The following is a 228,499-nucleotide window of genomic DNA, read 5'->3' on the forward strand; positions in this document are numbered from 1 at the left end:
GGCAACGACCTGCACTGCGCCGTGTCGGTGCCGATGACCGCCGCCGCCCTCGGTACGACGATCGAGCTGCCCACCCTCGAGGCCGACCTCGACGCGAGCGCGGACGTCGAGCGCTCCTTCGACCTGCAGGTCCCCGCCGGCACCCAGTCCGGCCACCAGGTCCTGCTCCGCGGCCGCGGCGTCCCCGGTCTGCGTGGCGGGCGCGGCGACCTCGCCGTCACCATCGCCGTCGACACCCCGACCCGGCTCGACCCCCGCCAGGAGGAGCTGCTGCGCGAGCTGGCGGCGATCCGCGGAGAGGAGCAGCCGACCGGCGACGTCCGCCCGGCCCACAAGACCATGTTCGGCCGGCTCCGCGACGCGTTCACCGCGCACTGACCCACGGCTGAGCACATGACGCTGCCCCAGCACCTCGTCGCGTCGCTCGACGGCGTGGGCCCCGGTGACGCGGTCACCGTCGAGGGCCACGAGGCACACCACGCGGTCGTCGTACGACGGCTGCGGGTGGGGGAGCGGCTGCTGCTCACCGACGGGCTGGGCCTGGTCGCGACCGGCGAGGTGACCGCCACCGCCAAGCGGGCGTTCACCGTCAGCGTCACCGCGGTCGAGGACCATCCCGAGCCCCGGCCGTCGGTCACCGTCGTGCAGGCGCTGCCCAAGGGTGAGCGCGGCGAGCTCGCCGTCGAGGTCCTCACCGAGATCGGGGTCGCCCGGATCGTCCCGTGGGCCGCCGCCCGCAGCGTCGCCGTCTGGAAGGGCGAGCGCGCCGCCAAGTCGCACGCCAAGTGGCAGGCGACCGCCCGCGAGGCGGCCAAGCAGGCCCGCCGCGCCTGGCACCCGACCGTGCTGCCGCTCGCCGGGACCGACGAGGTGGTCGACCTGATCGGCTCCGCCGACGTCGCGGTCGTCCTCCACGAGGACGCCACCGAGCCACTCGGCGCCCTCGCCCTGCCCGCCGACGGCGACCTGGTCGTCGTGGTCGGACCGGAGGGCGGTCTCACCGAGGCGGAGGTCGGCCGGTTCGTGGCGCAGGGCGCGGTCGCCGTACGCCTCGGTGCCGAGGTGCTGCGCACCTCCACCGCCGGCGTCGCCGCTGTCGCCGCACTGCTGTCGCGGACCCGCCGCTGGGGTGGTCTGACCAGTTAGGGATTGGGCACGAACCGCAGCTGGATGGCCCGAAATGTTGCGGTTTGGTCCCAAACCGCAACAACTCAGCGGGCCAGCAGCGCCTCGACCCGCCCGATCTCCTCGTCCAGCCCGGCGCGCTCGGACCGGGTCAGCTCCCGGACCAGCTCGACGACCACGACCCGGCCGTCCTCGACCCGCCACAGGCCGGCCAGCCAGCCGTCGGCGTAGATCGACAGGGCCTGGGCGCCGTTGACGCCCATCCACAGCCGGCGGTGCTCGGGTGCGGTCACCCGGTCGCGACCGGCGTGGGAGAGCCAGACGTTGTCGTAGTTGCCGAGCAGCCGCACGGGCGCGGGCGCGTCCTCGTCGGCGATGGGGGCGCCCGGTACGTCGTACAGCGCCTTGCCGTCCTCGTCCTCGTGCACCTCGAGGTCGTCCATCGCCTTGACGACCGGCCCCAGGCGGGTGATGCCGGACCAGGCCGTGACGTCGGCGGCGGTGCCGGGGCCGAAGGCCGCGAGGTAGCGACGCACGAGGGACGGTACGTCGGGCGCGGCCAGGGGCAGGTCGGTCCAGCGCTCGGCGTGGTCGTAGGCGACGGCGGTCGACCCGGTCGGCTTCCAGCAGCCGCGCGGGGGCAGCTGGACGAGCACCTCGGCGACCCGGGCGACCTGACCCAGCTGGGTGGCGGTGTAGGCGGGGAACCGCTCGGCGAGCGCCGCGCCGAGCTGGCGCTGGGGGAGCGGGCCGTCGGCCAGGACCTCGCGGACGGCGGCCGAGAAGGCCGCGCGGTCGACCTCGCGCGCCGTACCGATCGACTGGCTCACCTTCATCTCACGCTCGCGCACCGGCGCCGCCCACACGGGCAGGGTGACCGCGTCGGCGGGCAGGTGGAGGTGGACGGTGTCGCGCAGGCTGAGGATCCGCACCAGCGAGCGGTCCTCGATCGCCGCGCTCACGGCGTGTGGGTCGAGGTCGGTGAGCCGCGCCGCGAGGGAGAGGTACGGCGACAGCGGCTCCTGCGCCTGCAGCCCGACCAGGTGCCCGACCATCGCGGCCGCCTCCATCGTCACCCGCTCGAGCAGGTGCTGGCGCAGCAGGAGCGTCCGGTTCAGCCGGCGCCGCGAGAACCTCACTCGACCGTGATCCGCTTCGTGTCCTCGGTCGGCCCGCCGCCCTCGCCGCCCGACGGGTCGTCGGTGCGGGCGACGAAGGTGTAGCTGCCCGGCGGCAGCTCGCTCACGTCGACCTGCGTGGTCCACGGCCAGAGCTTGTCGATCCAGCCGTCCGCCATGGCGGAGTTCTCGAGGACGACCTTGCCCGAGGAGTCCTGGATCTCCCAGGGCACCGTCGCCTCGAAGGAGCTGGCGCGGCCGGAGGCGGTGAAGGTGTCGCTGACCGCGGTGCCCTCCGCGGGCTCGGTGACGTTGACCAGGGCCAGGACGTCGAGCTCGGGAGCGGCTCTCAGGCCGTCACCGACGGGCACTCCGAGCAGGGTGGCGGCCGGCTTGCCGTCGTACGTCACCCGGAGCGGGAGCCGCTCGCCGACCGCTCCCTGCAGGGAGTAGACGAGCTGCTGGACGGCGAGCTTCGCCCGGGCGGGCTGCAGCGAGCCGCCCGTGAGCCAGGTGTCGTCGGCCAGGCCGACCTCGATCGCGTCCGCGGACCTCGTCACCGACGCGAACCGGCCCTTCGGCCACAGCGTGCGGTAGTCGGGATCGACCGGGTCGCCGCTGGTGACCGCGGCGGCGGTCGCGACCAGCCGGTCGGCGCCGGCGACCTGGATGAACTCGCGGTAGAGCCGGTCGCCCTGCGGCGTCTCGCCCGCGTAGTACGCCGGCACGGCCGACGCCTCGTCGTCCGGGCTGCCGGTCGCCGACGGCGTCCCAGCGGCGCTGCCGGTGGCGCTGCCGGTGGCGACATCGGACGTCGGCGCGTTGGGCGTCGGCTCGGCGGCAGGGTCGTCGTCACCGCAACCGGCCAGCACGCCCAGGGCGAGGACGGCGCCGGCGGCGACGAGGGTGCGGGGGAAGGTCATGCCTCGATCCTCTCCGATGCAGCGGCTCGGATGATGCACCATGGGCGGCGTGGCAGACCGTTCCGGGACCGCTCCGACCACCTTCGCCGAGGCCCTGGGGGCCGCGATGGAGCGTCGTGGCGCCACGCTGACCCACCTGCGCGACCGGCTCGCCGCGCGCGGCCACCCCGTGTCCCTCACCGCGCTGTCCTACTGGCGCTCCGGGCAGCGCGAGCCCGAACGTGCCGCCTCGCTCGAGGCGATCCCCGAGCTGGAGGCCCTCCTCGGCCTCGAGGACGGCGCCCTGAGCCGGCGGCTGTCCGGCCGGCTGCGTCGGCGCGTCGGCGCGGTCGAGCCCTTCGACGAGCTCCTGGGCGACCCCGCGGTCGAGTCGGTGATCGGGGAGGAGGACGTCTGCCGGGTCTCCTCCCACCTCGTGGTCGACGTGGGAGCTCGGGGCGAGATCCTCCGGGCGCGGGTCCGTCAGGTCGTCGTCGCCGACCGAGAGGGCGTCGATGGCGTCACCCTGTTCGTCGGCCCCGACGTCGGGACCCAGGAGAACGCCGTCGTCATGACCGCGGTCGCCGGATGCACGATCGAGGAGACCTACGACGTCGAGAACGGCATCCGCGGCTCACGGCTGGTCTTCGAGCGGCCGCTCGCACTGGGCGAGTCGACGGTGACCGAGATCGAGGCGACGACCGACGGGCTGGACCTGGAGACCGACTACGCGTTGGCCGCCGAGCAGCGTCTCGAGGAAGCCCTGGTCTGGGTGCGGTTCCACGCCGACCGGACTCCTTCGCGGTGCTGGGTGTACTTCTCCGAGGGCGGGCTGAGCCACAGCTGGCCGGTCGAGCTCGCCGGCGGGACCAGCGTGCACTACCGGCAGACCGCCTTCGGGCCCGGCTACCTCGGCGTGCGGTGGGAGTGGTGAGCCGGCAGCGCGCGAGGTCCTAGGGTGGGGCTCGTGACGGATCCCGACTGCCTGTTCTGCAAGATCGTCGCCGGTGACATCCCGGCCGAGATCGTCCACACCGGCGAGCGCACGGTCGCCTTCCGCGACATCAACCCGCAGGCACCCCTGCACGTCCTCGTGGTGCCGCGCGACCACGAGCCGAACGCCGCCGCCTCGGCCACCGCCGACGCCTCGATGTTCGCCGAGATCGCCACCACCGCGCGCAGTGTCGCCACCGGTGAGGGGTACGACGACTACCGGCTCGTCTTCAACACCGGTGCCGGCGTCGGGCAGACGGTCTTCCACACCCACTGCCACGTGCTCGCCGGGCGTCCGATGGGCTGGCCGCCCGGCTGAGCCGGACCCCACCGCGCCTGCGCAAACGAGTGGGCGCGGCACGGCCCCGCCACGTACCATGGAGAGGCCGCATCGTCGTCCCTGAAAGGCCGCCCGTCCTCGGGCATCCATGACCGACTCACTCCCCAACGCCACCGTCCCCGCAGCCACGCGCCCGGCACCCACCCGTCACACGGTGGTCGTGCCCAACAGCATCGACATGGTGACCCTGTTCGGGCCGGGCGACGAGCACCTCGGCATCATCGAGAAGCGGCTCGGCGTCACGATCCACGTCCGGGGCAACCGGATCACGCTGGCCGGTGACGTCCACGAGATCGAGCTGGCCGAGAAGCTGATCGACGAGCTGGTCGCGATCCTGCGCACCGGCCAGGGCATCACCGCCGAGGTCGTCGAGCGCGTCGAGGCGATGCTGCGCGTCCAGACCGCGACTTCCGAGCGGCCCGCCGACATCCTCTCGCTCAACATCCTGAGCAACCGCGGTCGCTCCATCCGGCCCAAGACGCTCAACCAGAAGCGCTACGTCGAGACCATCGACAAGCACACGATCACCTTCGGCATCGGTCCGGCCGGCACCGGCAAGACCTACCTCGCGATGGCCAAGGCCGTGCAGGCGCTGCAGGCCAAGCAGGTCAACCGGATCATCCTGACCCGCCCGGCGGTCGAGGCCGGCGAGCGGCTCGGCTACCTGCCCGGCACGCTCAGCGAGAAGATCGACCCCTACCTGCGCCCGCTCTACGACGCGCTGCACGACATGCTCGACCCCGAGTCGGTGCCTAAGCTGCTGGCCGCCGGGACCATCGAGGTGGCGCCGCTGGCCTACATGCGCGGTCGCTCGCTCAACGACTCCTTCATCATCCTCGACGAGGCGCAGAACACCACGCCCGAGCAGATGAAGATGTTCCTGACCCGGCTCGGGTTCGGCTCCAAGATCGTGGTGACCGGTGACGTCACCCAGGTCGACCTGCCGTCGGGCACCACGTCGGGCCTACGCATCGTGGAGAAGATCCTCGACGGCGTCGAGGACCTCGCGTTCGTACGGCTGACCAGCCACGACGTCGTCCGCCACCAGCTCGTGGCGCGGATCGTGGCGGCGTACGACGACTTCGATGCCAAGAAGGAATCGCAGAAGGTGGCCAGGAAGGCCGTCAAGAAGGGCGACCAGGAGTGACCATCGAGATCCTCGACGAGTCCGGAAGCGGTCTCGACGTGAAGCACTTCTCCCAGCTGGCGCGGTTCGTGATGGACCAGATGCGCGTCCACCCGCTCGCCGAGCTGTGCATCAAGGCGGTCGACGAGGACACCATCGCCGAGCTCAACGAGAAGTGGATGGAGAAGGAGGGCCCGACCGACGTGCTCGCCTTCCCCATGGACGAGCTGCGGCCCGGCCTGGTCAACGAGGAGCCCGAGGAGGGTGTGCTCGGCGACCTCGTGCTGTGCCCGGCGGTCGCCGAGCGACAGGGCGAGACGGCCGGCCACGGCACCCTCGCCGAGCTCGAGCTGCTCACCACCCACGGCATCCTGCACCTGCTCGGCTACGACCACGCCGAGCCGGAGGAGCACAAGGTGATGTTCGGCCTGCAGGACCAGCTGCTGGCCCAGTGGCGGGCCCAGCCGGCCACATGATAGCCGACAGTCTGTGGCCGCTGGGAGCAGCGGCTGTCCTGGTGGTGCTCGCGGGCCTGTTCGCCGCGGCGGACGCGGCGCTCGCCGGCTTCTCGCGCGCCCGCGCGCAGGAGATGGTGGGAGAGGGCAGGGCCGGCGCGCGGCGCCTCGTCGTCGTGCTCGAGGACGCGCCACGCCACCTCAACACCGCGCTGCTGCTGCAGCTGCTGTGCGAGATCGCGGCCATCGTCGTCGTCACGCTGTACGTCGACGACCGGCTCGACTCCTCCTGGTGGGCCCGTGCCGGCGTGGCCCTCGGGATCATGCTGGTGGTGTCCTTCGTCGTGATCGGCGTCGCGCCCCGCACCGTCGGCAGGCAGCACGCCGAGACGGTCGCGACCGTGTGCGCCTGGCCGCTGTCCGCGCTCACCACCGTGCTGGGCCCGATCCCGCGGCTGCTGATCCTGGTCGGCAACGCGATCACGCCCGGGCGCGGCTTCCGCGAGGGCCCGTTCCAGACCGAGACCGAGCTGCGCGAGCTGGTCGACATCGCGGAAGCCTCCGAGCTGATCGAGGCCGACGAGCGCAAGATGATCCACTCGGTCTTCGAGCTCGGCGACACCACCGTGCGCGAGGTGATGGTCCCGCGCGGCGACGTGGTCTACATCGAGTGCCACAAGAACCTGCGCCAGACCATGTCGCTGTTCCTACGCTCCGGCTTCTCGCGGGTCCCCGTCGTCGGTGAGAACCTCGACGACGTGCGCGGCATGGCGTACCTCAAGGACGTCGTCCGCCGCGACTTCGAGGCCCCGGACGTCGAGCTCACCCAGAAGGTCGAGGAGGTCATGCGACCCGCCATCTGGGTGCCCGAGTCGAAGCCGGTCGACGACCTGCTGCGCGAGATGCAGCTGCGCCGCCTCCACGTGGCGATCGTCGTCGACGAGTACGGCGGCACCGCCGGCCTGATCACCATCGAGGACCTGCTCGAGGAGATCGTCGGCGAGATCACCGACGAGTACGACGAGGCCGAGGTCGAGGTCGAGCACCTCGGTGACGGCATCGACGACCCGCACAGCAAGGTGCGGGTCTCCTCGCGCTACCCGGTCGACGACCTCGACGAGCTCTTCGGCTTCACGATCGAGGAGGAGGACGTCGACTCCGTCGGCGGCCTGCTCGCCAAGCACCTCGGCCGGGTCCCGATCCCGGGCTCGGTGGTCGAGGCGCACGGCCTGCGCTTCGAGGCCGAGCACGCCGCCGGGCGCCGCAACAAGATCGGCACCGTGCTCATCTCGCGCGTTCCGCAGGACGAGCCGATTGCCGAATGACAGGATGCGGGCCGTGCCTGTGCTGCGTCGAGCGGCGGTCCCGCTCCTGATCTGGGTGGCCGGCGCGACCTACTGCTGGTGGCGGATCCCCGTCGGCGCCCGCAACCGGATCTGGGCCGAGGACGGCGTGATCTTCCTGCAGGGCAGCCTCGACGGAGCCCCGGTCTGGCAGTCGTACGACGGCTACCTGCACGTCGTGCCCCGCCTGGTGACCGACCTGATCGCCGCCATGGTCCCGGTCGGCTGGTGGGACGTCGCGCTGACCCTCGCCGCCGTGGGCCTGGTCGGCCTGGTCGGTGCGCTGACCTGGCTGCTCACCGAGGACGTGATCGAACACCGCTGGGTCCGCGGCCTGGTCGCCCTCGCGCCGGCGCTGCTGCCGGGCGGCGCCGCCGAGGTGCTCGGCAACCTGGCGAACCTGCACGGCTTCGGGCTGTGGCTCGCGTTCTGGCTGGTGCTGCACCGCCCCGCCTCCCGCGCGGCTGCCCTCGCCTGGGCGGTCGCCGGGCTCCTGGTGGGGCTGACCGAGGTCGTCGTGGTCCTGCTCGCTCCGCTGATGGTCGTCGGCTGGCGCGACCGGCTGCGCTGGCTCCCGCGCGCCGGCCTGCTGCTCGGTGCCCTCGCCCAGATCGTGACGACAGTGCAGCACCCACGCCCGCCGCGTGGCGACATCGACTGGTCGCTCCCCGGGCTCGTGGTGGGCTTCGCCGGCCAGTCCGGTTCGGCCCTGTGGGCCGACACCGTCGAGCCCGCGGCCCGGATCGTCGACGAGGTGGGCCCGGCGGGTGCCTTCCTGCTCCTGCTGCCGGCGGCGGTCTCCCTCGCACTGGTGCTGCGACGCGGCAGCGGCATCCAGCGCACGGCCGCCGTCGGCCTGGTCCTCCTCGCCGGCCTGGTGTGGAGCGCCAGCCTGGCCGCGAACGCCTATCCGATGACGTTCGCCGGCTGGAGCGGCGACGACTGGCGAGCCGGCGGGCTTCTCCGCTACGCGGCGTCGTCGGGCCTCTTCCTGTTCGCCGTGCCCCTGCTCGCCCTGGACCTGGCCCGGACCCGCGCGCACCACCTCGTCAGCGCGGCGGTCGTCCTCGTCGTGCTGACCGTCGCGGTGCTCGCGGCCCGGCCCGCCCTCGTGGTACGCGACCAGGGGCCGGCCTGGCCGACGACCGCCGAGTTCTCGACGCTGTGTGCAGCCGCGGACCGGAGCGTGGTGGTCCAGGTCGCGCCCGACCTGTCCAACTGGAGGGTGCGGGTGCCCTGCGACCGCGTCGATCGCTGAGCTGTCAGCGGCCGAGCAGCACCCACGGGTCCTCGCGCCGCCACACGGTGGGGAAGTGCAGCCCGACCCGCTGCTCGTCCGCGAGGCGACCGAGCACAGCCATCGTCGCGTCCAGGTCGTCGCCGAGGTACGGCAGCGCCCGCAGGGGCCTGTCCAACGGACGGAAGAAGTCGTCCCAGTGGATGAGCACGACCTGCCGGGCGCCGACCGCCTCGACCGTCTCGGCCCAGTACTCCGCGATGTACGCCTCGTCCTGCACTCCGAGCTGCCCGATCCCGAGATAGGCGACGTCGGCGTGCCGGCCGGCGAGCGCCCCGGGCCGGAACCCGGCGCTGCCCTGGACCAGGGCGCTGCGACCGCTGTCGTGCTCGACCAGGATCGACCAGGCCTCGCCGCACCGGTAGGCGTCGGTCCTCACCGGCGGTACGACGGGCGCCGTGATCGTGCCCGGGTACCGGTCCGGCGGGCAGTGCTCGCCCTCGACCCAGGTCAGCCGGAAGCCGCCGACGGTCATCGGCTCGCCCGGCACGACCACGTCGATCCGGTCGTCGGGGAGCCCGCCGCCGCGGCCGACCTGGGCGACCGACGTACCGCCGGCGAGGCGGGCGCCGGTGCGCCGCGCCACGACGGCGGAGTCCATCACGTGGTCGAAGTGGGTGTGGACCGGTGCGACCACGGCCACCCGGTCGATGCCCGCGCGGGCCAGGGTCGCCTCGATCTGCGCCTCGTCGGGGGCGAGCCGTCCGAGTGCGACGCGGGGGAGGGAGGGCCGGGAGAAGAAGCCGTCGGTGAGCACGGCGGTGGTGCCGTCCTCGAACAGCAGGGTCGCGACGCCGAGGAAGGTCACCGTGGGGCCGTCGGGCCGCGCGGACGCCTGTGGCAGGCCGAAACTGTCGGCGTACCGGCCGATCTCAGGGCGCCCCAGCCGCAGCCGCAGGCTCAGGGACCGCACGCGTGGCCGCCTCAGGCGCCCGGGACGATCCGGATGTCGCGCTCGGCACCGTCACCGAGGGCGGCCAGCGCCTCCTGGTAGGCCGGGGTGTCGTGGGCCGCCCGGGCCGCCTCGACGCTGTCGAACTCGATGAGCACGGCACGCTCGTGCAGTCCGGCCTCGTAGACCTGCTCCGGCAGGCCGCGAGCGAGGAACCGGCCGCCGGCGGCCGTCAGTGCCGGGACGGACAGGGCGGCGTAGGCGGCCATCTTCTCGGCGTCGGTGATGGCGCGGTAGCTGCTGATCCAGTAGGCGGGCATGCCGCCATCCTGCCGCAGCCTGCTCCGCCGCACGGCAGCGGAGGGCGCCGGCACGTCCGAGGGGTGGGACGACCATTGACCCTGACTGACCGTTCAGTCACGGTGGTCCACGTCACATTTGTACGTCATTCAAAGTCGAGGTTGCGATGACCACTGTCTCCCCCTCCGAGCCCGTCGACCCGGTCGAGCTCACCGCGCCGGTGGCCGGCCTGACACCCGTCCTGGGCGTCAAGGCCGCGATCCTGCTGACCATCTCGTGCATCACCCCGGCGTCGAGCCTGTTCATCATCGTGCCGACGCTGCTGGCCTCCCAGGGCTCGGGCGTGGTGCTGACGATCCTGGCCGGCGTCCTGGTCTCGGTGGGCGTCGGCGCCTGCTACGCAGAGCTGGGCACTCGCACGCCCAGCTCCGGCGGCGAGTACGCGATGGTCACGCACACGCTCGGGCGCCGCCTCGGCTGGCTGACCTTCGTGCTGACCTGCGCGACGCTCGTCGTCATCCCGCCGGTGATCGCCCTGGGCACCGCCGACTACCTCGCGCCCGTCCTCAGCCTCGACCGGGCCACCACGGGTGCCGTCGTCATGCTGCTCGCCACCGCAACCGCGGTGCTCGACATCAAGGCCAACGCGATCGTCACCAGCGCCTTCCTCGCCATCGAGACCCTCGCCGCCGCGGTCGTCGCCTACCTCGGCTTCACGCACAGCGAGCGCAGCGTCAGCACGCTGTGGCACCCCCAGGCGCTCGATGGCGCCGGGCACCTCGCACCGTTCTCCCTCGGCATCCTCCTCTCCGGCCTCGCCGTGGCCATGTTCGTCGCGAACGGGTTCGGCACCGCGTCCTACCTGGCCGAGGAGATCATCGACCCCCGACGCAATGTCGCCCGCGCCGTCTTCGGGTCGCTGTTCATCGGGTCGCTGATCATCGTGATCCCCACCGCGGCGACGGTGCTCGGCGTCGCGGACCTGCGCGACCTGGCGACCGGCACCTTCCCGGACTTCGTCACCGCCTGGGGCGGCTCGCGGGTCTCCGCCGCGATCAGCGTCGGCATCGCCGTCGCGATCCTGAACGCGGTCATCGTGATGGTGCTCCAGAACGGCCGCGTCATCTACGCCTCGGCGCGCGACCGCGCCTGGCCCGACGCCGTCAACAAGCGGCTGAGCCGGCTGCACCCACGCTTCAACTCCCCGGCCGCCGCCACCCTCGTGATCAGCCTGCCCGGTGCCGTACTGGCCTACCTGGTCGACATCGAGTCGCTCCTCGGCGTCACCTCGGTCACCGTCTCCGCGGTCTACCTGCTGCTCGCGCTCGCCGGCCTCGCTGTCCGCCGTACGCCGCACCCCGGCTGGCGGATGCCGCTGTGGCCGCTCCCGTCGGTGCTGGTGATCCTGGGGGTCGGGTACGCGCTGCTCGAGTCCGCGCGCGCCGACCTGCTCATCGTCGGCGGCATCGTGCTCGCCGCCCTCGCCTACGACCAGCTCTACCTGCAGCCGCGCCGCGACACCCACTTCGTGGTCGACGCCAAGGAGGACCGATGAGTATCGACACCCTGCTCACCGGCGGCATCGTGCGGCCGCTGGCCGGCGAGCGCACCGTCGTCGACAGCATCGCCCTCGCCGGCGACCGCATCGCCTGGGTGGGCGACCTCGCCGACGCGCCGGACGACGTACGGCGCGCTGCCCGGAACGTCGACCTCGCCGGACGCACCGTCCTGCCCGGCTTCGTCGACGCCCACAACCACGTGCGCCTCGGGTCCGACGCCGCCTGCGCCCAGCTGGCCGGTGCGGAGACCCTCGACGAGGTCGCGCGCCGGCTCCGCGACTGGTGCGCAGCCAACCCGGGCGAGGGCTGGGTGGAGGGAGAGGGCTACGGCTATGCGGGGCTCGAGGACGGCGCCCACCCCACCGCCGCGATGCTCGACGCCATCGTCGCGGACCGGCCTGCCGCGGTGTTCAGCTACGACGTCCACACGCTGTGGCTCAACACCGCGGGCCTCGAGGCCCTCGGCGTCACCGCGGCCGACCAGCCGTTCGGCACCGCCGAGCTCGACGACCGGGGTCGGCCCACCGGCTTCGTCGCGGACTTCGCGGTCAAGGGCCTGGCCCGCGCCGGCATGCGCGCGCTGAAGGAGCGCGGCCTGCCGTGGGCGAGCACCGACCGGCAGTACGAGCGACTGCTGACGAGCCTCGACCTCGCCGTCGCCAGCGGCATCACCACCGTCGTCGAACCGCAGAACTCGCCCGACGACCTCGCCCTGTTCGAGCGCGCCCGCGACGAGGGCCGCCTCGGGCCGCGCCTGGTCCTGGCGATGTTCCACCCGCCGACCACCACCGACGCCGACCGCGCCGAGTTCAAGGCACTCGCATCGACGTACGCCGACGACCGGATCCGAGTCGGGCCGCTCAAGCTCTACATCGACGACGTCGTCGAGCCGCACACCGCGGCGCTGCACGAGCCGTACGCCAACGAGCCCGACACGCGGGGCCGCACCTACTACGACCCGGCCGTCTTCGCCGACCTGGTCACCCGCCTCGACGCGGAGGGCTTCCAGCTGTTCGTGCACGCCACCGGCGACCGCGGCATCACGACGGTCCTCGACGCGGTCGAGGCGGCGCGCACCGCGAACGGCCCCAGGGACGCTCGCCACCAGGTCGTCCACGTCGAGTGCCTGCGGCGCAGCGACCTGCCCCGGTTCGCCGAGCTCGGCGTGGTCGCGTGCATGCAGCCGCGTCACGCGAGCCCGGAGATCGCCGGCCCCGGCCACGCCTGGGCCGAGGCGGTCGGCGAGGCCCGCTGGCACCAGGCCTGGCCGCTGCGCTCGCTGCAGGAGCACGGCGCGGTGCTCGCCTTCTCCAGCGACTGGAACGTCGCGGAGATGGAGCCGATGGTCGGCGTCCAGTGCGCCGTCACCCGCGCCCCGCTCGACGGCGGCACGCCCTGGCAGCCCGAGGAGGCGGTCACCGTGGACGAGGCGATCCGCGGCTACACCCTCGGCAGCGCCACCTCCGTGCACCTCGAGCACGACCGCGGCACGCTCGAGCCCGGCAAGCTTGCCGACCTCGTCGTCCTGGACCGTGACCCGTACGACGTACCGCCGGGTGAGCTGGCCGGGGTCGCTGTCCACGAGACCTGGGTAGCGGGGGAGCGGGTGCACCGGGCCTGACCCGGGGGGCCTGACGCGACCTGGCGGGACCGGGGCGGTCGGGCTCTGGAACACTCGTCCTATGCCCGACCTCTCCGCCGAGGACCACAAGCTCGTCACCCTCGCCCGCGCCACCCGGGCCCGCATCCAGGCCGCCGAGGGCGCCGCCGTCCGCGACTCCGACGGCCGCACGTATGCCGCCGCCACCGTCGACCTGCCCTCCCTGCAGCTGACCGCGGTCCAGGCCGTCGTCGCCATGGCCGTCGCCTCGGGCTCGACCGGCGTCGACGCCTGCGTGGTGCTCGGCGACGCGCAGGACCTCACCGAGCCCGACGCGGCCGTGCTGGGGGACTTCGCCGGCGCGAGCGGCGTCGTCGTGCACGTCGGTGACGCGCGCGGCACCATCTCCGCGACCGTCTCGCCCTGACCCGACCCGAGCCTGGACGACGAAACTGGCGCTGGGACGAGGATGCTTCCTCGTCCCAGTGCCAGTTTCACCGGCCGGCCGGTGAAACTCCCGAGCCGGCCATGACAGATGTCATGCCCCGGTCGTGACGACTGCCAGAGGTACCGGGCCCCGCAGCCGACGAGGCTGGGAGCATGACGACGACCACGAACCTGTTGGCGGTCCGGCTGGCCGGGGTGACCAAGGACTTCGGCCAGGTGCAGGCGGTGCGGGGGATCGACCTCGAGCTGCACCCGGGCGAGATCGTGGCCTTCCTCGGCCCGAACGGGGCGGGCAAGACCACGACCATCGACATGGTGCTCGGCCTGAGCCGACCCACGACCGGCACCGTCGAGGTGCTCGGCCTCGAGCCGCGCAAGGCGATCGCCCGCGGCCTGGTGTCGGCCGTGATGCAGACCGGCGGCCTGCTCAAGGACCTCACCGTGCGCGAGACCGTGGCCTACACGGCCAGCCTGTTCGCCGACACCCGGCCGGTGGACGAGGTGCTCGAGCGGGCCGGGATCAGCGGCATCGCCGAGCGCCGGGTCGGGAAGTGCTCGGGCGGTGAGCAGCAGCGGTTGCGGTTCGCGATGGCGCTGCTCTCGGACCCGGCTCTGCTGCTCCTCGACGAGCCCACGACCGGCATGGACGTCGAGGGCCGACGCTCGTTCTGGAGCGCGATCCGCGCGGACGCCGCCACCGGCCGCACCGTCATGTTCGCGACCCACTACCTCGAGGAGGCCGACCAGTACGCCGACCGGATCGTCCTCATCAGCAAGGGCCGGGTCGTCGCCGACGGCACCGGTCCCCAGATCCGGGCGCTCGCCTCGGGACGCACGATCCGCGCCTGGCTGCCGGGCGCCGACAACACGGCGGTCGCCGCGATCACCGCGCTGGGCGGCGTCGACCACGTCGACCTGCGCGGCGAGTCGGTGACCATCCACGCCAAGGACAGCGACTCGGTCGCCCGCTACCTGCTGACCGAGACCGACGCCCGCGACGTCGAGATCACCGCCCAGGGCATCGAAGAGGCCTTCCTCAGCCTGACAGGAGACAACGCATGAGCACGAGCGCCACGAGCACCATCGACCCGACCACCCGCCGGGTCCCGCCGCTGGGCGGGTTCAACCCGACCGTGCTGCGCATCGAGCTGCGCCGGATGCTGCGCAACCGCCGCACCATCATCTTCACGCTGCTCTTCCCCGGCGCGATGTTCCTCGCCTTCGGCGGCCAGCACGGCTGGCAGGACAAGGTCGGCGACGGCAACGTCGCGGCGTACATCCTCGCCTCCATGGCGCTCTACGGCTCCGCCCTCACCGCAGCCGCCGGCGGCTCGATGGTCGCCCTCGAGCGCTCCCTCGGCTGGTCGCGCCAGCTGCGCCTCACCCCTCTCAACCCGGTCGTCTACATCCTGATGAAGGCCCTCGTCGCGCTGGTCATGGGCGGACTCGCGATCGCCGCGGTCAACCTCGTGGGCATCCTCCAGGGCAAGGCGCAGATGCCGACCCACGTCTGGGTCGAGTGCGCCGTCGTCACGCTCTTCTGCACGCTGACCTTCGCCGCCCTCGGCGTCTTCATCGGCTATGTCGTCCCCGGCGAGAACGCCATGCAGATCCTCGGTCCCGGCCTGGCCCTCCTCTCCTTCCTCGGTGGTGTCTTCGTCCCGCTCGACAACTATGCGGAGACGGTCCGACAGATCGCCTACTGGACGCCGATGTACGGTGTCGCCGAGATCGCCCGGTGGCCGCTGACCCACGAGCTGCCCTGGTACGCCGTCGTCAACGCGGTCGCCTGGTTCGCGCTGTTCGTGGCCGGCGCGGCGTGGCGGATGAGCAAGGACACCGCCCGGGTCTGACCCGGGCCCGGCCGAGAAGGACCAGCGGGGGCTAACGTGACGACCGTGGAGACGCCGGGCCAGGACGCGACGCCGCGCCCACTGGGCAGGCTCGGGCCGATGTTCGCGGCCATCTGGCTGGCCTTCCTCCTCGACCCGGCCCGCGCCGCCTGGAGCGACCTGCCGGCGCCGCGCGCCTGGCTGGGGCTGGTCGCGACCCTCGTGTTCGCGGGGACCTACCTGTGCCTGTGGATCGCCATGCGCGCCGACCGGGCCCGGCTGGTCCAGGTACCGCCGCTGGGGACCCGGCTGGTGTGGACGGCCGCCCTGGCCGGCCTGGCGGGGGTCATGGTCGCCGCCCTCGGCCAGGTCGGCACGGCCAGCGTGGTCTACCTCGCCGTCACCGTGGTGATGCTCTACCCCGCGGTGGTCTTCGTGCCGACGGTGGCCGCGCTCGCGGCGGCGGTCCTGGTCACCGGCGTCACCGTGCCCGGCTGGGAGCACAGTCCGTGGCTGGCCTTCTCGATCATCGCCGCGTCGCTGGCCGTCTTCGGTGTGCGCTCGATGATGAACCGCAACGTCGAGCTGATCCGGGCCCACGCCACCAACGCCGAGCTCGCCGCCGAGGGCGAGCGCAACCGCCTGGCGCGCGACCTGCACGACATCCTCGGCCACTCGCTGACCGTCATCACGATCAAGGCCGAGCTCGCCGGACGGCTCTTCGACGCCGATCCCGAGCGCGCGCGGCAGGAGATCGGTGACCTGGAGCGGTTGAGCCGCGACGCCCTGGCCGACGTACGACGGGCGGTGGAGGGCTATCGCGAGCTGACCCTGCCCGGCGAGCTCGCCCGGGCCCGGACGGCGCTCGAGGCCGCCGAGATCGAGGCCCGCCTGCCCAACAGCACCGACGAGGTCCCCAGCGAGCTGCGCGAGCTGTTCGCGTGGACGGTGCGCGAGGGCGTGACCAACGTGGTCCGGCACTCCGGTGCCCGCCGCTGCGAGGTGCTGCTCGCGCCGGGCCGGGCGGAGGTCCGTGACGACGGCACCGGGCCGGGCGCCGTACCGTCGCGCGGGTCGGGGCTCAACGGCCTGCAGGAGCGCGCCACCGCGCTCGGTGCCCGACTGGTCACCACTCGGCTCGATCCCGGCTGGTCCCTGGCGGTGGTCGTCGAATGACCGGTCGAACGGGCATCCGCCTGCTCCTCGCCGACGACCAGGCCCTGGTCCGCGGCGCCCTGTCCGCCCTGCTCGGCCTCGAGCCCGACCTCGAGGTGGTCGCCGAGGTCGGCACGGGCGAGGACGCCGTCAGCGCCGCCGCCGAGCACACGCCCGACGTCGCCCTGCTCGACGTCGAGATGCCCGGCATGGACGGGATCGCCGCCTGCGCGGCGGTGCGCGAGGCGAGTCCCGGCACCCGGGTCCTCATCGTCACGACCTTCGGCCGTCCCGGCTACCTGCGCCGCGCCCTGCAGGCCGGTGCCTCGGGGTTCGTCGTCAAGGACACCCCGGCGCCCCAGCTCGCCGACGCCGTACGACGCATCCACCGGGGCCTGCGCGTCGTCGACCCGGCGCTGGCCACGGACTCGCTGCTGACGGGGGAGTCGCCGCTGACCGCCCGGGAGACCGACGTGCTGCGTGCGGCTCGCGACGGGGCTTCGGTCGCGGCGATCGCGGGAGAGCTCTTCCTCTCCGAGGGCACCGTGCGCAACCACCTCTCTGCGGCGATCGGCAAGACCGGCGCGACCAACCGCACCGAGGCGGTTCTCGTCGCCGTCGGGAATGGCTGGCTGTGAAAACCACTTGGCCTTGGCAGACGCCACTGGTTGAGTGAGGTCAACCACCCGGCTGCCCGTTGTCCGAGGACAGGAGTATTTTCGCAACATGGCAAACCGCTCTTGGGAGGAGCACGCGCGGGCCGTCCAGCGGCTCTCCGACTCCTACGCCGCGATCCCCGCCGGCCAGCCGGTCCGCCTCGCGAAGCGGACGACCAACCTGTTCCGCGCCCGCGCGGCCACCACCGCGCCGGGTCTCGACGTCAGCGGCCTCGCCGGCGTGATCGAGGTGCTGCCCGACGGACCTGACGGCCCGGTCGCCGAGGTCCAGGGCATGTGCACCTACGAGGACCTGGTCGACGCGACCCTGCCCCACGGCCTGGTGCCCCACGTCGTCCCGCAGCTGCGCACGATCACTCTCGGCGGCGCCGTGACCGGCCTCGGCATCGAGTCGACCAGCTTCCGGCTCGGGCTGCCCCACGAGTCGGTGCTCGAGATGGACGTCTTCACCGGCAGCGGCCAGGTCGTCACCACGCGCCCCGGCGACGACCTCTTCGACAGCTTCCCCAACTCCTACGGCTCGCTCGGCTACGCGACCCGGCTGCGGATCAAGCTGGCACAGGTGCCGCCGTACGTCGCCCTGCGCCACCTGCGCATCGACGATGCCGACCTGCTCGCCAAGACGATCGCCGAGATCGCCGCGACCCAGGAGTACGACGGAGAGCCGGTCCACGGTCTCGACGGCGTCTCCTTCGGCCCCGGCGAGCACGTCCTGACGCTGGCGAGGTGGACCGACGAGCCGGGCGCGACGTCCGACTACGCCGGGCAGCAGATCTACTACCGCTCGCTGCAGACCTGCGACCGCGACCGGCTCACCTTCCACGACTACCTGTGGCGATGGGACACCGACTGGTTCTGGTGCTCGGGCGCCTTCGGCGCGCAGAACCCGCGGATCCGCCGGTTCTGGCCGCGCCGCTACCGGCGCTCCGACGTCTACATGCGCATGCTCCACCTCGACCGCCGCTTCGGCATCGCCGACCGGCTGGACGCTCGCGCCGGCCGCCCGCTGCGCGAGCGGGTGGTGCAGGACATCGAGGTCCCGGTCGAGCGGCTGGGCGAGTTCCTGGCCTGGTTCGACGAGGAGATCGGGATGCGGCCGGTCTGGCTGTGCCCGCTGGCGACCACCCGGCCCTGGCCGCTCTACCCGCTCGAGGCCGGCAAGGTCTACGTCAACGTGGGCTTCTGGGGCACCGTCCACGTCGGACCCGACGCGGTCGACGGCCCGCGCAACCGTGCGATCGAGGCGAAGGTCCACGAGCTCGGCGGCCACAAGTCGCTCTACTCCGACGCCTTCTACGACAAGGACACCTTCGACGCGCTCTACAACACCGCCCGGCTCGCGGCGGTCAAGCGCGTCCACGATCCCGACGACCGACTGACCACTCTCTACGACAAGGCGGTGAGGAGCCGATGACGGCCCCGACGTTGCACGCTGGCAAGGGCATTGCTCCCACGATCGCATCCCTGTTCCCCGGGGGGCTGCCCCTGTGGCTCAAGGCGTACGACGGGTCCTCCGCGGGGGACCTCGACCTGCCGTACGGCATGGAGCTGGTCAGCGAGCGCGGCCTCTCCTACATCATGACCGCGCCCGGCGACCTCGGCCTGGCGCGGGCCTACGTCGCCGGCGACCTGGTCCTGCACGGGGCCCACCCCGGCGACCCGTACCCCGCGTTCTCGCTGCTGAAGGACCACACCGACTTCGGCATCCCCGGCCCACTCGAGCTGGTCGGCATCCTGCGCTCCCTCGGTCTCAGCCACCTCGTCCCGCCGCCGCCCCCGCCGCAGGAGCACCTGCCCGCCTGGCGCAACCGCCTCGAGGGGCTGCGTTCACTCAGCTGGTGGGGACGCCACTCCCAGGAGCGCGACGCGGACGCGATCCACCACCACTACGACGTCTCGAACGCCTTCTACGAGCACGTCCTCGGTCCCTCGATGACCTACACCTGCGCGGTCTACCCGACCGACGACGCCACCCTCGAGGAGGCGCAGGCCCACAAGTACGACCTGGTCTGCCGCAAGCTCGACCTGCAGCCCGGCCAGCGCCTGCTCGACATCGGCTGCGGCTGGGGCGGGATGGTGCGCCACGCGGCCCGGCACTACGGCGTCAAGGCGCTCGGCGTGACGCTCTCGCGCGAGCAGGCCACCTGGGCCCAGGAGGAGATCAAGAAGCAGGGCCTCGACGACCTCGCCGAGGTGCGCCACTGCGACTACCGCGCCGTCGAGGAGGGCGACTTCGACGCGGTCAGCTCGATCGGTCTCACCGAGCACATCGGCATCGCCAACTACCCGGCGTACTTCTCCTTCATGCGCGACAAGCTCAAGCCCCAGGGCCGGATGCTCAACCACTGCATCACCCGCCACGACAACATCGACCGGCGCACGGGTGCCTTCATCGACCGCTACGTCTTCCCCGACGGCGAGCTCGCCGGCTCCGGCACGATCGTCACGGCGGTCGAGGACGCGGGTCTCGAGGTGCAGCACCACGAGAACTTCCGCGTCCACTACGCGAAGACCCTCGCCGGCTGGTGCCAGAACCTCGCCGACAACTGGGACGCCTGCGTCGCCGAGACCGACGAGGGCACCGCCCGGGTGTGGGGCCTCTACATGGCCGGCTCCCGGATCGCCTTCGAGCGCAACGAGATCCAGCTCCACCACGTGCTCGCGACGCGCACCGACGACGGGGCGAGCGGCTACCCGCTGCGGCACGAGTTCTGACCTCGCCGCACCGCACGCCACGACGACCCGGGACCTAGGTCCCGGGTCGTCGCGTTCTCGTCCGCGCCGGTTCCGCAGGTGCCAGACTCCTCGACCTGGGGGCGGTGCTGCGTCGTGCGCACTGGACGACAACACAGCTTGGGGAACGATCATGACGATCGGTCGTGTGGCGAGGCACGCAGTGGCAGCGACGAGCTGGGTCGGAACCGGGTTGCTCCTGGTCGTCTCGGCCTTCCCGGCCACGGCGGTCGCGCCAGGCATCCCGGCACGCAGCTCCTGCACGATCGCCGGCACCCCCGGCCCCGACGTGCTGGTGGGCACCTCCGGACGCGACGTCATCTGCGGCCTGGGTGGCAACGACCGCATCTCCGGCGGCGGTGGTGACGACGCCATCAGCGGGGGTCCCGGCGACGACGTGATCGACGGGGGAGCCGGCGACGACCTCGTCTGGGGGAGCAGCGGTGACGACGTGCTGCGCGGCGGCGGCGGTGCCGACCGGCTGTTCGGCGGCGCGGGCGACGACACACTCCGCGGCGCGGCGGGCGACGACCAGCTGCACGGTGGCCCCGGCGGCGATGTCCTGCGGGGCGGACCCGGGGCCGACGCCCTGTACGGCGGGCGCGGCGACGACCGGCTCGACGGCGGCCCGGGCGCCGACGACCTCGGCTGCGGCAGGGGCGCCGACACGGCCGTGGGTTCGCCCGACGACGACCTCGGCCGCAGTTGCGACGACGACGCCACCCCGCCCGTCACGCCGGAGCCGCCGAACGCGCCCGGCGCACCCGTCGCCGTCGACGACACCGTGGTGACCGACGAGGACACCGTCCTCGAGCTGCCCGTGAGCGGCGCCGGCAGCCCGGTCGCGAACGACACCGACCCCGACGGCGATCCGCTGAGCGTGACCTCGGTGGCCGGACCCGTCGGCGGCGCGGTGGTGCTCACGGGCGGCGTCATCCGATTCACGCCCCTGGCCGACCTGTGCGGCACCGGTGCCGGACGGTTCGACTACACCGTCGGCGACGGGACCGGTCGCACCGACGCCGGCCGGGTCACGGTCGACATCACCTGCCAGCCCGACGACCCGACGGCCGTCGACGACGTCACGACGGTCGGCGAGGACGCCGCGGCGACCACCGTGGACGTGCTCGGCAACGACGCCGACATCGACGGCGATCCGCTCGCCATCGCGTCGGTGACCCAGCCGGGCGACGGCACCGTCGTCATCACCGGTGGCGGGACCGGCCTGACCTACCAGCCGGACGCCGACTTCTGCACGGACCCGCCGGGGACGACCCCCGACACGTTCACCTACACGCTCACACCGGGCGGCGCCACGGCGACCGTCTCGGTGCAGGTGACCTGCGTCGACGACCCGCCGGTCGCCGTCGCGGACAGCGACACCGTCAGCGAGGACGCGTCGGCCAGCGCCGTCGACGTCCTGGCCAACGACACCGACACCGACGGTGGCCCCCGGAGCATCGTGTCGGTGACCCAACCGGGCCACGGCACCGTCGCGATCACCGGCGGCGGTGCGGGCCTGACCTACCGTCCCGCGGCCGACTACTGCACCACCGGGGCCGGCGGGAGCGCCGACACGTTCACTTACACGATCTCCGGAGGCTCGTCCGCCTCGGTCGCCATGACCGTCACCTGCGTCGACGACCTGCCGATCGCCGTCGACGACAGCGAGACGGTGCTCGAGGACGCCGCCGCGACCCCGTTCCTCGTCCTCGGCAACGACACGGACGCCGACGGCGACGCGTTCACCATCGGGTCGGTCACGCAGCCCACCAACGGCGTCGTGGTGATCACCGGGGGCGGCACCGGTCTGACCTATGCGCCGTCCGCGGACTACTGCAACAGCGCCCCCGGAGGAGCGGCAGACACGTTCACCTACTCCCTGGCCCCTGGCGGGGACTCCGCGACCGTCACCGTCACCGTGACCTGCGTGGCGGACGCGGCGACCGCCGTCGCCGACACTGCCACGGTGAGCGAGGACAGCGGCGCGACTGCCGTATCCGTGCTCGCCAACGACCTCAACCCCGACGGACTCACCCTGTCGATCACCAGCGTGACCCAGCCGGCCAACGGCGTCGTGGTCATCACCGGCGGCGGCACCGGGCTGACCTACGCGCCCACTGCCAACTACTGCAACACCCAGCCCGGGGGCACCCCCGACAGCTTCACGTACACGATCACCGGCGGCACGACCGCCTCGGTCGCCATGACCGTCACCTGCGTCGTGGACCCGTCGGTCGCCGTCGACGACGACGTGACGATCACGGAGGACCAGGCCGGTCCGCTCACGGTGATGGTCAACGACCAGATCGGCGACGACTCGCCGCAGATCATCTCGGTCACCCAACCGGCCGACGGCACCACGACCACGAACGGCTCCACGGTCGGGTACACGCCCCACGCGAACTACTGCAACACGCAGGCCGGCGGGACGGCCGACACGTTCACGTACACGATCACCGGCGGCAGCACCGCGACCGTGGCCGTGACCGTCACCTGCGTCAACGACGCCCCGACGGTCGCGCCGCTCACGCTGAGCGAGGCCGCCGTGGGCAACACTGTCCTGGTCGTCGACGACCCGACCGACGGCGTGCCCTCCGCGGCCGGCCCCCGCAAGACCACGACCGCCGATGTGCTGTCCGGTGCGGACGACGCCGAGACGCCTGGCACGGTCACGGTCGTCGCGGCCACCGTCAGCACGACCCAGGGCGGATCGGTGACGCTGCAGGCCGACGGGGACTTCGTCTACACCCCGCCCGCCGGCTGCATCGCCAGCGACGGCTTCAGCTACCAGGTCACCGACAACGACCCCGACGGCGCTGCCACCGGCACCGGCACGGTGACGATCCCGCTCAGCGGCTGCGTCTGGTACGTCGCCAACAACGGCGCCGGCGACAGCGGCACCTCCACCGAGCCCTTCGACACGCTCGCCCAGGCCCAGACCGCTTCGGGCACCGACCAGACCATCTACGTCGACGCCGGCGACGGCACCAGCACCGGGTACGCCGCCGGGATCACCCTGAAGACGAACCAGCGGCTCCTCGGCGAGGTCGAGGACCTCGTCGTCGACGGCGTCACCCTGAGCACCGGCGTCGCCGGGCAGCGGCCCCTGATCACGGCGAGCGGGACCGACGTGGTGACCCTCGCGGCCGGCAACACCGTCGCGGGCCTGACCCTCGACCCGTCCGGCACCAGCAGCGGCATCGCCGGTGCGGCCGGGGACTCGGGCGGCGTGCTGCGGAACCTGCGCGTCGTGGACACCGGCACCGCCGGCACCAGGGCCGGCATCTCGCTGGTGAGCACGACCGGCGCCTTCTCGCTGCAGGACGTGGTCATCGACAACACCGCAACCTCCGGCTCGGGCGGGGCCGCCGGGCTACAGATGCAGGGCACCGGCGCCGTGAGCGTCCAGACCGCCGACGTGCGGACCAAGGGCGGCCCGGCGGTCGACCTGACGAACGCGGCCGGCTCCACCCTCTCCTTCGGCGAGGTGACCTCGACGGGCAGCACGACCAAGGGCGTCAACCTCGACGGCCTCGGCAGCGGCACGTTCAGCGCCACCAGCGGATCCGTCTCCGGCGCCCAGGTCATGGCGTTCGACGTCAACGCCGGAAGCGGTGCGATCACCTACCCCGGCCCGATCACCGACGGAACGGGCGGCACCCTCGAGGTGACGGGACGTTCCGGCGGGACGATCACCCTCAGCGGCTCGCTCACCGACGGCGCGGACGCCGGCGGCGGCATCGCCCTCAGCAGCAACACCGGCGGCACCACGGTTCTCAGCGGCGCCGCCAAGACGCTCAGCACCGGTGCGAGTACCGCGGTGTCGATGACGTCGAGTGCCGGCCACACGCTCACCATCACCGGCGGCGGCCTCGCCGTGACCACCACCACCGGCGACGGCATCCGGGCCGCCTCCAGCGGCACTATCGCGGTGACCGGCACCGGGAACACGATCAGCTCGGGTGCCGGACGCGCGCTGTGGGTCACCTCCACCGGCATCGGTGCCACCGGGCTGACCTTCGCCCGGATCGACTCCACCGGTGGCGCCGGCGGCATCCTGCTCGCCGACACCGGCAGCGCCGGATCGCTCACCGTCACCGGCACCGGCGGCACGTGCACCGCGGCGAACACCAGCGGGTGCACCGGCGGCACGGTCAGCGGCAGCACCGGCGCCGACAGCTCGAGCAGCACACCCGACGGTGCCGGCGTCGTCCTGAGCAACACGAAGGCGCCGTCGCTGACCCGCATGTGGATCCACGACCACAGCAACTACGCGATCCGCGGGTCCGGCGTCTCCGGCCTGACCCTCGCCAACAGCGTGGTCAACGGGACCAACGGGACCACCGGAGCAACGCCGTACGACGACTCGGCGATCCTGCTGCAGAACGCCACGGGCGCGGTCTCGGTCACCGACACCCACGTCAGCGGCGGGGTCGAGGACGGCCTGCGCGTCGACAACACGAGCGGCTCGGTCACCCTGACCGTCGACCACGTCACGTTCGGAGCCAACGGCGCGCTCACCGCCAACGACGCCCTGTCGATCATCACCGAGCCGGGCGCGGGCGCAGTGGACGCCACGATCACCGCCAACACGTTCAGCAGCGCCGCGGGAGACCTGCTCGGCGTCGACCTCAACGGCACCGGGACGTCGTCCCTGACGGTCACCGGCAACACCCTCTCGAACAGCCACCCGGCGATCGCCACCGGCGGCGGTGGCGTGTCGATCTTCCAGAGCGGCACCGGCGGCAACGCGACGATGGACGTCGAGAACAACACCTTCCGCGACGCCGTCGGGCCCGGTGTGCTGATCGTCAAGCGGGTCGGCATCGCCGTCCAGCAGGGCCTGTTCAAGAACAACACCATCGGTGTCAGCGGTGTGGCCAACTCGGGCTCGGCCGAGGGCTCGGCGCTCAAGCTCCAGCAGATGGGTGGGGGAGTGTCGACCTGGTCGGTCACCGGCAACGCGATCCGCCAGTACAACAACTTCGGTGTCGAGGTCCTCGCCGGTGGCGGGGCCGACCCGGAGTCCGGCTTCGTGAACACCACGGTCACGGGCAACACGGTGGCGGAGCCCGGCACGACCCTCAGCACGCTGGCGATCCCGAAGAACGGCATCCACTACAACATCGGCACGCAGATCGGCGACAGCTTCACGGCCTGCGCCGACGTACGGACCAACGACGTCGCAGCGAGCGGGTTCGACCAGGCCGGCCCGGCGTCGACGTACGACATCCGAGTGCGGCAGCGCCAGGCGACCACTGTCCAGCTCCCGGGCTACGCCGGAGCGGCGGGGGACACCACCGCGGTGCAGACCTTCCTGGTGGCCAACAACCCGACCGGAGGGCCGACCGCCGCGGCGAGCAGCACGTTCCCCACGGGCGCCGGCTTCGTCAACGTCGCGTCCTGCCCCGCCCCGGCGGTCCCATGAGCCGTCAGCCGTTCCCCGTCCACCGCCCCACGACCGCCAGGAGACCCCGTGGCTGAGCCCTTCCTCTCCGAGATCCGGCTGATGTCGTTCAACTTCCCGCCCCAGGGCTGGGCGCTGTGCAACGGCCAGTTCCTGCCGATCAACCAGAACCAGGCCCTCTTCTCACTGCTCGGCACGACGTACGGCGGCAACGGGCAGACCACCTTCGCCCTGCCCGACCTGCGTGGCCGCGTGCCGATCCACATGGGCGGCGGGTTCACCCTCGGCCAGACCGGCGGCCAGGAGGCCCACACGGTGACCGTCGGCGAGCTCCCGGCCCACACCCACGCGGTCCGGGTCTCGGCCACCTCGACCGGCGGCACGGCCAGCCCGGCCGGCGCGTACCTCGGCGGCGCCAACAACGCCTACCGATCGGGTCCGGCGTCGACCTCCCTGAACCCGGCATCCGTGACGTCCGTCGGCGGGAGCCAGCCGCACGAGAACCGTCAACCGTTCCTGACCCTGAGCTTCTGCATCGCGCTCCAGGGCATCTTCCCGAGCCAGACCTAGGAGAACCGGTGGCACAACCCTATGTCGGTGAGATCCGGATGTTCGCGGGCAGCTTCGCCCCCGCCGGTTGGGCGTTCTGCAACGGGGCAGTACTCCCCATCAGCGAGAACGACGTCCTCTTCCAGTTGATCGGCACCACCTACGGTGGCGACGGCCAGGAGACCTTCGCGCTGCCCAACCTGCAGAGCCGCATCCCGATCCACATGGGCACCAGCACCGCGACCGGGACCACCTACCAGATCGGCGAGACCGGCGGCGTCGAGACGGTCACCCTGAGCACGCAGCAGATCCCGAACCACACGCACGCGCTGACGGCCGTGGGCGGCCAGCCGGGCAACCAGGTGTCCCCGGCCGGCAACCTGCCCGCGATGTCGCTCAACGTCGTCCCGTTCATCAACGACGTGCCCAACGGCAGCTTCGCAGCGGGCGCGATCGACCCGGTGGGCGGCTCCCAGCCGCACGAGAACATGCAGCCGTTCCTGTGCGTGAGCTTCATCATCTCCCTGTTCGGCATCTTCCCGAACCCGACCTGAGGACGGATCATGGCCGACCCCTTCGTTGCGGAGATCCGCATCTTCCCCTTCAACTTCGCCCCCAAGGGCTGGGCGTTCTGCGACGGTCAGCTGCTCCCGATCTCCCAGAACACCGCGCTGTTCTCGCTGCTCGGCACGTTCTACGGTGGCGACGGGAAGTCGACGTTCGCGCTGCCGAACCTGCAGGGCGCGGCGCCGCTGGGCCAGGGGCAGGGACAGGGGCTCTCCGAGCGGTTCCTCGGCGAGGCCTCCGGGTCGGAGACGGTCACCCTGATCCAGTCCGAGATCCCCGTGCACACCCACACCCTGCGCGCCGACACGGCCGACCTCGCGGACACCAGCACGCCGAACCCGAACGCCTCGTTCGCCCTGTCCTCGGGCGGCACGCTCTACCAGTCCGCGCCGACCGCGGCCGACTCGCTGGCCCTCTCGGCGCTGTCCGTCGCCGGTGGGTCGCTGCCCCACAACAACATGCAGCCCTACCTGACCTTCAACTTCTGCATCGCGCTGCAGGGCGTGTTCCCGCCGCGCGGATGAGGCTGCGATGACCACCCTGACCGTGCACGGCCGGGCCGTCCGGCTGCGGCCGGCGACAGCAGCGGACACCCCGCTCCTGGTCGAGGTGTACGCCGCCGGCCGGGCCGACGAGCTGGACCGGGCGAGCTGGCAGCCGGGGCAGCGCGAGGCCTTCGAGCGGATGCAGTTCGACCTCCAGGACCGGCAGTACCGGACCGCCCACCCACAGGGGTCCTTCGACGTCGTGGAGGTCGACGGACAGCCCGCCGGTCGGCTCTACGTCTCCGAGCGGTCCGAGGACATCCGCATCGTCGACATCGCCCTGCTGCCGGCGTTCCAGGGGCAACGGATCGGCAGCGCGCTACTGCGTGCCGTGACGGACCGCGCCGCCGCCGACGGCCGCACCGTCAGCCTGCACGTCGAGACCGGGCACCGGGCGAGTGCCCTCTACGAGCGCCTGGGCTTCCGGCAGGTCGAGGACCGAGGGATCCGGCGTCTCCTCGAGTGGCGCTCAGGCGAACGCGGCCTGGTAGCGGAGGCCCCCGGCGTCGCCGCCGACGGGGACCAGGAAGAGCGCGATCACGCCGAGGCCGGCGTGGCTGAGGTCGCGGGTGCCCTGGCCGAGCGCGGGCTGCGCTGGGCCGGAGAACACCAGAGAGAACTGCCGCCGCGGGGTGCCGTCCGGGCCGGGCCCGCCGAGCTCCGCGCCGAGCGTGGCCTCCGCGAGCGTGAGGGTGACCTCGGCGTCATCCGCGACGGTCGTCGTGAACGGCTCGCCCACGAGGCCGGAGAAGTCGTCGAAGTCCAACCACGCAGTCATGCAGCCAGCCTAGGAGAGCCTCGATGACCGAGCTGACCCGCCGTACCGTCCTCGGGGCGACCGCCACCGGTGTCGCCGTGGCCGCGGTCGGCCTCACGCCGCCGCCCGCGGTCGCCGTACCGGACCTGGTGGTCGGACCGTCCGAGGTCGCCGAGCGCGCGATCACCCGGGACGCGAAGCTGTACCGACGCAAGCGGTTCACGAAGCACAGCAAGGCGCGGTTCACCGTGACCGGGCCGGGGGTCCGGCTCAGGATGAAGCTGGTCGACATCTCCAACATCCCGCTGGTCACCAAGGGCTCCAACCGCAGCTTCGAGCTGACCTTCACCACGAAGCGACCCGGCCCCGGGCAGGGGACATACTCTCTCAGGCGCCGCAAGTTCCGCCGGACCTCGCTGTTCCTGGTGCCCACCGACGCCACGCACCGGCGCTACCGGGCCACGATCAACAACCGCTGAGTGGGTGTCGCGCGCGCCGACCACTAGCCTTGGTGGGTGAGCACCCGGGCCCAGCAGTACGACGCCACGGTCCGCGGCCGTGAGCAGATCACCCCGCACCTCGTGCGGCTGACGCTCGACGTACCCGGCTTCAGCTCGACCGGCATCGCCGACGAGTGGGTCGGCCTGGTGGTGCCCGGGCAGTTCCAGAGCCGCTACTACACGGTGCGCTCCTTCGAGGCCGGGCAGATGGTGCTCGACGTCGTCGTCCATGACGTCGGGCTGGTCACCGAGTGGGCCTCGGGCCGCTCGGGTGACGTCGTCGGCCAGCAGGTCGTGCTCACCGAGGCGAAGGGCTCGTTCCTGCCGCCCGACGACGCGCGGTGGCTGCTGTTGGTCGGCGACCTGACCGCGCTGCCGGCGATGGCTCGGATCGCGCTCGAGCACCGCGACAGGTTGCCGGTGCGGATCCACGCCGAGGTGCCTGCGGACTCGCGGATCGAGGACTACTTCCCTGCGGGCGTCGAGGTCACCTGGCTGCCGCTCGGTGAGCAGAGCCGGCTGGCCGAGGTGGTCGAGGAGATCGCCTGGCCCGAGGGCGAGGGCTACTTCTGGATGGCGGGGGAGTCCGCGCAGATGCGGGCGATCCGCAAGCACCTGATGCGGGAGCGCAAGCTGCCCAGCACCCACTACGACGTCATGGGCTACTGGCGCTCGGTCGCCAAGCGCCAGCCCCGTGCCGTCGACCCCGGCCCGATCTGGCGGGCCGGCAAGGCCGCCGGGAAGTCCGACGAGGAGATCTGGGCCGACTACGACGCCGCACGGGAGGCACAGGGATGAGCGAGCAAGACGGAGAAGAGCTCGAGGGCGAGTTCGACGACGAGTTCGACGACGAGGACGAGTTCGACGAGGACTTCGGCGCCCTGCCGCCGCCGGCCGCGCCGGTGTTCGGCACGGGCGAGGTACGCGAGGGCTACCGCAGCGGCTTCGCCTGCTTCGTCGGGCGCCCCAACGTCGGCAAGTCGACGCTGACCAACGCCCTGGTCGGGCAGAAGATCGTGATCACCTCCGACAAGCCGCAGACCACGCGGACCGTCGTACGCGGCATCGTGCACCGCCCCGACGGCCAGCTGGTCCTGGTCGACACCCCGGGCCTGCACCGCCCCCGCACCCTGCTCGGCGAGCGCCTCAACGACCTCGTCAAGACCACCTGGGCCGAGGTCGACGTGGTCGCCGTCTGCTTCCCGTCGGACGAGAAGATCGGCCCCGGCGACAAGTTCCTCGTCAACGAGCTGGCCAAGGTCCGTCGCACGACGAAGATCGCCGTCGCCACCAAGACCGACCTCGTCACCGCCGACCGCATCGGCGAGCACCTCCTCGACATCGCCGAGCTCGGCCGCGAGACGGGCACCGAGTGGGCCGAGATCGTCCCTGTGTCGTCGGTGGGCGGCGACCAGATCGGCCTCCTCGGCGACCTGCTGGTCGCGCTGATGCCCGAGGGCCCGCCGCTGTACCCCGACGGCGACCTCACCGACGCCCCCGAGGAGATCCTCGCCGCCGAGCTGATCCGCGAGGCCGCCCTCGACGGCGTCCGCGACGAGCTCCCGCACTCCATCGCCGTCGTCGTCGAGGAGATGGGCCTGCGCGAGGGCCGCCCCGACGACAAGCCGCTCCTCGACATCCACGCCAACCTGTACGTCGAGCGCGACTCCCAGAAGGGCATCGTGATCGGCAAGAAGGGTGCCCGCCTGCGCCAGGTCGGCACCGCCGCCCGCCAGCAGATCGAGGCGCTGCTCGGCACGCCGGTCTACCTCGACCTGCACGTCAAGATCGCCAAGGACTGGCAGCGGGATCCCCGGCAGCTGCGGAAGCTGGGGTTCTAGCGGGTCGGTGTGCCGGTCGGGTCGGCTCGGGTCGGCGCGGGGTTGATGCGTCTCACGGACGACTCACGGTGTTTGTTTGGCGCTCGCTTCGCTCGCGCATGTCGCGCCGCCTGCCAACGCCGTTTCTTCCTCCCCCGCCCGCTCCCTCGTTCCTCGGTCGCGGGCTCCTCCGTGCAGAAACGGCGGGCGGCGCGACGGGCTCGGCTGAACGCTGTGCGCATGCGAGTCTCATTCAGCTGAATCCCGTCGGGCGCCCGACATGCGAGCGAAGCGAGCCAAACTACTCAGCAGTCCAGCAACGCCCGAACTTCTGCCCCATCGCCCACTGCTCCTTGGTCGGCCACTCGTAGCCCCACTTGAACGTCAGCGGGTCCGTGGCGACGTCGGCGGCGGCATCCTCGCACCGGGTGCGCCCGGCCTCCTGCACCTTCTTGGCACCGGGGTAGTCGGCCTCCTCGAAGGCGACGACGTCGATCGCGCGCCAGGAGTGCTTGGCCGAGCAGCGGACCCGCTCGAAGGAGGGGGCGTCGGGGGCGGCGGTCCCGCACATGGCGTACTTGTCGGGGACGCCCTTGGCCAGCGCGCCCTTGAGGTCGCTGTCGAGGTCGGCGAGCTTGGAGGCGCCGTCGAGGACGACGGCGTCGCAGCGGTACCAGGTGGCGCCGGCGTCGGACTGCTCGACGGTGGGGGTGAACCAGATCGAGCGGATCATGCTCAGCCGCAGGCTCGTGAGGGTGCCGCCGACGTAGGTCAGCAGCTGGGCGGGGCAGGCCGAGGACACCTGGGACTGGACCCGTTCGGAGTCGACGGCGAGCAGGTGGCCGTCGACGACCGCGTCGATGGCGCCGATCGCGAAGGTGACGCTGGTGTGCGCCTGGCCGCAGTCGATCGCCTCGACCTTGGAGGTGGGGGCGACGGCGGCGTCGTACGGCAGGGAGTAGCAGGCGCCGGTGGCGGGACCCGGGTCGGGTGCGGACGCGGTCGTCTGGGTCGTCGGCTCCTGCTTCGGTGCCGTGCCGCCGTCGTCACCGCCGCTGCTGCAGGCGGCGAGGCCGGTCACGGCGAGCAGGGCCGCGGCGACGGCGCTCGCGCGGCGCGGCCGGGGCGTCGGGTTCCTCATCGGCTCACTCGCTCGTCCTCGCCCAGCACACCGAGCGCCGGATCCCGGCGTCCCACTCGGCCTTGTGGAAGAACGTGAACCCGTACTCGAACTCGGAGGGGTAGTTCAGCCATGCCTTGACCGAGTTGGAGCAGAAGGACCGGGTGCGGCTCTCCATCACGCGGTCGCCGGGGTACGCGTCCTCCGGCTGCCCGAGCTTCACGGTCGTCACCGCACGCCAGTCGTGCTTCTGCGAGCACGGCACCTTCTCGCCCTCGCCGACCGACGGGCCGCGCGCGCAGCTGAGCCACACGTCCGGCGGGCGCCCGGCGAGCATCCCCTTCGCGGTCTCCGGAAGGGGGCGGTACGACGTGCTCGCCGCGCTCCCGCCGAGCACGTCGCAGCGATACCAGCGCGCGCCCTTGCCCCACGCCTTCTCCGAGGGCCGGAACCAGGCCCAGCTCAGGGTCGTGCGCAGCACCAGGCTCTCGTCGGCCGCGACGAACGTCGCGAAGGCGGTCGAGCAGGTCTTGTAGGCGAACCGGCCGAGGTCCTTGTCGTCGTAGTCGGCGTCGTCGAACTCGGAGGGCAGCTCACCGGTCGCGAAGGTCTCGGCCGTGTGCTCCTTCGAGCACGGGACGGTCCGGGTCGCGTTCGCCGGGTGGGCGACGTCCTCGGGCGTCAGGGAGCGGCACACGCCGCTCTCGGGGACCTCGAGGGAGTCGACCAGGTCGTCGTCGGTGTTGCTGCCCTGGTTCTGGGTGCCGCACGCCGCGAGCACGGGTGCCAGCAGGGCGAGCGCGATCAGCACGACGGCTCGGTGCAGCACGCGGTCAGCCCCTCGGTGGTCAGTCGGTCAGGAGTGCCGTGATCGTAGCGCCCAGCGCATAGGCCGCATCCAACGCGGCGTCGTCGACCTCGCCGAGGACGCCGAGGACGTCGTACCCCTGACGCCAGCCGAGCGCGCCCACGATCGAGTGCACCGACCGCTCGGCGCCGGTCAGGTCGTAGCGTCCGTGCAGCCACAGCCCGTACGGACGCCCGGTCGTCTCCCTCCCCGAGGTGGTCGAGCCTGTCGAGACCGCGGGCGCGCCGCTCGGGTCGAGCGCCCCGCCGACGGCGAGGAAGGTGGAGTCGAAGAAGTGCTTGAGCGCGCCGCTCATGTAGCCGAAGTTGGCCGTGGTGCCCAGGACGTAGCCGTCGGCGGCCAGGACGTCGTCGGCGCTCGCCTCGAGCGCCGGCCGGACGACGACCTCGACGGGCGTGCCGGCCTGGACGTCCTCGTCATGGGCCCCCGACACCACCTGCTCGAGGAGGGACTGCATCGAGCGGCTGGGGGAGTGGTGGACGATGAGGAGCCGAGGCACCCGCTCAGGCTAGACCCGACGTGACGAAGCGATCCCAGGCCCGGTGCATGCCGGACAGGGCGAGGACCTCGTCCAGCACGCCGATGCCCGCGCTTCCCGTGACGACGCCGGGGACGTCCTCGGGGATGCCCGCGACGGCGAGCGCGCGGACGCCCTCGCCCCAGGCGCCGATGACCTTCGCGTGCCGGTAGGCCTCCTCCAGCAGCAGCACCACCCGCGGGTCGAGTGTCGTGGTGCGGGCGGCGCCGGCCTTGGCGTCGCGCACGGGCAGGGCGTCGCGCGCGGCCACGGGCGATCCGGCAAGGAGCACCGCGTCGAGCTCGACCGAGCGCACCGTCGCGAAGGTCCGCTGCACATCGAGGTCGCCGACCGTGCCGCCGTGCGGTGCGATGACCAGCGGGACCATGCCGCTGGACCGGACGGTGGAGCGCACCTCGGCGACGTCCGCGAGGTCGCCGTCGGGGTCGACCACGATCCCGACGACACGACCGTCGCCCGGCCACGGCCCGCCGGCCAGCTGGGACAGGGCATGGCTCGGCGTCACGTCGGGGAGCGTGTCGGAGGGCTCGGGTGCGGGCAGGCCGAGCGCCGTGGCGACCTCGGAGCAGAGTCGGGGGTCGATCTGTGCCAGGGCCTGGAGCTGGCGCTCCTTGATCGCCTGCTCGTAGCACTTGCCGAGCTCGAAGGAGTACGACCGGATGATGTGCTCCTGCTCGACCGGGCTCATGCTCGCCCAGAACAGCCGGGGCTGGGTGAAGTGGTCGTCGAATGTCGCGGGCTGGGCCCGGACCTTCGACCCCGCCACGTTGCGGGCCGCGTCGACGAAGGCGCGGGTCTGCTCGTCCGACAGGTCGGCGCCGGCCATGAAGGGACAGCCACCGTCGAGGGAGTTGGGGTGGTACGGCGCCACGCCGGCGTGCACCGCATGCTGGTGGAAGCCGTCGCGGAGCATGTCGTTGACGGGCGCATGGGTCCGGTTGACCGGGATCTGGTTGAAGTTCGGGCCGCCGAGCCGGGTGAGCTGCGTGTCGACGTACGAGAACAGCCGGGCCTGGATCAGCGGGTCGTCGGTGACGTCGATGCCGGGCACGAGATGCCCGACGTGGAAGGCGACCTGCTCGGTCTCGGCGAAGTAGTTGGTGGGGTTGCGGTCGAGCACCATCCGGCCGATCGGCTGGACGGGGGCGAGCTCCTCGGGCACCAGCTTGGTCGGGTCGAGGAGGTCGATGCCCAGGAACAGCTGGTCGTCGGTGTCCTCGAAGACCTGGATGCCGAGCTCCCACTCGGGGTGGGCGTCCGCCTCGATGGCGTCGGCGAGGTCGCGGCGGTGGAAGTCAGGGTCGAGGCCGCCGATCAGCTGGGCCTCCTCCCAGGTCAGCGAGTGGATGCCGAGCCGGGGCTTCCAGTGGAATTTCACCAGCGAGGTCTCACCGGCCTCGTTCGTGAGCCGGAAGGTGTGGACGCCGAAGCCCTCCATCATCCGCAACGAGCGGGGGATCCCGCGGTCGGACATGTTCCACAGCGCGTGGTGCTGGGCCTCGGTGTGCAGGGAGACGAAGTCCCAGAAGGTGTCGTGGGCGCTCTGCGCCTGCGGGATCTCGCGGTCCGGGTGCGGCTTGCCGGCGTGGATGATGTCGGGGAACTTGATCCCGTCCTGGATGAAGAAGACGGGCATGTTGTTGCCGACCAGGTCCCAGACACCCTCGTCGGTGTAGAACTTCGTTGCGAACCCGCGGGTGTCGCGGACCGTGTCGGCCGAGCCGCGGGAGCCGAGGACGGTGGAGAAGCGCACGAACACGGGCGTCCGCTTCCCCTCGGCGAACAGTCCGGCGAAGGTGACGGAGGCCGCCGTGCCGTAGCCCTCGAAGTAGCCGTGCGCTCCGGCCCCGCGGGCGTGCACGACCCGCTCCGGGATCCGCTCGTGGTCGAAGTGGGTGATCTTCTCGCGCAGGTGGTGGTCCTGCAGCAGGGTCGGCCCGCGCTCGCCCGCCTTGAGCGAGTGGTCGGTGTCGCCCAGCCGGGTCCCGGTCGACGTGGTCAGCCAGCGACCCTGCTGGCCCGCCGAGCGGGGATCGTCACTCGCAGGGGCGCCGGTCGGCGTCCGGGTGTCGGGCGTGGCCTGATCCGGCTTCGGCGGCAGCGGCTCGACGGGCTCCGTCGGCTCGGCGAGGCTGGGCGGGACGGCGCTCGGCGCACCGGGGAGGGGGGCCTGCTTCGGGTCCATGGGGGGCTCCTGGGGGTAGCGGGTCCCCGCGGTACCCGGGCCCCTGCCCCCGACACCGGGTGCTGCTACGCTGACTTCCATCATGACGCGAGCGCTCCTTCTTAGCGGCCGCAGCGAGGTCTGACTCAGCCGGACCCCCTCGCTGCGGAGTGAGTCGCGCGCCCGGCGCCCATCTCAGAACCACGACCCAGCCGAGGAAGTCATGACCAAGCCGAGCGTCACCATCCCGTCGCAGCAGCCGAGCGGGATGCCGTACCACCGCTACACCGCCTTCGAGCCCGTCACCGTGCCGGACCGCACCTGGCCGGACCAGAAGATCACCCGTGCGCCGCGGTGGCTGTCCACCGACCTGCGTGACGGCAACCAGGCGCTCATCGACCCGATGAGCCCCTCGCGCAAGATGAAGATGTTCGAGCTCTTGGTCCAGATGGGCTACAAGGAGATCGAGGTCGGCTTCCCGGCCGCGAGCCAGACCGACTTCGACTTCGTGCGCCAGCTCGTCGAGGAGGACCGGATCCCCGACGACGTACGCGTCTCGGTGCTGACCCAGGCCCGCGAGGACCTGATCGCGCGCACCGTCGAGTCGCTCAAGGGCGCCGACAAGGCGACCGTCCACCTCTACAACGCCACCGCGCCGCTGTTCCAGCGCGTCGTCTTCCACGTCACCGAGGCCGAGTGCATCGCGATCGCGACGCGCGGCACCGAGTGGGTCATGAAGTACGCCGACCAGCTGCTCGAGGGCACCGACTTCGGGTACCAGTACAGCCCCGAGATCTTCACCCAGACGCCGACCGACTTCGCGCTCGAGGTCTGCGAGCGGGTCTCCGACGTCTGGCAGCCCGAGGCCGGCCGCGAGATCATCCTCAACCTGCCGGCGACCGTCGAGATGTCGACGCCCAACACCTACGCCGACCAGATCGAGTACTTCGGGCGCAACCTGACCCGGCGCGAGCACTCGGTCATCAGCCTGCACCCCCACAACGACCGCGGTACGGCGGTCGCGGCCACCGAGCTGGCACTGATGGCCGGCGCCGACCGGGTCGAGGGCTGCCTGTTCGGACACGGCGAGCGCACCGGCAACGTCGACCTGGTGACCCTCGGCATGAACCTGTTCAGCCAGGGCATCGACCCGCAGGTCGACTTCGCGAGCAACGGAGGGATCGACGAGATCCGCCGCACGGTCGAGTACTGCACGCAGCTGCCCGTCCACCCGCGCCACCCGTGGGCCGGCGACCTCGTCTACACCGCCTTCTCCGGCTCCCACCAGGACGCCATCAAGAAGGGCCTGGAGGACCTCGACCGGATCGCCGCCGAGCAGGGCAAGCCGGTCGGCGAGATCCCGTGGGAGGCGCCGTACCTGCCGATCGACCCGAAGGACGTCGGCCGCACCTACGAGGCGGTCATCCGGGTCAACAGCCAGTCGGGCAAGGGCGGTGTCGCGTACGTCCTCAAGGCCGAGCACAGCCTGGACCTGCCGCGCCGCGCGCAGATCGAGTTCAGCCGCGTCATCCAGCAGCACACCGACGCCCAGGGCGGCGAGGTGACGCCGGAGGACATCTGGACGATCTTCCGCAAGGAGTACCTCGACCGCGAGACGCCCTACGACCTGGTCTCGTTCTCCTCCTCGACCAGCGAGGACGGTGACGACCGCCAGGAGGTCCGCCTCGCCGTGCGCGGCGAGGAGCAGACCTTCACCGGCATGGGCAACGGCCCGGTCGCCGCGTTCGTCGACGGCATGCGCCAGGCGGGCGCCGACATCCGGGTCCTCGACTACGCCGAGCACGCGCTCTCCTCGGGTGGCGACGCCCTCGCGGCGGCGTACGTCGAGTGCGAGATCGCCGGCGAGATCGTCTGGGGCATCGGGATCCACCACAACATCGTCACGGCCTCGCTCCGTGCGGTGGTCTGCGCCGCCAACCGGGCGCGGACGACCACCATCCCGGCCGCTCCCGTCGAGCCGATCGGCTGACGGCGGAAACTCGGTGGTTGAGGTGCGAGCGCAGCGAGCCTCGAAACCCGCGCTGGCCTCCGAGCAGGTCGGACAGGTCTTCGTCGAGGGTCGGCGCGGCCGCGACCGTCTCGAGTTCACCGAGTACGGCGCCGGGGACGCCTGGGTCGTCCTGGTCCCGCCGCTGCTGGTGCCGCGGCGGGTCCACGACCGCTCCGCACGGATGCTCGCCTCCAGCGGGCTGCACGTGCTCGTCCTGGACCCGCTCGGCCACGGCCGCTCCGACAAGCCCGCCGACCCGCTGTCCTACTCGGTGAGCGCGTTCGCCGACCAGGTCGTCGCGCTGCTCGACCACGTCGGCGCCGCGCGGGCCGTGGTCGGCGGCAGCTCGATCGGCGCCGACGTCGCGCTCGAGGTCGCGGTCCGCGCCCCCGAGCGGGTGACCGGCCTGCTGCTCGACGGGCCGGTCCTCGAGAACGCCCTCGGTGCCCAGCTCTCCGTGCTCACCCCGGTGCTGGCGACCGCCCGGTTCGCGCCCTTCGCGCTCACCGCGCTGCGCCTGGTCACCCGACCGCTCCCGCGTCGCCTCGCTCCCGAATGGGTGCGGCTGGCGCTCGAGACCCTCGACGCCCGCCCCGGCCCGGTCGCCGCCGTGGTCCGCGGCGTGCTCTTCGGCCGGATCGCGCCCTCCTCGGACGAGCGGGCCGCGTTGACCGTGCCGACGCTGGTCCTGGCCCGCACCGCCGACCCGTTCCACCCGGTCGGCGACGCCGAGACGCTCGTCGGCGAGATCGCCGGCGCGGTCCTGGAGCGGGCCGAGACGCCGTTCGAGTGGCGGCGACGCCCCGAGCGACTGGACCTGGTGGTCACCCGGTTCGTGCTCGAGTGCGCGCGGCCGACGCGGCGCGGGCGTCGTACGCGATCGTCCTGATCGGCGGCGGGTGTCCGGAGAGGTGGAGGCGGTCAGTCCTCGTCAGTCCTCGTCAGTCCTCGTCCTCGTCGGTCCCGTCCGGGGCGTCGTCGGTGCCCTCGTCGTCCAGGTCCCACGCGGTCGCGAGATCCTTGCGTGCCTGCTTGACGAGGCCGCGCGGGCTGGTCGCGGTGACGGAGAGTGCGGCCGTCACCGCATGGTCGATGAGATCCGCCACCGCGCTGTCACCGTCGCTGACGTCAGCGAGGTCGGCCGCGTCGCGCAGGATGTTGACCGCCTTGCGGTAGTTCTCCGGACTGTAGCCACGCAGGCTCTTGCGCGCCTGCTTGCCGGTCGTGGTGCCGGTCGCGACCGCCTCGCCGAGGCTCGTGAGGGCGTCGCGGTCGGCCTGGACGGAGGCCAGCAGCGTGGCCCGCTGGTCCTCGGGCAGCGCGAGGAGTCGTGGCGCGTCGGCGACCTTGGCCAGCATGCGGTCGACGGCCCTGATCTGCTTGGCCACGGCCTTGGCGGTGGCTCCGGCGTTCTTGCCCGAGCCGGGTGACTTCCCGGCGCCGCCCTTGTCGCTGGAATGCCCGCCGGAATGCCCGCCGGCGTGCGCGGGAGGGGTGTCGGCCGGGGGCCCGGCAGCCGCCGTGCTCGCGAGGGACGGGGCGAGGAGGAGCGCGGAGACCGCAGCGGCGGTCGCGATGGCTCGGCGAGTACGCATGGTGGAGAGGTCCTTTCGTGCCGGAGTCCTCGAGCATGGCTGGCCGTCGAGGGGTCGGCACACCCGCGGCCGGACGAGGCGAGGTGGTCCTTCGCGACCATGCGGCCGGGACCCGGCCCCAGGTGAGGGGAACGTGAATCACCGTCCGCGGGGTGGCGACGCGCTTCGTCACGCCCGAGGCCGCACAATGGTGGGGTGCCGCTCTACCGCGACGAGGCGATCGTCCTGCGCACCCGCAAGCTGGGTGAGGCGGACCGCATCGTCACGCTGCTGACCCGCGAGCACGGCGTGGTCCGTGCGGTCGCCAAGGGCGTGCGCCGTACGACGTCGCGGTGGGGCTCGCGCCTCGAGCCGTTCACCCACGTCGACCTGCAGCTCGCCGAGGGGCGCAACCTCGACACGATCACCCAGGCCGAGACCCGGGCCGCGTACGCCGCCCCGCTGGGCGCCGACTACGACCGCTACACCGCCGGCACCGCGATGCTGGAGACCGCCGAGCGGCTGGTGGTCGAGGAGCGCGAGCCCGCGCGCCAGCAGTTCACGCTGCTGCTCGGCGGGCTCAACGCGATGGCGGCAGGCACCCGCAACCAGTGCCACGTCCTCGACTCCTACCTGCTGCGCGCGCTCGCCATCGCCGGCTACGCCCCGGCCTTCGTCGACTGCGCCCACTGCGGTCGACCGCCCGTGACCGCGACCGGCGAGCTCGGCCATCACCGCTGGTTCAACCCGTCGATGGGCGGCGTGCTCTGCTCGACGTGCCGGATCCCCGGCTCCGCCACGCCCGCCGCCGAGACTCTCACCCTGCTCGGCGGCCTGCTCTCCGGCGACTGGTCGGTCATCGAGGCGGCCGACCCGCGCCACGTCCGTGAGGCCAGCGGCCTGGTCGCCGCGTTCGTGCAGTGGCAGCTGGAGCGGGGCCTCCGGTCGCTGGCGTACGTCGAGCGCTGACAGACTGCTCCCCGTGACCCGCTCCACCCGTCGTACCCGCGCCGCCGCGGCCGCTGCCGCCACCCGGGGCCCGGTCCGCCCGCCCACGCCGCACCCCTCGGGTGCCCGGCCGCCCGCCGTACCCGCCGAGCTGGTCCCGCACCACGTCGCGGTCGTGATGGACGGCAACGGCCGCTGGGCCAAGGAGCGCGGGTTGCCACGCACGAAGGGCCACGAGGAGGGGGAGTCGAGCCTGTTCGACGTGGTCGAGGGCGCGATCGAGATCGGCGTGAAGGCGATCTCGGCGTACGCCTTCTCCACCGAGAACTGGTCGCGCAGCCCCGAGGAGGTCAAGTTCCTCATGGGCTTCAACCGCGACGTGATCCGCCGCCGTCGCGACGAGATGCACGAGCTCGGGGTCCGGGTCCGGTGGGCCGGTCGCGCACCGCGGCTGTGGAAGTCGGTCATCACCGAGCTCCAGGTCGCCGAGGAGATGACCAAGCACAACGACGTCCTCACGCTGACCATGTGCGTCAACTACGGCGGCCGCTCCGAGCTCGGCGACGCCGCGCGCGGGCTCGCCCGGGACGTGGCCGCGGGGCGGATCAACCCCGACAAGGTCGACGAGAAGACGCTCGGCCGCTACCTCTACGTTCCCGAGCTCCCCGACGCCGACCTGATCTGGCGCACCTCCGGCGAGCAGCGGCTCTCGAACTTCATGCTCTACCAGGCCGCCTACTCCGAGTTCGTCTTCTCCGACGTGCTCTGGCCCGACGTCGACCGCCGTCACCTGTGGGCCGCCATCGACGAGTACGCCCGCCGGGACCGGCGCTACGGCGGCGCGGAGCCGAACCCGGCCGTCTGATCGGGACTGGTGCGCCCCCCGAACCGTTCGATCGAACGGTCCGGGGGAGTTCTGGCTCGCAAACTCCCTCGAACCGTTCGATCGAACGACTTGAGGGACCCAGCGCGCGGGTCAGTGCTCGTCGTAGTGCCCGCCGTGCACGGCATGCCGGTGCCCGTCGTGCACGTAGTCGACGTGGTCGTCGTGGGGTACGGCGAGGTGCCCGCACCCCGGCCCGTGGGCATGCGGGTGCTCGCCGCACGCCTCGTGTGACGGCGCGGCCTGGCCGGCCGCGAACGGCTCGCGCAGGCGGGCACGGTGACGCTGCCAGATGCCGATCGGCCAGGCGACGGCGTAGCAGGCGAGGGCGAGCAGCACGATCGTCGGGCCGGGCGCGACGGTCGCCTGGTACGACGCGAAGGTGGCCGCGACCAGCCCGCCGACCGAGGCGAGGGTGCCGAGGACCATGGCGGCGCCGATGGTGGTGCGGAAGGAGCGGGTGAGCTGCTGGGCGGTGGCGACGGGGACGACCATCAGGGCGGACACGAGGAGCAGGCCGACGGTGCGCATGGCGACGGTGACCGACACGGCGGCCAGCACGGCGACGAGCACGTTGTAGACGCGCACCCGCAGCCCGGCGACCCGGGCGAACTCCTGGTCCTGGGCGACCGCGAACAGCTGCGGAGCGAGCCCGACGCACAGCCCGACGACCGCGATCGCGAGCACCATGGTGATCAGCACGTCTCCCGAGGAGATGGTGGTCAGCGAGCCGAAGAGGAAGCGGTTGAGCGCAGCGGCACTCTGCCCGGCCAGTCCGCTGACGAACACGCCGCCGGCCAGGCCGCCGTAGAACAGCAGCGCCAGCGCGACGTCGCCGTTGGTCTGGCCGCGCTCGCGGATCACCTCGATCAGCACCGCGCCGAGGACCGCGACCAGGACCGCCGTCCACAGCGGGGACGCGCCCGTAGCGAGACCGATCGCGACGCCGGTGACGGCGACGTGCCCGATCCCGTCGCCCATCAGCGCGAGCCGGCGCTGGACCAGGAAGGTGCCGATCGCCGGCGCGGCCAGGCCGGTGAGCAGCGCGGCGATGAGCGCGCGCTGCATGAACGGCTGGCTGAACAGCTCGAGGGCGCTCACAGGCGGTCTCCCGGCAGGTGCGGCTCGGTCCCCAGCGGCGTCGACGGATGGGGGACGGGGTCGTGATGGTGGTGGTGCGTGTGGGGCTCGGCGAACCACGGCTGGTGCACCTCGTGGTCGCGCAGCGCGGCGCCGTCGTAGGCCACGCGGCCGTCGCGGAGCACGACGGCCCGGTCGACGAGGGGGGCCAGCGGGCCGAGCTCGTGGGCGACGAGAACGATGGTCGCGCCGCGCTCCTTGAGCCGGCGCAGGGTGTCGGCGAGCACCTGCTGGTTGGGCAGGTCGACGCCCGCGGTCGGCTCGTCGAGGAAGAACAGCTCCGGCTCGCCGGCCAGCGCACGGGCGATGAGCACCCGCTGCTGCTGGCCGCCGGACAGGTTGGTGACGGCGTCGCGGCGGCGGTCGGCGAGCCCGACCACCTCGAGCGCGTCGTCGATGGCCGCGCGGTCCGCCTTCGACAGCGGGCGCAGCAGGCGGCGCCGGGTCAGCCGGCCGGCGGCGACCACCTCCCACACGGAGGCCGGGATGCCGGAGCCGGCGGTGGCGCGCTGGGGGACGTAGCCGATCCGGCTCCACGCGTCGTACTCCTCGAGCGGGGTGCCGAACAGCCGCACCTCGCCGCCGATCAGCGGCCGCAGTCCGACCATCGCCCGCACCAGCGTGGACTTCCCGGAGCCGTTGGCGCCCATCAGGGCCACGAAGTCACCAGGTACGACGGCCACGTCGATGCCGCGCAGCACCGGGCGTCCGCCCAGGGCGACGCTGGCGTCACGGACCTCGACAGCGGGCACTGCGTTCATCGACAGCCGTTCGCGGAGCGCAGGGTGGCGAGGTTGGTCTTCATCAGCGACAGGTAGTCCTCGTCGGCGGTGGCGTCGGTGAGGCCCTCCACCGGGTCGAGCACTCCGTTGGTCAGGCCGAGGTCGTCGGCGAAGCTCGCGCCGAGCGCCGGCTTGAGCGGCTCGCTGAACACCGTGGTGATGCCTTCCGTCTTGATGAGGTCCTGCAGCTCCCCGAGCACCGCACCGGTCGGCTCGGCGTCGGGGGAGAGGCCCACGATCGAGGCGACGTGGAGGCCGTACTTCTCCAGGTAGCCGAACGCGTCGTGGGACACCACGATGGTGTCACGATCGCAGTCGGCCAGACCAGCGGCATAGGACTCGTCGAGCGTGGTCAGGTCGGCCCGCAGCGCCGCCGCGTTCTCGCGGTAGGCGTCGGCGTGGTCCGCGTCGACGCCCGCGAGCTCGTCGGCGACCGCGTCGGCGAGGTCGGCGACCCGCAGCGGGTCCTGCCAGAAGTGCGGGTCGAGGTCGCCGTGGTCGTGGTCGTGCTCCTCCTCGTCGGCGTGCTCCTCGAACGGCAGCGGGTCGACGACCTTCGTCGCGTCGACCGTTGCGCCGGTGGCGTTCTGCTCGACCGCGTCGTCGACGGCGGGCTGGAAGCCCGACTCGTAGACGACCAGGTCGGCGTCGGCCAGGTCCGCGGTCTCCTTGATGGTCAGCTCGAGGTCGTGCGGCTCGGTACCGGGCTGGGTGAGCAGGTCCACCCGTGCGCCGGTGCCCTCGGTGACCCGCTCGGCGACGTACGCCAGCGGGTAGAAGGCGGCCGCCACGCTCACCTTGCCGTCGTCGCCCTTCGTGTCGTCACTGAAGGCGGAGCAGCCGGAGGCGAGCAGGGCGAGCGAGGACAGGGCGACGAGGCCGGAAGACAAGCGCATGAGAATCATTCTCAACCGCTGGCGGCTGTCGGTCAAGCCGACGCCGGCGCTCGCGTGCGTAGAGTGCGGCCGTGCTCGTCGTGAACCGCTTCCGCGCAGGCCAGGACCCGGCCGGACTCCGGGCCGAGCTCGAGCTCGTCCACGGGCTCCTCGCCGCCCAGACCGGGTACGTCGAGGGCTGGGTCGGCCGCAACCTCGACGACCCGGACCTGTGGACCCTCACCACACGCTGGGCCAACGTCGGCGCCTACCGGCGCGCGCTGTCGACGTACGACCTCAAGCTGCACGGCGTCCCCGTGCTCAGCCGGGCCGTCGACGAGCCCGGTGCCTACGAGGTCGTGGAGCCCGGCGGAGTCCTCAATGTGGTGGAGCCTCGCGTAACCTAGGCACTCGCTCCGCGACACCATCACAAACCCGCTCGGCAGCCAGCCGGGCTCGTCCCACGCAAGGAATCCACCGTGGCCAAGCCGCCCCCGTCCACCGTCGACCAGGTCGTCTCCCTCGCGAAGCGCCGAGGCTTCGTCTACCCCTGTGGCGAGATCTACGGCGGCACCCGCTCGGCCTGGGACTACGGCCCGCTGGGCGTGGAGCTCAAGGAGAACATCAAGCGCCAGTGGTGGCGCTCGATGGTGCAGAGCCGCGACGACGTCGTCGGCCTCGACTCCAGCGTGATCCTGCCGCGGCAGACCTGGGAGGCGTCCGGCCACGTCGCGACGTTCACCGACCCGCTGACCGAGTGCCAGTCGTGCCACAAGCGGTTCCGCGCCGACCACCTGCAGGAGGCGTACGCCGAGAAGAAGGGGATCGAGGACCCCGACACGGTCCCGATGTCGGACATCGCGTGCCCCAACTGCGGCAGCCGCGGCGCCTGGACCGAGCCGCGCCAGTTCTCCGGCCTGCTCAAGACCTACCTCGGCGTCATCGAGGACGAGTCGGGCCTGCACTACCTGCGCCCCGAGACCGCGCAGGGCATCTTCCTCAACTTCGCCAACGTGGTGACCTCGCAGCGGATGAAGCCCCCGTTCGGCATCGCGCAGATCGGCAAGAGCTTCCGCAACGAGATCACGCCGGGCAACTTCATCTTCCGCACCCGCGAGTTCGAGCAGATGGAGATGGAGTTCTTCGTCAAGCCGGGTGAGGACGAGGAGTGGCACCAGTACTGGATCGACACCCGCACGCAGTGGTACACCGACCTCGGCATCAACCCCGACAACCTGCGCCACTACGAGCACGCCAAGGAGAAGCTCTCCCACTACTCCAAGCGGACCGTCGACATCGAGTACCGCTTCCGGTTCGCCGGCTCCGAGTGGGGTGAGCTCGAGGGCATCGCCAACCGCACCGACTTCGACCTGTCGACCCACGCCGAGGCGTCGGGCAAGGACCTGTCCTACTTCGACCAGGCCTCCAACACCCGCTACGTCCCCTACGTCATCGAGCCCGCAGCGGGCCTCTCGCGCAGCCTGATGACCTTCCTCGTCGACGCGTACGCCGAGGACGAGGCCCCCAACACCAAGGGCGGCGTCGACAAGCGGACCGTGCTGCGGCTCGACCCGCGCCTGGCCCCGGTCAAGGCCGCGGTGCTGCCGCTGAGCCGCAACGAGGACCTCACCCCGAAGGCCAAGGCCGTCGCCACCGAGCTGCGTGCCCTGTGGAACGTCGACTTCGACGACGCCGGCGCGATCGGCAAGCGCTACCGCCGCCAGGACGAGATCGGTACGCCGTACTGCGTCACCGTCGACTTCGACACCCTCGAGGACCAGGCCGTCACCGTCCGCGACCGCGACACCATGTCCCAGGAGCGGGTCTCGCTGACCAAGCTGACGTCCTACTTCGCCGAGCGGCTCGTCGGGTGCTGAGCCTCCGGTCCGTCGCCGTGCCGGCGCTCGCCCTCGCGGTGGCCGCCGGTCTCTCGGGCTGCGGATCGGACGACTCGAAGGATGCGAGGAAGGCGAAGCCCACCGCGAGCGCCACGACCACGGCGCCGGCCGACTACCTTCCCGTGCCCGACGACGTCACCCTCACCGAGCCGGGCACGTCGCTCGCACTCGGTACGGAGGGCGTCGTGGCGTTCCAGCGACGCCAGGACGAGGTCGGGGTGCTTGCGGTGACCGTCGAGCGGATCGAGCGGACCTCGTTCCAGAAGTCGTTCCCGGGCTGGAACGTCGACGCGGCCACCGCCGCGCGCACGCCGTACTTCGTCCGGGTCAGGGTCACCAACGTCGGCGACACCGACCTCGGCGGGCTGCGGCTCGACAACGTGCTGTGGGCCGACGACGGCACCAACCTCGAGGCGCCCAACTACTACACCGCCGACCAGCTGCCGGTCTGCTCCGGCGACCCGCTGCCGGCGCCGTTCGCCGCCGGCGCGAGCGTCGAGCTGTGCCAGGTCTACTTCATCGCCCCGACCCACGAGCTCGTGAACGTGTCCTTCCCGCCGTTCGGCGGCCTGGACGCCGTCACCTGGAGCGGGGAGCTGAGCAAGGTCAAGAAGCCGGGCAAGAAGGCCGAGAAGTCGGCCGAGAGCGACGAGAAGGCCTCGTGACCGGACTGCGCCTGGGCCCGCTCGAGGTGCCCACGCCGGTGGTGCTCGCCCCGATGGCCGGCATCACCAACGCCGCCTACCGCCGGCTGTGTGCCGAGCACGGCGCCGGGCTGTACGTCTGCGAGATGATCACCAGTCGCGGGCTGGTCGAGGGCGACGAGACGACCAAGCGGATGCTGGTCTTCGACGAGCTCGAGACGGTCCGCTCGGTCCAGCTCTACGGCACCGACCCGACCTACGTCGGCCAGGCGACCAGGATCCTGTGCGAGGACTACGGCGTCGCCCACGTCGACCTCAACTTCGGCTGCCCGGTGCCCAAGGTCACCCGCAAGGGCGGCGGTGGCGCCCTGCCGTGGAAGCGCAACCTGTTGGGCGCGATCCTCGAGGAGGCGGTCGCCGCCGCGGCGCCCTACGACGTCCCGGTCACGATGAAGACCCGCAAGGGCCTCGACGACGACCACCTGACCTTCCTCGACGCCGGCCGCATCGCGCAGGAGACAGGCGTCGCCGCGATCGCGCTGCACGGGCGGACCGTGGCGCAGGCCTACTCCGGGCAGGCCGACTGGGACGCCATCGCTGAGCTGGTCGCGGCCGTCGACATCCCGGTCCTCGGCAACGGCGACATCTGGGAGGCTGCCGACGCGCTGCGCATGGTCGAGGAGACCGGCGCCGCGGGCGTCGTCGTCGGCCGCGGCTGCCTGGGCCGGCCCTGGCTGTTCCGCGACCTAGCCGCCGCGTTCTCCGGGGCCGGCGTCGGGGAGACGACGCTGCCGACCCTCGGCGAGGTGGCCGCGATGATGCGTCGGCATGCCGAGCTGCTGTGCGAGCACATGGGGGAGGAGCGCGGCTGCAAGGAGTTCCGCAAGCACGTCACCTGGTACCTCAAGGGCTTCCGTGCCGGCGGCGAGCTGCGCCGCTCGCTGGGCCTGGTCGACTCGCTGGCAGCCCTGGGCCGGCTGCTCGCCGAGCTGGACCCGGCTGAGCCGTTCCCGGCCTCCGAGCTCGGTGCCCCGCGCGGGCGGCAGGGCGCGCCGCGGTCCAGGATCGTGCTCCCGGAGGGCTGGCTCGATGACACCGACGGCCTCTCCGGTGGCGGTGTGGGCGTGCTCGAGGACGTCGACGAGACCACGGGTGGGTGAGTCGTGGGGTGAGCCGACTCACCCCAGCGTGCGGTCTCACCAATTGGTTGAAGGCTTGATCGTTGTGCTCTAGTAGCACGATGCTCTGGCCCAGGTCAGGGTTCTCGGGATGCATCTGCAAGCAACAGCAAAGGATCAGCGCGTGGCCACCAGCCACAAGCGGGAAACCGCGCGACGTACACCCCGAGCCGCCCTGCTGGCCGGCTCCCTCGCCGCCCTCGCGACCACTGCGGTCGTCACGGGAGGCGTCCTCAACTCCTCGGCCCCCGACGCCGACCTCGTGGCGGTCGACCGCTCGAAGGCCGCCGCGGGCTCCGTGGGCGACACCGGCACCCGGGTGCCCCTCATCTCCCGCAGCACGGACCGCTCCGCCGACGCGATCGGCACCAAGCTCGACGCGCTGCTCTCCGACGCAGCGACCGCCCAGGCGATCGCCGGGGCGAAGAAGAGCTGGACCTCCACGTCCCTCAACCTGTGGACGCGCCCCGACAAGCGGGCCAAGGAGATCGGTGAGATCGACGAGGGCGAGAGGGTCCTCGTCACCGGGCGGACGTACGGCGAGCGCGCCGAGATCGTGCTCGACGGCAAGTCCCGCTGGGTCACGGCTGGCTACTTCACCGACGAGAAGCCGCCGACGCTGGGCGGGCGCTGCACCAACGGCACGTCGGTGTCGCCCGGTGTCAGCCCCAGCATCGAGAAGATCCACGAGGCGGTCTGCGCCAACTTCCCCGACATCAGCGTCTACGGCACGTTCCGCGGTGCCTCGATCTCCGGGGACCACGAGACCGGCCGTGCCGTCGACATCATGATCTCGGGCTCCGAGGGCTGGAAGGTCGCCGAGTTCGTGCGGGCCAACTACGCGGCGCTCGGCGTCTCCTACATCATCTACTCGCAGAAGATCTGGTCGGTGGAGCGGGCCGGCGAGGGCTGGCGGGGCATGCCGAACCGCGGCTCGGCCACCGCCAACCACTACGACCACGTGCACGTCTCGGTCTACTGACCGGTCCTCGAACCCTGCCCCAGGTGGGCGCGTAGCGCAGCCAGGGTCGCCCGGGCGGCGGCCGACGGCGCCGGGTCGGCGCGCCAGACCAGGCCCAGGTGCGAGTCGGCCTGTGTCGAGGTGACGCGGACGTGGTGCAGCTCGCTCGGCGCGTCCGCCGACGAGCTGGTCACGACGGCGACGCCGAGACCGCGCGCGGCCAGTGCGCGAGCCGTGGTCGGCAAGGTGACGTCCCAGGTCACCGGCGCCGGCAGGCCCTCGGCCCGCATCAGCGTCGCGTAGGCGAGCCGCATGCCGGTGCCTTCGGAGGTGCAGATCACCTGCTCGTCGAGCAGCTCGGCGGGGGAGACCTCGGTGCGTCCGGCCCACGGGTGCCGAGGATCGACGACGACCATGACGCGCTCGTCGAGGGCCACCCAGGACGCGAGCCCGGCCAACGGCTGGTCCGGCCAGGAGACCAGCGCCAGGTCGAGACGGCCCGCGGCGACGTCGGCCTGCAGCTCGAAGGAGCGACCCTCGCGCAGGGACAGCTCGAGGCCGGGGTGCTCGTCGTGGACCGACTGGATCCCGTCGAGGAACGCCGGCCAGCTCAGTCCGGCGACCGCGCCGACGGCGACCGTCCCGCTGAGCAGCCCGTTGACCTCGTCCGCGGTGCTCCGCACGCGATCGAGCCCCGCGACGACGTACCGGATCTGGTCGAGGACCGGAGCGGCCGAGGGCGCCACCCGGGTGCCCTTGGGTGTGCGGTCGAAGAGCCGGGTGCCCAGCTCGCGCTCGAGCAGAGCGACCTGGGCGCTGACGCCGGACTGGGTGACGTGCAGGGCCTGGGCGGCGGCCGTGAACGAGCCCTCGTCCGCGACCGCCACGGCGTAGCGGAGCTGGTGCACCTCCATAAGCGTTGATACTAGCAAGCAGTAGAAGCATCTGTTGGACTACTGGAATGTTGCGGCGCACGCTGAGGTCATGACCACCACGACCGCGAAGCAGCGACTGATCCGCACCGTCCAGCTCGGCACCGCGACGGTCGAGGGCATCGTGCTCTCCACGATCGTCCTGCACGCCACCGTCACCCTCGGCCTCCCGCCCGCCTCCGTCGGCGTCATCCTGGCGCTCGGCGCGGGCACCGCCATCGCCCTGGCGGTCCCGCTCGGCATGCTCACCGACCGGCTCGGCCTGGGGGGTGCGGCGGCCGCGCTCTCGGCACTGGCCTCGCTCGCCCTGGCCGGGTACGCCGTCACCGACACCGGCGCCGGATTCACCGCGGCCGCGATCGCCTTCGCGGTCGCGCAGTCCGCCTCCGGCGCCGCACGCCAGGCGCTCGCCGTCGAGGGGGCCGACCCGGCCGACCGACTGGCCATCCGTGCCACCATGCACATGCTGTTGAACGCCGGGATCGGCATCGGCACCACGATCGGCGCGCTCCTGGCCGCCGTCGACCTCGGGACCACCACCGAGACGGCGTACGGCGTCGGCGCGGTGTCCATGGCCCTGGCCGCGCTCCTCCTCGTCGCCCTGACCGGACGCCGGCGCCCCGGCGCCGGGACCTCGGCCCCCGCCACCGGCGGCATGCTGCTCGCCCTGCGCGACCGCCGGTTCGCGACGGCCCTTGGGCTCGCGGCGGCGATCCAGCTCACCATGCCGGTGCTCTCGGTCATCCTCCCCGTCTGGGTCGTGCTCCGGTCCGGCGGCCCGGCCTGGCTGCCCGCCGTGGCGCTCGCGCTCAACACCGTCGCGGTGATCGCCGGGCAGCGGCGGTGGGCCGCGCGGGTCACGTCGACGCGGAGCACGGTGCGCACGGGCGTCGCCGCCGCGATCGCCCTGGCCGCCGCAGGTGCCCTGCTCGCGGTCTCCGCTCGCACCGACTCGCCGATCGCCTTCAGCGTCGTGGTGGTCGCCGGTGTCCTCGCGCTGACCGTCGGCGAGATCGGCGGCGGCCTGGCCACCTGGCGGGTGGCGCTCAGCGAGGTCCCGGCCGCGGCGGAGGGGCGCTACCAGGCGGCGTACTCCATGTCGACCAGCGCCGCCCGCATCGTCGGCCCCAGCCTCGCCCTGCCGCTGGTCCTCACGCTCGGCCCGGTCGGCTGGCTGCTCCTCGGTGCCACGATGGCCTCCGGCTGCCTCGGCATCGCCGCGCTGGCGTCGGAGACCCCGCTAGGGTCGCTGCGTGGACCCGGTCGAGCAGCGGTACGACGCGCACGCGCGCGAGCGGATCGTGCCCGAGCCGCCGAAGCGTGTTGAGGCGCCCGAGCGGCTGCCGTTCGAGCGCGACCGGGCGCGCGTGGTGCACGCGGCGTCCTTCCGGCGGCTGGCGGCCAAGACCCAGGTGGTCGGACCGCAGAGCGACGACTTCGTCCGCAACCGGCTCACCCACAGCCTGGAGGTCGCCCAGATCGCGCGCGACCTCTCCCGCGCGCTGGGAACCCACCCCGACATCACCGAGACGGCCGCGCTCGCGCACGACCTCGGCCACCCGCCGTTCGGCCACAACGGCGAGCGCGCGCTGGCCGAGCTCGCCACGGGCTGCGGCGGGTTCGAGGGAAACGCCCAGACGTTGCGGCTGCTGACCCGGCTCGAGGCCAAGACGCCCGGCGCCGGGCTCAACCTGACCCGGGCCACCCTCGACGCCTGCACCAAGTACCCCTGGGGCCGCGCCGGCGGGGCGGAGCATGCCGGCAAGTTCGGGGTGTACGACGACGACCTGCCGGCCTTCGAGTGGCTCCGGGCGGGCGCGCCTGCCGGCGGCCGCTGCCTGGAGGCGCAGGTGATGGACCTCGCCGACGACGTCGCCTACTCCGTCCACGACGTCGAGGACGGCACCGTCGCCGGCAAGGTCGACCTGACCCGGCTCGACGCCCCGGCCCTGTGGGACACGGTCCGGGTCTGGTACCGCCCCGACGCGACCGACGCCGAGCTCGACGCGGTCCTCGACCGGCTCCGGGCCGTCGGGAGCTGGCCGCGGGCGCCGTACGACGGCGGACGGGCGGGCCTCGCCGCGCTGAAGAACCTCACCAGCGACCTGATCGGCCGGTTCTGCGGCGCCGTGCAGCAGGCGACGTTCGCGGCGACCGAGGGCCCGTTCGTGCGCTACGCCGGCGACCTGGTGATCCCGGCCGACACGTGGGCCGAGATCACCGTGCTCAAGGGGATCGCGGCGCACTACGTCATGGAGGCCGCCGACCGGGTCGCGCTGCAGATCCGCCAGCGCGAGCTGCTCGCGGCCCTGGTCGAGGTGCTGCTCGATCGGGGGCCGGACGCCCTGGACGAGATGTACGCCGCCGACTGGCACGCCGCATCCGATGACGCGGCCCGGACCCGGGTCGTCATCGACCAGGTCGCCTCACTGACCGACGCCAGCGCTGTCGCCTGGCATGACCGGCTACTGGGCTGAGCAGGTACGACGAGACAGGAGCTCGCGATGCGCAAGGTCACCTACTCGATGGGGGTCTCCCTCGACGGCTACGTCATCGGGCCCGACGGTGAGTTCGCCTGGACCGCGCCCAGCGAGGAGGTGTTCCGGTTCAGCACCGAGGAGGTCGGCGGGGTCGGCACCCACCTGCTGGGCCGCCGCCTCTACGAGTCGATGCTGGTCTGGGAGACCACCGAGGAGGTCCCCGGGCTCGGCTTCTCCACGGCCGAGTTCGCCCACCGCTGGCGGCGCATCCCGAAGGTCGTGTTCTCCACGACGCTCACCGAGGTCGAGGGCAACGCGCGGCTGCTGTCCGGCGGGCTGGTCGAGGAGGTCGAGCGGCTGCGGGCCGAGCCGGGGGAGGGCGACATCGCCATCGGCGGCGCCGACCTCGCGGCCCAGGTCATCACCGCGGGCCTCGTCGACGAGTACCGGATCCGCTACTACCCGGTCCTGGTCGGCGGCGGTACGCCGTACGTCCCCCAGGACGCGGTGCGCAGGAACGTCGAGCTCGTCGAGAGCCGCACCTTCGGGAGCGGGGTCGTCTTCCTGCACTACCGGACCGTGCGCGAGGGCTGAGCCCGGATCCGGGCTGTGACGCGAACCGGCCCGTCGCGCTGGTGCGCGACGGGCCGGTCGGTTCGATCGGTGGTGCCGGGTCAGCCGGTGACCGGGATGTGCTCCTTGACCGGCTTCGGCGGCGGCGCGTCGCCGGGGACCGGCGCCTTGTCGCTGGTCACGTTGCCGCAGGTGGCCGAGGCGACGGTGACCTTCACCTGGTCGAGCAGGTTCAGGTAGAGCGCGTCCACGGTGAAGGTGCCGTCGGCGTTCGCGCTCTGCCGGTTGACGACGAGCTCGATGATCGGCGGCACGCCCGCGACGTCGGGGATCTTGACCGACTGGTTGGCCTTCTTGGTGTCCACGTTGACCGGCAGGCCCAGGGCCTTGAGGTCGGCGATCGTGGTGGTGCCGGTGTTGCCGGTGCACTTGGCCTCGACGGCGCCCGCGCCGACCAGCTTCAGCTTGCCCGCGAGGACGTCGCACAGGCCGCCGAGCTGGCCGTTGGTGAGCTTGCTGATGTCGAGGGCGCCGAGTGCGCTCAGGTTGAGCGGCGTGCCCTGGGTCGCGGTGCCGACCTGGTCGAGGACGCCCTGCAGCTGCGTGAGCACCGGGCCGAGGACCTGGGTGTTGACCGGGTCGAGGGCCGGGCCGAGCTGTGAGGTGATCTGCGTGCAGACCGTGTTGAGCTGGGTGGTGAGGGTGCCCTGCGGGTCGAGCGTCTTCAGCAGGCCGTCGCCGACCGCGAGGTCGGCGACGCTGGCCGTGGCCGCACCGTTCTGCGCGGACGCGTTGATGATGCCGCCGCTGGCGACGGGGTTGGTGGGCAGGCCGATGAGGGAGTCGGTCTTGAGCGAGCCGTCGGTGGAGCTGACGGCGGGAGTCCGTGGGATCACCCCGTTGCCGGCGATGGACAGCTCGAGGCCGAAGGCAGACGACGGGGTGCCCGCCGCGGTCGCCGTACCGCCGGTGAGGAGTGCGGCGGACGTCGCCGCTCCCGCCACCAGGACGAGGGCGCCGGCCAACGGAGCCAGTTGCCGCTTGTTCTTCATCGTGTTCCCTTCATCTTCATCACTGTGTCCCCGAGATGGAGAGGTTCGTGGGGGTCAGGCCTCGTCGACCATGACCGGGGTGCCGATCGGGACGGTGCGCAGCAGGTCGAGGGCGTCGTCGGGCACCCGCACGCAGCCGTGACTGATCGCCTTGCCGAAGACCGACGGGTCGGTCCAGCCGTGCAGCGCCACCGTGCCGGGCCCGCCGCCGTAGGAGTCGAGCGTCTCGCTGTGGCTGCCCAGCGGCATGATCACCGGCGAGAACGGCTGCTTGTCGTCGATGATCTGCCCGAGCACGAAGGTCCGGCCGACCGGGGTCGGCGTGCCTCCGGCCCCGATCGCGACGGTCCAGGTCCCGACCAGCGCGTCGTCCTCGAAGAGCTCCAGCGACCGCTCGCCGAGATGCACCTCGACCCGGAACCGGCTGTGCGCCTCGGTCAGCTCGGAGCCCCTGATCCACCCGGTCGAGCCGTTCGGCTTCGACGGCAGCAGCACCTGCACCCAGTCGCGGTTGCGCGTGATCGCCGGCAGCCAGACGTCCCCGAACTCGGTCGGTCGCACCTTGGCGAACGGCTTGCCGTCGGGCTCGTCGTACAGCGCCGTCGCCCGCTTCGGGTGCACCACGGTGCCCGAGGGCGTCTTCGTCGGCCGCGGGTCCTGCGGCGCCGCCTTGATCGTGGAGTGCGTGGAGCTCACCGGCAGCTTCTTCAGGTCCAGGTCGACCGAGGCCGCCGGCGCCGCGGCCGGCGACGTCTCGTCGTCCCCACCGTCCTTGAGCACCATGACCAACGTCGAGAGCGCGAAGAGCAGCACGACGAGGGTCACCGGCCAGCTGGTGCGGCGGCGCGACTCCTCCATGCGCGGTCCCTCCCCGAACGCTCATCCCCAGACCCCTTCGTGCGGTCCTCCCGGTCGAGCAACGAGACTGAGCGACGAAGGTCACGCCGACCTGCGGAAACGCACCGCTGTCCGCCCGGTCGTCCACAGGGGTGTCGGCTGCCGGATCCCGGCCGAGGGGTGCTCAGTAGGATCGCCGCATGGTCGGCCGGATTCGTGACGAGGACATCGCCACGGTCCGTGAGCGGGTCAAGATCGACGAGGTCGTGTCGTCGTACGTCACCCTGCGCAATGCCGGCGGCGGCTCGATGAAGGGCCTGTGCCCGTTCCACGACGAGAAGTCCCCGTCGTTCCACGTGACGCCGAGCCGGGGCTTCTTCCACTGCCTGGCCGGTGAGACCCGAGTGCTCACCCGGGACGGCCCTCGCGAGATCCGCGACCTCGCGGGTGGGATCCACCGCATCCTCGGCGCGCGGGGGGACTGGATCGACGCCCCGTTCAAGTCGTACGGCGTCCAGCGGCTCCACCGGATCACCGTCACCCGCAACCGTCAGCGCAAGGAGCTCTACGCCACCGACGGCCACCGCTGGTTCATCCGCTCGGGCAAGGCGCAGCAGAACGCGCGGGAGGTGCTGACGACCGACCTGAAGGCTGGTGATCGGCTGGTCTCGAAGTTCCCGCGGTCCCGGATCCGTCGCACCACGCCGTCGCCCTTCGGCATCGCGCACGGGTTCACCTACGGCGACGGCACCCTCAACGGCACCGGTTCGATGGCGTTGATATGCCCGCCCAAGGACGAGGCGATGCTCAAGTGGTTCCCCAACAGCCACACCAGCGAGCGCGGTGACGGCAACCTGCTCGTCCACCACCTGCCCAAGTTCTTCAAGGACCGCCCGTCACTCGACGAGTCGGTGCCCTACCTCTACGGATGGCTCGCGGGCTACTTCGCAGCAGACGGATGCGTTGCAGCCGACGGCACCGTCATCATGAACTCGGCCGACCGCGAGGACCTCGAGTTCTTCCGCACCGTGTGCACCCGGCTCGGCATCGCGACGTACGGCATCACCTCACAGACGCGGCTCGGACTCGGAACCGAGCCCTCCGAGCTGTTTCGGATCCACCTCGTCAACGAGGACCTCGAGGAGGACTTCTTCCTCCTCGACTCCCACCGCCGGCGCTTCGTCGACGCTCACAAGGCGTTTGCCCGGCGTGGCTGGGTGGTGGAGAGCGTCGAGGAGACCGACCGGGTCGAGGAGGTGTTCTGCGCCGAGGTCGAGGACGGCCACGCGTTCACGCTCGAGGACAACATCCTCACCGGCAACTGCTTCGGCTGCCAGGAAGGTGGCGACGTCTTCACCTTCCTGATGAAGATCGACGGCCTCAGCTTCGGCGAGGCCGTCGAGCGGATGGCCGACAAGTACGGCGTCCAGCTGCGTCGCGACGAGACCGGCCAGGACGACCGGCCCAAGGGTCCCCAGCGGCGCCGCCTGGTCGAGGCGCATGCTGTGGCCCAGGAGTTCTACGCCGAGCAGCTCGGCACCCCCGAGGCGCTGGCCGCGCGCCAGTTCCTGGCGGAGCGCGGCTTCGACCAGGGCGCCGCGCTGAAGTTCGGGGTCGGCTTCGCGCCGCGCGACGGGGAGGCGCTGTGGCGCCACCTGAGCGGGCGCAAGTTCACCCGCGAGGAGGTGATCGCCGCCGGGCTGGTGGCGATGGGCCGCTCCCTCTACGACAAGTTCCGCGGCCGGCTGCTGTGGCCGATCCGGGAGACAAACGGCGACACCATCGGGTTCGGGGCGCGCCGGATCTTCGAGGACGACCGGATCGAGGCCAAGTACCTCAACACGTCCGAGACGCCCATCTACAAGAAGAGCCAGGTCCTCTACGGCATCGACCTGGCCCGCAAGCCGATCGCGCTGAGCTCCAAGGCCGTCGTCGTCGAGGGCTACACCGACGTGATGGCCTGCCACCTCGCCGGCGTCGAGACCGCGGTCGCCACCTGCGGCACCGCCTTCGGCGACGACCACGCCCGGGTCCTGAGGCGCTTCCTCGACGACCACGCCGAGCTGCGCAGCGAGGTCGTGTTCACCTTCGACGGCGACGAGGCCGGGCAGAAGGCCGCGCTGCGCACCTTCGAGGGCGACCAGCGCTTCGTGTCCCAGACGTACGTCGCGGTCGCCCCGGAGGGCATGGACCCCTGCGAGCTGCGCATCTCGAAGGGCGACGACGCGGTCCGCGAGCTGATCGCCAGCCGCCGCCCGCTCTACCGCTTCGTGCTCGAGAACGTCGTCAAGCGCCACGACCTCGACCGCGCCGACGGCCGCATCGACGCCGTCCGCGACGCGGCCGCCCTGGTCGCCTCGGTGCGCGACCAGTCCAAGGTCACGGCGTTCGCGCAGGAGATCTCGCGGCTGGTCGGGGCCGACATCGACACCAACCAGGTGCTGGCCGCCGTACGACGCGCCGCGGCCAAGGGCCCGCAGCAGGACCGCGGGATGAAGTCGTCGCGTGCCGCCGAGCGGCCCCCCGAGCAGCCGGCGCCGGCGCCCCGGGTCCCCGACCTGCGCGACCCGCGGTTCGGGATCGAGCGCGAGACGCTCAAGCTCGTCCTGCAGCACCCCGTCGCGATCGGCCGCACCAGCGCCGACATCGGTCTCAACGACTTCGTCCACCCCACCTACCGCGGCGTCTGGGAGGCGATCACCGCCGCCGGTGGCGCGGTCGCGGGCCAGAACGACGCCGGCTGGGTGGCCCACGTCCGCGACGCCGCCACGGACCCCGCGGTGTCCTCGATCGTCAGCGCCCTCGCGGTCGAGCCGATCCCCGCCAACCGCGACATCGACGCCGGCTACATCGCCACCCACCTGTTCCGCCTGCAGGAGCTCACCGTGCTGCGCCGCATCGACGAGGTGAAGTCGCGCCTGCAGCGCACCAACCCGCTCGACAACCCCACCGACTACAACAAGATGTTCGGCGAGCTCGCCGCGCTCGAGCAGCACCGGCGCACGCTGCGCGAGAAGATCGTCGGCGTCCCGTGAGGCGGTGGACATGAGGTGGGTACCCCTGCCGTCGCGCCGCCCGCCGTTCCCGGTCGGCGCGGGGGAGCGGCTGCTCGCCTGGGCCACCGTCCGCGCGCCCGGCGACGGTCCGGGCCTGGTGGGTGGCACCCGCGACGCGCTCTACCTGCCCGACCGGATCCCGTGGGAGCAGGTGGCGAGCGCCGACTGGGACCAGGAGGAGTCCACCCTGCGCGTGGTCGAGGTCGCCGGCTTCGGCGAACCCAGCCCCGTCCACCTGCTGCGTCTCGACGACGCCGGCCGCCTCCTCGAGCTGGTCCGCGAGCGGGTCACCGCCAGCATCGCCGTCCAGCGCCACGTCGCGGTCTCCGGCCGCCGCCAGGTACGGATCCTCGCCCGCCGCGCACCCGGCACCCGCGGCGAGCTGGCCTGGTTCGTCGAGTACGACGACGGCCTCGACCCCGCCGACCCCCGCGTCGATGCCGTGGTCCAGGACGCCCTCAGCGCCGCCCAGGCCGACGTCCTGGCCTGAGCCCCACCTCGATTTCGGCCGCGGGCCGCGTCCTTGCTAGTGTTTCCCCGCTTCCACCCCGCGGGTGGGGAGCAGCTTTCCCCCGTAGCTCAACTGGCAGAGCATGCGACTGTTAATCGCAGGGTTATTGGTTCGAGTCCAATCGGGGGAGCCAGACGAGGGCCTCTGGCCTGCGGAGACGCAGGCCAGAGGCCCTCGGCGTTGTGAGCGTGGTGAGCTGCAGGTTGCTCATTGGAGTCCTGCCTTCTGAGCAGATGAGCGCCCTCGACAAGCGGAAACAGTGCTCCGCGCGACGAATCGCTGCGCTCCCACCGGCACCCAACAGCCATACAGTGACGACGTGGCGGGGAAAGTCTCGACGACGGTGTCCACCGACGAGGTGATCGGGTTCCGACTCAACGCCCATCACCTCATGCACCGGGTCGCCAGCGGCCAGCTCCTCACGGTGGCTGGCCGCTGTGGACTCCAGAACAGCCCACCGGGATCGGCTCTGCTGGCTTTGCACGCCCGCGTGCGAGACGTCACCGAGGAGCTGATGCACACGGCGGTCGCCGACGACAAGAGCCTCCTGCAGACCTGGAGCATGCGCGGTGCCCCGTTCTTGTTCCCTACGCGAGACACACCGCTGTTCACGACCGGCGTGCTACCCCCCACCGAGACAGCTTTGGGCCACTTCCTCCCCGGCTTGGCCCAGGCAACCGCGAAGCTCACCTTGAGCATCGACCAGGCCGTGGAGATGTGCGGGGCCGAGATCGGTTCCGTGCTCTCCGGCCGCCAACTGGCCATCACCGAGCTGGGCGAGGAGCTGGCCGCCCGTGTCGGTCCCAGGCTGACACCGAGCCAGCGGGTCGTCTGGGAAGGAGAAGGCCCCTTTGCTCCCAGACAGTCACTTGGGGAGGGCATCGTGCATTTCTGCATTCGTGTCCTCACCCTGCAGCAGGTCGTGTGCTTCGCTGCCCGCGGCGGAAACAAGGCGCAGTTCGTGCTGGTCGAGGAGTGGCTCGGCCAGCAGGTCCCTGACCTGGCCCCGGGCACCGCCCGCGCAGAGCTCCTTCGCCGCTACCTACGGTGCTACGGCCCGTCCACCCGTGCCGACTTCGCCGCCTGGATGGGCGTCAACGCCGGTGACATCGGGCCGTGGTGGGACCCACTCCAAGACGAGTTGACGCCGGTTGGGCACGCCGGCCGGTCCTGGATCCTCACCGAGGACCTCGACGCTCTCACCACGGCGCCACGACCCGAAGGAGTGCGCATGCTCCCTCCACGTGACCCCTACACCCAGTTGCGCGATCGGGAGACGATCCTCGACAAGAAGCATCACCAGCAGGTGTGGAGGAGCGTCGGCGAACCAGGCGCAATCCTCGCGGACGGCAGGATCGTCGGCACCTGGCGCCCCCGCAAGAGCGGGCGCAAGCTGACCATCACCATCGAGTCGTTCGACACGCTCCGCACCAGCGACAAGAAGCTCCTTCATCACGAAGCCACGCAGATCGCAACTCTGCGCGGAGCATCGTCGGCAGACGTCGTGTTCGAGGCCCGCTGACCTGACCTCGGCGAACTGAGAGGTGGCCTGCGGCTTGGCGGATGGTGCCGTCGGAGACAACGTGTGCCGCGCGTTGTCGCTGATCCGCCGGCGTTCGTCAGCGCGGCGAGGGTCTTCTCCTCGCGGTGCGTGCGGTGCTCACGCGGCAGTGGAGCTCGTGAAGTCCTGCTCGTCCCGGGCGGGCTGCTTCGACGAGGTCAGCCGGCTCATGGCGAGGTACGTTCGCTGAACACGCTGTCGCGGATCTTCTTGATGACGCTGTCGAGGTCGTCGACGACCTGCTCGACGCTCTCGCGTGCACCGCTGGCCCGTGGAGCCGCGCCCTGCAGGGCGAGGCCGGCGGCGAAGAGATCACGGACGACGGTCTCCCCGAGCTCTTGGGCGATGCGGTCTCGGTCGCGCAGCATCTCCATGTGCTGTTGGTCCTGGCGTGCCAACGCCAGCTCCCATGCCATCGCGGCGTGGTTCGCGAAGGTCGTCACCATCGCCTCGTCGGTCGCCGAGAACGGACGTCCTGAGGCACCTCGAGTCACCCACAAGACCCCACGGATGCTGGTTGCGCCGGCCAACGGCACGATCAACGCGGGTCCGGTGTCGACCTTGTCGGCCAAGAACACGGTGCGGTTCTCCCAGGCTCCCGTGTCGGCGACGTCGGCGATTCGCAAGGCGCCTGCTCCGGACAGTACGAGCTCGCTGAGTGTGCCACTCAGAGGGTATCTGGCTTCACTCACCTGCTCGGCGGCCTCCCCGATCGCCACCGCGATCTCCAGGTGCCCTTGATCCTCGCTCGGCTGAGCGACGACGACCAGGTCTGCGCCGGCGAGCCCGTACACGCTTCGGCTGATCGCCGGAAGCGGATCCTCGCCAGCCAGGACACGCCGGGTCAGGGATGTGGCAGTGCCCAGCCAGCTCTCTCGCTGCCGGGCCTCCTCGAACAGGCGTGCGTGCTCGATCGCTGTCCCTGCAGTCGCGGCGAGAGCCGACACGAGTTCCTCGTCCTCGCTCGTGAACTCCTTCCCCTCGCGGCGGGTCAGGTACAGGTTGCCGAAGACCTCGCCACGGACGGATATCGGAACGCCGAGGAACCCTTGCATCGGCGGATGATGGGCGGGGAAGCCGATGGAGTGTGGATCCTCCCGCAGGTCGGCGACGCGGATGGGACGCGGGTCGTCGATGAGAAGACCGAGCAAGCCACGTCCCTGCGGGAGGTGACCGATCGCGGCGACGGCGTCATCGTCTAAGCCGACGTGAACGAATCGTTCCAACCCGCTCCGGTCGGAGCTGACGACGCCCAAAGCGCCGTAGTCTGCCTCGACGAGGTCGCAGGCGGACTCGACGATGCGAGTCAACACGGTGTCCAGGTCCAGGTCGGCGACGATGATCCGACTCGCACGAAGCAGCCCGCGCAAACGGTTTTGCGCGGTCAGCATCTGCTGCGCGTTCTGAATGAGGCTCGCCAAGCTCTGGTCGAACTCCAGGCGGTGCCCCTCGAGCGGTCCGCCCGCGGATGTTCCCTCCATCAGGGCACGGTAGGCACCGGACGCCACGAATTCCACGGATCGCGACCGATTGGTGAGGTTTACCCGATATGTGGTCCTGTGCGCCGAGAGGCCCACCTCCACAGCACGCTGAGGGAGAAGGTGCCGCAGCTGGACGATCTGGACCCGGAGAGCCACAACGTGCAAAGCGGCAGTGCGGCACCGCTGAGCGCGACCGCGGAGTGAGGGCAGTGAGAGCGATCGCGAGACGATCGCGCCTGGATGGGCCGGGAGGGTTGACGGACCTGTCTTTGTTGCAGCAGCCATGTCTTGCGAAACGTCGCTGTCACGGCTCGTCCACGCCCGCACACTCACTTCGAGGGAGCACGGCTGACTGGAGGGTCGGCACAAGGAACGGGCTTGGCGACCGAGTGGCCGCTCGTCGACGCGCGACCTCCAGATGTGTGGAGGGAGCACCATGGCACGCCCGATCAGGATGACGATCCTCGACTATCACCTGCTGTTCGCCGAGTCTGTGGGAGCGGCCTTCGAGAGCGACGGCTACCTCGTCGCCCATCTCGACCTGCACGGGCCCCGGACCTCGCTGGCGGGAGCGCTCGCCGCAGTTCTGCGGAGCGCTCCTCGCCTCGTGCTCCTCGAGCTCGATCTGGGCGAGCTCGGCGATGGCATCCGTTTGGTGGCCCCCCTGACCTCGGCAGGGGTCGCGGTCGTGGTGCTCACCGGGAACCGGGAGCCTGCCCGGTGGGGTGAGTGCCTGCGTCACGGAGCCAAGACAGTCATCTCGAAATCCTGCACACTGGACGAGATGAGGCGCACGGTCCGCCGTGTGCGGGACGGTCTGCCAGCGATGCCCCTCTCGGAGCGTGCCGCCCTCATCGAGGCAGCCTCACGCGAGAACGAGGAGCTCCGCGAGCTGCGGTCCCGCTTGGAACGCCTCACTCCCCGTGAGACTGAGATTCTCGCCGCCCTGATGACCGGCGCGCAGGTCAGCGACATCGCCAAAGCTCACGTCGTCGCCGTAGCCACCGTCCGCACCCAGGTCAAGACCATCCTCGCCAAGATGGAGACCACCTCGCAGCTCGCCGCGGTCGGAGCCGCCTACCGCGCGAACTGGCGGCCTCTTCTCGACGCGAGGACACAGATCCAGGAGGCGCAGGCGCGTCTACTGGTGGGCTGACGACGAACGACTCCCGCCCTTGCCGCGTGTCAATCCTTCTGATCTGCCGCTCACCGGGCTGCGAAGAGCGGAGAGAAGGCCGGGGGGCGCCGACGCGAAAGCCCAGCGAGTCCGCCCTCACGCAGAGACTCGTTCCAGTCCCGACAACGGCGGCGTCCTCAGCTACTCGACGGTGCCTGCGACGTACCTCCGGAGGAGTCGTCCTGCTGCTGCGACGACCCGGGCGGCACCTGCCCCATGTTCGGCGGGCCGTCCTGGCCGTCGCGCCCGCCCCAGCCGGGGAAGCCGCGCTCGCCGGAGCCACCCATCCGCTGGTGGCGGAAGTCCGGGCGGTCGTCGTGGCCGGCGACCAGCGCGGTGCCGGCGCCGGCGCCCGCACCGAGGACGAGGCCGGCCAGGCCGACCGCGACCATCGCACGCAGGTGGAACACCCGGTCGCGCCAGCGGGTCTTCAGGACCGGCGCCGGGGCAGTCGGCTCGATGGGAGCGGGTGGTACGTCGGGGGTCGGCTCACGGGTCGGCTCAGGGGTCGGCTCAGGGGTCGGGTCGTCGTTCTGGCTCATGCCTCCACGCTGCCTCCGGACCCTGTGCTGATGCTGTGGTCCGGCCGTGAGGAGCCGCAGGATCCGCACAAGGGATCCACAGGATCCGCACAGGTTCCTGGCACAGTCTGAGGTCATGAGCCAGACCGCGACCCGTCCCGACGGCACCCCGCTGCGCGCCCTCGTCGTCGACGACGAGGTCAACATCGCCGAGCTCGTGGCGATGGCGCTGCGCTACGAGGGCTGGGCGGTCGAGACCGCCCACACCGGTACCGACGCCGTCACCGCCGTACGCAGCCACGGCCCGGACGTCGTCGTCCTGGACATGATGCTGCCCGACCACGACGGCATGGAGGTGCTGCGCCGCATCCGCGCCGACGACCCCGGCGTCCCCGTGCTCTTCCTCACCGCCCGCGACGCGGTCGAGGACCGGGTCGCCGGCCTCACCGCCGGTGGCGACGACTACGTCACGAAGCCGTTCTCGCTCGAGGAGCTGGTCGCCCGCCTCCGCGCGCTGGTACGCCGCGCCGGCACCGCCGTCGAGCAGAGCCGCTCCACCCTCGTCGTCGGCGACCTGGTCCTCGACGAGGACAGCCGCGAGGTCACCCGGGCCGGCGAGGAGATCGCGCTGACGGCCACCGAGTTCGAGCTGCTGCGCTACCTGATGCGCAACCCGCGCCGGGTCCTCAGCAAGGCCCAGATCCTCGACCGGGTCTGGAACTACGACTTCGGCGGCCAGGCCAATGTCGTCGAGCTCTACATCTCCTACCTGCGCAAGAAGATCGATGCCGGCCGCGAACCGATGATCCACACCATGCGGGGCGCGGGCTACGTGCTGAAGCCGGCCGGCTGATGGGGCGGCTCTGGCCGCGCTCGCTCACCGCGCGGCTCGTCATCACCGCGGTGGCTCTGGTCGCCGTGGTGTCGCTGCTCGTCGGCACGGTCACCACCCTCGGCATGCATGCGTGGCTGACCAACCGGCTCGACTCCGACGTGGCCGAGAGCCTGCGCCCGGGACCGGGCGGCCGCGTGCTGTTCGGCTCACCGGGCACCCTGCAGGCCCGGTTCGCCGGCAGTGCCCGGGAAGGGGAGGTCGTCCGGGTGCGCAACAAGGTCGTGCAGCCCGAGTCCCTCGACCCAGCCGTGCTCGCGGTGTTGGCAGAGGTCGGCAGCGAGCCGACGACGGTGGAGCTGCCCGGCCTGGGCAAGTACCGCGTCATGCGGGGGCGGGACGAGCGGTCGGGCATCACGGTCGTGGCCGGCCTGCCCACCGAGGACGTCGACGAGGCGACCGGGTCGCTCATCCGCCTCGAGGTCGTCCTCGGCCTGCTCGGCATCGTCGCCGCGGCGCTGGCCGGCACCGCCGTCGTACGCCGCCAGCTGCGTCCCCTGACCGAGGTGGCCGCGACCGCCCACGCGGTGGCCGAGCTCCCCCTGGCCGAGGGCGAGATCGGCGTGACCGAGCGGGTCCCCGAGCACCTCACCGACCCGCGGACCGAGGCCGGCCAGGTCGGTCTCGCCCTCAACCAGCTCCTCGAGCACGTCGAGTCGTCCCTGTCGGCCCGGCACCGCAGCGAGCTGCAGGTGCGCCAGTTCGTGGCCGACGCCTCCCACGAGCTGCGGACCCCGCTGACCACGATCGCCGGCTACACCGAGCTCGCCCGTCGTCGCGGCGACGCCGACACCTCGGCCGTCGCGCTGGCCAAGGTCGAGGAGGAGGCCGCGCGGATGACGGCGCTGGTCGAGGACCTGCTGCTGCTGGCCCGCATCGACGCCGGCCGCCCGCTCGCGGCCGAGCCGGTCGACCTGACCCGGCTGCTGCTCGAGGCCGTCGACGACGCCCGGGTGGTTGCGCCCGACCACCGCTGGCGGATAGTGCTGCCCGACGACGGCGAGCCCGTCGAGATCACGGGCGACGAGCACCGGCTGCACCAGGTCGTGACCAACCTGCTGACCAACGCCCGCAAGTACACCCCGGCCGGCACCACCGTCACGGTCACCGTGCGCCCCGACGGGTTCGACGTGCACGACGACGGTCCCGGCTTCCCGCCGGACCTGGTGGACACGGCCTTCGAGCGGTTCACCCGCGGCGACGCGTCCCGGCACCGCTCCGACGGGGTCGGGCTCGGGCTCGCGCTGGTGCAGGCGATCATCAGTGCGCACGGGGGATCGGTGGCCCTGCACAGCGTGCCGGGGGACACCCGGATCAGCATCACCCTCACAGCGCGCCCATAGGTTCGGCCGAGGAGCGCCACAGTCCGACCGAACAGAGTCGGGCTCGTGAAACGCAAGCTCCTGCGCCGTGTCCGCGGCCTGCGTCGTCCCCGGCGCCTCGTCCTCTCCCTGGTCGCCCTCGTCGTGGTCGCCGGTGTCGCCGGCGGCTGGCTGCTCCTGCGGGGCGGCGAGCCCGCCGCCGCGACCACGACGACGGCGACCGTGCAGACCCAGACCCTGAAGCAGACCGTCACGGCGAGCGGAACCGTCGCGGCCGCGACCACCGCGGAGCTCTCCTTCGACGTGAGCGGCACCGTCACCGCCGTCTACGTCGAGCCGGGCGAGAAGGTGAAGAAGGGCCAGCGGCTCGCGGCGATCGACGACGACGTGCTCCAGGCCGAGCTGGACGCCGCGGAGAGCTCGTTGACAGCCGCGCGGACCGCACGCTCGCAGGACGTCGCCGACGATGCGTCCGAGGTGCAGCTCGCCGCCGACGATGCCGCCGTCCTCGCCGCGGAGTCCAAGCTGGCGCAGGCCCAGGACGCCGTCGACGACGCCGTGCTGCGCTCGACCACCAAGGGCACCGTCACCGACGTCGGCCTCGAGGTCGGCGACACCGCGGGCAGCGGCTCCGTGACCGGCTCGGCCGGCTCCGCCGACGGCTCGGACTCCGGCACCATCACCGTCGTGTCGACCGGCGAGTTCGTCGTCGACGCCTCCGTCGCCAGTGCGGACATCGAGAAGGTGAGCGTCGGCCTACAGGCCGAGCTGAGCGTCAGCGGCGTCGACGAGACGGTCTACGGCACGGTCGAGGAGGTCGGCCTCGTCGCCGAGACCGACTCCACCGGCGCCGCGGTCTTCCCCGTCACGATCCAGGTGACCGACCAGCGCGACGACCTCTTCGGGGGCACGTCGGCCGACGTCGCCATCGTCGTCAGCCAGCGTGCCGACGTCCTGACCGTCGACAGCCGCGCGATCACCACCGAGGGCGACAAGACCTACGTCGAGAAGGTCACCGACAGCAAGACCGGCACCACCGAGCGCACCGAGGTCGAGGTCGGCGAGACCTCCGGCATGGCCACCGAGATCACCTCGGGCCTCAGCGAGGGCGACGTCGTCGAGGTCGCCGGCTTCGCCGGCCCCGGCGGCACCGGCGGCGACCAGAAGATGCAGCAGCTCCGCGAGCAGATGCAGCAGAACGGCGGCTTCCCCGGCGGTGGCTTCCCGGGCGGTGGCACCGGCGGGCTCCCGGGCGGAGGCAGCCGGTGAGCGCCCTGATCGAGATCTCCGGCGTTCGCAAGACCTACACCTCCGGCAGCGTGGAGTTCGAGGCACTGCGCGGCATCGACGCCACCATCGACGAGGGGGAGTACGTCGCCGTGATCGGCCCGTCCGGCTCCGGCAAGTCGACCCTGATGAACCTGATCGGCTGCCTCGACGTACCGACCGAGGGCCACTACGTCCTCGCCGGGGAGGACACCGCCGAGCTCGACGAGGCGGCCCTCGCGGTCATCCGCAACCGCCGGATCGGCTTCGTGTTCCAGCAATTCCACCTGCTGCCGTCGATGTCGGCGTGGCGCAACGTCGAGCTGCCGCTGGTGTACGCCGGCGTGCCGCGCCCCGAGCGCAAGGAGCGGGCGATCGCGGCGCTGGGCAGGGTCGGCCTCGCCGACCGGATCGACAACCGCCCCGGGGAGCTGTCCGGCGGCCAGCAGCAGCGGGTCGCCGTCGCGCGCGCCCTGGTCACCGAGCCCGACCTCCTGCTGGCCGACGAGCCGACCGGGAACCTGGACTCCACCTCGACCCGCGACGTGCTCGGCCTGTTCGACGAGCTCCACGAGGCCGGTCGCACCATCGTGCTGATCACCCACGAGCCGGACGTCGCCGGGCGCGCCCGGCGCAACCTGGTCATCGACGACGGCCTGATCACCGTCGACCGGCTCACCGCGCGGGTCCCCGCATGAGCTGGTGGGAGACGGTCCGCTCCGGTCTGGCGGCGATCAGGTCGCACCGGCTGCGCTCGTCGCTCACCGTGCTAGGCATCGTCATCGGCATCTCCTCGGTCATCCTGACCGTCGGTCTGGGCCAGGGCGCGCAGAAGGAGGTCAAGGACCAGATCGACGCCCTGGGCTCCAACCTGCTCATCGTCTCGCCCGGCAGCACCACCAGCAGCTCCGGCGTACGAGGCGGCTTCGGCTCGGCCTCGACGCTGACGATCGCCGACGCCGCCGCGCTCGCCGATGCCGACGCCGCACCCGACGTGGCGGCGGTCGCGCCCGTGTCCACCGCCTCGGTGTCCCTCGTCAACGGCGCCACCAACTGGACCACCTCGCTCGCCGGTACGACGACCGCCTGGCTCGACGTCCGCAGCCGGGAGCTGAGCGCCGGCCGGTTCTTCACCACCGACGAGGCCGCCACGGGCGCCGCAGTGGCGGTGATCGGCGCCGACACCGCCACGGAGCTGTTCGGCCGGCAGAGCCCGGTCGGCCAGCAGGTGAGCGTCAACGGCACCCGCGTCACGATCATCGGCGTGCTCTCGTCGTCGGGAGCCTCGTCCTCGGGGGCGAGCGAGGACGACGTGGCCGTCGTCCCGGTCGGTACGGCGAGCCGGCTCACCGGGAGCACCTCCAGCGCGGTGTCGACCATCTACGTGGAGGCCGCCAGCGAGACCACGCTGGCGGCCGCGTACCAGGAGGTCCAAGCGCTGCTCGCCACCCGCCACGGCGTGACCACCGCGGACGCCGACTTCTCGATCGCCACGCAGGACTCGTTGGTCGAGACGGCGAACTCCACCAACCGGACCTTCACCGTCCTGCTCGCCGGCGTCGCCGGCATCTCGCTGCTCGTCGGCGGCATCGGGGTCATGAACATCATGCTCGTCTCCGTCACCGAGCGGATCCGCGAGATCGGCTTGCGCAAGGCGCTGGGCGCGGCGCCGCGCGTCATCCGGCGGCAGTTCCTCGTCGAGGCGTCCCTGCTCGGCCTGACCGGCGGCGTCGTCGGAGTCGTGATCGGCATCGCTGGGGCCCAGGTCCTCCCGCACTTCATCGACCAGGCCGTCTCCGTGTCGCTGCTCGCGACCACGGCCGCCCTCGCCACGTCGCTCGCGATGGGCGTCGGCTTCGGCGTGTACCCGGCCAGCCGGGCTGCCCGGCTGACCCCCATCGACGCGCTGCGCAGCGAATGACCCCTCCCCGCACCACCCACCCAGGAGCATCCATGACCATCCCAGCCCTCACCCGGCGTACCGCCCGCCCGTTCGCCGTCGTCGCCGCCGGCACCGCTCTCGCCGCCGCCCTCACCGGCTGTGGCGGGGACGACCCGACGCCCGACGCCGCTGCCGGCACCGCGACCGCGCAGGGCGGCGAGGCCGGGAACGGCGGCCCCGGCGGCGGGATGCCCGGCACCTTCGGCCTGATCGCCGCGGTCGACGGCGACGTGCTGCAGGTCCGCGGCCAGGGCCAGGGCTCCGGCCAGACCGCGGTCACGGTCACCGACAGCACGACGGTCACCGACCAGGCCGCCGGCACCCTCGCCGACGTCACCACCGGTGTCTGCGTCGTCGTGCGTACGGCGGACAGCGGCTCCACCGACGGCGCCGACAAGGCCGTCACCGCGGTCACCGCGGCCTCGGTCTCCGTGACCGCGGGCGACGACGGCACCTGCACCGGCGGCTTCGGCGGCGGCCCGGGCGGCGGGAACGGCGAACGGCCCAGCGGGATGCCGACCGACCGGCCCTCCGACCTGCCCTCCGACCTGCCCTCCGGCCTGCCCGGCGGCGGACGCCCCGGCGGCTTCGGCACCATCGGCAAGGTGACCTCGGTCAGCGACAGCGGCTTCGTCGTCGAGGGCATCGACGGCGACGTCACCGTCACGGTCGACGGCACCACGACCTACACCCACCAGGTCGCCTCCGACTCCTCGGCCCTGAGCAAGGGCCGCTGCGTCCGCGTCGAGGGCGACGCGGACGACGCCGGCGCGGTCACCGCGACGGCGATCCAGGTCAGCGACGCGGTGAGCGACCAGTGCGGGCGTTGAGGAGGGCACCCCGCCGGGTCGTCGTACCCCTCGCGGTGCTGGCGCTCGCGGGCACCGGCTTCGCGGCGTACGGAGCCACGGGCGACGACGCCGTCTCGTACCGCACGGTCGTGGCCGCCACCGGCGACGTCGAGCAGACCCTCGACCTGTCCGGCGTGATCGGGGCGAGCGGCCGGTCCGACCTCGCCTTCGGCACGGACGGCGAGGTCGCCCGGGTGCCCGTCGCCGTGGGGGACGAGGTCCGGCAGGGCCAGGTGATCGCGGTCCTCGACCGCGCCGCGCTCCGGGCCGCGGTCGACCAGGCCAGGTCCGACCTCGCGAGCGCCAAGGCCCGGCTCGCCGACGACGAGGACGCCCAGGCCGCCTCGGTCGCGACCGCCACCACCAGCACCCCCGCGACCGAGGAGCCGTCGGGATCCTCCGGCTCCTCGGGCTCGCCCACCAAGGGCGCGACCCCGACCGCGACGACCCCCGACCTCACCGCGCTCACGGCCCAGCAGGACGCCGTGACCTCGGCGCAGTCGGCGGCCGGCACCGCCCTGGAGAGGTCGACCGCGGCCCTCGCCACCCAGGAGCAGGCCTGCCGGGCGACGGCCGACCCGACCGGTGCACCCAGCAGTGACCCGACCGACGCACCCAGCAGCGAACCGACGGACGGGTCCGGCCTCGACGAGGACTGCACCCAGGCACTCGCCGCGGTCCAGTCCGCCCAGTCCGCGACGGCCCAGGCCCAGCAGGCGCTCCAGGACGCGATCTCCACCCTGACCGCCACACTCACCGCCGCGCTCGGCGACCTCGTCACCGGATCCGGACTGGCCACCCCCGACGCGCCCAGCTCCGACGCCCCCACCTCCGACGCCCCCACCTCTGACGCCGTGCCCTCCGATGCAACCCCGTCGCGCACCGTCACCGCAGCGACGCTGGCCGACGACCAGGCCGCGATCGACAAGGCGAAGTCCGACCTGGCCTCCGCCCGCGCCGACCTGGAGGCCGCTGCGGTCCGCGCCCCCGCGGCCGGCACGGTCACCTCCCTGTCGGTCGCGAAGGGCGACGACGTGTCCTCCGGCGACACGGTCGCGGTCGTGGTCGCCCCAGGGGTGACCACGGTGTCCCTGGAGGTCACCGAGACCGAGGCCGCCCGGCTGAGGACGGGTACCGCCGTCGAGGCCACGCCCTCGGGCGCGACCGACCCGCTGGCCGGCGAGATCAGCCGGGTCTCGAACGTCCCGACCAGCTCGGCCTCGGACTCGACCTCCGACACGGCCTCCGACCCGACGTACGCCGTCGACATCACGCTGGACGAGCGCGATCTCGCGCTGCCGGAGGGCCTGCCCGCGTCGGTCGAGGTGGTCGTCGGCAGCGCGCAGGACGCCGTCACCGTCCCCGCCTCGGCCATCAGTGACGGCACCGTGACCACCCTGGTGGACGGCAGGGCCGAGCGGGTGCGGGTCACGACCGGCATCGTCGGCAGCACCGACGTGGAGATCGTCGACGGGATCGAGGCCGGTACCCGGGTGGTCCTGGCGGATCTCGACGCCGACCTGCCGAGCAGCGACGGCCAGGACCAGCAGGGCTTCGGCGGTGGCGGGTTCGGCGGCAACGGGGTCCGGATGGGACCGCCCGGCGGCAGCGTCACGATCCGCCGGTGAGCGCACCCGCCACGGAAACCGGTGGCGCCGCCTGCCCTCGCGGAGCACGCTGCAGGGGTGAGCACGAGCACCTGGACGAGCGCGGTGTGGGCGACGGAGCAGTTCCGCGCCGAGCTGTGCGCGTTCCTGACCGCCGCGGTCGGGTTCCCGGAGCGGGTCGAGGTGGTCGCGCTCCGGCCGTGGTCCGCGCTGTGGCGGGTCACGGCGGGCGGCCGGACGTCGTACGCCAAGCAGAACTGTCCGGGCCAGGCCCACGAGGCCCGGCTGATGGCACGCCTCGCCCGGGTCGCCCCCGACCGCGTCGTGCCGGTCCTCGCGGCCGACCCGGACCGCGACCTGCTGCTCACCGCCGACCTCGGCCCGACCGTCCACGACCGCGGGGGAGCAGCGGATCCGGCGACCTGGGCCCGGATCGCCGCCGACGCCGCGGACCTGCAGCGCCGGCTCGTCGGCGCGGTCGACGACCTCCGCCTGAGCGTCCTCGCCCCCGCCGACTCCACGACGTACGTCGCTGACGCGGTCGGTCGCCTCGCCGCCCTCGCCCCCGACGACCCCCGTCGTCTGGCTCCCGAGGTCGCCGTCCTGCTCGAGGCGCTGCTCCCGACCGTCGAGCGCTGGTCCGACCGGGTCGAGGACCTCGACCTGCCGCTCACCCTGCTTCACAACGACCTGCACGCCGAGAACGTCGTGCTCGCGCCCGACGGCGGCCTGCGCTTCTTCGACTTCGGCGACGCCCTCGTCGGTGACCCCCTCGCCGGCCTGTACGTCCCGCTGGCCATGGCCCGCGAGTCCCTCGGGCTGCCACCGGACGACCCGGCCCTGTGGCGCATCGCCGACGCCGCCCTCGAGGTCTGGTCCGACCTCGCCGCCCCGGCCGACCTGCGCGCCGCCCTGCCCGCCGCCCTCCAGCTCGGCCGCCTGGCCCGCGTCGAGTCCTGGCGCCGCTGCGTGGCCACCATGACGCCCGACGAACGACGCGAGTTCGGCTCGGCGCCCGCCGTACGCCTGGCCTCGCTGCTCGACCCACCGCCGCTCGGCGGGAGCGCCGCACTAGGGTGAGCCGCGCGGGCCGGTAGCTCAGTCGGTCAGAGCAGAGGACTCATAATCGCTCGGCTCTCGGCCTGTTTCGCCTGGTCAGGAGCGGTCTGCGTCGTTCGGCGCTACTACGGCGCTACAGCCGGAGAGTGCGGACCACGACGGGCCACAGCGGTACGCGAGCGGCCTACGTCGGGAGGGGTCGCGGGCGATGTCGCTTGTCGCGGACGTCCGGGAGGCCCCCGAGCGGCGATCCGGGGAGGGCCAGCGGAGGGCTCCCGGACCGCCTCGCTTGCCTGAAGGCGGTTTGCACGGCCACGGGCCCCTTCCGGGCCGGATCGGGCCTTTCGACCCGTCAACGACTTGCAGCGGCCCAGAAGGGAGTCGGGCGAACTATCGCTTGTTGCCCTTCCGCTGGGCACGAGTCAGACGCCTTGGCTGAATGCGCCGTGCTCTGCGCGGTGACTTCGTCGGTCCTGTCGTCGCGTCATTCGTCGCGTCATTCGTCGCGTCATTCGTCGCGTCGTTCGTCGGTCCCGTCGGTTGTTGAACCCGTCGCCATGCGGACTTGTTGCCCGCCTTCCCCGGCACACGTTCGATCGCACCGGCGTCGCGGAGGTCGTAAAAGACCTCCTTCATGCTGTTCTCAGAGTTGATGCCCGTCAGTTCCCGGGCGATCGCGTTCGTGATCTCGTCGTGGTTCTCGAGGTACTGGAGCACGATCTCTTGTGGCCTCGCCAGCGGAGTGTGCTCAATCGTGACGACGAAGTAGTTGTCTTCCTGCGCGAACCGCGGCGGCTTCAACTTGGCCTCAGCCATGCTGCGCATCGTGGTCTTCAGACCCTCGCCGATGTCTTTGTTCGGCGGGTCCGGGTACTTGTTGATGAGCCGGTTTATCGTTGGGTTGCGCGAGAACCGGTCAGTGAGCAAGTTGTCCAGAGTCATGTGTCCTGGGAGACGCCCCGGGCTCTTCACCTCGACGCGGTTGTCGAACACCCGGATGACGATGTCGTCGGAGATGTTGTAGTCCCTGTGGATCACCGCGTTGACGATGACCTCCTTCAAGGCCTCCGGTGGGTACACCAGCGGCTCCAAGTTGCCGCTGGGGCTGAGAACAGACACAGACTCGATTAGCCGTTGAACTTCGCTGATCGTCTGATCGATCAGCTCGTAGGCTGGAGCCTCGATCGTGATCGGAACGCCGCTCAGGTGCTTGCGGTCGGGCTTCTCCACCTTCGTCTCGTACCGCGCGACCTTCACCGCGCACCGCTTCGTGGCGACAGCCGAGGGGGACTCCGCGAACAGAATCGCACCCGACAAGCGCGCCTTGCCGGTGTCCTTGTTCGCCAGCCGCTGCTTGCGCACGAAGTCGTCCGGAGCGGTCTTGGGACTCAACGTGCTGAGGAACCTGGCAAGTTCGTCTTCCTGTGCCAGTTCGTCAGCGGTGTAGGAGGCAAGTTCCTGATTCTCGTACGTCTCAGCGCCCTTCGACAGCGCCAGGTTCACCCGCTCGGCAGCGTCGATCTTCGCGGTGGATGCGTTGCGGCGAACATAGACCGTCCCGTCGGCGGTCTGGTGCACGGTCGGGCTCTTGCGAACGGACAGGAGGCATGCGAATCCGGCTGACTCGTCTCCGACCACCTGGAGCCACTCCGCGACGTACGGGACGGCAGGTGTCACGTCAACGCTGAGCGACTGCATGATGTGGTTGCCGTCCTCGACCGCGGCAAACCCCTTCCAGCGGTCGAGCCCTGAGCCCGTCTTTGGATCTTCGACTCCAACAAGGAACTCGCCACCGTCAGCGTTGGCGAGCGCGCAGCCGATCTTCTGAATCACCTTGCCGTTGCTCATCGAACTCTTGAAGTCCCAGAAGTGGGACTCGCCTCGGTTGATCAGGTCCAAGGCCTCTGCGGCAGAGATTGCGCGGGTCTCCATGGGGGTGGAGCCTATGGCCAACCTCCGACACTGAACGGAGGTTCACGCTGAACTCGCCCGGGACGGGCGCGAGCGGGTCGTAGGCCAGGCAGGACTCGAACCTGCGACTCGGGACATTATGAGTGTCCTGCTCTACCAGCTGAGCTACTGGCCCAAGAGCACAGAGCCTATCCATCAGCGGTCCAGCGTCCAGCAGGCAGGCCTGCTATCGCCAGCGACTCCCGCTGTTGCTTAGATATGGGAGAAGCCCCACCCGCACCGAGGTGTCTCAACCACTTCGGTAGTCGTGTGGGGCTTCCCAGTTGACGCTCGGCGACTTCCCCGCCGTCAGCGACTTGGTGTTGCGCGCGGTCTCGCCTACATCAGAGGCGGTCGCACTCTGCACACAACGGCTTGCCGCCGGTGCCTGCGCGACGGTTCTCGGCCTCGATGTTGTTCCCGGTGTTGCACGACGTGTTGTCGTGGTGCACGTTCGACAAGATCGAGTGCCACGGGCTGGTCCTCATCGGCACCTCCTCCTTTCTCATCTCGGCGTGGATTCAACGGTGGGTCACCAAGGGCAACCGACAACAGGTTCGCATGTCGACTGCGTCACGTTGTGGACGACACGCCGAACGATGTCCCCAACGATCTGCTGGACGTACGAAATGCTGAAAGGCTAGGCACTGCTCAGAAGCGGCCCCCGGCCGTGGTGCTGCCCCACCCACCATTGCGGGGAGCGGGGCAGCCCGAGCGGGTCAGGCGCGCTTGGTGTCGAGCCGGGTGACGTTGTCTGGCGCGGCCCTGCGCTGGAACGCTGCCGCGACGGCTGCCGCCTGGGCCTTGAGCACCTCGGCGTCCTGATCGCGGGTATGCCAGTAGCGCTTCATCAGCATCGTGCCGTCCTTGTGGCCCATGATCGTTTGGACCTCCTTCGGAGTCAGGCCTCCTGGCTCGCTGGCCTTGTCCATGAGCATGGAAGCGAACGTGTGCCGCAGGTCGTACACGCGCACGCCGTCCGGGATGCCGGCTGCCTTCCGAGCCTTGTGCCAGTGCCGCTTGTAGAACGCGCCGTACCGAAGCGGCTTGCTGTAGTCGAGACGGTCGAGCGCTGAGCGGTCATGCGCCCCACCCACCACTGATCCGACGAACAGCGGCAGCGCGTCTCCTGGGTGATCGTGCTCGGGATGGTTCGTGAACCACTTCGCCGCACGCTTGCGGTGGGCTGCGATGTAATCGACCAGGAGCGCGCTCGTCTCGGGGTCGAGCGGGATGACTCGGTTGCTCTCCGGGGTCTTGGTGACCTCCTCGCGGATGACCTCGCCGTTGACCTCCACGACGACCTGATGAACGTGGAGCACGGCGAGTTCAGGGCTCAGCACCGTCACGTCCTCCACCGTCAGGCCGCACGCCTCCTCCGGTCGCATCCCGGAGTACGCCAGCAGGCGGATGAACATGTCGTGCGGCTCGGGGAGCGCGGCAACCAGGCTGTCGATCTGCTCGGCTGTGAGCCGACGACCGCTCTGCTTCTGCCTGCGCTCGTGGTCCTCGACCTTCGGCTGGTTCGGGAGACGTAGCCTGCGGATTGCGCGTGCCGGGTTGACGCGGATCATGCTCTCCTCGACTGCCTCATCGAGCACGAAGCGCAGGACGTAGAACCGATGACGCACGGTCTGGGCTGCGAGGCGACTGCTGGCCGTCTTGACGTAGCGCTTGACGTCCTCGGTCGTGATCTCGCCGACCAGCACATCGCCGAAGGTCTCCATCAGGTCGCTACTGCCCTCGATGATGCGCCGGTAGTGGTTCGCGGTGTGGGCACGGTCGAAGTGCTGCGAGCCGAGCCACTGGCGGGCGACATCTCGGAACGTCGGCGTGGCCTTGCTGGTGTCGATCCAGTCGGGCCTGTGCCGGACGTCGGCCTTGAAGTCGTCTGCCCACTCGTCGGCGGTCGTCCTGCTCTTGAAGCCTCCCTTGGTCCGTCGCCTGCGAGTCTTGGGGTCCTCGTACACCACCTCCCAACGCAGATCGGCGCGCGCTTTCCTCGTGCCGTCTGGTCGCGTGTTCCGGTGACTCTCGCGTACCCACGCACGGGGTGGTCTCGTGCTCATTGGTCGTCCTCCTCGGTCATGGCGTTGTAGAGCTGGTTCGCGTGCTTGCGGGCGTCGTCGAGCGTTGGATAGGTGACAGGCGTCTGGATGTGCCGGTTGAATCCGTCGACCACCGCGACCCGGTAGGCGTAGGTGCCCGCGGTGGTGCCGGTCGTGGTCAACGTGACCCAGCGGTCGGTGCTCGGGTGGTTGGTGGAGAGCACTTGGACGCGCCGGTTGACGATCTGCGGAGGCGGGTCTGGGTGGCTGCGTCCTCCGCTGCCCTTGCTGACCCGCGCTGGCCCGTCCGGGCATCCGGCGTGGACGGCCCGCCACCCGGCTTGTCGTCGCTTCTTCTCGGGCGTGGGCGCACTCACGATGCGCTCCGGTCGATGGTCGTCGCCGTCTCTGTGGTCGCGGCCTTGTAGATGCGGGCGACCGTCGAGGGGTACCAGCGAGCGCCGTTGCCGGGTGTCGGGGTCTGGCTCTCCTGTAGGCGACGGGCGATGGTGTTGAACGAGTCGCCACGCTCCCGGGCGCGGACGATCCTCCCCACCACCAGATCGGGCGTCTGGCGCTTGAATCCCCAAGTGACCGGCTGGCCTGATGCCTCGCGCTGGGCCCTGGCTTCGGCCATGCCCTCACGCACGCGCTCGCCGTTGACCTCGGACTCCCACTCGGCCACCGACGCGAGGATGCGAGCGATGAGGCGACCGTTCGCGGTGGTCGTGTCGAAGTCGAAGTCCATCGCGACGATGCCCCACTTCTGCCGACGCGACAGGAGGATGAACTCGCACAGGTGCTGGGTCGAGCGGGCCAGCCGGTCCATCCGCACCACGACGATGGCGCGTGCCTTCTTGCGGCGCAGTATCGACAGCGCCTGTTGGAGTGCGGGCCGGTCGTCGCGCTTGCCGCTGTATCCCTCGTCGGCCAGCACGTCGACCAGTTCCCACCCGCGCCGAGCGCACTCAGCCTCGATCGCTGCCCGCTGGGCGTCGAGCGAGAACCCATCGCGAGCCTGCTCGCTCGTGCTCACCCTGATGTAGCCCACGACCTTCACGACGCCACGCCCTCGGCAGTGGTGGGGGTGGGGATGATCTCGTCGCGGAGGTCACGGGCGTACGCCGCAGCGTCGGGCTCACCGAGCCGAGCGGCCGTGTTCGCGAACACCCGCAGCGAGCGGCGCACCATCCCACCGCCGAGCGCGGCCAGTAGTGCGTCACGCTCGGGCTCGCTCGCCTCGCAGTAGGTCAACCCGATCATCCGTGCGTCAGCGATGCTGATTGCGGCGGGTCGAAACTCGACCTCCACGCCGTCCTCTGGCACGAAGGTCAGCGACCGCCCGAGCGGGTACATCGCGTTGTCGTTCTCGGTCATCTCGTCTCCTTGGGTCCGGTAGTTGCCATGTCAACTACTCGCCGGTGACGCTACGCCAGAAGCGCGTAGCCTCCTACAGGCCTCACGGGCTCCTGGACCGGAGCCGCTCTGCACGCCGTTCACCGGCAGGAGGCTCCTCGGGTCCGGCGTGGGGCTCCGGGCAAGCGAGAGCGGCGTGCAGAAGGCGATCCCGTGGCGCTACTCGCGGAGTCGGCGTCGTAGTTCGTCCTCGTAGTCGCTCCACGGATCGCGATCCGGGTCGCGATGGGGCTCGGGGTCGTACTCGGACGGCTGGCCGGACTCCGCGAGGCGAGCGGCTCGGGAGCGTGGGTAGCCGAAGAGACCTGCGTCGCGGTCCTCCTCCACCACGTCGCCGGGCACGACGTCATGGCGGCTGTTGTCGAGTCGGGTCGATGCCTCCCTCTCGCGGTCCCGCTCGCGCCGGTCGAGGAAGGCGGTCAGCGCTTCGTCCTCGGCTTCCCCCACCCCACCCCCAGGCAGGGCAGCGGTGTCGTCGGCGGGGTCGATCACGTTCTCGCGACCACGCAGGATCGAGAACGCAGGCGAGTCTCCGCCCGTCAGCAGGTCCCAGGGGTTGCGTTCACGCAAGCCGATGTCGATGGAGTGCCGCTCGTTGTAGCCGGTGCGCTGGAGCACCATGTTCACGGCCTTCAGCTTGTCGGCGTCGCTCGCCGTCTTGGAGTCGAGGATGCGCCGAAGTTCGCGCATGGCCGGCAGCACCATCTCGATCAGGCGCTGGTTCGCCTTCGCCTTGACCTGGGGTGCGCCCGCTCCGTGCATCCGGCAGACCATCGTTCCCGTCACGGGTGGGTTGGAGCAGCGATCACCGTTGCGCTTCCTCGCGGTGCAGGTGACCTTCTCACTGCCGTTGACCGCTGCGTTCAGGTCAGCGCGCTTCTGCGCGTTGGTGCGCTCCGCAACGCCACCGTGCTTCTGACAGCGATCACCACCACGCACAGGCGACCGCCGACACCGCTCGCCGTTGGGCTTGGTCCCCGAGCACTGCGGTCGGTCCGTGGGTGAGGCGCTCCCCTCATCGCTCTCAGCACCTCCTGCACGCTGACGGCCCGCCTTGGTTGCCTTCTGCATAGGGTCCGTTGTGCGTTGCTTGCGTGTGCGCCTCGCCTTCGACTCCTCGGCGGCGGTCTTTCGCGGCTTCGTGCTCTTGCTGTCCTTCTTGGGCATGACGGCTCCTCTCGTCGTTGGGTAGCGGCTGGGTAGCGGGACGGTTCGACGCGAAGCGCTACCGCCGAAACACCGTCTGACCAGGCAATTCGCATCTCCGGTAGCGCGGGTAGCGGCGGTAGCGGGTAGGGCGCGTCGGTTGTTCACCCCTGCAGTACTCCGTGTGCAGTTGCAGATATGTGCCACGAGGGTGGGTCTTTAGGGGTTCCCGGAGACCGTCCCTACGCGCCCCTGGGGTAACCGGCGCTACCTCCGCTACCTCGACACCGTTTCCCCTGGTCAGGTGGTGATTCCGGGGTAGCGTCGGCGGCTTCATCGGTCCGCTACCTCGCCGCTACCTGCGACCTCGGGGAGGTAGCGCTCCCACGCGTCGAACAGACCACCCTCCACCGCGCCGGTCTTGGGGTTGGGCTTGCCGTCGAGGCGATATCCCTTCTTCACGGTGCCGCGGAGCTTGACGTTCACAGATGCCACGCCGTACGGCTTCAGCAGCCGCCCGAGTTCGTTCGCGTTGAGCGGCGACCCGTGATACGTGCCCCACGGGCTCTCGTCCAGGGCATGGAGGGCGCCGAGCAGGTCACTCGTGAACGTGGCCTTGGCCTTGGCCGGCCAGACTGCCTTGATGTCGCGGAGTAGTTCCAGCCCGAAGGATTCTTGCGCGACACCTGCCTCTGTCTCGGTCATCACCTTCGCCGCGAGCCGAGCACGTTCGGGCCACGCGCCTCCCGCAGCATCGGCGACCGCGATCAGCGGCTCCCAGTTGTCGGCGGCGCGGTCCTCCACCGGCATGCCCGGCACGTCGTCGGCGAACTCCTGAGCCACGACCCATCTGCCGAGACGATCCCGCAGCGGCAGCAGCACACCCGCGCCGTCCCGGCGAGCACGGAACGGCTGCACGGTCTCTCCATTCGCACGACGACGCATCCGGATCACCGGGCCGCGATCCATGATCGTGTCGGGCAGGTCCTTGATCGAGGCGAGCGCAACCATCGAGAACGTGTGGAGTTTCTGCAGCGAGTTCGTCGTGACGTCCCAGCGCGTCGTGAACTTCCCGCGCTGGTGCCCCGCGTTCAACAGGCCGCGCAGATCCTCATGACTGTCAGCCGAGCGCTTTGTCCCGAAGATGCTGTCCGCCTCGTCCACCAGCAGGGTCGGCGGTGCCTTCGCGCCCAGCGATCTCGTCACAGCCGCGACGCTCGTATTCACCGTCACCAGAGGCTTGTGACACAGATGCTCGATCACGTCGAGCAGACGCGTCTTCCCGCAGCGCTTCTCGGGCGAGATGATCGACAGCCGGGGAGCGAAGTCCCACGACTTGATCCCGTGCGTCGCGGCCACCCAGAGCACCACCGTGACGTAGCAGTGCTCATTCGGCAGGATCACGTAGCGCCGTAGCGCATCCTCGACCTCATCAAGTAGCCGTGCTCCGCTGCGGGCTGGCGGCTTCCGCGTGGTTGCCTTCTTGTCCTTCGAGGCCGCCATCAGGCCGCGCTCCTTCGGGTGGTCTTCCGGGTCAGTCGCCCGGGCGCTGTTGCATCAGCCCGTCGATGAAGGTGTTGCCGCTGTCCTCGTCGTAGCGCCGGAACGGGCACTCGTCCGGTGGTCCGATCCACGGGCACCCCCGAACACGGCACCCGCCTTCCTCGTCGTCTGCGCGCATGGCTGCTCCTCTGCGGGGGTGGGGTGCTGACGCGGCTGACGGCGATCTGCACCCAGATCGACAGGGACATGGCGACAGCGAGCACCCACAGCACGGCCGTCATGACGCGTGCCTCGGCTTCCAGCCCGTGAGTTCGGCGGCGTCCTCGCGCCCCACCACAACCCAGCCGGGATCACCGGCGTAGCGCGGTGCGCGGTCGTACCCGGCCCGCTTGAAGTCCTCGGCTGTGGCGGTGTCGGCGATCTTGCGGACGTGGGCAATCGACTCCGGGATCAGGTCGTCGACAGACCACCCGGCTTCCAGATGGTCGAAGGCATCCGATCCCTCGCCTGCGCATCGACCGCGAGCGACCCGTAGACGTGCTGCCGGGATGCCGACGTCCCGAAGGAGGCCGTACGTCCTCGCAGCGCCGAACGCGCCCGGAGCGTCGTTATCGCGGACGATGGTGATGCGACCGCGCCAACTCTTGAACAGACGCGCGTGCTTGGGGTTGAACTCGCAGACTCCGCCAGCCGTGACCGCGAGAACCCCAACCCCACTGAGCGCGTCGCAGTCCTTCTCGCCCTCGCAGATGTAGACGTGTGCAGAGCGGTCAGCCCTGGCGAACACGTCGAGCGGGTACAGCAGCGGGGCAACGATCCCGTCGTCGCCGCCCTTCCCCTTGTACCAGCGCGGACGAGTGCCGTTGCCGAAGTCGAGCCAGTGCTTCCACGGGAAGATGACCTCGCCGTCCGGCGTGATCTTCTTGACGTGCATCAACACCGGCGTCCCGCGCTCGTCGCGCCACACGTGCGAACGGACCTCTCGCCAGCGGCCCATCACCGACCACCCCTCGGACGCAGTGCATCCGGATGCCAGGCCGCCATGCGGCGACCACGGAAGAATCCCCATGTGCGCCCGCTCGGCTGGACGTTGAGCACGTAGAAGGTGGTGCCACGTTCCATCAGAGCTGTGGCGAGCACGCACATCGCGCACTCCTCGTCGGTCCACCCGACCTCGTCGAAGTTGGCGGGTAGGTCGCCGTACGCCCGCATGCGCGTGACTCGATCCGTGAGCCGCTTCATCAGTGGCTCGTACTTGATCCACGATCGGGCAGGCATCGACAGCCGAAGGATCTGCCCGGCCCCGCTGTAGTTGTACGGCGCCTTGCCACCTGGCCAGACGTTCCGCAGCCACCTCACCGGGGTTGCATCAACGATGTATGCGGCGTGCTCTGGCCCACGCGGCAGCGGTACACGCGGCGTCGGCTCTACTCTCGTTTCGTCGGTCATCGACGTTCCTTCCTTGGGAACCCAGAGCGGCCTCCTGTTGGTGCGGGAGGCCGCTCAACACGTCAGTCGTCGTCGGCTGTCGGTAGCGCGAGCAGGCCGCGACCGTTCGCGAACAGGGCTGGGAAGCGCTTCGCGACCTGGCGCTGGTAGGCCCCTGGTGTCACGTTGACTTCGGCCCACGCGTGCTCTTCCGCGTCCTGCGCCTGTTGTGCCAGCGGGCGCAGCTTGTTGATCTCAGCGGAGTAGGTGGTCAGTCGCTCCCCGAACTCGTCGTCTGAGAGTTCGCCGTTCTGGTACGCCTCGATGTCGGCGTCGATGTTGTCCAGCCCGGAGTCCCGCAGCCGCATGATGCTGTCGAGGTACTCCCGCGATCGGCTCACCGTGTCGGCGTAAGCGCTCTCCATGATGGTGCTGAGCCGGGTGTCGTCCTGGGCGATCTTCTGCCGAATGAGCCGCTTCTCGGCCTCGCTGAGGTTCCGCGCGGTGTCGAGGTGCTGGTGGGCCTCGTCGTTGTAGAAGTACCTGATACCCATCACCGACCACGCGCCTTCCGGTCATTGAGGGCTGGGGCACGAGTCGCGTCGCTCGTTCGTCGCGATGCGTCGGCCTGCTTGGCCTGTTCTGAACGCTTCCGCCCCTCCCGCAGGAGGTCCCACCCCTCGTTCGCCTTGCGGTGGAGTTCGCCGAGTGCATCACGCGCCGAGTCGAAGTTGAGGCCTGCCCGGGTGATGCCCGTGGGCGACTTCTCGCTGGTCATGTTCGTGTTCCTCATTCCTGCTGCTCGTTCTCTGATCTGTGCGTCGCGGTCTCGGATCGCGGCAGCGCGCTCGCTGACGTCATCGCGGCCCCAGCCGCCGCCGTTCCAACTCACGCCGCACCCCGCTTCCGCTTCATGACGTGGTTGATGTAGTGCTCGTACGACGCGCGCATCACCGCCGCGACAGGCACCGACTGCATCGCCGCGATCTGCTTCAGGTCGGCGTACATGTCGTCCGGGATGACGACCTTGCGCGTGCGCCCGAGACCGGGGCTGATTCGCTTGGTCTTCCTGTCCATGTCTCCTCCTTCGGTTCGTCGAACGGGGGTCATCGACCGGGGCCGCTCGATCAAGACGATCCGCCAGCGCGGCTGTGACAGATCCGGCGTTGGTCAGGGGTGGGGTGCCGCCAGAACGTGACGCGATGAGCACCCACCCACCGCACGGGAATCACCGCGTGGAGTCGCGCAGGAAGCGCGCGATCTCGTCGGCGGTGAAGAACACCTGCCCCTTGTCGCCACCCGGCTTAGTGGCATGGATCTTCCCGTCGAGTTGCCAGCGCTTCAGCAGGCGCACGCTGACGCCGAGACGCTGCGCGGTCTCCTCGCGGGTGTACATGAGCCGATCGAGCGGCTGAATCTGAGACCGCTTGGCGGTCCCGGTCTTGCTGGACATGGTTGAGCCTCCGTGACTTGGAATCCGTCACCGGAGGCTCAAAACGAGAGAACGGCTGCCCACCGGTGCTTGGAGCGTCGGAGACGTGGCAGTCTCATCACGACGCGCACGGGCGTAGCAGCCGCGAACCTGGGCCAGCCGTTCAGGCAGGCAGGTTGTGCTTGATGTTCAGTTTGCTTCGGCGTCCGGTTCTATCCGGCCCTCGGCAAGGACTCTAGCGGATCGAGTGCTGTCGACAGGTCCGCTTGGGTCCACGACGAATCAGGGCAGAACACGGCGTCGTCACGGCGAGCGATCTCCCGTCGAGGGCGTCCGGTTCGCGCTACAGGCGCGCTACGGGCGGTCGATCCGGCTCAACGGCGGGAGTTTCCGCTGGTCGGAGCGCTCCCGCGTCGAATCCCGCTCAACTACGCGGGTTCTGTCCGAATCGCCGGTGATCCGTCATGTTCCGCCGTGATCCGTCGCGGACCCCGCGAGATTCCTCATAATCCTTGGGTCGTGGGTTCGAGCCCCACCCGGCCTACTCCGCGTCACTCGCCCCACCCCATGGGGAACACCTCGAACGGCGCCGCGAACGTCACGCCGAGCCGGGCGCCGGTCGCCCGGGCCATCCCCTCGAGGAACTCGCGCGGGTCCCAGTTCTCCCAGCCCAGCCCGTCGATGTACGCCGCGTGCGCCTGCAGCGACTCGACCCCGGCGTCGAAGGTGGCCGTCGTGTCGACGGCGTGGGTCGCCTCGGGGGAGCCGAACGCCCACACCTCGCGTACGCCGCCCCACGGCTCCAGGCCGTCGGCGCCGCCGAGCTGGTCGGCGAACACCCACCGGTTCCCCGCGTCCCGTACGGCGTCCACCACCGCGCGCCCGACCGCGATGTGGTCGGCCTGGTTCAGGTTCCGTCCACCCCAGGTGTCGCGGAAGTTGCCGGTGATCACGATGTCGGGCCGGTGCCGGCGCACCTCGGCGGCGATCACGGCACGCAGCGCGACGCCGTACTCCAGGACGCCGTCGGCCTGGCCGAGGAAGTCGACGACGTCGACGCCCACGACCCGCGCCGAGGCGACCTGCTCCGCCTCGCGCACCTCGCGGCACGCGTCGGGATCCAGTCCGTCGATGCCGGCCTCGCCGCTGGTCACCATGCAGTAGACGACGCTCTTGCCCTGCCCGGTCCAGCGCGCGACCGCGGCCGCCGCTCCGAACTCCATGTCGTCGGGATGCGCGACGACGCACAGCGCCCGCTCCCAGGTCTCGTCGAGCGGCTCCAGCGGGGACGGCTTCTCGGTCATGCGTCGAGCATGTCACTCCTCGAGGCGCCGCCGCAGCGCCACGGCGTCGTGGGGTGCACGACCGCGGGCGTCGTTGTCGAAGTACACGAAGACGTCCGCGTCCTCGGCCCAGCGCCGGCACCGCTGCGCCCACCGGTCCAGGGACCGTGGCGCATACCCGCTGGCGTACAGCTCGGTGTGCCCGTGCAGCCGTACGTGCACGACGTCGCTGGTCACGACCTCGGCCATCGGCCAGCGGCCCGGGGAGTCCGACACCACGCAGCCGATCCCGTGCTCGCGCATCTGCGCGAACGCCTCCTCGACGCAGAAGCTGCGGTGACGGAACTCCACGACGTGGCGCACACCGTCGGGCAGCAGCCGGTAGAACGAGCCCATCAGCGCAGCGTCGTACGGCAGCGAGGCGGGCAGCTGCCACAGCAACGGCCCCAGCTTCGGGCCGAGCTCGAGCACCCCGGAGCCGAAGAACCGGGCCAGTCCCTCCTCGACGTCGCGCAGCCGCTTGAGGTGCGTGATGAACCTGCTGCCCTTGACCGCGAGCACGAAGTCGTCCGGTGTCTCGTCGCGCCACTTCCGGTACGTCGACGGCCGCTGGAGCGAGTAGAAGGAGCCGTTGACCTCGACTGTCGTCAGCCGCTCTGCGAGGTAGGCCAGCTCGCGGCGCTGCACCAGTCCCTTCGGGTAGAAGTCGCCACGCCACGACGCGTACGACCATCCCGAGGTGCCGATCCGGATGCTGCCCATGGGGCAGCGGTACCCACTAACGCGCCGTCGCGTCCGCGATGAGCAGCCGCTCGCCGTCCTGCACGAGGAACAGCGTGATGTCCTCGGTGCGCGAACCCCCGCCGCGCAACCGGTAGCGATAGGTGTAGCGCACCGTCATCGCCGCCGGATCCGCGCTGACGGACAGGATCCGCGGGTCCCGGATCGAGGCCCACACCTCCCGGTACCGCGGGCTGCGCTGCTGGTAGGCCTCGGTCAGCCAGGTGAACCCGAGCGCGGGGTCCCCGCTGGCGGTGGCGACGTAGTCGCGGGCGAAGGTCTCCAGCTGGGCGGCGGTCGGCGGCGTCGGCCCGCTCGACGGTACGGCGGTCGTCGGCTCGCTCTCCTCCGGAGTGGTGGTGTCCGACGTCTCCGGCCGCGTGCCGGGGGACTCCGCGTCGCCGCCGCCGAACAGCAGCGCAGCGCCGACGAGCCCGAGCAGCGTGACCATCGCCGCTCCGGCGAGCGCCAGTCCCGCCACGGGGATCCGCCGGCGCTGGTCCGGCGGCGCGACCCGGGCCCGCAGGTAGGCGGCCAGCTCCTCCGTGGACGGGCGCTCGCGCGGGTCGGAGCGCAGTCCGAGCTCGATGAGCGGCGCGAGCCACCCGCTGGAGCGAGGTACGACGGGCGGCTGGCCGAGCGCGGCCGGCGGCTCGCCTGTCGTCGCGTGCAGCAGCAGCGCGGCCATCGACCAGACGTCGTCCGGGGCACCGGGCGCCGAGAACGCGGGGTCGGGTGCGACTCGGGTGCGGTCGACGAGGAGTGCCCGGCCGCTGTCGTCGACCTCGATCGCCGCGGGCGAGATCGCGCCGTGGCGACCGGACGCGGCGTGCACGGAGGCGACCGACTCGGCGACCGGCAGCAGCAGCCGGGCCGCGTCGTCAGGTGACAGCACGCCGTACCCGCTCACGGCTCGCAGGCTACCCAGCCGTGGAGTTGTCGATCAGCAGGTTGCCGCCATCGGCGACCAGGAAGAGGGTGACCCGCTCGCGCCGGCGTCCCTCGCCCTTGAAGACGTAGGTGTAGCGGTAGGTCACCGTCATCCGTGCCGGATCGGCGGCGACCTCCAGCAGCTCCGGGTTCTTCACACTGCCCCAGAACCCCTTGTAGTCGGGGCTCTGCGCCTGGTAGGCCGGGGTGAGCATCGTGAAGCCCCGGTCCGGGTCGGCGCTCGCGGTGGCGACGTAGGTCCGCGCGAACTCCTCGAGCTCGGCCGCCGTCGGCGTGCCCGCCGCGCTCGACGCCTCGGTCGGGGTCGCGGACGTGCTCGGGGTGCCGCCTGCGGCCGGCGCACCGTCGTCACCGCTGGGACGCAGCACGAGGAAGGCGACGACGAGCAGCACCACCACGACAGCGGCCACGGCGGCCATCAGCAGCCCGGTCGACCGGCGCGCGGACGGCACTGCGGGCAGCGCCATCGTGTGGTCGGCGGCGCTCGCCGTGCGAGCGAGCTGGTCGCGCACCTCCGCCATCGTGGGCCGCGCCTGCGGGTCCTTCGCCATGGTCCGCGCCAGGAGCGGTGCCAGCCAGCCGGCGCCCTCCACGACCGGCGGGTCCTCGTGGGCGATCCGGTAGACCACGGCCAGCGGACCGTTGTCGAGGTCGTCGCGGTGGTACGGCGGCCGCCCGGTCAGCAGGTGGACCAGCGTCGCGCCCAGGGACCAGACGTCACTGGCCGGCGTCGCCTGACCGCCGACCGCGACCTCGGGGGCGAGATAGGCGGGGGAGCCGGTCACCAGCCCGGTCCGGGTGAGCGTCGCGTCGTCCGAGCCGCGGGCGATGCCGAAGTCGGTCAGCTTCGGCCCGTCCGGACCGGCGAGGATGTTGGACGGCTTCACGTCGCGGTGCACGATCCCGAGCGCGTGCGCCTGCGTGAGTGCGTCGGCGACCGGCGCCAGCACCCTCGCGGCGTCGTCCGGCGAGAGGGGAGCGTCGCGGATCACCGCCGACAGCGCCTGCCCGTCGACCTTCTCCATCACCAGCCAGGTGCCGCCGTCCCCGGTCACGAGGTCGTAGACCGCGACCACGTTCGGGTGGCCGACCTGGGCGGCGAGCCGCGCCTCGCGCTCGGCGCGGACCGCGTCACCGCCGAGACCGGTCGTGGTGCCGAGCCGCTTGAGCGCGACCGTGCGACCGAGGACCTCGTCGTACGCCGCCCACACCGCGCCGTGCGCGCCGTGTCCGATCTGCTGCTGGAGGGTGTAGCGCCCCGCTACCCGTTGGTTGGTCATCGCCCTCGCAACGTACCCGCGTCCACCGAGGCGAACCCAGTGGGCCGTCTCGCCGGCCATGGGGCACCCTAGGGGCGGGGACCTTCCCCGACTCACGAATCAGAGAGGACCGACGTGTCCGTCGACACCACGCTTCTGGACGACCTCGAGTGGCGCGGCCTGCTGGCCGAGTCCACCGATCGCGACGCGCTGCGCACAGCGCTGGGCGAGGGGAGCGTCCGGTTCTATGTGGGCTTCGACCCGACCGCGCCGAGCCTCCACATGGGCAACCTGGTCCAGATCGTCACGGCCATGCGCCTGCAGCGCGCCGGCCACACGCCGTTCGCCCTCGTCGGTGGCGCCACCGGCATGATCGGCGACCCGCGTGACTCGGGGGAGCGCACCCTCAACTCGCTCGACACCGTCCAGGAGTGGACCGCGCGGGTCCGCGGCCAGATCGAGCCGTTCCTCTCCTTCGAGGGCGACAACGCCGCGACCATGGTCAACAACCACGACTGGACCGAGGGTCTGTCGGTCATCGACTTCCTGCGCGACATCGGCAAGCACTTCCCGGTCAACCGGATGCTCGCACGCGAGACGGTGAAGCGTCGCCTCGAGTCCGGCATCAGCTACACGGAGTTCTCCTACGTCCTCCTGCAGTCGATGGACTTCCTGACGCTCTTCCGCGAGCGCGGCGTCACGCTCCAGTTCGGCGGCTCCGACCAGTGGGGCAACCTCACCGGCGGCGTCGAGCTGATCCGCCGGGCCGAGGGCGGCACCGCCCACGCGTTCGCCACGCCGCTCATCACCAAGGCCGACGGCACCAAGTACGGCAAGACCGAGGGCGGCGCGCTCTGGCTCGACGCGGAGATGATGCCGCCGTACGCCTTCCACCAGTTCTGGCTCAACGTCGAGGACGAGAAGGTCGGCGAGCTGCTGCGCGTGTTCACCTTCCTCCCGCGCGAGCAGATCGAGGAGCTCGAGGCTCGCCACGCCGAGAAGCCGTTCCTGCGCGAGGCCCAGAAGGTGCTGGCCGACGAGGTCACGACCCTGGTCCACGGCGAGGCCGAGACCGTCAACGCCAAGGCGGCGGCCGAGGCGCTCTTCGGGGGCGGCGACGTCACCCTGCTGTCCGGTACGACACTCGAGGCAGCGCTCGGCGAGGCCGGCACGATCGACGTCGACGGCAGCGCCGGGATCCCCGATGTCGTGGAGCTGTTGACCCTCACCGGGCTCGCCAAGTCCAAGGGCGAGGCGCGGCGCACGATCGCCGAGGGCGGTGCGTACCTCAACAACGTGCGCGTCGACGACCCGGAACACGTCCCGGCACCCGGCGACCTGATCGCTTCCTCCTGGCTGGTCCTGCGCCGCGGCAAGAAGCGGTTCGCCGGCGTGCGCGTGCGCTGAGCCAGCCCGACATCCCCCTCGCACCCCCTCGTGGGCGGCCCCTCGCGGGGCCGCCCACGAGGCGTTTCAGGGCCCTCTGAGGCCCCTGCGGATGCCTGTGGCCCGGGTCACGTCGTTTCGATTTGTGCTTCTGGCCGGGTGTGCGTAATGTTCTCTTTGTCGCCGGGTGCGGCGGGAAGCAAGACGGCGGTCAGCCGGAGGGCTTCCGGCCCCGCGACCACCAAGTCTCGAACCGCTGGTTCGGACGCCGGTCAGAAAAGCAAGTCCTTTCGGATTTGGCACAGACCGGAGTCAGACCCTAAGGTTTCGGACTGCATCAGCTCGAAGACGAACTGCGCAGACTTGTGCGGGGAACTTCGACGCGTGTGATGTTTGAGAACTCAACAGTGTGTCATGCATAGATTGTTGTGACGTTTGTGTGCACTCGATCCTTTGGGGTTGGGTGTGTGTTTTCGGCAATGATGATTCTGATGACAAGTTTGTCAGCAGGGTCTTGATTGTCAGGTATCAAGTTTCTTATGGAGAGTTTGATCCTGGCTCAGGACGAACGCTGGCGGCGTGCTTAACACATGCAAGTCGAGCGGAAAGGCTCCTTCGGGGGTACTCGAGCGGCGAACGGGTGAGTAACACGTGAGTAATCTGCCCTGTGCTCTGGGATAGCCACCGGAAACGGTGATTAATACCGGATATAACCACTATAGGCATCTATTGGTGGTGGAAAGTTTTTTCGGCACAGGATGTGCTCGCGGCCTATCAGCTTGTTGGTGAGGTAATGGCTCACCAAGGCTTTGACGGGTAGCCGGCCTGAGAGGGTGACCGGTCACACTGGGACTGAGACACGGCCCAGACTCCTACGGGAGGCAGCAGTGGGGAATATTGGACAATGGGCGGAAGCCTGATCCAGCAACGCCGCGTGAGGGATGACGGCCTTCGGGTTGTAAACCTCTTTCAGTACCGACGAAGCGCAAGTGACGGTAGGTACAGAAGAAGGACCGGCCAACTACGTGCCAGCAGCCGCGGTAATACGTAGGGTCCGAGCGTTGTCCGGAATTATTGGGCGTAAAGGGCTCGTAGGCGGTTTGTCGCGTCGGGAGTGAAAACACCGGGCTTAACTCGGTGCTTGCTTCCGATACGGGCAGACTAGAGGTATGCAGGGGAGAATGGAATTCCTGGTGTAGCGGTGAAATGCGCAGATATCAGGAGGAACACCGGTGGCGAAGGCGGTTCTCTGGGCATTACCTGACGCTGAGGAGCGAAAGTGTGGGGAGCGAACAGGATTAGATACCCTGGTAGTCCACACCGTAAACGTTGGGCGCTAGGTGTGGGGCCTATTCCATGGGTTCCGTGCCGTAGCTAACGCATTAAGCGCCCCGCCTGGGGAGTACGGCCGCAAGGCTAAAACTCAAAGGAATTGACGGGGGCCCGCACAAGCGGCGGAGCATGCGGATTAATTCGATGCAACGCGAAGAACCTTACCTGGGTTTGACATACACCGGAAGCCCCCAGAGATGGGGGTCTCTTTGATACTGGTGTACAGGTGGTGCATGGCTGTCGTCAGCTCGTGTCGTGAGATGTTGGGTTAAGTCCCGCAACGAGCGCAACCCTCGTTCCATGTTGCCAGCGGGTTATGCCGGGGACTCATGGGAGACTGCCGGGGTCAACTCGGAGGAAGGTGGGGATGACGTCAAGTCATCATGCCCCTTATGTCCAGGGCTTCACGCATGCTACAATGGCCGGTACAAAGGGCTGCGATCCCGTGAGGGGGAGCGAATCCCAAAAAGCCGGTCTCAGTTCGGATTGGGGTCTGCAACTCGACCCCATGAAGTCGGAGTCGCTAGTAATCGCAGATCAGCAACGCTGCGGTGAATACGTTCCCGGGCCTTGTACACACCGCCCGTCACGTCACGAAAGTCGGCAACACCCGAAGCCGGTGGCCTAACCCTTGTGGAAGGAGCCGTCGAAGGTGGGGCTGGCGATTGGGACGAAGTCGTAACAAGGTAGCCGTACCGGAAGGTGCGGCTGGATCACCTCCTTTCTAAGGAGCACACCCGCAACGACAGCCGAATGTGTTGTTGTTACTTGGGGTGTTCGGATAGTGGAACGCAACGATCGTTGGACGGTGCTGGTTCATCTTCGGGTGGATCGGGTTGCTGTTCGGTAGGTATGGCACGCTGTTGGGTGTCTGAGGCATCAGACGCCTGCCTGGATTGGTTCCGGGTGTGGGGCTGGTTTGGCTTCTGGTTGTTTGACTTCTTCATAGTGGACGCGAGCATTAATAATAGTGTTTGTTTCGTGATTGTTTTGTGTGTTCTCTTATCAGGTTTGTACCACACGTCTTGTGATGAGGGCCACTGACTGCATGGATGCTCTGCTGCGGGCCTTGTATTCTGGGTGTTCGTGGTGGGGTGTTTGTTGTGTGTGTTGGTGGTTTGTTGTGGGCAAGTTGTTAAGGGCACATGGTGGATGCCTTGGCATCGAGAGCCGATGAAGGACGTTGGAGCCTGCGAAATGCCCTGGGGAGTTGGCAACCGAGCGTTGATCCGGGGATGTCCGAATGGGGAAACCCAGCTGGAGTCATGTCCAGTTACCCGCATCTGAATAAAATAGGGTGTGTGGAGGGAACACGGGGAAGTGAAACATCTCAGTACCCGTAGGAAGAGAAAACAAAAGTGATTCCGAGAGTAGTGGCGAGCGAAATCGGATGAGGCTAAACCCATGTCGTGTGATAGCCGGCAGGCGTTGCGGTGTGGGGGTTGTGGGAGTGTTGTTGTCGTCTCTGCCGGGATGGCGCGCAGTAAGAAACCAGACGCGAGGTCGAAGTCCGTTGGAAAGCGGTGCCGTAGCGGGTGATAGCCCCGTAGACGACAGTGTCTGGCTGTGTTCAGCATTTCCCAAGTAACACGCCACCCCTGAAATGGTGTGTGAATCTGGCGGGACCACCCGTTAAGCCTAAATACTCCTCGATGACCGATAGCGGACCAGTACCGTGAGGGAAAGGTGAAAAGTACCCCTGGCGGGGAGTGAAATAGTACCTGAAACCATGTGCCTACAATCCGTTGGAGCCCTTTGGGGTGACAGCGTGCCTTTTGAAGAATGAGCCTGCGAGTTAGCGATACGTGGCGAGGTTAACCCGTGTGGGGTAGCCGTAGCGAAAGCGAGTCCGAATAGGGCGTTTGAGTCGCGTGTTCTAGACCCGAAGCGGAGTGATCTATCCATGGGCAGGTTGAAGCGCCGGTAAGACGGCGTGGAGGACCGAACCCACTTCAGTTGAAAATGGAGGGGATGACCTGTGGATAGGGGTGAAAGGCCAATCAAACTCCGTGATAGCTGGTTCTCCCCGAAATGCATTTAGGTGCAGCGTTGCGTGTTTCTTGCCGGAGGTAGAGCACTGGATAGCCGATGGGCCCTACCAGGTTACTGACGTTAGCCAAACTCCGAATGCCGGTAAGTGAGAGCGTGGCAGTGAGACTGTGGGGGATAAGCTTCATAGTCGAGAGGGAAACAGCCCAGACCATCGGCTAAGGCCCCTAAGAGGTGGCTAAGTGGAAAAGGATGTGGAGTCGCAGTGACAACCAGGAGGTTGGCTTGGAAGCAGCCACCCTTGAAAGAGTGCGTAATAGCTCACTGGTCAAGTGATTCCGCGCCGACAATGTAGCGGGGCTCAAGCCATCCGCCGAAGCCATGGCAGTTCCATTCAACCCAGGCGTCTCCTTGAGGGGCGTCCAGGGGTGGAGCTGGGTAGGGGAGCGTCGTGTCACGGGTGAAGCGCCGGAGTGATCCAGGTGTGGATGTGACACGAGTGAGAATGCAGGCATGAGTAGCGAATCACGGGTGAGAAACCCGTGCGCCGATTGATCAAGGGTTCCAGGGTCAAGCTAATCTGCCCTGGGTAAGTCGGGACCTAAGGCGAGGCCGACAGGCGTAGTCGATGGACAACGGGTTGATATTCCCGTACCGGCGAAATGGCGCCCATGACGAGCCCGGTGATGCTAACCACCCGAAGCACCTCGTACTGATCCCTTCGGGGTGAGGGCTTGGTGTGGAGCGTGGGATCCGATCCGGTAGTAGTCAAGCGATGGGGTGACACAGGAAGGTAGCCCAACCGCCGCGATGGTAGACGGCGGGTAAGCATGTAGGACGGGGCTTAGGCAAATCCGGGTCCCAGCCCTTTGGTGGGTGAGTCTGAGATGTGATGCCGAGACCTTTTGGTCGAAGTGGGTGATCCTATGCTGTCGAGAAAAACCTCTAGCGAGCCATGAGCCGCCCGTACCCGAAACCGACTCAGGTGATCAGGTAGAGAATACCGAGGCGATCGAGACAACCATGGTTAAGGAACTCGGCAAAATGCCCCCGTAACTTAGGGATAAGGGGGGCCCGAGGCGTGTACCCACTTGCTGGGGAAGCGCCGGAGGCCGCAGAGACCAGGGGAAAGCGACTGTTTACTAAAAACACAGGTCCGTGCGAAGTTGTAAGACGATGTATACGGACTGACTCCTGCCCGGTGCTGGAAGGTTAAGAGGACGGGTTAGACGCAAGTCGAAGCTCAGAATTTAAGCCCCAGTAAACGGCGGTGGTAACTATAACCATCCTAAGGTAGCGAAATTCCTTGTCGGGTAAGTTCCGACCTGCACGAATGGAGTAACGACTTTCCTACTGTCTCAACCATGGACTCGGCGAAATTGCACTACGAGTAAAGATGCTCGTTACGCGCGGCAGGACGGAAAGACCCCGGGACCTTTACTATAGTTTGGCATTGGTGTTTGGTTCGGCTTGTGTAGGATAGGTGGGAGACTTTGAAGCAGCCACGCCAGTGGTTGTGGAGTCATCGTTGAAATACCACTCTGGTCGTACTAGATGTCTAACCTAGGGCCATGATCTGGTTCAGGGACAGTGCCTGATGGGTAGTTTAACTGGGGCGGTTGCCTCCCAAAATGTAACGGAGGCGCTCAAAGGTTCCCTCAGCCTGGTTGGCAATCAGGTGTTGAGTGTAAGTGCACAAGGGAGCTTGACTGTGAGACAGACATGTCGAGCAGGGACGAAAGTCGGAACTAGTGATCCGGCGACTCCGAGTGGAAGGGTCGTCGCTCAACGGATAAAAGGTACCCCGGGGATAACAGGCTGATCTTCCCCAAGAGTCCATATCGACGGGATGGTTTGGCACCTCGATGTCGGCTCGTCGCATCCTGGGGCTGGAGTAGGTCCCAAGGGTTGGGCTGTTCGCCCATTAAAGCGGCACGCGAGCTGGGTTTAGAACGTCGTGAGACAGTTCGGTCCCTATCCGCCGCGCGCGTAGGAAACTTGAGAAAGGCTGTCCCTAGTACGAGAGGACCGGGATGGACGAACCTCTGGTGTGCCAGTTGTACCGCCAGGTGCATGGCTGGTTGGCTACGTTCGGAAGTGATAACCGCTGAACGCATCTAAGCGGGAAGCACGTTTCAAGATGAGGTTTCCCACCCCTTTGTGGGTTAAGGCCCCCAGCAGAACACTGGGTTGATAGGCCGGAGGTGTACAGCAGTAATGCCCAGCCGACCGGTACTAATAGGCCGAAGACTTGCCACAACAAACCCCCAACACACTCAACAAGCACAAGACAACACTGTGTTGGTGCGCGCGTCCACATGAAGATGACCAACCCCGACATACATGTCGTAGACAGGGGTTCATAGAGTTACGGCGGCCATAGCGGCAGGGAAACACCCGGTCCCATCCCGAACCCGGAAGTTAAGCCTGCCAGCGCCGATGGTACTGCAACCGAGAGGATGTGGGAGAGTAGGACGCCGCCGGACAAACATTCAGGTAGGGGCCACCCGTCACGGGTGGCCCCTACTCTGTTTTGGACCTAGATTCCTCAATAGCGATCTCGAGTAGTCCCAGGAGACTGACGTGGCAGACCAGCGTGGCCGTCGTGACGGCGCGGGTGCCCCCCGCAAGGGCGGGCCTCGGCAGGGCGGAGCTCCCCGCAAGGGTGCGAGCTCCCGCAGCGGTGAGGACCGTAAGCCCTACGACCGCAAGCCGAGTGGAGATCGCAAGCCGACGGGCGACCGGAAGCCCAGTGGCGACCGACGCTTCGACGACCGCAAGCCTGCCGGTCGCGGCGGGAAGCCGTCGGGGGAGCGCCGTGGTGCTCCGCGCACCGACGGCGAGCGTCGGCCGCGGATGGACCCGGCGGAGCGCACCGAGAAGCAGGCGGTCTACGACGGTCCGCCGCTACCCGAGGACGTGACCGGGTCCGAGCTCAGCGCCTCCGTGCGGGCGCACCTCAAGGGCCTTCCCGAGAAGCTGGCCGCGCGCGTGGCGCGACACCTGGCGGCTGCCGGCCAGCTGGTCGACGACGACCCGGAGACCGCCTACCAGCACACCCTGGCCGCGAAGGCGCGGGCGCCACGCATCGCCTCCGTGCGCGAGGCCGTGGGCGAGGCCGCCTACGCCGCGGGTCACTACGCCGAGGCGCTCTCCGAGCTGCGTGCGGCGAAGCGGATGAACGGCGCGACGGCGTACCTGCCGATCATGGCCGACTGCCACCGCGCGCTTGGGAACCCGACCCGGGCCCTCGAGCTCGCGAAGAGCCCTTCGGTGGTGAAGTTCGTGCCGGCGGCCAAGGCCGAGATGACGCTGGTCGAGGCCGGCGCCCGCCGTGACCTCGGGCAGGTGGATGCTGCGCTGCGCACCCTCGAGGTGTCGCCGCTCAACACCAAGACCCGCGAGTCGTGGGTCGTCCGGCTGCGCTACGCGTACGCCGACACCCTGGAGGAGGCCGGCCGCCTCAACGACGCGCTGACCTGGTTCCACAAGACCAACGCGATCGACGCCGACGAGATCACCGACGCGGCCGAGCGGGCCGAGGCGCTCGAGAAGAAGATCGACCGGGGCTGATCAGGGCCGGCCGGCGATCGTGACGATCGCCTGCTGGTTGCCGGCCGGCTGCGTGTCCCAACGGATGTCCTCGCGGTAGGCGATCCGCACCCGGTCGATGACGGCCAGGGCCGCCTCCGCGGCCTCGATGCGGACGACGATCGAGTCGCCGCCGACGAGGCGCTCGCCCTCGGGGTCGACGAGGTCGGCACAGAACTGGCCGGGCTGGGTCGTCACGCCGATCGTCCCGCGGCGGCACAGCATCGGCGTGACCTTGAGCTTCACGTCGCTCGTGGTGTGCACCCGGACCCCGGAGATCCGCAGGGTCCGGCCGAGGTCGGCGGGCGCGGCGAACATGCCGACGTACAGGGGGGTGCCGGCGACGCCGTTGGCGTTGACGACCTTCTTCGACGTCGGGAGGTCTTCGGGGGTCATGGCGTACCAGACCAGCCAGGCCACGGCGAGGACGAGCGCGACCGCGAGGGCGGCGATCCGCCAGCCCCGGGACTGGAGCGAGGGACGGGGCACCCGGGAGGTGTCGAGCTCCGGGTCGCGCCCGCGGGCCGGACGCTCCGCGCGCCGGCGTCCCGGCTTGGGCGCGGTGCTGGGAGCGGTTCCTCCGTCGGTCATGGCCGAAGCGTAGGACACCGGCATCCCCGCGCGTCGCACCTGCCACACTCCTGCGCATGACGTTCCCCGCTCCCCGGATGCCCGAGCAGCCGAAGCGCCCGACGTTGGAGGGCAACGTCGCCGTCCGCGACGGGCGACGGCTCAGCTTCGCCGAGTACGGGTCGCGCCGCGGTCCGGCGATCGTGTGGATGCACGGCACCCCTGGAGCGCGTCGGCAGATCCCGGTCGACGCCCGCGCGTACGCCGACGAGGTGGGTGCGCGGATCATCGGGATCGACCGGCCGGGGATCGGGTCCTCGACCCCGCACCTGTACGAGAACGTGCACGACTGGACGGGGGACCTGAGGTTGCTGCTCGACGCCCTGGCCATCGACAGCGCCCGGGTGATCGGCCTGTCCGGCGGTGGGCCCTATGCCCTGGCCGCTGGTGCGGCGCTGCCCGATCGCGTGCCTGGCGTGGGCGTCCTCGGCGGCGTGGCGCCGACCCGAGGCCCCGACGCGGCCGAGGGCGGCATCATCCAGCTCGCGGTGCACGCGGCGCCGCTGCTGGCCGCGACCCGGGTGCCGCTCGGGGTCGCGCTGACCGGTGCGATCCGGACGGTGAAGCCGCTCGCCGGCCCCGCACTCGACCTCTACGCCGCGGTGCAGCCGCCGGGGGACAAGAACCTGCTGGGCCGGCCGGAGTTCAAGGCGATGTTCCTCGACGACCTGCTCAACGGCAGCCGGTTCCAGACCTCGGCGCCGCTGGCCGACCTGCTGCTCTTCACGCGGGACTGGGGGTTCCGGCTCGCCGACGTGAAGGTGCCGGTGCGCTGGTGGCACGGCGACGACGACCACATCGTGCCGTTCCGGCACGGGCGGCACTGCGTCGACCGGCTCCCGGACGCGACGATGACGACCATCGACGGCGAGAGCCACCTCGGCGGCCTGGGCATCGCCGTGCAGGTGATGGACGAGCTGCTCGCGCTCGGCGCCTGATTGCGGCAGGGTGTGACCCAGACACGCGGCGGTTGCGCTGGTGTCGCGCCGCCCCATGGGCCACAATGGGAACACAACATCACAGGTGTCACTCCGCAAAACGGTGTCCGCACGCGTTCGCACATCCGACATCTCCGTTGAGACCGCTGGGGAAGGCGTATCTCGCGCCGGAGGTAGAGGAAGCGAGGGTTCGTGGTGACCGGAAGCATGAGTGCGACCAGGGGCGTGTTCTACGTCCACTCCGCGCCGTCCGCGCTGTGCCCGCACATCGAGTGGGCCGTGGGCGGTGTCCTCGGCGTACCCGTCAACCCGGACTGGACGCCGCAGCCGGCGCAGTCGGGGACCTACCGGGCCGAGTTCTCGTGGACCGGCAAGGTCGGTGCCGCCGCCGAGATGGCCTCCGCGCTGCGCGGGTGGAACCACCTGCGCTTCGAGGTGACCGAGGAGCCGACGTCCTCGACCGAGGGCGCCCGGTTCTCCTACACGCCCGACCTCGGCGTCTTCCACGCCGTGATGGGCCTGCACGGCGACATCATGATCCCGGAGGACCGGCTCAAGGCCTCCGTGGTCCGCGCCGCGCTCGGTGAGGTCACCCTCGAGAACGAGATCGACAAGCTCCTCGGCAAGCCCTGGGACGACGAGCTGGAGACCTTCCGGCATGCCGGTGAAGGCGCGCCCGTGCGCTGGCTGCACCAGGTGGTCTGACCCCCCGCCCCCACGACACGACGAAAGACGCCCCGGCTCAGCTCGAGCCGGGGCGCCTTTCGTCTGGGAGCAATCTGCAGTCGGGGCCGCCGGATGGGAGGGTTCCAGCGACCCCGGTCCGGGGGAGGGTCAGCCGAGCGACCCGAAGACGACGGCCACGTTGGCGCCGCCGAAGCCGAAGGAGTTGTTGATCGCCGCGATGTCGCCGATCGGGAGGTCCCGGGGCTTGGTCGCGACGTCGAGCTCGACGCGCTCGTCCTGCTCGTCGAGGTTGATGGTCGGCGGCGCGGTGCGGTGGTGGATCGCGAGCACGGTCGCGACCGCCTCGAGCGCGCCGGCACCGCCGAGCAGATGGCCGGTCATCGACTTCGTGGCCGAGACGACCAGGTCGCTGGCGGCCGAGCCGAGCACGGCGTGCAGCATGAGGGACTCGGCGACGTCGCCCTGCGGGGTCGAGGTGGCGTGCGCGTTGACGTGCACGATGTCGCCGGCGGCGACGCCGGCGTCCTTGACGGCGGCGCGCAGAGCACGGGTGCCGCCACGACCCTCCGGGTCGGGCTGGGCGATGTCGTGGGCGTCGGCGGTGATGCCGGTGCCGAGCACCTCGGCGTAGATCCGGGCGCCGCGGGCCTGGGCGTGCTCGAGCGACTCGAGGACGAGGGCGCCGGCGCCCTCACCGAGCACGAAGCCGTCACGGGCCACGTCGAAGGGACGGGAGACCGTGGTCGGGTCGCCGTCGTTCTTCGACAGGGCCATCATGTTGGCGAACGCGGCGATGGGCAGCGGGTGGATGGCCGCCTCCGTGCCGCCGGCGATCGCGACGTCGACCCGGCCGAGCCGGATCTGGTCGGCGGCCAGGGAGACCGCCTCGTTGCCCGACGCGCAGGCCGAGACAGGGGTGTTGACCGGGCCGCGGGCGCCCAGCTTGAGGCTGATGGTCGCGGCCGGGGCGTTGGCCATCAGCATCGGGACGGCGATCGGGGAGACCCGCCGCGGACCCTTCTCGAGCAGGACCTCGTGGTTGGACAGCAGCGTCTGCACGCCGCCGATGCCGGAGGCGAAGGCGACGCCGAAGCGGTCGCCGTCGAGGTCGCCGGCCTCCTGGACGGCGTCGAGCCCGGAGTCGGCCCAGGCCTCGAGTGCCGCCACGAGGGCGAACTGCGAGGAGCGGTCCAGACGCCGGGCGACGACGCGGTCGAGGACATCGGTGGGCTCGACGGCCGCCGTACCACCGATCTTCACGGGGAGACCGTCAGCCATGTCGCCGAGGGGACGGATCCCCGAGCGACCGGCGAGCAGGCCCTCCCAGGTGCTGGCGACATCGCCGCCGAGCGGGCTGGTGGTGCCCAGGCCGGTCACGACGACACGAGTGCGGGACATGGCTGTCGGTCTCCTTGGTGAGTCAGGTGGGGATCAGGCGGCGCGGTTGCGCTCGATGTAGGCGACGGCGTCGCCGACGGTCTTGAGGTTCTTGACCTCGTCGTCGGGGATGGTGACGCCGAACTTCTCCTCGGCCTCGACGACGACCTCGACCATGGAGAGCGAGTCGACGTCCAGGTCGTCGCTGAACGACTTGTCCAGCTGCACGCTGTCGGCCGGGATACCGGCGACCTCGTTGACGATCTCGGCGAGGGCGGCGCGGATCTCTTCGGTGCTCATTTTCTTGTTCTCCCGTGGTTGATGGGTGGTGCAGGGTGGTGCAATCCGTGGGCGGGCCGCGGGGCGACCCGTCAGGGAACGACGACGACCTGGGCGGCGTACGCCAGGCCGGCGCCGAAGGCGATGAGGAGCGCGGTGTCGCCGCTCTTCGCGTCGCCGTCGTCGATCATCCGGCGCAGGGCCATCGGGACCGAGGCGGCCGAGGTGTTGCCGGCGTCGATGATGTCGCGGGCGATCTTGACCGAGTCCGGCAGCTTGAGCGAGCGTGCCATCGCGTCGGTGATCCGGTTGTTGGCCTGGTGGGGCACGAAGCAGTCGAGCTCGTCGGCGGTGATGCCGGCACGGTCGAGCGCCTGCTGGGCGACCTTGGCCATCCCGTACGAGGCCCAGCGGAAGACCTCGTTGCCCTTCATCGACAGGCACGGCATCTTCTTCTCGCCGGAGGCGAGGATGTCGCGCCAGTCGGGCGTGCGGATGTGGTCGTAGTGCTCACCGTCGGAGCCCCAGACGACCGGGCCGATGCCGGGGGTCTCGGACGGGCCCACCAGGACCGCACCCGCGCCGTCGGCGAAGATGAACGCGGTGCCGCGATCGGTGGGGTCGGTGATGTCGGAGAGCCGCTCGACGCCGATGACCAGCGCGTAGCCGGCGGAGCCGCCGCGGACCATGTCGTTGGCCAGCGCGACGCCGTGGCAGAAGCCGGCGCAGGCGGCCGAGATGTCGAAGGCCGCCGGCTGCTCGGTGCCGAGCTGGTGGGCGATCATGGTGGCCGCCGACGGGGTCTGCAGCAGGTGGCTGACGGTCGCGACGATGACGCAGTCGACCTGGCGGGCGTCGACCCCGGCGGCGTCGAGGGCCTGCTGTGCGGCCGCGACACTCATCGAGACGATGGTCTCGTCCTCGGAGGCGAAACGGCGGGTCCTGATGCCGGAGCGCTGCTGGATCCACTCGTCGCTCGAGTCGATCGCGTCGACGACCTCGGAGTTCGGGACCACGCGCGACGGACGGTAGGCGCCGACGCCGAGCACGGCGGCGTACGACGGTCCGGTCTCGGTCCGCAGCGTCGTCATGCCGGCACCACCTGGGTCTGGAGGGCGTGCCGCTCGCAGAACGCCCGGGCCTCGTCGAGCTGCTCCGGGCCGGTGAGCCCGAAGGTCTCGACCTCCTGCTCGCCGCCCCGGAAGTAGCGCTTGGCGATACCGGTGAGGGTACCGGCGGGCGGAAGCTCGAGGATGCCGGTCACGCCGAGGTCGGCCATCCGGGCCAGGCACAGGTCCCAGCGGACCGGACGGGCGATCTGGCCGACGATCCGCTCCAGCACCTCTCGGCCGTCGGTGAGCGTGGTGCCGTCGGAGTTGGTGATGAAGGGCGTGTGTGCGTCGGCGGCGGTGACGGCCCGGGCCAGCCCGGTGACGTGGTCGACGGCCGGCGCCATGTGGGGGGAGTGGAACGCGCCCGCGACCGAGAGCGGGCGCAGGCGGCCGCCCTTGGGGCCGTTCTCGGCGAATGCCGCCAGCTGCTCGGTCGTACCGGCGGCCACGATCTGGCCGGGGCCGTTGTCGTTGGCGGCGGTGAGGCCCTGCGCGGCGATGGCGGCCAGCACCTCGTCACGGTCGCCGCCGAGGACGGCGGTCATGCCGGTCGGGGTGACGGCGGCGGCATCGGCCATCGCGTTGCCGCGCTCACGGACCAGGACCATGGCCTGCTCGGCGGTGAGCACACCGGCGCCCACGGCCGCGGTGATCTCGCCGACGCTGTGGCCGGTCACGGCCTCCGGGGTGACACCGAGCCGGCGTGCGGCGACCAGGCCGGCGGCGACCAGCAGCGGCTGCGCGATCTTGGTGTCGCGGATGGTGTCCTCGTCGGCCTCGGTCCCGTAGTGGCCCAGGTCGAGCCCGGCGACCGCGGAGAGCCAGTCGACGTAGGCGGCGACGGCGTCATCCTCCAGCCAGGGCGAGAGGAATCCTGGCGTCTGTGCGCCTTGTCCGGGGGCCACGATCACGAGCACGGATCCAGACTGCCGTCCGGGGCCTGACGACCGCGCCTGCACCGTCCACGAACTTGGCGCCGCGTCCTTGTGGGAGTCCTACAAGGACGCCGATCCGCCTGGGGCGTCCTCGGGGTCAGGTCGACTGGCGGCCCAGCACGAGCGCCAGCTGCAGGGTGAGCGCGTCGCGGGGGACCGAGGGGGTGAGGCCGGTGAGGTCGCCGATCTGGCCGAGCCGGTAGCGCACGGTGTTGGCGTGGACGAACAGGGTGCGGGCGGTGGCCTCGATGCCGGCACCGTTGGCGAAGTAGGCGACGAGGGTCTCGACCAGCTCACCGCGGGACTCCGCGAGCGGGCGGTAGAGGTCGTCGATCGCCTCCCAGCGGGCGAGGTCGTCGCCGGCGAGGATCCGCTCGGGGAGCAGGTCGTGGGCCGAGACCGGGCGCGGGGCGTCGGGCCAGCCGACGGCGGCGCGCAGGGCGTCGAGGGCGACCCGGGCCGAGACGTGGGCGTGGGCCAGGTCGGTCGCGGTCGGGCCGACCACGACGGCGCCCTCGCCGAACAGGTGGACCACGGTGCTGGCGTCCTTCTCGAGCTGGTCGACGCCGCCGAGGATGACGACGAGCAGATGGCCCTGGACCGCGCTCAAGGCATCGAGGCCGCCCTCGCGGGCGGCGCGTCGTACGTCGTCGAAGACGCCGGTCTGGCCGGCGGCGTCGGCCTCGGGCGGGGCGGTGCCGACCACCACCGCGACCTCGCCGCGGGAGGACCAGCCGACGGCGCTGGCCCGCGAGAGCACGGCCTCGTCGGTCTCGGCACGCAGGACGGCGTCGACGGCGAGCGCCTCGAGCCGGGCGTCCCAGCGGCCGCGGACCTCGGCCGCGCGGGCGTAGACCTCGGCGGTGGCGAAGGCGACCTCGCGGCCGTAGCGCAGCACGGCGGCGTGCACGTCGGGCAGCACCTCGGGGTCCAGGAGGCGCTCGATGTTGGCCTCGACCTCGTCGATGGTGAGCTTGATCAGGTCGACGGTCTGGTGCAGGTCGACCGTGCCGGCCATCGCGCGGGGCGCCGCGCCGAAGACCTGGCCGACCAGCGCGTGGTCCTGCGGGTCGGAGGCGCCGGCGTCGGCGAACCAGTCGACGAAGCCCTTCACGCCGGCCTGGACGATCATCGCGACGTAGGAGCGCTCCTCGGCGCTCAGGTCGCGGAACCACGGCAGGTCGGAGTCCATCCGGGCGGTCGCCGCCGTGCTCAGCGAGCCGGTCGCGGCGCGCAGCTGCCGGGTGGCCTCGGCCCGCTGCGCCGAACCGGTGGGGGACATGGTCAAAGCCTAGGGGTCAAGGCCTCGCCCGCGATGCGGAGGCGGGGGTGTCGGGCGCCGGGCTCGCGTGGTTGAATCGTGCACCATTGCTAGCAGGAGTGAGCATTTGCTAGCCGAGCGCGGAGGGGGCGCAGCGATGTCGGTGGGGAACGACGTCCGGCACGGGGTCGAGTACGTCATGCTGCACGGCAAGCGCCGCGCGTACGTCAAGAAGGGCTCCGGCCCGGCGCTGTTGCTGCTGCACGGTCTCGCGTGCGACCACACCACGTGGGCGCACGTGATCGACGACCTCGCCGAGCGGTACACCGTGATCGCGCCCGACCTGCTCGGGCACGGCCTGTCGGACAAGCCGCGCGCCGACTACACGCTCGGTGGGTACGCCAACGGGATGCGCGACCTGCTCACCGTCCTCGGCATCGACAAGGTCACCGTGGTCGGCCACAGCTTCGGCGGCGGCGTCGCGATGCAGTTCGCCTACCAGTTCCCCGAGCGCACCCAGCGGGTGATGCTCGTGTCGACCGGCGGTCTCGGGCCCGAGGTGTCGCCGATGATCCGGCTGATCCAGGTGCCGGGCTGGTTCCGCGCCGTCGGGCTGCTGACCCTGCCCGGCATCCGGCAGGTCGAGACCTTCGCCCTGCGTACGGCGTCCGGGCGGCTCACGTTCGGACCGTTGCGCAGGTACACCCGCGACCTCGACGAGGTCGCCGACATCGTCGAGTCGTGGAAGGACCGGCGTACCCGGTTCGCGATCCGTCACCTGGTCCGCGCGGTGATCGACTGGCGCGGCCAGATCGTGACCATGTCCGACCGTGCGTACCTCAGCGAGGCGATGCCGATGGCCGTGCTGTGGGGCCGCGAGGACCAGGTCATCCCGGCCACCCATGCCGAGAACGCCCGGGCGCTGGCGCCCGACGTACGGGTGGACGTGCTCGCGGACGCCGGTCACTTCCCGCACAAGGACCACCCCGAGGAGTTCGTCCGGCTGCTCGACGACTTCATCTCCACGACCGAGCCGGCGTCCTACAACCGGGCGCGGTTCCGGCGGATGCTCAAGGCCGGCGCGACCGCGCCCCTCGGGCCGCTTGCCGCGGTCGCCGTGGCACAGGCGCGCGACGAGGCGGTCACCTCTGCCTGAGCTCGCGGCTGGCGGTCGTCGGTGCTGACGACCTTGACCAGCGTCTTCTGCCTGCTCGCCGTCGTACGGGCCCTCGACGGCGTCCACTTCTTCGGCGCGGTCGCCGAGACGATCATCGCGCTGCTGCGCACCCGCCGCTCCCTGGTCCTGGGCCTGGTCGGCCTCACGCTGGTCGCGTCGATGCTGATCACCAACGACATGGCGCTGCTCACCCTGCTGCCGCTCACCCTGGTGACGCTGCGGGCGACGGGCAACGACGACCTGGTGACCTTCGTCTTCGTGATGGAGACGGTCGCCGCCAACCTGGGCGGGATGATCACGCCCTTCGGCAGCCCCCAGAACCTCTACCTGTACCAGTTCTACGGGCTCGGGCTCGGGGACTTCTGGCGGATCATGGTGCTGCCGTTCGTCGCGTCGGTGGTGCTCATCGTGCTCGTCTGCCTGAAGGTACGGCGGACGCCGCACGAGCCGGTCGTCTTCCCCCACCGCGTCGTGCTAGGCCGCACGCTGCTCTACCTCGCGCTGTTCGCCGTCACCGTCGCGATCGTCGTCCGTGCGGTGCCGGTGTGGGCGGGGTTGGTCGTCGTGCTGGTGCTGCTCGTCGCCGACCGCTCCGCGCTGCTGAAGGTCGACTGGCTGCTCCTCGTCGTACTGGCCGGCTTCTTCGCGATCGCCGAGGGCCTGGCCCGGGTGCCGAGCGTCGCCGAGGCGTTGCGCGACGTGCTCGCGCTCGACCCGCTGCTCGTCAGTGCGCTCGCCAGCCAGATCCTGTCGAACGTGCCGACGGCGGTGCTCGCGGCGCCCTTCACGACCGAGCACGCGCAGCTGCTGGTGGGGGTCAACGTCGGCGGCGTCGGCACGATCGTCGCGTCCCTGGCCAGCCTGATCACCCTGCGCCAGCACGCCACGGCGCGTCCGGGGGAGACCCGCACGTTCCTGCGGGTCTTCACGCTCGTCAACGTCGCGTTCTTGGCGGTGTTGCTGGTGACGACGCGAGGGGCGGTCGCAGCCGGCTGGCTGTGACCGCCCCTCGGCGTTCGCTCGTCCCGGTCGGGCGTCAGGCGTCGCCGCCCTCCTGCAGAACACCGGCGACAGCGGTCGGGTCGTCGATCCGGTAGCGCTCGACGGCCTCCTTGACCCGGCCGGGGTCGATCTCGCCGGCGTCGGCGAGCGCCGCGAGCGCCTGCACGACGACGGACGGGGCGTCGACCTGGAAGAACCGGCGGGCGGCCGGGCGGGTGTCGGCGAAGCCGAAGCCGTCGGCGCCGAGCACGTGGTAGTCGGCGGGCACCCACTGCGCGATCTGCAGCGGGACCGCGGTCATGTAGTCGGAGACCGCGACGACCGGGGCGTCGGCGTTCGCGCCGGCGCCGAGCGCCTCGGCGACGTACGGCGTGCGGTGGGCCTCGTCGGGGTGGAGCAGGTTCCACTTCTCGGCGGCGATGCCGTCGCGGGCCAGCTCGTTCCAGGAGGTGACCGACCAGGTCTCGGCCTGGACGCCCCACTCCTCGGCGAGGATGCGCTTGGCCTCCTCGATCCACGGGAAGCCGACGCCGGAGGCGAGCAGGCGCACCTGCGGTCCCTCGGACGTGGGGGAGTCGGTGACCTTGTACATGCCCTTGAGCAGGCCCGCGACGTCGAGGCCCTCGGGCTCGGCGGGCTGGTCGACCGGCTCGTTGTAGACGGTCAGGTAGAAGATCACGTCCTCCCCGAGCGGGTGCGCGGAGTTCACGCCGTACATCCGCTCGATGCCCGAGCGCATGATGTGTCCGACCTCGTAGCCGAACGCCGGGTCGTAGTGGACGACGGCCGGGTTCGTCGCCGCGAGCAGCGGGGAGTGGCCGTCGGCGTGCTGCAGGCCCTCGCCGGTCAGCGTGGTGCGGCCGGCGGTGGCGCCGATCAGGAAGCCGCGCGCGAGCTGGTCGGCCATCGCCCAGATCGAGTCGCCGGTGCGCTGGAAGCCGAACATCGAGTAGAAGATGTAGAACGGGATCATCGGCTGGCCGTGGGTCGCGTACGACGAGCCGGCCGCGATCGCGGAGGCCATCGCGCCGGCCTCGGAGATGCCCTCGTGGAGCATCTGACCCTGCGGCGACATCTTGTACGACAGCAGCATGTTGCGGTCGACGGACTCGAACTGCTGGCCGTGCGGGTCGTAGACCTTGGCCGAGGGGAACATCGCGTCCATGCCGAAGGTGCGGTACTCGTCGGGCGCAATGGGCACCAGGCGCTTGCCGATCTCGGGATCCTTCATCCAGTCCTTGAGCAGGCGGACCGCGGCCATGGTGGTGGCGACCTTGTGCTTGCCGGCGCCCTTCTTCAGGTCCGCGTACATCGCGTCGCCGGGGAGCTTCAGGGCCTTGGCGCGGATCACGCGCCGGGGGATCGAGCCGCCGAGCTGGCGACGGCGCTCCATCATGTACTCGATCTCCGGCGAGTCGGCACCGGGGTGGAAGAAGGGCGCGGCGCCGGTGGCCTCGTAGGCCGCCTCGAGGTCGCGGTCGCTGATCGGCAGGTAGAGCCGGTCGCGGAACTTCTTGAGGTCGTCCTGGGTGAGCTTCTTCATCTGGTGGGTGGCGTTCTTGCCTTCGAGGGCGTCGATCGTCCAGCCCTTGACCGTGTGGGCGAGGATCACCGTCGGCTGGCCGACGTGCTTGGTCGCCGAGTCGAAGGCGGCGTACACCTTGCGGTAGTCGTGGCCGCCGCGCGGCAGCTTCTCGATCTGCCGGTCGGTCATGTGCTCGACCATGGCGCGCAGTCGCGGGTCGGGGCCGAAGAAGTGCTCGCGGTTGTAGGCGCCGGACTCGACCGAGAAGGTCTGGAAGGCACCGTCCGGGGTGGAGTTCATCTGGTTGACGAGCACGCCGTCGACGTCGCGGGCGAGCAGGGCGTCCCACTCGCGACCCCAGATCACCTTGATCACGTTCCAGCCCGCGCCGCGGAAGTTGGCCTCGAGCTCCTGGATGATCTTGCCGTTGCCGGTGACCGGGCCGTCGAGCTGCTGCAGGTTGCAGTTGATGACCCAGGTGAGGTTGTCGAGCTCCTCGCGGGCGGCGATCCGGATGGCGCCGAGCGACTCGGGCTCGGCCATCTCGCCGTCGCCGAGGAACGCCCAGACGTGCTGCTGGCCGGTGTCCTTGATGCCACGGTTGGCGAGGTAGCGGTTGAACCGCGCCTGGTAGATCGAGTTGATGCCGGTCAGTCCCATGGAGACCGTCGGGAACTCCCAGAAGTCCGGCATCAGCCGGGGGTGGGGGTACGACGGCAGGCCGGCGCCCTTGCCGTGCTGGACCTCCTGGCGGAAGCGGAAGAGCTGATCCTCGCTGAGGCGGCCCTCGAGGAAGGCGCGGGCGTAGATGCCGGGGGAGGCGTGGCCCTGGATGAACAGCTGGTCGCCGCCGCCCGGATGGTCCTTGCCGCGGAAGAAGTGGTTGAAGCCGACCTCGTAGAGGCTCGCGCTGGACTGGTAGGTGGCGATGTGCCCGCCGACCTCGAGGCCCTTGCGGTTGGCGCTGGACACCATCACCGCGGCGTTCCAGCGGATGAACGCCCGGATCCGGCGCTCGACGTCCTCGTCGCCGGGGAACCACGGCTCGCGCTCCGGCGGGATGGTGTTGATGTAGTCGGTGCTGCGCAGCGCCGGCACGCCCACCTGCGCCTCACGGGCGCGCTCCAGCAGGCGCAGCATGACGTAGCGGGCCCGCTCCCGGCCGCGCTCGTCGACGAGCGCGTTGAACGAGTCGATCCAGTCCTGGGTCTCGTCGGGGTCGATGTCGGGGAGCTGGGTCGGCAGGCCCTCGTGGATGACCGAGGGAGTCGACGCCGCGCGCACGGCCGGGGTGGTGCCGTCGGAGTTGGTGCCGGTGTTCGTGTCGGAGGTCACGTCGCCCATCGTTGCACCTCTCAGAAGGGCAGAAAATCTACCCGTGAGTACTGCGAGGGAGACGTTCTGGGCGCCTGAGGGTTGCGCCACGACCCCAGACTCCGCTGGACTACTCCTCATCCCGCACCCGCGGGACGTTCGTCGTACCCGAACCACTGGAGGACTCACCGTGACTTCGACCGCCACCGGCGGCACCAGCTCATCCGGCCCGACCGGACCCGCAGAGAGGATGGGCCTCAAGCAGGGGATGGTGGTCCAGGAGCTCGGCTGGGACAACGACACCGACGACGAGCTGCGCGTCGCGATCGAGGACGCCATCGACGGCGATCTGGTCGACGGTGACTACGGCAACGTCGTGGACGCCGTCCTGCTGTGGTGGCGCAACGACGACGGCGACCTGGTCGACGGCCTGGTGGACGCCCTCACCGACCTCGTCGGGGGTGGCGTGATCTGGCTGCTGACGCCCAAGATCGGGCGCCCGGGCGCGGTCGACGCGGCCGACATCGCCGAGGCGGCCCCCATCGCCGGCCTCTCGCAGACGACCGCCGCCGCGGTCAGCAAGGACTGGGCGGCGACCCGACTGGTGGCACCCAAGTCCGTCGCCTGACGGCGTGGGCTTGAATAGGGGCATGGGGAAGATCGCGCACCTGGTCACCGGCCGGGTCAAGGACACCGGAACCAGCCTCAAGATCCTGACCGAGTCGGGGATCGTGCGCCCCTACTCGCCGCTCGTGATCGCCGGCATGGCCAACGCCCTGCGGCAGTGGAGCACCACGCCCGCGGGCGGGTTCAAGACCATCGCGCTGCGGATGCCCCAGCAGGTCGCGATCATCGACGAGCGCGGCGCGCTCACCTTCGGTGAGCTGCAGGAGCGCACCAACGCGCTGGCCCACGGGCTGCGCGCCCGCGGGGTGAGGGCGGGCGACGGCGTGGCCGTCATGTGCCGCAACCACCGCGGCTTCATCGAGGCCTCCATCGCCGTCAGCAAGCTCGGCGCGGACGTGCTCTACCTCAACACCGCCTTCGCCGGCCCGCAGCTGGCCGACGTGATCGCGCGGGAGAAGCCGCGCGTCGTCGTCCACGACGAGGAGTTCACCGGCCTGCTCTCCGGTGCCGACATCGCCGACCGGGTGCTCGGCTGGACCGACGGCGACGCGGGTCCGGACAGCCTGGAGGGACTCATCTCGGCGGGGGTCGCCGCCGGTCGCACCGCCGACCTCACGCCGCCGGCCAGCAAGGGCCGCACCATCATCCTCACCTCGGGCACGACGGGTACGCCGAAGGGTGCGCCCCGGCCCCAGGGCGGCCTGCCGGCGGCGATCTCGCTGCTGTCGCGGATGCCGCTCAAGAGCGGCTGGAAGTGCCACGTCGCCGCGCCGCTGTTCCACACCTGGGGCTTCGCGCACTACCAGCTCGCGATGATGCTGGGCACCACCCTGGTGCTCACCCGAAGGTTCGACCCCGAGGACGCGCTGCGGATCCTCCACGACGAGGAGTGCGACTCGTTCGCGGTCATCCCCGTGATGCTCCAGCGGATCCTGGCGCTGCCGGCCGAGACGCTGGACCGCTACCCGCTGCCGCACCTCAAGGCGGTCGCGTCCTCCGGCTCCGCGCTGCCCGGCGACCTGCCGACCCAGTGGATGGACCGCTTCGGCGACAACCTGTACTCCATCTACGGCTCCACCGAGGTCGCCTGGGCCTCGATCGCCTCCCCGAAGGACCTGCGCGAGGCGCCCGGCTGTGCCGGCCGGCTGCCGCACCAGACCGTCGTACGCATCCTCGACGCCGACGGCCGCGAGCTGCCGCAGGGGGAGTCGGGCCGGATCTTCGTCGGCAACTCCCTGCAGATCGAGGGCTACACCGGCGGTGGCGGCAAGGAGATGGTCGACGGCCTGATGTCGTCGGGCGACGTGGGCCGCTTCGACGCCGAGGGCCGGCTCTACGTCGAGGGTCGTGACGACGAGATGATCGTCTCCGGTGGCGAGAACGTCTTCCCGAAGGAGGTCGAGGACTGCCTCGCGGCCCACGAGCGGGTGGCCGAGGTCGCCGCCATCGGCGTCGAGGACCCCGACTTCGGCAAGCGGCTGCGGGCCTTCGTGGTCCGCGTCCCCGAGGCCGAGCCGGTCTCGGCCGACGAGCTCAAGGACCTGGTCAAGCAGAACCTGGCCCGCTACAAGGTGCCGCGCGAGATCGTCTTCCTCGACGAGCTGCCCCGCAACGCCACCGGCAAGGTCCTCAAGCGCGAGCTCGCGGCGATCGAGCCGACGGACTCCACCCCGTGAGGCCCGACGTGGCCGGACCGCCCAGCGCCGCCGCGGGCATCGAGATCGGCGGACTCGCGCCCGACTTCACGCTGCGCGACCAGTTCGGGCAGGACATCACCTTGTCGTCGTACCGCGGGGTCAAGGCGGTCGCGCTCGTCTTCTACCCGTTCGCGTTCAGCGGGGTGTGCAGCGGCGAGATGCACGGCATCCGGACCCGGCTCGACGAGTTCCTCACCTTCGACACCGAGGTGCTCGCGATCTCCTGCGACCCGGTCTACGCGCTGCGCGCGTTCAGCGACGCCGACGGTCTCAACTTCGGGCTGCTCAGCGACTTCTGGCCGCACGGCGAGGTCGCGCGGGCGTACGGCGTGTTCGACGAGCGCGGTGGCAGCGCCGAGCGGTCGTCGTACGTCATCGACAAGGCGGGCCGCCTGGCCTGGTCGGTGCACAACCCCAAGCCCGCCGCCCGGAGCGCCGACGACCTGCTCGAGGCGCTGCGCGCGGCTGCTGTCTAGGAGCCTGCTCCTAGACAGTTCGGTCCGTTCGCGTAGTCCATTTGGGTCATTTTTCAACTATTTGGGCTCGATCCGTTGGACGGACGGGATCCGGCGGCTACTGTTCTACTCGTTGAACCGCTGGTGACCCGAGACGCCAGCGGTTCAGCTCATTTTTGCCTCCGGTCCGGCTGGGGCGCTGGTTTCGGTCCTGCGACCGCGCTTCGGTACGCTTGCCCGGCTTCCGGGCGTATAGCTCAGCGGTAGAGCCCCTCGCTTACAACGAGGTGGTCGGGGGTTCGATCCCCTCTGCGCCCACCGGTCCGGTGATTTGGCGACATGTCGTCAACATCTGTGCGAGGGTGTGCGCCATGTCGATCTCGGTGTCGCGGGCCGTCCCCGCCCTGCTGCTGTCCGTCCTCCTCTCGGGTGGTTCGGTCCTGCTCGCCGCGCCGGCGCAGGCTGACCGGTGGACGTACGACGACGCGGTGGGCGACGTGACCCAGCTGGTCGAGACGGACACCTCGCTGTCGGTCCAGTCGGTCCCGGAGCAGGCGAACGGCGACATCGTGCAAGTCGCCGTCGACCACCGACGCTCGAAGGTGGTCATCGACATCCGGACCCGGACCAGGATCACCGGTGCCTTCATCGCCGGCGTCGAGCTGCGCACGCGCGGTCACCACTTCGCGTTGATGTGGATGCGGGCGCCGGGGGCGAACAGCGCCGAGCTGATGGACTTCAACAGCAAGGACCTCACCGTGCGGTGCGGCGACCTGAAGCGCAGGCTCGTCGCGGGCAGGACCGGGATCCGGCTCTCGGTGCCGCGCACCTGCCTCGACGACCCGCGCTGGGTGCGGGTCGGGGCGACGCTGTCGACGTTCGGCCTAGTCACCGGGCAGAGCATGGACGACGACGGACTACGGACCGGTACAACGCTCAGCGGCGCCTCCGGGAAGTCGCCGAAGATCAGGCGCTGATCCGCGCCAGCTCGACGTACATGGCCTGCACTCCAGGGTGCCGGCTGTTCATGAGAACCCTCTCACCGGTGACTCATGCGTGCCTCACCCCGGCTCGAGAGGGTGGCGGTGTCGACGGGACGTCGACGTCCACCGATCGAGGAGGTACCCATGAAGAAGCCCCTGATGGTCGCGGTCAGCGCGCTGGGCGGTGTCACGGCGGCCGGAGTCGCCGTCAGCGTGCTCGCCTGGCCCGCCCAGGCCGGCGCCGCCGACACGAAGGTCGCGTTCAAGCGGGAGCAGGACACCGCCGACGTCGTGCTCGTCAACGACGATGACGACCCGGACGACGACCCGACCAACGCGGACACCCACACGAACACCCACACGAACACCGCCACCGGCACCACCGCCGGAGGCGTGACCAACACCCAGGGCGACGGCACCCGGACCGGTGCCCGCAGCGGCCGGGACGACAGCCGGACCGGCCGCGCGGCCGCGGCGGACTGGACCAACGACGGGCCCGGGCCGAAGGTGCGGGACTGGACCCGCAACCACACCAACGACAAGACCCGCCACAACACGCGCGGCTGACCATGGGCACGCTGTCGTCCTGGGAGCTCGCCGAGGGTGACGCGATCACCCCCGAGCTGACCGCGCTGCGGTCGCTCGGGGGTGGCTCGGCGTACGAGGCCTACCTGGCCTTCGACGAGATCACCTACGGGCCCGTCGTCGTCAAGGTCGTCCGCCCGGCGGAGGTCGACGACACGCACACGCTCGAGGGACTGGTCCGCGAGGCGACCGCCTTGGACGTCGCGCACCACCCCGTGACCGCCCGCGGCCTGCGGTACGCCGTCGACGGCCCCCGTCCGCACCTGGTGCTCGAGTACGTGGAGGGACCCAGCCTGTCCCGCCTGATCCGGCGGCACCGTCGGCTCTCGCCGCAGCAGTACCTCCCGCTCGCGGTCGACCTCGCCTCCGCGCTGCACTTCTTCCGGCACGCCGACGTGTGCCACCTCGACCTGAAGCCGAGCAACGTGATCATGGGCTCGCCGGCGCGACTGATCGACTTCTCGGTCGCCCGCCGGGCCGCGCATGCCGCCGAGATCACCGGGAACATCGGCACCGACGCGTACATGGCGCCCGAGCAGGCCGCGCCCGGTGGTGCGTACGGCGTCCCCGGTCATGCGAGCGACCTCTGGGGTCTCGGCACGACCCTGTTCCACGCCGTTGCCGGATATCGCCCCTTCCGCGACGGCGACCCGGCCGCCGCCGAGGCCGCCGACCGGTTCCCGCAGCTGCTGGACGCGCCGGCGGAGCTGCCGGCCGACGTACCGGCGGCGGTGGACAAGGTCGTGCACGCGCTGCTGGAGCCCGACCCGGCCGACCGGCCACTGCCCCGCGAGGTCGCCGAGGCGCTGGAGCCGGAGATCACGGCGCTGCCGGCTCCACGGCTGCACTGGAAGGGTTGAGTTGCCGCTTTCTCACCGTCGAGTTGCCGCATCCCAACCGTCGAGGTCCGAACTCAACGGTGAGGATGGGGCAAGTCAACGGTGAGGATGGGGCAAGTCAACGGTGAGGATGGGGAAAGTCAACGGTCGAGGCGGTAGCCCATCCCGCGCACGGTGCTGATCGCGTCGGCGCCGAGCTTGCGGCGCAGGTAGCCGACGTAGACGTCGACGACATTGGAGCCGGGGTCGAAGTCGAGGCCCCAGACCTGGTCGAGGAGCTGCTCGCGGGAGAGCACCTGGCCGGCGTTGCGCAGGAACGTCTCGGCGAGGGCGAACTCGCGCGCGGACAGCTCGACCTCGCGTCCGGAGGCGGTGGCGCGGCGGGTGCGCAGGTCGAGCTCGATGCCGGCGGCGGCGAGGGTGTCGGGGGTGCCGTTGCCCGCGGGTACGGCGCTCGCCTGCCGCAGCCGCAGGCGGACCCGGGCGCTCAGCTCGGCGAAGCGGAACGGCTTGGCCATGTAGTCGTCGGCCCCGCCCTCGAGCGCGGTCACGGTGTCGGCGACCGAGTCGCGGGCGGTGAGCACGATGACCGGCACCCGCGAGCCCTGGGAGCGGAGCTGGTCGAGCAGCTCGAAGCCGTCGATGCCCGGCAGGCCGATGTCGAGGACGACGAGGTCGACGTCGCCGGCGAGGGCGTGGTCGAGGCCACGGTGGCCGTCGGAGGCGACGGTGGTGCGGTGCCCCTCGGCGCGCAGGCCCTTGGCCACGAAGGAGGCGATCCGCTCCTCGTCCTCGACGATCAGGATGTGGGCCACGTCAGGACCTGGGTCTGCTCGGAGTCGGCGGGGTCCGGCTGCACCGCGGGTACGTCGATCGCGAACCGGGCGCCGGGGCCGGGAGCCGAGCGGTCGACGTACGCCCTCCCGCCGTGGGCCTGGGCGATCGCGCCCACGATGGAGAGCCCGAGCCCGAAGCCCTCGTCGCCCTCGGGTACGGCGGCGCGGCCGAACCGGCCGAAGATCCGCTCCTCGTCGCCGGGCGCGACACCGGCGCCGTCGTCCTGGACCCAGCAGTGCAGGGTCGCGTCATCCACCGTGGCGCCGATGGCGATCCGGCCGGCGGGCCCGGTGTGCTTGACGGCGTTGTCGGCGAGCGCGAGCAGCGCCTGGGTGATCCGCTGGCCGTCGAGAACCAGCTCGGCAGGCAGCGCCGGGGACGTCTCGAGCACCCAGTGCCGCTCGCCGAGGGCGCTGGCCTTGGTGAGCACGGCGGCGAGCAGCGCGGACGGGTCGGTGGGCCCGGGGGCGAGGAAGTCGGGCCGGTCGCTCTTGGCCAGCACGATCAGGTCGCCGACCAGGCGGGCCATCCGGTCGACCTCGTCGAGCAGCAGTGCCCGGGTCTCGGCGACCTCCTGCGGGCTGCCGGTGTCGAGCAGCTCGAGGTGCCCACGGAGCACGGTCAGCGGCGTGCGCAGCTCGTGGCCGGCGTCGTCGAGGAACTGCCGCTGGCCGGCGAAGGCCCGCTCCAGCCGGTCGAGCATCCCGTTGACGGTGCGGGTGAGGGCGGTGATGTCGTCGTTGCCACGCTCCGGCAGGCGGCGCGACAGGTCGGTCGCGGTGATCGTGTCGGCAGCCTGGTGCAGGGTGCGCAGCGGACGCAGCAGCCGCCCGGACACCCAGGCCGCGGTGGCGGTCACCAGGACGGCGGACAACAGCGCGACGAGGGTGTAGGTGCGCATCGTCTGCCCGAGCTCGCCGCGGTCCTCGGCGAGGTAGGTGACCACCAGCAGGGCGCCGCGCTGGCTGCCCTGGGCGACCGGCTGGGCGGTGATCCGCACCTCACCGCGGTCGGTGTCGAGGTAGGTCGTGCCGCCATCGACGACCAGGGACGCGACCGCCTCCCGGAAGGCCGGCTCGTCGACGAGATCGTCGGCGGGGAACTGCACCAGGGTGCCGTCGCCGATCCAGCCGACGAGCAGCTCGTCGTCGTCGGGGACGTTGCGGGTCAAGAAGCCCTCGAGCAGGTCGCGGACGGTCGCGAAGTCGCCGGTGCGCTGGAGGGCGACGAACTCGTCGAGCTCCTGCTCGACCTCGCTCTGCAGGGTCTCGGTCAGCGCCCGGCTCTCGACCCAGTAGACGATCAGGCCGGCGCCGGCGAGGGCGACGGTGACGAGCAGCGCGACGGCCGCGGTGATCCGGGTCCGGACGGACAGCCCCGCCCGGACGGGCTCAGTCGTCATCGTGCCCGCGGTCGCCCCGGTCGTCGTCATGGCGGTCGTCGTCCCGGTCCTCCCGGTCGTCCCGGTCGTCCCGGTCGTCATCGCGACCGCGGCGGTCGTCGTCACCGTCGTCGTCGTCGAGATCGGGCTGCGGCGTGATCACCTCGGCCGAGGGGGTCGTCGGCGGGCCCTGGGGGGTGGTGGGGGCGGTGGAGGGCGTGGAGGGCGTCGCGGTGCTGCCGGCCGGTGCGGACCCGAGGTCGATCGGGGTCCGTGCGGGCGGCTCGTCGGCGCCGGCGCGGACCACGGCGCCGGCGGTGAACCCCGCCAGCACCATCAGCGCCGCCACGGGCAGCAGGATCTTCCACGCACGACTCATGACCCGATCATCCTGCCTGATCGTGGGCCGGCCGTGAGAGTCGGATGAGAGTCCTCTCATCCGACATCTCGGGTGCCTCCTTTCGGAGGGGGCGTCCGATGGGCCGCGGGCCTAGGGTGGTGGGTGTCACATCCGTGTGTCCCGAGCCCAGGAGGCCCCGCGTGTTCGTCCCGTTCAGCGTCAACGACTTCCTCGACCGGGCCGTCCAGGTGTACGGCGAGCGGGTGGGTGTCGTCGACGAGCCGACCCAGCCCGCGCCGAGCCAGGGCGAGCTCACCTATGCGCAGATCGGCGAGCTGGCCCGGCGCCAGGCCGCGAAGCTCGACGAGCTCGGGATCGGCGTCGGGGAGCGGGTCGCGGTCGTCAGCCACAACAGCAGCCGGCTGCTGACCTCGTTCTTCGGCGTGAGCGGCTGGGGCCGCGTGCTGGTGCCGGTGAACTTCCGGCTCAGCCCCGACGAGGTGCAGTACATCGTCGACCACTCCGGCGCCCGGGTGCTCTACGTCGACCCGGAGCTCGAGGAGTCGCTCGCGGGGGTGACCTGCGAGCAGAAGTACCTGCTCGGCGAGGACGACGCGCTCTATGCCGCGCCGGGCGTGGAGCCCAAGGCGTGGGAGCACGACGAGGCCGCGACCGCGACCATCAACTACACCTCCGGCACCACCGCGCGCCCCAAGGGCGTGCAGATCACGCACCGCAACATCTGGGTCAACGCACTGACCTTCGGCCTGCACGCCGGGATCGGCGACCGCGACGTCTACCTGCACACGCTGCCGCAGTTCCACGCCAACGGCTGGGGGATGCCCTTCGCGATGACCGGCGTCGGTGCGCGGCACATCATCCTGCGCAAGGTCGACGGTGCCGAGATCCTGCGCCGGGTGCGCGACCACGGCGTGACCGTGATGTGTGCGGCACCCGCGGTGGCGGCCGCCGTACTGGAGGCCGCGCAGAGCTGGGAGGGCGAGATCCCCGGGCGCGACAAGGTGCGGATCATCATGGCCGGCGCCCCGCCGCCGACGAAGACGGTGATCCGGGTCCAGGAGGAGCTGGGCTGGGAGTTCATCCAGATCTACGGCCTCACCGAGACCTCGCCGCTGCTGACCATCAACCGCACGCGCGAGGAGTGGGACGACCTCTCGGCCGAGGAGCGGGCGACCCGGCTCACCCGCGCGGGCGCGCCCGCGATCGGCGTACGGCTGGCGATCGACGAGTCCGAGGAGGGCGCCGGCGAGGTGCTCGCGCAGTCGAACGTGATCCTCGAGGGCTACTGGGAACAGCCCGAGGAGTCGGCCGCGGCGCTGGCCGGCGGCTGGTTCCACACCGGTGACGGTGGTGTGCTGGGCGAGGACGGCTACCTCACCATCGCCGACCGCAAGAAGGACGTCATCATCACCGGCGGCGAGAACGTCACCTCGATCGAGGTCGAGGACACGCTGTTCTCGCACCGGGCCGTCGCCGAGGTCGCGGTGATCGGCGTCCCCAGCGAGAAGTGGGGCGAGACGATCAAGGCGCTCGTCGTGCTCACGCCCGACGCGACCGCCGGCCCCGAGATGGAGGCCGAGCTGATCCGTTGGTGCAAGGACCGGCTGGCGGGCTACAAGTCGCCGACGTCGGTCGAGTTCCGCACCGAGCTGGCGCGGACGGCGACCGGCAAGCTGCAGAAGTTCAAGCTGCGCGCGCCCTACTGGGAGGGCTACTCCCGCGGCGTGAACTGACCGAGGATCCCGTCGACCAGGGCGACCTGGGCGGCGCGGGAGGTCGTCGCGGGGTCGAGCACGGCCGTGACCTGGAGGCCGATGATCGTGGTCATCAACAGCTCCACGCCGGCGGGTACGGCCGCGGCCGGCAGCTCTCCCGCGTCGATGGCCTCCTGCCAGTGCCGGGCCATCTGCTGCTTCCACTCGGCGACCGCCGCGTTGTTGAGCTCGGCCATGGCGGCGTCGCCCATGGCGCGCTGCCACAGCGACATCGCGATCCGTGCCTCCAGCCGGGCCTCCGCGGTCAGCGGCATCACCTCGTGGCACAGCCGGCGCAGGGCGCTCAGCCCGGTGCGGTGGCCGACCGAGGCCTCGATCCGCTGGTTGGTCGCGTCGAGGACGTGCTCGTAGGAGGTCCGCAGGATCTCGTCCTTGCCGGCGAAGTAGTGGCTGAGGGCACCGTTGGTGTACCCGGCCTCCGCGGCGAGGTCACGCATGTTGACGCCGTCGACGCCTCGCGTGGCGAGCAGCCGCCAGGCCGCCGCGATGATCGCGCGGCGGCGCTCGTCGTGGTCGACCAGTCGCGGCACCTTGCGTCCTCGCTCTCGCCGTAAAGGTATTGCCCATGTCGGCGGCCGGCCGCCGGCTGTAGCGTGCGTCACATTGTTGGTTCTACGTTCGTTGAATCATAGCGCACCCCAGGGAGTTCACATGGTCGACACCACGCGATCGGCGGCGCCGACGACCGGCACGTCCTTGAAGGGCTCGGTCGGAGTCGCCGGCATCGTGTTCCTCGTCATCGCGGCGGCGGCACCCCTCACGGCCGTGGCGGGCTCACTGCCGGTCATGGTGGCGATCGGCAACGGCGCGGGCGCGCCGCTGGCGTACGTCGTCGCGGCGGCGGTGCTGCTCGTGTTCAGCGTCGGCTACGCCGCGATGAGCAGCGAGGTGACCGACACCGGAGCGTTCTACGCCTACGTCACCCAAGGTCTCGGCCGCTCGCCCGGCCTCGGCGCGGCGGCACTCGCCCTGCTGGCTTACACGACCATCCAGGCTGCCATCTACGGCCTGGCCGCCTCGACCCTGCGCGACGTCGTGCTGCGCTTCGGTGGCCCGGACCTGCCGTGGTGGCTGTGGGCGGTGGTGCTGCTGGGCGTGGTCGCCCTGCTCGGCTACCGCAGCATCGACCTCGGTGCCCGGGTCCTGGGCTTCCTTCTCGTCGCCGAGATCGCACTGATCGTCCTGCTCTCGGTGGCGGTCCTGGCCCGGGGCGGCGCCCACGGCGTCGACGCGGCGTCGTTCACGCCGTCCGCCTTCTTGTCCGGGTCGCCGGGGATCGCCCTCATGTTCGCGATCGGCTCCTTCGTGGGCTTCGAGGCGACCGCGATCTACGGCGAGGAGGCGCGCGACCCGAGGCGGACCGTGCCGGTCGCGACCTACGTGGCCGTGGCCACCATCGGGGTCCTGTACGCCGTCGCGAGCTGGGCCGTGGTGCTGGCGTTCGGCAGCGCCGAGGTCCAGGCCGCGGCGCAGGTCGACCCGGCGGGTCTCACCTTCGTCGCCGCGAGCACCTTCCTCGGTGGAACGGCGGCCGACGTGATGATGGTGATGCTGGTGACCAGCCTGTTCGCAGCCCTGCTCGCCTTCCACAACGCGATCGCGCGCTACGCCTTCGCGCTGGCCCGCGCCGGCTACGCGCCCCGCCGGCTGATGGAGGTCCACCCCCGGCACGGGTCCCCGCACGCGGGCTCGCTCGTGCAGACCGCCAGCGCCGTCGTCCTCGTCGGGGTGTTCGCCCTCGCCGGCGCCGACCCCGTCCTGGAGCTGTTCACCTGGATGGCCGGCGTCTCGATCGTGGCGATCCTCGCCGTCATGGTGCTGACCAGTGTCGCGATCATCGCCTACTTCCGGTCGGTGGGATCGGGCCGGACGCTGTGGCACACGACCGTCGCGCCGGTTCTCGGCACCCTCGGACTGGTCGGCATCACGGTGCTCGTGATCGCCAACTTCACCACGCTGATCGGCGGGTCGAGGGTGCTGGCGATCGCCTTCCTCGCCCTCGTCGCAGCGACCTTCCTCGGCGGCACGGCCGTGGGGCGCTGGCGGCGTCCCGCGCGCCGCTCCGCCTGACCACCGAACCGTCCCTCCCGAAGGAGTCACCATGTCCACCCACACTGCACCCGCACGACCCGAGAGCCGGTCCGTGATCGTGGTCGGGGCCGGCTTCGCCGGCCTGGTCGCCGCCCGCGAGCTGGAGGCGGCCGGCGTCGACGTGCGGATCTACGAGGCCCGCGACCGGATCGGCGGCCGGGCCTGGACCGACGAGCGACTGGGCGGTCACGCCCTGGAGATGGGAGCGACCTGGGTGCACTGGATGCAGCCGTTCGTGTGGACCGAGATCACCCGCTACGCCCAGCAGATCCACCCGAGCCCCGACGTCGAGTCGGCCTACTGGGTCAGCGACGGCGTCGTCCACGCCGGGACCGAGCACGAGCTCGACACGAGGCTGGCGCGCCTGCAGGACACGATCTTCGAGGGGTCGCGCGAGTTCTTCCCCTATCCCCACGACCCGCTGTTCGTGCTGCGCTCGGACGACACCGACCCCGACCTGCGCGAACGCTTCCTCGCCGCGGACAAGGGCAGCGTGCTCGACTGCCTGCGCACCGGCGAGTTCAGCCAGGAGGACATCGACCTCGCCGACTCGTACTGGTCGGCCGGCTACCAGGGGTCGACCGCTACCGCGTCGCCTCTGATGGCCAAGCACTGGGCGTCACTGAGCGACCACCGCAGCTCACTGATGGACGAGCAGACCCTTCGGTTCAAGCTGAGCAACGGGATGCGCGGGCTGTACGACGCCATCGCCGCCGACCTGCGCTGCCCGGTCTCCCTCTCGACGCCCGTCGCCTCGGTCCGGCACGACGCCGACCGGGCACGGGTCGTGCTCGCCGACGGCCGGGTCGACGAGGCGGACGCCGTCATCGTCACCGCGCCGATCGGTGCGCTGGGGCGGATCGAGTTCTCACCGGCCCTCTCGGACCTGCAGCGGGAGGTGGTCGCGGACGGCACCAACTCGGTCGGCTTCAAGGTCTGGATCAAGGTCGCCGGCCGGCACTCGGTCATCGCGGGCGCGCCGGGCGTGCATCCGATCTCCCTGGTGCGTAGCGAGTACGTCCTCGACGAGGAGGACGCCACGATCCTGGTCGGCTTCGGGTCCGACCACACGGCCATCGACATCGAGGACGTCGCCTCGGTGCAGCGCGCGGTCGACGTGTGGGAGGCCGGGCTGAGGGTGATCGACTGCGGCGGCCACGACTGGGTCGCCGATCCCTGGTCGGGGCAGACCTGGGCCACCTTGAAGTCGGGGCAGTTCATCAACGGCTGGAGCCACTTCACCGAGCCCTCGGGGCGCCTGCACTTCGCCGGCGCCGACTATGCGAAGGGGTGGAACGGCGTCGTCGTCGACGGAGCGATCGAGTCCGGCATCACCACGGCGCGCCGGGTGCTGGGCGACCTGCGGGCGGGTCAGGCGATGCGCCAGGTGAACTGATCGGCAGGGACCAGCGTGGCGGCCCAGTCGGCGGCCTGCCACGCGGTGACGGTGGCCTGCGCCCACGCCGGGTCCTCCGAGGCGACGACGTCGACCGCGGTGTCCACCGGGACCGGGGTCGGGGCGGCGAGCGGCTGCCCGCTGATCGGGTCGGTGAGGTCGGGGGCGCCGTCGACGCAGGTCACTCGGCGCAGGCCGATGCCGAGGCGTCGCTGGTGCTGGGCCAGGCTCAGCGCGGCGATCCCGGCGGCGCCGTACCCGACGACGGAGACCTGGTCCGGCGGGTGCACCGCCGACTGGCGGGCGTAGCGGACCGAGCGGAGCAGGTCGCGGCCGTCCTCCCAGGTCGGTACGACGACGCGGACCCCGCTGCGGGTGGCGATCCGGCTCGCCAGGGCGCCGACCGCGTCGGCGTCGGTGCGGACGGCGGGGTGCCACAGCAGGAGGGTGTCCAGGTTGGGGTGGCCGTGCACGGCCACGTTGAGGCCGGGCGCCTGCGGGGAAGTCACGGGTCCACCGTAAGGTGATGCCCCACAGGTCCGCGGTGCAGGAACCCGGTGTGAGACCGGGGCGGTTCCGCCACTGTGACCCCGACGCCTTCGTGCGGCGGGCAGCCAGACACTGGCCGCGGACACACCTACCGAAGAGGGGCGCGAACCCCGAGGAGGCCTTGAGCGTCATGGCGCGCATCGCACTGCTGTCCACGTCCGACACCGACCTGCTGTCCGCGCGGGCCAGCGGCGCCGACTACGGCTGGGCCAACCCGAGTCGCTCGGACCTCGAGGATCTCGTCGCCCTGGCGTCCGCCGCCGACCTGGTCGTCATCCGGCTGCTCGGCTCCCCGCAGCAGTACGACGCGGAGCTGGCCGCCCTGCGCGGCACCGGCCGGCCGCTCGTGGTGCTCGGCGGCGAGCTGACGCCCAGCGCGGAGCTGATGGAGGCCTCGACCGTGCCGGTCGGGATCGCCGCGGAGGCGCACCGCTACCTGGCCGAGGGCGGGCCGCGGAACCTCACCGAGCTGCACCGCTTCCTGTCCGACACGGTGCTGCTGACCGGTGAGGGCTTCGACGCTCCCGAGGTGATCCCGGCGTGGGGGATCGTGGAGCGGGAGCGTCTCGACACGCCGTCGAGCTCGGGGTCGGCGAAGGTGGGGGTGCTCTTCTACCGGGCGCACCAGGCGAGCGGGAACACCGCGTTCGTGCACGCGCTGTGTGACGCCATCGACGCGACCGGTGACGCGGTCGGGGTGCCGATCTTCGCCGGCTCGCTCCGGGCCGCTCCCGACGAGCTGTTCACCGCGCTCCGCGACCTCGACGCACTGGTGGTCACGGTGCTGGCGGCGGGCGGCTCCACGCCGGCCACGGTGAGTGCGGGCGGGGAGGACGAGACCTGGGACGTGGAGCGGATCGCCGCGCTCGACATCCCGGTCCTGCAGGGACTGTGCCTGACGAGCAGCCGCGCGGAGTGGGAGGAGTCGGACGACGGTGTCACCCCGCTCGACTACGCCAACCAGGTCGCGATCCCCGAGTTCGACGGGCGGATCAGCACCGCGCCGTTCTCGTTCAAGGAGATCGACCCCCGTGATCCCGCCGGGCTGCCGTCGTACGTCGCCGACCCGGAGCGGGCGGCGCGTGTCGCCGGGCTGGCGGTGAACTACGCGCGGCTGCGGCGGATCCCCAACCGGGACAAGCGGATCGCGCTCATGCTGAGCGCCTACCCGACCAAGCACTCGCGGATCGGCAACGCCGTCGGCCTCGACACCCCGGTCTCCGCGGTGCGGATGCTGCGCCGGCTCCGCGACGCGGGCTACGACGTCGGCGACGGGTTCGGCGTGCTGGACCTCGACGACGACACGGTCGCCGGCGACACCTTGATCCACGCACTGATCGCCGCCGGCGGGCAGGACGAGGAGTGGCTGACGTCGGTGCAGCTGACCGACGCGCACGTGCGGGTCTCCGCCGAGGAGTACGCCGCGTGGACGGCCGACCTGCCCGAGGACCTGCGCGAGGCGATGGTCGAGGCGTGGGGGCCCGCGCCGGGACGGCTGTTCGTCAACGACAGCGACGAGATCGTGCTCGCCACCCTGCGGGCCGGCAACGTCGTGCTGATGATCCAGCCGCCCCGCGGCTTCGGGGAGAACCCGGTCGCGATCTACCACGACCCCGACCTGGCGCCGTCGCACCACTACCTGGCGGCGTACCGCTGGGTGCAGCACGGCTTCGGCGCGCATGCCGTCGTGCACCTCGGCAAGCACGGCTCGATGGAGTGGCTGCCGGGCAAGAACGCCGCCCTGTCGGCGTCCTGCGCGACCGACGCGGCGATCGGCAGCACGCCGCTGATCTACCCGTTCCTGGTCAACGATCCCGGCGAGGGCGCGCAGGCCAAGCGCCGCGCGCACGCGACGATCATCGACCACCTGGTGCCGCCGATGGCCCGCGCCGAGGCGTACGGCGACATCGCGCGTCTCGAGGGCCTGCTCGAGGAGTACGACAAGATCTCCGCGATGGACCCGGCCAAGCTGGCCGCCATCCGCGGCGAGATCTGGGCCTTGATGCGGGCCGCCGAGCTGCACCGCGACCTCGGGCTGGAGGACCGCCCGGAGGACGACGACTTCGACGACTTCCTGCTCCACGTCGACGGCTGGCTGTGCGAGATCAAGGACGTCCAGATCCGCGACGGGCTGCACGTCCTGGGCCAGGCGCCGGAAGGCGAGGCGCGGGTCAACCTGGTGCTCGCGATCTTGCGTGCCGCGCAGGTGTGGGGCGGCCAGGCGCAGGCGGTGCCGGGGCTGCGGGCCGCGCTCGGCCTGGCCCCTGACGCGCCGACGGTGGAGGTCGACCGGGTCGAGGCCGAGGCGCGGGCGCTGGTCGAGGCGATGGAGAAGTCGGGCTGGGACGCGGGGCACGTCGATGACCTGCACCCCTCGGCCGACGTACGACGGGTGCTGGCGTTCGCCGCCACCGAGGTCGTCCCGCGGCTCGGGCGGACCACCGACGAGCTCGACCACACGCTGCACGCACTGGCCGGTGGCTTCGTGCCGGCCGGTCCGTCGGGCTCGCCGCTGCGCGGCCTGGTCAACGTACTGCCGACCGGACGCAACTTCTACACCGTCGACCCGCGGGCGGTCCCGTCCCGCCTCGCGTGGCAGACCGGGCAGGCGATGGCCGAGTCGCTGGTCGAGCGCTACCTGTCGGAAGAGGGCGCCTATCCGGAGTCGGTGGGCCTCTCGGTGTGGGGGACGTCGGCGATGCGCACGTCCGGCGACGACGTGGCCGAGGTGCTCGCGCTGCTCGGCGTACGCCCGGAGTGGGACGAGGCGTCCAAGCGGGTGCACACGCTGAGCGTGATGCCGCTCGAGGAGCTGGGCCGGCCACGGATCGACGTGACCGTGCGGATCTCCGGATTCTTCCGCGACGCCTTCCCGCACGTCGTGGCGATGCTCGACGACGCGGTCCGCATGGTGGCCGAGCTCGACGAGCCGCTGGACCGGAACTTCGTGCGCTCGCACGCCCAGGCCGACCTCGCCGAGCACGGTGACGAGCGGCGGGCGACGACGCGGATCTTCGGCTCCAAGCCGGGGTCCTACGGCGCCGGCATCCTGCAGGCGGTCGAGTCCGGCTCGTGGCGCGACGACGGGGACCTCGCCGAGGTCTACACGGCGTGGGGAGGCTTCGCCTACGGCCGCGACCTGGACGGCGTACCCGCCTCCGACGACATGCGCGCCAACTACCGGCGGATCAAGGTCGCGGCCAAGAACATCGACACCCGCGAGCACGACATCGCCGACAGCGACGACTACTTCCAGTACCACGGCGGCATGGTCGCCACGATCCGCGCGCTGACCGGAACCGCGCCCAAGGCGTACGTCGGAGACTCGACCACGCCGGACGCCGTCCGCACCCGAACGCTGCAGGAGGAGACCAACCGGGTCTTCCGTGCGCGCGTGGTGAACCCGCGCTGGATCGGCGCGATGCAGCGGCACGGCTACAAGGGCGCCTTCGAGCTGGCCGCGACCGTCGACTACCTCTTCGGCTTCGACGCGACCGCCGGGGTGGTGCACGACTGGATGTACGAGTCGCTGGCCCAGTCGTATGTGTTGGACGAGACCAACCAGGAGTTCCTGCGCAGGTCGAACCCGTGGGCGCTGCGCAGCATCGTCGAGCGGCTGCACGAGGCGAAGGACCGCGGCCTGTGGGAGTCGCCCGATCCCGAGGTGCTGGCCGCGCTGCAGGCGGCGTACCTCGAGGTCGAAGGGGACCTCGAGGACCGATGAGGGTCAGGATCGTCGGGTTCGGGATGGGGCCGCAGCACGTCACGCCGGAGGCCGCGGCGGCCCTGGCCGGGTGCGACTACGCGCTCGCCGTGGCCAAGCGGGACGACGACCCGCTGCTGGCCGTCCGGCAGGCGGTCGCGGACGCGCACGGCCTGGAGCTCGTCGTGGTCCGCGACCCCGAGCGGGACCGCTCGCCGGGACTGGACCGCGCGGGCTACGAGGGCGCCGTCGCCGACTGGTACGCCGCCCGCCTGGCGGCGTACCGCTCCGTGATCGAGGGGCGCGACGGCACGTGCGCCTTCCTGGTCTGGGGCGACCCGTCGCTGTACGACGGCGCGATCCGGGTCTTCCAGGAGCTCGGTGCCGACTTCGACGTCGTGCCGGGGATCAGCGCGCCGCAGGTGCTCGCCGCGCGGCACGGGATCGTGCTGCACGAGGTCGGGCAGCCGGTCCACGTCACGACCGCGCGTCGGCTCCGGGCCGACGTCGGCCTGGGGCAACGGAATCTCGTGGTGATGCTGACCTCCGGCGTCGACCTCGACGGCTTCGCGGACTGGACGATCTGGTGGGGCGCGAACCTCGGCGGCGTCGGGGAACGCCTCGTGTCCGGTCTCGTCCGGGACGTGGCCGGGCAGATCGCCGCGGCGCGGGCGGATGCGAAGGCCGAGGCCGGCTGGGTGATGGACCTGTTCCTGCTGCGGGGACCGGCGGACGGGGGAGCCGATGGGGCTGCCTGAGCGTGACGTGCTGCTCTGCCGCGACTGCTGCTGCGGCACGGCCGGCAAGCATCCGGACGTCGACCACCGTGCGCAGCGCGACGAGATCGAGGCGCTCGACGACCCGGCGGGGCGTCGCGGACCGCGGGTCCGGGTCCGCGTGGTCGACTGCCTCGACGAGTGCGACCGGTCCAATGTCGTGCTGGTCCGCGACTTCACCTGGTTCCCCGGCGGGCGACGGCCCAAGGACACCTGGCTCGGCGGTGTCCTCTCGGGAGCGGCCACGGATGCGGTCGTGGACTGGGTGCGCGAGGGTGGACCCGTGCCGACAACGCTGCAGCGCCACGTCTTCCGGGGGAAGCGAGGGTGACGCGGGGCGCAGCCCTGCTCGTCGCGGGCATGACCTCCGACGCCGGCAAGAGCGTGCTCACGACCGGCCTGTGCCGGGCGTTCGCGCGGCGGGGGATCCGGGTGGCGCCGTACAAGGCGCAGAACATGTCCAACAACTCGATGGTCGTGGTCGACGGGGACGGTGGGGTCGGGGAGATCGGCCGGGCCCAGTGGGTGCAGGCGATCGCCGCCGGGGCCGAGCCCGAGGTCGCGATGAACCCGGTGCTGCTCAAGCCCGGCAGCGACCGGCGCAGCCACGTCGTGCTGATGGGGCGGCCCGACGGCGAGGTCTCCGCGCGCAACTGGCACGACGGGCGCGCGCGGCTCGCGGCGACCGCGTTCGACGCCTTCGACGACCTCCGCTCGCGCTACGACCTGGTCGTGGCTGAAGGTGCGGGCAGCCCGGCGGAGATCAACCTGCGTGCCACCGACTACGTCAACATGGGCCTCGCGCGGCACGGAGACGTGCCGACTATCGTGGTCGGCGACATCGACCGCGGCGGCTGGTTCGCCTCCGCCTACGGCACGCTGATGCTGCTCGATGCCGCGGACCAGGCGCTGGTCAAGGGGTACGTCGTCAACAAGTTCCGCGGCGACGTCGACCTGCTGGGCCCGGGCCTGGCCGACCTCGAACAGCGCACCGGACGCCCGACGTACGGCGTGCTGCCGTGGCACCCCGACCTGTGGCTGGACTCCGAGGACGCGCTCGACCTGGCCGGTCGCCGGGCCGAGGTGGGTGCGGGCGTGCGGCGGGTCGCCGTCGTACGGCTCCCGCGGATCAGCAACTTCACCGACGTCGACGCGCTCGGGCTGGAGCCGGCGCTGGACGTCGAGTTCGTCTCCGACCCGGCCCGGCTGGCCGACGCCGACCTGGTCGTGCTGCCGGGCTCCCGGGCGACGCTGGCCGATCTCGCGTGGCTGCGCGAGCGCGGCCTGGACACGGCGATCGTGCGGCACGCGCGGGCGGGGCGGCCGGTGCTGGGGATCTGTGGTGGCTGCCAGATGCTGGGCGTGCGGATCGAGGACCCCGACGGGATCGAGGGCACGCCGGGCGCCGCGGTCGACGGGCTGGGGCTCCTCGACCTGACCACCCGCTTCGGGGCGGAGAAGCGGCTGGTGCTGCACGACCCCGCGGGCTACGAGATCCACCACGGCCGGATCACCGGCTCGACGGTCGCCGGGGTGGTGAGCGGGACGATGGTGCACGGCAGCCTGGAGGACGATGCGACCCGCGCCGCCTACCTGCGCGACGCGCTGGGGGTGTCGTCCGAGGCGTCGTTCCCGGCAGCACGCGCCGCCCGGCTGGACCTCCTCGGCGACCTGGTCGAGGAGCACCTCGACGTCGACGCGCTGCTGGAGCTCACCCGGTGAGAGTGCTGCTGCTCGGAGGTACGGGTGAGGCCCGCGACCTCGCTGCCCGGCTGGTCGACGCCGGCATCCCCGTCGTCTCGTCGCTCGCCGGGAGAGTCGCCCGGCCCCGGCTGCCTGTCGGCGAGGTGCGGATCGGCGGCTTCGGTGGGGTCCCGGGGCTGCGGGAGGCCCTGGCCGACTTCGGCGCGGTCGTCGACGCGACCCACCCGTTCGCCGCGGGCATCTCCCGCAATGCAGCCGAGGCCTGCGCGGCGAGCGGCGTGCCGTTGCTCCGGCTCGAGCGCCCCGGCTGGGCCGACCGCGCGACCCCCTCGTGGATCTGGGTGCACACGCACGAGCAGGCCGCGACGGTGGCCGGAGAGCTCGGCAGCCGCCCGTTCCTCACCATCGGCCGCCAGGAGCTGGCCCGGTTCGTCCCGGCGCTGGCCGAGCGGCAGGTGCTGGCCCGGGTCGTGGACCCGCCCGACCTCGAGGTCCCGCCCGCCTGGGAGCTGCTCACCTCGCGTGGGCCCTACACGCTCGAGCGCGAGCTCGACCTGATGGCCGACCGCGACGTGCTCGTCACCAAGGACTCCGGCGGCGAGCTCACCTGGCCCAAGATGGAGGCGGCCGCCGCGCTCGGCATCCCGGTGGTCGTCGTACGACGGGCCGCGGCGCCCGGGGGCGTCAGGACCGTGCACGACGTCGACGCGGTCGTCGCCTGGCTGGGATCCCTCCAGTCCTAAGCCTAGATCCACCGATTTCCCGCTGCTACGCGCCACCAGCTGGGCACGTTGGCTGCGTTGCCGACGCTCGACAGACGCCCAGTCTGGCTTCGCGCCGGACGCCTTGCCACCGCACCCATCTGATGACGCTCGCGACGCGGCAAATCGGTGGATCCAGGCTAGGGGATGCGCTCGTGACCGGGCCGCCCCTGGGTGCGCCGGTCCTCCTTCATCTCGGCCTCGTAGAGGTGCCGGCGGCCGCCGACCAGGCTGTCACGGGCCGCGCGATCCAGCTCCTTGAAGGTGGCGTAGTAGCCGTCGTCGTACTCCTCCACGACCTGGAAGGTCCACCGGCCCTGCAGCACGTTGCGGCCGACCAGCTCGCGGTCGATCCGGTCGGCGAGCTCGGTGTGTCCGGCCTCGCGGAGCTGGTCGACGCCCCTGCCGAGGGTGAGGTCGGCGGTGCCGCTCATCCGGTGGAAGGCGTACAGGTGGCCGCGCGCGACCTCGACGGCCTCCAGTGCCTCCGAGATGTTGCCCAGCGCCTCGACCGTCAGGTCGTCGACGCCGTCGGGCCGGATGTGCTCCTCATCGATCGCCATGCATCGTCGATGCCCGCGACCGACGAGGAGCACACGCCCGGATCCTCAGAGAGCGGCACGCAGCGCGTCGGACAGCGAGGTCGCCGGTCGGCCGAGCAGCTCCTGGAGGTCGGCCGGGTCGACGTACAGCTCGCCGCGGCCCAGGCCGAGGTCGGCGTCGGCGAGGATGGCGGCGAACTGCTCCGGTACGCCGGCACCGACCAGCACCTTGGTCAGCTCGTCGGCCGGCAGGTCGGTGTAGGTGACGTCCTTGCCGAGGACGTCACCGGCGGTGGCGGCGAGCTCCTTGAGGCTGAACGCGGCGCCACCGAGCTCGTAGACGGCCTTCGGCTGCTCGAGGAGCAGCGCGGCGGCCGCGGCCTCGGCGAGGTCGGCGCGGGTGGCGGCGCTGACCTGGCCGTCACCTGCGGCGCCGAGGACGGTGCCGTGCTCGGCGTACGTCGCGAGCTGGTCGGTGTAGTTCTCGAGGTACCAGCTGTTGCGCAGGAAGGTGTGCGGCAGGCCGGAGGCGAGGATCGCCTCCTCGGTGGCCCGGTGCTCGGCCGCGAGCGCGATGCCGGACGTGTCGGCGTGCGGGATGCTCGTGTAGGCGAGCAGGGCGACGCCGGCGGACTTCGCGGCGTTGATGACGTTCTGGTGCTGGGGCAGGCGCTGGCCGACCTCGCTGCCCGAGATGAGCAGCACTCGGTCGGCGCCGTCGAATGCGGCCGCGAGGGCGTCGGCGTCGGCGTAGTCGACCCGGCGGGTGGTCACGCCGAGGTCGGCGAGGCCGGCGAGCCGCTCCTCGTCGCGACCCAGGGCGACGACCTGGTCGGCGGGGACGCCCTTGGCGAGGAGGGAGGCGACGACGTGGCGGCCGAGCTGGCCGGTGGCTCCGGTGACGACGAGGGACATGTGGGTTCCTTCCGGGAACGGGTGGGAGTCGTGCTTGTCGACGTCCTCAACGGGCCGGTCGGGAAGTTACTTCCCAATGGTTAGTACGCACTTTGAAGTAAGGTACTTCCGTGGCAGGAAGTATCGAGACGATCTTCGAGCAGTTCCCCGGCGGGGTGTTCCCCGCGGCCTGCTCGAGCCGGGTGCTGCTCGACCACGTGATGAGCAAGTGGGGCGTGCTCGTGCTGGTCTCGCTCACCGACGGGCCGCAGCGCTGGAGCGACCTGCGCCGCCGGGCCCAGGGGATCAGCGAGAAGATGCTCGCCCAGACCCTGAAGACCCTCGAGGCCGACGGGCTGGTCCATCGCGAGCAGCAGCCGGTCATGCCGCCGCGGGTCGACTACAGCCTCACTCCGCTCGGCGAGGAGCTGGCCGAGGTGATGGTGCCGCTGCTGCGGTGGGTCGGTCGCAACGCCGACGGGATCATCGGGCCGGCCACGACGTGACCGGCCCGACGACCTGGACCGACTGCTTGTGCTGACTACTTCGGCGGGGCCGGGACCAGGCACGCCACCGGGTCGGCGGTGTTGCCGGAGAAGTCCACGGCGTACAGCTCCGCGTCACCCGTCCCGGTCAGGTGCAGGATGCCGCCTGCCATCGGCGACTGCCGGGGGCCGGACGCGGCCTCGGTGTACTTGATCCGCTGACCGCTGGCGAACGGGCCCCACACGTGGCCGCTGCCGGTGTCGCGCAGGTAGACCTCCGGGTCGGTGTCGACGACGTCGCTCGCGTCGAGCCGGTAGAAGCCGTCCTGGTTCTGGCCCTGCGGGTTCGGCTGGCCGCCGCCGGCCGGAGGCACGCGCCCGCCCGGGTTGGTCGACTCGGCGCAGGCGACGCTCGGCGGCGTCGTGTCGACGACCTCGATCGTGCCCGAGCCGTGGCCGGTGTTGCCCGCGGCGTCGGTGGCCTGGCAGTCCACGGTGGTGCTGCCGAGCGGGAACTGCGAGCCCGACGGCGGGACACAGGTGGGCGTGAGCGGGCCGTCGACATTGTCGACCGCGCTGGCGTCGTACGACACCACCGCACCGGCCGGGCTCGTGGCCTCGACGGTCCTGCTCTCGACCGTGACCTCCGGGGGAGTCACGTCCACCACGTCGATGTCGACGGTCTGCACGAACGCCGGGCCGGGGACCTCACCGTTGATCTTGAACGACACCGTGCAGGAGACGGTCTGGCCCTGGGGTGCGTCGCCCGCGAGGGTGATGGTCTCGTCGAAGGTCGTGGTCTCGCCGCTGGTGACGTTGCGGGAGGCGGGGTTCAGGGAGACCGTCACACCCGGGTCGCAGGAGACCTCGTGGGTGACCTCGGCCGGGAGGTTCTGCAGCTGGCTGAGGATCACGTCCGAGACCTCGTCGGGATCGGCGTTGGTGAGGGTGCCGCCCGTCTGCGAGGTGACGTACGACGCCTGGCCGGCCGAGTCGAGCCCGTCCCACAGGTAGCCGTCGGCGCCGGGGACCGAGATCGCGATCACCCGGATGCCGGCTGCCTGCAGTGCCGCCGTCGTGGAGGCCAGGGACTGGCCGGCCGACGGGTCGTGGCTGGTCGAGTCGCCGAACATGACGACGATCGGGGACCCGTTGGCGCGGAAGTCGATCGCGCCCGGGACCTGCGCCAGGGCGCCGATCCAGTCCTCGGCGGCGTCGCCGCCGCCACCCGAGAGCGGTGTCCAGGCGTTGATGCCGTTGGTGACCGCGGTGGTGTCGCCACTCAGCTGCTGGCGCAGCAGGAAGTACCCGCTCGCGTCGGCGGTGTCCTTGTAGTCGGCGACGGCGAACCGTGCGGTGGGCTGGGCCGCGAGGATCTGGCCGACGATGCTGGTGGCGTTGGCCTGCACGTTGCCGATGCTCGCGGTCATGCTCGTGGTGGTGTCCGCCAGGAACACGATGTCGGGGTTGGGCGGGATGGGCGGCGTCTCCACCGTCTTGGTGATCGTCACCGAGGCGCCGGGAGCCAGCGCGTCGGTGTAGTGCTGCGGGCTCACGCCCGGGTCGCCGACGGCGGCGACGGTCGCGGCTGCGCTCACGCCGAGCGCGAGCAGGCCGGCCGAGGCCGCCCGGGCCAGGGTGCTGGAGGGTCGAACACGCATGTCAGGTTCCTTTCCGAGGGGTGTGACTGACACCCACGGAGTCGGGAACGCGGCCGGTTGATACCCGAATTGTGGGTCAGATGTGGCGGCGGAGCGCGACGGCCGCGGCGAGGAGGGCCGCAGCGCTGCCGATGCGACCGGCGAGGGCGCGCGCCCGGTCCAGGTCGGCACGAACCGGTGCCGGCCCGTCGCCCATCACCGCGCGGTGCTCGACCCGGCCGCCGTAGTCGTTGGTGCCGCCCAGCCGGATGCCGAGTGCGCCGGCGAAGGCGGCCTCGACCGGACCGGCGTTGGGGCTGGGGTGGCCGGCCGCGTCCCGACGCCAGGCCCGCCACGCTCCTCGCGGGTCGGTGCCGAGGGCGGTGGCGAGGGCGGCCGTGAGCCGCGAGCCGGGCAGGTTGAGCAGGTCGTCGAGGCGCGCGGCGGCCCAGCCGAACCGCTCGTACCGCGCGCTGCGGTGCCCGACCATCGCGTCGAGGGTGTTGGCGGCGCGGTAGCCCACCAGGCCGGGTACGCCGGCGACGGCGCCCCACACCAGCGGCGCGACCACGGCGTCGCTGGTGTTCTCGGCCAGCGACTCGAGGGTCGCCCGGACCACCTCGGCCTCGTCGAGGCGGGTCGTGTCGCGCCCGACCAGGTGGGTCAGCCGCTGTCGTGCTGCCGGGAGGTCCTCCGCCGCCAGGAGCCGGGCGACCGTGGTGGTCTCGCGGTCCAGGGAGGTGCCGCCGAGGACCGCCCAGGTGGCGGCCGCGGTGACGAGCGTGCGGTGGAGCGGGCGGGGCAGGGCGCGCTCGGCCGCGATGCCGAGCGCGACGGCGCCGCCGACCAGGGTGCCGGCGTACAGCACCCCGGTGGCGCGGTCGTCACGCCACAGGCTCCGCTCCAGTGCGGCCGCGACCCGACCGAAGCCGGCGACGGGATGACCACGCCGCGGATCGGCGAGGAGCCGATCCGCGGCGTACCCGAGCAGGAGTCCGGCAGCCCTCACAGGCTGGCGGCGAGCTCGCGGCGGGCGAGGTCCGCCGCCGCACGGTCGTGGAGCCGGCCCACCAGGACGGTCAGGCCGACGCCGATGCTCGCCCAGAGGGCGGCGAGGGTGATCAGCGAGGAGCGGCGGAAGTACCACAGCGTGTCGGCCGGGAAGTCGCCGAGCTCGTTGACCGTCGGCAGCAGGTACGCGGCGACGTAGACCACCGCCACGTAGGCGCCGGCGCCGATGAAGGCGGCCGTCCAGCCGTCGTACCTCTTGCGTAGGCGGTTGGCGAGCACCACCACGGCGATGGCGGCGAGGACCGAGACCAGCAGCAGCCCGAAGTACGACGCCGTGCGGCCGCCGATCGTGTCACCGCTGCCGACCGCGGGCGGCGTGGCGGGGTACTTCGTGAACGGCACGAGCGTGACCGCCACGAACCCGAGCAGCGCCACCAGCGCGGTGGACCCGCGCGCGGAGAGCCCGAGCCGGCCGAGCACGGCGGCCGCGGCGAGGGAGCTCAGGCCGCCGAGGGCGGCCCCGATGGCGAGGGTGCCGGTCAGCAGGCCCCAGCTCTTCTGGTTCTCGCGCGAGATCTCGACCATCCCGGCCTCGTCGGCCGGCTCCTCGGCGTGCTCGGCGTGGCCGGCGGTGTCCGCGTCGTCGGCGGGTGCCTGCGCGGCAGCCGACTCCTCGAGCGCGATGGCGTCGTCGACGTACGGCTCACCGAAGGCGAACGCGACGACGAAGGCGATCAGGCCGGCGACCAGGCCCACCGCGAGTCCGCGGAGGAGGAAGGCGGCCGGGCTGAGGACAGACCTGTCCCCGGGAACGGTGCCCACGGCAGGTCAGTGGCAGGGGTAGCCGAGCAGGTGGCGGGCGTCGTGGACCCACTCGTGCACGGCGTTGCCGGCGGGGAGCGAGATCGCACCCTGGTCGGCGCTCACGAAGAAGATCGCCAGCATGGCGAGCAGGCCGAAGAAGACGACCCAGGTGCCGAGCTGCAGGAGCGGGACGACCGGGACCTGGACGGCCGGCGCGGCGAGAGGGGTGGCAGAGGACTGCGACATTTGTTGCCTCCTCAGGGATTCAGCGTCCCTGGTCAGTGGATGTGAGGTGTGCGCAGGCACTCGTTCCTGACTTCACCGCACCCGACCCTGCTGTGGTTGCTGGGGCGGAGGCGGTGTCACAGTAGCGCGACTGTGCCGGACTCTCACCGGCTTCCTCGTGCCTGCAGGAAGGACTCTAGGGCATCGCGGGTCTTGGCGGGGAGCTGTCCGCTGGCGCCGCGGGTCCTGATGTTGCGGTTTGGTCCCAAACCGCAACATTTCGGGCCCTTCACGTGCGGTCTCTGCCCAATCGACGACCTCTGGACGAGGTACGGCGCTCTACGCTCGAGCCATGTCCATGGCCGGTGACCTGGTCCTGATCACGACCGACCCGACCTCGGGACAGAGCCTGCTCGGGTCGACGGAGACCGATCCGGTACTGGGCGGCGCGCTGCGAGGTGGAGGGGGCGCCGAAGCGGGCGCGGCTCCGCGTGGTCTCGACGGTCCCGATCGGTACGCCGGCGCATGACCGCGCGCGGGCAAAGGACATCGCGCGCGGTGAGTGGCCGGGAGCGGCGGCGAGTGCTGCTGTCACGACAGCCAGCGCCGCGGTCAGCGCGGCGGTGACCTCGGCGGTGACCTCGGCGGTCGTGGCGGCGTCCGCGGGCGGTGCCGCTAGCTCCTGAGCGCTGCCAGCAGGATGTCGGTCGTGTCCGGTGGTCGGACAGCGATCCGGACCCAGCTGTCGTCCAGGCCGGGGAAGGTGTCGGCCCGTCGTACGGCGATGCCCTGCTTCCGCAGTGCCGCGTGCACACCGGTGCCGGCCCGGGCGAGCACGAAGGAAGCGGCCGAGGCGAGGTGGTGGATCCCGAGGTCGGCGAGCCCCTTCTCGAGGTGCTCGCGCCAGTCCTGGAGCTGCTCGGCCCTGCTGCGGGCCTCCTGCGACGCCTGGGGGGTCAGGCAGGCGATCACGGCGGCCGCGGCGGTGGTGCCGACCGACCAGGGCGTCTGTGCGCGCGCCAGGCCGGCGATCGCCCGCGGGTCGCCCACGACGTAGCCCGCGCGGATGCCGGGGATGCCCCAGTGCTTGGTCAGCGAGCGGAGCACGACCAGCCCGTCGAGAGGTACGCCGGCCAGCGAGTCGGGCTCGCCCGGCACGCAGTCCATGAACGCCTCGTCGACCACGACCAGCCGGCCGGGTGCGCGGAGTGCCGAAAGCGTGGCTGCCGGGTGCAGCACGCCGGTCGGGTTGGTCGGGTTGCCGAGGACCACGAGGTCGGCGTCCTCGGGGACGAGTGCCGGGTCGAGGACGAACGGCTCGCGCAGCACGACCTCCGTGACCACGTGGCCGGCCTGCTCGAGGGCGGCGTGCGGCTCGGTGAACTGCGGGTGCACCACGACCGGGCGCCGCCAGGCATGCAGCCGGGCGACGAGCGTGAACGCCTCCGCGGCGCCGGCGGTGACCAGCACGTCGTCCTCCGCCCGCCCGTGGTGGGCGGCCACGGCACGCCGCGCGAGGGTCGGGTCCGGGTAGGCGCCGACCTCGTCCAGTGAGGCGCGCAGGGCTGCGGTGAGCCACCCGGGCCGCGGGCCGTCGTACACGTTGACGGCGAGGTCGAGCATCCCGCGCGCCTCGACGTCGCCGTGGTGGCGCAGGTCAACCATGGGCGTGCACCGCCTCGGCGAAGCGCTGTGCCAGGTGGGGATGGCCGGCCCAGTGCGTGTGGAGGTACGACGCGTGCAGGGTCGGCGAAGCGAAGCCGACGGCCGCGCCGTCGACGGTCCAGGCCGGGGTCCCGGCGACCGTCGGGGTGACCGTGGTGCGGTGGAACTCGTGACCGGTCACCTGCTCGCCCACGCGGGTGAGCAGGGTGTCGGCCGGTGCGGTGGCGACGGGGTAGCGCAGGGTGAGTCGGTCGGTCATCGCGGCATCGGCGTCGAGGACCCCCGCCATGGGGGCACCGTCGAGGGTGCGGCACAGGTAGAGCAGGCCGGCGCACTCGGCGACGGTCGGCAGCCCGTCGAGCACGGCCTCCCTGATCCGGGCCCGGAGGGCGCTGTTGGCCGTCAGGTCGGCGGCGTGCACCTCGGGGAAGCCGCCGCCGAGATAGAGACCCGCGGTGCCGTCGGGGAGCGTCTCGTCGTGGGCGGGGTCGAAGGGGACGACGTCGCAGCCGTGGGCGGCGAGGAGCTCGGCGGTCTCGGCGTACCGGAAGGTGAAGGCTCGGCCCGCCGCGACGGCCACTTTCTGCCGGGTCGGCGCGATTGCGGAGCCACTTCGCGCCGGGTCGGCGGTCCAGGGGGTCGCTTCGAGGGGTGGGGCGGTTCGAGCGAGGGTGAGGACGGCGTCCAGGTCGACGTGCTCGGCGACCACCTCGGCCAGCCGGGCCACGACCTCCCCGGACCCCCCTCGCTCGGCGGCGGTGACCAGGCCCAGGTGCCGCGAGGGGGTGGCGATCGAGGCGTCGCGGGGGAGCACGCCCAGCACGGGCAGGGAGATCGAGGAGCGGACCTCGTGCGCGTGCCGCGCCGAGCCGGCCTGGTTGAGGATCACCCCTGCGACCGTGACGGTCGGGTCCCAGGTCGCCATCCCGTGCACGACAGCGCCGATCGAGCGCGAGGATCGGGAGATGTCGACGACGAGCACCACGGGGGTCCGGGTCAGCGCCGCGACGTGCGCGGTGGAGGAGAAGCCGTGGCCGCCGATCCGGCCGTCGTACAGGCCCATCACGCCCTCGACGACCGCGACGTCGGCGCCGGCCGCACCGTGCAGCAGCAGGGGAGCGACGAGCTCCTCGCCGACCAGGTGGGGGTCCAGGTTGCGGCCGGGACGCCCGCAGGCGAGCGCGTGGTAGCCGGGGTCGATGTAGTCGGGGCCGACCTTGTGCCCGCTGACCTGGTGTCCCGCGGCCGCCAGCGCGGCCATCAGGCCGGTGGCAACGGTCGTCTTGCCCTGCCCGGTGGCCGGGGCGGCGACGACGATGCGGGCCAGGGCTACCACTCGATGCCCTTCTGGCCCTTCTGGCCGGCGTCCATCGGGTGCTTGACCTTGGTCATCTCGGTGACCAGGTCGGCGAGCTCGACCAGCTTGGGGTCGGCGCGGCGGCCGGTGATCACGACGTGCTGGTGGCCGGGCCGGTTGGCGAGGGTCTCCACGACGTCGTCGATGTCGACCCAGCCCCAGTTGATCGGGTACGTGAACTCGTCGAGCAGGTACAGGTCGTGCTGCTCGGCCGCGATCCGCCGCTTGATCTCCGCCCAGCCCTCGGCCGCGTCGGCGGCGTGGTCCTCCTCGGACCCGGCCTTGCGCGACCAGGACCAGCCGGAGCCCATCTTGTGCCACTCGACGGTGCCGCTCCCAGGGGGGAGCCGCTCGAAGGCGGTCTGCTCGCCGAGGCGCCACTTCGCGGACTTCACGAACTGGAACACCCCGATGTCCCAGCCCTGGTTCCAGCCGCGCAGCGCCAGCCCGAAGGCGGCGGTCGACTTCCCCTTGCCGTCACCGGTGTGCACCATCACGAGCGGCCGGTTGCGGCGTTGGCGGGTGGTCAACCCGTCATCGGGTACGACGAGCGGCTGGCCCTCAGGCATGGTCGGTCTCCCTTGCTTGCCAGGTGTCTTCGTGGATGGCGTCGGCGAGCGGGCGGCGCGAGCGCCACCCGTGCCGCTCGAGGTCGGGCACGGTCTCCAGGTGGCTGACGGTGCCGAGGCAGAGCCAGGCGACCGGGCGTACGTCGGCCGGGATCCCCAGCAGGGACCGGAGGAAGTCCTCGCGATAGAACGAGACCCAGCCCAGCCCGAGACCTTCGGCGGTCGCGGCGAGCCAGAGGTTCTGGATCGCCAGCACGGTGGAGTAGAGGCCGGCGTCGGCGATCGCGTGCCGGCCGAGCACGTGCGTGCCACCGCGGGCCTGGCTGTGGGTGACCACGACCCCCAGCGACGACTCGCAGATCCCCTCGACCTTGATCCTGTCGAAGGTGGTGCGCCGCTCGGGCGGCAGCGAGGCCGCGAAGGTGTCGCGCTCGGTGGCGACGTGGTCGCGGAACCTGCGCCGCAGCCCGGGATCGCGCACCAGCACGAAGTCCCACGGCTGGGTCATGCCGACGCTCGGCGCGCGGTGCGCCGCCTCGAGGACACGGTGCAGCACGGCGTCGGGCACGGGGGAGCCGGTGAACTCGGCCCGGACGTCGCGGCGGCGCTCGATGACGTCGTACAGGCTCGTGCTCATGCGGCTCGCCGGGTCACGTCGACCAGCGCCTCGGCGCTGACCTCGCCGATCGGGACGTGCTCGGCGCCGAGGTGCTCGGCGAGCGTGGCCGCCAGGCCCATCCGCATCGGGCCGGACTCGCAGTCGACCACCACGCTGGCGACCCCGGCCTCCGCGAGCAGGCCCGCGGCCATCCGGGAGCGGAGCACGGCGTCGGCACCCGCGGTCGCTCGGCCGTCGGTGACCACGACGAGCAGGGCGCGGCGCTGCGGGTCGCGGGTGCGCTCGACGGCGAGCAGGTGCGCGGCCTCCAGGAGTCCCTCGGCGAGGGGCGTCCGGCCGCCGGAGGGCAGGTCCTCGAGCCGTTGCGCGGCGGCGTCGACGGAATGGGTCGGCGGCAGCGCCACCTCGGCGTCGTTGCCGCGGAAGGTGACCAGGCCGACCTTGTCGCGGCGCTGGTAGGCGTCCAGCAGCAGGCTCAGCACCGCCGTCTTGACCTGCTCCATCCGGCGCCGTGCGGCCATCGAGCCGGAGGCGTCGACACAGAAGAGCACGAGGTTCGACTCCCGTCCCTCGCGTAGGGCGACCCGCAGGTCGGCCGGCTCCAGCAGCAGCCGGCCCTCGGTCCGCCCGCGCGCGACCTGGTGGCGGACCGCGGCCCGGATGGTCTCGGTCAGGTGGATCGTGCCGCCGCTGCCGCCCTGTCGGCCGGGGGTGGTCGCGCCGATCCGGCGGCCGTTGCTGGTGCGGGCCCGGCTGCGGCGCCCGGCGGTCCCGGTGCCGACGCCGCGGACGCTCAGCAGCCGGGTGCGGTACGCCGCGCCGGTCGGTGCCACGTTGCTGGGCGCGCTGCCCGTGCCGTCGCCGCCGGTCGGTGGGGCGCCGTCGGGAGCGGGGGTGTCGACCGGGTCGCCGTCGGTGTCGTCGGCGTCGTCGGCAGCGCCGTCACCCTCCGGTGCGGGGCCCTGCGGCTCGGGGCCGTCGTCGGGGCCGTCCGGCTCCGGCGGCAGGTCGTCGTCGCCGAGCACCTGGTCGAGCAGGTCCTCGTCCAGCCCGGGCGCGTCGAACGGCTTGCGGCGCCGACGGTGCGGCAGCGCCAGTCGGGCGGCCACCCGGATGTCGTCGAGGCTCACCTGCGACCGCCCGGACCAGGCGGCGTGGGCGACGGCCGTGCGGGCCGTGACGATGTCGGCGCGCAGGCCGTCGACGTCGAAGGCCGCGCACACCTCGGCGATCTTGAGCAGCCCGGCGTCGGTCAGCCGGACCTCGCCGACGAGCGCGCGGGCAGCGGCGATCCGCGCCTGCAGCGCGGACTCCGCCTCGGCGTACCTGGCGGCGAACCCGGCCGGGTCGGCGTCGTAGGCCATCCGCCGGCGGACCACCTCGGCCCGCAGCGCCGGGTCGCGCGGTGCGGCGACCTCCACGGTCAGGCCGAACCGGTCGAGCAGCTGCGGGCGCAGCTCGCCCTCCTCGGGGTTCATGGTGCCGACCAGCACGAACCGCGCCTCGTGGGTCATCGAGACCCCGTCGCGCTCGACGGTCGCGCGGCCCATCGCGGCTGCGTCGAGCAGCAGGTCGACGAGGTGGTCGTGCAGCAGGTTGACCTCGTCGACGTACAGGATCCCGCGGTGGGCCTTGGCCAGCAGCCCGGGCTCGTACTCCGCCTTGCCCTCCGCAAGCGCGCTCTTGAGGTTGATCGAGCCGGTGACCCGGTCCTCCGTGGCGCCGATCGGCAGCTCCACGAGGGGCACGGGCCGCTCGTCGACCGGCGGGAGCACGGCTGCCAGGGCGCGAACGATCGTCGACTTGGCGGTGCCCTTCTCGCCGCGCACCAGCACGCCCCCGACCTCGGGGGCGATCGTGGTGAGGATCAGGGCCAGCGCCATCGGGTCCGGCCCTTCGGGGCCGTCGGCGCCGACCACGGCGCTGAACGGGAAGTGGTGGACGTGGGGGGAGCTCATCGGAGGCGCTCCTTCCGGGCGAGGCGTTCGGGTGAGTAGAGGTAGGACTCGGCGGCTCGGGGGTCGGTGACCGAGGCCAGCGCCGGGCCGACCAGGATCACGGCGGCCTGGCGCAGGCCGGCGTCCTCGACCAGGCCGGCGATGGTGGCGACGGTGCCGCGCAGCACCAGCTCCTCGGGCTGCGAGGCACGGGAGACCACCGCGACCGGGCAGTCGGCCCCGTAGTGCGGTGTCAGCTCGGCCATCAGCGCCGCCGTGCGGGTGATCGCGAGGTGCAGCACCAGGGTCGCCCCGGTCGCTGCGTACGCCGCCAGCGACTCGCCCTCCGGCATCGCCGTCGAGCGCGCCTGGGTGCGGGTCAGCACCACCGACTGCGCGACCAGCGGCACGGTCAGCTCGCGCCCGACGATCGCGGCCGCGGCGGCGTACGCCGGGACGCCGGGAGTCACGTCCCACTGCACCCCAGCCGCGTCGAGGCGCCGGGTCTGCTCGTGCAGGGCGGAGTAGAGCGACGGGTCGCCCGAGGTCAGCCGGATGACATCGCGACCGGCGACGTGCGCCTCCACCATGACGGCGGTGATCCGGTCGAGGTCGAGGTCCTGGGTGTCGACCCGCCGCGCGCCGTCGCGGCAGTGCGAGAGCACCTCGGCATCCAGGTAGGTGCCGGGGTAGAGGACCACGTCGGCCGCGCTCAGCAGGGCCGCGGCGCGCAGGGTGATCAGGTCGGCCGCGCCGGGGCCGGCGCCGACGAAGTGCACCGTCACGAGAGCTCCTTGGTCCAGGCCCACTGCACGACGGCGCGGGCCGGCGTCCAGCCGGTGAACCGCCCGCCCAGGGGGGTGACGTGCTCGACGCCGAGCCGGGTCAGCTCGCCGCCGTACGCGTGGAAGGCGTCGACGAGCAGCCGCTCGGTCTCCAGGGTCACACCGTGCGCGACCAGCCGGCCGCCGGGTGCGAGGGCGTCGCGACACAGGCCGAGCAGACCCGGGGCGGTCGCGCCGCCGCCGACGAAGACCGCGTCGGGCGTGGGCAGTCCGGCGAGGGCGTCGGGGGCGCGGCCGTTGACGACCTCGAGGCGGGGTACGCCGAGCCGGCCGGCGTTGCGGCCGATCCGGGCCGCGCGCTCCTCGTCGCCCTCGACCGCGGTCGCGGTGGTGAGCGGGTGCGCGCGCAGCCACTCGACGGCGACCGAGCCGGCGCCGGCGCCGACGTCCCAGAGGTGGTCGCCGGGGCGCGGGGCGAGCCGGGCGAGGGCGGCGGCGCGGACGTCGCGCTTGGTGAGCTGGCCGTCGTGCTCGAAGGCGTCGTCGGGCAGCCCGGTGGCCCAGGTGGCCAGACCGGCGCCGGTGACCTCGAGGGCGAGGACGTGCAGCCGGGGGACCGGTCCGCCGGGGTACGTCGCGCGGCTCTCGTCCGGCCCGCCCAGGTCGCCGAGGACGTGGATCGTGGTGGCGCCGAAGCCGGCGTCCGCCAGCAGCGCGGCGATCGCGGCCGGCGTGGTCTCGTCGGAGGAGAGCACGAGCAGGCGTCGGCCGGGCGCGAGCTCGCGGCGCAGCGCGTCGACGTCGCGACCGACCAGAGTCACGACCGCGGACTCCTCGGCCGACCAGCCCATCCGTGCGCGCGCGAGCGACACCGACGACACCGCCGGTACGACGTCGACCGCGTCGGCGCCGAGCAGGCGGATGAGCGTCGTGCCGATGCCGGAGACCAGCGGGTCGCCCGACGCCAGTGCCACGATGCTGCGGCCGTCGTGCTCCTTCAGCACGCCGGGCAGGGCGGACAGCGGGCGCGGCCACGGGCGGCGTACCTGACCGGGGACGGCGGGCACCAGGCCGAGGTGGCGCTCGCCGCCGAGCAGCACCTCGGCGTTGCCGACCAGCGCCCGGGAGGTCGGCGGGAGATGGCCGTCGGCGCCGATGCCGACCACGGTGATCAGTCGACCCATCGGGGCGTCCAGACGATGCCGTTGGGCTCCACGCGGGTGGCGGAGGCGCCGATGATCAGCAGGCACTTCATGTCGATGCTGTCGGTGTCGAGCAGGCCGAGCGTGGTGACGGTGAGCGACTCCTCGGCCCGGCCGATGTCGCGGCCCACGACCACGACGGTGTCGGGCGAGCGGTGCTCCAGCAGGATCTTCTGCATCTCCACGACCTGGTCGCGACGTGAGCGCGAGGCCGGGTTGTAGACGCCGAGGACCAGGTCGGCCTCCGCGATCGCGCGCAGCCGTCGTTCGACGACCGCCCACGGCTTGAGCCGGTCCGAGAGGCTGAGGACCGCGAAGTCGGCGCCGATCGGCGCACCCGCGCGGGCAGCGACCGCCTGGACCGCACTGACGCCCGGCAGCACCCGGACGGGCACCGCGGCGTGCTCGGGGTGGGCCGGGTCGGCGGCGGCCTCGAAGACGGCCGCGGCCATGCCGAACACGCCCGCGTCGCCGCCCGAGACGACCGCGACCCGCTCGCCGCGCAGGGCCAGGTCGAGCGCGAACCGGGCCCGGTCGACCTCGACCGTGTTGCCCGAGGCATGCCGCTGGAGGCCGGTGCGCTGCGGCACCCGGTCGACGTACGGCGCGTAGCCGACCACGTGCTCCACCTCGCCCAGCGCGGCGCTCGCCTCCGGGGTGAGCCAGCCGTCCGGGCCGGGACCCAGGCCGATCACGAGGAGTTCCGATGGTGTCCGGGCGCCTCGTGACGGTCGCTGCGCGACCTCCTCGACGTCCGGAGCCGTGCGGAGGCGAGCGGAGGTCGAGGGCCGCGCCGAGTCGCCGGGGACCACGATGAGGGAGAAGTACGGCACCGAGTCGGCGTCGACGTCGGCGACCGGGAGCCAGCGCTCCTCGGGCTGGGAGGCGCGCTCGACGTACAGCGCACCCTCCAGCCGCCCGGCCTGGGCCAGTGCGGAGCGGACGGCGGGGAAGGTCCGGCCGAGCTTCATGATCACCGCGCCGTCGGTGTCGGCGAGGCGGCGGGCGAGCTCGGGCTCGGGGAGCGTGCCGGGCAGCACGGTGAGCACGTCGGTCTGCCGCACCAGCGGGGCCGGGACGGTCGCGGTCGCGGCGGCGAAGGCGGGGATGCCGGGGACGACCTCGACCGGGAAGCGGTCACGGAACCGGTCGACGAGATACATCGACGAGCCGTAGAACAGCGGGTCGCCCTCGGCGAGGAGGACGACATCGCGGCCGGCGTCGAGGTGCGCGGCGAGCCGGGCCTCGCACTCGTCGTAGAAGGCCGCCAGTGCGCCGACGTACCCGCCCGGGTGGTCGGTGGCCCCGGTGGTGACCGGGTAGCGCAGCTCCTCCTCGATCGCCCCCGCCGGGATCACGTCGGCCGCGATCCGGCGGGCGTGCGACTCCTTGCGGACCCCGGCGTGGAAGGCGACGACGGGGGCTGCGCCGATCAGCCGCTCGGCCTTGCGGGTGATCAGCTCGGGGTCGCCGGGGCCGATGCCGACGACGGAGAAGCGTCCGCTCGCCTGGGGCGTCACGGTGGTCACTCCGCCTCCTGGGCCAGTGCGTTGACCGCCGACGACGCCATCGCGGAGCCGCCGCGGCGGCCGCGGACGGTGACGAACGGGATGTCGATGCCGTGCTCGTCGGCGAACGACGCGAGCGCGTCCTTGGACTCGGCGGCGCCGATGAAGCCGACCGGGCAGCCGACGACCGCTGCGGGCCGCGGGCCGCCGGCGAGGACCATCTCGAGCAGGTGGAAGAGCGCGGTGGGGGCGTTGCCGATCGCGACGACCGCGCCGTCGAGGAGCGGCTCCCACAGGGAGACCGCGGCCGCCGTACGCGTCGTCGACCACGCCTTCGCGAGGTCCGGGACCCGCTCGTCGGTGAGGAAGCAGTGCACCGGGTTGTCGGCCGGGAGCCGTCCGGCGGTGATGCCCATGGCGACCATCCGGGCGTCGCACAGGATCGGCGCGCCCGCGTCCAGCGCCGCGCGGGCGGCCTGGACGAGGCGCGGGTGGATGACCAGGTCCTGGACGAGGTCGGTCTGCCCGCTGCCGTGGATCATCCGCACGGCGACCTTCTCGGCCTCGGCCGGGACCCGGGACAGGTCCGACTCGCGGCGGATGGTCGCGAAGGAGTCGACGTAGATCGCCGGTCCGTCAGCGATGTAGTCGTACCGGCGCGGGGGAGCGGTGAGCTCGGTCATCGGTTCTCCTCGGGGATGAGCACGCCGTGCCACGGCGTCACGATCACGGTCGGTGCGGTCCAGGCCGCGATGGTGGTCGGGACCAGCCCGTCGTCGGGTACGGCGAGGTGCCGGCCGCCGGCGACCGGGCCGAGGGGGAGCGGCCCGGTCGCGACGGCGGCGCCCGGCGCGGGCGGAGCCGCGGGGGCGAGGGGAAGGTCGAGCTCGGGGACGTGCCAGGGTGCGTCGGGCCCGGTGCCGCGGGCGGCCAGGAACGCCCTCGCGAGCGCGGCGAGCGCGGTGGGGGCATCGGTCAGCGCGACCACCTCGCCCCACTGCTCGCCCACCCGGAGCTGCGCCGTGCGGTCGTCGAGCGCCACCAGGCCCAGGTCGAGGTGCTTGTCGGCGAGGTCGCCGCGGCCGTCGTCGAGGGTGAACAGGAACCGGCCGGGCAGCCCGGCCAGGTCGGCGTCGGCGAGCAGCAGCGCGTCGAGCGCGGCGAGCACCGGCCGCAGGTCGGCCCGCCCGCCGGCCAGGCCGGTCTGCGGCGAGACCAGCACGTTGCGGACCCGGTCGTGCGTGCGCGAGGGCAGCAGTCCGGTGGCCTCCAGCGCGGCCAGGGCCTCGTCCGCCAGCACCCCGGCGGGGGTCAGGGGCATGGCGCGGACCTGCAGGTTGGCCCGGCCGGTGACGCGGACCCGCCCGTCGCCGTACTGCTCGGCGACCTCGGCCAGCGCCCGCAGCGCGGCGAGCGGCACCCGCCCGCCGGGGACCCGGATCCGCACCAGGCCGCCGTCGTCGGCAGGCCAGGGGTGCACGACGCCCGGACACCGGTCGGGTCGGCTCCGCGCGATCCCAGCTCGAGGCTGCGCCATGGGTGGTCCTTCGAGGCCGGGGCTCCTCGCGATCGCCCCTCATCGACCTCGCGACGGGTGGCCGCAAGGGCCAGCAGGTCTTCGGACTCGGGATCGCCCGGTTCGGAGCGTCTTCCCAGACCCCGGAGGGTCCAGTGACATCAATGCTCCGGCCGTCACCCATACCGCTGCGCGTCAGTCCCGGACTCTCACCGGGTTCCCTTCGCTGGCACCGGCACCATAGCAAGAACCGGTCGGTAGCCTGACCGCCATGCCCTCCCTCAAGGACGTCGTCGACCTGGTCCACGGCTGGTACCCGCCCGCGACCGCCGACAGCTGGGACGCCGTCGGGCTCGTCTACGGCGACCCCGAGCAGCCCGTGAAGAAGGTGCTGCTGGCCGTCGACCCCACCCCGGAGGTCGCGGCGGAGGCCGCGGAGTGGAAGGCGGACCTGCTGCTCGTGCACCACCCGCTCTTCCTCAAGGGCGTCCACGGCGTCGCGGCGACCACGCCCAAGGGCCGGACCCTGCACACGCTGGCGAAGGCCGACTGCGCGCTGCTCACCGCCCACACCAATGCCGACCAGGCCGTCGGCGGCGTGTCCGAGGCGCTCGCCGTCGCGCTCGGCCTCAAGGACCTCAGCCCGATCGTCCCGGCGCCGAGCGAGCCGCTCGACAAGCTCACCGTCTTCGTCCCCGCCGACGCCGCCGCCCCCGTCCGGGCCGCGGTCGCCGAGGCCGGGGCCGGCCGGATCGGCGACTACGACTTCGCCTCCTTCACCAGCGCGCCCGGCGAGGGCCGGTTCCGCCCGCTCGACGGTGCGAACCCCATGATCGGCACCGTCGGCGAGCTGGAGACCGTCGAGGAGGTCCGGATCGAGGTGGTCCTGCCACGGGACCGGCGCGCCGACGTCGTCCGCGCGATGCTGGGCGCACACCCCTACGAGGAGCCGGCGTACGACGTCGTCGAGGTCGCCGACCCGCAGCTGGTCGACGTCGGGACAGGCCGGATCGGCAGCGTCGAGCCGACCACCCTGGCCGGCTTCGCCGAGGCGGTCGCGGCCGCACTGCCGCCCACCGAGCACGGCGTCCGGGTGGCCGGTGACCCCGAGCGCCCGGTACGGCGGGTCGCCGTGTGCGGGGGCGCCGGCGACTTCCTGCTCGACCGGCTCGCGACGTCCGACGCCGACGTCTACGTGACCAGCGACCTGCGCCACCACCCGGCCGCGGAGTTCCTCGAGAAGGGCGGTCCGGCGCTGGTCGACGTGGCCCACTGGGCGGCCGAGTGGACCTGGCTCCCGGTCGTCGACCAGCTGCTCCACGAAGCGCTGGGCGACGCGGTCGAGACCCGGGTGAGTGCGATCTGCACCGATCCTTGGACAATGCACCTGTGAACGCCGATCCCGCCGCCCAGCTCCGCCTGCTCGACCTGCAGGCTCTCGACTCCCAGGTCGACCAGCTGCGCCACCAGCGCAACAACCCGGCCGAGGCCGCGGAGATCAAGGACCTGCTCGGCAAGAGGGTCGACGTCGACGGCCGGCTGCGCGACCAGCGCATCGTCGTCGACGACCTCGCCGTCGCCCAGGCCAAGGCCGATGCCGACGTCGAGCAGGTCAAGGCCCGGCGCACCCGCGACCGTGAGCGGATGGACTCCGGCGCCATCGCCGACGCCAAGGCGCTGGAGCGGATGCAGCACGAGCTCGAGTCGCTGGAGCGCCGGATCTCGACGCTCGAGGACGAGGAGCTCGAGGTGATGGAGCAGCTCGAGGAGGCGCAGTCCGCGCTCGCCGAGCTCACCTCCGCCATCGAGGACCTCGACGGCAGGCTGGGCACCCTGACCACCGCACGCGACGAGAAGGTCGCGGCCCTCGACGCCGAGATCGCGTCGGTGTCGGGCGGGCGCGACGCGATCGTCGCCGAGATCCCCGAGGACCTGCTCGCCCTCTACGAGAAGCTCCGCGCCAACAAGGGCGGCGTCGGCGTCGGGGCGCTGCGCGCCCGCCAGTGCGGCGGCTGCCAGCTGACCCTCGACGCCGGCGAGATCGCCGAGATCCGCGCGACGCCCGCCGAGACCGTGCTGCGCCACGAGGAGTGCCAGCGGATCCTGGTCCGCACGTCCGAGAGCGGCCTGTGACCGCTCGGCCCGGCGAGCGGGTCGTCGTCGAGGCGGACGGCGGGTCCCGCGGCAACCCCGGGCCGGCGGCGTACGGCGCGGTGCTGCGTGACGCCGCGACCGGTGCCGTCCTGGCGGAGGACGCCCGCACGATCGGGGTGGCGACCAACAACGTCGCGGAGTACTCCGGCCTGGTCGCCGGCCTGGCGCTCGCCGTGGAGCACGCGCCGGGGGCGGTCGTCGAGGTGCGGATGGACTCCAAGCTCGTCGTCGAGCAGATGTCGGGGCGCTGGAAGATCAAGCACCCCGACATGGCCGTGCTGGCGGCCGAGGCACGGGAGCTCGCGCCCGCCGGTACGACGTACACCTGGGTCCCGCGCGCCCGCAACGCCCACGCCGACCGGCTCGCCAACGAGGCCCTCGACGGGAAGCGGTCGGGCGTCAGCGTCCCCGGCGACCAGGTCGAGGACGAGCCCGAGTCGGCGATCGAGGAGGCCGAGTCACCGTCCTTCGGTCCCGGCCAGCCGACCACGATCGTGCTCGTGCGCCACGGCGTCACCCCGCACACCACCGGTCGCCGCTTCTCCGGCGGTCTGGGCGGCGACAACCCGCCGCTCTCCGAGGAGGGCCGCGCCCAGGCCGCCGAGGTCGCCGCGTGGCTGACCGAGCTGAAGGACAGCGTCGACGTCGTGGTCGCCTCGCCGGTACGGCGTACCCGCGAGACGGCCGACATCGTCGCCTCTGCGCTGGGGTTGGCGGTGGAGGAGGAGCCGGCCTTCGCCGAGATGGAGTTCGGCGAGTGGGACGGACTGAGCTTCACCGAGGTCGCCGAACGCGACCGCGAGCGGCTGGACGCGTGGTTCGCCGACATGGCGGCCGCGCCGCCGGGCGGCGAGTCGTTCGTCACCGTGCAGGAGCGGGTGCTGGCCGGGCTGGCCCGGCTGCTCGAGACCCACGCCGGGCGGACCGTCGTCCTGGTCAGCCACGTCACACCGATCAAGACCCTCGTCGCGCACGCCCTCGACGCGCCGCTGGAGACGCTGTTCCGGATGGAGCTGGCACCCGCCGCGGTGTCGGTGCTGGCGTTCTACCCCGACCCGCGCACGGGCGAGCAGAAGGGCTCGATGCGGTTCTTCAACGCGCTCGCGCCGGGTCGCCGCACGTTGCGCGACACCGGTCGCTGGTGAGCCTCAGAGCTCGCTGACGACCACGTCGAGCTGGGTGCCGGACTTGCCGGGGGCGCCCACCTCGACCGTCCAGCCCAGGTCCCGCAGCGCGTCGGCGAACCCGGCCGGTGTGCGCGGGTCGGCGCCGTCCTCGAGCAGCGCGCGCACGATCCGGCCCTTGGTGGCCTTGTTGAAGTGGCTGACCACCTTGCGGGCGCCGTTGTGCTCGTGGAGCACCCGCACGGTCGCCACGCGCCTGGCGAGGTCGGGGCCGGGCCGCCAGAAGCCGGCGTACATCCCCGAGCGCAGGTCGACCAGCAGCCCGCGCCCCAGCGCCTCGGTCATCACGGCCGGCAGGGCCTCGCGCCACACCGCGGCCACCGGGCCGAGGCCGGGCAGGGAGGCGTCACCGGAGAGGCGGTACGACGGGATCCGGTCGCCGAGGCGCACCACGCCGAACAGGCTGGACGCGACGGCGAGCCGCGAGGTCGCCCGCCGCTTCGCGCCGGCGGAGAGGGTCGCGACGTCGAGGGCGTCGTACAGGACACCGGTGTAGATCCGGTCCGCCCGGGCCGTCGGCGCGTCCGGCAGGCCGGCGTTGCGCTCGACGAGGTCGGCCTGGCCGGCCGACAGGCCGAGCACCTCGGCCGCCTTGACCGGGTCCTCACGGCACAGCGTGACCAGTGCGTCGAGCACCTCGCGGCGCGCGTCGGTCAGTGCAGGGGAGGACAACGAGGCGAGGTCGAGCGGCCGGCCCCGCCGGGGGACGGCCTTGCCCTCGCTCGGCGGCAGCAGGATCAGCACGGGGCCAACGATAAAGTCACCGACATGCCGAACAATCTCGTGGTCCGGGTCAAGGCGAGCTCCCCCGAGATCCAGGCGGGTCTCGCCGCGATCGCGAAGGAGCTCGAGCTCCCGGGTGACTTCCCCGCGGACGTGACGGCCACCGCGGAGCGGGCCGCGGCCGACGTGGTGCTGCCCGAGCAGGACCGCACCGACCTGCCGTTCCTCACCATCGACCCGGCCGGCTCGATGGACCTCGACCAGGCGCTGCACATCGAGCGTCATGACGACAGGTACGTCGTCCACTACGCCATCGCCGACGTCGCCGCCTTCGTCGAGCCGGGCGACGCGGTGGACGTCGAGGCCAACAAGCGCGGCGAGACGCTGTACGGAGCCGGCACCCGGATCCCGCTGCACCCGCCCGCGCTGTCCGAGGACGCGGCGTCGCTGCTGCCCGACCAGGTCCGCCCGGCGCTGCTGTGGACGATCCGGCTCGACGCGACCGGTGCGCAGGTCGACGTACGCGTCGAGCGCGCGCGGGTGCGCTCGCGTGCCCGGTGGTCCTACGTCGACGCCCAGAAGGCGCTCGACGACGGCACCGCCGGCGAGGTGCTCGAGCTGCTCCGCGAGGTCGGCAGGCTGCGCGAGCAGCAGGAGGTCGACCGCGGCGGCATCTCGCTGCCGCTGCCCGAGCAGGAGGTCGACGAGGCCGACGGCGGGTTCCAGCTGGTGTTCCGCGAGCAGCTGCCCGTCGAGCAGTGGAACGCGCAGATCTCGCTGCTGACGGGCATGGCCGCCGCCTCGCTCATGGTCGGCGCGAAGGTCGGCATGCTGCGCACCCTGCCGCCCGCCGACCCGCGCGACGTGGCCCGGCTGCGCCGGGTCGCCAAGGGCCTGCGGATCTCGTGGCCCCAGGACATGGAGTACCCCGTCTTCGTGCGCTCGCTCGACCCCACGGTCTCCCAGCACCAGGCGATGATCGTCGCGTGCACCCGGCTGCTGCGCGGCAGCGGCTACGCCGCCTTCGACGGCGAGCTGCCCGAGCAGAGGCTTCACTCCGCCATCGCGGCCGAGTACGCCCACGTCACCGCACCGCTGCGTCGCCTCGGCGACCGCTACGTCGGTGAGGTCTGCCTCGCGATCTGCGCCGGGACCCCCGTCCCCGACTGGGCGGCGAGCGCGCTGCCGGGTCTGCCCAAGATCCTGCAGGACTCCGCCCGCCGGGCCGGCGCCTACGAGCGGGCCGTCCTCGACCTGATCGAGGCCGCCGTGCTCGCCGACCGGGTCGGCCAGCAGTTCGACGGCGTCGTCACCAGCGTCCGCGACGACGAGGCGACCTCCGGCGTCGTCGTGCTCGCCGAGGTCGGGGTCGAGGCCCCCGTGACCTCCGCACAGCCGCTGCCGCTCGGCGAGGACGTGTCCGTCACGCTCGCCACCGCCGACCTCGCGGCGCGCAAGGTCGCGTTCACCCTGCCGTGAAGGTCCTGGTCACCGGCGGCGTGAGGTCCGGCAAGTCCCGCCACGCCGAGACCCTGCTCGCCGACGCGGCGAGCGTCACCTACGTCGCCGCCGGACCCGTGTACGACGACGCCGACTGGGCCACGCGCATCGCCGCCCACCGGGCCCGCCGGCCGCCGACCTGGTCCACCGAGGAGACCCGCGATGTCGCCGGCGTGCTCGAGACCGCCCGCGAGCCGGTCCTCGTCGACTGCCTCGGCACCTGGCTCACCGGCGTCGTCGACGACGCCGGGCTGTGGGAGGAGCCCGTCGAGGAGGTCGAGGCACACGTGCTCCGGCTCCTCGGCGCCACGCTCGCCGCTCTGACGGCCACCCCGCAGCCGGTCGTGCTCGTGACGAACGAGGTCGGCCTCGGCGTCGTACCCGAGCACCGGTCGGCACGAGTGTTCCGCGACCTGCTCGGCACGATCAACCAGCGGGTGGCCGAGGCGTGCGACGAGGTGCACCTGGTCGTCGCGGGGCGCGTGCTCCGCCTCTGACCCGGGCGCTGCCCGCTAGTGCCCCGAACCTGAAATCCGCCACATAATTCCGCGCCCCAGGCACGCACATCGCTGCGTTGGGATCGCTCGAAAGACGCCCAGTCTGCCCACGCGACCCCGCCTTGCGCTGCACGCACCTGGAGCGCGGACTTACGCACCGGACTTCAGGTTCGGGACACTAGGACCGCTCGAACGGGCGCCGCTCCAGCACCTTGCCGGACAGGTCGGTGGTCATCGTGCCGACCTCGCTGTACTGGTTGCCGACATGGAACCGCACGACGGCGCCGTGCTCGGGGTCGTGGGTGAAGAAGATGCCCAGAGCGTCGGGCTCCTCGACGTTCGAGGTCCGCCGGGCGCGCGGGATGTTGGCGACCACGGCCGCCAGGTCGACCTTGCGGAGGTCCACGACCTGCTCGTTGCTGCTGGTGACCTGCATCGGGTCGAAGTTCGTGCTCCACCGCTCGTCGGGACTCCAGCTCCACCACTGGAGGCGTCGCTTGCGGATCGGCAGGATCGCCGCGTCGGCGCTCGCCTGGTCGTGGTCGAGGACCGACAGGTCGTAGGCCTGCCAGGTGCCGAGCTTCTCGTGGTACTCCGCGATCAGGACCTTCAGCCCCGCGACGGTGTACAGGTCGATGTCGGGTGCGGGCGGCTCCGGCGTGGGCACCGGGGTCGGTGCGTGGGTCGGGGCCGGGGCCGGAGACGCCGTCGCCGTGCTGCTGGCGGGGGAGGGACGCGCGGCGGCGTCCGGCTCGTCGGCGCCGGAGAGGGCGGCGAAACCCACTGCTCCGGCAGCGACCAGCCCGACGGCGCCGAGGAGCAGGCCGCGGCGGCTGGCGGCGGGCTTGGGCAGCGTCGGCGGGTTGTCGAGGTCCTCGACCAGAGCGGCCAGCTCGGCCAGAGACACGGCCCGCAGCGCCATGTCGGTGCGCTCGACCTGGTCGTCGCGCGTGATCTCGCCGTGGGTGCGGGCCTCGGTCAGGGCACGCACGACGGCGAGCCGCTCGGTGTCACGCGGCGGGCGGGTCGGCAGGTCGTCAGGCACCCGCCAGTCCTATCAGGAGCACGGCCAGAGCCACCTCGATCCCGGCGCCGAACACGTCGCCGGTCACTCCACCGAACCGGCGCACGGCGTGGGCCGTCAGCAAGGCCACCACCACGAAGGCGACCGCCACGGTCACCGGGCCGCGGACCGGGTCGACGAGCAGCGACAGGAGGGCCAGGCCGGCCCATCCCGCGAAGGAGAGGAGGACCGGCACTCGCCGTGTGAACGTCACGCCCAGCCCGTCCGGGCGGGCGGGGGGCGCCAGTGTGCAGGCGCTGATCCAGAGCGCGGCCCGTGAGGCGCACACAGCGGCTCCGGCCACCACGGCCGGGCGCACCTCGCCGCCGAAGGACACGAAGGTGGTCAGGGCCGCGGCCTGTGCCCCGAGCACCAGCACCAGCGCGGCGACACCGGCCGGGCCCGCCGTACCGCTCTTCATGACGGCCAGCGACCGCTCCCGGTCGTACGACGAGGTGAGCCCGTCGGCGACATCGGAGAGCCCGTCGAGGTGGAGCGCCCGGCTGCCGACGGCGAGCGCGGCCAGCGCGGCGAAGGCGACCGCCAGCGCGGGAAGGTCGAGGCGGCCGCCGGCCCACACGACGAGGCCCACGACCGCTCCGAGGGGCAGCACGGCCAGCGGGGCGAGCAGCAGCGCCCCGGTCGCGACGCCGGGGGAGACCTTCAGCACCGCGGGCACCCGCAGCGCGGTCAGCATCCCGATCGACAGCCGCAGGCTGCGGCCGACGACGGCGACGCTCACCGGCCCTCGGGGGCGGGCGGCATCAGGTCGGCGAGCAGCGCGACGTCGCGCAGCAGTGCGACCGCCGAGCGGAGCACGGGGACGGCGGCCACCGCGCCCGAGCCCTCGCCCAGGCGCAGCCCGAGGTCGAGCACCGGCTCCAGGCCGAGCTTCTCCAGCGCGAGGGCCTGGGCGGGTTCGGTCGAGCGGTGTCCGGCGGCGAACCAGGCGGCCGCGCCGGGCGCGATCCGGTCGGCGTACAGCGCGCAGGCGACGGACATCAGGCCGTCGAGCAGGACGGGTACGCCGCGCTCGGCCGCCTCCACGAGGTAGCCGACCGTCGCGACCAGGTCGGCGCTGCTCAGGGCGGCGAGCGCGTCCAGCGGGTCGCCCGTCTCGCTGTCGGCCCGGTGCCCGGCGCGGTCGAGCGCCTGCTGGACGACGACCTGCTTGTGGGTGAGCGCGGCGTCGTCGACGCCGGTGCCGCGGCCGGTGACCTCGACGGCGGGCAGGCCCAGCGCGGCCGCGACCATGGCGGCGGCCGGGGTGGTGTTGCCGATGCCCATGTCGCCGGACAGCAGGAGCTGCGCCCCCGCGGCGATCTCCTCGCCGGCGACGGTGCGGCCGGCCGCGAAGGCTCGGGCGGCCTCGTCGGCGGAGAGGGCGTCCTCGACGTGGATCGCGCCGCTGCTGCGCCGTACCTTGTGCGCCCGGACCTCGGCCGGCACGCCCTCGAGGTCGTCGTCGACGCCCAGGTCGAGGACCCGGACGTGGACGCCGTGCGCGGCCGCGAGCGCCGAGACACCGGCCTTGCCCATCACGAAGGTGCGCACCATGGCCGGCGTGATCGCCGGCGGGTAGGCCGAGACTCCGTGCTGCGCGACGCCGTGGTCGCCGGCGAAGATCACCAGCCGCACGTCGTCCAGCGGACGAGGGGGTACGACGCCCTGGACCGCCGCGAGCCACACCCCGAGGTCGCCCAACCGGCCCAGCGCACCGGCCGGGGTGGCCAGGCCGGCGAGGCGCTCGGCTGCGGCCGAGCGGACGTCTGGGTCGGGTGCGGCGAGAGCGCTCATGGTGCCGAACGCTACCGCCGGGCTCCGCTCGGCGGAGCCGCTGCTCAGGTGAAGAGCATCACCAGCACTCCGGCCAGCGCGAGGAGCGCGAGGACGAGCACGATGCCCGACCATTCGTGCTCGTCGGTGTCCTGCAGGTCAGGCGTGTTCGCGGTCATGGTTCCCCCCAGTGACGCGTTCCGAGTGTGTCGCCACGGCTCCAACGAGCCAGTGGCGAGAACAGCACGGTGGAGCCGGGGCTAGTGTCCGGCCGTGGCCCACACCGTGCTCGTCGTCCCGGTACCCGCGCTGGAGGACTACATCCGCGGCCGATGGGAGCACTACGACGCCGCCTGGGTGTCCCGTGACCCGGCGTTCACCCACGCCCACATCACCGCACTGGCGCCGTTCCGGCCCGCGCCGACCGACGCCGACCTCGCCCGGGTGGCCCGAATCGCCCGCACCACGCCGGCCTTCGACCTCGTCCTCGACGAGGTCACGGCCTTCCCCGACGGGATCGTCCACGCCGTGCCGTCGCCCGTGGCGCCGTTCGCCGCGCTGACGGCACGGCTGTGGGAGGCGTTCCCGGACTGCCCGCCGTACGCGGGGGAGTTCGCGGACGTCGTACCGCACCTCACGCTGGACCGCCTCGGACCCGGCGTGTCGGTCGCGTCGGTGACCGCCGACCTCGCCACGACCCTCCCTGTCCGTGCCCGGGCGGAACGCCTCGAGCTGCACCGGTACGCCGAGCGCGACTGCCGGGTGCTGGCGAGCTGGTCACTGGTCGGGGCCGGCGATCCGGTCCCGCAACCAGGTGGTCGTCCCGGCCGGTAGGCCCTTGAGCTTCGGGCGCTCCGGCAGGGGAGCGACGAACAGCGCGGTTCCCTCGGGCAGCGCCCACTTCAGCTCGTGGTAGACCCGCGACAGGCCGGCGTCGCTCTCGACGAGGGCCAGGCCGTCGCCGATCGCGCGCACCTCGGACCACGGGCCGAGCACGTCGTGCGGCACGGCTGACGGGGACCACGCGAGGTAGACGGCCATGACCGACCGGTACCCGGCAGCCGGCGAGGTCAGTGCGCCAGCTTGAGCCCGATCACGCACCCGACCAGCCCGAGCAGCAACAGGATCCGCAGCAGGCTCACCGGCTCCTCGCCAGCGGCCATCGCGATCACCACCGTCAGTGCCGCGCCGATACCGACCCAGACGGCGTACGCCGTCCCGACCGGCAGGCTGCGCATCGCGTACGCCAGGCCGGCCATGCTGGCCGTCAGGGTCACGAAGAAGACCACCGACGGAACCAGCCTGCTGAACCCCTCGGACCGCGACAGGGCCGTCGCCCAGGCCGCCTCGAGGACCCCGGAGAGCACCAGTACCAACCACGCCATGACCGCCACATCCTTCGTGGCCGTCTTGTCGCGCTCCGGGTACGGCTCCCTCGTCCGGCAGCCGGTCACCGGCTGTATGCCGATTGTATGCGCGCCGATCGACATCCACCGCCTCCGCACTGCTACGCTGGTGGCCGTTGAAGAGTGCTCCGCAAGGAGCGCTCCTGCTCTCTCGGTGGGGGCAGAACATCTTGTCGCTCTTGGTCTTCGGTTCAGCTGGGCATCAGGCAAGGGATGTCTTCAGCACCAACGGCCCCGGCACGTCGCCGGTCCGGAACTCGAAAACCAAGGAGAAATCATGGCTCAGGGCACCGTCAAGTGGTTCAACAGCGAGAAGGGCTTCGGCTTCATCGCCCCGGCCGACGGCACCCCGGACGTCTTCGTCCACTTCTCGGCCATCCAGGGCTCGGGCTACAAGTCGCTCGACGAGAACCAGCAGGTCGAGTTCGACGTCACCCAGGGCCCGAAGGGCCCGCAGGCGGAGAACGTCCGCGCGATCTGACGCACGTCGTCTGACGCTTCGCAAGGCCCCCGGCACTTCGGTGCCGGGGGCCTTGTCCGTCTCTGGCGCTACCAGCGCGGCAGCACCGCCGTCGGCATCCCGCCGTGCACCGCGGTCGCCAGGTTGGCCGCGACCTCGTAGGCGTCGGCGAACCGCGGGAACTCCGCACGCGACACCAGCACCCGGCTGCGTACCTGCGCGACCCGGCCGGCCTGCACATCGTCGTGGCGGCTTGTGAACACGTCGAAGGCGTACACGTCGTACGCCTCGCCCTCCGCCACCTCCGCCACCTCGGCCACGTCCCGCAGCCTAGGCCGCCGCTGTCCTACCCTCGGGGACGTGGCCGACCTGACCGAACCCTGTCCCAGCTGCGGCACCCTGATGCGCTGGGAGACCTCCCACGAGCGATGCGACGGTTGCGGCTACATCCGTCCGTGCTGCGAGGGCGCGCCCTGCCACTAGGTCGTCGAGGCGCCCGGCTCAGACGTGGCCGCTGAGCTGTGCCAGCCGGGTGGCGAGCCGGTCGACCATCGCGTTCGCCTGCTTGGCCGACAGGCCGTCGCCGTCCCCGAGGCTCGACACCGGCAGTACGTCGACCGAGAGGCGCGCGCCGCCGGCCAGCGCCCGCAGCTCGTCGACCTTGTCGCCGAACGGCGAGCCACTGCCGGGGGAGTAGCGCCGGACGACCTCGTCGAGGTCGTCGGCGAACAGGTCGGCCTTGGTGACCGCGATGACCAGCCAGACCGGCCGGTCCCGGCGCACGGCCATCGACGCGATCCGGTGCGCGGTGATGGTCCAGTCCTCGAGCTCGGCGGCCAGCTGCTCCTCGCGCGTCGCGGTGGCGCTGCCCGTCGTACCTGCGGCGCGGCGGGGCGTCGCGTAGCCGTTGGCGACCACGTGGATCACACCGTCGACCGGCTCGTCGTGGAACACCTCGTCGAGCGCACCGAGGCGGGTCGCGGCGTTGTCGCCCGGCACGACGAGGAAGCGGAAGCCGTGGAGGCGACGCGAGCGTCGGGTACGACGCTCCATCACCGCGGAGCCCACCTCCGCCGCACCGGCGGCCGGGCTGCGGCGGGCGAGCCGGTCGGCCAGCTGGGACTTGCCCACGCCGGTCATGCCCGTCACGGCGACGGTCGGGTAGCGCCGGCGCAGCGCGCGGTTCATCCGCTCGGGTGCGGTGGCCAGGGCGCCGAGCACGCCGGTGGCGACGGTGGCGCTCAGGGCGGCCAGGCCCGGCTTCGGCAGGACCGTGCGGGAACGACCACTTGGCACGACGACTCCTCGCTGCTCACGTTGCTGCTGACGCTTCCTCTGAGAGCCTACGTTTCGCGGGGGTGCCGCCCGGCACCTCCACGGCCTAGCCTGACCCATGGCCACCTTCACACTCACCTGCATCGGCGACGACCGCCCCGGGCTCGTCTCCGACCTCTCGGCGCAGCTGCACGCCCACGGTGCGAGCTGGAACCGCAGCCAGATGGCGCGGCTGGCCGGCAAGTTCGCCGGGATCCTGCTGCTGGAGGTCCCCGACGCCCGTGCCGACGAGCTCGTCGCCGACCTGGCCGGGCTGGAGGGCGTCGGGCTGCAGGTCACCTTGGCCCGCACGGACGGCGCGACGGACGCGCCCGCGCTGCTGGTCGACCTCGACCTGCTCGGCGCCGACCGTCCCGGCATCGTCGCCGAGATCTCCGCGGCGCTGGCCCGCGAGCGGGTGAGCATCCGCGACCTGGTCACCGACGTCCGCGACGCACCGATGGCCGGTGGTCACCTCTTCGAGGCACGCGCGGTGCTCGAGGCGCCACAGGGCACCCGGGTCGAGGACCTGCGCGCCACGCTCGAGTCGATCGCCGACGAGCTGATGGTCGAGATCAACCTGGCCGAGTCGGACGCTGCGGCGCCGGCGTGAACGATGCCGGGGTGTTTGTGCGGATGTATGAACCCGCCCGGCTGATCTGTTGCCCGCCGCGGGCTGCCGGGGGCGCGTTCACCTCGCCATGATGGCGGCGTGGAACCAGGGACACCTCGGGTCGCCGTCGTCACCGGCGCCGCCTCCGGCATCGGTGCGGCCGTGTGCCGCGCGCTGGAGGAGACGGGCTGGACCGTGTGCGGCATGGACATGCGGCGGGCCGACCACCTCGAGCACACGGTCGTCTGCGACGTCGCGGACCCGCACGCCGTCCGGGCCGCGCTCGCCCGGCTGCAGGCCGAGGTCGGCGCGATCGGCGCCCTCGTCACGGCCGCCGGCCACTACGAGCTGGTGCCGTTCGCCGAGATCACCGAGGACCGCTGGGCGCGGATGATGCGCGTCCATGTCGGCGGCCTGCTCAACCCGGTGCGCGAGGTGCTGCCCGGCATGATCGAGCGAGGCGAGGGCGCGATCGTCGCGATCTCCTCCGAGCTCGGCATCGGCGGCACCGAGAGCGAGGCGCACTACTCCGCGGCGAAGGGCGCGATCCTCGGCTTCGTCCGCAGCCTCGGCGCCGAGGTCGCCGGGCACGGCGTCCGCGTGAACGCGGTGGCCCCCGGCCCGACCGACACCCCGCTGCTGCCCGCGCCGCAGCGCACGCCCGAGTACCTCGCCTCACTGCCCGCCCGCGCACTCGGCCTGCCCGAGGACATCGCGCAAGCGGTGCAGTTCCTCGTCGACGAGGGCGGGTTCTGCTTCGGCGAGGTCGTCTCGCCCAACATGGGAGCGGTGATCTGATGAGCGACGTCCAGCCCCCGCGCCGCCAGGACGGACGCGTCGCGGTCGTCACCGGCGCCACCCAGGGCATCGGGCGCGCCATCGCGCTGCGTCTGGCCGCCGAGGGCGCCACGGTCGGCGTCAACGGCCGCGCCGAGTCCGAGCAGATGCGCGAGGTCGTCGCGCTCACCGGTGGCTTCCCGGTGGTGGCCGACATGGCCGAGCCGACCTCCGTGCGTACGGCGCTCGCCCAGGTCGAGCGGGAGCACGGCCCGGTCGACGTGCTGGTCTGCAACGCGGCGTACATGTCGATGAGCCCGCTCCTCGACCAGCCGCTCGACGACTGGTGGCGCAACATCGACACCAACCTGTCCGGCACCTACCGCTGCATCCAGTCGGTGCTGCCGGGCATGCGGAGCAAGGGCCGCGGCAACATCGTGGTCATCACCTCCGAGTGGGGCGTCGTCGGCTGGCCGAACGCGACGGCGTACGCCACCTCCAAGGCCGGCCTGATCGCCCTGACCAAGTCGCTCGGCCGCGAGCTCGCACCGGAGGGCATCACCGTCAACGCGGTCGCGCCCGGCATCGTCGACACCCCGCAGCTGCAGGTCGACGCCGCCGACGCGGGCCTGACGCTGGAGCAGATGCGCGCCGAGTACGGCAGGGCGATCCCCGCAGGGCGGATCGGTCGTCCCGAGGAGATCGCCGCCACTGTCGCGCTGCTCGCCCGCCCCGACCTGACGGCCTTCGTCGGCCAGACCCTCTCGGCCAACGGCGGCAGCACCAGGGCGCGGGCGTGACGGGCGACGCCACCCTCCCGGCCGGCCCGATCGCCTGGCCAGCCGGCTTCCGCGCCGCCGCCAACCTCGGCTTCGACCTCGACTCCGAGGACGTCGCGCTCACCATCGACGCCGGCACCCGGGACCGGCTCTCGGTGATGAGCCACCAGGCGTACGGCGTCCTGACCGGCGTCCCGCGCGTGCTGGACCTGCTCGGTCGGTTCGACCTGAGGGCCACCTTCTTCGCGCCCGGCTACACCGTCGAGCGCTATCCGGACCTGCTGCGCCGGATCCGCGACGCCGGCCACGAGATCGCCCACCACGGGTTCATGCACGAGGCCATGGCCGGGCTGTCGTACGACGAGGAGGCCGCCGTCATCGACCGGGGGCTCGAGTCGCTGGACAAGGTGCTCGGCGTGCGTCCCGTCGGCTATCGCGCCCCGCTGTGGGAGACGTCGTACGCCACCGCGGAGATCCTCCTCGACCGCGGCTTCCTCTACGACTCCAGCCTCATGGACTCCGACCTGCCCTACGAGCTGGCCGAGCGGCCGGGGGAGGGCGCCCGCTCGATCGTGGAGATCCCGGTCTCGTGGGCGCTCGACGACTGGGAGCAGTTCGCGTTCGTGCCCGAGGTGTTCGGGCCCGGGGTGATCGAGGACCCGGCCAAGGCACTGTCGATGTGGACCGGCGAGCTGACCGAGGCCCACCGCTACGAGTCCTGCTTCACGCTGACCATCCACCCGTTCCTCAGCGGTCGGCTCGGACGGATCCGGGCGTTGGAGTCGCTGCTCGAGACGATGGCCGCGATGCCGGACCTGTGGGTCACCACGTGCGGCGAGATCGCCCGGCACGTGCGCGGCCTGGACCTGGTCCCGCGGGTCTTCCCGCAGCCGGAGATCGAGGACCGCTGACGGCGGCCCGAGCCCCTATCCTCGCCCCATGGCGATCACCGTCGCGGACCTGCTCGAGATGCAGCACCTGCGGCTGCACCTGGTCTCGGGCAAGGGCGGCGTGGGTCGCTCGGTCTCGTGGACGCACGGCTCGGACCTGCCCGAGCCGTGGCGCTGGCTGACCGGCGGCGAGCTGCTGCTCACCAACGGGATGTCCTTCCCCGCGGGCGGCGCCGAGCAGCAGGAGCTGATCGAGAGGCTCGACGAGGCCGGCGCCAGCGCGCTCGCGATCGGCGAGAAGATGTACTGCCCACCGCTCACCGACGAGCTGCTCGCCACCAGCGAGCGCCTCGGGCTGAGCGTGCTGTCGGTGGAGTACCCGATGCCGTTCGTCGCGATCTCCCAGGCCGTCGCCGCGGCCAACCTGCTCGAGCAGTCCGACCGGCTGGTGCGCACCGAGAAGATCTACCGGACCGTGCAGCGCATGGTCGCCACCCACGACGGCGCCTCGGTGCTGCGCGTTCCGCTGGCCCAGGTCCTCGGCTGCGAGGTGCACGTGTGCCACCGCGAGTCGGGGGAGCCGTGGTACCCCGAGGACCCGCGGTTCGACCCGGTGCTGGCAGAGGCGCTCCACGAGATCACGCGCGGTACGGCGGACCTGCGGGCGGGCGCGCTCGTCGTGCCCCTCGCCGACGGGCGCGACCTGCGGCTGATCGACATCCCGACCCAGCAGGGCGCGCTGATGGTGCTGGTCTCGCAGGGCCGCAGCCCGGTCGACGCGATCCTCATGCAGCACGCGGTGACGGTGCTCGCCCTGGAGCTGTCCCAGAGCGTGGTCGCCAACGAGCACCGGCGGCGGATCGGCGCCGAGCTGTTGGCCCAGCTGCTCGAGGGCCGGGTCGAGGCGCGCGCCGCCGGCCGCCAGCTCAAGGGGATCGGCGTCGGTCCCGCGAAGGCGCGCCTGTACGCCGTCAGCGGCGACGACGCCGGCCGGCTTCGCGACGTCCACATCGCCCTGTGGCGCAACGGGATCGGCCACGTCGTCACCTACCGCGCCGGGGTCCTCTACGTACTGGCGTCCTCGGCGACCGAGGTGCAGGACGTGCTCCGCGCCGACCTCGGCCCGCAGGCGCTGATCGGCGTGAGCGCGCCGCTGGGCAGCCCCGACCGAGCGCCGGAGGCGCTGCGCGAGGCGGCCTGGGCGCTGCGCGCTGCGGAGGGTTCGGTGGGACGCACCTTCCACTACGGCGACGCCAGCCCGATCATCGGCGTCGGGGGACTCGACGACGCCGCGGCGCTGGTCTCCCGCGTGCTCGGGCCGCTGCTGGAGTACGAGCGGGTGCACGACACCCCGCTGCTCGCCACCCTCGACGCCTTCCTCGGCCACCAGCGCTCCTGGCAGCGCACCGCCGACGCGCTCCAGGTGCACCGGCAGACCGTGCTCTACCGGATCCGCAAGGTCGAGGAGATCACCGGCCGCACCACCAGCGAGACCGCCGACATCGCCGAGCTCTGGCTCGCGCTGCGTGCGCAGTCGCTGATCGCGCCCGCCAAGGGGCCGGCGCACCACTCCTGAACCTCCCGACTCCTCCCCGGGGTTGTGCGATCGCACGAAACCTCTCGTGCCGAGTGTGGCGGATCGCGGGCAGACCTGTGACCTGGGTCGCAGGCAGTCTGAACCCACCGGAAAGCGACCACCGACCCGCAGAGGAAGTGTGAACGTGCAGGGAGCAGTCGAGGACGCCGACGTCCTGATCGTCGGTGCCGGACCGTCAGGCGCGGTCGCGGCGTACGAGCTGGCCCGGCGCGGGTTCAAGGTCGTCTGCCTCGAGCAGGGCGACTGGAACCTCCCCGACGACTTCACCGGCGACAAGCCGCAGTGGGACCTGGCCCGCCTCAAGCAGTGGCACCCCAGTCCCAACACGCGGGGCAACGACGCCGACTACCCCGTCAACGCCGAGAACAGCCCGCTCGAGCCGCTCATGTTCAACGGCGTCGGCGGCAGCAGCATCCTCTACTCCGGTCACTGGGTCCGCGCCCTCCCGTCGGACTTCCGCGTCAAGACTCTCGACGGTGTCGCGGAGGACTGGCCGTTCACCTACGAGGACCTCCGCCCGTTCTACGACGAGGTCACCCATCACATCGGCGCCTCGGGACTCGAGGGGGACCCGTCGTACCCCGACGCCCACACCTTCCCGCTGCCGCCGCTGCCGATCGGCAAGGCCGGGCTGCGCGCTGCGCGCGGCATGGACAAGCTCGGCTGGCACTGGTGGCCGGCGCCCAACGCGATCGCCTCGCGCGCCTTCCGCAACCGCCCCGCCTGCCAGCGGTACGGCGCCTGCGAGTCCGGCTGCCCCGCCGGCGCCAAGGCCAGCGCGGACCTGACCTACTGGCCCGACGCGATCGCCGCCGGCGCCGTTCTCCTCACCGGCGCCCGGGTGCGCTCGCTGACCACCGACGAGAAGGGCCTGGTCGCCGGCGCCGAGTACGTCGACCGCGACGGCCACTGGCACCACCAACGCGCGGGCATCACGATCCTGGCCGCCAACGGCCTCGGTACGCCGAGGATCCTGCTCAACTCCGCCACGTCCGCCCACCCCGACGGCCTCGCCAACTCCTCCGGCCTGGTCGGCAAGCGGTTGATGATCCACCCCTACGCGTCGGTCTACGGCGTCTACGACGAGGACCTGGAGAGCCACCTCGGACCCGCCGGGCAGGCCCTGCAGTCGCTGGAGTTCTACGAGACCGACGAGTCCCGCGGCTTCGTGCGCGGAGGCAAGTGGAACCTGATGCCGACGCCCGGCCCGCTCAACCGGGTGCTCTGGGAGCCCGGCACCGACTGGCGCGACGGCTTCGGCAGCCGCTTCCACGACAGGCTCAGCGGCACCTTCGGCCGCACCCTCGAGTGGGGGATCACCACCGAGGACCTGCCCGACGAGAGCAACGAGGTCGTGCTCGACACCGACGCCACCGACTCCGACGGGATCCCGGCCGCCCGGATCAACTACCGGATCGGCGAGAACAACCAGCGGCTGCTCGACTTCCACATCGCCCGCGCGGTCGAGGCACACGAGGCGGCCGGTGCGATCAGCACCGAGGTGGTGCCGGTGGTCCGCGACAGCGGCTGGCACCTGCTCGGCAGCGCCCGGATGGGCGAGGACCGAGCCGACTCCGTCGTCGACCAGTGGGGCCGCTCGCACGACATCCCCAACCTCTTCGTCCTCGACGGCAGCAACTTCGTGACGTCCACCGGCGTGAACCCGACCGCCACGATCATGGCGATCGCCCTGCGCGCCGCCCGCCACCTCGCCGACCACCGGCACGACCAGGTCTCCGCCTCCTGACGGCCACGACGGACTGCAAAGGACTCCGCGATGCTCGACCCCACTGCCCGCGACCGCCTGGCCACCCTGGCCGACGTGCTCATCCCCGGCTCGGGTGACTTCCCGTCCGCGTCGGGGGCCGGCGTACCCAACGACCTGATCGACCGCGCCCTCGGGTTCCGCCCCGACCTGGTGCCCGCCTTCACCCGTGCGCTCGACCTCGCCGACGGTCTGGACGCCGAGGCCGCACTGGACCTGATCTCCAGCACGCACATCGCCGAGTTCGAGGCGCTCTCCACGCTGGTCTCCGGTGCCTACCTGCAGAGCCCGCAGGTGCAGCAGGCGCTCAACCACCGCCCGGCGCCGCGCCAGGCCAACGACGACATCGACACCTACGTCGACCTGCTCGAGGTCGTCGTCGACCGCGGCTTCGACATCCACGGGGCGGACCTGTCGTGACCACGACGCTGTCCCACGTCATCGACGGAGCCGCCTGGGAGGGCGACGGGCCCGCGACCCAGGAGGTCGTGGACCCGTCCACCGAGCAGGTCCTCGCCCACGCCCGTCGCGGCACCGCCGCCGACGTCGACCGGGCCGTCGGCGCGGCCCGCCGTGCGAGTGCCGGCTGGGGGCGGCGAACGCCGAAGGACCGCGCCGACACGCTCCTCGCGATCGCCGCGGTGGTCGACGAGCACGCCGCCGAGCTGGCCGAGCTGGAGTCCCGCAACACGGGCAAGCCGCCGGGCCTGGCATCCGATGACGTCGCCGGCACCGCCGACACCTTCCGGTTCATGGCCGGCGCGGTCCGCGCGCAGGTCGCGCTCGCTGCGGGGGAGTACGTCGAAGGCAGCACCTCGACGATCGTGCGCGAACCGGTCGGCGTGGTCGGCGCGATCACGCCGTGGAACTACCCGCTGCTGATGGCCGCGTGGAAGCTCGGGCCGATCCTCGCCGCCGGCAACACCTGCGTGCTCAAGCCTTCCGAGCAGACCCCGCTCAGCACCCTGCGCCTGGCCGAGCTCGTCGCCGACGTCCTGCCGTCCGGTGTCCTCAACGTCGTCACCGGCGACGGCGCGGTCGTCGGCGCCGCGATCGCCACCCACCCCGGCATCGACCTGGTCTCGGTCACCGGCAGCGTCTCCAGCGGTCGAGCCGTCGCCGCTGCCGCGGCTGCCACCCTCAAGCGGGTCCACCTCGAGCTCGGCGGCAAGGCACCGGTCCTCGTGCTCGCCGACGCCGACCTCGACGCGGTGGCCGAGGGCATCGTGTTCGCCGGCTTCGGCAACACCGGCCAGGACTGCGGCGCGGCCTGCCGGGTGATCGTCGACGCCGCCGTCCACGACGACCTCGTCGCCCGCCTCGTGAAGCGGGTCGAGGCGATGGTCGTCGGCGCCCCGACCGAGGGCGAGGACGTCGAGATGGGACCGCTCGTCTCCCGCGAGCACCACGCCCGCGTCGTCGCCGCCCTCGAGCGGGCCTACGCCGACGGCGCCCGCGCCGCGGTCGGGGGCAAGGTCCCCGACCGGCCCGGCTTCTTCGTCGAGCCCACCGTCCTGGTCGACATCCCCTCCGGTGCCGCCTGCACGACCGAGGAGATCTTCGGCCCGGTCGTCACCGTCGAGGCCTTCACCGAGGTGGACGCCGCGATCGAGGCCGCCAACGCGACGCCGTACGGGCTCTCGGCCTCGGTGTGGACCGAGAGTGCCCGGCACGCGGCGTCCCTGCCCGGTCGCCTCGACTTCGGGACGGTCTGGGTCAACGACCACCTCGCCTTCGCCACGGAGATGCCGTGGGGCGGCTTCAAGTCATCCGGCTACGGCCGCGACCTGTCGGCGTACGCGCTCGACGACTACTCACGCACCAAGCACGTCATGGTCAAGCACCACGCGTGACCCTCAGCAGCGAAGGAACACCGCCATGTCGCAGGAAAGCACGCTCGTCGAAGGCTTGACGATCCAACCGGTGCCGGAGTCTCAGCGCACCGGCAAGGTCCAGCACCTGTTCTCCTTCTGGTTCACCGTCCAGATCATCCCGCTGGCCGTCGTCACCGGCCTCCTGGGGCCGACCATCTTCGGCCTCGACGTCGGCTCGACGATCCTCGCGATCGTCAGCGGCAGCCTCGTCGGCGCCGTGTTCATGGCCCTGCACTCAGCGCAGGGGTCCAAGCTCGGCGTACCGCAGATGATCCAGGCCCGGGCACAGTTCGGCATGTACGGATCGGTGCCGATCACCGTGATCGTGGTGCTGATCTACGTCGGCTGGATCGTGTCGCTGATGGTGCTCGCGCAGCAGACGCTGGGCGCGGTGCTCACCGGGCTGGGCCACACCGCCGGCCTGCTGCTCAGCACCGCACTGACCCTGACAGCCGTCGTGGTCGGCTACCAGCTCATCCTCCGCTTCAACCGGGTGATGGTGTGGCTCTCGGGCCTGGCCCTCGTGCTCACCCTCGTCTACACCGGCATGGAGGCGGCGGACGGCGGCGCCAGCATCACCGGCGCCGGCGGCTCGTTCACCTGGGCCGGCTTCCTCGGGATGGCCTCGGTGGTCGGCGTGTGGCAGCTGTCCTACGCGCCGTACGTCTCCGACTACTCGCGCTACCTGCCCTCGAGCACCAGCACCCGTGCGGCTTTCTGGTACACCTACGCCGGCACCGTGCTCGGCGTCATCGGGGCGATGACCGTCGGTGCCTTCCTGGTCGCCGGGCTCGGCGCGGACGGCGTGCTGGCCGACCTCGACAACATCATGCCGAAGCCTGTGTTCGTCTTCGTGATGCTGGCGTTCTTCCTCGGAGCGATCGACGCCGGCGTGATCAACATGTACGGCTCCTCGCTGTGCGTGCTGACCTGCATCCAGACCTTCAAGCTGAACTGGGCGCCGCGCGCCTCGGCCCGCCACATCGTCGCCGCCGTGCTCGCGCTCGCCGTGTTCGTCGCCTCGACGACCGTCTCCGACGACTTCATGGCCGACTACACCAACTTCATCCTGGTCCTCGCCTACCTGCTGGTGCCGTGGAGCATCATCAACCTGGTCGACTACTACCTGGTCCACAAGGGTCACTACGACCCGGAGTCGTTCAGCGACCCGCGCAGCGGCTACGGATCCTTCAACGTGCCCGCGCTCGTCAGCTACGTCCTCGGCTGCCTGGTGCAGATCCCGTTCATGTCGACGACCCTCTACGTCGGCGCGATCGCGAAGCAGACCGGCGCCGTCGACACCTCCTGGATCGTCGGGAGCATCGCGACCTTCCTCATCTACCTCGGTCTGCTCCGCGCGTGGCGCCGGCAGCCGTCACCCGCCCTCGCCCCGGAAACGGAGATGTCCGCATGAGCCACCGCGTCAGCACACACCAGCCGGTCGGTGCCCTGGAGGCGACGAAGGTCCCGCGGTACGCCGGTCTGGGCACCTTCGCGCGGATCCCGTTGATCGAGTCGGTGCCCGACTACGACATCGCGATCCTCGGCGTCCCGTTCGACGGCGGCACGTCGTACCGGCCGGGCGCGCGGTTCGGCCCGATGGGCATCCGGCAGGCCTCGCGCCACCTGCGGCCCCGCTTCCACGTCGAGCTGGACACCGCGCCCCTGGAGGAGATCCAGGTCGTCGATGCGGGCGACGTGCCGTGCACGCCGTACGACATCGAGGAGGCCATGCAGCAGATCGAGGACATGGCCCGCGACGTCCACGGCCGGGCCGGTCGCCGGATCGTCACCCTCGGCGGCGACCACACCGTGGCCCTGCCGATGCTGCGTGCCGCGCACCGCCAGCACGGGCCGATCGCGCTGGTGCACTTCGACGCGCACCTCGACACCTGGGACACCTACTTCAAGGCGCCGATCACCCACGGCACGGTGTTCCGCCGCGCGTTCGAGGAGGGCCTGCTCGCCGAGGACAAGTCGATCCACGTCGGCATCCGCGGCCCGATCTACGACCGGATGGACCTCGTCGACGACGCGTCCTTCGGGTTCCGGATCATCCGCGCCGGCGACCTCGACTTCCTCGGCATCGACGGTGCCGCCGACGCGATCCGCCATCGGGTGGGCGACGCTCCCGTCTACGTGTCGATCGACATCGACGTGCTCGACCCGGCGTTCGCGCCCGGCACCGGCACCCCGGAGATGGGCGGCCTCAACAGCCGCGAGCTGCTGCACGTGCTGCGCAAGCTGGACGGGCTGAACATCATCGGCGCCGACGTCGTCGAGACGGCTCCCGACTACGACCACGCGGAGATCACCTGCGTCGCTGCCGCGACCGTCGCCTTCGACCTGGTCACGCTCATGAGCAAGACGCCCTCTTCCGTCGTGCCCTGAGGCGTGCCATCCTGACGCCGTCACAACTGAAGACCCGCCGTTCGTAGCCGAAGCAGGAGAGACCTCGCCGTGAGCGGGGCGCCGTAGGAGCAACTCTCCCCGAGAAACTCTCAGGCACCGTCACTGCTCGTGCGAGGCGACTCTGGAAAGACAGGACCCGTGTGTCCTGCGCCCAAGGTGCAAGCCGCTGCGGCGGTGAAGCTCTCAGGCACCGATGACAGAGCGGGGAGGCCCACCACCACGACGGGAGCCTCCGCATGACCACGAACGACGCCTTCGGCCAGCACCTCGCCGACTACGACCCCGACGTCCACGCGGCGATCAGCGCCGAGCTCGCCCGCCAGCAGGGCACGCTCGAGCTGATCGCCTCGGAGAACTTCGCCCCGGTCGCCGTGATGGAGGCACAGGGGTCGGTCCTCACCAACAAGTACGCCGAGGGCTACCCGGGCCGCCGCTACTACGGTGGGTGCGAGCACGTCGACGTGATCGAGCAGCTCGCGATCGACCGGGTGAAGGAGCTGTTCGGCGCCGAGGCCGCCAACGTGCAGCCCCACTCCGGCGCCCAGGCCAACGCCGCCGCGATGTTCGCCCTGCTCGACCCGGGCGACACGATCCTCGGGCTCGACCTCGCCCACGGCGGCCACCTGACCCACGGGATGCGGATCAACTTCTCCGGCAAGCTCTACGACGTGGTCGCCTACCACGTCGACGCCGAGGACTTCCGCGTCGACATGGCCGAGGTCGAGCGGCTCGCGCTGGAGCACGAGCCGAAGCTGATCGTGGCCGGGTGGTCGGCGTATCCGCGGCAGCTGGACTTCGCCGAGTTCCGCCGCATCGCCGACCTCGTCGGTGCGTACCTGATGGTCGACATGGCCCACTTCGCCGGCCTGGTCGCCACCGGACTGCACCCGAGCCCGGTGCCGTACGCCGACGTCGTCACCACGACCACCCACAAGACCCTCGGCGGCCCGCGCGGTGGCGTGATCCTGTCGAAGGAGTCGCTGGCCAAGAAGATCAACTCGGCCGTCTTCCCCGGCCAGCAGGGCGGCCCGCTCGAGCACGTCGTCGCCGCCAAGGCGGTGGCGTTCAAGATGGCGGCCTCCCCGGCCTTCCGGGAGCGCCAGGAGCGGACGCTGGAGGGCGCCCGCCTGCTCGCTGCGCGCCTCACCGAGCCCGACGTGGTGGACGCCGGCGTGTCGGTCCTGACCGGCGGCACCGAGGTGCACCTGGTCCTGGTCGACCTGCGCTCGTCCGCACTGGACGGACAGCAGGCCGAGGACCGCCTTCACTCCATCGGCCTCACCGTCAACCGCAACGCCGTCCCCTTCGACCCCCGCCCGCCGATGGTCACCTCCGGCCTGCGCATCGGCACGCCGGCGCTGGCGACGCGCGGGTTCGGCGCGGAGGCCTTCGCCGAGGTCGCCGACGTCATCGCCGAGGCGCTCAAGCCGTCGTACGACGAGTCGGTCGCCGACAAGCTGCGGGACCGGGTCGCGGCGCTCGCCGCGGCGTACCCGCTCTATCCGGGGCTCGGCTGAGACACGACCCGACCGTCCTCGACCTGCCAGCGCTGGTCGAGCCGGACGTTGTCGAGCAGCCGGCGGTCGTGCGAGACCAGGAGCAGCGCGCCGTCGTACGAGTCGAGGGCCTGCTCGAGCTGCTCGATCGCCGGCAGGTCGAGGTGGTTGGTGGGCTCGTCGAGGACCAGGAGGTTGACGCCGCGGGCCTGGAGCAGCGCCATGGCGGCGCGGGTGCGCTCGCCGGGGGAGAGGCGGCCGACGAGGCTGGTGACCTGGTCGGCCTTGAGGCCGAACTTCGCCAGCAGGGTGCGTACGTCGGCCGGTGCCATGTCAGGCATGGCCGCCTCGAACGCCACGCCGAGGGGGAGGTCGTCGTCGAGGCCGGTGCGGGCCTGGTCGATCTCACCGACGGCGACCGACGCGCCGAGGCCGGCGCGGCCGGCGTCAGGGGCGAGCCGGCCGAGGAGGAGGCGGAGCAGGGTGGTCTTGCCGGCGCCGTTGGGCCCGGTGATGCCGATCCGGTCGCCGGCACTGACCTGGAGCGAGGCGGGGCCGAAGGTGAACCCACCCATCCGCGCCACCGCCTCGGAGAGGGTGGCGACCACCGAGCTGGACCGCGGTGCGGCGGCGATCGAGAAGCGCAGCTCCCACTCCTTGCGGGGCTCCTCGACCTCCTCCAGGCGTGCGATCCGCGACTCCATCTGACGGACCTTCTGGGCCTGCTTCTCTGACGACTCCGACTGCGCCCGGCGCCGGATCTTGTCGTTGTCGGGAGACTTCCGCATCGCGTTGCGCACGCCCTGCGAGCTCCACTCCCGCTGGACCCGGGCACGGCTGACCAGGTCGGCCTTCTTCTCGGCGAACTCCTCGTAGGCCTCCCGCGCGTGGCGCCGCGCGACGGCCCGCTCCTCGAGGAAGGCGTCGTACCCGCCGTCGTACACCGCCACCTGGTGCTGCGCGATGTCGAGCTCGACGACCCGCGTCACGACCCGTGACAGGAACTCCCGGTCGTGCGACACGAGCACGACGCCCGCCCGCAGCCCGCGCACGAAGGTCTCCAGTCGCTCCAGACCGCCGAGGTCGAGGTCGTTGGTCGGCTCGTCGAGCAGCACGAGGTCGAACCGGCTGAGCATCAGCACCGCCAGCGCCGCCCGCGCCGCCTGCCCGCCCGACAGCGACGTCATCAGCGCATCGGGCCCCACGTCGAGGCCGAGCTCGGCCAGCATCGGCGGCAGCCGCTCGTCGAGGTCCGGTGCGCCGCTGGCCAGCCAGTGGTCGAGGCTGTGGGCGTAGGCATCCGCCGTCGCCGCCGACTCGTCACCGCTGCCCAGAGCCGCGGCGGCCCCCTCCATCGCCTCGGTCGCGGCAGCAGCACCGGTACGGCGGGCGACGTACCCACCGACGGTCTCTCCCTCGATCCGCTCGTGCTCCTGGGGCAGCCACCCCACGAACGCGTCGGACGGGGCCGTCGACACGGTGCCGTCGAGCGGTGTCAGGTCGCCGGCGAGCAGGCGTAGCAGCGTCGTCTTGCCCGCGCCGTTGGCGCCGACGACACCCACCACGTCGCCCGGCGCGACGGTCAGGTCAAGGGACTCGAACAGGGTGCGGTGAGCGTGGCCCCCGGCGAGGTTCTTGGCAACGAGGGTCGCGCTCATGGAGCGATCGTAGTTTCCGCGGCCCGACGGGATCCCGCGCCCCACGATGGGTACCGACCGAGTGCCGGCGACAGCACGTCACCGGCCAGGGCCCGCAGGGTTGCCGACGAAACAGCCGCAGCGCGGTGACCGGTTCGACTCCGGTCTGGGCCGCTGGTGTCAGGCACTGTCCTCGGTCAGCGCGGCGGTCGGCAGCCAGTCGGCGCCGAGCAGCTCGGCGAGGCAGGCGAGGCCGGTGGTGTCGCTGCCGACGGTGTCGGAGGCGGCGGCGATCCGCTCGACCATCACCTTGCCGACCTGTTCCTCGACCGTGCCCTCGGCGTACGCGATGTGCCAGGGCGAGACCTGGTGGTCGCGGTGGGTGCGGCCGGTGACCTGCCGTCCGGCGATCCCCGAGAAGCGGGCCTGGTGGAAGACGCCGACCCGTGGTTCGGTGCTCGCCTGGCGGCCGTCGGCGAGCGTCTCGCCGGCGTGCAGGCTGATCGAGGCGACGGTGGTGAAGACGCAGACCTTCGCCTCGCCGGTCTGGAAGCGGAGCCGCTCCGCCTCGGCGTCGAACCGGTCGCGGCCGTAGATCGTGGCGACCTCGATCCCGGAGTCACGCAGCCGGTCGACGATCGGGTCGGCGGCGGTGGCGACGAACTCGACCGAGCACGCGACCTGTCGCTCGGCCCGCACCTGCTGGGCGATCCAGTCGACCGTCGACTCGACCCGGATCAGCCCGGCCTTCTGCCGGAACCGCAGCAGGGCCGCCCGCCCCTTCGCGACATTGCGGCCGCGGCGGGCGATGTCCATCTCGCGACAGAACTCGCCCCATTCCGCTTCGTACGCCGACCGCTCGGCCGGCGTGAGCGCCACCGGCATGCCCGAGATCGGCACCGGTCCCCACGGCGCCGCGCGGTGCAGCATCGCGGGCGGTCGCTCGTCGGCGAGCCAGCCGCGCACCAGCTTGAGGTCCGCGGCGCGCCGAGCGGGATCGGTGGTCCACGCCGCGCCGTACCGACCGGGTTCGACCGCGACGCCGTGCCGCTCCAGCGCCCCGGCGAAGGTGGCGCCGGGCTGGGTGGCGCTCGTCCAGTCCTTCATCGACTCGCCGAGGACCTGCGCGTAGCCGGGCGCGAGGTACGGCAGCTCGAGCGGCGTGTGCCCGGGCGTCGCGGTCGTCGCGATGACGAACGGCGCCTTGTCGTGGGGCTTGGCGTGCCCGGAGATGCGGGTCCAGTGCTTCCAGCGCTTGGTGGTCGTTCGGCGCAGGGCGTGGGCCTCGTCCGCGATGATCACGTCCCACGTGTGGTCCTTGACCTTCTCCAGCCGGTCCCAGGTGATCACGACCCACTCGAGACCACCGTCGCCGAGCGCCGTGATCGTGCGGCACCAGTGCCCGATCGTGATCGCGGCGGGCCGGTCCGCCACGACGAGCACCCGTCGCGCACCGCGCAGGTCGCCGACCGCCACCGCCCCGAGGACCGCCGAGATCGTCTTGCCCACGCCGGGCTCGTCGGCCAGCAGGAACAGCCGCCCGCCCGCCTCCGCCCTGGCCGCGATCGCGTCCGCTGCCTCGAACTGGATCCTGCGCGGCTCGAGCGCGTCGCTCGGCTCGGGGGCGGGCGTCGGATCGTCGGGGTTGAGGGTGTTCTCGATGAACCGGCCGAGGGTGTGGGGGCCGGGCGCGTAGGGCCGCAGGTCCGCGGGGAGCGCCCGTCCGACGTACAGGTGCGTCTTGACCGCCGGGTGCCAGGTCGCGCCGTCGACCTGCGTCCCGTACGGCACGTCGAGCACCCACAGCCGCTCACCCGGCCCGGCGAACGGCAACGGTCGCGTCGATGCGGTACGACGCCGCGCGCGGGGTCGGCGGGAACTGGCCACTCCCGGACGCTACCGGGACGGGGCGCTCCGCCCGGCGTCCGGCACGCCGTCGTACTCGGGCAGCTCGGGGCCGCCGACCGCGCGCTCGATCAGCGCGGTGAAGTGCTCCATGTCGGGCTCGGGACTCGGCTCGGAGTCCGGCGTCGCGGTGAGCATCTGCACGTGCATCCGGCCGATCTCCTGGTTGGCCTCCACGTAGTCGCGCATCCGCTCCCGGTAGCCGGCGAACCCGGCCTCCGGGTCCCAGCCCGCGGCCGCGAGCTCGCCCGCGAGCAGGTACGCCCCGACCAGCGCGAGCCCGGTGCCCGCGCCCGACATCGGCGAGGCGCTGAACGCGGCGTCGCCGAGGAGGCCCACCCGCCCGTCGTGCCAGTCCTCCATCACGACCTGGGCGACCTGGTCGAGGTAGAAGTCCGGGCTGTCGTCCAGGTGCGCGAGGATGCGTGCCGTCTCCCAGCCGAAGCCGGCCATCTGCTCGCGCAGCAGCCGCTTCTGGGCCTCGACGTCGCGGTGGTCGATCTCGAAGTCGGCGGCGGGGAAGGACAGCATGGCGATCGCCTTGGTGGCGTCGGGGACCGGCCGCAGCCCGGCCCAGCGGCCGGCGTCCTGGTAGTCGTACATCCAGCCGTCGAGCCCGAACTCGTTGGGCACGGTGAAGAACGCCAGCACCAGGCCGAGGTGGCGCAGATACCTCTCCCGCGGCCCGAACACCATGCCGCGCAGTGCCGAGTGCAGTCCGTCGGCGCCGATCACGAGGTCGAAGCGCCGCTCCTCTCCGCTGGCGAAGGTGACGTCGACGCCGTCCGCGTCCTGGGCGAGCTCGGCGATCCGGTCCCCGAAGACGTACTCGACCTGCTGGCTCGTGTCGTCGTACAGGACCTGGGCGAGGTCACCGCGCAGGATCTCGATCTCGGAGACGTAGCCGTCGCCGTCGTTGTCCTCGGCGCGGTGGGTCTCCAGCACGCTGCCCTCGGCGTCCACCGAGTACGCGCCGGCGGTGTTCGTGCACGCGGCCCGTACCGCCGCGTCGAGCCCCATCCGGCGGATGACCTCCTTGGCCACGCCACGCGCGTCCACGGCCTGACCGCCGGGACGCAGCGCCGGCGCCTGCTCCACCACCGTCACCTCGGCGCCGCGGCGGCACAGCCAGTGGGCGAGCGCGGGTCCCGCGATGCTCGCTCCGGTCACCAACACCTTGATGTCACCCATCGTGCTCTCTTTCGCCTCGTCGACCGATGCTGGTGTGACCCGGCCGTCGTCCCGAACTCATCGGTCCCGCTACCCTCACGGCGTGGATGTCGCAACGCGCATCGAAGAGGGTCGCGGAGGCTTCGTCCTCTTCGCGATCACGCCGCCGCGGCAGTCGACGCCGGCCGAGCGGCTCCCGGAGATCGCGCGCGCCACCGTGGAGCGCCTGGAGCACCTCGACCTCGACGGGCTGGTCCTGTACGACATCGACGACGAGAGCTCCCGCAACCCTGCTGAGCGCCCGTTCCCCTTCAGCCCCACGGTCGACCCGGCCGAGTACCGCTCGGCGTACCTCTCCTCGTGGCGGACACCCGTCATCGTCTACCGCGCGGTCGGCAAGTACCAGCGCGAGGACCTGCGCGGCTGGCTCGCCGAGCAGGACCACCGCCGGACCCTGACGGTGATGGTCGGTGCCTCGTCCAGCGGTACGACGGCGCCCGTCACCCTCACGGATGCGCAGGCCCTGCGGGCCGAGGCGAACCCCCGGCTGCTCCTCGGCGGGGTGGCGATCCCCGAGCGGCACAGCCGTCGCGACGACGAGCACCTGCGGCTGATCGCCAAGCAGGAGGCGGGCTGCCGGTTCTTCGTCACGCAGGTGGTCTACGACCTCAACGCCACCAAGAACCTGGTCTCGGACTACCGCTACGCGTGTGAGGAACGAGGGCTGGCCCCTGTCCCCATCGTGTTCACCTTCTCGGTCTGCGGGTCGATGAAGACCCTCGAGTTCCTCCGCTGGCTCGGCGTCGACGTACCGAGGTGGATCGAGAACGACCTGCGGCACTCGACGAACCCGCTGACCGCGTCGTTCGAGCAGGCCGCCGCCACCGCTACCGAGCTCGCCGAGTTCTGCCGCCGTCTCGACGTACCGTTCGGGCTCAACGTGGAGAGCGTGTCGATCCGCCGGGAGGAGATCGAGGCGTCGGTCGAGCTGGCTGCGCTGCTGAGCGCGCAGCTGCGCTCCGGCTGATCGAGCTTGGGGGACGGGCCGGCCTGTAAGCCGGGTTCTGTGATCGGCGACCATCCATCTAGGGCTGCCGTTGCCGACAGCCTCGAGCGACCTACCCGCACACTCGGACGAGCCGCCCTCGAACGTGTGCTGTCTGGTCTTGCTCCGGGTGGGGTTTGCCTAGCTGCGTCGGTCACCCGGCGCACTGGTGGGCTCTTGCCCCACCGTTTCACCCTTGCCGCGCCCACGAGGAGCGAGGCGGTCTGTTCTCTGTGGCACTTTCCCGCGGGTCACCCCGGGTGGGTGTTACCCACCACCCTGCTCTGTGGAGCCCGGACTTTCCTCGGGATCCGACGCCTCGCGGCGATGGATCACGCGGTCGCCCGGCCAGCCCGTCCGCCGCACACTCTAGGGAACAACCGGACCCGGCGGACAGTTGAGGGGCACATGAACGAGATGCCCGAGATGATCAAGGTGCTGCCGCCGATCGTGTTCCCGGGTACGACGGCACGTCACGAGGCGGCGTACCGCACCGCTCACGACTTCCTCTCCCGGCGCGCGCCGCGCGAGGCGCTGCAGGTGCTGGAGCCCGCCCTCGAGCTGGAGCCCGAGAACCGGGGTCTGCGCTCGCTGCGGGCCTGGGCCTACCTGATGCGCGCCCAGCTGCAGAAGGCGACCGACGAGCTGACCGGCCTGGTGGCCGACGACCCGGCCGACGCGTGGAGTCGCCACGCGCTGGGGCGGGCCCTGGAGCGCCAGTCGAAGTACGACGACGCGCTGCCGCACCTGCGGCTGGCCGCGGCGATGACCGGCGACCCCGAGCACGAGTACGACGTGCTGCGGGTCGAGCGTCTGGCGGGTCGGATCTCGTGACGGTTGCTACGCAACCTCCTCGATCACCGGATAGGTTCGGACCATGTCCGCGGACAACGAGTACTGGTTCTGCCTGACCCACCACCAGGTCGAGGGCGTCGAGGGCTGTCCCAACAAGGACCGACTCGGTCCCTATCCCACGCAGGCCGAGGCCTCCCGGGCGTTGGAGAAGGCTGCGGAGCGCACCGAGGCCTGGGACCACGATCCGGCCTGGAACGACGACGCCGACGAGGCCGAGGACCAGTAGTTCCTTGGTCTTCGCCCGCCGCCGCCGGATCCGTCCGGTGGCGATCGACCCTGCCACCGGACGGCGGATCTCGCCGTGGCCGTTCGTCGGCCTGGTTCTGCTGGTCTCGTCGTTCTTCCTGTACGCCGCCTCGGGGCTGCTCGCGCCGGCGTGGGCGGTCGTCGTGCTCCTGCTGACCTGGCTGGTGATGTTCGTGCTGTGCTTCGTGTGGTGGACGCCGCACCCGCGCTGGACGGTGTGGCTCGGGGTGTTCTCGTTCGTGTGGTGGTGGGTCGCCGTCACCGCCGGGGGGATCTTCCTGGACTGGACGGCCTGAGGGCGGCCAGGTTCAGCCCCGCTTGGCGCGGAACGCCCCCGGCCCGTTGCGCAGGCCCAGCCACAGAGCGGCCTCGGCCCACGAGCGGCCCGGGTCGGGCTCCTTGCCGGCGCCGAGCCGGTGCAGCTGGTCGGTGTGCCAGGACAGGTCGAGGGCGCCGTCGAGCTGCTTGAGGTTCGCGACCTTGCCGAGCACGGGACGCAGCCCGGCCTTCACGTTCGAGCTCGGCAGGGTGGCGAGCCCGTCCTCGAGGATCGCGCGCGGCGCCTCCGGCAGCAGGCAGGTCGGGCGGCCGAGGCCGACGATGTCGCAGTCGCCGGACTCGACGGCGGCCTCCATGGCGGCGGCGGAGCGGAAGCCGCCCGTCACGGCGATGGGTACGTCGCCCGCGAGGTCACGCACCGAGGCGGCGTACTCCAGGAAGTAGGCCTCCCGGGCGGCCGTGGAGGCGGCCATCGTGCCCATCATCGCGGGCGCCTCGTAGGAGCCGCCGCTGATCTCGATCAGGTCGATCCCGTCGGCGACGAGCGCGCGGACCACCTCGCGGGACTCCTCCTCGGTGAACCCACCGCGCTGGAAGTCCGCGGAGTTGAGCTTGATGCCCACGCCGAAGCCCCGCGACGTCGTCGCCCGGATCGCCTTCAGGACCTCGAGCACGAACCGCCGGCGCCGCTCGGGGTCGCCGCCCCACGCGTCGTCGCGCTGGTTGGTGCGCGGGGAGAGGAACTGGGTGACGAGGTAGCCGTGCGCGCCGTGGATCTGCACGCCCGCGAAGCCGGCCTGCTCGGCGACGGCGGCCGCGGTGGCGTACCGGTCGACGATCTCGCGGATCTCCGCGTCCTCGAGTGCACGCGGCTTCGAGGCGCCCGGCACCTTGGCCTGGATCGCGCTCGGTGCGACCGGGCGGTGGCGGCCGACGAGGGCGTTGGCCTGGCGGCCCGGGTGGTTGACCTGCATCCACAGCGGCGTGCCGCCGTCCTGGAAGCCGGAGGCCCAGGCGCGCAGCAGGTCGAGGTGGCGGTCGTCCTCGATGACGACGTTGCCGGGCTCACCGAGGTGGCGCCGGTCGACCATCACGTTGCCGGTCACCACCAGGCCGTAGCTGCCGCGGGCCCAGCGGCTGTAGAGCCGCTCCAGCTTCTGCGACGGACCGCCGTCGCGCTCGCCGAGCGACTCGCTCAGCGCCGACTTCATGAACCGGTTGGCGAGCTTGTGGCCGTTGGGCAGGGCGATGGGGGAGCCGAGGTGCGGGGTCATGCGGAGCCCTTCTTCGAGGAGGCGGGGGCAGCGAGGGAGGCGGTGAGGCGGCGAGAGACGGCCGCGAACGGGCGCTGGTAGGACGCCCCGAGGGCCCGCACCAGCAGGTCGACCGCGACCGCGTCGGCCCCGATCAGCACCTTCGGCCGGCCGCGCCGTACGCCGCGCAGGATGGTGCGCGCGGCGGCCTCGGGCGTCGTGCGCGTCAGCCTCTCGTTGAAGACCCGCGCGATGCCGGCGGTGTCGGCGGCGTTGCTCGCGGTGGCGTTGTTGACGATGTTGGTCTTGATCCCGCCGGGGTGGACGCAGGTGACGCCGACCGGCTGCCGGGCGATGAGCAGCTCCTGGCGCAGCGCCTCGGTGAACCCGCGCACCGCGAACTTGGCCGCGTTGTAGGAGCTCTGCGTCGGCACGCCGAACAGGCCGAAGATGCTCGACACGTTGACGACGTGCCCGTCGCCGGAGGCGGCGAGGTGGGGGAGGAACGCCTTGGTGCCGTGCACGACGCCCCAGAAGTCGACGTCGACGACCCGCTCGATGTCCTCGTAGGGGCTCTCCTCGACGGTGCCGAAGATGGTGATGCCGGCGTTGTTGACGACCAGGTTGACCGCGCCGAAGTGGGCGGCGACCGCGTCGGCCCACGCGTGCACGGCGACCCGGTCGCGGACGTCGAGCACCGTGCTGTGCGGCTCGGCACCCTGCTCCTTCAGCAGCAGCGCCGTCTCGGCGAGGCCGTCGGCGTCCCAGTCGCTGATCGCGACCCGGGCGCCCTCGGCGACGAGCTGGAGGGCGAGCGCCCGGCCGATGCCGGACCCCGCGCCGGTGATCGCGGCGACCTTGTCGTGGAAGTCCTTCATGGCCGCGAACCTAGTTCCCAGTCAGGTGACTTGACAAGTCATCCGACTTGCAAATGTCGGGAGACCTGCGCCACGATCGCGCCATGGCAGCGGCGACGGCAGCGGGACGACGGCAGGCCGAGCGCCGCGCCGCGACCACCGAGCGCCTGCTCGACGCGACCATCGAGTGCCTCGCCGAGGACGGGTACGTCGCCACGACCACCCGCCGCGTCGCCGAGCGGGCCGGCGTCAGCCAGGGCGCCCAGCAGCACTACTTCCCGACCAAGGCCGCCCTCGTCGACGCCGCGATGGTCCGCCTCGTCGACCAGCTCCTCGCCGACGCGGCCACCCGTGGCCTCGACGTCGGCACCGAGCGGGAGCGGGCCGGCGCGCTGCTCGACCTGATCTGGGAGATCCACAACCTCCCGGTCACCCCGGCGGTCCTCGAGCTGTTCAACGTCGCGCGCACCGAGCCGGCGATGGCGGCACGGGTCGCCGAGATCGTGTGCAGCGGCATGAGCGAGATCCAGGGGATCGCGGCGGCCGTGCTGCCGTCGTACGCCGGGCGCGCGGGGTTCGCCGAGCTCGTCCAGATCGCCATGGCCACGGTGCGCGGCACCGTGCTGGTCGCCAACATCCCCGGCGCGGTCGGCGCCTACCCGGACTGGCCGGTCCTGCGTGCCCACCTCCTCGCGAGCCTGGAGCGGCTAGGGTCCTCGGCATGACCTCCGTGTGGCACTAGGGCACAGCTGCGGCCGGACGCCTCGCGCCGGCCGCGTCCTCAGCGTGCCCTCGTCCCTTCTGTTCCGGAGGTTCTCCATGCCCGGCGTCACCGACGCCGGGAGCACCCGCCTGCTTCTCGCCGGCCCCGCGGTCGCGCGCACCTTCGCGTGCGCGCTGCTCGGTCGCCTGGCGTACGGCGTGCTCCCGCTCTGCTTCCTGTTCACCGTCCGCGACGCGACCGGCTCGTTCGCCGTCGCGGCCACCTGCTCGGCGAGCCTCGGGCTCGCCACCCTCGTCATGCCCGTCCAGGCCCGGCTGCTCGACCGGCTCGGCCAGCACTGGGTGCTGCCCCTCGCTGCCTCGTGCTGGTCGGTCCTGCTCGTCGTCGCCGTCGTCCTCGCCCACGGCGACCACCGGGCCCCGGTCTGGCTCGGGGTCTCGCTCCTGATCGGCGTCAGCGGACCGTTGCTCGGGCCGTCGATGCGTGCGCAGTGGCGCGAGATCGCCTCGGAGGGTCCGCAACGGCGCCGCGCGTACGCCCTCGACTCGGTCGGCGAGGAGTCGCTGTACCTGGTCGGGCCGATCGTCGCCGGTGGCGTCCTGGCGGTCGGTCCCGCGTGGGTCGGGCTGCTCGTCGCGGCGGGGCTGGTCTGGTGCGGCACGCTCGCACTGGTCGCCTCGCCCCATCGGCCCGCGGCCCAGGCGACCACGGCGGCGCCACGCCGACGCCACCACGGGAGGACGGGCCTGGCCGGCCTGGTCCTCGCGCTGCTCCTGTTCGGCGCCGGCAGCGCGGCCACGTTCGTCGGCATCGCCGCCCTGGCCGACCGCGTCGGCCGCCCCGGGCTCGCCGGTCCCGTCGAGGCAGCCCTCGCCGTCGGCGCCGTGGCCGGAGGGCTTCTCTGGGCCCGGCACGGCCGCAGCCACCCGGCCGGCCGCGTGCTCGCCGTGCTCGTCACCGGCCTCGCCCTCGCCCAGCTCGCCGTCGCGCTCGCCGGCGGCCTGCTTGTCGCTGCCGTCGTGCTCGCGATCGGCGGCCTCGCCACCTCGCCGGTGTTCGTGGTCGCCTACGCCGCGATCGACGAGCGAGTCCCGGCCGGGCGTCGTACCGAGATGTCGACCTGGGTCAACGTCGGAGTCAACGCCGGCGGTGCGCTCGGCACGGCGGGCGCCGGCCTGCTCGCCGGTGGGGGAGCGGCACTGCCGTTCGCGCTCGCCGCCGGGCTCTCGGCAGGCGCTGCCGGGGTCGCGCTGGCGTGGGGCAGGATGTCCCCATGGCCATCCACATCACCGACGACGCCGCCGCCGACGAGCTCCTGAGCTCCAACCCGTTCGCGCTGCTCGTGGGGATGATGCTCGACCAGCAGTACCCGATGGAGCACGCCTTCCTGGGGCCACAGAAGGTCGTCGGCCGGTTCGGCAGCTTCGACCCGGCGGCGATCGCGGCGGCCGACCCCGAGGAGTTCGCGGCGCTGTGCTCGACCACGCCGGCCATCCACCGCTTCCCGGGGTCGATGGCGGCACGGCTGCAGGAGCTGGCCCGCATCGTCGTGGAGCAGTACGACGGCGACGCGTCGCGGCTGTGGACCGAGGCCACCGACGGCAAGGACCTGCTCAAGCGGATCCAGGCGCTGCCCGGGTTCGGGGCGCAGAAGGCCAAGATCTTCACCGCGCTGGTGGCCAAGCAGCTCGACGTACGCCCGACGGGGTGGGAGAAGGCGGCGGGCGACTACGCGCTCGACGGCTTCCGCTCGGTCGCCGACGTGGTGGACCCGGTGTCCCTGCAGAAGGTGCGCGACTACAAGAAGGCGGCGAAGGCTGCCGCCAAGCCCGCCGCCAAGACCGCCGCCAAGGCCTGAGCTACCTGAATGCCTGCTGAGCCGGCGCTGAACGGGCCCTGAACGCCCCGATGCGCAAGGGGCTGGGAGTGCCGTGGCAGAATGGCTGAAGCGGTCTTGACACCTCCGGTCTTTGCCGCGCCCTAGAACCGTCAGCATCGAGAGGTGTTCGTGTCCTCGAACCATCGTTCGGTCCCGCCCGCCCTGCTCAGCCACCCGTCGATCGCCGCGCTCATCGAGCGCGCCGAGCCGGTCGGCCGGGTCGCCGCGGAGGACCTCCGCCAGGCATTCGCCGCCGCTGAGGTCGCCCCGGCCCAGCTCAAGGGCCTGATGGCCCACCTGTCGGGTCTCGGCATCTCCGTCGAGCTCGGCGCGCCCGTCGAGCAGCGTGCCGTCGCCGCGGCCGCGCGCAAGACGGCGTCGGCGACCGCGACCACCGCCAAGAAGGCGGCCCCGGCGCCGGCCAAGAAGGCCGCGCCCGCCCCGGCCGCGAAGGCCCCGGCGAAGAAGGCGGCGCCCGCCACGTCGGGCGACGGCGCCCCGGGTGGCGCCGGCGAGGCCGCTCCGGTCGTCGGCCCCGACGGCAAGAAGGTTCTCCCGGACATCCCCGACGACCAGTTCGAGAAGGACGTCGCCGCGGACCCGACGATCAAGGAGGACGAGAAGAACGCGTCCTTCATCGTCTCCTCCGCCGACGAGACCGACGAGCCGGCCCAGCAGGTCATGGTCGCCGGCGCGACCGCCGACCCGGTCAAGGACTACCTCAAGCAGATCGGCAAGGTGCCGCTCCTCAACGCCGAGATGGAGGTCGAGCTCGCCAAGCGGATCGAGGCCGGCCTGTTCTCGGAGGAGAAGCTCGGCAAGGGGGGCAAGCTCTCCCCGAAGGTGCACGAGGAGCTCGAGTGGATCGCGGAGGACGGTCGCCGCGCCAAGAACCACCTGCTCGAGGCCAACCTGCGACTCGTCGTCTCCCTCGCCAAGCGCTACACCGGCCGCGGCATGCTGTTCCTGGACCTGATCCAGGAGGGCAACCTCGGCCTGATCCGCGCGGTCGAGAAGTTCGACTACACCAAGGGCTACAAGTTCTCGACGTACGCCACCTGGTGGATCCGGCAGGCGATCACCCGCGCCATGGCCGACCAGGCCCGCACCATCCGCATCCCGGTGCACATGGTCGAGGTCATCAACAAGCTCGCCCGCGTCCAGCGCCAGATGCTGCAGGACCTGGGCCGCGAGCCCACCCCGGAGGAGCTCGCCAAGGAGCTCGACATGACCCCGGAGAAGGTCGTCGAGGTCCAGAAGTACGGCCGTGAGCCGATCTCGCTGCACACCCCGCTCGGCGAGGACGGCGACTCCGAGTTCGGTGACCTGATCGAGGACTCCGAGGCGATCGTCCCGGCCGACGCCGTGTCGTTCACGCTGCTCCAGGAGCAGCTGCACGCCGTCCTCGACACGCTCTCCGAGCGCGAGGCGGGCGTCGTCTCGATGCGCTTCGGCCTCACCGACGGCCAGCCGAAGACCCTCGACGAGATCGGCAAGGTCTACGGCGTGACCCGCGAGCGGATCCGCCAGATCGAGTCGAAGACGATGTCGAAGCTGCGGCACCCGTCGCGCTCGCAGGTGCTGCGCGACTACCTCGACTGATCAGGTACGACGCAGATCGGCCCCGCCCGGATCACCCGGCGGGGCCGATCGCCTTTTCGAGCAGGCCACGAAAAAAGGACGAGGCCCCGAGCTGGTGCTCGGGGCCTCGGCCGGGATCCGGGTCAGTCGGCGACGGGCGCCGGCTTGTCGGTCAGCCTGTGGGTCTCGTCGTGGAAGGCGACGGCGATGTCCTTGAGTGCATCTCCGTGCTCGCGGGCGTGGTGGGCGCAGAAGAGAAGCTCTCCGCCCGCCGTGAGCTCTACGCGGAGGTAGGCCTGGGCTCCACAACGGTCGCAGCGGTCCTCCGCGGTCAGCGGGGCGCTGGGAGCAACAGCAGTCGTCATCTCGGGCCTCTCTCTCATGCGATCACCACCCTCATCGGGTGTCGTCCGGATCAACGTAGCGACTGGAACAAAGATTCCCGTCCCCGTGTGAACCATTCCACTTTCGCGTTCCCTTTCATCCAAGCACCTGATGGGGGAAGCTTCTGGGATTTTCCACTGCCCGAAACAAGCTTGTGACCATCCGATCGGCCATGGCTCCGTAGCCCGTCGGCGTGTCGCCGGTAGATTCATCTCCTTGGAAGTACCCGTGATCCACCGTGAGGAGCCGGTCATCGCCGACAACACCTACAACGCAGCCCACCTCCTGGTCCTCGAGGGCCTCGAAGCCGTGCGGAAGCGTCCCGGGATGTACATCGGCTCCACCGACACCCGGGGGCTGATGCACTGCCTGTGGGAGATCATCGACAACGGCGTCGACGAGGCGCTGGGCGGCTTCGCCCGCACCGTGGACGTCACACTGCACCCCGACGGCTCGGTCGAGGTCTACGACGACGGCCGCGGCATCCCGACCGACAAGGAGCCCAAGACCGGCCTGACCGGCGTCGAGGTCGTCGCGACCAAGCTGCACGCCGGCGGCAAGTTCGGTGGCGGCTCGTACGTCGCGACCGGTGGCCTGCACGGCGTCGGCCTCTCGGTCGTCAACGCGCTGTCGAGCCGGATGGACATCGACGTCGACCGCTCGCCGGCCAGCCAGGGCATCAGCTTCCAGCGCGGCGTCCCCGGCGTCTTCGACGGCGAGGGGCCCGGCGCGGCCTTCACTCCCGGGTCCGGCCTGTCCCGCAAGGGCGGCCGGGTCGCGAAGGGGAGGTCCGGCACCCGGATCCGGTTCTGGCCGGATCGCCAGATCTTCACCAAGGACGCCGACTTCGTGCTCGACGGGCTGGTCGGGCGCGCCCGGCAGACCTCGTTCATCGTCCCCGGGCTCGAGCTGGTCATCAAGGACCAGCGCGCCGCCGACAAGGCCGAGTGGACCGAGGAGCGGTTCCGCCACGACGGCGGCATCGGCGAGTTCTGCGACTACCTCGCCACCGGCGACCCGGTCACCGAGGTGCTCCGGCTGCAGGGCAGCGACGTGTTCACCGAGACCGTCCCGCTGCTCGACGACAAGGGTCACATGACCCCGCAGGACGTCGAGCGCGAGCTCACCGTCGACGTCGCGGTGCGCTGGGGGAGCGGCTACGACACCGAGCTGCGCTCCTTCGTCAACGTGATCGCCACCCCCAAGGGCGGCACCCACGTCTCCGGCTTCGAGAACGCCCTCACCAAGACGTTCAACGAGTCGATGCGCGCGGCTAAGGCGCTCAAGGTCAACGACGACGACGTGATCAAGGACGACATCCTCGAGGGGATGACGGCCGTCGTCACGGTTCGGCTCGCCGAGCCGCAGTTCGAGGGCCAGACCAAGGAGATCCTCGGTACGCCGGCCGCGCGGACCGTCGTACGCAAGGTCGTGGCGAAGGAGCTCAAGGAGTTCCTGACGTCGACCAAGCGGGCCGAGAAGGCGCAGGCCAAGCTCCTCATGGAGAAGGTCGTCGCGGCGTCCAAGACCCGCATCGCGGCGCGCCAGCACAAGGAGACACAGCGCCGCAAGAACGCGCTGGAGTCCTCGACGCTGCCGGCCAAGCTCGCCGACTGCCGCTCGGGCGACAACGAGCGCACCGAGCTGTTCATCGTCGAGGGCGACTCCGCGCTCGGCACCGCGAAGCTCGCCCGCAACGCAGAGTTCCAGGCGCTGCTCCCGATCCGCGGCAAGATCCTCAACGTCCAGAAGGCGTCCGTGGGCGACATGCTCAAGAACGCCGAGTGCGCCTCGATCATCCAGGTCGTCGGCGCCGGCTCCGGGCGCACCTTCGAGCTCGACGCCCGCCGCTACGGCCGGATCATCTTCATGGCCGACGCCGACTCCGACGGCGCCCACATCCGCACCCTGCTCGCGACCCTCTTCTTCAAGTACATGCCCGACCTGGTCAAGGCCGGCCGCGTCTTCTCCGCCGTCCCGCCGCTGCACCGCATCGAGATCTCCAACCCCAAGAAGGGCCAGGAGAAGTACGTCTACACGTACTCCGACGACGAGCTGCAGCGCAAGCTGGCCGAGCTCAAGAAGAAGAACGTGAAGTGGAAGGACCCGGTCCAGCGCTACAAGGGCCTCGGCGAGATGGACGCCGACCAGCTGGCCGAGACCACGATGGACCCGCGTCGCCGCACCCTGCGCCGGTTGACGGTCGACGAGCTCGAGGTGGCCTCCGAGGTGTTCGAGCTGCTCATGGGCAGCGACGTCGCGCCGCGCAAGGAGTTCATCATCCAGGGCGCCTACGAGGTCGACATGGAGACCCTCGACGCGTGAACCTCGACGACCCGGTCGGTGCGTCCCTGCGGGGTGCGCACGCCGCGTTCGCTGTCGGGACCGGCCGGGTGCTGCGGTACGACGCCGGCGTCGCCTCGTTCGCTGCGGTGCCGGTCGACCCGACGCCGGCAGACTGGGCGGACCTGGCTGCGCTGCTCGGGCCGGGCGGGTTCGCGGACCTGTTCAGCTCGCCGGCGACGCCGCCTGCCGACTGGGAGCCGGTGTTCACGCTGCCAGGCCTGCAGCTGGTGGCGGGCTCGCTCGTGGGTGCTGCGGACGCGGGGGTCGAGGTCGTGGAGCTCGGGGCGGGCGACGTACCGGACATGTTGGCGCTGGTCGACCGGTCCCGGCCCGGGCCGTTCTGGCCGCGCACCCATGAGATGGGCACCTACCTCGGGGTCCGTGACGGCGGCGGGCTGGTCGCGATGGCGGGCGAGCGGCTGCGGCCGCCGGGGTGGAGCGAGATCAGCGCCGTGACGACCGCGCCGCAGGCGCGCGGCCGCGGCCTGGCGGGACTGCTGGTGACCGAGCTGGCGCGCCGGATCCGGGCGCGCGGCGAGGAGGCCTTCCTCCACGTCGCGGCCGACAACGCCCCGGCGATCCGGCTCTACGACGCCCTCGGCTTCGGGGTCCGGCGCGAGGTGACCTTCCGCGGCTTCCGGGTGCCGCGCTGACGCCCCGACCGGATTCGACCGAGGTCAGGCCGCGAGCCTCCGCGCGTGCGCCACGAGCACCGCGTGGAGGTCGCGGACCGCGGCCCGGACGTGATCGCTCCGGCGCTGCAGCAGGACCAGGGTGACCCGGGTCGCGTCGTCCGCGATCGGACGGGCGGTGATCAGCCCGGCCAGCTCCAACGGGTCGCCGAGGACGCTGTAGTCGGGGAGCACGGTCAGGCCCAGGCCCTGGGAGACCATGAACTTGCCCATCTCGGCGCCGTCGGTCGTGTGGCACACGCGCGGCATCCTGCTGCCGAAGATCCGGTGGGCGAACCGGTGCATGACGTAGCCGGCCCGCATCGCGACGAAGCGCTCCTCGCGCAGCTGGTCGACGCTCACCTCGTCCGCGGCGGCCAGCGGGTGGTCGGCCGGCATCACGACGACCGGCCGCCCGTGCAGCAGGGCGGTGCCGAGCAGGTCGTGCGCGGGCTCGTCGCCGGCCAGCAGGTTCACCAGCCCGAGGTCGAGCGATCCCTCGAGCAGGGCCTGGTGGATCTCGGCCTGCTGGACGTTGAGGACCTCGACGGTCGCGTTCGGGGCGGTGTCCTGGAACTCGCGTGAGGCAGGCACCAGCAGGGTCGAGGTGGCCGCGTTGACGGTGCCGATCCGGACGGTGCGGCTCACGTTGTGCTGGTCGCCGGCGGAGGTCCGGAGCCGGTCGACCGCATCCAGCACCGCGACCATGCTCGGCAGCAGGTCCAGGCCCTGGCGACTGATCCGGGCGCCGGTGCGGCGGCGATCGAGCAGGGACACCCCCAGCTCCCGCTCGAGCTTGCTCACCGCCTCGCTGAGTGCGGGCTGTGAGATGTGGAGGCTCTCGCTCGCGCGCCGCAGCGACCCGTGCTGGGTGACGGCGGCGACGTACTCCAGCTGCTCGATCCTCATGGCGTCCTTCCAAATGCAGTAAGTACAGTTAGTTACTACGGAAAGCGTAGCGCAGCACGACCGGGGCCGGATCCGCGCGGAGTGGAAGGCCCTGCCGATGGCGCCGTCGTCCATTGCGACGGCGGATCGCCCTGTTCGGCCTTGTCGTGCCGAACAAAGACGAGCAATCTGATCGACATACCCGAAATGAGGAGCAGTGATGACCAGCAGCCCGACCCGAGCGCCCGAGCCGTTGAAGTTCGCCTACTGGGTGCCGAACGTGAGCGGCGGCCTCGTGGTGAGCAAGATCGAGCAGCGTACGGACTGGGGCCTCGACTACAACCTCGAGCTCGCCCGGCTCGCCGAGGCCAACGGCTTCGACTACGCCCTCTCGCAGGTGCGCTACATCGCGTCGTACGGCGCCGCCTACCAGCACGAGTCGACCTCGATCAGCCTCGCCATCGGCCTGGCGACCGAGCGGCTCAAGGTGATCGCCGCGGTCCATCCCGGCCTGTGGCAGCCGGGCGTGCTCGCCAAGCTGGTCGCGAGCTCCGACCAGTACACCCAGGGCCGGTTCTGCGTGAACGTCGTCAGCGGCTGGTTCAAGGACGAGTTCACCAAGCTCGGTGAGCCCTGGCTCGAGCACGGCGAGCGCTACCGCCGCTCGGAGGAGTTCATCCGCTACCTGCGCGAGATCTGGACCAGCGAGCATGCCGAGCTCAACGGCGACTTCTACCGGCTGCACGACTTCGACCTCAAGCCGAAGCCGTACGACGTCCCCGGCCGCGCGCACCCCGAGATCTTCATGGGCGGCAACTCGACCGATGCGCGCGGCATGGGTGGCCGGGTCGCCGACTGGTACTTCATGAACGGCAACACCCCGGAGGGCATCGCCGAGCAGATCCACGACGTCAGCGACGTCGCCGCCGTCAACGGCCGGGCCGGACAGGTCCGCTTCGGCGTCAACGGCTTCCTCATCGGCCGCGACAGCGAGGCCGAGGCGCGCGACGTGCTGCGCGAGATCGTGGACAAGGCCGACCGCGAGGCGGTCGAGGGCTTCGGGTCCGCGGTCAAGCAGGCCGGCCAGTCCACGGGCGACAAGGTCGGGATGTGGCAGGACTCCGAGTTCGCCGACCTGGTGCAGTACAACGACGGCTTCCGCACCGGCCTGATCGGTACGCCGGAGCAGATCGCGCACCGGATGCTGGAGTACAAGCGCCGCGGGGTCGACCTGTTCCTGCTCGGCTTCCTGCACTTCCAGGAGGACGTGCAGTACTTCGGGCGCGAGGTGCTGCCCATCGTGCGCGAGCTCGAGGCCGCGGAGCTGGAGCGGGTCTGATGCCGGTCCCCGTGCTGTCCGACCACGAGGCGCTCGCCGTCGCTGCCGAGCTCGGCGAGCGGTTCGCCAAGGGCGCGGCCGCGCGCGACGCCGACCGGGTGCTGCCCGTCGACGAGCTCGCGGAGCTGTCCGCGTCCGGGCTGCTCGCGGTGAGCGTGCCTGCCGCGTACGGCGGTGCCGGGCTCCCGGCATCCGTGCTGGCCGAGGTGTTCCGCCTGCTGGCCGCCGGCGACCCGAGCATCGCGCAGATCCCGCACAGCCACTTCGTCTACGTCAACGCGCTGTGCCACCAGGGCACGCCCGAGCAGCAGGAGTTCCTCTTCGGCGAGGTGCTCGAGGGCAAGCGGTTCGGCAACGCACAGTCCGAGATCGGCTCCCGGCACGTGCGTGACTTCCGCACGACGCTGCGGCCCGACGGCGCCGGCGGCTGGGTGCTCGACGGGGAGAAGGGCTATGCCACCGGCGCCCTGCTCGCCGACTGGATCCCGGTGCTGTGCCACCTCGGCGTCGACGGACCGCTGCACGTCGCCTGGGTCGAGCGGCACGCCACCGGCGTGAGCGTCGTCGACGACTGGAACGGCATGGGTCAGCGCACGACGGCGAGCGGCACCGTGCGGCTCGAGGGCGTGGCCGTCAGCGCGGACCGGATCACGCCGTACCACCTGACCTTCGAGGGTCCGCAGACCTACGGCGCCTTCGCCCAGCTGCTGCACGCGGCTCTCGACGCGGGCATCGCTCGCGCCGCCCTCGCCGACGCGGCGGAGTTCGTCACGACCAAGAGCCGGCCCTACCCGGACGCCATCACCGAGCTCGGCACCGCACGGCACGCCGACGACCCCACGGTCGTCCAGGCGTTCGGCGAGCTCGAGCTCACGGTGCGGGCGGCGGAGGCGTTGGTCGCCGAGGCCGGCCGCGCGGTCGACCGGGCCGACGCCGACCTCGATGCCGAGTCGGCCGGCGCGGCGAGCCTCGCGGTGGCGGCGGCACGCGCCGCGACGACCGGCGCGAGCCTGGAGGCGGGTACGCGGCTCTTCGAGGTCAGCGGGACCCGGTCCGCCCTCGACTCCCTCAACCTGCACCGGCACTGGCGCAATGCGCGCACCCACACCCTCCACGACCCGGCCGCCTGGAAAGTGCGCCACCTGGGGCGCTGGGCCCTCGACGGCCAGCTTCCTCCCAACCACGGCCAGCTCTGACCACCCACCCGCGGACTCGCAGAAGGACGACATGACTCATCAGCTCAAGTTCCACTGGTTCCTGCCCACGAACGGCGGCGACGGACGACACGTGGTCGGCGGGGGACACGGCGTCACCTCGTTCACGGGGGAGCGCCCCAACTCGGTCGCCTACCTCGGCCAGATCGCGCGCAGCGCCGAGCAGCTCGGGTTCGAGGCGGCGTTGACCCCGACCGGGGCCTGGTGCGAGGACGCCTGGGTCTCGACGGCGATGCTGAGCTCTTTGTCGGAGCGGCTGAAGTTCCTCGTCGCCTTCCGGCCCGGTCTCACCTCGCCGTTCCTGGCGGCGCAGATGGCCGGGACCTTCCAGAACCTCTCCGGTGGCCGGCTGCTGCTGAACGTGGTCACCGGCGGCGAGTCCCACGAGCAGCGGATGTACGGCGACCACCTCGACAAGGAGGGCCGCTACGAGCGCTGCGACGAGTTCCTGTACCTGGTTCGCGCGCTCTGGGCGGGGGAGAGCGTCAGCCATGAGGGCGCGCACTACCGGCTCGACGACGCGGTGCTGGCGCAGATCCCCGACCCCCTGCCGGAGATCTACTTCGGCGGCTCGTCGCCGGCCGCCGGCCGAGTGGCCGCGAAGCACGTCGACGTCTACCTGACCTGGGGCGAACCGCCGGCCGCGGTCCGCGAGAAGGTCGAGTGGGTCTCCAAGCTGGCCGCCGACGAGGGACGCCAGCTGCGCTTCGGCATCCGGCTGCACTCGATCGCCCGCGACACCTCCGAGGCGGCCTGGGCCGAGGCGGACCGGCTTCTCGCCGGCATCGACGACCAGCAGATCGCGCAGGTCCAGGCAGGGTTGCGGCGCAGCGAGTCGGTCGGTCAGGCGCGGATGCTCCAGTTGAACGGGGGCAGCAGGGACTCGCTGGAGATCCACCCGAACCTGTGGGCCGGTGTCGGCCTGGTGCGTGGTGGGGCCGGCACCGCGATGGTCGGCAGCTTCGGCGAGGTCGCCGACCTCGTCGAGCAGTACGTCGAGGCCGGGATCTCGGAGTTCGTGATGTCCGGCTACCCCCACCTCGAGGAGTCCTACTGGTTCGGCGAGGGTGTCCTGCCCGAGCTCGCCCGGCGCGGCCTGTGGACGCACCCGGCGCCGGTCGCCCAGTCGGTAACAGCGGTGCCCTTCGGCGGCCGTCAGGTGGTCTCGTGAGCACCGCGCTCACCACCAACCAGGACCTCGACCCGGTCCGGCTCCGCGAGGCGTTCGGCGTCTTCCCGAGCGGCGTCGTCGCCGTGGCCGCCGAGGTCGACGGTGCTCTCACCGGGCTCGCAGCCAGCTCCTTCACCTCCGTCAGCCTGGACCCGCCGCTGGTCTCGTTCTCGGTGGCGAACACCTCGAAGACCTGGCCGGACCTGCGCCGCGCCGACCACCTCGGACTCACCGTGCTGGCCGAGCACCACGGCGACGTGTGCCGGCGGCTGGCGGGCCCGGTCGAGCACCGCTTCGACGATGTCGAGGTGACGGTCAGCCCCGAGGGCGCCGTGCTCCTGGCCGATGGGCTCGCGCGCTTCGACTGCACCATTCACGACGAGGTCGAGGCGGGCGACCACACCCTGGTGCTGCTCGAGCTGCACGCCGTCGACCATGCCGACACGGCGCAGCCGCTGGTGTTCCACCGCAGCGGCTTCGGGAGGCTCACCGCGGCCGGATGACCTGTGCCAGCATGAGGTCATGAGCGCCGCCGACCGCACCGCCGTCGTCAAGCTGCTCAAGGCTCGCGGCGCCAAGGCCCGGCGGGGTCACCTGCGGATCCCGGTCGGCGACCTGTTCTGGTACGTCGACGTGCTGGCCGACGGCGTCGGCCCCACCGCGCCGCTGCGGCTCGAGGTCGGCTGCTGGACCGGCGCGCTACCGCCCGAGCCCGACGGCGGCGCCGTCGACTGCCCGCTGTTGATGGACGTCCCGCTCGGCAGCGACCCGGTCGGCGCGACGACCGCCTTGCTCGACAGGATCACCGCGCTCGGTGACCTCCCCGCCCTCGGCGGCAGCCTGGGCGACCTGCCCGGCGCGCTGGTGGACCAGCGGCTGCGCGACCTGCTCTGAGCCGGCGGCTCAGACCTCCTGGGTCAGCAGCCCCGTGTCGACGTCGTAGATGAACCCGCCGACCTTGACCGAGTCGGGGATGAGGGGGTGGGCCCGGACCCGCTGGACGTCGGTGACCAGCGCCGCCGCCTGGCCGTCGGTGACCGGCAGCGTCAGCCAGGACGTGTCCTGGCCGGTCGATGCGTCGAGTCGCTCGCGCAGCGCGGCCTCGCTGTTGCTGGCCACGGCGCAGCGGGTGTGGGGGATGATCATGATCCGGTCGACGTTGAGCATGTGGACCGAGATGACCAACGCGTCCAGGGTCAGGTCGTCGACCCGGCCGCCGGGGTTGCGGATCATCTTCGCGTCGCCCGGCTTCAGGCCGGTCAGGCCCAGGGGATCGATCCGGGAGTCCATGCAGGTCACCAGGCCGATGCCGGCGCGCGCGATACCGTCGAAGCCGCCGTCCTTGAAGTCGGCGGCGTACTCCTGATTGGCCTTCAGCAGATCATCGAAATCGCCCATGACGGCAGGTTAGCCGCCGGCGCGCAGCACCTCGGCGGTGTCCACGTCGCGGGTGTGTGCTCTCGACAACACCGCGAGCGCGAGCACGGCCGCGGCGAACGCCGCCGCGGAGGCGCCCCGGAAGACCGCCTGCTCCTGCAGGATGCCGAGCTCGCTGATGCCGAGGCTCGGGTCGTCGGCGCGGGCGGCGTACAGGCGGCGCAGGCCGATCGTGGTCAGGGCGGAGATGCCGACCAGCATGCCGACCATCCGGGCGACGACGACCAGCGCGCTGGCGAGGCCGTGGGTGTCGTCGTCGGTGCTGGCCAGGATGGCGGCGTTGACGGGGGCGAGGGCCAGGCCGAAGCCGAGACCGCCGACGACCAGCGGGACGCTGGCGGCGAACCCGTCGAGGCTGTGCGCGTCCCACTGGCCCATCACCAGGAAGGAGCCGCTGGCGGCGAGCATGCCGACCGCGGTGAGCAACCCGGCGTTGGTACGCCGCAGCAGCCAGCCGCCGAGGACGGCACCGACCGGGAGTGCGGCCAGGAAGCGCAGCAGGACCAGCGCCGCACCGAGCTGGGAGTCCTTCTCGGTGGTGGTGCGGGCGAACAGCGGGATGTCGACGAGGGCGGCGATCAGGGCCCAGCCCACCAGGAAGCTGACCACGAGGGCACCCCATGCGGGGACCGGCCGCAGTGCGCCGCGGGGCACGATCGGGGCGGCGGCCCGGCGCAGGTGCAGCACCAGCAGCACGGCCGCCACCGCCGAGCCCAGGAGGAACCACGGGCCCTGCGGGGAGAAGACCGCCACCTCCGGGTCGGCGGTCGCGAACGCGAGCACGATGCCGCCCAGGAGCACCGCGAGCAGGCCTGCACCCAGCAGGTCGGCGGCGAGCAGGTGGCCGAGCCAGCCGCGCAGGTCGACCAGGGCCCGCGGCCGGAACCAGCACCAGGCGACGAGGAGCACGAAGGCGACGACCGCCGCGAGGCCGACCGGGGTGACCCAGCGGCTGCCGCCGTCGAGGTAGGGGATGAACAGCCGGCCCCAGGTCAGGTCGCGCTGCAGGCCGCCGGGCTCGACGAAGGTGAGGAAGCCGGCGACCAGGGGCGCCACGAGCAGCAGGATGCCGATCGTGCGGTCGAGGACGTTGCGGTGGTCTCGTGACGGTCGCTGCACGACCTCCTCGACCTCCGGGCGAGCGGCGACCAGGCCGACCGCGACGACGAGCAGCGCCCCGACGGCGAGGTTGATCGCGAAGATCCCACGCCAGGTGGTGAAGGAGAGCACGAAGGCGCCGAACAGCGGTCCGAGGACGCTGCCGAACTCCTGGACCGCGGAGACGATGCCGAGGGGGAGCCCGCGTCGCTCGACCGGGTAGAGGGCCGCGACCAGCGACATGGTCGCCGGCACCAGCCCGCCGCCGCCGACGCCCTGCAGGAACCGGCCGGCGACCATGCTGGGCAGGTCGTAGGAGATCGCGGTCACCAGGGAGCCGATCGAGAACACCACGAGCGACATCGCCAGGACCGGGACCTGACCGCGCAGGTCGGCGATCCGGCCCACCAGCGGCAGGATTGCGACGTACCCCAGCAGGAAGCCCGAGACGATCGGCGCCGCGCGCTGGAGCTCCTCGACCGGGATGCCGGCGCCAGCCATCATGTCCGGCAGCGCGAGCACGACGACATAGGTGTCCACCGCCGCGAACGCCACGGCGACCGCGCAGAAGGCCAGCAGCAGCCGGTTCGCCGCGCTCATCGGTGGTGGCTCACTTCGGAGCCGAGATGTCCTTCGTGACGCCGTACTTCGTGACGTCGATGGTGTAGGTCAGCGGCTCGGAGTCCTTGAAGAAGACACCGGTGAGCCGGGCGGTGCGCAGGTAGCCCTTGTCGTCGAGACGGTAGGTCGCCTTGAAGTCGTCGCCCTCGGCGCACGGCAGGATCTTGCGGATCGAGTCGCCCGTGGCCGTGCCGGCGTAGGTGTGGAAGATCTCCTTGTTGTCCTTGCCGCCGCGCTCGGACTTGCCGGCCTTCACGTCCGTGCTGCTGGTGAGCACGCTCGACACGCCGGTCGACGGGTCGAGCAGCTGTGCCGGGTCGGGGGCGCACAGGTCGGCCGCCTGGTACTTGTCGGTCCAGCCGATGATCGGTGCGTCGATCCACAGCGTGCCGTCGACGGACACGACGTTGATGGAGCTCGCCTCGAACCCGCTGACCCGGCCCGCGACGGAGCCCTCGAAGGCGGCCGGGTCGGCGACGATGGTGCCGCTCGCGGCCGAGAGGTAGTCGGTGCCGGGATCGTCGCCGGTCGACAGCGAGACCTCGATTCCGCTGGTCTCGTCGAGCAGCTTCTTGGCCTTGGCGCCGGCGTCGGACCACGACGCGGCCTTCGAGCCGCCGTCGTCACCCGAGCAGGCGGTCAGGCCGCTGACGGCGACGAGAGCGGTGAGCAGGCCGGCGGCCACGCGGGTCGGGGTCGTCATGCGCTCACCCTGACACACCCAGGGTGACGGCGAGCGGACCGGCGGCCGCGGCGAGCGCCTGGCTGCTCGGCACGCCGGACCCGTCGCGGCGGCCGGTGGCCTCCGGCAGGTCGACCGGCGCACCGCTGCCGGCGGCGGCCCGAGCGGGCGCGGGCCCGGCCCACGCGAAGACCAGGGTGTCCTCGCCCTTGAGGAAGCGGTGGCAGCGCACCCCGCCGGTGGCCCGGCCCTTGGCGGGGTACTCCCAGAAGTCGGTCACCTTGACCGACCCGGGCTCGGTGCCGGGCAGGGCGGTCGAGGAGCCGGACGAGGTCACCAGGACCACGCCGCCGGGGGAGTTCAGGTCCAGCACGCCGAACCAGACCACCCGCTCGCGCTCGGCGACCCGGACCCCGGCCATGCCGCCGCCGGACCGGCCCTGGGGACGCACCGAGTCGGCCGGGTAGTGGAGCAGCTGGGCGTCGGAGGTGACGAAGCACAGCTCCTCCTGGCCGGTGCGCAGCTCGACCGCGCCGACGACCTCGTCGCCGTCCTTGAGACCGATGACGTCCCACTCGTCCTTGCTGAGCACCTCGGGGTTGACCCGCTTGACGACACCCTGCTTCGTGCCGAGCGCGAGGCCCGGGCCGTCGGTGGCGAGCGTGGTCAGGGCGAGCGCCCGCTCGCCGGCGGCCAGCTCGAGGACCTCGGTCAGCGGCAGGCCGCCCTGGAGGTTGGGCTCGTTGGCCGAGGGCGGGATCGCCGGGAGGTCGAGGACGGCCAGCCGGATCAGTCGCCCGGCGGAGGTGACCACGCCGATGTCGGCACGGGCCGTCGTGCGGACGGCGGAGACGACCACGTCGTGGTTGGCCCGGCTGCCGCCGGTGCCGATCTCGTCGGCGTTGCTGGTGCGGGCCAGCAGGCCGGTCGAGGACAGCAGCGCGAAGCACGGGTCGTCGGCGACCTCGAGCGGTGCGGCCGCGGCGGCGACGGCGGTGGTGCCGGCCGACTCGAGCAGGACGGTACGACGCGGGGTGCCGAACGTCTTGGCGACCTCGGCCAGCTCGGTGGAGACGAGCTTCTTGAGCAGGCCCTCGTCGGCGAGGATCGCGTCGAGCTCCTCGATCTCGCGGCGCAGCTCCTCCTGCTCCTTCTCGAGCTCGAGGCGGGAGAACTTGGTGAGCCGGCGCAGCTGCATCTCGAGGATGTACTCGGCCTGGACCTCGGAGAGCTCGAACACGCTCATCAGCCGCTCCTTGGCGGCCGCCGAGTTGTCGCTGGTGCGGATGACCTGGATGACCTCGTCGATGTCGATCAGGGCCAGCAGCAGGCCGTCGACCAGGTGGAGGCGGGCGGCCTTCTTGTTGCGGCGGAACTGCGAGCGGCGGCGGACGACGTCGTAGCGGTGCTCGAGGAAGACCTCGAGCATCTCCTTGAGGCCCATGGTGCGGGGCTGGCCGTCGACGAGGGCGACGTTGTTGATGCCGAAGGAGTCCTCGAGCGGGGTCAGCTTGTAGAGCTGCTCGAGCAGCGCCTCGGGCACGAAGCCGTTCTTGACCTCGATGACCAGGCGCAGGCCGTTCTCGCGGTCGGTGAGGTCCTTGATGTCGGCGATGCCCTGCAGCTTCTTGGACTGCACGAGCACCTTGATCCGCTCGACGACCTTCTCGGTCCCGACGCCGTAGGGCAGCTCGGTGACCACGATGCCCTTGCGCCGCCCGATCGTCTCGACCCGGGCCGTGGCGCGCATCTTGAACACGCCGCGGCCCGACTCGTAGGCGTCACGGATGCCGTCGAGGCCCACGATCTTGCCGCCGGTCGGCAGGTCGGGGCCCGGGATGAACCTCATCAGGCCGTCGATGTCGGTCTTCGGGTGCTGGATCAGGTGGCGCAGCGCCTGGACCACCTCGACCAGGTTGTGGGGCGCCATGTTGGTCGCCATGCCGACCGCGATGCCCGTCGTACCGTTGACGACCAGGCTGGGGATCGCCGAGGGGAGCACCGTCGGCTCGTACTCGCGGCTGTCGTAGTTGGGCTTGAAGTCGACGGTGTCCTCGTCGATCGACTCCGTCATCGCCAGCGCCGCCGGCGCCATCCGGCACTCGGTGTAGCGCATCGCGGCCGGCGGGTCGTCGGGCGAGCCGAAGTTGCCGTGGCCGTCGATGTAGGGCAGCCGCAGCGACCACGACTGGGCGGTGCGGACCAGGGCGTCGTAGATCGCGCCGTCGCCGTGGGGGTGGAGCCGACCCATGACCTCACCGACGACACGGGCGGACTTCACGTGCCCCCGGTCGGGCCGCAGGTTCATGTCGTTCATCGTGTAGAGGATCCGGCGCTGCACCGGCTTGAGACCGTCGCGCGCGTCGGGCAGGGCCCGCGAGTAGATGACGGAGTAGGCGTACTCCAGGAACGACGACTGCATCTCGTCGCGGATGTCGGTGTCGAGGATGTGCTCCTCGAAGTCCTCCGGGAGGGGTTCTGCCTTCGTGCGCCGTGCCATGGGGGGCATTCTTCCGGGTGCCCCCGACAAGCCGACCGGGGGCTCGCGGGGACCCGATAGATTTCTCCCTGTGAGCCCCGGCGACCCGACCCCCACCGACGAGATCGAGGCGCCTCCGGCGCACTGGGAGGGTGACGTCCTGCTCCGCGACGGGCGTACGGCGCACATCCGGCCGATCCGTCCCGAGGACGACGAGCTGCTCGTCGAGTTCTACGCACGGGTCTCCGACGAGTCCAAGTACTACCGCTTCTTCTCCCCGATGCCGGTGCTCTCCGAGCGCGACGTACGCCGGTTCACCCACGTCGACCACCGCGACCGCGTGGCGCTGGTGCTGATCCTGCAGGAGCGGATGATCGCCGTCGGCCGCTACGACGTCGTGGAGGACCGCGAGGCCGAGGTCGCCTTCCTCGTCGAGGACGAGCACCAGGGCCGCGGCATCGCGCAGCTGCTGCTCGAGCACCTCGCCCAGGCCGGTCGCGAGCGCGGGGTCGACCGGTTCACCGCCGAGGTCCTTCCGGACAACTCCCGGATGATCCAGACCTTCCGCGACGCCGGCTACAAGGTGGTCAGCGGCTACCACGACGGCGTGATCACCCTCGAGTTCCCGATCGACCCGACCGACACCGCGATCGGGGTGATGCGCGACCGCGAGCACGCGGCGGAGGCCGAGTCGATCCACCGCTTCTTCCACCCGCGATCGGTCGCGATCATCGGCGCCAGCCGCCGGCAGGACACCATCGGCCAGGTGCTGGTGCGCAACCTGGTCAACGGCGGCTTCGCCGGCCGGGTCCACGTCGTCAACCCGAGCGCGCCGGCCGTGTCGGGATTCCCGGCCTACAAGAACGTCAACCAGGTCCCCGACGACGTCGACGTCGCCATCGTCGCCGTCCCGGCCGACGCGGTCACCGACGTGGTGCTCGACTGTGCCAACAAGGGCGTGCACGGCCTGATCGTCATCTCCTCGGGCTTCGCCGAGACCGGCGAGGAGGGCCGCAAGCGGCAGCGGCACCTCGCCGGGCTGTGCCGCTCCTACGGGCTGCGGCTGATCGGCCCCAACTGCCTGGGCGTGATCAACACCGAACCGGCGGTGCAGGTCAACGCGTCGCTGTCGTCGGTCATGCCGGCCCGCGGCCGTGCCGGCTTCTTCTGCCAGTCCGGTGCGCTCGGCTCGGCCATCCTCGAGAAGGTCAAGAACCGTGGTCTCGGCATCTCGACCTTCGTCAGCGCGGGAAACCGCGCCGACGTGTCCGGCAACGACCTCCTGCAGTACTGGGAGGAGGACGACGCCACCGAGGTCGTCATGATGTACCTCGAGTCCATCGGTAACCCGCGCAAGTTCTCCCGCATCGCGCGCCGGGTCTCGGCCCGCAAGCCGATCGTCGCGGTCCGGTCCGGGCGCACGACGCAGGGCGTGCCGATGGGCCACACGGTCCGCCGGATCGGGGCCCCGCAGGCCGCGGTCGACGCGATGTTCCGCCAGGCCGGCGTGATCCAGGTCGACACCCTCGACGACATGTTCGACGTCGCCCAGCTGCTGGCCCACCAGCCGCTGCCGCGCGGACGCCGGGTCGCGATCGTCGGCAACTCCGACGCGCTCGGCCTGCTCGCCGCCGACGCCGCGTCCGCGGTGGGCCTGGTCGTCAACCGCTCGGTCGCGCTCGGTGCCGACGCCACGGCCGAGGACTTCGAGGACGCCCTCGACGACGCGATCGACGACCCCGACGTCGACTCGGTGATCGCCGTCTACATCCCGCCGCTCGACGTGTCCGGCGAGGAGGTCGCCAACGTGCTCGCGGCCGTGGGGGAGCAGTCCGACAAGCCCCTCGTCTCGTCCTTCCTCGGGGCCGAGGGCATCCCCGAGCTGCTGCGGGTCCCCGATGTCGCCGGGTCCTCGGCGGGACGCGGCTCGGTGCCGTCGTACCCGGCCGTGGAGGCAGCGGTCCGGGCCCTGGCCCGGGTCGTGGAGTACGCCGTGTGGCTGCACGCCCCCGACGGGCCGGCGGCCGACGCCGGCGAGGTCGACGCCCGCAGCGCCCGGCGGCTGGTCGACCGGGTCCTCGCCGACCCCGAGGTGGTCGCCGCCGACCGCGAGGTCGAGCTCGACCAGGACCAGGTCCGTGCCCTGCTGCACGCCTACGGCATCGAGCTGTGGCCCTCGGAGCCCGTCGCCGACGTCGACGCGGCCGTCGCCGCGGGCGAGCGGCTGGGCTGGGACGTCGTGCTCAAGTCGACGCTGTCGTCGGTGCGGGAGCGGCCCGACCAGATCCACGTGTGGCGCAACATCCCCGACGCGCACGAGATGACGGAGGCCTGGGACTACCTGTCCGGCCTCATCGACCCCGCCGTGGGGCGGTTCGTCGTGCAGCGCAACGCGCCGACCGGCGTACCCATCTCCGTGCGGTCCTTCGAGGACCCGCTGTTCGGGCCGGTCGTGTCGTTCGGCATCTCCGGTCCGGTCATCGACCTGCTGGGTGACTGGTCCTACCGGATCCCGCCGCTGAGCGCGCACGAGGTCTCCGGCATGGTGCGCGAGGTGAAGAGCTCGCCGCTGCTGTTCGGCTACCGCGGCGCCGATCCCGTCCAGGTGTCGGCGATCGAGGACCTGATCACCCGCGTCGCCGCGCTCCAGGGCGACCTGCCGCAGGTCAGCGCCCTCGAGCTCTCGCTGGTGCTCGCCGGCGTCGACTCCGCGGCGGTGCTCACCGCGTCCGCGCGGGTCGCCGCGGTGAAGGACCCGCGCCCCGACTCGCTCGTGCGCCGGATGCCCGACCTCGTCACCACGATCCCCGAGTGAGCGTGCGAGGATTCGCGCATGACTGACCGGGACCGGAGCGCCGAGCTGAGCGCTGCGATCAATCGCACCGGCTACTACCCGGAGGTCGTCGCCGACGCGGTCGCCGACGCGGTCGCGGGCGAGGCCGTGGTGTCCTACTACGTCCACCACGAGCCGACCTTCGAGCGCGACGAGGTACGCCGGCACCAGACCGTGATCGTGCTGACCCCGTCGCGGCTGATCCTGGCCCACACCGACGAGCACGCGGGCGACGACCTGCTGCCCGAGCCCTACACGTCCACCTCGACCGAGGCGGTCAGCCTGCGCTCGGTGGACTCCGTGGTCGTGACCCGGATGACGACCAACCCGACGGCCGGCCCGCGCCCGCCCGCCGAGGCGGTGCTCACCATCGGCTGGGGCGCGGTCAACCGGCTCGACCTCGAGCCGGCCGGCTGCAACGACCCGCAGTGCGAGGCCGACCACGGCTACACCGGATCCCTGTCCTCCGACGACTTCTCCCTGCGCGTCTCGGCCGCCGCCGACGGCACCGACGCTGTGGGCGGGCTGCTCTCCTTCGCCGCGTCGCTGTCGGCGCTGACGAGGGGCTGACCGGGTGGAGGTCGCCGCGTTCTGCGAACCGGCGTACGGCGTCCGCTCTCTCGGCGACATCGTCCCCGCCGCGGCCCACGCCCTCGGCAGCCCACTGGGCCCGGCCCCGACCGGGCTCGTGCTGCCCGACGCGGCGTCGTACGTCGTGTTCCTGATCGACGGGCTCGGCGCCCGGCTGCTCGAGCGGTACGCCCACGCGGCGCCGTACCTCTCCTCGCTGCTGGAGACCTCCACGCCCGCGACCGCCAGCGTGCCCTCGACCACCTCGACCTCGCTGACCACGCTCGGCACCGGCCTCACGCCGGGCGCGCACGGCCTGGTCGGCTTCACCACCCGGATCCCCGGCACCGGCGACCTGCTCAACGCGTTGCTCTGGGACGGCGACGTCGACCCGGTGCAGTGGCAGCCGCACCAGACCACGTTCTCCTCGCTGCAGGCGGCGGGCGTGCGGGTGACCGTGGTCAACAAGCGCGAGTTCAACGGCAGCGGCCTGACCGTCGCGGCCCACCGCGGCGCCGACTACGTCGGCGTCGACCGGGTCGGCGAGCGGATCGCCGCCGTCGTCGCCGCGTCCGCCCCGGCGCCGCGGCAGCCCACGCTGACCTATGTGTACGACGGCGACCTCGACTGGACCGGTCACCGCTGGGGCGTGGCCTCCAGCCAGTGGCTGCAGCAGCTCGCCATGATCGACCACGAGGCCGAGCAGCTGCGCGAGGCGCTGCCCGCCGACCGGCGGCTGGTCGTGATCGCCGACCACGGCATGGTCGACGTACCCACTTCCTCGCGCATCGACGTCTCGGCCGACGACGACCTGCGCTCGGGCATCGCTCTGGTCGGCGGCGAGGCGCGGTTCCGCCATCTCTACTGCACCGGCGGAGCGGTGCCGGACGTGGTCGCCACCTGGCGCGAGCGGCTGGGAGAGCGGGCCGAGGTGCTCAGCCGCTCCGAGGCGATCGGCCGCGGCTGGTTCGGCCCGGTCGACCCCGCGGTGCTGCCGCGGATCGGGGACGTCGTGGTGGCCTGCCACGGGGACTTCGCCGTGCTGTCGACCGACGGGTTCCCCTACGAGAACAGGCTGATCGGCATGCACGGCTCGCTCACCCCGGACGAGATGCTGATCCCGGTGCTCGTCGACTGACGGTCCAGCTCCTGCTGATCAGGTGAAGGGCAGCGGCTCGGGCGAGAGGCTGACGGCCCGCGCCCGGGCCGCTGTCATGCCGCGCCGGTGGTGCTGGCGGCACAGCACCTCGTAGGCGACCTCCACGTCGTCGACCGCCGCGGGCGGGTGGTCGGCGGGGTCGACGTCGCCGACGACGATCACCTCGCCCTCGGTGACCATGACGCCGTTCTCGGTGCGGGCGTTGTGGGTGGCGCGCTTGCCGCACCAGCACAGGGCCTCGACCTGGAGCACCTCGGTGCGGTCGGCCAGCTCGACCAGGCGTGCCGAGCCCGGGAACAGGCGGGTGCGGAAGTCGGTGAGGATGCCGAAGCAGAACACGTCGATCTGCAGCTCGTCGACGACCTTCGCGAGCTGGTCGATCTGCTCGGAGGTGTAGAACTGCGCCTCGTCGCAGATGACGTAGTCGATCCGGGCGCCCTGGGTGAGCGCGTCGACGGTGTAGCGCCAGAAGTCGAAGTCCGGCGCGACCTCCTCGGCGTCGGCGACCAGGCCCAGCCGGGAGGAGACCATCGCGGTGCCGGCGCGGTCGTGGCTGGTGAACAGCCGGCCGCGCCGCCCACGGGCTGCGTGGTTGTGGTTGGTCTGCAGGGCCAGGGTGGACTTGCCGGCGTCCATCGTCCCGGTACGGAAGATCAGCTCGGCCACCGGCGCATCCTCTCACCCATCTTGGGGACGAATTCCACCGCATCAGGTGAAGAACGCCCGATTCGGCTGCGCGAGAGGGACCGGTGGGAGAACACTGGAGCCTCCCCAGAACCAGGAAGCAGGTGGACCATGGGGGTCGCCACCGGGCCTGTCGGGCGGAGAGTCCGTCGGGCCATCACGATCATCTCGGTGCTCGCGGCCATCGCCGTCGTCCTGACCACGACCGGGGTGGTCGGCAGACGCACGTCCCCGCCCGCGGGCGGGGACCGGTCCGCCGCCGCGACCGGACCCGGCTCGTCGGCCCCGGACGTCACCGCGAGTGCGCCCCCGGCGGCGGTCGAGGCCGTCGTCGAGGCACCCGAGGCGGTGGTGCGCAACGTCTCCACCGCGGAGGGGTACGGCGACCGGCTGGTCGACGCACCGGCCGCGGCCGTGGCGGCGTACCAGCGCGCAGCGACGGTCATCGACGCCGCCGCACCCTGCAACCTCGACTGGCTGGTCCTGGCGGCGATCGGCCGGCTTGCGTCGAACCACGGCCAGGGCGACGACGTCAGCCACCGGATCACGGCCGAGGGCGGGGTCGAGCCGGCCCTGGTCGGTCGCGCGCTGAACGGCAGGGGTGGGCGCAGCGAGGTCTCCGACACCGATGCCGGCGACCTCGACGGCAACCCGCGCTGGGACGCCCCCCTCGGCCCGATGGGGTTGCTGCCGCAGACGTGGTCGCAGGTCGCGGTCGACGCCGACGGCGACGGGGTGCGCAACGTGCAGGACCTCGACGACGCGACACTGGGAGCGGCGGTCCTGCTGTGCGCCAGCGGCAAGGACCTGTCCCGGGCGAAGGCGCTGCGCAAGGCGCTGCACTCCTACGACGCCACGCCGCACTTCGCGCGCACCGTGGGCAGCCTGGTCGCCGACTACCGTGCCGAGGCCGCCGACATGTCCGCCCTGGCCGCGGTGCCGATCGCGCTGCCCGCCGACGTGGCGCCGGACTGCTGCGCCGACGTCGTCGCCGTGCTGACCCGGGCCCGCTCGGCGCTGGGTGCCGTGCCGGTCGTTCCGGAGCCGGAGCAGCCGGCCGCTCCGGTGGTGCCTCCGGCGACCGAGCCGCAGCCCACGCCGACGCCGGAGCCCGAGCCCACACCCGAGCCCACGCCGGAGCCGACCTCCGAGCCGACGCCCGAGCCGACGCCCGAGCCGACGCCCGAGCCGACGCCCGAGCCGACCCCGTCGGTCGACGTACCGCCGGCCGACCAGACTCCCGCTGACCAGCCGCCGGCGACCGAGCCCACCCCGCAGGAGGGGCCGACCTCCTAGGGTGAGGGCGTGAGTACGGACGCGCTTCTCGGGACCAGTGACCTGCCGCACCAGCTGCCGCGGTTCGCCGACATCGACGACCACGACTATGCGCCGGCCATCGAGGCGGCCATGGCCGAGCAGCTCGCCGCGGTCGCCGCGATCACGGCGGACCCGGCGCCGGCGACGTTCGCCAACACACTGGTCCCGCTCGAGCTGAGCGGGACCACGCTGGCGCGGGTGCTGCGGGTGTTCTGGAACCAGGCGAGTGCGGACGCCAACCCGGACATCGACGCCGTGCGGGCGGCGTTCGCCCCGAGGCTCGCGGCCCACACCGACGCGATCCTGCTCGACCCGGCGCTGTGGGCCCGGCTGCAGGCGGTGGCCGAGGACCGGGCGGGCCTGGACGCCGAGGCGGCCTACCTCGTCGAGCGCTACCTCACCGAGTTCCGCCTCGCCGGCGCGGCGCTCGGCGAGGACGACAAGGCGCGGCTGCGCGAGCTCAACGAGCGGATCTCCAGCCAGGAGACGGCCTTCGAGCTGGCGCTGCAGGCCGACACCAACGACCTCGCGGTCGTCGTCGAGGACCCGGCCGCGCTCGACGGGCTGACACCGGGGGAGGTGTCCGCCGCCGCCGCGGCGGCCGAGGCGCGCGGCGTGCCCGGCCACCTGCTGACACTGGTGCTGCCCACCGCGCACCCGCACCTCGCCTCGCTCACCGACCGCGACCTGCGCCGCCGGCTCTCCGAGGCGCAGCGCAGCCGCGGCAGTCGCGGCGGCGAGCACGACACCCGCGCGACCGCGCTCGACATCCTGCGGCTGCGCGCCCAGCGTGCCCGGCTGCTCGGCTTCGAGAACCACGCGGCCGCGGTGACCGCCGACAACACCGCCGGTACGCCGCGGGCGGTGCGCTCGCTGCTCGAGCGGCTCGCCGTACCCGCTGCCCGCAACGCCCGCGCCGAGCAGGACGCGATGTCCGAGCTGGCCGGGTTCCCCGTCGAGCCGTGGGACTGGCCGTTCTACGCCGAGCGCGTCCGCAGTGCGCGGTACGACGTCGACCTGGCCGCGCTGCGCCCGTGGTTCGAGGCGGAGCGGGTCCTGCGCGACGGCGTCTTCTTCGCGGCCGGCCGGCTCTTCGGGCTGACCTTCGAGGAGCGTCCCGACCTGCCCGGCTACCACCCCGACGTCCGGGTGTTCGAGGTCAGCCGCGAGGGCACGCCGATCGGCCTGTTCCTGCTCGACCTCTACACGCGCGACACGAAGCGCGGCGGCGCGTGGATGAGCAGCTTCGTCACGCAGTCGGGCCTGCTCGGCATCGACACGTCGGTCGTCGTCAACAACCTCAACGTGCCCAAGCCGGCCGCAGGGGAGGCGACCCTCCTGACCTGGGACGAGACCCGGACCCTGTTCCACGAGTTCGGCCACGCCCTGCACGGGCTGCTCGCGCGGGCGACGTACCCCAAGTTCGGCGGGACCGCCGTCTTCCGTGACTTCGTCGAGTACCCGTCCCAGGTCAACGAGATGTGGGTGCTGTGGCCCGAGGTGCTCGCCAGCTACGCCGTCCACCACGAGACCGGCGAGCCGATCCCCGCCGACGTCGTCGCTCGGCTGCGGGCCGCCGAGACGTTCAACGAGGGCTTCGCGACCAGCGAGTACCTCGCCGCCGCCCTGATCGACCTCGCCTGGCACGAGCTCGCCCCCGACGACGTGCCGACCTCGGTCGAGGAGGTCGCCGCGTTCGAGCAGAGCGCCCTCGCCGCCGCCGGCCTCGACAACCCGGCGGTGCCGCCGCGGTACTCCACGCCGTACTTCGCCCACAGCTTCAGCTCGGGCTATGCGTCGGCGTACTACTCCTACATCTGGAGCGAGGTCCTCGATGCCGACACCGTCGCATGGTTCGGCGAGAACGGCGGGCTGACCCGCGAGAACGGCGAGGCCTACCTGCGCCACGTCATCGGCATCGGCGGCACCCGCGACCCGCTGGACTCCTACGCCGAGTGGCGCGGCCGGCCCGCGCCGATCGAGCCGCTGCTCGCGCGGCGCGGGCTGAGCTGAGCCTGTGGAGGACGCCCGCGCGGTCGCGCCCGATGGCGGATGCTTCGGGGCGTGGTCTCCGACGACTGGCGCCGGCTTGCTGCCCTGCAGGGCGGCCTGCTGACCCGCGAGCAGTTGCGGGCGCTTGGCGTCGACCGCTGGGCTGTCCGGCACCGACTCGCCTCCGAGCGATGGGTCGCGCACACACCCACGGTCATCGGTACGACGACCGGCGAGCTGTCACGCGCGCAGCTGCTCTGGCTCGGCGTGCTCCACGGTGGCCCGGACGCCGTGGTCGGTGACCTGTCCGCGGCCGAAGTGGCCGGGCTGCGGAACTGGCATCGCGACGACGTGACGATCCTTGTCCCGCACGGCTCCTTCGTCGGAGCCGGGCACCCGGGCGTGGTGTTCGTGCGGACGCGCCGACCGCTGCGGGACTGGCGGCGGCGCGGCCGCGGACTACCGGTGTGCCGCGTCGAACCCGCGGTGCTGCGCTTCGCCTCGACCCAGCGGAACCCGCGGGTCGCGGAAGGCGCGCTCGCTGCAGTCGTCCAGCAGGGGTTGACCTCGCCGAACAGGCTGGAGGAGTGGATCGGGCGCATGCAGCCGCTCAGGGGCGCCGACAGGTTCCGCCGGGCGCTGGCGGAGATCGGGGGCGGTGCTCAGTCGACCGCCGAGCTGGACGTGCGGCGGATGTGCCGTGCGGCCGGGCTGACCCAGCCTGTGCGTCAGGTGCGCCGACGCGACGCGAGTGGACGGCTCCGGTTCACCGACTGTGAGTGGCGGCTGGCCGACGGCCGGATCCTGGTCCTGGAGGTCGACGGGGGATTTCACATGCAGGCGGAGCACTGGGAGCACGACATCGCGCGGCAGCGGGCACTGACCTCGCCGGGTCGGATCGTGGTGCGCTGCACCGCGCGGGAGCTGCGGGACGAGCCGGAGCGGGTCGCACGGGACCTGAGGCTGCTGGGTGTGCCTGCGCCCTGAGGTTGGGCGGGTGAGAGTGACCTCCAGATCACCCTCACCCACCCAACTCGTTCAGGCCGGCCGAACCCGCACCACCACGTCCCGCCCACCGCCGTTGTCGGTGGTGACGAGCAGCGAGCCGTCGGGTGCGGCGGTCACGTCGCGCAGCCGGCCGTGGCCCCGCAGCGCCCGCGGGGCGCGGGTCCAGCGGACCCGGCCGCGGTCGTCGAGCCTCACGAACATCAGCCGCCGCCCCTTGAGCACCGCGACGGCCAGGCAGCCGTCGAACCGGCCCCAGGCCGGGCCGGTGACGAAGGCGGCTCCCGACGGGGCGATGGTGGGGAAGCCGGAGCGCCAGCGGGCGGTGTACTGCCTGCCGGGCAGGCGGTGGTCGGTCATGGGGCGGGACTCGTCGTAGCCGGGGCCGGGGTTCCAGCCGTAGTTGCGGCCGGGGCGCAGCAGGTTGATCTCGTCGTCGCGGTCGGTGCCGTGCTCGACCGACCACAGCGTGCCGTCGGTCCGCTGGGCAAGGCCCTGGACGTTGCGGTGGCCGAAGGTGAGGACGTAGCGGCGCTTGCCGGAGCGGTCGGCCCAGGGGTTGCGGGGGTCGGGTGCGCCGGTGAGGCGGTCGAGGCGCAGCACCTTTCCGCCCAGCGAGCCGCGGCGCTGGGGGAGCCGGGAGCGCTTGGCGTCGCCGGTGCCGACCAGCAGCGAGCCGTCAGCGGCGACGAGGAGGCGGCACCCGCCGTGTTGGCCGGTCCGGCTCGGCGGCAGCCCGGTGACGAGCGGACCCGCGAGCGTCGCGGTGGTCAGGGCGGCGTCGAGAGTCCAGGCGTTGACCCGGATGTCGTGGGAGCCGTCGTCGGCGCGCCAGCCCGAGCAGGTGTAGATCCGCCGGTTGGTGGCGAATGCCGGGTCGACCGCGAGCCCGAGGAGGCCCGTCTCGCCCCGGTTCCAGACCTGCGCGGACGGGAACGCCAGGTCGCGCTTCGCACCGGAGCCCGGGTCGACCAGGGTCAGCCTGCTCCGGTCGCGCTGGGTGACCAGCAGGTCGCCGCTCGGCAGGACCGCGACCTCCCATGGATGGTCGAGCCCGGTGGCGACGACCTCCACGCGGAACGCGGCCGCACGGGCCTGGGCGGCGGCGAGGAGGGTCGCGACCAGGGCGAGGACGAGCAGGACGGCGGGACGCGCACGCATGCAGGGACGGTACGCCGCCCCGCCGTCGTCAACCGGTCAGCCGGTCAGCCGGTCAGCCGGTCAGAACGTGTGCTCGGGAGCCGGGAAGCTGCCGTCCTTGACCTCGGCGTCGTAGGCCCGGGCGGCGTCGAGCAGGACGGAGCGCAGGTCGGCGTACTGCTTGACGAAGCGGGGCAGCTTGCCGGTGCGCAGGCCGAAGGCGTCCTGCCAGACGAGGACCTGGCCGTCGCACTGGTTGCCGGCGCCGATGCCGATGGTCGGGATGTCGAGCTTGGCGGTGACCTCGGCGGCCACGTCGCCGGGGACCATCTCCATCACGACCGAGAAGGCGCCGGCCTCCTGGACGGCGAGGGCGTCGCGCAGGATCCGCTCGGCGGCCTCGCCGCGGCCCTGGACCCGGTAGCCGCCGAGGGCGTGCTCGGACTGGGGGGTGAAGCCGATGTGGGCCATCACCGGGATCCCGCCGCGGGTCATCCGCTCGATCTGCGGGGCCATCTCGACGCCACCCTCGAGCTTCACGCAGTGGGCGCCGCCCTCCTTCATGAAGCGCACGGCCGTCAGGTAGCCCTGCTCGGGCGAGGCCTGGTAGGAGCCGAACGGCAGGTCGCCGACCACGAGGGCCCGCGACACCGAGCGGCTGACAGCGCGGGTGAGGGGGAGTAGCTCGTCGACCGTGACGGGGAGCGAGGTCGCGTTGCCGAGGACGTTGTTGGACGCGCTGTCGCCGACGAGGAGGACCTCGACGCCGGCCTCGTCGAAGATCTGCGCGGTCAGCTGGTCGTAGCTGGTGAGCATCGAGAAGCGCTCGCCGCGCTGCTTGAGGTCGCGCAGGTGGTGGGTGCGGATGCGCTTGATCGGCGCGGATCCGGAGGGCGCCGCGGGGGCGGCGCCGCCGTACGGGGCGGTCTCTTCGGGGGTGGTGCTGCTCATCGTCGAGCTCCGTTCCTGGTGACTCGCGGCCCACCGATGTGGGTCCACGTTCGTTGACGGGCACAGACGAGGCTAGTCCGGTACGACGGCCCGGCGCGCTGTGTGCTCCGTCACCCCGCACGGGCGGCATCGGCCGCCGCTTCCAGCTGCGCGACCACGATCCGACGCATCCCGAGCAGCGCCCGGCTGGCGGCCTCCGCGCGCCGCGGGTCGGGGTCGGAGAGCAGGTCGTGCAGCCGGGCGGGGACGACCTGCCAGGACAGCCCGAACCGGTCCTTGAGCCATCCGCACACCGACTCCTGGCCGCCGTCGGCGAGCGAGTCCCAGTAGTAGTCGACCTCGGACTGGTCGCGGCACACGATCGAGAAGGACACCGCCTCGGAGAAGGCGATCTCGGGACCGCCGTTGACGCCGCGGAAGGTCAGCCCGTCGAGGGTGAACTCGCCGGCGACCGGGCCGAGGTGGCTGATCGAGGAGTTCGGGAAGATCGCGGTGTAGAAGCGCGCGGCCTCCTCCAACCGGTCGTCGAACCACAGGCACGGCTGGATGTGGCTGCTCGCGAGGCTCATGCCGGGGCAGACCGGGTCCACCCCGCAGACTCATCGGCTCCCTAGACTCGCCCCGTGGACTTCTACTCGGCCTACGCCCACGGGTTCGCCCGGGTCGCGGCGGTGACCCTGCCCGTCGCCATCGCGGACCCGGCGACCAACGCCGCCCGGATCCTCGAGCAGGCCCGCGCGCTCCACGACGACGCAGTGGCGGTCGCGGTGTTCCCGGAGCTCGGGCTGACCGGGTACGCCGTCGACGACCTCTTCCTGCAGGACACGCTGCTCGACGCGGTGCGTGAGGCGATCCTCGACCTGACCGTCGCGTCGGCCGACCTGCGGCCGGTGCTGGTGGTGGGGGCGCCGCTGGCGAGCGGCAACCGGGTCTACAACTGTGCGGTGGTGATCCACGGCGGGCGGGTGCTCGGCGTGGCGCCGAAGTCCTACCTGCCGACCTACCGCGAGTTCTACGAGGCCCGCTGGTTCGCGGCGGGGGCGACCCGGAGTGCAGCCGAGGACAGCATCGAGCTCAACGGCGAGGACGTCCCGTTCGGCAACGACCTGATCTTCTCGGCCTCCGACGTGCGCGGCCTCGACCTGCACGTCGAGGTCTGCGAGGACATGTGGGTGCCGATCCCGCCGAGCGCGAGCGCCGCCCTGGCCGGCGCGACCGTGCTGGCCAACCTCTCGGGCAGCCCGATCACGATCGCCCGCGCGGAGGACCGGCACCTCCTGGCCCGGAGCGCGAGCGCGCGGTGCAACGCGGCGTACATCTATGCCGCGGCGGGCCAGGGCGAGTCGACGACCGACCTGTCGTGGGACGGGCAGACCATGGTCTACGAGATGGGCGACCTGCTGGGGCAGAGCGAGCGGTTCCCCGACGGGCCGCGGGCCACGGTGGTCGACGTCGACCTCGACCGGCTGCGCCAGGAGCGGATGCGGCAGGGCACCTTCGACGACAATCGCGCGGCCGAGGGCATCGAGGCGTCGCACTTCACACGGGTGGAGTTCGAGCTCGAGCCGCCGTCCGGCGACATCGGGCTGCGGCGTGAGGTCGCGCGCTTCCCGTTCGTGCCCGACGACCCGGTGCGGCTCTACCAGGACTGCTACGAGGCCTACAACATCCAGGTCTCGGGGCTCGAGCAGCGTCTGTCCGCGATCGGGCAGCCGAAGATCGTGATCGGCGTCAGCGGCGGCCTCGACTCGACCCACGCGCTGATCGTCGCCGCCAAGGCGATGGACCGGCTCGGCCGCCCGCGCAGCGACATCCACGCGTTCACGATGCCGGGCTTCGCGACCGGCGACACCACGAAGTCCTATGCGACCCGGCTCTCCCAGGCGCTCGGCTGCACCTTCGAGGAGCTCGACATCAAGCCGGCCGCGCGCACGATGCTGGAGGGCCTCGGCCACCCGTTCAGCGCGGGCGAGCCGGTCTACGACATCACCTTCGAGAACGTCCAGGCGGGGCTGCGCACCGACTACCTCTTCCGCCTCGCCAACCACCGCGGCGGCATCGTGCTCGGCACCGGCGACCTGTCCGAGCTCGCGCTCGGCTGGTGCACGTACGGCGTCGGCGACCAGATGTCGCACTACAACGTCAACGCCGGCGTCCCGAAGACCCTGATCCAGCACCTGATCCGCTGGGTGATCGACACCGACCAGCTCCACGACGGGCACTACGACGACGAGGCCGACCAGGTGCTCCAGGCGATCCTCGAGCAGGAGATCACCCCCGAGCTGATCCCCGGTGGCGAGCAGCGCACCGAGGACTCCGTCGGTCCCTACGCGTTGCAGGACTTCACGCTCTACCACGTGCTGCGCCGCGGCTACCGGCCCAGCAAGATCGCGTTCCTGGCCCACCACGCATGGGGGAGCGGTGAGGCGTCGTACGACATCGCGACGATCCGCACGTGGCTCGAGGTCTTCGTCCGGCGCTTCTTCAGCAGCCAGTTCAAGCGCTCGGCGCTGCCGAACGGGCCGAAGGTCAGCCCCGGTGGAACCATGTCGCCCCGCGGGGACTGGCGGATGCCGTCGGACGCCAGCGCGGCCGCGTGGTTGGCCGAGCTGGCGGCCGACGTCCCCACAGACTGAGGGCTACGCCTCCCTGCGGTGATCACCTCGCATCATCCGCGCCATGCAGAAGCAGCACACGGCGAGGGCCAGCATGCCCAGGGCGAGGTAGGCCATCTGGTCGACGCTGAACAGGTTGACCGCGAGCAGGACGAACCAGATGCCGAGCACGTCGGCGCCGAACTGCGGCACGGCGGCGACGAGCAGCCCCAGCAGCAGGGTGATCGCGCCGACCCACATGACCGCGTCGGCGGCGTTGCCGGGGAGGAAGTTGTCGGCCCACGTCGAGATCGAGCCCTCCCACGTGGTGCTGTCGGTGACGGCGTTGGTCATCATGTCGAGCCCCCATAGGACGGGGAGCGCGACGAAGGTCGCCCAGAGAGCCACGCGGCTCTGGTGGGCGGCGTCGACGGTGGCGAAGTGCGTGAGGTCGTGCATCTCCTCGCGCATGTCGTGGGTGAGGTTGTCCCACGCGTGGGTGCTGGCCATGGTTGGCCCCTTTCTCGAGCGGTCCCGGCTTGTAAGGGACATCACGATTGACGGTAGACCTGCGGCGATCTTTCGACAAGACTCGTGTCTGCTAGAGATCCGGGGGAGGGAGCAGGCCATGGACGAGGCGTTCGGGCAGCGGGTGGCACGGGTCGGCTCGCTGGCCGATCCGGTACGACGGGCGCTGTACCGCTTCGTCGCCGAGCAGCCCGGCGCGGTCAGCCGCGACCAGGCGGCCAGCGGGGTCGACGTACCGCGGCACACGGCGAAGTTCCACCTCGAGCGGCTGGTCGACGAGGGGCTGCTCGTGACCGAGTTCCGTCGCCTGACGGGGCGCACCGGCCCGGGCGCGGGACGGCCGGCGAAGCTGTACCGCCGCTCGCGCCGCGAGCTGACCGTGAGCGTGCCGAGCCGCCGCTACGACCTCGCGGGGCAGGTGCTCGCCGACGCCGTGGAGCGCACCCTGGCCGGCACCCCGATGCCGGACGCGCTCGCCGCGGCGGCCGACGACGCGGCCGACGCCGTCACCGCGGGAGCCGTCGAGGGCCAGGCGCTGCTCGAGACCCTCGCGCCGCTCGGCTACGAGCCGCGCGCCGAGGACGACGGCACGCTGTGCCTGGCCAACTGCCCCTTCGACCGGCTCGCCGCCGACCACCGCGACCTGGTCTGCGGGGTCAACCGCAGCTTCCTCACCGCGGTCGCGCGCCGGTCCGCTGCCACCGTCGAGCCGGTCGAGCCGGGGCCGGGATGCTGCGCGCGGGTCAGACTGAGCGCATGACCGGCACCCACATCCGCAACGGAGGGGACGTCGTGGTCGAGACGCTCACGGCGCTCGGCGTCACCCACGTCTTCGGCATCCCGGGCCAGCACGCCCTGGGGCTGTTCGACGCCATCCGGCGCAGCGACCTGCAGTTCGTCAGCTCCCGGGTGGAGAACAACTCCGCCTTCGGCGCCGACGGCTACGCCCGGGTCACCGACCAGGTCGCGGTCATGTTCGTCTCGACCGGGCCCGGCGCACTGACCGCCCTGGGCGCGCTCCAGGAGGCGTACACGACCGGCGTCCCGGTCCTGGTGATCAGCAGCCAGGTCCCACGCCGGGGGATCGGGGGGCGCCGCAACGGCCTGCTGCACCAGACCGACGACCAGCAGAAGAGCGCTCAGAACGTCACCAAGTCCACCGCGGTCGTGCTCGACGCGGCGCACCTCCCGTCCGCGATCGCCGACGCGTGGGCGCTGGCCCAGGCGGTGCCGGCCGGACCGACCTGGGTCGAGATCCCGCAGGACGTGCTGCTCGAGGACGCCCCCGTGCCGCCGGTGACCTCGGCCGTCGTGACGATCCCGGACCGGCCCGCGCGGGCCGAGCTCGCCGCGGAGGCCGCGCGCCTGCTGGCCGCGGCCGAACGTCCGGTGATCCTCGCCGGCGGCGGCGTACGACGCTCCCGTACCGGCCCGGCCGAGCTGGTCCGGGTGGCCGAGGCGCTCGGCGCGCCCGTCGTGTCCACGGTCGGCGGCAAGGGCGCGATCCCCTTCGCCCACCCGCTCTCCGCCGCCAGCTGGATCGAGGACCGGCACACCACCGACCTGCTCGAGCGGGCCGACGTCCTGCTCGCCGTCGGCACGACGATCGGCGAGGTCACCAGCAACTACTTCACGTTCGCGCCGACGGGCCGGTTGATCCAGGTCGACGCGGAGCCGCGGGTGCTCGGCTCGAACCACCCGTGCCTCGGCATCCACGCCGACGCGGGCCTGGCGTTGGCCGCGATCGCGGACCAGCTCCCGGACGCCGGCGACGAGGCGCGCCGGAAGGGTGCGGCGGTCGCGGCCCGGCTGCGCCAGCAGGTCGAGGAGCGCCTGGCCGGCCAGGACCTGGCACCCGAGCGGACGCTGCTCGCCGACCTGCGGGCCGTCGTACCCGACGACATGCACACGTTCTGGGACATGACGATCGCCGGCTACTGGGCCTGGTCGGCCTGGGACCCGCGCGAGGGCGGCTTCCACTCGGCGCAGGGCGCCGGCGGGCTCGGGTTCGCCTTCCCTGCGGCGCTGTCGGCGGCGATCGCGGGCGGCCGGCCGACGCTGGCCGTCTCGGGCGACGGCGGCGCGATGTACGGGATCGCGGAGCTGGCCACGGCCCGCCAGCACGACGCCGACGTCACCTGGCTGATCGTCGACGACGGGGGCTACGGGATCCTGCGGGAGTACATGAACAGCGCGTTCGGCGCGGCCACGGCGACCGAGCTGTCCCGGCCCTCGTTCGTGGACGTCGCCCGCGCCTTCGGGGTCGTGGCGCACGAGGCGACGCCCGGGACGATCGGGACGGTGCTCGCGAAGGCGCTGGCCGAGAGGGGGCCGTCGGTCGTCGTGCTCCCGACGCTCCTGCGGATGTTCGCGCTCACCTGACGCCCCGGGCCCGAGCCCGGCGCATCGTGGGGGCGATCAGCTCAGCGGGGTAGCGGTGATCGTGGCCGCGGTGACCTTGATGTCGCCGCTGCCCTCGGTGCCCTGCGCGCTGTCGTAGCCGAACGCGAGCAGGCCGACCTTGGTCGGCGCGGTGAGCGTGATGACCGTGGTGCCGCTGACCGAGCGGTGCCGGCCCGTGACCGTCGGCAGCAGGGTGTTGGGGCTGATGTCGCCCTCGCCGTCCTGCCACTTGAAGGCGTTGTCGCCGTTCTTGTCGAGCCACAGCGAGAGCTGCGGGAAGACGTCGACGGCGGGGTTGTCCGGGCTGGCCGAGCGCTCGAAGGCGCCGTCGACGGTGACCAGGTACGTGCCCGCCGGCAGGGTCAGCGAGGTGTCGAGGTTGGTGTTGTTGTCGTTGATCGGGCCGCCGATGTGGGCGACCGTGACCGGGGCGGCCAGGGTGGCGGCCTCGAGCCCGTTGACGCCGACCCCCTGGGCGGGCGCGGCGCCCCGGGCGCCGGGCGCGAGGTCGGCGAGCGCGATCGAGCCGTCCGCGATGTCGGCGCCGGTGAGGCCGCCGTCCTTGACGTCGTTGCCCTTGAGCGTGCCGTCCTTGACGTCCTTGGACTTGATGGTCTCGTTCTTGATGTCCTTCGACGTGATCAGGCCGGCGGCGACCGACCCGCTCGCGCCGAGACCCACGACGATGGTGGCGCCCACGGCGACGGCCGCGGTGCGGCTCTTCCAGACAGACATGTGTTCTCCCCACGGTTGTTTCGCTTCAGTGACCGGGAGCGCCCGGCCGGGACCATGGTCCTGGGACCGTCCGACACAAAGCGGTGATGTTTCACCAAAGGGTCCCGGTGCAACACGCCCGTCACGCGACATCACTAGGCTGCGGCCATGGGTAAGCAAGAGGACTTCGTCCTGCGCGCTCTCGAGGAGCGTGACGTCCGGTTCGTGCGGCTGTGGTTCACCGACGTGCTGGGCTTCCTCAAGTCCGTCGCGGTGGCGCCGGCCGAGCTCGAGGGCGCCTTCTCCGAGGGCATCGGCTTCGACGGCTCGGCGATCGAGGGCTTCGCGCGGGTCTACGAGGCCGACATGCTCGCGCTGCCCGACCCGACCACCTTCCAGATCCTGCCGTGGCGCAGCACCGAGGGGCCGGCGACGGCCCGGATGTTCTGCGACATCGTGATGCCGGACGGCTCCGCGTCGTACGCCGATCCGCGCAACGTCCTCAAGCGGACCCTCGGCAAGGCGGCCGAGCAGGGCTTCACCTTCTACACCCACCCCGAGATCGAGTTCTACCTGTTCAAGGACGAGCCGGGCTCGGGCGACGAGCCGGTGCCGATCGACCGCAGCGGCTACTTCGACCACGCCGCGCACTCCCACGGCTCCGACTTCCGCCGCGAGGCGATCACCATGCTCGAGGCGATGGGCATCTCGGTGGAGTTCAGCCACCACGAGGGCGGTCCCGGCCAGCAGGAGATCGACCTGCGCTACGCCGACGCGCTCACCACCGCCGACAACATCATGACCTTCCGCACGGTTATCCGGGAGGTCGCGCTCAGCCAGGGGATCTGGGCCACGTTCATGCCCAAGCCCTTCACCACCCACCCGGGCTCTGGCATGCACACCCACCTGTCGCTGTTCGAGGGCGACCAGAACGCCTTCTACGAGGCCGGTGCGGAGTACCAGCTCTCGAAGACCGGGCGCCAGTTCATCGCCGGCATCCTGCGCCACGCCAGCGAGATCAGCGTCGTGACCAACCAATGGGTCAACTCCTACAAGCGGATGATGTTCGGTGGCGAGGCGCCGTCGTACATCTGCTGGGGCCACAACAACCGCTCCGCCATGGTCCGGGTGCCGATGTACAAGCCGATGAAGGGCCAGTCGACCCGGGTCGAGCTGCGCACCATCGACTCGGCGTGCAACCCCTACCTCGCCTACGCCGCCGTGCTGGCCGCCGGGCTCAAGGGCATCGAGAACGACTACGAGCTCCCGCGCGAGGCCGAGGACGACGTGTGGGCGCTGACCGAGCGCGAACGCCGCAGCCTCGGCATCGAGCCGCTGCCCAAGAGCCTGCACGACGCGATCGCGATCGCCGAGCACTCCGAGCTGCTGGCCGAGACGCTGGGGGAGCAGGTCTTCGACTACTTCCTGCGCAACAAGCGGGCCGAGTGGGACGAGTACCGCGGCCAGGTCTCGGCCTTCGAGCGCGACCGGATGCTCCCGGTCCTCTGATCGCGGGGCGTCGGGCATGAACCGGACGTCGCAGCGCACCGAGCTGCTCCGGCTCGGGTTCGTCGACCTCGACCGGGCGGTGGCCGACCTCGACCGGCTCGGGCCGGGCGGCACGGACCTCCTCGCGCTGCTGGGCCGCACGGCCGACCCGGATGCCGCGCTACAGGGGCTGGTCCGTCTCGCCGACGCGGTCGGGGGGCCTCGGGAGCGGGCCGAGCTGCTCGCCGCTGTCCGCGACGACGAGGGTACGGCGATGCGGCTGCTCTGCGTCCTGGGCGCGAGCGCCGCGCTCGCCGACCACCTGGCCACCCATCCGGCGCAGTGGCGTGAGCTCGCGGATCCCGCGCTCGGGTCCACCCGGCCGGCGGCCTGGGCGGTGCGTGCCTCCCTCATCGAGGCGGTCACCGACAAGCCCGACCAGGCGGCGGTCGACGCGCTGCGGGTGGAGTACCGCCGCCACCTGCTGCGGCTCGCGGCCCGCGACCTGACCCACCACCTCGGCGTCGACGACGCCGCGGCCGAGCTGTCCGACCTCGCGGCCGGGACCCTGGACGCGGCGCTGGTCGTGGCCCGGGCGCGGGTGGGGGAGGCGGCGGCCGGCGTACGGCTGGCGGTGGTCGCGATGGGCAAGTGCGGCGGGCACGAGCTCAACTACGTCTCCGACGTCGACGTGCTCTTCGTCCACGAGGGCGACGAGCGGGTGGCGGCGCGGCTGGCCGCGCAGATGATGCAGGTCTGCGCCGACCACACCGCCGAGGGCACGATCTGGCCGGTCGACGCGGCGTTGCGGCCCGAGGGCAAGGCGGGGCCGTTGAGCCGGACCCTGGCCAGCCACGAGAGCTACTACGAGCGCTGGGCCGAGCCGTGGGAGTTCCAGGCGCTGCTCAAGGCGCGCCCGGTGGCCGGCGACCTCGAGCTGGGGCGCGAGTTCACCGCGATGGTCGCGCCGATGGTGTGGTCCGCCGCGGACCGCGAGGGCTTCGTCGATGCCGCACGCGCGATGCGGCGCCGGGTGCTCGACCACATCCCGGCCCGCGAGGCCGACCGGCAGCTCAAGCTCGGCGCGGGCGGGCTGCGCGACGTGGAGTTCGCCGTCCAGCTGCTGCAGCTCGTCCACGGCCGCGCCGACGAGTCGATCCGCCCGGCCACGACCCTGAGCGCGCTGACGCGGCTGACCGAGGGCGGCTACGTCGGCCGCGAGGACGGCGAGTCCCTGCACCGCGCCTACGCGTTCCTGCGCCAGCTGGAGCACCGCATCCAGCTGCACCGGCTGCAGCGCACCCACGTCGTGCCCTCCGACGAGGCGGCGCTGCGGCGGCTGGGGCGCAGCCTCGGCTTCTTCAAGGAGTCGCAGAAGCTGCTCGAGGAGACCTGGCAGGACCACCGCCGCGAGGTCAGCCGGCTGCACCAGAAGATCTTCTACCGCCCCCTCCTCACCGCCGTCGCGCGGATCGGCGCCGACGAGGTGCGGCTCTCCTCGGAGGCCGCGGGCGCCCGCCTCGCCGCCCTCGGGTACGCCGACCCGCAGGCCGCGCTGCGCAACCTGGAGGCGCTGACCAGCGGCGTCAGCCGCACCGCCGCCATCCAGCGCACCCTGCTGCCCGCGATGCTGCAGTGGTTCGCCGAGTGCCCCGACCCCGACGGCGGCCTGTTCGGCTTCCGTCGGATCAGCGAGGCGCTCGGGCGCACCCCGTGGTACCTCTCCACCCTGCGCGACGAGGGCGAGGCCGCCGAGCGGCTGGCCCACCTGCTGGCCACCTCGCGCTACTGCACCGACCTGCTCGAGCGCGAGCCGGCGGGCGTCCGACTGCTCGGGGGCGACCTGCACCCGCTCGGCTCGGCGGCGCTGACCGACGAGATGCTCGCGACCGGCGGACGCCAGGAGGGCTTCGAGAAGGGCGTGCGGGCCGTGCGCGCCGTACGCCGTCGCGAGCTGCTGCGCATCGCCGCCGGCGACGTCCTCGGCCTGATCGACGTCGCCGACGTCGGCTTCGCGCTCACCCGGCTCACCGACGCCACGCTGGAGGCCACGCTGCGCGGTGCGATCGAGTCGACCGCCCGTTCGCGGGGCATCGCCGTCGTGCCCACGAGGATGGCGATCGTCGCCATGGGTCGCTACGGCGGCTTCGAGCTCTCCTACGGCAGCGACGCCGACGTGCTCTTCGTGCACGACCCGGTCGAGGGCGCGGACGCCCACGAGGCCACCACCTTCGCGCGGCTGGTCGCCGAGGAGGTGCGCCGCGTGCTCGCCGCACCCGGGCCGGACCCGGCGCTCGTCGTGGACGCGGACCTGCGCCCCGAGGGCCGCCAGGGCCCGCTGGTCCGCACCCTCGACGCGTACGCCGCCTACTACGCCAAGTGGTCGCACGTCTGGGAGGCCCAGGCGCTGCTGCGCGCCGACGCAGTCGTCGGCGACCTCGACCTGCGCGAGCGGTTCACGGCGTTGATCGACCCGCTGCGCTACCCGGCCGGCGGGCTGACCGACGACGACGTCGTCGAGGTACGCCGGATCAAGGGGCGCGTCGACAAGGAGCGGCTCCCGCGCGGCGCCGACCCCGCCCTCCACCTCAAGCTCGGGCGTGGGGGACTGGCCGACATCGAGTGGACCGTCCAGCTGCTCCAGCTGCGCCACGGCGCCGAGCTCCCCGGCCTGCGCACCACCCAGACCCTCGCCGCCCTCACCGCCGCCGCCGAAGCCGGGCTGATCACCCACGACGACGCGCTGACCCTCGGCGCCTCCTGGCGCCTGGCGACCCGGGTCCGCAACGCCGTCCTGCTCGCCCGGGGCCGGGCGGGCGACGAGTTCCCGCGCACCGTGCTCGAGCGCCGCGCGGTCGCCGGGATCCTCGGCTACCAGCCCACCGAGACCGACCGGCTGCTCGACGACTACCTGCGCGTCACCCGGCATGCGCATGCCGTGGTGGACCGGGTGTTCTGGGAGTGAAATAGGCGCCGGGCCGCGACCTCTGGGGGGGTCGGTCGCGGCCCGACACCGCACATCATAGACACATCACCGGAACGTTGGGGCCAGAAGGGGGCGGTTGACCTGACACATGTCCACGTTCGCCGTCGCGGCGCCCGCCCCGGGGCAGGTCGAGTCGGCAACGTCACGCTGTTCAGATACCTGTGACGACCAGTAACGTCTTCGGTACCGACTCCGGAGGTACGCCATGCTCCTCGTTGCTGAACCCACCGCGCCGCCGGCCGGCGGCGCCGCGCTCGACCAGGTCCTGATCGCGGCGGGCGCCTTCGCCGCGATCTACATCCCGCTGGGGATCTTCCTGCTGCGCGAACGCGAGGGCAAGCCGACCCTGCTGGGGCGGCTGGCCGACCGCGTCGCCGCGCTCGACGGACTCCCGCGGTGGGCCGGGCTGCCGGGCTACCTGGCGCTGGTCTCGCTGATCGCGTGCGCGTTCGGCGTCTACTGGGACGTCCCGATCCACATGCAGAACGGGCGTGACGAGGGGCCGCTGGCCAACCCGTCGCACTTCCCGATCATGTTCGGCATCTTCGGGTTCCTGGCCTCCGGTGTCATCTCGGCCGGTCTCGCGAAGGCGCCGCTGCCGCGTCGTACCGTCCGGCTGACGCCGAGGTGGCGGGTGCCGATGGGCACCCTGGTGCTGCTCGGCGCCGGCTTGATCGCCGCCGCCGGGTTCCCGGCCGACGACGTGTGGCACCGGCTGTTCGGGCAGGACGTCACGGAGTGGGGGCCGACCCACGTGATGATGATCGGCGGCGCGGTGACCTGCGTGCTGGCGCTGCCGCTGCTCTACGCCGAGGCGGCCCAGGTCGGACGGCCGCCGTTCCACGGCAGGATGACGCGGCTGGTGATGACCGTCGTGATCGGCCTCTGCATCATCCCGGTGGCCTTCCTCATGGAGTTCGACCTCGGCGTGCCGCAGTTCCCGGCGACCACGCTGTTCGTCATCTCCGGCTTCCTGACCGGCTGGATCTTCGTCGCCGGCCGGATCTTCCTGGGGCGTGGCGGCGCCCTCGTCACGTGGGCGACGTACATCGGGATCCGGGTGCTGATCTACGCGATCACGCTGCCGGTGCCCGACATCCATCGCGCGCACTGGCTGCTGTTCCTCGGCCCGGCGCTGTGCATCGAGCTGCTCGCGCTGGTGTGGCGCGAGCGCGGGCCGCTCTTCGCCGGGGTCGCCGGCCTGCTCGCCGGGACTCTCGGACTGGCGACGGAGTGGTGGTGGATGGATGCCTTCCTGCCCTACCCGCTGCCGCCCGACGCCTCCCAGATGCCGCTGATGCTGGCCATCGGCGGCGTGGCGGGCGTCGGCGGCGGCCTGCTCGGCTGGTCCTTCGCCCGCCACGTCGAGCGGATCGGCGACCTCGGGCCGAGCACCGAGCCGGGCAGTGTCGCGGGCCCGGCCCGGGCCCGGTGGGTCGGTACGACGGGCACGCTGGTGTTCATCGGGCTGATGGCCGTCTTCGCGGCCCCCGCGGGCGCGGGCGAGGTCGACGTGGTCAAGCAGTGCGACGGCGACGCGTGCCGCACGACCTACCAGCCGGTCGACGGGACCGGCGTGATCATGGGCCATGTCTCGTACGACGACGACTGCATCGGCACCCAGGGCTGCACCGCCGTCGTGACGGTGCGGGCCGATCCCGACGACGTGGACGACGCGATCTGGTTCTCCGCGCTGGCCTACCAGGGCAAGAAGGAGCCGGAGTCCCAGCGGCTCGGTGACGGCGTGCTCAGCGTCGCGATGGAGCCGACCGGGCGGGCGGGGGAGTACCGCAGTGCCGAGCCGCTGCCGCTCTACGGCCGCTGGAAGGTGCTGGTCCGGCTGCACCTGCCGCTGCGCACGCTGGTGTCGATCCCCGTGCACATGCCGGCCGACACCGCGATCAAGGGGCCCGCGGCCGGCCTGGTCCAGGTCGACGACGACACCGACGTCGCCTTCGTGCACGAGCCGTTCATGCTCCAGCGCGAGCGCAAGCCGGACGTGCCGGTGTGGCTGTGGACGACCATGTACGGCGTCGTCATCGCCTCGTGGCTCGGCCTGCTCGCGTTCTACGGCTGGTTGTTCGCCTCGGCGGCCGGGCCGGCCACGACCTCGATCGTGCCGAGGGACTCGATCTCGAGTCGGTAGCCGCTGCCGGGGACGAGCGGTTCGGCGTCGGTGAGCGCGCCGGCGAGGATGAGCGCGCCGGCCGGGAGCGTCTCGCCGCGGGCCTCGAGGTGGTGGGTGAGGTGGACGAGCGCGGCGTACGGGTCGCCGAGGATAGCCGCGCCGGTCGCCTCATGCCGGACCTCGCCGTCGACGGTGACCGTGCAGTGCAGCTCGCCGAGGTCGGGTACGCCGGCCGCCGGGTGCAGGTCGCCGACGATCACCCCGGCGGCGCTGGTGTTGTCGGCGACGACGTCGGCGAACCGGAACCGGTAGTCGGCGTACCGCGAGTCGATGACCTCTGCGGCGATGCCCACGGAGGCGACGGCTGCGCGGGCCTGCTCCGGGGTGAGTGCGGCGCGGACGCGGTGGGCGAGGACGAACGCGATCTCGGGCTCGATCCGCGGCTGGATCCAGGTGTCGAGTGCCGCCCCGACGGCGTCGGGCCCGAGGCGCATCGCGTCGGTGAGGAAGCCGATCACCGGCTCCTCGACGCCCATCCGCGCCTGCTTGGCCGGGCTGGTCAGCCCGAGCTTGGCCCCGATCGGTGTCTCGCCGTGTGCAAGGCGGGTCCCGCGGTCGTGGTCCTGGACGGCGTAGGCCCAGTCGGCGTCGAGGTCCGGGTGCGTCGTGGTGAAGGCCGGCAGGGGAGTGCGGGTGGCTCGCGCGTGGGCGAGGGTGGCGGCTGCGGCGGCGGGATCGAGGGTCACGGAGCCATCATCACTCCCATTTGGTTGAAGATTCAAGTATATTGAGGACGTGACCTTGTCCCCTGAGCCCGTCGTGGTCCGCCGCGGAAGCGACGACCCCACGGCGCCGGTCGTCGTCCTGCTGCACGGTCGCGGCGCCGACGAGGCCTCGATCATCGGCCTCGCCGACCACCTTCCGGCCGGCCCGTCGTATGTCGCCGTGCGGGCGCCGATCGCCGAGGGCGGCGGCTACGCATGGTTCGCCAACCGCGGGATCGGCCGCCCGGTCGCGACCTCGCTGGCACAGACCATGGGCTGGTTCCGGGCCTGGCTCGACGCGGAGCACCCCGACGGTGCCGCGGGAGGGCCGGTCGTTCTCGTCGGGTTCAGCGGCGGCGCGGCCTTCGCGGGCGGACTGCTGCTCGCTCACCCGGGGCGCTTCGCCGGCGCCGCGATCCTGCACGGCACGCTGCCGTTCGACGCAGGAGTGCCCGTGGCGCCGGGCAGGCTGGCTGGCGTGCCCGTGTTCGTGGCGCTGGGCGATGCCGACCTGGTCATCCCGCGCGAGCTGCTCGATGCGACCTGGGCCTACCTCACCGGTGACGCGGGCTCGGTCACCACGACCTGGCGCGACGCCGGTGGGCACGGGATGTCGGAAGGCGCCGTAGCGGCGCTCGGTGAGTGGCTGACGCATCTCTGACGCCTTCGGGGGAGTCCTCGCGGCAGGGAGTTGCGACTGTTCAGGCGGCGTAGTCGCCGGCGAGCGTGACGGCCTGGTGGGCGTACACGTGGTACTCGGCCTGGGTGATGGGTCGGGTGCCGCCGCCGGTCACGAGCCTGTAGAGGCCGTTGGGTGTGCCCCAGATCCACTTGTCGGGTCCGAGCTGCAGCACCGTGTAGCCGGCGACGTGGGTCTTGGCTCGGTGGTGGTGTCGGGTGAGTGGGGTGTCGTTGTGGTCGCCTGTCTGGCCGGGTGGTCCGTGCTTGTCGTAGGCGACGGTGTGGTCGTGGTCCGGCGGTCGGCCGCACTTGGCGAAGAGGCCGGTGGCGTGGGGGAACACGTCTCCGACCGTGCGTAGCTGGGTGCGGTGCTTGACGTCGGTGGGGTGCTCGTAGCCGTTGACCGAGCGTCCGGTGTGGAGGTCGATGACCGGCTGCACGGTGATGGTCGCGTGGCGACCCAGGAGGTCGGAGACCTGGGTGAGGAGTCGTGGGCCGAGGCTCTCGACCCGGGCAACGGGTCCGAGGGCGCCGGTGTCGTCGAGCGCGACGTGGACAACGATCTCCGCGACCCGGCGGGGGTCTCGTGACGGTTGCTGCGCAACCTCCTCGACCTCCGAGGTGCCCGGGGTGTCGTCGATGCCGTGGAGGAACGCGAGGACGGCGGCGGGGTCGGCGAGCATCGCGAACGCCTCGGCCCGCCAGTGCTCCATCGACAGTGGTTCGGCGCCCTCGGGGACGTCGGCGTGCTCGGCGAGGGCAGCCGCGAGGTCGTCGACCGTGTGCTGGTGGGCGAGGGCGTCGGCCTCGTCGAGCCGGGCGAACACGGTCCCGATACCGGCAGTGTTGACCGCATCGTTGTCGTCGGCCTGGGAGCCCGGGCGGGGCTTGGGGTACCAGGCACCCTTGTCGTTCTGGTTCTTCTCGATACTGCCCTGGTGAGCGACCGGGTCGGCCTCGATCACCTTGGCCTCGGCGATGGCAAGGATCCGCGACGGCGACTGGTCCAGAGCAGCTGCGACGGCGGTGTCGACGAGCGCAACTCGGTGGCGGTCGAGCGCGCGGGACATCCGTGCGACCCGCCGCACCACCCACACTTCGCACCGGCCGGACTTCGCGCCTTCCCATACGGCGGGGAGGCGGTGGCGCAGGTCGAACGCATCGGCCAGCGCGCCACGGGTCGCGAGCACGTGCTCGTGCCGGGCGATCGCCATCTCCACCAGCGCGAGGTCGGCGACCTCCGGAGTCCCGTCCCCACCCAACGAGATGAGCCGCGGACCACCGAACCGGACCGGGACCGCGCCGGGCTCGGCCTGCGGGTCACCCGAGTGCAGGTCGGCCCACGCGAGCAGCAGCTTGAGCTGCCTGGCCTCGTGGAGCCGGCGGATCCGGACGCCGTCCTCGGCCGCGTGGAGCAACTGCTCCGGCGTGACGTTGGAGGGCTCCGAGATCATGCATCGATTCTATCGCACATATGTTCGAATGACGAGGCCCGTTGCGGACTTTCCCCTTGTTTCTAGGGAGTTTTCGACCGCGCGCGAACCGTCGCCCGACCGGGGAACCCAGCCACCTCCCGACGTTCTCGTCGCTGCTTTCGGAACGCGACCGGTTACGCCACCGAAGCCCGCGGACAGTTCGCGCCGATGGCCCGGAGGTTTCGAGGCTCGTCGCTGGCGCTCCTCGCACCTCAACCGTCGGCCGAGGTCGGTTGCGGTGGTGTCGTGACGGTCGCTGCACGACCTCCTCGACCTCCGGGCGCGGACCGCGGCCCGACCGCGGAAACCAGCCACCTCCCGACCTTCTTCGTCGCTGCCTTTCGGAACGCAACCACCTACGCCACCGAAGCCCGCGGACAGGCCACGCGACCAGCCCGGTGGTGTCGAGGCTCGTCGCTGGCGCTCCTCGCGCCTCGACCAGCGAGGGAGAGCTGGCGTTTTGTCGCACATCAGCGCCCGGAGCCGGTGGGCGAGGGCCGAGAGGTCAGCGCGGTCCGTCGGGGTAGATGCTGCGCGTCTCCGCCCGCTCGTAGCCACGCGGCAGGTAGTCGCGGACCCAGATCTTCGGCAGTGCCTTGGCGACCGAGAGCGTCACGTAGACCATCGTGTTGATCGCGACGAACGCGGCGAGGACGGCGAACGCGTGCGAGCGCACCAGCGACTCGGGGAAGAGGATGCCGAGGGTGGAGAGCAGTGGGGCGCTCATGCGTCCACCTCCTGCCGCGCGGGAGCGGGCGTGTGGTTGCCCCACTGCGCGTTGCGGCCGAGGGACATGTCGATGATCCCCTTGAGGTAGACGATGTCGAGGAACAGGGCGTAGAAGAGCTCGGGGAACAGCGTGGCGGCGAGGATCCGCGCCTTCCACCCGCCGCGCCACACGGTCGCGACCCGCTCGATCGTGAAGACCAGGCCGGTGCCGACCCAGAACGGGAACCACACCCAGTGGTCGAAGGACAATGCCATGAGCAGCATCAGGAACAGGTAGGCGAACAGGGCGATCACGCCGTACCCGATGCCGAGCTGCTGGGCCCAGTAGCGGAAGGTGGAGGGCCGCAGGCCGTACTCGCCGAGGTTCTCCAACGCGCCGCGCTGCCAGCGCAGTCGCTGCGCCCACAGCGTGCGCCAGGTGCTCATCACCTCGGTGACGACGGTGCAGTCGGACGGCGAGATGATCAGCCCACCGAGGGACTTGAGGGCCAGGGTGATCTCGTTGTCCTCGGTGAGGACGAGGGTGTCGTAGACGTCCCCGGGTACGCCGGGCAGCAGCTTGCCGCGCTCGGCGGCGATGGTGCGCAGGGCGCGTGGGCGGAACACGGTCGCCGTGCCGGTGAGCACGAACACCTGGCCGCGGCGGCGGCGTAGGTCGCGCGCGTAGCGGGTGTACTCGTTGCGCTGGAACTGTCCGATCAGGCCGCTGCCGTCCTCGCCGTAGAAGAGGCCGCCGACGGCCATCAGGGCCCGGTCCGCGGTCATCCGGCGTACGACGGACGCGAGGAAGCCGTCGTCGAGCACGGTGTCGGCGTCCATCACCATGACCAGGTCGTTCTCGCCCTGGGCGGGCAGGATCTGGGCCAGGGCCTGGTTGAGCGCGCCGGCCTTCTTGTGCTTGTTGCCCACGCTCTCGATCACCTCGGCGCCGCAGCGGCGCGCGATGGCCACCGTGTCGTCGGTGCAGTTGTCGGCGACGACGACGATCCGCTCGGGCGAGCGCGACTGGGCGGTGAGCGAGGCGAGGGTGGCGGCGATGCCCTGGGCCTCGTTGTGGGCCGGCACCAGCACGGTCAAGGTGACCTCGCCGTGGAACACGCCGCGGGTCTCGGCCATCACGTGGCGTGGCGAGAGGGGCAGGTGCGCGTCGTCGTCGCTGCGCCGGGCCTTGTTGGCGATGCGGCGCTCGAGCGTCGCGACACCGGCGGCGAAGAGCAGGGCGAGGCCGGCGGCCGCGGCCAGTGTCGGCACGGTGGGCGCCTCGGTGTCGTACAGCACGTGCCACGCGCCGAGCACCAGGCCCTCGGACGGCGTCGCCCGCCCGTGGGCGGTGTCCGAGACCGACCACCACAACAGGCCGGCACCGGCCAGAGCCGTCCCGAGAATGAGCAGTCCTACTGCCCGCTGCAACCAGCGCACGAGATCCCCTTCCCTCCGGCTCGACCCTAGGCAGACGGGACGCGAAAGTTCGAGGAACGGCGCGATGCCGTCCGATCGACAGCCCGATCCGGGACCATGGTCCCGATCCCCTCCGATCCTCCGGTCCCGGGCCGAACGGATCGGCATGCTCCGTGACCCGACCGACGACGAGCGACTCCGGCTCATCATCGAGGCCGTGCCGAGCGCGATGGTGCTCGTCAACGCGTGCGGGCGGATCGTGCTGGTCAACTCCGAGGCCGAGCGAGCCTTCGGCTACACCCGCGAGGAGCTGCTCGCGCTCGGTGTCGAGGACCTGATGCCCGAGCGGTTCCGGGAGCGACACGGCCATGAGCGCACGACGTACGCCGCCCGTCCGGACCGCCGTGCGATGGGTGTGGGACGCGAGCTCTTCGGTCTGCGGAGCGACGGCACCGAGATGCCCATCGAGATCGGCCTCAACCCGATCACCGTGGGGGAGGGGCGCTACGTCCTCGCCTCGATCATCGACATCACCGAGCGGCTGCGCGGTCAGGAGGCGCTGGTCGTCGCGCGGGAGGACGCGCTGCGCCGCTCGATCCTCGACACCATGCCGTTCAGCATCATCGCGACCGATGCCAGCGGCCGGATCCGGACCGCCAACCCGGCCGCGGCGGACCTGGTCGGCCGCGCCCAGGACGAGCTGATCGGGCGCTCGCTGGTCCAGATCGACGGGTCCCAGCGCCAGCTCTACCCGGACGGGACGCCGGTGCTCGCCCACGCGCTGGGCGACGAGGCCGAGTGGACCTACCGGCGCAAGGACGGCAGCACGGTGCCGGTGCACGAGTGGATCGTGCCGCTGGCGCCGCAGGACGGTGCACCGGGTGGCTTCCTCGTGGTCGCCTACGACATCACGCAGCGGATCGAGGCGCGGGAGCGGATCGAGCACATCGTCACCCACGACAGCCTGACCAACCTGCCGAACCGCTCACTGCTCGTGCGACACCTCGACCAGGCGCTCGAGCGGGCCGAGCGCGACGCCACCGAGCTGGCGCTGGTGCTCATCGACCTCGACCAGTTCAAGCGGATCAACGACTCGCTGGGCCACCACATCGGCGACGAGCTGCTCATCGTCGTCGCCGAGCGGCTCCTGGCGTGGACCCGCTCCGACGACCTCGTCTCCCGACTGGGGGGTGACGAGTTCGTGATCGTTCTGGAGGACCTGGTCCCCGGCACCGACCTGGACCGGCGGCTGGAGGACCTGATGACCGACGTGCTCGCGCCGGTCGTCGTGCACGGCTACGAGCTCGCGGTCACGGCCAGTGTCGGCGGGACGCGCTGCCCGGCCGACGGCCGGGACGCGGCCACCCTGCTGAAGAACGTCGACATCGCGATGTACCAGGCCAAGGCCGCGGGGCGCAACGAGATCCGCTGGTACCAGCCGGCGATGCTCGAGGAGAACAACGACCGGCTCGCGCTCTCGGCCGCACTGCGCCAGGCGCTGGAGCAGGACGAGCTCTCGCTGGTCTACCAGCCCCAGGTCGACCTGCTCAGCGGCGAGGTGGTCGGCGTCGAGGCGCTCGCCCGCTGGACCAGCCCGACCCTGGGCCCGGTGCCGCCCGACCGGTTCATCCCCGTCGCCGAGGACGGCGGCATGATCGCCCAGCTCGGCGGTTGGGTCCTCGCGACGGCGTGCACGGCGCTCGCCGGGGTCCAGGACCAGATCGGCCGCCCCCTGCGCCTGGCCGTCAATGTCTCGCCGCGCCAGCTGCGCGGCCGCGCCTGGCTCGACGAGATCGCCGCCGCGATCGACCTCGCCGGCATCCAGCCCTCCCAGCTCGAGGTCGAGATCACCGAGGGCCTGCTCATCGAGGACCACGGCGACGTCGTCGCGATGCTCGAGTCGCTGCGCTCGCTCGGCGTCTCGATCGTGGTCGACGACTTCGGCCGCGGCTACAGCAGCCTCGCCTACCTGACCCGGTTCCCGATCGACAAGCTCAAGATCGACCGCTCCTTCGTCCAGGAGATCAGTACCGCCGAGAACGCCGCCATCGTGGACGCGATCATCGTGATGGCCCACGCGCTCGGCATGACGGTGGTCGCCGAGGGGGTCGAGACGCCCGCGCAGGAGCAGTACCTGCGCGAGCGCGGCTGCGACGAGGTGCAGGGCTACCTCTACAGCCCCGGCGTCCCGGCCGGGTCGCTGGAGATGGTGACCCGGGCGCTGTCGCGTCAGTAGGACCTGGGCAGTCCCAGCATCTGGGTCCCGATGTGGGCGAGCACGAGCTCCTCGGCGACGGGGATGTTCTTGGCGATCCGGGCGTCGCGGAAGATCCGCTCGACCGGGTACTCCTTCGAGTACGCCATCCCGCCCAGCGTCTGGAAGGCCTGGTTGGCGGCCTCCCAGCCGACCTGGGCGCCGGTCAGCTTGGCGACATTGGCCTCGTTGCCGCAGGGCCGGCCCTGGTCGAAGAGCCAGGCGGCCTGGTAGGTCATCAACCGGCCCAGCTCGGCCTTGGCCTTGATCTGGGCGAGCGGGAACTGCAGGCCCTGGTTGGCGCCGATGGGGCGGCCGAACACCTCGCGCTCGCGGGCGTAGTCACAGGCGATCCGCAGGGCGGCGTCCGCCGTACCGATGCCGCCGGAGGCAGCGAGGATCCGCTCCGGGTTGAGCACGTCCCACAGGACGGCGAACCCCGCGTCGACCTCGCCGATCACGTTGACGGCGGGCACGCGGACGTCGTCGAAGAAGACCTGGCTGGAGTGCAGGATGTTGCTGCCCATCTTGGGGATCGGCGTGTACGACAGGGTGCCGTCGGCCAGGGCCTGCTTCACGTCGACGAGGAGGAGCGTGAACCCGGCCGTGCGCGGCAGTCCGCGCTCGCGGGTCTCCGCGGCCGGGATGGTGCGGGTGACGGCGACCATCCAGTCGGCGTTCTCGACGTTGGAGATCCAGACCTTCTGGCCCTTGATCACGAACTCGTCGCCGTCACGGCGGGCGGCGGTCCTGATCTCGATCGCGTTGCTGCCGGCATCCGGCTCGGTGAGTGCGAGGCAGAACTGCACGTCACCGGTGGCGAGGCCGGGGAGGATCCGCTGCTTCTGCTCGTCGGTGCCGTGCCGGGTCAGCGTCATCGCGCCGAAGCCGGGCGTGGTGACGTAGGAG

Annotated in this window: 212 protein-coding genes, 3 tRNA genes, 3 rRNA genes, 1 other RNA gene and 5 riboswitches (2 of these 224 only partly in view); of the genes, 123 read left to right on the plus strand and 96 right to left on the minus strand. The window is 71.7% G+C overall.

Annotated elements, in window-relative coordinates; translation table 11 throughout:
• Both dnaJ and QI633_RS09235 read left to right on the plus strand, forming a co-directional pair.
• Positions 1–378, plus strand: partial view of a molecular chaperone DnaJ gene (gene dnaJ, locus QI633_RS09230; protein WP_141799432.1) — the final stretch only. The gene continues 783 nt to the left of window position 1, outside the view; only the last 378 of its 1,161 coding nucleotides appear in the window; its start codon lies off the left edge, out of view; its stop codon occupies positions 376–378.
• A 15-nt stretch (positions 379–393) separates the two neighbouring features.
• Positions 394–1,146 (plus strand): 16S rRNA (uracil(1498)-N(3))-methyltransferase, encoded by a 753-nt coding sequence (locus QI633_RS09235; RefSeq protein ID WP_282428766.1) that lies wholly within the window; start codon positions 394–396, stop codon positions 1,144–1,146.
• A gap of 65 nt (positions 1,147–1,211) precedes the next feature.
• Here the strand turns inward: QI633_RS09235 and QI633_RS09240 are convergent, their stop codons facing one another.
• On the minus strand, positions 1,212–2,264 hold the full coding sequence (locus QI633_RS09240; RefSeq protein WP_282428767.1) for a winged helix DNA-binding domain-containing protein: 1,053 nt from the start codon (positions 2,262–2,264) through the stop codon (positions 1,212–1,214).
• The gene (locus QI633_RS09245) at positions 2,261–3,166 is read right to left on the minus strand and encodes a Gmad2 immunoglobulin-like domain-containing protein (protein WP_160158285.1); all 906 of its coding nucleotides are present in this window, start codon (positions 3,164–3,166) and stop codon (positions 2,261–2,263) included. The genes QI633_RS09240 and QI633_RS09245 overlap by 4 nt, the downstream gene beginning before the upstream one ends.
• Before the next feature lie 49 nt (positions 3,167–3,215).
• On the opposite strand from QI633_RS09245, the gene QI633_RS09250 reads away from it, so the two are divergent.
• The 6 genes from QI633_RS09250 to QI633_RS09275 all read left to right on the plus strand — a co-directional run bounded on the left by QI633_RS09250 (position 3,216) and on the right by QI633_RS09275 (position 8,660).
• Positions 3,216–4,079 carry a hypothetical protein gene (locus QI633_RS09250; RefSeq protein WP_282428768.1) on the plus strand — a complete coding sequence of 288 codons (864 nt, stop codon included), beginning with the start codon at positions 3,216–3,218 and terminating at the stop codon, positions 4,077–4,079.
• A 33-nt stretch (positions 4,080–4,112) separates the two neighbouring features.
• Positions 4,113–4,457 carry an HIT domain-containing protein gene (locus QI633_RS09255; protein WP_282428769.1) on the plus strand — a complete coding sequence of 115 codons (345 nt, stop codon included), beginning with the start codon at positions 4,113–4,115 and terminating at the stop codon, positions 4,455–4,457.
• Between the two features lie 109 nt (positions 4,458–4,566).
• Entirely contained in the window at positions 4,567–5,625 is a 1,059-nt protein-coding gene (locus QI633_RS09260; protein WP_141799426.1) for a PhoH family protein, read from the plus strand.
• The gene (gene ybeY, locus QI633_RS09265) at positions 5,622–6,080 is read left to right on the plus strand and encodes an rRNA maturation RNase YbeY (RefSeq protein WP_141799425.1); all 459 of its coding nucleotides are present in this window, start codon (positions 5,622–5,624) and stop codon (positions 6,078–6,080) included. Before QI633_RS09260 ends, ybeY begins: the two co-directional genes overlap by 4 nt.
• Positions 6,077–7,384 (plus strand): hemolysin family protein, encoded by a 1,308-nt coding sequence (locus tag QI633_RS09270; RefSeq protein WP_141799424.1) that lies wholly within the window; start codon positions 6,077–6,079, stop codon positions 7,382–7,384. The genes ybeY and QI633_RS09270 overlap by 4 nt, the downstream gene beginning before the upstream one ends.
• A gap of 13 nt (positions 7,385–7,397) precedes the next feature.
• Positions 7,398–8,660, plus strand: coding sequence for a hypothetical protein (locus QI633_RS09275; RefSeq protein WP_141799423.1), 1,263 nt, complete (start codon positions 7,398–7,400; stop codon positions 8,658–8,660).
• Between the two features lie 4 nt (positions 8,661–8,664).
• On the opposite strand, the gene QI633_RS09280 is transcribed toward QI633_RS09275, so the two are convergent.
• Both QI633_RS09280 and QI633_RS09285 read right to left on the minus strand, forming a co-directional pair.
• Positions 8,665–9,612 carry an MBL fold metallo-hydrolase gene (locus QI633_RS09280; RefSeq protein ID WP_282428770.1) on the minus strand — a complete coding sequence of 316 codons (948 nt, stop codon included), beginning with the start codon at positions 9,610–9,612 and terminating at the stop codon, positions 8,665–8,667.
• A gap of 11 nt (positions 9,613–9,623) precedes the next feature.
• Positions 9,624–9,911 (minus strand): DUF1330 domain-containing protein, encoded by a 288-nt coding sequence (locus tag QI633_RS09285; RefSeq protein WP_282428771.1) that lies wholly within the window; start codon positions 9,909–9,911, stop codon positions 9,624–9,626.
• A 146-nt stretch (positions 9,912–10,057) separates the two neighbouring features.
• Here QI633_RS09285 and QI633_RS09290 point away from each other — a divergent pair, with 146 nt between their 5' ends.
• From QI633_RS09290 to era, 17 genes are all read left to right on the plus strand, one after another.
• Positions 10,058–11,446 carry an APC family permease gene (locus tag QI633_RS09290; RefSeq protein WP_282428772.1) on the plus strand — a complete coding sequence of 463 codons (1,389 nt, stop codon included), beginning with the start codon at positions 10,058–10,060 and terminating at the stop codon, positions 11,444–11,446.
• A complete protein-coding gene (locus tag QI633_RS09295) occupies positions 11,443–13,071 on the plus strand; it encodes an amidohydrolase (RefSeq protein ID WP_282428773.1) in 1,629 nt (542 codons plus the stop codon). The genes QI633_RS09290 and QI633_RS09295 overlap by 4 nt, the downstream gene beginning before the upstream one ends.
• A 61-nt stretch (positions 13,072–13,132) precedes the next feature.
• Positions 13,133–13,477 (plus strand): cytidine deaminase, encoded by a 345-nt coding sequence (locus tag QI633_RS09300; protein WP_282428774.1) that lies wholly within the window; start codon positions 13,133–13,135, stop codon positions 13,475–13,477.
• 173 nt (positions 13,478–13,650) lie between these two features.
• Positions 13,651–14,559, plus strand: a complete 909-nt coding sequence (locus QI633_RS09305; RefSeq protein WP_141799418.1) for an ABC transporter ATP-binding protein — start codon at positions 13,651–13,653, stop codon at positions 14,557–14,559.
• Complete coding sequence (locus QI633_RS09310) at positions 14,556–15,350, plus strand: ABC transporter permease (protein WP_141799417.1); 795 nt, start codon at positions 14,556–14,558, stop codon at positions 15,348–15,350. Before QI633_RS09305 ends, QI633_RS09310 begins: the two co-directional genes overlap by 4 nt.
• Before the next feature lie 36 nt (positions 15,351–15,386).
• Positions 15,387–16,505, plus strand: a complete 1,119-nt coding sequence (locus QI633_RS09315; RefSeq protein WP_222117863.1) for a histidine kinase — start codon at positions 15,387–15,389, stop codon at positions 16,503–16,505.
• Positions 16,502–17,122 (plus strand): response regulator transcription factor, encoded by a 621-nt coding sequence (locus QI633_RS09320; RefSeq protein WP_141799416.1) that lies wholly within the window; start codon positions 16,502–16,504, stop codon positions 17,120–17,122. Before QI633_RS09315 ends, QI633_RS09320 begins: the two co-directional genes overlap by 4 nt.
• 88 nt (positions 17,123–17,210) lie before the next feature.
• Positions 17,211–18,575, plus strand: a complete 1,365-nt coding sequence (locus QI633_RS09325) for an FAD-binding oxidoreductase (protein ID WP_141799415.1) — start codon at positions 17,211–17,213, stop codon at positions 18,573–18,575.
• The gene (locus QI633_RS09330; protein WP_282428775.1) at positions 18,572–19,876 is read left to right on the plus strand and encodes a cyclopropane-fatty-acyl-phospholipid synthase family protein; all 1,305 of its coding nucleotides are present in this window, start codon (positions 18,572–18,574) and stop codon (positions 19,874–19,876) included. Before QI633_RS09325 ends, QI633_RS09330 begins: the two co-directional genes overlap by 4 nt.
• Before the next feature lie 166 nt (positions 19,877–20,042).
• Entirely contained in the window at positions 20,043–25,325 is a 5,283-nt protein-coding gene (locus QI633_RS09335; RefSeq protein ID WP_282428776.1) for an Ig-like domain-containing protein, read from the plus strand.
• 48 nt (positions 25,326–25,373) lie between these two features.
• Entirely contained in the window at positions 25,374–25,874 is a 501-nt protein-coding gene (locus QI633_RS09340) for a tail fiber protein (protein ID WP_282428777.1), read from the plus strand.
• 8 nt (positions 25,875–25,882) lie between these two features.
• On the plus strand, positions 25,883–26,407 hold the full coding sequence (locus QI633_RS09345) for a tail fiber protein (RefSeq protein WP_141799411.1): 525 nt from the start codon (positions 25,883–25,885) through the stop codon (positions 26,405–26,407).
• Between the two features lie 9 nt (positions 26,408–26,416).
• Entirely contained in the window at positions 26,417–26,944 is a 528-nt protein-coding gene (locus QI633_RS09350) for a tail fiber protein (protein ID WP_282428778.1), read from the plus strand.
• 7 nt (positions 26,945–26,951) lie between these two features.
• Complete coding sequence (locus tag QI633_RS09355; RefSeq protein WP_282428779.1) at positions 26,952–27,770, plus strand: GNAT family N-acetyltransferase; 819 nt, start codon at positions 26,952–26,954, stop codon at positions 27,768–27,770.
• Positions 27,767–28,201 carry a twin-arginine translocation signal domain-containing protein gene (locus QI633_RS09360; RefSeq protein ID WP_282428780.1) on the plus strand — a complete coding sequence of 145 codons (435 nt, stop codon included), beginning with the start codon at positions 27,767–27,769 and terminating at the stop codon, positions 28,199–28,201. Before QI633_RS09355 ends, QI633_RS09360 begins: the two co-directional genes overlap by 4 nt.
• Positions 28,202–28,237: 36 nt before the next feature.
• Positions 28,238–29,020, plus strand: coding sequence for a siderophore-interacting protein (locus QI633_RS09365; protein WP_141799408.1), 783 nt, complete (start codon positions 28,238–28,240; stop codon positions 29,018–29,020).
• Complete coding sequence (gene era / locus QI633_RS09370; RefSeq protein ID WP_282428781.1) at positions 29,017–30,063, plus strand: GTPase Era; 1,047 nt, start codon at positions 29,017–29,019, stop codon at positions 30,061–30,063. Before QI633_RS09365 ends, era begins: the two co-directional genes overlap by 4 nt.
• Before the next feature lie 280 nt (positions 30,064–30,343).
• Here the strand turns inward: era and QI633_RS09375 are convergent, their stop codons facing one another.
• The 4 genes from QI633_RS09375 to QI633_RS09390 are packed head-to-tail and all read right to left on the minus strand — an operon-like array spanning position 30,344 to position 34,753.
• Positions 30,344–31,183: a septum formation family protein gene (locus tag QI633_RS09375; RefSeq protein WP_282428782.1), complete on the minus strand. Its 840-nt coding sequence runs from the start codon at positions 31,181–31,183 to the stop codon at positions 30,344–30,346.
• Between the two features lie 4 nt (positions 31,184–31,187).
• A complete protein-coding gene (locus tag QI633_RS09380; protein ID WP_141799405.1) occupies positions 31,188–31,991 on the minus strand; it encodes a septum formation family protein in 804 nt (267 codons plus the stop codon).
• A gap of 19 nt (positions 31,992–32,010) precedes the next feature.
• Positions 32,011–32,529: a flavodoxin family protein gene (locus QI633_RS09385; RefSeq protein ID WP_282428783.1), complete on the minus strand. Its 519-nt coding sequence runs from the start codon at positions 32,527–32,529 to the stop codon at positions 32,011–32,013.
• A gap of 4 nt (positions 32,530–32,533) precedes the next feature.
• Positions 32,534–34,753 (minus strand): catalase, encoded by a 2,220-nt coding sequence (locus QI633_RS09390; protein ID WP_282428784.1) that lies wholly within the window; start codon positions 34,751–34,753, stop codon positions 32,534–32,536.
• A 202-nt stretch (positions 34,754–34,955) separates the two neighbouring features.
• Between QI633_RS09390 and leuA the strand changes: the two genes are divergently transcribed.
• Positions 34,956–36,722: a 2-isopropylmalate synthase gene (leuA, locus tag QI633_RS09395; RefSeq protein WP_282428785.1), complete on the plus strand. Its 1,767-nt coding sequence runs from the start codon at positions 34,956–34,958 to the stop codon at positions 36,720–36,722.
• Between the two features lie 22 nt (positions 36,723–36,744).
• Positions 36,745–37,632 (plus strand): alpha/beta fold hydrolase, encoded by an 888-nt coding sequence (locus QI633_RS09400; protein ID WP_160158283.1) that lies wholly within the window; start codon positions 36,745–36,747, stop codon positions 37,630–37,632.
• 52 nt (positions 37,633–37,684) lie between these two features.
• On the opposite strand, the gene QI633_RS09405 is transcribed toward QI633_RS09400, so the two are convergent.
• Positions 37,685–38,338, minus strand: coding sequence for a hypothetical protein (locus tag QI633_RS09405; RefSeq protein ID WP_282428786.1), 654 nt, complete (start codon positions 38,336–38,338; stop codon positions 37,685–37,687).
• A gap of 195 nt (positions 38,339–38,533) precedes the next feature.
• Between QI633_RS09405 and recO the strand changes: the two genes are divergently transcribed.
• Positions 38,534–39,286, plus strand: a complete 753-nt coding sequence (recO, locus tag QI633_RS09410) for a DNA repair protein RecO (RefSeq protein ID WP_141799399.1) — start codon at positions 38,534–38,536, stop codon at positions 39,284–39,286.
• Positions 39,287–39,299: 13 nt separating this feature from the next.
• A complete protein-coding gene (locus tag QI633_RS09415; protein WP_141799398.1) occupies positions 39,300–40,130 on the plus strand; it encodes an isoprenyl transferase in 831 nt (276 codons plus the stop codon).
• A gap of 111 nt (positions 40,131–40,241) precedes the next feature.
• Here QI633_RS09415 and QI633_RS09420 read toward each other — a convergent pair whose 3' ends face one another.
• From QI633_RS09420 to QI633_RS09430, 3 genes are read right to left on the minus strand one after another with little or no spacing between them, the layout of a single operon-like run.
• Positions 40,242–41,249, minus strand: a complete 1,008-nt coding sequence (locus tag QI633_RS09420; RefSeq protein WP_260806077.1) for a metal ABC transporter permease — start codon at positions 41,247–41,249, stop codon at positions 40,242–40,244.
• A complete protein-coding gene (locus tag QI633_RS09425; RefSeq protein WP_282428787.1) occupies positions 41,246–42,049 on the minus strand; it encodes an ABC transporter ATP-binding protein in 804 nt (267 codons plus the stop codon). Before QI633_RS09425 ends, QI633_RS09420 begins: the two co-directional genes overlap by 4 nt.
• Complete coding sequence (locus QI633_RS09430; protein WP_282428788.1) at positions 42,046–42,966, minus strand: metal ABC transporter substrate-binding protein; 921 nt, start codon at positions 42,964–42,966, stop codon at positions 42,046–42,048. Before QI633_RS09430 ends, QI633_RS09425 begins: the two co-directional genes overlap by 4 nt.
• A gap of 71 nt (positions 42,967–43,037) precedes the next feature.
• On the opposite strand from QI633_RS09430, the gene QI633_RS09435 reads away from it, so the two are divergent.
• The 5 genes from QI633_RS09435 (at position 43,038) to QI633_RS09455 (ending at position 47,647) form a co-directional block, all read left to right on the plus strand.
• Entirely contained in the window at positions 43,038–43,352 is a 315-nt protein-coding gene (locus QI633_RS09435) for an antibiotic biosynthesis monooxygenase (protein WP_141799395.1), read from the plus strand.
• 72 nt (positions 43,353–43,424) lie between these two features.
• Positions 43,425–44,822 (plus strand): glycine--tRNA ligase, encoded by a 1,398-nt coding sequence (locus QI633_RS09440; protein ID WP_141799394.1) that lies wholly within the window; start codon positions 43,425–43,427, stop codon positions 44,820–44,822.
• A complete protein-coding gene (locus QI633_RS09445) occupies positions 44,816–45,508 on the plus strand; it encodes a hypothetical protein (RefSeq protein ID WP_282428789.1) in 693 nt (230 codons plus the stop codon). The genes QI633_RS09440 and QI633_RS09445 overlap by 7 nt, the downstream gene beginning before the upstream one ends.
• A complete protein-coding gene (dusB, locus tag QI633_RS09450; protein ID WP_282428790.1) occupies positions 45,505–46,647 on the plus strand; it encodes a tRNA dihydrouridine synthase DusB in 1,143 nt (380 codons plus the stop codon). Before QI633_RS09445 ends, dusB begins: the two co-directional genes overlap by 4 nt.
• 142 nt (positions 46,648–46,789) lie before the next feature.
• Entirely contained in the window at positions 46,790–47,647 is an 858-nt protein-coding gene (locus QI633_RS09455) for a hypothetical protein (RefSeq protein ID WP_141799391.1), read from the plus strand.
• Here QI633_RS09455 and QI633_RS09460 read toward each other — a convergent pair.
• On the minus strand, positions 47,641–48,534 hold the full coding sequence (locus tag QI633_RS09460) for a LysR family transcriptional regulator (protein WP_282428791.1): 894 nt from the start codon (positions 48,532–48,534) through the stop codon (positions 47,641–47,643). The two genes, QI633_RS09455 and QI633_RS09460, sit on opposite strands and share 7 nt — an antisense overlap.
• A 76-nt stretch (positions 48,535–48,610) precedes the next feature.
• Here QI633_RS09460 and QI633_RS09465 point away from each other — a divergent pair, with 76 nt between their 5' ends.
• The 3 genes from QI633_RS09465 to QI633_RS09475 are packed head-to-tail and all read left to right on the plus strand — an operon-like array spanning position 48,611 to position 51,632.
• Complete coding sequence (locus tag QI633_RS09465) at positions 48,611–49,885, plus strand: MFS transporter (protein ID WP_282428792.1); 1,275 nt, start codon at positions 48,611–48,613, stop codon at positions 49,883–49,885.
• Positions 49,812–51,035, plus strand: a complete 1,224-nt coding sequence (locus tag QI633_RS09470) for a deoxyguanosinetriphosphate triphosphohydrolase (protein ID WP_141799388.1) — start codon at positions 49,812–49,814, stop codon at positions 51,033–51,035. Before QI633_RS09465 ends, QI633_RS09470 begins: the two co-directional genes overlap by 74 nt.
• 27 nt (positions 51,036–51,062) lie before the next feature.
• Positions 51,063–51,632 (plus strand): dihydrofolate reductase family protein, encoded by a 570-nt coding sequence (locus QI633_RS09475; RefSeq protein WP_282428793.1) that lies wholly within the window; start codon positions 51,063–51,065, stop codon positions 51,630–51,632.
• A gap of 80 nt (positions 51,633–51,712) precedes the next feature.
• Here QI633_RS09475 and QI633_RS09480 read toward each other — a convergent pair whose 3' ends face one another.
• Together QI633_RS09480 and QI633_RS09485 are read right to left on the minus strand one after the other, a co-directional pair.
• Positions 51,713–52,663: a hypothetical protein gene (locus tag QI633_RS09480; protein ID WP_282428794.1), complete on the minus strand. Its 951-nt coding sequence runs from the start codon at positions 52,661–52,663 to the stop codon at positions 51,713–51,715.
• A 54-nt stretch (positions 52,664–52,717) separates the two neighbouring features.
• The gene (locus QI633_RS09485; protein WP_282428795.1) at positions 52,718–53,521 is read right to left on the minus strand and encodes a L,D-transpeptidase; all 804 of its coding nucleotides are present in this window, start codon (positions 53,519–53,521) and stop codon (positions 52,718–52,720) included.
• Between the two features lie 179 nt (positions 53,522–53,700).
• Between QI633_RS09485 and dnaG the strand changes: the two genes are divergently transcribed.
• From dnaG to QI633_RS09505, 4 genes are all read left to right on the plus strand, one after another.
• Positions 53,701–56,535, plus strand: a complete 2,835-nt coding sequence (gene dnaG, locus QI633_RS09490) for a DNA primase (RefSeq protein WP_282428796.1) — start codon at positions 53,701–53,703, stop codon at positions 56,533–56,535.
• A gap of 10 nt (positions 56,536–56,545) precedes the next feature.
• Positions 56,546–57,046 carry a hypothetical protein gene (locus QI633_RS09495; protein WP_141799383.1) on the plus strand — a complete coding sequence of 167 codons (501 nt, stop codon included), beginning with the start codon at positions 56,546–56,548 and terminating at the stop codon, positions 57,044–57,046.
• A gap of 78 nt (positions 57,047–57,124) precedes the next feature.
• Positions 57,125–57,200: transfer RNA gene (locus QI633_RS09500), tRNA-Asn, on the plus strand.
• 186 nt (positions 57,201–57,386) lie between these two features.
• Entirely contained in the window at positions 57,387–58,589 is a 1,203-nt protein-coding gene (locus QI633_RS09505; RefSeq protein WP_282428797.1) for a winged helix DNA-binding domain-containing protein, read from the plus strand.
• 206 nt (positions 58,590–58,795) lie between these two features.
• Here QI633_RS09505 and QI633_RS09510 read toward each other — a convergent pair whose 3' ends face one another.
• Positions 58,796–60,109, minus strand: a complete 1,314-nt coding sequence (locus tag QI633_RS09510; protein ID WP_282428798.1) for a GAF domain-containing protein — start codon at positions 60,107–60,109, stop codon at positions 58,796–58,798.
• Between the two features lie 436 nt (positions 60,110–60,545).
• Between QI633_RS09510 and QI633_RS09515 the strand changes: the two genes are divergently transcribed.
• A complete protein-coding gene (locus QI633_RS09515; protein ID WP_282428799.1) occupies positions 60,546–61,265 on the plus strand; it encodes a LuxR C-terminal-related transcriptional regulator in 720 nt (239 codons plus the stop codon).
• A gap of 158 nt (positions 61,266–61,423) precedes the next feature.
• Here QI633_RS09515 and QI633_RS09520 read toward each other — a convergent pair whose 3' ends face one another.
• The gene (locus QI633_RS09520) at positions 61,424–61,828 is read right to left on the minus strand and encodes a hypothetical protein (protein WP_282428800.1); all 405 of its coding nucleotides are present in this window, start codon (positions 61,826–61,828) and stop codon (positions 61,424–61,426) included.
• A 115-nt stretch (positions 61,829–61,943) separates the two neighbouring features.
• Between QI633_RS09520 and QI633_RS09525 the strand changes: the two genes are divergently transcribed.
• From QI633_RS09525 to QI633_RS09560, 8 genes are read left to right on the plus strand one after another with little or no spacing between them, the layout of a single operon-like run.
• The gene (locus tag QI633_RS09525) at positions 61,944–62,660 is read left to right on the plus strand and encodes a response regulator transcription factor (protein WP_282428801.1); all 717 of its coding nucleotides are present in this window, start codon (positions 61,944–61,946) and stop codon (positions 62,658–62,660) included.
• Positions 62,660–64,042, plus strand: coding sequence for a HAMP domain-containing sensor histidine kinase (locus tag QI633_RS09530; protein ID WP_282428802.1), 1,383 nt, complete (start codon positions 62,660–62,662; stop codon positions 64,040–64,042). Before QI633_RS09525 ends, QI633_RS09530 begins: the two co-directional genes overlap by 1 nt.
• A gap of 45 nt (positions 64,043–64,087) precedes the next feature.
• The gene (locus tag QI633_RS09535; protein WP_282428803.1) at positions 64,088–65,290 is read left to right on the plus strand and encodes an efflux RND transporter periplasmic adaptor subunit; all 1,203 of its coding nucleotides are present in this window, start codon (positions 64,088–64,090) and stop codon (positions 65,288–65,290) included.
• Entirely contained in the window at positions 65,287–65,985 is a 699-nt protein-coding gene (locus tag QI633_RS09540) for an ABC transporter ATP-binding protein (protein ID WP_282428804.1), read from the plus strand. Before QI633_RS09535 ends, QI633_RS09540 begins: the two co-directional genes overlap by 4 nt.
• A complete protein-coding gene (locus QI633_RS09545; RefSeq protein WP_141799377.1) occupies positions 65,982–67,208 on the plus strand; it encodes an ABC transporter permease in 1,227 nt (408 codons plus the stop codon). Before QI633_RS09540 ends, QI633_RS09545 begins: the two co-directional genes overlap by 4 nt.
• Positions 67,209–67,240: 32 nt before the next feature.
• The gene (locus tag QI633_RS09550; RefSeq protein ID WP_282428805.1) at positions 67,241–68,059 is read left to right on the plus strand and encodes a DUF5666 domain-containing protein; all 819 of its coding nucleotides are present in this window, start codon (positions 67,241–67,243) and stop codon (positions 68,057–68,059) included.
• Positions 68,056–69,708, plus strand: a complete 1,653-nt coding sequence (locus QI633_RS09555) for an HlyD family efflux transporter periplasmic adaptor subunit (RefSeq protein ID WP_282428806.1) — start codon at positions 68,056–68,058, stop codon at positions 69,706–69,708. The genes QI633_RS09550 and QI633_RS09555 overlap by 4 nt, the downstream gene beginning before the upstream one ends.
• 57 nt (positions 69,709–69,765) lie before the next feature.
• A complete protein-coding gene (locus tag QI633_RS09560; protein ID WP_282428807.1) occupies positions 69,766–70,767 on the plus strand; it encodes an aminoglycoside phosphotransferase family protein in 1,002 nt (333 codons plus the stop codon).
• Positions 70,768–71,136: 369 nt separating this feature from the next.
• Here the strand turns inward: QI633_RS09560 and QI633_RS09565 are convergent, their stop codons facing one another.
• The 20 genes from QI633_RS09565 to QI633_RS09660 form a co-directional block, all read right to left on the minus strand.
• Positions 71,137–72,678 carry an ATP-binding protein gene (locus QI633_RS09565; RefSeq protein ID WP_282428808.1) on the minus strand — a complete coding sequence of 514 codons (1,542 nt, stop codon included), beginning with the start codon at positions 72,676–72,678 and terminating at the stop codon, positions 71,137–71,139.
• 80 nt (positions 72,679–72,758) lie between these two features.
• Positions 72,759–72,832: transfer RNA gene (locus QI633_RS09570), tRNA-Ile, on the minus strand.
• Between the two features lie 208 nt (positions 72,833–73,040).
• The gene (locus QI633_RS09575) at positions 73,041–73,184 is read right to left on the minus strand and encodes a hypothetical protein (protein WP_282428809.1); all 144 of its coding nucleotides are present in this window, start codon (positions 73,182–73,184) and stop codon (positions 73,041–73,043) included.
• Between the two features lie 231 nt (positions 73,185–73,415).
• Positions 73,416–74,669 (minus strand): tyrosine-type recombinase/integrase, encoded by a 1,254-nt coding sequence (locus tag QI633_RS09580; protein ID WP_282428810.1) that lies wholly within the window; start codon positions 74,667–74,669, stop codon positions 73,416–73,418.
• Positions 74,670–74,761: 92 nt separating this feature from the next.
• Positions 74,762–75,121, minus strand: coding sequence for a hypothetical protein (locus QI633_RS09585; RefSeq protein WP_282428811.1), 360 nt, complete (start codon positions 75,119–75,121; stop codon positions 74,762–74,764).
• Positions 75,118–75,804, minus strand: a complete 687-nt coding sequence (locus tag QI633_RS09590; protein ID WP_282428812.1) for a recombinase family protein — start codon at positions 75,802–75,804, stop codon at positions 75,118–75,120. Before QI633_RS09590 ends, QI633_RS09585 begins: the two co-directional genes overlap by 4 nt.
• Positions 75,801–76,121, minus strand: coding sequence for a hypothetical protein (locus QI633_RS09595; protein WP_282428813.1), 321 nt, complete (start codon positions 76,119–76,121; stop codon positions 75,801–75,803). The genes QI633_RS09590 and QI633_RS09595 overlap by 4 nt, the downstream gene beginning before the upstream one ends.
• Positions 76,122–76,319: 198 nt before the next feature.
• Positions 76,320–77,327, minus strand: a complete 1,008-nt coding sequence (locus tag QI633_RS09600; RefSeq protein WP_282428814.1) for a hypothetical protein — start codon at positions 77,325–77,327, stop codon at positions 76,320–76,322.
• Positions 77,328–77,639: 312 nt separating this feature from the next.
• The gene (locus QI633_RS09605; RefSeq protein ID WP_282428815.1) at positions 77,640–78,809 is read right to left on the minus strand and encodes a DUF3631 domain-containing protein; all 1,170 of its coding nucleotides are present in this window, start codon (positions 78,807–78,809) and stop codon (positions 77,640–77,642) included.
• Positions 78,810–78,840: 31 nt separating this feature from the next.
• Complete coding sequence (locus QI633_RS09610; RefSeq protein ID WP_282428816.1) at positions 78,841–78,987, minus strand: hypothetical protein; 147 nt, start codon at positions 78,985–78,987, stop codon at positions 78,841–78,843.
• A 99-nt stretch (positions 78,988–79,086) separates the two neighbouring features.
• Entirely contained in the window at positions 79,087–79,809 is a 723-nt protein-coding gene (locus tag QI633_RS09615; protein ID WP_282428817.1) for a toprim domain-containing protein, read from the minus strand.
• Positions 79,806–80,258, minus strand: a complete 453-nt coding sequence (locus tag QI633_RS09620) for a hypothetical protein (RefSeq protein ID WP_282428818.1) — start codon at positions 80,256–80,258, stop codon at positions 79,806–79,808. The genes QI633_RS09615 and QI633_RS09620 overlap by 4 nt, the downstream gene beginning before the upstream one ends.
• Before the next feature lie 62 nt (positions 80,259–80,320).
• Positions 80,321–80,791 carry a hypothetical protein gene (locus tag QI633_RS09625; RefSeq protein ID WP_282428819.1) on the minus strand — a complete coding sequence of 157 codons (471 nt, stop codon included), beginning with the start codon at positions 80,789–80,791 and terminating at the stop codon, positions 80,321–80,323.
• On the minus strand, positions 80,791–81,015 hold the full coding sequence (locus QI633_RS09630; RefSeq protein WP_282428820.1) for a hypothetical protein: 225 nt from the start codon (positions 81,013–81,015) through the stop codon (positions 80,791–80,793). The genes QI633_RS09625 and QI633_RS09630 overlap by 1 nt, the downstream gene beginning before the upstream one ends.
• A 110-nt stretch (positions 81,016–81,125) precedes the next feature.
• Positions 81,126–81,314, minus strand: coding sequence for a hypothetical protein (locus QI633_RS09635; protein ID WP_282428821.1), 189 nt, complete (start codon positions 81,312–81,314; stop codon positions 81,126–81,128).
• Between the two features lie 151 nt (positions 81,315–81,465).
• Positions 81,466–81,690, minus strand: coding sequence for a helix-turn-helix domain-containing protein (locus QI633_RS09640; RefSeq protein WP_282428822.1), 225 nt, complete (start codon positions 81,688–81,690; stop codon positions 81,466–81,468).
• Positions 81,691–82,220: 530 nt separating this feature from the next.
• Entirely contained in the window at positions 82,221–82,973 is a 753-nt protein-coding gene (locus QI633_RS09645; RefSeq protein ID WP_282428823.1) for a PIG-L deacetylase family protein, read from the minus strand.
• A gap of 12 nt (positions 82,974–82,985) precedes the next feature.
• Complete coding sequence (locus tag QI633_RS09650) at positions 82,986–83,714, minus strand: DUF72 domain-containing protein (protein WP_282428824.1); 729 nt, start codon at positions 83,712–83,714, stop codon at positions 82,986–82,988.
• Positions 83,715–83,730: 16 nt separating this feature from the next.
• The gene (locus QI633_RS09655) at positions 83,731–84,642 is read right to left on the minus strand and encodes a hypothetical protein (RefSeq protein ID WP_160158281.1); all 912 of its coding nucleotides are present in this window, start codon (positions 84,640–84,642) and stop codon (positions 83,731–83,733) included.
• 10 nt (positions 84,643–84,652) lie between these two features.
• Positions 84,653–85,963 carry a serine/threonine-protein kinase gene (locus QI633_RS09660; protein WP_282428825.1) on the minus strand — a complete coding sequence of 437 codons (1,311 nt, stop codon included), beginning with the start codon at positions 85,961–85,963 and terminating at the stop codon, positions 84,653–84,655.
• A 114-nt stretch (positions 85,964–86,077) separates the two neighbouring features.
• Between QI633_RS09660 and tyrS the strand changes: the two genes are divergently transcribed.
• The 5 genes from tyrS to QI633_RS09685 all read left to right on the plus strand — a co-directional run bounded on the left by tyrS (position 86,078) and on the right by QI633_RS09685 (position 94,222).
• Positions 86,078–87,349 carry a tyrosine--tRNA ligase gene (tyrS, locus tag QI633_RS09665; protein ID WP_141799368.1) on the plus strand — a complete coding sequence of 424 codons (1,272 nt, stop codon included), beginning with the start codon at positions 86,078–86,080 and terminating at the stop codon, positions 87,347–87,349.
• 515 nt (positions 87,350–87,864) lie between these two features.
• Positions 87,865–89,384, plus strand: a 16S ribosomal RNA gene (locus QI633_RS09670).
• A 401-nt stretch (positions 89,385–89,785) separates the two neighbouring features.
• Positions 89,786–92,908: ribosomal RNA gene (locus tag QI633_RS09675) — 23S ribosomal RNA — on the plus strand.
• 110 nt (positions 92,909–93,018) lie between these two features.
• Positions 93,019–93,135 (plus strand): 5S ribosomal RNA (rrf, locus tag QI633_RS09680).
• Together the 16S, 23S and 5S rRNA genes form the textbook arrangement of a ribosomal RNA operon.
• A 97-nt stretch (positions 93,136–93,232) precedes the next feature.
• Positions 93,233–94,222 (plus strand): tetratricopeptide repeat protein, encoded by a 990-nt coding sequence (locus tag QI633_RS09685; RefSeq protein ID WP_141799367.1) that lies wholly within the window; start codon positions 93,233–93,235, stop codon positions 94,220–94,222.
• Here the strand turns inward: QI633_RS09685 and QI633_RS09690 are convergent, their stop codons facing one another.
• Positions 94,223–94,831, minus strand: a complete 609-nt coding sequence (locus QI633_RS09690) for a hypothetical protein (protein ID WP_141799366.1) — start codon at positions 94,829–94,831, stop codon at positions 94,223–94,225.
• 56 nt (positions 94,832–94,887) lie between these two features.
• Here QI633_RS09690 and QI633_RS09695 point away from each other — a divergent pair, with 56 nt between their 5' ends.
• Together QI633_RS09695 and QI633_RS09700 are read left to right on the plus strand one after the other, a co-directional pair.
• Positions 94,888–95,808, plus strand: a complete 921-nt coding sequence (locus QI633_RS09695; protein WP_282428826.1) for an alpha/beta hydrolase — start codon at positions 94,888–94,890, stop codon at positions 95,806–95,808.
• Between the two features lie 207 nt (positions 95,809–96,015).
• Complete coding sequence (locus tag QI633_RS09700) at positions 96,016–96,513, plus strand: DUF3145 domain-containing protein (RefSeq protein ID WP_141799365.1); 498 nt, start codon at positions 96,016–96,018, stop codon at positions 96,511–96,513.
• A 129-nt stretch (positions 96,514–96,642) separates the two neighbouring features.
• On the opposite strand, the gene QI633_RS09705 is transcribed toward QI633_RS09700, so the two are convergent.
• The 5 genes from QI633_RS09705 to QI633_RS09725 all read right to left on the minus strand — a co-directional run bounded on the left by QI633_RS09705 (position 96,643) and on the right by QI633_RS09725 (position 101,480).
• Positions 96,643–97,893 carry a beta-ketoacyl-[acyl-carrier-protein] synthase II gene (locus QI633_RS09705; protein WP_141799364.1) on the minus strand — a complete coding sequence of 417 codons (1,251 nt, stop codon included), beginning with the start codon at positions 97,891–97,893 and terminating at the stop codon, positions 96,643–96,645.
• Positions 97,894–97,926: 33 nt separating this feature from the next.
• A complete protein-coding gene (locus tag QI633_RS09710; RefSeq protein ID WP_141799363.1) occupies positions 97,927–98,172 on the minus strand; it encodes an acyl carrier protein in 246 nt (81 codons plus the stop codon).
• A 71-nt stretch (positions 98,173–98,243) separates the two neighbouring features.
• Positions 98,244–99,242 (minus strand): beta-ketoacyl-ACP synthase III, encoded by a 999-nt coding sequence (locus tag QI633_RS09715; protein ID WP_141799362.1) that lies wholly within the window; start codon positions 99,240–99,242, stop codon positions 98,244–98,246.
• Positions 99,239–100,180 (minus strand): ACP S-malonyltransferase, encoded by a 942-nt coding sequence (locus QI633_RS09720; RefSeq protein WP_282428827.1) that lies wholly within the window; start codon positions 100,178–100,180, stop codon positions 99,239–99,241. Before QI633_RS09720 ends, QI633_RS09715 begins: the two co-directional genes overlap by 4 nt.
• Before the next feature lie 115 nt (positions 100,181–100,295).
• The gene (locus QI633_RS09725; protein ID WP_141799360.1) at positions 100,296–101,480 is read right to left on the minus strand and encodes a helix-turn-helix domain-containing protein; all 1,185 of its coding nucleotides are present in this window, start codon (positions 101,478–101,480) and stop codon (positions 100,296–100,298) included.
• 136 nt (positions 101,481–101,616) lie between these two features.
• Here QI633_RS09725 and QI633_RS09730 point away from each other — a divergent pair, with 136 nt between their 5' ends.
• Together QI633_RS09730 and QI633_RS09735 are read left to right on the plus strand one after the other, a co-directional pair.
• On the plus strand, positions 101,617–102,615 hold the full coding sequence (locus tag QI633_RS09730) for an alpha/beta fold hydrolase (RefSeq protein ID WP_282428828.1): 999 nt from the start codon (positions 101,617–101,619) through the stop codon (positions 102,613–102,615).
• A gap of 21 nt (positions 102,616–102,636) precedes the next feature.
• Positions 102,637–103,638 carry an SLC13 family permease gene (locus QI633_RS09735; RefSeq protein ID WP_282428829.1) on the plus strand — a complete coding sequence of 334 codons (1,002 nt, stop codon included), beginning with the start codon at positions 102,637–102,639 and terminating at the stop codon, positions 103,636–103,638.
• Positions 103,639–103,672: 34 nt separating this feature from the next.
• On the opposite strand, the gene aceE is transcribed toward QI633_RS09735, so the two are convergent.
• Positions 103,673–106,447, minus strand: coding sequence for a pyruvate dehydrogenase (acetyl-transferring), homodimeric type (gene aceE, locus QI633_RS09740; protein ID WP_260806590.1), 2,775 nt, complete (start codon positions 106,445–106,447; stop codon positions 103,673–103,675).
• A 280-nt stretch (positions 106,448–106,727) separates the two neighbouring features.
• Here aceE and QI633_RS09745 point away from each other — a divergent pair, with 280 nt between their 5' ends.
• The 7 genes from QI633_RS09745 to QI633_RS09775 all read left to right on the plus strand — a co-directional run bounded on the left by QI633_RS09745 (position 106,728) and on the right by QI633_RS09775 (position 111,684).
• Positions 106,728–107,105 (plus strand): DUF3052 domain-containing protein, encoded by a 378-nt coding sequence (locus QI633_RS09745; protein WP_141801133.1) that lies wholly within the window; start codon positions 106,728–106,730, stop codon positions 107,103–107,105.
• Between the two features lie 22 nt (positions 107,106–107,127).
• The gene (locus QI633_RS09750; RefSeq protein WP_141799356.1) at positions 107,128–108,780 is read left to right on the plus strand and encodes an AMP-binding protein; all 1,653 of its coding nucleotides are present in this window, start codon (positions 107,128–107,130) and stop codon (positions 108,778–108,780) included.
• Positions 108,777–109,277, plus strand: a complete 501-nt coding sequence (locus QI633_RS09755; protein ID WP_260806075.1) for a peroxiredoxin — start codon at positions 108,777–108,779, stop codon at positions 109,275–109,277. The genes QI633_RS09750 and QI633_RS09755 overlap by 4 nt, the downstream gene beginning before the upstream one ends.
• Before the next feature lie 225 nt (positions 109,278–109,502).
• A tRNA-Val gene (locus QI633_RS09760) sits at positions 109,503–109,574 on the plus strand.
• Positions 109,575–109,627: 53 nt separating this feature from the next.
• Positions 109,628–110,233, plus strand: coding sequence for a hypothetical protein (locus QI633_RS09765; protein WP_141799355.1), 606 nt, complete (start codon positions 109,628–109,630; stop codon positions 110,231–110,233).
• Between the two features lie 150 nt (positions 110,234–110,383).
• Positions 110,384–110,806 carry a hypothetical protein gene (locus tag QI633_RS09770; protein ID WP_282428830.1) on the plus strand — a complete coding sequence of 141 codons (423 nt, stop codon included), beginning with the start codon at positions 110,384–110,386 and terminating at the stop codon, positions 110,804–110,806.
• 2 nt (positions 110,807–110,808) lie between these two features.
• Positions 110,809–111,684: a serine/threonine-protein kinase gene (locus QI633_RS09775; RefSeq protein WP_282428831.1), complete on the plus strand. Its 876-nt coding sequence runs from the start codon at positions 110,809–110,811 to the stop codon at positions 111,682–111,684.
• A gap of 119 nt (positions 111,685–111,803) precedes the next feature.
• Here the strand turns inward: QI633_RS09775 and QI633_RS09780 are convergent, their stop codons facing one another.
• The 3 genes from QI633_RS09780 to QI633_RS09790 are packed head-to-tail and all read right to left on the minus strand — an operon-like array spanning position 111,804 to position 114,260.
• Entirely contained in the window at positions 111,804–112,478 is a 675-nt protein-coding gene (locus QI633_RS09780) for a response regulator transcription factor (protein ID WP_282428832.1), read from the minus strand.
• Positions 112,463–113,902 carry a sensor histidine kinase gene (locus tag QI633_RS09785; RefSeq protein ID WP_282428833.1) on the minus strand — a complete coding sequence of 480 codons (1,440 nt, stop codon included), beginning with the start codon at positions 113,900–113,902 and terminating at the stop codon, positions 112,463–112,465. Before QI633_RS09785 ends, QI633_RS09780 begins: the two co-directional genes overlap by 16 nt.
• Positions 113,892–114,260, minus strand: coding sequence for a hypothetical protein (locus tag QI633_RS09790; protein WP_282428834.1), 369 nt, complete (start codon positions 114,258–114,260; stop codon positions 113,892–113,894). Before QI633_RS09790 ends, QI633_RS09785 begins: the two co-directional genes overlap by 11 nt.
• Positions 114,261–114,421: 161 nt before the next feature.
• On the opposite strand from QI633_RS09790, the gene QI633_RS09795 reads away from it, so the two are divergent.
• Entirely contained in the window at positions 114,422–115,975 is a 1,554-nt protein-coding gene (locus tag QI633_RS09795; RefSeq protein WP_282428835.1) for an AMP-binding protein, read from the plus strand.
• Here QI633_RS09795 and QI633_RS09800 read toward each other — a convergent pair.
• Positions 115,954–116,547: a TetR/AcrR family transcriptional regulator gene (locus tag QI633_RS09800; protein ID WP_141799349.1), complete on the minus strand. Its 594-nt coding sequence runs from the start codon at positions 116,545–116,547 to the stop codon at positions 115,954–115,956. The genes QI633_RS09795 and QI633_RS09800 overlap by 22 nt on opposite strands.
• Before the next feature lie 121 nt (positions 116,548–116,668).
• Here QI633_RS09800 and QI633_RS09805 point away from each other — a divergent pair, with 121 nt between their 5' ends.
• Positions 116,669–118,087 (plus strand): APC family permease, encoded by a 1,419-nt coding sequence (locus QI633_RS09805; RefSeq protein WP_282428836.1) that lies wholly within the window; start codon positions 116,669–116,671, stop codon positions 118,085–118,087.
• 31 nt (positions 118,088–118,118) lie between these two features.
• Positions 118,119–119,504 carry an NAD(P)/FAD-dependent oxidoreductase gene (locus tag QI633_RS09810; protein WP_282428837.1) on the plus strand — a complete coding sequence of 462 codons (1,386 nt, stop codon included), beginning with the start codon at positions 118,119–118,121 and terminating at the stop codon, positions 119,502–119,504.
• Here the strand turns inward: QI633_RS09810 and QI633_RS09815 are convergent.
• Positions 119,480–120,013 carry a hypothetical protein gene (locus tag QI633_RS09815; protein ID WP_282428838.1) on the minus strand — a complete coding sequence of 178 codons (534 nt, stop codon included), beginning with the start codon at positions 120,011–120,013 and terminating at the stop codon, positions 119,480–119,482. The two genes, QI633_RS09810 and QI633_RS09815, sit on opposite strands and share 25 nt — an antisense overlap.
• A gap of 16 nt (positions 120,014–120,029) precedes the next feature.
• Positions 120,030–120,149: riboswitch (cobalamin riboswitch) on the plus strand.
• Between the two features lie 34 nt (positions 120,150–120,183).
• On the opposite strand from QI633_RS09815, the gene cobN reads away from it, so the two are divergent.
• From cobN to QI633_RS09840, 5 genes are read left to right on the plus strand one after another with little or no spacing between them, the layout of a single operon-like run.
• On the plus strand, positions 120,184–123,777 hold the full coding sequence (cobN, locus tag QI633_RS09820) for a cobaltochelatase subunit CobN (RefSeq protein ID WP_282428839.1): 3,594 nt from the start codon (positions 120,184–120,186) through the stop codon (positions 123,775–123,777).
• Positions 123,774–124,514 carry an SAM-dependent methyltransferase gene (locus QI633_RS09825; protein WP_141799344.1) on the plus strand — a complete coding sequence of 247 codons (741 nt, stop codon included), beginning with the start codon at positions 123,774–123,776 and terminating at the stop codon, positions 124,512–124,514. Before cobN ends, QI633_RS09825 begins: the two co-directional genes overlap by 4 nt.
• Entirely contained in the window at positions 124,501–124,863 is a 363-nt protein-coding gene (locus QI633_RS09830; RefSeq protein WP_141799343.1) for a (2Fe-2S) ferredoxin domain-containing protein, read from the plus strand. The genes QI633_RS09825 and QI633_RS09830 overlap by 14 nt, the downstream gene beginning before the upstream one ends.
• Positions 124,860–126,254, plus strand: a complete 1,395-nt coding sequence (locus QI633_RS09835) for a cobyric acid synthase (protein WP_282428840.1) — start codon at positions 124,860–124,862, stop codon at positions 126,252–126,254. Before QI633_RS09830 ends, QI633_RS09835 begins: the two co-directional genes overlap by 4 nt.
• The gene (locus tag QI633_RS09840) at positions 126,251–126,979 is read left to right on the plus strand and encodes a cobalt-precorrin-6A reductase (RefSeq protein WP_282428841.1); all 729 of its coding nucleotides are present in this window, start codon (positions 126,251–126,253) and stop codon (positions 126,977–126,979) included. The genes QI633_RS09835 and QI633_RS09840 overlap by 4 nt, the downstream gene beginning before the upstream one ends.
• A 158-nt stretch (positions 126,980–127,137) precedes the next feature.
• On the opposite strand, the gene QI633_RS09845 is transcribed toward QI633_RS09840, so the two are convergent.
• Complete coding sequence (locus QI633_RS09845) at positions 127,138–127,560, minus strand: hypothetical protein (protein WP_141799341.1); 423 nt, start codon at positions 127,558–127,560, stop codon at positions 127,138–127,140.
• Between the two features lie 45 nt (positions 127,561–127,605).
• On the minus strand, positions 127,606–128,454 hold the full coding sequence (locus QI633_RS09850; protein WP_282428842.1) for an NAD(P)H-binding protein: 849 nt from the start codon (positions 128,452–128,454) through the stop codon (positions 127,606–127,608).
• 110 nt (positions 128,455–128,564) lie between these two features.
• On the opposite strand from QI633_RS09850, the gene QI633_RS09855 reads away from it, so the two are divergent.
• Positions 128,565–128,939, plus strand: a complete 375-nt coding sequence (locus QI633_RS09855) for a helix-turn-helix domain-containing protein (RefSeq protein ID WP_282428843.1) — start codon at positions 128,565–128,567, stop codon at positions 128,937–128,939.
• Positions 128,940–128,974: 35 nt separating this feature from the next.
• On the opposite strand, the gene QI633_RS09860 is transcribed toward QI633_RS09855, so the two are convergent.
• From QI633_RS09860 to QI633_RS09875, 4 genes are all read right to left on the minus strand, one after another.
• Entirely contained in the window at positions 128,975–130,579 is a 1,605-nt protein-coding gene (locus QI633_RS09860; RefSeq protein WP_282428844.1) for an HYR domain-containing protein, read from the minus strand.
• Positions 130,580–130,655: 76 nt separating this feature from the next.
• Positions 130,656–131,567, minus strand: a complete 912-nt coding sequence (locus QI633_RS09865; protein WP_282428845.1) for a cobalamin biosynthesis protein — start codon at positions 131,565–131,567, stop codon at positions 130,656–130,658.
• A complete protein-coding gene (locus QI633_RS09870; protein ID WP_282428846.1) occupies positions 131,564–132,391 on the minus strand; it encodes a CbtA family protein in 828 nt (275 codons plus the stop codon). Before QI633_RS09870 ends, QI633_RS09865 begins: the two co-directional genes overlap by 4 nt.
• Positions 132,392–132,397: 6 nt before the next feature.
• A complete protein-coding gene (locus tag QI633_RS09875; protein ID WP_141799336.1) occupies positions 132,398–132,619 on the minus strand; it encodes a CbtB-domain containing protein in 222 nt (73 codons plus the stop codon).
• 62 nt (positions 132,620–132,681) lie between these two features.
• Positions 132,682–132,774: riboswitch (cobalamin riboswitch) on the minus strand.
• A gap of 176 nt (positions 132,775–132,950) precedes the next feature.
• On the opposite strand from QI633_RS09875, the gene QI633_RS09880 reads away from it, so the two are divergent.
• The gene (locus QI633_RS09880) at positions 132,951–133,127 is read left to right on the plus strand and encodes a hypothetical protein (RefSeq protein WP_282428847.1); all 177 of its coding nucleotides are present in this window, start codon (positions 132,951–132,953) and stop codon (positions 133,125–133,127) included.
• A 146-nt stretch (positions 133,128–133,273) separates the two neighbouring features.
• Here QI633_RS09880 and cobC read toward each other — a convergent pair whose 3' ends face one another.
• The 10 genes from cobC to QI633_RS09930 are packed head-to-tail and all read right to left on the minus strand — an operon-like array spanning position 133,274 to position 143,777.
• The gene (gene cobC, locus QI633_RS09885) at positions 133,274–134,263 is read right to left on the minus strand and encodes an Rv2231c family pyridoxal phosphate-dependent protein CobC (RefSeq protein ID WP_282428848.1); all 990 of its coding nucleotides are present in this window, start codon (positions 134,261–134,263) and stop codon (positions 133,274–133,276) included.
• On the minus strand, positions 134,256–135,599 hold the full coding sequence (locus QI633_RS09890; RefSeq protein WP_282428849.1) for a cobyrinate a,c-diamide synthase: 1,344 nt from the start codon (positions 135,597–135,599) through the stop codon (positions 134,256–134,258). The genes cobC and QI633_RS09890 overlap by 8 nt, the downstream gene beginning before the upstream one ends.
• Positions 135,593–136,189, minus strand: coding sequence for a cob(I)yrinic acid a,c-diamide adenosyltransferase (cobO, locus tag QI633_RS09895; protein ID WP_282428850.1), 597 nt, complete (start codon positions 136,187–136,189; stop codon positions 135,593–135,595). The genes QI633_RS09890 and cobO overlap by 7 nt, the downstream gene beginning before the upstream one ends.
• Entirely contained in the window at positions 136,182–136,826 is a 645-nt protein-coding gene (gene bluB, locus QI633_RS09900; RefSeq protein WP_282428851.1) for a 5,6-dimethylbenzimidazole synthase, read from the minus strand. The genes cobO and bluB overlap by 8 nt, the downstream gene beginning before the upstream one ends.
• A complete protein-coding gene (locus tag QI633_RS09905) occupies positions 136,823–138,766 on the minus strand; it encodes a VWA domain-containing protein (RefSeq protein WP_282428852.1) in 1,944 nt (647 codons plus the stop codon). The genes bluB and QI633_RS09905 overlap by 4 nt, the downstream gene beginning before the upstream one ends.
• Entirely contained in the window at positions 138,763–139,530 is a 768-nt protein-coding gene (locus QI633_RS09910) for an SAM-dependent methyltransferase (RefSeq protein WP_282428853.1), read from the minus strand. Before QI633_RS09910 ends, QI633_RS09905 begins: the two co-directional genes overlap by 4 nt.
• A complete protein-coding gene (gene cbiE / locus QI633_RS09915) occupies positions 139,527–140,714 on the minus strand; it encodes a precorrin-6y C5,15-methyltransferase (decarboxylating) subunit CbiE (protein WP_282428854.1) in 1,188 nt (395 codons plus the stop codon). Before cbiE ends, QI633_RS09910 begins: the two co-directional genes overlap by 4 nt.
• Positions 140,702–142,252, minus strand: a complete 1,551-nt coding sequence (gene cobJ / locus QI633_RS09920) for a precorrin-3B C(17)-methyltransferase (protein WP_282429295.1) — start codon at positions 142,250–142,252, stop codon at positions 140,702–140,704. Before cobJ ends, cbiE begins: the two co-directional genes overlap by 13 nt.
• A gap of 5 nt (positions 142,253–142,257) precedes the next feature.
• Positions 142,258–142,923, minus strand: coding sequence for a precorrin-8X methylmutase (locus tag QI633_RS09925; protein ID WP_282428855.1), 666 nt, complete (start codon positions 142,921–142,923; stop codon positions 142,258–142,260).
• Complete coding sequence (locus tag QI633_RS09930) at positions 142,920–143,777, minus strand: nitrite reductase (protein WP_282428856.1); 858 nt, start codon at positions 143,775–143,777, stop codon at positions 142,920–142,922. Before QI633_RS09930 ends, QI633_RS09925 begins: the two co-directional genes overlap by 4 nt.
• A gap of 54 nt (positions 143,778–143,831) precedes the next feature.
• Positions 143,832–144,008: riboswitch (cobalamin riboswitch) on the minus strand.
• A 19-nt stretch (positions 144,009–144,027) separates the two neighbouring features.
• On the opposite strand from QI633_RS09930, the gene QI633_RS09935 reads away from it, so the two are divergent.
• From QI633_RS09935 to QI633_RS09945, 3 genes are read left to right on the plus strand one after another with little or no spacing between them, the layout of a single operon-like run.
• The gene (locus QI633_RS09935; RefSeq protein WP_141799328.1) at positions 144,028–145,149 is read left to right on the plus strand and encodes a Nif3-like dinuclear metal center hexameric protein; all 1,122 of its coding nucleotides are present in this window, start codon (positions 144,028–144,030) and stop codon (positions 145,147–145,149) included.
• On the plus strand, positions 145,146–145,889 hold the full coding sequence (locus QI633_RS09940; RefSeq protein ID WP_260806069.1) for a C4-type zinc ribbon domain-containing protein: 744 nt from the start codon (positions 145,146–145,148) through the stop codon (positions 145,887–145,889). The genes QI633_RS09935 and QI633_RS09940 overlap by 4 nt, the downstream gene beginning before the upstream one ends.
• Positions 145,886–147,055 carry a bifunctional RNase H/acid phosphatase gene (locus tag QI633_RS09945; protein ID WP_282428857.1) on the plus strand — a complete coding sequence of 390 codons (1,170 nt, stop codon included), beginning with the start codon at positions 145,886–145,888 and terminating at the stop codon, positions 147,053–147,055. Before QI633_RS09940 ends, QI633_RS09945 begins: the two co-directional genes overlap by 4 nt.
• A 3-nt stretch (positions 147,056–147,058) precedes the next feature.
• On the opposite strand, the gene yaaA is transcribed toward QI633_RS09945, so the two are convergent.
• On the minus strand, positions 147,059–147,838 hold the full coding sequence (gene yaaA / locus QI633_RS09950) for a peroxide stress protein YaaA (protein WP_141799326.1): 780 nt from the start codon (positions 147,836–147,838) through the stop codon (positions 147,059–147,061).
• 24 nt (positions 147,839–147,862) lie between these two features.
• Here yaaA and QI633_RS09955 point away from each other — a divergent pair, with 24 nt between their 5' ends.
• Positions 147,863–149,296 carry an RNB domain-containing ribonuclease gene (locus QI633_RS09955; RefSeq protein ID WP_282428858.1) on the plus strand — a complete coding sequence of 478 codons (1,434 nt, stop codon included), beginning with the start codon at positions 147,863–147,865 and terminating at the stop codon, positions 149,294–149,296.
• The gene (cobU, locus tag QI633_RS09960; protein ID WP_282428859.1) at positions 149,293–149,814 is read left to right on the plus strand and encodes a bifunctional adenosylcobinamide kinase/adenosylcobinamide-phosphate guanylyltransferase; all 522 of its coding nucleotides are present in this window, start codon (positions 149,293–149,295) and stop codon (positions 149,812–149,814) included. Before QI633_RS09955 ends, cobU begins: the two co-directional genes overlap by 4 nt.
• Before the next feature lie 178 nt (positions 149,815–149,992).
• Here the strand turns inward: cobU and QI633_RS09965 are convergent, their stop codons facing one another.
• Genes QI633_RS09965 through cobT form a run of 3 tightly spaced genes read right to left on the minus strand, consistent with a single transcriptional unit; the run spans position 149,993 to position 152,674 of the window.
• Positions 149,993–150,859, minus strand: coding sequence for a DUF1707 domain-containing protein (locus tag QI633_RS09965; RefSeq protein ID WP_282428860.1), 867 nt, complete (start codon positions 150,857–150,859; stop codon positions 149,993–149,995).
• On the minus strand, positions 150,852–151,619 hold the full coding sequence (locus QI633_RS09970; protein ID WP_282428861.1) for an adenosylcobinamide-GDP ribazoletransferase: 768 nt from the start codon (positions 151,617–151,619) through the stop codon (positions 150,852–150,854). The genes QI633_RS09965 and QI633_RS09970 overlap by 8 nt, the downstream gene beginning before the upstream one ends.
• On the minus strand, positions 151,616–152,674 hold the full coding sequence (gene cobT / locus QI633_RS09975) for a nicotinate-nucleotide--dimethylbenzimidazole phosphoribosyltransferase (protein WP_141799322.1): 1,059 nt from the start codon (positions 152,672–152,674) through the stop codon (positions 151,616–151,618). Before cobT ends, QI633_RS09970 begins: the two co-directional genes overlap by 4 nt.
• Before the next feature lie 252 nt (positions 152,675–152,926).
• On the opposite strand from cobT, the gene QI633_RS09980 reads away from it, so the two are divergent.
• Positions 152,927–153,487 (plus strand): 2'-5' RNA ligase family protein, encoded by a 561-nt coding sequence (locus tag QI633_RS09980; protein ID WP_141799321.1) that lies wholly within the window; start codon positions 152,927–152,929, stop codon positions 153,485–153,487.
• Here QI633_RS09980 and QI633_RS09985 read toward each other — a convergent pair.
• Both QI633_RS09985 and QI633_RS09990 read right to left on the minus strand, forming a co-directional pair.
• Positions 153,431–153,694, minus strand: a complete 264-nt coding sequence (locus QI633_RS09985) for a hypothetical protein (protein ID WP_141799320.1) — start codon at positions 153,692–153,694, stop codon at positions 153,431–153,433. The genes QI633_RS09980 and QI633_RS09985 overlap by 57 nt on opposite strands.
• A gap of 29 nt (positions 153,695–153,723) precedes the next feature.
• A complete protein-coding gene (locus QI633_RS09990; RefSeq protein ID WP_141799319.1) occupies positions 153,724–154,038 on the minus strand; it encodes a multidrug efflux SMR transporter in 315 nt (104 codons plus the stop codon).
• Positions 154,039–154,051: 13 nt separating this feature from the next.
• Positions 154,052–154,116, minus strand: a riboswitch (guanidine-III (ykkC-III) riboswitch).
• A gap of 220 nt (positions 154,117–154,336) precedes the next feature.
• Here QI633_RS09990 and QI633_RS09995 point away from each other — a divergent pair.
• Positions 154,337–154,540, plus strand: coding sequence for a cold-shock protein (locus QI633_RS09995; RefSeq protein WP_141799318.1), 204 nt, complete (start codon positions 154,337–154,339; stop codon positions 154,538–154,540).
• 68 nt (positions 154,541–154,608) lie between these two features.
• Here QI633_RS09995 and QI633_RS10000 read toward each other — a convergent pair whose 3' ends face one another.
• The gene (locus QI633_RS10000) at positions 154,609–154,839 is read right to left on the minus strand and encodes a hypothetical protein (RefSeq protein WP_141799317.1); all 231 of its coding nucleotides are present in this window, start codon (positions 154,837–154,839) and stop codon (positions 154,609–154,611) included.
• 181 nt (positions 154,840–155,020) lie between these two features.
• A complete protein-coding gene (locus QI633_RS10005; protein ID WP_222117861.1) occupies positions 155,021–155,815 on the minus strand; it encodes a hypothetical protein in 795 nt (264 codons plus the stop codon).
• Between the two features lie 97 nt (positions 155,816–155,912).
• Here QI633_RS10005 and QI633_RS10010 point away from each other — a divergent pair, with 97 nt between their 5' ends.
• The 11 genes from QI633_RS10010 to glyA all read left to right on the plus strand — a co-directional run bounded on the left by QI633_RS10010 (position 155,913) and on the right by glyA (position 168,057).
• Complete coding sequence (locus tag QI633_RS10010) at positions 155,913–156,446, plus strand: ACT domain-containing protein (RefSeq protein WP_141799316.1); 534 nt, start codon at positions 155,913–155,915, stop codon at positions 156,444–156,446.
• A gap of 99 nt (positions 156,447–156,545) precedes the next feature.
• Entirely contained in the window at positions 156,546–157,244 is a 699-nt protein-coding gene (locus QI633_RS10015) for an SDR family oxidoreductase (protein ID WP_141799315.1), read from the plus strand.
• The gene (locus QI633_RS10020; RefSeq protein ID WP_282428862.1) at positions 157,244–158,023 is read left to right on the plus strand and encodes an SDR family oxidoreductase; all 780 of its coding nucleotides are present in this window, start codon (positions 157,244–157,246) and stop codon (positions 158,021–158,023) included. Before QI633_RS10015 ends, QI633_RS10020 begins: the two co-directional genes overlap by 1 nt.
• Positions 158,020–158,913, plus strand: coding sequence for a polysaccharide deacetylase (locus tag QI633_RS10025; RefSeq protein ID WP_282428863.1), 894 nt, complete (start codon positions 158,020–158,022; stop codon positions 158,911–158,913). The genes QI633_RS10020 and QI633_RS10025 overlap by 4 nt, the downstream gene beginning before the upstream one ends.
• Positions 158,914–158,941: 28 nt before the next feature.
• On the plus strand, positions 158,942–160,468 hold the full coding sequence (locus QI633_RS10030) for a PucR family transcriptional regulator (protein ID WP_141799312.1): 1,527 nt from the start codon (positions 158,942–158,944) through the stop codon (positions 160,466–160,468).
• Positions 160,469–160,613: 145 nt separating this feature from the next.
• Positions 160,614–162,236 (plus strand): GMC family oxidoreductase, encoded by a 1,623-nt coding sequence (locus tag QI633_RS10035; protein WP_141799311.1) that lies wholly within the window; start codon positions 160,614–160,616, stop codon positions 162,234–162,236.
• Between the two features lie 30 nt (positions 162,237–162,266).
• Entirely contained in the window at positions 162,267–162,674 is a 408-nt protein-coding gene (locus QI633_RS10040) for a gluconate 2-dehydrogenase subunit 3 family protein (RefSeq protein ID WP_141799310.1), read from the plus strand.
• Positions 162,671–164,107: an aldehyde dehydrogenase family protein gene (locus QI633_RS10045; protein WP_174245227.1), complete on the plus strand. Its 1,437-nt coding sequence runs from the start codon at positions 162,671–162,673 to the stop codon at positions 164,105–164,107. Before QI633_RS10040 ends, QI633_RS10045 begins: the two co-directional genes overlap by 4 nt.
• Positions 164,108–164,177: 70 nt before the next feature.
• Entirely contained in the window at positions 164,178–165,542 is a 1,365-nt protein-coding gene (locus QI633_RS10050; protein WP_222117860.1) for a cytosine permease, read from the plus strand.
• On the plus strand, positions 165,539–166,519 hold the full coding sequence (gene speB / locus QI633_RS10055; protein WP_282428864.1) for an agmatinase: 981 nt from the start codon (positions 165,539–165,541) through the stop codon (positions 166,517–166,519). Before QI633_RS10050 ends, speB begins: the two co-directional genes overlap by 4 nt.
• Positions 166,520–166,562: 43 nt before the next feature.
• A riboswitch (glycine riboswitch) is annotated at positions 166,563–166,655 on the plus strand.
• A 121-nt stretch (positions 166,656–166,776) separates the two neighbouring features.
• Positions 166,777–168,057 carry a serine hydroxymethyltransferase gene (glyA, locus tag QI633_RS10060; protein WP_141799307.1) on the plus strand — a complete coding sequence of 427 codons (1,281 nt, stop codon included), beginning with the start codon at positions 166,777–166,779 and terminating at the stop codon, positions 168,055–168,057.
• Here the strand turns inward: glyA and QI633_RS10065 are convergent.
• The 3 genes from QI633_RS10065 to QI633_RS10075 all read right to left on the minus strand — a co-directional run bounded on the left by QI633_RS10065 (position 168,039) and on the right by QI633_RS10075 (position 172,769).
• Positions 168,039–169,694 carry an ABC-F family ATP-binding cassette domain-containing protein gene (locus tag QI633_RS10065; protein WP_282428865.1) on the minus strand — a complete coding sequence of 552 codons (1,656 nt, stop codon included), beginning with the start codon at positions 169,692–169,694 and terminating at the stop codon, positions 168,039–168,041. The genes glyA and QI633_RS10065 overlap by 19 nt on opposite strands.
• Positions 169,695–169,853: 159 nt before the next feature.
• On the minus strand, positions 169,854–171,560 hold the full coding sequence (locus QI633_RS10070) for a helicase (protein ID WP_282428866.1): 1,707 nt from the start codon (positions 171,558–171,560) through the stop codon (positions 169,854–169,856).
• A gap of 9 nt (positions 171,561–171,569) precedes the next feature.
• Positions 171,570–172,769 (minus strand): FAD-dependent monooxygenase, encoded by a 1,200-nt coding sequence (locus QI633_RS10075; RefSeq protein ID WP_282428867.1) that lies wholly within the window; start codon positions 172,767–172,769, stop codon positions 171,570–171,572.
• Between the two features lie 82 nt (positions 172,770–172,851).
• Between QI633_RS10075 and QI633_RS10080 the strand changes: the two genes are divergently transcribed.
• On the plus strand, positions 172,852–173,775 hold the full coding sequence (locus QI633_RS10080) for a methylenetetrahydrofolate reductase (RefSeq protein WP_282428868.1): 924 nt from the start codon (positions 172,852–172,854) through the stop codon (positions 173,773–173,775).
• 10 nt (positions 173,776–173,785) lie between these two features.
• On the opposite strand, the gene rnpB is transcribed toward QI633_RS10080, so the two are convergent.
• Positions 173,786–174,149: RNase P RNA component class A (rnpB, locus tag QI633_RS10085), an RNA gene on the minus strand.
• Positions 174,150–174,201: 52 nt separating this feature from the next.
• Here rnpB and QI633_RS10090 point away from each other — a divergent pair.
• From QI633_RS10090 to QI633_RS10100, 3 genes are read left to right on the plus strand one after another with little or no spacing between them, the layout of a single operon-like run.
• Complete coding sequence (locus tag QI633_RS10090; RefSeq protein WP_282428869.1) at positions 174,202–174,627, plus strand: tetratricopeptide repeat protein; 426 nt, start codon at positions 174,202–174,204, stop codon at positions 174,625–174,627.
• 43 nt (positions 174,628–174,670) lie between these two features.
• Positions 174,671–174,874, plus strand: a complete 204-nt coding sequence (locus QI633_RS10095; RefSeq protein WP_141799303.1) for a hypothetical protein — start codon at positions 174,671–174,673, stop codon at positions 174,872–174,874.
• Positions 174,875–174,911: 37 nt separating this feature from the next.
• On the plus strand, positions 174,912–175,190 hold the full coding sequence (locus tag QI633_RS10100) for a hypothetical protein (protein WP_141799302.1): 279 nt from the start codon (positions 174,912–174,914) through the stop codon (positions 175,188–175,190).
• 12 nt (positions 175,191–175,202) lie between these two features.
• Here the strand turns inward: QI633_RS10100 and QI633_RS10105 are convergent, their stop codons facing one another.
• Both QI633_RS10105 and QI633_RS10110 read right to left on the minus strand, forming a co-directional pair.
• Positions 175,203–176,447 carry an NADH:flavin oxidoreductase/NADH oxidase family protein gene (locus tag QI633_RS10105; protein WP_282428870.1) on the minus strand — a complete coding sequence of 415 codons (1,245 nt, stop codon included), beginning with the start codon at positions 176,445–176,447 and terminating at the stop codon, positions 175,203–175,205.
• The gene (locus tag QI633_RS10110) at positions 176,444–177,304 is read right to left on the minus strand and encodes an SDR family NAD(P)-dependent oxidoreductase (protein ID WP_282428871.1); all 861 of its coding nucleotides are present in this window, start codon (positions 177,302–177,304) and stop codon (positions 176,444–176,446) included. The genes QI633_RS10105 and QI633_RS10110 overlap by 4 nt, the downstream gene beginning before the upstream one ends.
• A gap of 83 nt (positions 177,305–177,387) precedes the next feature.
• On the opposite strand from QI633_RS10110, the gene QI633_RS10115 reads away from it, so the two are divergent.
• The 4 genes from QI633_RS10115 (at position 177,388) to QI633_RS10130 (ending at position 181,488) form a co-directional block, all read left to right on the plus strand.
• Positions 177,388–178,008, plus strand: coding sequence for a TetR/AcrR family transcriptional regulator (locus tag QI633_RS10115; RefSeq protein WP_160158278.1), 621 nt, complete (start codon positions 177,388–177,390; stop codon positions 178,006–178,008).
• A 94-nt stretch (positions 178,009–178,102) separates the two neighbouring features.
• Positions 178,103–179,326 carry an MFS transporter gene (locus QI633_RS10120; RefSeq protein ID WP_282428872.1) on the plus strand — a complete coding sequence of 408 codons (1,224 nt, stop codon included), beginning with the start codon at positions 178,103–178,105 and terminating at the stop codon, positions 179,324–179,326.
• A complete protein-coding gene (locus QI633_RS10125; protein ID WP_282428873.1) occupies positions 179,281–179,865 on the plus strand; it encodes an HhH-GPD-type base excision DNA repair protein in 585 nt (194 codons plus the stop codon). Before QI633_RS10120 ends, QI633_RS10125 begins: the two co-directional genes overlap by 46 nt.
• Positions 179,866–180,009: 144 nt before the next feature.
• Complete coding sequence (locus QI633_RS10130; protein WP_141799296.1) at positions 180,010–181,488, plus strand: RNA polymerase sigma factor; 1,479 nt, start codon at positions 180,010–180,012, stop codon at positions 181,486–181,488.
• Positions 181,489–181,610: 122 nt separating this feature from the next.
• Here QI633_RS10130 and QI633_RS10135 read toward each other — a convergent pair whose 3' ends face one another.
• Positions 181,611–181,832, minus strand: a complete 222-nt coding sequence (locus QI633_RS10135; RefSeq protein WP_141799295.1) for a hypothetical protein — start codon at positions 181,830–181,832, stop codon at positions 181,611–181,613.
• A 346-nt stretch (positions 181,833–182,178) separates the two neighbouring features.
• Between QI633_RS10135 and QI633_RS10140 the strand changes: the two genes are divergently transcribed.
• Positions 182,179–184,176: a DNA topoisomerase IV subunit B gene (locus tag QI633_RS10140; protein WP_282429296.1), complete on the plus strand. Its 1,998-nt coding sequence runs from the start codon at positions 182,179–182,181 to the stop codon at positions 184,174–184,176.
• Positions 184,173–184,850 (plus strand): GNAT family N-acetyltransferase, encoded by a 678-nt coding sequence (locus tag QI633_RS10145; protein ID WP_282428874.1) that lies wholly within the window; start codon positions 184,173–184,175, stop codon positions 184,848–184,850. The genes QI633_RS10140 and QI633_RS10145 overlap by 4 nt, the downstream gene beginning before the upstream one ends.
• 24 nt (positions 184,851–184,874) lie before the next feature.
• On the opposite strand, the gene QI633_RS10150 is transcribed toward QI633_RS10145, so the two are convergent.
• Positions 184,875–185,777, minus strand: coding sequence for a LysR family transcriptional regulator (locus QI633_RS10150; RefSeq protein WP_282428875.1), 903 nt, complete (start codon positions 185,775–185,777; stop codon positions 184,875–184,877).
• 199 nt (positions 185,778–185,976) lie between these two features.
• Here QI633_RS10150 and sfnG point away from each other — a divergent pair, with 199 nt between their 5' ends.
• Genes sfnG through QI633_RS10175 form a run of 5 tightly spaced genes read left to right on the plus strand, consistent with a single transcriptional unit; the run spans position 185,977 to position 190,374 of the window.
• Positions 185,977–187,095 (plus strand): dimethylsulfone monooxygenase SfnG, encoded by a 1,119-nt coding sequence (gene sfnG / locus QI633_RS10155; RefSeq protein ID WP_282428876.1) that lies wholly within the window; start codon positions 185,977–185,979, stop codon positions 187,093–187,095.
• Complete coding sequence (locus QI633_RS10160) at positions 187,095–188,291, plus strand: SfnB family sulfur acquisition oxidoreductase (RefSeq protein WP_282428877.1); 1,197 nt, start codon at positions 187,095–187,097, stop codon at positions 188,289–188,291. The genes sfnG and QI633_RS10160 overlap by 1 nt, the downstream gene beginning before the upstream one ends.
• A 31-nt stretch (positions 188,292–188,322) precedes the next feature.
• Positions 188,323–189,480, plus strand: coding sequence for an LLM class flavin-dependent oxidoreductase (locus QI633_RS10165; RefSeq protein ID WP_282428878.1), 1,158 nt, complete (start codon positions 188,323–188,325; stop codon positions 189,478–189,480).
• Positions 189,477–189,983 carry a flavin reductase family protein gene (locus tag QI633_RS10170; RefSeq protein ID WP_282428879.1) on the plus strand — a complete coding sequence of 169 codons (507 nt, stop codon included), beginning with the start codon at positions 189,477–189,479 and terminating at the stop codon, positions 189,981–189,983. Before QI633_RS10165 ends, QI633_RS10170 begins: the two co-directional genes overlap by 4 nt.
• A 19-nt stretch (positions 189,984–190,002) precedes the next feature.
• Positions 190,003–190,374, plus strand: coding sequence for a hypothetical protein (locus QI633_RS10175; protein WP_141799292.1), 372 nt, complete (start codon positions 190,003–190,005; stop codon positions 190,372–190,374).
• Positions 190,375–190,383: 9 nt separating this feature from the next.
• Here the strand turns inward: QI633_RS10175 and QI633_RS10180 are convergent, their stop codons facing one another.
• The 4 genes from QI633_RS10180 to QI633_RS10195 are packed head-to-tail and all read right to left on the minus strand — an operon-like array spanning position 190,384 to position 195,818.
• A complete protein-coding gene (locus tag QI633_RS10180) occupies positions 190,384–190,878 on the minus strand; it encodes a carbonic anhydrase (protein ID WP_141799291.1) in 495 nt (164 codons plus the stop codon).
• A 9-nt stretch (positions 190,879–190,887) separates the two neighbouring features.
• On the minus strand, positions 190,888–192,615 hold the full coding sequence (locus QI633_RS10185; protein WP_282428880.1) for an MFS transporter: 1,728 nt from the start codon (positions 192,613–192,615) through the stop codon (positions 190,888–190,890).
• A 10-nt stretch (positions 192,616–192,625) separates the two neighbouring features.
• On the minus strand, positions 192,626–193,339 hold the full coding sequence (locus QI633_RS10190) for an LppX_LprAFG lipoprotein (protein WP_141799289.1): 714 nt from the start codon (positions 193,337–193,339) through the stop codon (positions 192,626–192,628).
• 4 nt (positions 193,340–193,343) lie between these two features.
• The gene (locus tag QI633_RS10195) at positions 193,344–195,818 is read right to left on the minus strand and encodes a DNA topoisomerase IV subunit A (RefSeq protein ID WP_141799288.1); all 2,475 of its coding nucleotides are present in this window, start codon (positions 195,816–195,818) and stop codon (positions 193,344–193,346) included.
• 70 nt (positions 195,819–195,888) lie between these two features.
• On the opposite strand from QI633_RS10195, the gene QI633_RS10200 reads away from it, so the two are divergent.
• Genes QI633_RS10200 through QI633_RS10210 form a run of 3 tightly spaced genes read left to right on the plus strand, consistent with a single transcriptional unit; the run spans position 195,889 to position 200,338 of the window.
• Positions 195,889–198,612, plus strand: a complete 2,724-nt coding sequence (locus QI633_RS10200) for a GNAT family N-acetyltransferase (protein ID WP_260806066.1) — start codon at positions 195,889–195,891, stop codon at positions 198,610–198,612.
• A gap of 18 nt (positions 198,613–198,630) precedes the next feature.
• Positions 198,631–199,200, plus strand: a complete 570-nt coding sequence (locus QI633_RS10205) for a DUF5998 family protein (RefSeq protein WP_141799286.1) — start codon at positions 198,631–198,633, stop codon at positions 199,198–199,200.
• Positions 199,201–199,204: 4 nt separating this feature from the next.
• Positions 199,205–200,338: an alkaline phosphatase family protein gene (locus QI633_RS10210; protein ID WP_282428881.1), complete on the plus strand. Its 1,134-nt coding sequence runs from the start codon at positions 199,205–199,207 to the stop codon at positions 200,336–200,338.
• Between the two features lie 18 nt (positions 200,339–200,356).
• On the opposite strand, the gene QI633_RS10215 is transcribed toward QI633_RS10210, so the two are convergent.
• A complete protein-coding gene (locus tag QI633_RS10215) occupies positions 200,357–201,025 on the minus strand; it encodes a thymidine kinase (RefSeq protein WP_282428882.1) in 669 nt (222 codons plus the stop codon).
• Positions 201,026–201,214: 189 nt separating this feature from the next.
• On the opposite strand from QI633_RS10215, the gene QI633_RS10220 reads away from it, so the two are divergent.
• The 3 genes from QI633_RS10220 to QI633_RS10230 are packed head-to-tail and all read left to right on the plus strand — an operon-like array spanning position 201,215 to position 205,339.
• Positions 201,215–202,339 carry a hypothetical protein gene (locus QI633_RS10220; protein WP_282428883.1) on the plus strand — a complete coding sequence of 375 codons (1,125 nt, stop codon included), beginning with the start codon at positions 201,215–201,217 and terminating at the stop codon, positions 202,337–202,339.
• A 9-nt stretch (positions 202,340–202,348) separates the two neighbouring features.
• Positions 202,349–204,373: a M3 family metallopeptidase gene (locus QI633_RS10225; RefSeq protein WP_282428884.1), complete on the plus strand. Its 2,025-nt coding sequence runs from the start codon at positions 202,349–202,351 to the stop codon at positions 204,371–204,373.
• 51 nt (positions 204,374–204,424) lie between these two features.
• The gene (locus QI633_RS10230) at positions 204,425–205,339 is read left to right on the plus strand and encodes a DUF559 domain-containing protein (RefSeq protein WP_282428885.1); all 915 of its coding nucleotides are present in this window, start codon (positions 204,425–204,427) and stop codon (positions 205,337–205,339) included.
• 51 nt (positions 205,340–205,390) lie between these two features.
• Here QI633_RS10230 and QI633_RS10235 read toward each other — a convergent pair whose 3' ends face one another.
• The 3 genes from QI633_RS10235 to QI633_RS10245 form a co-directional block, all read right to left on the minus strand.
• Entirely contained in the window at positions 205,391–206,518 is a 1,128-nt protein-coding gene (locus QI633_RS10235; RefSeq protein WP_282428886.1) for a PQQ-dependent sugar dehydrogenase, read from the minus strand.
• A 60-nt stretch (positions 206,519–206,578) separates the two neighbouring features.
• Complete coding sequence (panB, locus tag QI633_RS10240) at positions 206,579–207,448, minus strand: 3-methyl-2-oxobutanoate hydroxymethyltransferase (RefSeq protein WP_141799281.1); 870 nt, start codon at positions 207,446–207,448, stop codon at positions 206,579–206,581.
• Positions 207,449–207,558: 110 nt separating this feature from the next.
• A complete protein-coding gene (locus QI633_RS10245; RefSeq protein ID WP_222117858.1) occupies positions 207,559–208,038 on the minus strand; it encodes a VOC family protein in 480 nt (159 codons plus the stop codon).
• 33 nt (positions 208,039–208,071) lie between these two features.
• Between QI633_RS10245 and QI633_RS10250 the strand changes: the two genes are divergently transcribed.
• The gene (locus QI633_RS10250; protein WP_282428887.1) at positions 208,072–210,084 is read left to right on the plus strand and encodes an NAD(+) synthase; all 2,013 of its coding nucleotides are present in this window, start codon (positions 208,072–208,074) and stop codon (positions 210,082–210,084) included.
• A 3-nt stretch (positions 210,085–210,087) separates the two neighbouring features.
• Here QI633_RS10250 and QI633_RS10255 read toward each other — a convergent pair whose 3' ends face one another.
• Positions 210,088–210,552, minus strand: coding sequence for a hypothetical protein (locus QI633_RS10255; RefSeq protein ID WP_141799279.1), 465 nt, complete (start codon positions 210,550–210,552; stop codon positions 210,088–210,090).
• A 118-nt stretch (positions 210,553–210,670) separates the two neighbouring features.
• On the opposite strand from QI633_RS10255, the gene QI633_RS10260 reads away from it, so the two are divergent.
• Entirely contained in the window at positions 210,671–211,330 is a 660-nt protein-coding gene (locus tag QI633_RS10260; protein ID WP_141799278.1) for a helix-turn-helix domain-containing protein, read from the plus strand.
• A complete protein-coding gene (locus QI633_RS10265) occupies positions 211,327–212,952 on the plus strand; it encodes a thiamine pyrophosphate-binding protein (protein WP_282428888.1) in 1,626 nt (541 codons plus the stop codon). The genes QI633_RS10260 and QI633_RS10265 overlap by 4 nt, the downstream gene beginning before the upstream one ends.
• A 36-nt stretch (positions 212,953–212,988) precedes the next feature.
• Here the strand turns inward: QI633_RS10265 and QI633_RS10270 are convergent, their stop codons facing one another.
• Positions 212,989–213,708 carry a hypothetical protein gene (locus QI633_RS10270; RefSeq protein ID WP_282428889.1) on the minus strand — a complete coding sequence of 240 codons (720 nt, stop codon included), beginning with the start codon at positions 213,706–213,708 and terminating at the stop codon, positions 212,989–212,991.
• Positions 213,709–213,855: 147 nt separating this feature from the next.
• Here QI633_RS10270 and QI633_RS10275 point away from each other — a divergent pair, with 147 nt between their 5' ends.
• From QI633_RS10275 to QI633_RS10285, 3 genes are all read left to right on the plus strand, one after another.
• Entirely contained in the window at positions 213,856–215,196 is a 1,341-nt protein-coding gene (locus QI633_RS10275; RefSeq protein WP_141799275.1) for a glutamine synthetase family protein, read from the plus strand.
• Between the two features lie 16 nt (positions 215,197–215,212).
• Entirely contained in the window at positions 215,213–218,140 is a 2,928-nt protein-coding gene (locus tag QI633_RS10280) for a bifunctional [glutamine synthetase] adenylyltransferase/[glutamine synthetase]-adenylyl-L-tyrosine phosphorylase (protein ID WP_282428890.1), read from the plus strand.
• Positions 218,141–218,366: 226 nt separating this feature from the next.
• Positions 218,367–220,307, plus strand: coding sequence for a hypothetical protein (locus QI633_RS10285; RefSeq protein ID WP_282428891.1), 1,941 nt, complete (start codon positions 218,367–218,369; stop codon positions 220,305–220,307).
• Here QI633_RS10285 and QI633_RS10290 read toward each other — a convergent pair.
• On the minus strand, positions 220,229–221,035 hold the full coding sequence (locus QI633_RS10290; protein ID WP_160158277.1) for a fumarylacetoacetate hydrolase family protein: 807 nt from the start codon (positions 221,033–221,035) through the stop codon (positions 220,229–220,231). The genes QI633_RS10285 and QI633_RS10290 overlap by 79 nt on opposite strands.
• Positions 221,036–221,084: 49 nt before the next feature.
• Between QI633_RS10290 and QI633_RS10295 the strand changes: the two genes are divergently transcribed.
• The gene (locus tag QI633_RS10295) at positions 221,085–221,714 is read left to right on the plus strand and encodes a serine esterase (RefSeq protein ID WP_282428892.1); all 630 of its coding nucleotides are present in this window, start codon (positions 221,085–221,087) and stop codon (positions 221,712–221,714) included.
• Positions 221,715–221,754: 40 nt separating this feature from the next.
• Here the strand turns inward: QI633_RS10295 and QI633_RS10300 are convergent, their stop codons facing one another.
• From QI633_RS10300 to QI633_RS10310, 3 genes are all read right to left on the minus strand, one after another.
• A complete protein-coding gene (locus tag QI633_RS10300) occupies positions 221,755–223,188 on the minus strand; it encodes a hypothetical protein (protein WP_282428893.1) in 1,434 nt (477 codons plus the stop codon).
• A 526-nt stretch (positions 223,189–223,714) separates the two neighbouring features.
• Positions 223,715–223,936, minus strand: a complete 222-nt coding sequence (locus QI633_RS10305) for a hypothetical protein (RefSeq protein WP_222117857.1) — start codon at positions 223,934–223,936, stop codon at positions 223,715–223,717.
• Positions 223,933–225,357, minus strand: coding sequence for a glycosyltransferase family 2 protein (locus QI633_RS10310; protein ID WP_282428894.1), 1,425 nt, complete (start codon positions 225,355–225,357; stop codon positions 223,933–223,935). The genes QI633_RS10305 and QI633_RS10310 overlap by 4 nt, the downstream gene beginning before the upstream one ends.
• Before the next feature lie 145 nt (positions 225,358–225,502).
• On the opposite strand from QI633_RS10310, the gene QI633_RS10315 reads away from it, so the two are divergent.
• On the plus strand, positions 225,503–227,572 hold the full coding sequence (locus QI633_RS10315) for an EAL domain-containing protein (protein WP_160158276.1): 2,070 nt from the start codon (positions 225,503–225,505) through the stop codon (positions 227,570–227,572).
• On the opposite strand, the gene QI633_RS10320 is transcribed toward QI633_RS10315, so the two are convergent.
• Positions 227,566–228,499, minus strand: partial view of an acyl-CoA dehydrogenase family protein gene (locus tag QI633_RS10320; RefSeq protein WP_282428895.1) — the 3' portion only. The gene runs 257 nt beyond the window's last position; only the last 934 of its 1,191 coding nucleotides appear in the window; its start codon lies off the right edge, out of view; the stop codon is at positions 227,566–227,568. The genes QI633_RS10315 and QI633_RS10320 overlap by 7 nt on opposite strands.

Origin of the sequence: Nocardioides sp. QY071 (assembly GCF_029961765.1) — a bacterium.
GTDB lineage: Bacteria > Actinomycetota > Actinomycetes > Propionibacteriales > Nocardioidaceae > Nocardioides.

Bases quoted from the DNA above. Each gene is read 5' to 3' on its own strand.
- QI633_RS09515 (WP_282428799.1), top strand. From the start codon at position 60,546: ATGGCACGCCCGATCAGGATGACGATCCTCGACTATCACCTGCTGTTC.
- QI633_RS09530 (WP_282428802.1), top strand. From the start codon at position 62,660: ATGGGGCGGCTCTGGCCGCGCTCGCTCACCGCGCGGCTCGTCATCACC.
- QI633_RS09480 (WP_282428794.1), bottom strand. From the start codon at position 52,663: ATGAAGAACAAGCGGCAACTGGCTCCGTTGGCCGGCGCCCTCGTCCTG.
- QI633_RS09705 (WP_141799364.1), bottom strand. From the start codon at position 97,893: ATGTCCCGCACTCGTGTCGTCGTGACCGGCCTGGGCACCACCAGCCCG.
- QI633_RS09635 (WP_282428821.1), bottom strand. From the start codon at position 81,314: ATGGACAGGAAGACCAAGCGAATCAGCCCCGGTCTCGGGCGCACGCGC.
- QI633_RS09805 (WP_282428836.1), top strand. From the start codon at position 116,669: ATGGTCGACACCACGCGATCGGCGGCGCCGACGACCGGCACGTCCTTG.
- QI633_RS09690 (WP_141799366.1), bottom strand. From the start codon at position 94,831: ATGACCGACGGAGGAACCGCTCCCAGCACCGCGCCCAAGCCGGGACGC.
- sfnG (WP_282428876.1), top strand. From the start codon at position 185,977: ATGACCAGCAGCCCGACCCGAGCGCCCGAGCCGTTGAAGTTCGCCTAC.
- QI633_RS09390 (WP_282428784.1), bottom strand. From the start codon at position 34,753: ATGGACCCGAAGCAGGCCCCCCTCCCCGGTGCGCCGAGCGCCGTCCCG.
- QI633_RS09650 (WP_282428824.1), bottom strand. From the start codon at position 83,714: ATGGGCAGCATCCGGATCGGCACCTCGGGATGGTCGTACGCGTCGTGG.
- QI633_RS10265 (WP_282428888.1), top strand. From the start codon at position 211,327: ATGACCGGCACCCACATCCGCAACGGAGGGGACGTCGTGGTCGAGACG.
- QI633_RS09405 (WP_282428786.1), bottom strand. From the start codon at position 38,338: ATGCGTACTCGCCGAGCCATCGCGACCGCCGCTGCGGTCTCCGCGCTC.
- QI633_RS10040 (WP_141799310.1), top strand. From the start codon at position 162,267: ATGCTCGACCCCACTGCCCGCGACCGCCTGGCCACCCTGGCCGACGTG.
- QI633_RS09625 (WP_282428819.1), bottom strand. From the start codon at position 80,791: ATGGGTATCAGGTACTTCTACAACGACGAGGCCCACCAGCACCTCGAC.
- QI633_RS09375 (WP_282428782.1), bottom strand. From the start codon at position 31,183: ATGAGGAACCCGACGCCCCGGCCGCGCCGCGCGAGCGCCGTCGCCGCG.
- QI633_RS09235 (WP_282428766.1), top strand. From the start codon at position 394: ATGACGCTGCCCCAGCACCTCGTCGCGTCGCTCGACGGCGTGGGCCCC.
- QI633_RS09630 (WP_282428820.1), bottom strand. From the start codon at position 81,015: ATGACCAGCGAGAAGTCGCCCACGGGCATCACCCGGGCAGGCCTCAAC.
- QI633_RS09645 (WP_282428823.1), bottom strand. From the start codon at position 82,973: ATGACCGAGAAGCCGTCCCCGCTGGAGCCGCTCGACGAGACCTGGGAG.
- QI633_RS09550 (WP_282428805.1), top strand. From the start codon at position 67,241: ATGACCATCCCAGCCCTCACCCGGCGTACCGCCCGCCCGTTCGCCGTC.
- QI633_RS09930 (WP_282428856.1), bottom strand. From the start codon at position 143,777: ATGGCGCAGCCTCGAGCTGGGATCGCGCGGAGCCGACCCGACCGGTGT.
- QI633_RS10315 (WP_160158276.1), top strand. From the start codon at position 225,503: ATGCTCCGTGACCCGACCGACGACGAGCGACTCCGGCTCATCATCGAG.
- QI633_RS09700 (WP_141799365.1), top strand. From the start codon at position 96,016: ATGAGTGCGACCAGGGGCGTGTTCTACGTCCACTCCGCGCCGTCCGCG.
- speB (WP_282428864.1), top strand. From the start codon at position 165,539: ATGAGCCACCGCGTCAGCACACACCAGCCGGTCGGTGCCCTGGAGGCG.
- QI633_RS09355 (WP_282428779.1), top strand. From the start codon at position 26,952: ATGACCACCCTGACCGTGCACGGCCGGGCCGTCCGGCTGCGGCCGGCG.
- QI633_RS10120 (WP_282428872.1), top strand. From the start codon at position 178,103: ATGCCCGGCGTCACCGACGCCGGGAGCACCCGCCTGCTTCTCGCCGGC.
- QI633_RS09845 (WP_141799341.1), bottom strand. From the start codon at position 127,560: ATGGCGATCGATGAGGAGCACATCCGGCCCGACGGCGTCGACGACCTG.
- QI633_RS09425 (WP_282428787.1), bottom strand. From the start codon at position 42,049: ATGAACGCAGTGCCCGCTGTCGAGGTCCGTGACGCCAGCGTCGCCCTG.
- era (WP_282428781.1), top strand. From the start codon at position 29,017: ATGAGCGAGCAAGACGGAGAAGAGCTCGAGGGCGAGTTCGACGACGAG.
- QI633_RS09710 (WP_141799363.1), bottom strand. From the start codon at position 98,172: ATGAGCACCGAAGAGATCCGCGCCGCCCTCGCCGAGATCGTCAACGAG.
- QI633_RS09520 (WP_282428800.1), bottom strand. From the start codon at position 61,828: ATGAGCCAGAACGACGACCCGACCCCTGAGCCGACCCCTGAGCCGACC.
- QI633_RS10270 (WP_282428889.1), bottom strand. From the start codon at position 213,708: ATGTCTGTCTGGAAGAGCCGCACCGCGGCCGTCGCCGTGGGCGCCACC.
- QI633_RS10150 (WP_282428875.1), bottom strand. From the start codon at position 185,777: ATGAGGATCGAGCAGCTGGAGTACGTCGCCGCCGTCACCCAGCACGGG.
- QI633_RS10020 (WP_282428862.1), top strand. From the start codon at position 157,244: ATGAGCGACGTCCAGCCCCCGCGCCGCCAGGACGGACGCGTCGCGGTC.
- QI633_RS09875 (WP_141799336.1), bottom strand. From the start codon at position 132,619: ATGTCGCAGTCCTCTGCCACCCCTCTCGCCGCGCCGGCCGTCCAGGTC.
- QI633_RS09290 (WP_282428772.1), top strand. From the start codon at position 10,058: ATGACCACTGTCTCCCCCTCCGAGCCCGTCGACCCGGTCGAGCTCACC.
- QI633_RS09495 (WP_141799383.1), top strand. From the start codon at position 56,546: ATGAGGTGGGTACCCCTGCCGTCGCGCCGCCCGCCGTTCCCGGTCGGC.
- QI633_RS10175 (WP_141799292.1), top strand. From the start codon at position 190,003: ATGAGCGCCGCCGACCGCACCGCCGTCGTCAAGCTGCTCAAGGCTCGC.
- QI633_RS09695 (WP_282428826.1), top strand. From the start codon at position 94,888: ATGACGTTCCCCGCTCCCCGGATGCCCGAGCAGCCGAAGCGCCCGACG.
- QI633_RS09595 (WP_282428813.1), bottom strand. From the start codon at position 76,121: ATGACCGAGAACGACAACGCGATGTACCCGCTCGGGCGGTCGCTGACC.
- QI633_RS09510 (WP_282428798.1), bottom strand. From the start codon at position 60,109: ATGGAGGGAACATCCGCGGGCGGACCGCTCGAGGGGCACCGCCTGGAG.
- QI633_RS09905 (WP_282428852.1), bottom strand. From the start codon at position 138,766: ATGAGCTCCCCCCACGTCCACCACTTCCCGTTCAGCGCCGTGGTCGGC.
- QI633_RS10275 (WP_141799275.1), top strand. From the start codon at position 213,856: ATGGGTAAGCAAGAGGACTTCGTCCTGCGCGCTCTCGAGGAGCGTGAC.
- QI633_RS09935 (WP_141799328.1), top strand. From the start codon at position 144,028: ATGCCCTCCCTCAAGGACGTCGTCGACCTGGTCCACGGCTGGTACCCG.
- dnaG (WP_282428796.1), top strand. From the start codon at position 53,701: ATGGTCGGCCGGATTCGTGACGAGGACATCGCCACGGTCCGTGAGCGG.
- QI633_RS10090 (WP_282428869.1), top strand. From the start codon at position 174,202: ATGAACGAGATGCCCGAGATGATCAAGGTGCTGCCGCCGATCGTGTTC.
- QI633_RS09730 (WP_282428828.1), top strand. From the start codon at position 101,617: ATGTCGGTGGGGAACGACGTCCGGCACGGGGTCGAGTACGTCATGCTG.
- QI633_RS09295 (WP_282428773.1), top strand. From the start codon at position 11,443: ATGAGTATCGACACCCTGCTCACCGGCGGCATCGTGCGGCCGCTGGCC.
- QI633_RS10300 (WP_282428893.1), bottom strand. From the start codon at position 223,188: ATGATCTCGGAGCCCTCCAACGTCACGCCGGAGCAGTTGCTCCACGCG.
- QI633_RS10110 (WP_282428871.1), bottom strand. From the start codon at position 177,304: ATGAAGGACTTCCACGACAAGGTCGCCGCGATCACCGGCGCGGGGTCC.
- panB (WP_141799281.1), bottom strand. From the start codon at position 207,448: ATGAGCAGCACCACCCCCGAAGAGACCGCCCCGTACGGCGGCGCCGCC.
- QI633_RS10140 (WP_282429296.1), top strand. From the start codon at position 182,179: ATGTACATCGGCTCCACCGACACCCGGGGGCTGATGCACTGCCTGTGG.
- QI633_RS10180 (WP_141799291.1), bottom strand. From the start codon at position 190,878: ATGGGCGATTTCGATGATCTGCTGAAGGCCAATCAGGAGTACGCCGCC.
- QI633_RS09810 (WP_282428837.1), top strand. From the start codon at position 118,119: ATGTCCACCCACACTGCACCCGCACGACCCGAGAGCCGGTCCGTGATC.
- cobN (WP_282428839.1), top strand. From the start codon at position 120,184: ATGGCGCGCATCGCACTGCTGTCCACGTCCGACACCGACCTGCTGTCC.
- QI633_RS10280 (WP_282428890.1), top strand. From the start codon at position 215,213: ATGAACCGGACGTCGCAGCGCACCGAGCTGCTCCGGCTCGGGTTCGTC.
- QI633_RS09825 (WP_141799344.1), top strand. From the start codon at position 123,774: ATGAGGGTCAGGATCGTCGGGTTCGGGATGGGGCCGCAGCACGTCACG.
- QI633_RS09995 (WP_141799318.1), top strand. From the start codon at position 154,337: ATGGCTCAGGGCACCGTCAAGTGGTTCAACAGCGAGAAGGGCTTCGGC.
- QI633_RS10255 (WP_141799279.1), bottom strand. From the start codon at position 210,552: ATGGCCAGCACCCACGCGTGGGACAACCTCACCCACGACATGCGCGAG.
- QI633_RS09715 (WP_141799362.1), bottom strand. From the start codon at position 99,242: ATGACGACGCTGCGGACCGAGACCGGACCGTCGTACGCCGCCGTGCTC.
- QI633_RS09360 (WP_282428780.1), top strand. From the start codon at position 27,767: ATGACCGAGCTGACCCGCCGTACCGTCCTCGGGGCGACCGCCACCGGT.
- QI633_RS10065 (WP_282428865.1), bottom strand. From the start codon at position 169,694: ATGAGCGCGACCCTCGTTGCCAAGAACCTCGCCGGGGGCCACGCTCAC.
- QI633_RS10165 (WP_282428878.1), top strand. From the start codon at position 188,323: ATGACTCATCAGCTCAAGTTCCACTGGTTCCTGCCCACGAACGGCGGC.
- QI633_RS09330 (WP_282428775.1), top strand. From the start codon at position 18,572: ATGACGGCCCCGACGTTGCACGCTGGCAAGGGCATTGCTCCCACGATC.
- cbiE (WP_282428854.1), bottom strand. From the start codon at position 140,714: ATGGGTCGACTGATCACCGTGGTCGGCATCGGCGCCGACGGCCATCTC.
- QI633_RS09310 (WP_141799417.1), top strand. From the start codon at position 14,556: ATGAGCACGAGCGCCACGAGCACCATCGACCCGACCACCCGCCGGGTC.
- QI633_RS10115 (WP_160158278.1), top strand. From the start codon at position 177,388: ATGGCAGCGGCGACGGCAGCGGGACGACGGCAGGCCGAGCGCCGCGCC.
- QI633_RS09610 (WP_282428816.1), bottom strand. From the start codon at position 78,987: ATGCGCGCAGACGACGAGGAAGGCGGGTGCCGTGTTCGGGGGTGCCCG.
- QI633_RS09770 (WP_282428830.1), top strand. From the start codon at position 110,384: ATGAAGAAGCCCCTGATGGTCGCGGTCAGCGCGCTGGGCGGTGTCACG.
- QI633_RS09485 (WP_282428795.1), bottom strand. From the start codon at position 53,521: ATGGAGGAGTCGCGCCGCCGCACCAGCTGGCCGGTGACCCTCGTCGTG.
- QI633_RS09660 (WP_282428825.1), bottom strand. From the start codon at position 85,963: ATGACCAACCAACGGGTAGCGGGGCGCTACACCCTCCAGCAGCAGATC.
- QI633_RS09325 (WP_141799415.1), top strand. From the start codon at position 17,211: ATGGCAAACCGCTCTTGGGAGGAGCACGCGCGGGCCGTCCAGCGGCTC.
- QI633_RS10285 (WP_282428891.1), top strand. From the start codon at position 218,367: ATGCTCCTCGTTGCTGAACCCACCGCGCCGCCGGCCGGCGGCGCCGCG.
- QI633_RS09575 (WP_282428809.1), bottom strand. From the start codon at position 73,184: ATGAGGACCAGCCCGTGGCACTCGATCTTGTCGAACGTGCACCACGAC.
- QI633_RS09955 (WP_282428858.1), top strand. From the start codon at position 147,863: ATGCCGAACAATCTCGTGGTCCGGGTCAAGGCGAGCTCCCCCGAGATC.
- QI633_RS09545 (WP_141799377.1), top strand. From the start codon at position 65,982: ATGAGCTGGTGGGAGACGGTCCGCTCCGGTCTGGCGGCGATCAGGTCG.
- QI633_RS09465 (WP_282428792.1), top strand. From the start codon at position 48,611: ATGACCACCACGACCGCGAAGCAGCGACTGATCCGCACCGTCCAGCTC.
- QI633_RS09990 (WP_141799319.1), bottom strand. From the start codon at position 154,038: ATGGCGTGGTTGGTACTGGTGCTCTCCGGGGTCCTCGAGGCGGCCTGG.
- QI633_RS09775 (WP_282428831.1), top strand. From the start codon at position 110,809: ATGGGCACGCTGTCGTCCTGGGAGCTCGCCGAGGGTGACGCGATCACC.
- QI633_RS09860 (WP_282428844.1), bottom strand. From the start codon at position 130,579: ATGCGTGTTCGACCCTCCAGCACCCTGGCCCGGGCGGCCTCGGCCGGC.
- cobO (WP_282428850.1), bottom strand. From the start codon at position 136,189: ATGCCTGAGGGCCAGCCGCTCGTCGTACCCGATGACGGGTTGACCACC.
- QI633_RS09725 (WP_141799360.1), bottom strand. From the start codon at position 101,480: ATGTCCCCCACCGGTTCGGCGCAGCGGGCCGAGGCCACCCGGCAGCTG.
- QI633_RS10195 (WP_141799288.1), bottom strand. From the start codon at position 195,818: ATGGCACGGCGCACGAAGGCAGAACCCCTCCCGGAGGACTTCGAGGAG.
- QI633_RS09765 (WP_141799355.1), top strand. From the start codon at position 109,628: ATGTCGATCTCGGTGTCGCGGGCCGTCCCCGCCCTGCTGCTGTCCGTC.
- QI633_RS10160 (WP_282428877.1), top strand. From the start codon at position 187,095: ATGCCGGTCCCCGTGCTGTCCGACCACGAGGCGCTCGCCGTCGCTGCC.
- QI633_RS09525 (WP_282428801.1), top strand. From the start codon at position 61,944: ATGAGCCAGACCGCGACCCGTCCCGACGGCACCCCGCTGCGCGCCCTC.
- QI633_RS09640 (WP_282428822.1), bottom strand. From the start codon at position 81,690: ATGTCCAGCAAGACCGGGACCGCCAAGCGGTCTCAGATTCAGCCGCTC.
- QI633_RS09320 (WP_141799416.1), top strand. From the start codon at position 16,502: ATGACCGGTCGAACGGGCATCCGCCTGCTCCTCGCCGACGACCAGGCC.
- QI633_RS10185 (WP_282428880.1), bottom strand. From the start codon at position 192,615: ATGAGCGCGGCGAACCGGCTGCTGCTGGCCTTCTGCGCGGTCGCCGTG.
- QI633_RS10125 (WP_282428873.1), top strand. From the start codon at position 179,281: ATGGCCATCCACATCACCGACGACGCCGCCGCCGACGAGCTCCTGAGC.
- QI633_RS10135 (WP_141799295.1), bottom strand. From the start codon at position 181,832: ATGACGACTGCTGTTGCTCCCAGCGCCCCGCTGACCGCGGAGGACCGC.
- QI633_RS09430 (WP_282428788.1), bottom strand. From the start codon at position 42,966: ATGCGCTTGTCTTCCGGCCTCGTCGCCCTGTCCTCGCTCGCCCTGCTC.
- QI633_RS09245 (WP_160158285.1), bottom strand. From the start codon at position 3,166: ATGACCTTCCCCCGCACCCTCGTCGCCGCCGGCGCCGTCCTCGCCCTG.
- QI633_RS09270 (WP_141799424.1), top strand. From the start codon at position 6,077: ATGATAGCCGACAGTCTGTGGCCGCTGGGAGCAGCGGCTGTCCTGGTG.
- QI633_RS09260 (WP_141799426.1), top strand. From the start codon at position 4,567: ATGACCGACTCACTCCCCAACGCCACCGTCCCCGCAGCCACGCGCCCG.
- cobT (WP_141799322.1), bottom strand. From the start codon at position 152,674: ATGAGCGCTCTCGCCGCACCCGACCCAGACGTCCGCTCGGCCGCAGCC.
- QI633_RS09850 (WP_282428842.1), bottom strand. From the start codon at position 128,454: ATGTCCCTCGTCGTCACCGGAGCCACCGGCCAGCTCGGCCGCCACGTC.
- QI633_RS09300 (WP_282428774.1), top strand. From the start codon at position 13,133: ATGCCCGACCTCTCCGCCGAGGACCACAAGCTCGTCACCCTCGCCCGC.
- QI633_RS09785 (WP_282428833.1), bottom strand. From the start codon at position 113,902: ATGACGACTGAGCCCGTCCGGGCGGGGCTGTCCGTCCGGACCCGGATC.
- QI633_RS10105 (WP_282428870.1), bottom strand. From the start codon at position 176,447: ATGACCCCGCACCTCGGCTCCCCCATCGCCCTGCCCAACGGCCACAAG.
- QI633_RS09790 (WP_282428834.1), bottom strand. From the start codon at position 114,260: ATGAGTCGTGCGTGGAAGATCCTGCTGCCCGTGGCGGCGCTGATGGTG.
- bluB (WP_282428851.1), bottom strand. From the start codon at position 136,826: ATGAGCACGAGCCTGTACGACGTCATCGAGCGCCGCCGCGACGTCCGG.
- QI633_RS09565 (WP_282428808.1), bottom strand. From the start codon at position 72,678: ATGGAGACCCGCGCAATCTCTGCCGCAGAGGCCTTGGACCTGATCAAC.
- QI633_RS09305 (WP_141799418.1), top strand. From the start codon at position 13,651: ATGACGACGACCACGAACCTGTTGGCGGTCCGGCTGGCCGGGGTGACC.
- QI633_RS10030 (WP_141799312.1), top strand. From the start codon at position 158,942: ATGGCGATCACCGTCGCGGACCTGCTCGAGATGCAGCACCTGCGGCTG.
- QI633_RS09620 (WP_282428818.1), bottom strand. From the start codon at position 80,258: ATGACCGACGAAACGAGAGTAGAGCCGACGCCGCGTGTACCGCTGCCG.
- QI633_RS09750 (WP_141799356.1), top strand. From the start codon at position 107,128: ATGGGGAAGATCGCGCACCTGGTCACCGGCCGGGTCAAGGACACCGGA.
- QI633_RS09600 (WP_282428814.1), bottom strand. From the start codon at position 77,327: ATGCCCAAGAAGGACAGCAAGAGCACGAAGCCGCGAAAGACCGCCGCC.
- QI633_RS10010 (WP_141799316.1), top strand. From the start codon at position 155,913: ATGGCCACCTTCACACTCACCTGCATCGGCGACGACCGCCCCGGGCTC.
- QI633_RS10260 (WP_141799278.1), top strand. From the start codon at position 210,671: ATGGACGAGGCGTTCGGGCAGCGGGTGGCACGGGTCGGCTCGCTGGCC.
- glyA (WP_141799307.1), top strand. From the start codon at position 166,777: ATGACCACGAACGACGCCTTCGGCCAGCACCTCGCCGACTACGACCCC.
- QI633_RS10305 (WP_222117857.1), bottom strand. From the start codon at position 223,936: ATGAGCGCCCCACTGCTCTCCACCCTCGGCATCCTCTTCCCCGAGTCG.
- QI633_RS09475 (WP_282428793.1), top strand. From the start codon at position 51,063: ATGCGCAAGGTCACCTACTCGATGGGGGTCTCCCTCGACGGCTACGTC.
- QI633_RS09350 (WP_282428778.1), top strand. From the start codon at position 26,417: ATGGCCGACCCCTTCGTTGCGGAGATCCGCATCTTCCCCTTCAACTTC.
- leuA (WP_282428785.1), top strand. From the start codon at position 34,956: ATGACCAAGCCGAGCGTCACCATCCCGTCGCAGCAGCCGAGCGGGATG.
- QI633_RS09285 (WP_282428771.1), bottom strand. From the start codon at position 9,911: ATGCCCGCCTACTGGATCAGCAGCTACCGCGCCATCACCGACGCCGAG.
- cobC (WP_282428848.1), bottom strand. From the start codon at position 134,263: ATGGTTGACCTGCGCCACCACGGCGACGTCGAGGCGCGCGGGATGCTC.
- QI633_RS09605 (WP_282428815.1), bottom strand. From the start codon at position 78,809: ATGGCGGCCTCGAAGGACAAGAAGGCAACCACGCGGAAGCCGCCAGCC.
- QI633_RS10075 (WP_282428867.1), bottom strand. From the start codon at position 172,769: ATGGGTGACATCAAGGTGTTGGTGACCGGAGCGAGCATCGCGGGACCC.
- QI633_RS10205 (WP_141799286.1), top strand. From the start codon at position 198,631: ATGACTGACCGGGACCGGAGCGCCGAGCTGAGCGCTGCGATCAATCGC.
- QI633_RS10095 (WP_141799303.1), top strand. From the start codon at position 174,671: ATGTCCGCGGACAACGAGTACTGGTTCTGCCTGACCCACCACCAGGTC.
- QI633_RS10235 (WP_282428886.1), bottom strand. From the start codon at position 206,518: ATGCGTGCGCGTCCCGCCGTCCTGCTCGTCCTCGCCCTGGTCGCGACC.
- QI633_RS09985 (WP_141799320.1), bottom strand. From the start codon at position 153,694: ATGGCCGTCTACCTCGCGTGGTCCCCGTCAGCCGTGCCGCACGACGTG.
- QI633_RS09745 (WP_141801133.1), top strand. From the start codon at position 106,728: ATGGGCCTCAAGCAGGGGATGGTGGTCCAGGAGCTCGGCTGGGACAAC.
- QI633_RS09925 (WP_282428855.1), bottom strand. From the start codon at position 142,923: ATGACCGAGCTCACCGCTCCCCCGCGCCGGTACGACTACATCGCTGAC.
- QI633_RS10190 (WP_141799289.1), bottom strand. From the start codon at position 193,339: ATGACGACCCCGACCCGCGTGGCCGCCGGCCTGCTCACCGCTCTCGTC.
- QI633_RS09880 (WP_282428847.1), top strand. From the start codon at position 132,951: ATGTCCATGGCCGGTGACCTGGTCCTGATCACGACCGACCCGACCTCG.
- QI633_RS09830 (WP_141799343.1), top strand. From the start codon at position 124,501: ATGGGGCTGCCTGAGCGTGACGTGCTGCTCTGCCGCGACTGCTGCTGC.